Genomic DNA, 230,686 nt, shown 5'->3' with positions numbered 1-230,686 from the left:
TCCTTAAATCAATCAATAAAAATGCAGCGTTAAACAAAAATTGATTTTGCAATGAAAGCTACCCCTTTGTTATGGCCGTTTAACCATACGTATCTGCAGTCCGTTTTGCAATAAGGTCACTGCAGTATATTTACCATTTTCCTGGCTAAACTGCAGTTGTGCTTTAACCGCTAAATAAAAAAAACGGTCTTTAGCATTAGCATACACTTCAAAAGGGATCTGATCCATATATTTGGCATATAACCTGCCATTTTTAGTCATGATCCGCATTTTGATTTTGGGTTCTCCCTGCTTTACATATAAACCAGCCAGCTGTTGTAAATAATTGGCGTCTACCTTTATTGCTTTTGGTAATTCTGCCACATAAGGCCAGTCAAAGTCTTTTTCACCATTTAGTATCTGTAAGATGGAGGGCATAATGGCCTCTTCAACAGCCGTACGATCAGTATTTTGCAACATAATAATGGTACGGTTACGATTTGGATAATAAACTATAAAGGATCTGTAGCCAGCGATGCCGCCATTATGCCAGAGAAAAGTATTCAAAGGATTTTTCTTAGGTGCATACAACCATCCAAAGGTATAAGCTAAGCCGTCATAACCAATGGTATCTTTGCCGTCTTTACTTAAAAAGGGTTGCATAGCTGCCGCAAAAATAGAGGCTGGCACCAGGGTATTATCCCCAATCGCCTGAATCCATTTATATAGATCCATTACGGTGCTCTGGATACCTGCATGCCCATACGTACCACTCATAAAATGATAGTAATCTCTGAGTGCAAGTAAGGAAAAAGGTTGATAACCGGAGGTTACAGGATCCCATAGGTAATTATGGGCATATTCGCCTGGTTTAAAACGACTGTAATTATACCGTGGGATAGAGCTGTTTCGCATATGGGCTGGGTCAAATATGTTTTTTTGCAAGTAATCCGGGAAACTAAGACCACTTATTTTACTAACAATATTTGCCAGCAGTAGATAATTGGTGTTCGAGTAGCCGTAAGCAGATCCAGGATCAAATAAGGTCGTAGGGGCTAATTTACCCAAGGCTTTTTCCACGTCCTGGTTAGTACAAACATCACTTTGTATTTGCAGCTGACTTTTTGTCCAACCTAAAAAATCTGTAATGCCGGAGCAGTGATGGATCAAATCGTTTATTGTAACATTCTTGTAGGGGAGATCGGGCAGGTATTTGGTAATCGTATCGGAATAGTTTAATTTGCCTTGGCTATGAAGTTGCATAATGGCCATTGCGGTAAATTGTTTACTGACTGAGGCAATTTCAAAGCCAGTTTGTAGATTCATGGGCACCTGATGGTCAAAATCGGCATATCCGTAGGCGCCTCTAAAAATAACATTGCCGCTATCCGCCACCAGTACGGTGCCATTATACTCCTTTGCATTATTTAAACTATCAAATAATTGGTTTAGCAGGTCTACTTTGGTTTGTGCTCGCGTAGCGGTAAAGCAAATAATTAATAAACAAAAGCAGAAAATTCGATTTTTGACCATGTTGTTTAAAGTATGATTATTAATTATCAGATTATCAGACAAATATAAGAAAAGAAGGAGTACAACGGATAAACTTATGGATTTCTCAATTACTTTAAATGTTCTTTGAGCAAAATTTACATAACTAATTAAATATCAATATACTACATGATTTAACTTGCATTTGGTAAAATATTTAAAGTTGACATTTCAATCTAACTTAATTTTACCTTAAATCACCAACCTTTTATGAAAATACACCCATGTGGACACTTCTGGGTTACTCCAACCACCAAAAAACCAATCCTAGCTTTGTTGGTCATCCTACTGCATTTGGGAACAATAACGCTATTGCAGGCACAACCCATTCATAAGCCAGCAACGGATGACCCCACTTTAAAACAGTCAATGGATTCAGTGTTGGTTTGGCATCTTAGTTATCGACTTTCAGCAGATGTAACGAACATGGCCTCTAAAGCCAAAATTAAAAATGGCAGGATTCCAACCGCTTTTAAAGTCCTAAGTAAAACAAGCAATAGGTTAGAACCAAAAGATAGTCCAGGTCCTGCATTGGATATTTGGGTAACTGACTCCCTGGAAAGGGTAGAATCTGTCAGCATGTTGGGCAAAACAACATTTCTAATCCATAAAAATGACAGTCTGCAAAGGCAGCTTCAACTGGACCGGACAACACAAACGGCCTATTTAGGTGTGATGGGTGTCCCAACTGTTAGCCTTGTAGGTGACTCTGTCATAATAATCGATCCAAAAGATTTCAACTTGCACCTGACGGATAAAACCGATACCTTACTGCATATGGAGGCTAAATATGCCTATTATGATTCAAATACTCCTTATGCGGATAAACAAATAAACGTCTGGTACACTGACAAAGTCCCCGCAATATACTGGGCTAAATATAGCTACCTGCGAGCATTGCCAGGAGCAGCATTGGTCATTTTAGCTACGGTAGGCAAAGCACAGATCGGTATTACCTTATCTGCTGCCAGGCAAGTTCTGGTAGCAAAGGATTTTTTTGAAGTGCCTAGTGGCTATAAGTTGGTTGATTACAGTCAACTGCAGCAAATCGATAGTGCGGTGGATAGCACAGAGCACTTGGATACAACCCAGGATCCGCCCATATTAGGTCAAGACTAGGTTAAGATCAGGTCAATATTAGGTCAAGATCAGGCGACTAACTAATGGTTAAAAGGCGTCGATTCAATAATATATAGGGCGAATATGTTTAACTTAGTCCGAAAATTTTACGCAATATACTTATTCTTACATAATACTTCATACCACAAAAAGATAAATCACATTTTTATTGAAACCACATAAAAGTAATTCGACGCCTAAGAATTCTGTGATGCCCGATTGTGCTACTTTGCTGACCTTGGGCAATTTAAGTAAATATTTACAACATTTAGTTTAACGATAATTGTCTTGGTTTGTGGCCTGTTTTATGTAATTTCATTGATGATTAAGCACAAAGGTAGAAAGCATGTAACTGGTATCGTATGCTTTAAGAAAGCCAAAAAGAAATTCATTTTATGCGACCACTACTTTTACTTAAAAGGCAGAGCGGTTAGCAAGAAGTCCTTAAGTAGGCTATTTTTTTCAGCTGGACTAACCTTAGGGGTGCTGTCACTTTGCAGCAGTACATTTGGAGCTACTGGACAAGTTGAGAATAAAAACAGAAAAAAAGAGGTAAATAAAACTTCTATTGCTACTCGAGCCATATCCAATGATAATACGAATGGCAAGTCCAAATCCCAATCCCAATCCATTTCCACAGACACCTCTACAACAAGGAACTGGGGGGCAGACTCTTTAAACGCAGGTATGGATACTTCCAAGTCGCCCGACCATGCCGGTATTACGCCCATGGATCAGCCAATGCCATTACGAGATAAAAATGATCCGCAGTTATACAGTGGCCATCATTCTAATATGGTTTCTGACAGTATAAAACGACCATTGCAGCAAACAGATTTACAACTCATCCCTTTTCAAGACGCAGCAGGTAAATGGGGTTATTTAGACCGTTCAACCCGAAAAGTCATGATAGCTCCCTTTTATCAATGGGCAGATTTATTTGAAAATGGAGTCGCTATGGTAACTCAACCCAACCTTCAATACGATGGAACCACTGGAGGCAATATGCATAACGAGGCAAATCTCTACGGTTGGATTGACATGAAGGGCGAACCCATATTCAAACCCCAATTTACCAGGGTGTATGATGTGGAATCTCATCTAGGACAATCAAAGATTCCAGGTTTAAAACTAGTGGAAACGCCAGACAGAAAATACGGCATAATTGATCTTGAAGCAAAAGACTGGGTCGTTAAACCGGGACTGCATACCGATTTTACTTTTTATGACAGAACACATTATTTGGCTGATAAAAAAGTCTTCGTAGCCGATGGTAAAACATTTCGGGCACCCGAGGGATGCATCATTACCGGCGTGGATCTGAAAAATAGATTGTTTGATATTGAAAAGGGTAGCGATCTCCACAAGGGAATTGCCCGTTGGGATGGCCAGGTTATTATTGCACCCAAATACATGGATATTGAACCCATCTATGCCCACAAACGATATTTGGCCAGTCGGCTCAATAAAAGCCTGACCGGGGCTGCACTTATGGCCCTTTTGCAATCCAAGGACGCTTCCGTCAGGGTGATCAGTGAATTGATAGATCCATCAGGAAAAGTACTGGGCAGTTACCGCTCAGATTATACGGCAGAGGCTGTTCAGGATAGTCTGGGGGTATATACCAGAGGTGACAGTAGTTTTTACTTTAGTCTGGAAACGGGCGCCGCTGTGCCAGCTCCCGCGTCAAAAGACGCCAGCCAAGGCGACTTTATGCTTTTTAAAAAAGGACTGTTATGGGGCGTTAGTGACCTAAGTGGCCATAAGATTATTGTACCACCTCTCTACACTGAGCTGCAATTTATCAATAACCATCTAGTAGTGGCCACTAAAGCTGAGGGGGATTTTAGGCTAAAAAAGGGTCTGATAGATCTTAATAATAGCGGCAAAGTGGTCATTGACTTTGCATATGATGGATTGGAATATGTAGCTGCCAAGGACGGTCCTGGTCCCCACTTCAGGGCCTATAAAAATGGGAAATATGGGATATTGGACATGCAAGGTCATGTTATTGTGCCTATCATTTATGCTAACACGGTGCTATTTAATGGGCAAAGAGCAGAAGTTTATAAAGATTACAGGTCCGGCGTAATTGATCACAATGGTAAAGAGATTATTGCGCCCAAATATAAAACGATTTTTAGCTCTAAACTAAGTGAGCGTAGTGGGCAGGATGCAAATGATGAGTCGAAGACAAGGCGTGCACTACCAGAGTACTACGCTGTCCAAAACGAAATGGATAAATGGGGATTGATGGATAGTACCGGCAAAACAGTTATTCCATTTGATTATGGCTATGTGAGCACTGGCCCAGAGAGCTTTGCTAAAGGCTGGGTCAGTATAGAAGATACATCCAGGCAACATCACGGCAAATTTAATATCCTGACAGGCGTAAAGCTCCCACCTGTTTATGATATTATAAGGATATATGACAAATATATCATAGTGGCCAAAAGAAAAGGGAATGTTTATAATTATCAATTATTGAATCCAAATGGTCAGCCATTGACTGATAGTAGTTATACAGGGATGGATTATAACGAAGCTGGCCAATATTTATTATGTCAACAGGGCAGAAAATATGGGGTATTGGATGAAAATGGCAATATCTTAGTACCTTTTGTTTATGATTACCTGTGGCCCCAAAAAAGCAATCTGCTTATGGCAGAAAAGAAAGACACTTATGTATTTATAGACACAAAAGGAACAGTTTATAAGCAAAACACCAAGTAAAATCTTAAAATGGATATGTGTTGCGGTCAATAGAATTTGATTGACTAAATGGGACTATTAAAGGATATACTTTGTAAGAAACTTGGCAAATAACTTTATAAATTATTTCGGGGAGCATTTCCAGAAAATAATCCTTCCTGAAAATAAAATAGCCCTCCGTTTCAATTATGAATATTCATAGATAAAACAGGGGACTATCTTAAAAATACGCATGGACACTAGTTACCGTTAGGCCTCTTTTCCGCCTTATGCCATGTCGGATGCAACTCTACAGCTGACCCGTTAGCTGGATGCCATATCTTTGACATACACCCCCCAAAGCTCAAGAGGATGCCAATTAAGATACAAGCTGTACCTAATAAACTGGCAAGCTTATTCAGACAACCATTGGCACTTGCAGATGCGAAGTTTTTGTAAACTTCCATGCCGTATTGATTTCTGCGGTAAAACCTGCGTCTTTTGACAAAGTATTTAATAGCAATCCCGATACCTATCATTATCAGGCCAGGACTGGACATGGCAAATAAATTCATGGCGATTAAATTTATTTAGCAAAGATAGATAATTTTATTAGTATTGCAAAAATTGAAATGTTATTTCAAAAAAGTGTTCATTTTGATTGGTTCCCCCTATAAAACAAAAAAGTGCTATCGGTTGATTCGCTGGATCAATATTAAGTTCAATTCCCAATTGGCTTAGGACCAACGAATACTAATTTAACGCCCAAATACGCCTTTGAATACTCATTTGGGCAGCTAGGTTTCTTAATTGCTATTTTGCCCTTTATATGACACAATTCATTAATTTTATATAACTTACACTTGCAAATCAAACCTATAAAACCTTTATATGATTAAAATCATTACTTTTTTCTCACTATTTACAATAGCTTCATTATCCGGGTATAGTCAGCCACCAGATAGCAGTTCAATTACACCCACAGAAAAGGTATATGGATTATCAAAATTTTGGTCAGAAGTTAATTACAATTTTGCCTTCTATGATAAACTAAATAAAGCGCAATAGGATAGCACTTATCAAGCGCTCATTTCTGAAGTCCAAAAATCTAAGAGTGATTATGCATATTTCAGATTATTGCAAAAGTTTTGTGCTTTACTACACGATGGGCATACGCAAATCTATTTCCAGATTATACTGCAAATAAATTCAATAGGTATGATTTCGGAGCTTATAGATTAATTATAGCGGATGTTGACGGTAAAGCAATCATCAGAAATGTCAACAAAAGCAAACAAAAAGAAATCCCCATAGGCAGCCAAATAATTAAAGTAAACGGCATGCCTACGGCCGCTTATATCAATAAATTTGTCAAGCCTTTTATATCTCAGTCAACACCAAAAACCTTGGAGGTAGAATCAATAAGAGCACTGTTTCTAGGATTCCCTGGGGACCACTATAATATAAAACTCAAAAAACCGCAGGGAGAAATAATTAGCTTAGGCCTAACGCACGCAAAACCTGAAAAAAGCGAATTTTACCCTGCCATTCAAGACCAACCTTTATTTGAATACAAGCCCTTAAGCAATAACATCGCCTATATAGCACTCAATTCGTTCAATAATGCAAAAATAGATACAGAATTTTTAAATAAGCTTCCAAAATTAAAGACAGCCAGTGCAATTATCATCGATCTTAGGAATAACGGTGGTGGAAGTGGTGATGTGGCACTAAATATTGCCCAATATTTTATTCAAGGGGATATTATATATAACGAAAAGGTTCAAACAAGACGCCTTATAGCAGCAGATAGGGGAGTCGGCTCCTTTTTTACCCCTGCTGACACGGTTAACGGAAAACCAGACTGGGGCTTAACCAAGCAACAAGTTATTAATTATTATAATAAGTACATTGGTGACGATTATTTTACTTATGAGAATAGAGCCGTAGCACTGGATCGTGTCCAAAAATTATTAGTTCCAACCGTAATACTAACAAGTTATGCAACTGCGTCCGCTGCCGAAGATTTCTTGATATTTACAGACGGTCAAAAACAAATCACTAGAATCGGCGAAAACTCAAATGGAAGCACCGGACAGCCATTACAGGTCCAATTACCTGGTGGAGGCTCTGCATGGATTTGTACTAAGAAAACATTTTATCCAGATGGCAGAGAATTTATAGGTATTGGCATTAAACCGAATATAAAAGTAGTGCAAACAGTTCAAGATTTTATTAAAAATAAAGATGTCGTATTGCAAAAAGCGGTGGAATTTTTAAGCAAAAATTAAAATGGTATTTTCCAAAACATAGTTTCAAGTATATTGATACCTGGCGAGGTAAAAGCAGGTAGTTTTCTGTTTGAACTCGTTGGCTATATCCTAAAATAAGCCTCCATTAAAAACAAAATTGCCTGATGCAGCTACCATTTAATCTACGCCAGGCAATTTTATTGAGTTGGAACACCTATCCCTATTTTTGCAATGAGGCCAGAAATTTTAAAAGATCTGCTCTATCAGCTTTAGAAAGCTGCACAAACTAATCGCGTAATTTTTCAGCCTTTCCGCCATGCCAGAGGATCGCCTCTGTCATGGTCCGAGCCCCGCCATCATGTAAATAATAAGCTGTGCCGTTTGTTTTTTGGAATAGCCCGATGCCCCATAATGGACAATTATGTTAACTGGCCCAGGTAATGGTAAATTGATGGCGACCATCCAGATAGTCATAAGAGACACTATAGCCATGATAACTGGCGATGGTTTGAACAATAGAAAGTCCAAGACCATTTCCTTTTTGCTTGTTATGTCTGACAAATCTTTTAAAAATATTGTCTGCCGGAACTCCTAAGGGAGAACCCGGATTACTAATTTGCAACCTGTTTGCAGACAGCTTAATGGCTATAATGCTCCCTGTCGCACTGTACTGAATGGCATTGGTTAATAAATTACCAACCATAATTTTAAAAAGTGCTTTATTGGTACCTGCTAAAACAACTGGTACTTGGCAAGATACTACTTTTAATTGTTGATTTTTGGATTGAGCTAGTAATGCCAGATCTTCAGAGACTTCCTCAATCAAGGGCTCTACTTCTACGGTCTCCTCACTACCAAATTGCTTGTTTTCAATTTTACTCAGTAGTAACAGATTACTATTGAGTTGCTGCATCTGGTCAATCTCCCGGTACATGTCTGCGACCAAACTACCTTGTTCATTACTAAGGTTTCGATCCTGCAACAGTAATTCTAATTTGAATTTAAGTACTGTGAGCGGCGTTTGGAGTTCATGCGAGGCATTTTCTATAAACTCCTTCTGAGAATAGTAAGCCTGTCTCACCCGAATAGAAAGCTGCTTAATGGAACTACTAAGCTCCTTGAATTCCAGGATTTTGAGAACTTCGGGTTGCTGGTTGCTATTTGAGTCAATATTGAAAGCCTTTAGATAGCTCAATGATTTGTAAAAAGGTCGCCAGATTCTTTTATGGATCATATAATTGATGACCACCGTACCGGCCAGTAGGAGCAGCAGAATACCCAGCTGGATAATCAAAATAGCCTGAATCAAATCCTCTTTCTCAAACATAGAGGATTCTATGCCCACTACATAAGGCTTGCCCATTATTTGCACTTTTTTTTGCAGTATCCGAAAATCTTCCATTTCCTGGCCATTAGCTGGCTTTTTTTCTATGGTAAAAGGCTTTCCTATAAAATGGACACTGTCAAAAGGTTTTATCTCCAGATCATTATCCAGCTCCTGCCACAGCCTTAGATCTGCCTCCGTCTGAATGATGCTAAGGGTAGATGGGAGCTGGGCCGCTTGCATACGAAGATCTCTATCTATTGAATGGACAAAAATATTGTTCAATAGTATATAGAAGACTGGAATGCTGATTAGCGTCAATAATGAGGCAAATAATAAATGTCTTAAGGAGGTATAGTGTAATAATTTCATGGATCTAAATCATGGTGCCGTGCTCATGGTTTAACTATTATATTGTCAATATTGCCATATTTATTGTCTATTGCTAACGGATCAGCGCTTTTGCCTTTTAATTTTAAAGCCCAAAGCGCTTTAAACTATTTAATTCTTTGGTGAGTAAGGCACCTCCGCTAAAATTAATCATTGTAACAACAAAATTCAATAATATTTATTATTTGACCGTTGATGCACTAAATTTATATCCGGTGCCGTAGATGGTTTTAATACAGCCACCCATTGTGAGGAGTTTCTTTTTGAGGTTTTTGATGTGAGCATAAATTATATCAAAATTGTCCAGATATAATGCAGAACCTCCCAAAAGATGCTCTGCTATCGCATTTTTGGTAATGACCCGACCTTTATTGATCATTAAAAATAAAAGTAGTTCATATTCTGTTTTCGTCAATTGGATTTGCTGCCCGCTTACACTAGCTGATCTGGCCAGTGTATCAATCACAATATCCTCAAAATTAAGGGTGCTTTCTCCCTGTAGATACCTTCTTCTAATGACAGCCTCCACTCTGGCACAGAGCTCTGCTAGGTGAAAAGGCTTGGCCAGATAATCATCTGCGCCCAGTTTCAGAGAAAGTATTTTATCCTCCAGCGCATCTCTGGCCGAGATAATGATCACGGCATCCGTTTTTTTATCCTGTTTTAGCTCTTTTAATAGTGTAAGTCCATTACCCTCCGGTAAATTAATGTCCAATAAAATACAGTCATAGGTAAAATCCTCTATCATTTGTCTACCCTGGGAGATATCAGCAGCAATCTCGCAAAGGTAGTTTTCCCTTTGTAAGTATTGCTGAATGCTTTTTGCCAGTTCTAATTCGTCCTCCACAATTAATATTTTCATAATTTGTCGCCTGGATAAAATAAAAATCCATTAAGTAAAGTTAATAATTTTGATTAAGATCAGCTCTGCCCCTGATGTTTTGAATTGTGCTTTTTCTTATTATCAGGGAACAAAGAACCTGACAAAATCTGAATAAAATCTGAATTTCCAATCATGCTCCTTAAATTATCGTATTACCGGAGCCATCCATCAGGGCAATTGAATCATCGTATTTATTTTTGCGCACGCTTATTTTTAAAATTAAAAACTTTTTTATGTGGTGGACCTATGCATTGCTTTCAGCCTTATTTGCAGCACTGACTGCCGTCTTTGCAAAAGTAGGAATAAAAGGGGTTTCCGCAGACCTGGCAACAGCTATCCGAACGGTTGTTATACTGGTTGTGGCTTGGGGTATCGTACTGTATAAAGAGCAGTGGCGCGGTTTTCACTTACTAACCCGCCAAAATATTGTTTTTCTGATCTTATCAGGAATCGCCACTGGACTGTCCTGGATTTTCTATTTCAAGGCACTTAGTCTGGGTAAAGTCTCGCAGGTGGCTCCAGTAGATAAATTAAGTGTCGCCCTGGCCATCGTATTGTCCATAATCTTTCTAGGAGAGACACCAGATTGGAAAACACTTGCAGGAGCCGGGCTCATCATTGCCGGCACCTTTGTTTTAATTCTTTGATTTTTTACTTAAAACAGTTACCTGCTGTTTTTGATATAGTCTATGTTGTAAAAGCCAGGAAGTTGTCTGGTAATAGCTAATGGCTGTATTGATCAAACTGTCAGCAACTAACTGAGTCGGAATTTCATCAAAATTGCTGATAAAACCACGGGGCAACCTTTCTTTTTGGCTGGCAACGCTGACATGGTAAGCTTTGATCTGCCTGACAGGCGACAATATAGTAAGTGTACTATCCTGCAAATACCCCAAATCCTGATAAGTTGCCATCACGGCTCTGGGTTGATAGGTTCTGCTAAGAACATTTTGCCCAATAAACTTAGACTGGTAACGAAGGTGCAGCAAGGAAAATACTGTGGGCATAATATCTATTTGTGACATTAATGTGGTCACTTTTTGGGGAGCAATAAAACCTCGGCTGTATACCATACAAGGAATGCGGTATTTTTCCAGCGGCAAAGCTACTTTGCCACTAGAAGAAGCGCAATGATCGGCTACAATTATAAAAACAGTATTGTCAAACCAGGGTTGCTTCGCTGCCCTGGAAAAGAATTGCTTTAGCGCGTAGTCCGTATACATAACGCCGCCTTTTCTGCTTTTCGCATCACCCGGTATGGCAATTTTACCATCAGGATAGGTAAAAGGCCGGTGATTGGAGACAGTCATCCAGTGCGCAAAAAATGGTTTACCCGAACCAGCATCCTGATTTAACACATCCAATAGCTTTGCAGCCATGTCCTGATCACAGACACCCCAGATATTGGCGAAGCTGATTTCTGACGGACTAAGACTACTGCGATCAATAACCTGATAACCGTTGCCAGCAAAAAAATCCTGCATATTATCAAAATAACTGTAACCGCCGTAGAGAAATTGCACCGTATAGCCTTTTTGCTTAAGTATACTACCGGTAGTGAATTTATTCTTATTATCCTTTCTTTTAATAATACTTTCGCCAGGTGAAGGTGGAATACACAGTGTAAGCGCTTCCAGCCCTCTGACTGTTCTATTGCCAGCCGCATATAATTGAGTAAATACCAGGCTTTTATCCGCCAGTGAGTCTAAAAAAGGCGTCAAATGGTCTGTATTACCATAATGGGCAAGATAATCAGCGCTTAAACTTTCTACGGTGATTAAAACAATGTTTTTATGTAACTCCGCAGAACTGTCCTGCATCATTTTTCCCCATCCCTGCTTTCTAATGGATGGCATTTGCCAACCCAATCTTCGGGATAAGATAGCGGTAGCTGAATCTTGTTTTATTGTTGGATAAAACTTCGTATAGCTTAGTTCATTGTCTTTAAATGCAATATAAAATTTATAGGGACCATCGGCCCCAAGTTCGCTTACGTATAGATTACTTGTATTGTCAGCCTTGGTATATATGGGTAAAATCCAAATGGCTAGTAGACAGCCTGCCATTAACGCTATTAATAAGCTGAGTTTAGTTCTAAAAGCAGGCAGCAGGGTCAGGTAATCAAAAGTTTTCCGATAGATAAAGATTGTAATAAACAGGGCAAAAATGCCCAGCACCATAAATAATGGCACGACAGGGTAGGATTGAAGAATATTGCCGATTACCTCATTTGTATAAATCAGGTAATCAACAGCAATGAAATTATAACGCACCCCAAACTCCTTCCAAAAGAAGTATTCACTGAGTGCATTTATGAGGATTGCTCCAATATAAATAAACAGCGTAAGTCCATAGAGCCATTTACGGATACTCAGCCGAGCAGTAGGGTGCCATAGCATCCAGGCAAATAGGAGAATTTTGATAAGTAGAAAGACACCTACGATATCCATTAAAACACTACCATATGCTTTTATGGGGTTGTTACTCAAAAGGATATACAACAACAAAAACATTAGGCCACTCAAAATAAAGTAACCGTAAGGCTTTTTGAATTTATTTTCAGAGAGAAAAAGCAGGTAAAGCCATAGCGGAATACTGAGCAGTAAAAACACCAACAAATTGGGCACTAAGCCGCCTACAATCGTATACACAAAATCTATCAGATGAAAACTACTGCGCACTTGGGCGTCCGATAATAAAATTATACGCAGCAGCGTACAAACAATTAAGTAAAAACCTGTAAGGTAAATAAATGGTTTACTATATTTTAAAAAGGAGCGCATAATTAGCGTTATTTGAATGTAGGATGTTTATGCCATTTATAATGATGGGTCCAATAGGCGAGTTTCATAGACAGTATACCAAGAGCCGCTCCCACGAGCACGTCACCAACATAATGTTTGTTGTTGGCGAGCCGGAGCATACCAACACCTGTCGCCAGTCCATAAGCTGCATAAGGCATCCATTTAAATTGATCCTTGTATTCCATTGAAAGCATGGTAGCTGTTGCAAAGACCTGCATACTGTGACCGGATGGGAAACTGTATCTGTTACTTCTGTCGGGGCGCCACTGGTGCACCGTATGTTTTAATAAATAACCGCTGGCGGTAACCAAAATTTCTGCCTTAATCAAAATAGCTGTCCGGTTCTTAATATCGGTTTTTGAGGATACACCCAACAGGTCCAGCCCATAAGGAATGACCGCTGGCACATATAAAAGGGCATTGTCGGCTGCCGTATGAAAGCCCGACAAATGCTTGTCATGAAAGCTTAATTGTGTGTTTTTAAACCCAGAACTGAGATCCATGGCAATACCTGCACCCATTAGAATAGCCGGCATGGTTAATTGAGGCTTACTAAAACGAAGCACCGGACTTGGAGTTAAGTACTTCTCCTTAATATTACGGTGCCCCTGAAAGGAGCTGTCAGGTATAAAAAAAGACTGACTAATTATGCAGGTATCCTTTTCCGGCATTTGGGCCTTTAAGGGCAAAGTATTCATAACCAGCCCTAAGTGCAACAAAATCAATAATAATCCTGGGAGCGCTGCGCGCTTTACCTGCTTTTGCCCGGATCCAGTCATGCCATAATATTTTTGCAAATGTGATTAGAAATCCTGAAAGTATTCTGAAGAATTTACAGTAAGGCCCAACAAAATGGATTTGCTTTCATAATTGCAGGGTTATAAATTCAGATGCGACTTTTACAAGCAATTTAAAATGGCAATTTAGGGTTAGTTTTTTAGTAATTAACTAATTGACATTTAAATGACTAGACAAATTTATGCAGCAATAATTGAGTTTATATTTATCTTCCATCTCAAAGTGAAACGGTAGTTTTGTGTTTTTAATTTAAAATTTAATTTTATCATTGTTAAACATGTTCACTGAAAATGAAATTATTGATTATGAAAGACTTAACACCACAGCAGGCCGCATCCTCGAACGTACCGCATACATTGACGCCTTATCATTGGAAGAGGGAACGGGAATCATTAGAGGAAACTCAAAAAATGTTGAAGCAACCCTACTCCTTGCCGGAAATGCGGGAACAGATAAAGAGGAACAAAGAAAGTATCAGGAAAATCTCCTGAGAATTTATGGGATGGATACTGAAATATGGGTTCAACAGGAACTGTTCAACGAGGAAAATTATTTGAGCGAAGGTTCAGAGGCGAAGGTTTATTACTCACCCAATGCTGGTTTTGTAAGGAAGGTCGTGGATTACAAAAGATATTCAAGGACTCCTTTTGAATTTATGATCAATAGAATTGGATTACACAATTACCTTTTTGCAAGTTCTCCATATGAATTAATCGGTTTTACGAGGACAGAAGATTTTATGGGGAATAAAACTTTCGCATTTATCATTGAGCAACCATTTATTAAAGGCAAATACTTGGAAACAAAGGAAGATAACAAACTATTTTTAAAAGAAATGGCAACTAGGGGCAATGAAATAAAATTTGAAAATAATAAAAGAGTCTTTTACAATGATGATTATATAATTAAAGACCTTCATCATGAGAATGTCATTTTTACGAATGAAGGAATGTTTAAATTTATAGATCCAGTCCCCTCACTCAATCCTGCATTCAGGTCATTTGGCAGCGAAGGAGTACGGTTTTTGAAATAAATATACTTTGTCTATGGATTTGCAAGGTAGAAGTCTAATTCAAAATCAGCTTATTTTTTATTGATACTACTTTACTGTTGGCTTGTTACCGAAGGACACTTGGTTAGGTAAATTGACTTCAAAAAAGCAGCAACTTCATATCATACAAAGCCCTGATAAATATAAATTATCAGGGCTTTGTATGTCATAAAATTGGAGAAGTTGTTCAATCTATTTGCCCAAACAAATCACTGAATTTGAATTGGCCGGCTGAAGGCCTGAGAAAAGATGCCAACTGTATATTGGGCGGTCTCATTTAAGGACAAGTTGATATTGACCGTTCTTGTTCCCTGAGCCGAATTATGTAACAGCTTTACATAAATCGTGTCATAGGCTTCCTTCGCCTCGGGAAAGGTCATGGTATAGACACTGTCTCCTTCCATCTTTAAGACACTGCCCGATTTATCTACAATATCAAAATCTACGCCCACTTTAGCCGGATCTGTGATGCCGGTATAATCAAGCTTGTAATGAGCGACAGCGTCATAATTGCGGGTAAAGGCAGAATGAAACTGAACGGGCAATGCCAGTAAACTGGTCTGGGAACGATCCACCGAAACAGGTTTGTTGTTCCAGGGCATAAAACCAACATAATAATAATTGTCATATTCTGGGAGCCCAGCTGGATAATCCACCTTATTGCAAGCCAGCATGCCAAAACTAGCGGTCATCAGTATAAGTAATAGAAATATCAGATATTTTTTATTCATTTTCTTCATTTTTAAAAGTCAACAATTTTTTTAGCCGTCTGTTACCAGTTCGGATTTTGGGTGACCTGATTGCCACTAAGCGATATTTCATTGAGCGGTACAGGATAGAGATAATCCTTACTGGCATCAAAAACCCTTTTGCTGGCAGGTTCTACGATCAGGATACTATCTGGCGTCAAATTAAGGGAACTGGCCTGTGTGCCTGTCCATTCATCCGCACTATAACGCGCACCCAGGATATCTTTTGGCAATAAATTCTCCGCGGTCTTCCAACGGATAATATCATCATAGCGAAAACCTTCCAATGCAAGCTCTACCGTTCTTTCCCGGCGAATCTCGGTGCGCATATCCAACCCATGCGTCTGGACAAAACTATTGGTCAGATGTACCGGCATATTCACCCTGTCTCTAAGTTTGTTGATGGTTAAATCCAGATCGGCGTCACTGATGGAACCATTCAGCTCAAATTTAGCCTCGGCATAAGTCAGTAATACTTCAGCGTACCGGATCAAGGTTTTATCCACCGTAGCCTTGCCCAGGTTATTCCAGTCGTCCAGGTTAAATCCTTTTTTACAGGCATAACCAGTACGAACAGCTGAAGCGTTGGGTACCCAGGGTCCTTTATAAGCTTCTTCACCCATCTGATAAACCGTCATACCCAACCTAGGATCTCTATTCTCGAAAATAGAATTATAGCTGGTTTCCGGAACCGTTTCTGGGGAAATGCCCCAGGGAAGACCATCCGTACACAGATAATAGGAGAGCAGGTTCCTGGTGGGGGCAAACCTGCCGTTCTCCATATTTCTGGAGTTGTCATGACCTACAATAACATTCGTATAGGTGCCATTTTGGATCGCATTGGAACCATATACTTTCACAAAAACATTTTCTTTATTAGCAGGTCCGTCCGCTTCATGCTGAAACATTCCTGAATAACTGGGATATAGACTATAATAGTTCTGCTGCATTACAGCACTTGCGGCATCTACCGCCTTTTGCAGATTGACTTTATAATCTTCATCCGTTCCATGGAATTTTGCAAAAGTACCTTCATAGAGTCCTACTCTGGCTTCAAAAGCAAGCGCAGCGCCTTTGGTTACCCTGCCGTAATCGGCCGCCGGCAACGCCGACTGTAAAGGTAGCCACTTGGCCGCATAATCCAGATCTGCGTATATGGAGTCTATGACCACTGCTCTTGGTGTCCTGGGCATCTGAAGGCCTGCATCGCCTACATCCAGCGTATGCATTACCAAAGGTACATCACCGTATTTTTTTACCAGCAAAAAGTAATAATACGCCCTGAAAAACTTTGCTTCTGCATAGTACCGGTTACGGATATCTTCAGAAACGTTGGCCTTACCGCCTTTTTCCAGGATATTATTAGCAGTGAAGATCTGATCATAAGGGTTATTCCAATCGCTTTCACTTGTATTGGGAACAGCTCTGCTGCCATTACTGATCTGATTCTGGCCTGCATCCTGTCCATAACTATCATCGGCTCTGTTATCAATGCCATACCCGGCTAACTGTTGATAAAGTCTATTACAGGCACTCTTTAAATCTGTTTCTGTATTCCAAAAACTGGCATCCGAAAAGGTTGTTTCTGGTTTTCGGTCCAGACTGCAACCGCTGCTTATTACCAGCGTTGCAATACATAAAAAGGCTATATTTTTAAATATTTTCATCACTTTGATTTTATTTTGTCACATAAATCTTAGTCAGGCCATTAAAGATTTAACTTAATAAGACTAACTACAATTTCCTTAAAACGTCATATTTAACCCAAAGGCCACTACTCTGTAGAAGGGATAGGCAGCCGCCTGTACACCATTTGGCACTTCTGGATCAAATACACTCAGCACCTTGGTATGTTCCCATAGATCCTGTCCGGATACGTATACTCTAAGCCGTTGAATGATTGATTTTTAAGTGGAACGCTGTAGCCTAGCTGAACATTTTTAAGCCGGATATAAGCACCGTTTTGCAACCATTTATCAGAGGGCTCAAAATTAAAATTGGAACCCTGATATTCTCTGGGAAAATAGGCGTTTCTGTTGTCCGGGGTCCATCTGTCCATCATAATAGACCAAGGCATATTGGAGGTGGCATTTAATGGATTCATAGTGGAGGCGTCGATTAAAAACTTGCGCTGGCCAACACCTTGGAAAAATGCTGAAAAGTCAAAGCCTTTCCAATTGACGCCAAGATTCAACCCATAGAGATAATGACCGTTGGCGGTGCCTAAATAGACTAAATCTCCCGGATCTTCAGGCGTACCACCGCCGGCGTCTATTTTTTTGTTGCCGTCCAGATCCAGGTATTTAACATCACCAGGGCCGACATTTGCATTATTAAAGGATTGCACACCGTAATTGGCATAGTCATCCGCATTTTGATAATAGCCGTCGGTTTTATACCCCCAGATCGTATTGAGGGCATAACCCTGCAACAAATCTATGGTTCCACCAGTACCAATGGAATTCTGACCACTGTATTTGATGAGTTTATTCTGGTCATTGGAGATATTAAACCCAATCTGATAAGATCCATTTCTAAAATTATCCTTCCACTGCGCATTGAATTCCCAACCCCAGGTTTTGAGTTCGCCTACATTAATGGCAGGAACATCAATTCCAATTATGGCTGGCAATGGCAATTGTGCCAGCATGTTTTTATTCTTCTTGATATAATAATCAGCCGTGATATTTAAACGGTTACTTAATAGACCCAGGTCTAGCCCGATATTGGAGGTCTGGACAATCTCCCAGGTTTTGGTAGAAGAAGCCAACTCATTTTGATAGAGGTACTGCGTTTTCTGGTCATTGAAGTCCAGATCGGTTCCCACACTTAACAGCGGAATATAATCATAGAGCCCAAGTACAGACCCATTACCCAGTCTTCCCCAGGAAGCACGTAATTTTAAGGTAGAGACAAAAGGCAGGGCATTTTTGATAAAGTCTTCTTTCGCTAAATTCCAACCAGCGGAAAATGAAGGGAAGGCGCTCCACCTGCTTTCCGGAGATAGTCTTGAACTCCCATCATAGCGCAGATTAGCTTCAAAAAGATATTTATCCTTGTAGTCATAATTAAACCGACCAAAATAGGACCCCATGGCCCAGGTCTGGATATCATCCCCATTGGTCTTGGTCAACAGGTCCGCATAGTTGAAGCTGAAAAAATCGTTGGTGATCATCGAAGTGGCAGAGGCCGACATCTCATCTTGACGATACTCTTCAAACTGCCACCCACCCATGATTTTAAAATGATGATCCTCATTTAAGTTTAAATCATAATTGAGGTAAGCCTGCATATTGTTATCATAGGATTTGTTCTTAGTCTTGCTCAGGGAGTTAGGTACATTGGCCGTAAACCGTATGGTATTTGTACTTCTGCCATACCAATACAGGCTTCTTTTACGAGACTCCTGATTATAAAAGCCCTGAGAGCGGGAAGCGATAATATTGAGCGACAGGCCTTTAATCAGATCATGGATTTTTAAAGCCGCCTGGCCATTAAAAACTTCGTAATTCTGGGTTTCCAGTCCGGCATTCTTTTCAATATCCACCGGATTTACCTGCAGATCACCATTATAAATCTGACCAGTCTGGTCTTCTGCGGGAACATATAAGGATTGACGGGTACGGATTCTGTAAAGCCTTTCAACAATACTGGTTTCTCCGTAGGAGTTCTGATTAATAAAGGAACCAGCATAGCTGGCCTTTAAGGACAGATCCATGTATTTATTCATCTCGCTATTGACGTTCAGCCGGATATTATAGCGGTGATTATCATCCGGACCGTATTTTAGGATACCCCGTCTACTATAATAGCCTCCCGATAGTAAATAGTTCAGTTTCTTCGTCCCTGAACCAACCGACAAAGAGTAGTTCTGGCTGGGATTATATTTATTCATGCCTTCCTGCAGCCAGTTGGTATTATCGTAATAATCCCAACGGTCTTGACCGGATATATTAGGCCGATAATCAAAATTTGGATTTTTTAGCCATTGCAACTGCTCATCTGAAAACTCCTTGGCGCCCGTAGCATTAAAACGCGCCTCATCAATTAAAGTTTGTTCATCCCAAGAATTGAGCCTTTGCGGTTGCCTGGCCGTAATATCAACACCGTAATAGGCATTAAAATTGACCCTGGTAGCACCAACAACGCCTTTTTTTGTGGTAATCAAAATTACCCCCGCTGCAGCTCTGGCGCCATAAATGGCGGCAGCCGCAGCATCTTTTAGGATGGATACATTTTCAATATCATCCGGATTAAGTAAAGTCATATCGCCTTCAATGCCATCAATAAGCACTAAAGGAGAACTGCCATTCACTGAGGAAAAACCCCTGATGCGGATACCATAACTTTCTTTACCCGGTTGTCCGCTGCTTCTGGTAATGGTAACACCAGGCAAGGCACCTTGTAAGGCTGCTACGGCATTAGGGACAGGTTTATTGGAAAGTTCCTTGCCGCTAATGGTGGCTACCGCACCTGTCAAATCTACTTTCCTTTGTGTACCATACCCCACAATGATAATAGAATCCAGATTGTTCACTTTTGGCGTAAGTGTAATATGAACCTCCTTTTGGCCCTTTAAGGAAACCTCTTTGTTGTTGTATCCCACCATACTCACGATCAAAGTAGCATCCGCATCATCTACGCTTAGTTCAAAATGACCCGTCAGGTTGGTTATTACTGCTTTAGCGCTACCCCTGACCGATACGCTGGCACCTGATAATGGCTCCCCGTTAGGATCAGTGACCGTTCCCTGTATACTGATAACTGGTTTTGCGGCGACCGCTGCCTGTAAATTGGGCGGCAATTTTTCGTAGCTGGGCACCTTGTTTTTTGAAATCACAATAGTCTTATCCTCAATGGAAAAAGTGAGTTTTTCCGGACCAAGGATTTTTTGGAGAAACTGCTTTAGCGGTTCCTTTTTGGCATGTACGGCGATGGCCTTGCTATTTTGAACATACCGATAATCGCAGAAAATCACAAAACCTGTTTGTGCTTCTACCTCCTTAAAGACATTTGCCAGCGTCGTCCTTTGGGCATTATAAGTTACCACCTGCGAGGTTACCTTCGCCGTGGCACTTAACATACAAAAAATAGTCAGAATAAAAGTCAGTTTCATGACCAGCACTATTTTAGTGGGGTGAATCATTGAGGAACTGGGTACTGTTTTTTTAACAGCAATATCCCTGCGGTTCCTGTTGAAGCAATGCGCCCGGGCTTTATCTGCTGTACTTAAGCAGATCTTCCGTTGAATTTGCATACTTTTGTAATGGTTTGAGGTTAAACAATGAATTAGTTTCCGTTCGTAAGAATCTATTTTATTGATTATCATAGCCTAAAATCATGGCCGGGAAGGGACGCCAATCTTACTTTCCGGTCTTTTTATGTCCGCTATTGAATCAATTATTTTTCGTGCCTTAGGCCGCTATTTAAAAACGGGCATTTTAAGGCATCACAATAAGTTTGTTTTTTTCTATTTTGAAATGTATATCTACTTGTTCTAGTACTGATAATACTTGTGTCAGATAGAGGCTTCTTTGAATTTTCCCCCAGAATTTCCGCTCAGGGACATTACCTGCATAAACAATCTCTACATTGTACCAGCGACCAATCTGTTGCATTACCTCTTTTAGGCTAGCCTGATTAAAATCAAAATAACCATTTTTCCAGGCGACCGCTTTTTGGATATCGGTTGTATGCACACTTACCGGACTATTAAAGGAAGTCCCCATCACTGCCTGGTCGCCCGGCACAATGGCGGTGGCTTTATTGCTAGCGGCAGCATAAACGTTCACCCGCCCCTCCAAAAGGGTCGTTTTAATCTCGCCTTGGTCAGCATATGCATTGATATTAAAATGCGTACCCAATACCTCTACGCGTGATGGTGATTTTGAAGTTCTGCCTGTTTGTATATCCACAATAAAAGGAACCCTTCCTTTTCCATCCGTTCTTTGTAGTTTGGCGACTTCAAAATAAGCTTCTCCGGTAATCGTTACTTCCCTTTGGTTTTTATTAAAAGCAACGGGATACCTTATAGAAGAAGCAGCATTTAACCAAACCTCCGTACCATCTGGTAACTTAACATGGAAAGTACGGCTGGCAGGTGTGGCAAGTGTATTGTATTTTACAGGGCCATTGGCACTTGCCCCATGTCCAGTATATTCTATGCCACCAGGCTTTAATTCTACAATCGCGCCAGCAGTCCCCGCTAGTAATTGTTGTCCGCCCTTGGCCGTAAGGCTGTCCAGAATAACTTGTTTGCCACTGGCCAGCGTCAGAATGGCGCCACTGGTACCAGGGGCAATATCTGCCTTGGGAGACTGGGCTGTATTGGCCTCAGTAATAAGTTGTTTTGTTTTGTCTTGTCTGAAAGAGTGGAATTGCCAAAATGCCCCAAGCAGTATTAAAAACCCGATAATAGCTGCCGCAACCCTGTACAATTTGCTACTTTTTTTCCTTTTTGCGTTTATTGGAAGATATTTATTTACAGTAGCAATATTATCTGCTTCACCTATTGGTGCCATCTCCATTACCTGATCTGGCTTTGGGGTTTTAGCCAGGTCCTGGCCTTGGTATCGGTCTCGGAGTTGATTAATACGTTTTTCCACTATATCATCCGTTGTCTGCGTGGACGACTCTTTTGACAACTGATTAGAAGCCAGATCCGCCGACCAGTCTGACTTCGATTTAGTTTTTAAAATATCATCTAAAATAGCGGTAGCTTCCTTATCATCTAACTTATTGACTGCCACATGATGACTCCAATTATCTGCCACCAGATCAGACAAAGTGTTATCATCCAGCCGGCTAATCAAGGTAGCAAACTCCTGCAACTGTTCCCCGGAGCAGGTATGCTCCAGATAACATTTTAGTAAATAAATAAAGCGCGATGGATCCGTCATATCATGGTATTAATTAGAGCATATTGCCAAATTACAGTCGTCCTAACAACTGTTCATGATATTAAACGATTGAAAATAGAAAACTACCCAGTCTCTTTTAAAAATAAATAATAGAAATCAAAACAGCGAAGCTATGGCGCTTTATTTCCAGATTAAAAACAGCAAGGGAGCTATGACCAGCAGCTCGTATTCAAATTCAAAGCTTTTGCGGAGTTTTTCAATTGCCCGGCTAAAATGATTTTCCACTGTGGATTTGGATAAACCAAGCGCTGCGGCAATTTCTGTGTATTTTAAGCCTTGTTGTCTGTGCAGGATAAAAATTTCCTTTTGTCGGGGTGGTAGCAAGTTGAGTGAGGCCTGGATTTTTTGTTCCAATTCCTTACATATAACCCACTGATCTGCACCTGCCGTTTCATTTACTACAGGTGTCAATTCATGGAGAATCTGCATCTTTTTAGAAAACCGCCTCAGATGGTCTATGGAGTAATTGCGGATCATTTTAAATAAATAGCTGGCAAAAATTTCTTTGCCTTGAAAACTGTCCCGCTTTTCCCAAAGACAGGAAAAGACATCATGTACTACATCTTTCGCCTCTTCAGCAGATCCGGATAACTGGAAGGCAAAATTGTACAATTTATTATGGTAGCGGCTATATAACACTGTGAAAGCGTTTTCACTACCAGTAGTCATTAACTGCAATAATTGCTCGTCTGGATAAGATTCAAGACTTTGCATGTAGGAGATGAAATTTGCATTAAATTTGAATCACCAAATTAACGCAATTTTTATTACTGCCAAATTTATTTTTATACTCCGCCTTCCAAGGTGATATTTAATTTATTATAAACCATTACATTATATCATTTTGCCCTTTAGACAACCGAATATATGCCTGCAGGAAGTACTTTTGAAATTTGAATAACATTTTACTTAACGGATCAGAACGTTGAACGGTACAGGGGTAAAGTAAATGATCTTATTGATTTATAATTCGTTGTAATCGATTCCTTTTGTCCAAAGTATCCACAATTTCTATAAAATAATCATCGATTGATAATTAACTAAGGGTTCAGTGGTCAGCTTTGTTTGCATCAAGCCGCAGTAGGCCACCTTACAGTTGGGGAATATACCCTCTGCTTTGCAGATCTTCCAAGGATTTTACCGGCCAGGTTTTACCATTTTGCAATAAATAGCTGGTATCTGCGATTTCCAGAACATCCCGGTACAAGTGATCTGTAATCAAAAAGCCTTTATGTTTTTGGGCTTTAATCAAGGGCTTGATCTTTTCCATATGAACAGGCATGATTTGGGTAAAAGGCTCATCTAGCAATGAAAAGGCAGCTGCACTTTTTATAAGAGCATATACTTCAACCAGACGTTTTAAGCCACCGGAAAGTTTATTGAATCGCTGTTGGATAATAGTTGTAAGATCCGGAAAATCTGCCTCAAAGTCTGCTTCACTGATCTGGTGGTCCGCAAAAACATCCATAACACGTAAGTGTCCTGGAACAAAATGAGATTGGGGCAGATAATTGATGGCAGGATGGGCCGCCTGAATGCTTTTATGATTGATCCTGACGGATTTGCTTAATGGATTTAATTCGCCCATAATAATTTGCATCAGGCAGGATTTACCTGAACCATTCCTGCCAATTAGCGTGGTAATCTGGCCTTGACCACATTTTATGTAAATATCTGACAAAAGCCGCCTCCTGCCAAAATCCAGTAAGATGCTGTCAATTTCTAATGTATAGTGTGTGGGATCCATCCAATTCGATAACTTGCAATGATCATTAAAATATAAGTAGAAAAATCAATAGAAAGGGTCGTGACCCACAGAACGCTTTTTTTCAGCCCAAGATTGTTATAATAGTGGTACTCATTTTTGCGCAACTGGTTGATGAAGTAATAGACAATGCCATAGCTCACAAGTTTTAGCCAAAAGCATCCTTGAAAAGCAATCAATCCATTAGAAATGAGTACCCACAGACATAAAAGAGAAATCACTATTCCTATCAGAAAATGATTCCGATAAAAGGTGAAGATGCGCCTTATTTGTTTATGCCAGCTATTTTTATACATAGACCAATTTGCAGGTCTAAATTAAGGAAATTGAGCTCAAATTCAAATTTATTCAAGTAATCCAGCCAACATGTAAGCGCTAAAGCCTTATTAATAGGAGGCAAGGCACAAATTACTCTACAAATCACTGCACAAATCACTGCATAACCTACCACAACTTCCTACCCGGTACTTTTTTTCTCCTTGTCCACAGCCACAGGGCTGCCAAATAAATAAAACCATTTTTTGCGCCAGCCCTTTGCACGACGGACATCCTTGTAAATATCATTTAATTCATGGAAATTAAGATATATGGGGTTCAGGCGATTACCGATTTTAGTGGTCAAGCCATAAATCGGTTTCTCCTCCTCTTTTTGATAGGTATTGAATAGTCTGTCCCAAAAAATAAAAGTGGCTGCAAAATTTTTATCCAGGTATTTCTCTTGTGAGCCGTGATGTACCCGGTGATTGGAGGGAGTGGCAAATATATACTCAAAAAAGCGGGGTAACTTCTTGATGTATTCCGTATGGACCCAAAACTGAAACAGCACGCTGATCTGACTAACGACAAAAAATACCAATGGATGAAATCCACAGAGCGCCACCGGTAAGAAAAAAATAATTTTAATATTCTGGATCCAGCTAAGTCTGAAGGACACGGTTAAATTGTAACTTTCTGCTGAGTGATGGACTACATGGGTAGACCATAAAAACCTTTGCGAATGTGAAAATCTATGCGCCCAATAACTGCAAAAATCAAATAAGATATAACAGGGTATCAGTGTCCACCACGCCAGTGCCATGCGCCAGGGCAGTACGTTATAAAGCCAAACAAAGAAATAAAGTAAAACGATTTTGAGTAATAAGTTAATTAAAACATTACCCAAACCAACCAGCGTAGAACCTATGCTTTCCTTTACTTTATAAAGCTTATGGTTCTCATACCAAGAAACGCCCATTTCTAGTAAAGTAAAAAAGGCCATAAAGGGTATGGCATAGACAATAAGATTGGGTGCTCTGCTTTCCAGGTGAAGGATTTGTTCATAGGGAATGGGGGGAGCGGCGAATAAATCGCTGATTGCATTAAATATCATGTATAACAAATATAATGGATTCAACGTAAAAACAGTGCCATCAAGTGTTAAAGCTTTATGATTAATACAATATTAATTTAAATCGTGTTATGTAATGATTACCTGCAAATACTAATACTTATTCCAAGAAAACAAGAATGGAAATTATTTGGCCAATTATTTTGCGTAATTAACTTGGGTATTGTGTGATTCAATATTTTTGTTCAACTATGTTGTATTTGGTGTTTATATATAACTAAAACCAATACAATAATCCATAGGCATAGTTTTTTACGACCGGTCCTTTGCCGGTTTTAAAATGGGTTTAAGTATTGACTTTTCAATAAATAAGATTGTGCAGAGCCGTTGGCTACTCAGGTGCCTATTATTTAATAGGTTTTGTAATGCGAGGGCAAGGCAACTTTATACAAATAAATAATTATAAAGCTATAAAATATAGTAAATTACAAAAAAATATATCCATATTAGTCAAAGCTGCATGTACAATACAGAAAATTATGCAGATCAGGTACAGCCAAATATTATGAAGTTAATAAAATAAGCTTTACAATCAATGTCTACAAAATAGAATAATCAGGTGTGAAAATATAAAGATGCCAATATAATTATGATAAAATATATACTCCTCTTTTTTCTTTCTTATTCGTCCAAATCGCTTTTCGCTCAAAAAGTGAATAAAGTCTTCATTGATCCGGATAATGCACGTGGGGGCACGATCTCTCAATATTTTAATACATTTCGCTTTATTCCTTTAGAAACTACCAAGGAAAGTTTATTTGGCAAAATTGACCAGTTAGCAGTTACCCAAACCCACTTTATTGTACTCGACCAGCAAACCAAATCCATTTTATTTTTTAGAAAGGATGGCAGTTTTGACTTTAAAATACGTCCACGGCAGGCGGATCATTATTTTGATTACTTCACTATTGATAGACGCAAAAGTGAATTATTGGTTCAGACTGCCATCCATGAAATTTCCATTTACGATTTAAAAGGTAATTTTTTAAAAAAGGTCAACCTTGGTAAAAATATAAATAGTCTTGTTTGGTTGCAAAATGGCCATATAATTTACCAGCTAGAGCAAGGTGCTCCATCTGAAAATTCCCCAAAAGTCAAGTATAATATCGCGTATTCGGGAGATTACTTAAAAAGCGCCCGATTTGCCCTGCCATATGATCCCAGATTCGGGCTGTCTGAGCTCAATCAATACATGAATTCACTGAACAAATCAGAAGACCCCGAAAATGTATTTTTTTCTTTGCCAGGCGATTATAACGTCTATCAATTAAAAGATTATACCCATATCATCCATTATCAATTTATATTCCCACTTAAATATTCTTTGCCCAATAATTTTTCAGCTGACAGCACCTATGCCCAAAAAAGGGCTAAGTACGTCTACTTCAATGCGGCTAGTAAGGGTAAATTTGAATCCATTGAAAACATTTTTAAACCTAAGGAAAACTTACTACTTTTTTCTTTAAGAAATGTAGGCTATCTAACAAATAACTGGACCTACTTATATAATTTAAAAACGGGTTTGCTTCTATCACTTGGAAAAGTGACCGGTGACAGCTTGTCCAGTTACCTGCCCTTTGCAAGCCCACAGTTTGGAGAAACCATGGTGGTTTATAAAAACCATCATTTATATTCATGCATTGCATCTTCCACTTTAATTTCAATTAAAGAACATAAAGAAAAAAGCCATAATTTTGGCCCAGTTTTGAATCGATATTTTGCCCATGAGAATAGAAGAAGCAATCCGGTGCTCATGGAGGCAAAATTGAAAGAGAATCTATAATCTCACTCAAAAAAACTGTTAGCACGTAAGGATAATTCTGCCTTTGCAAACTTACTATTTGCAAACATTAGCTTCTAAAACGATTATTTAATCCCCTCAAAGGCAGCGGGCCATCATCAACGCCCTCTGGAATATTAAACAAATACTTATTTACCCACTATATTGCCTAAACTATTGGTATCTTAGCTATCGTTTATCGTGTAATAAAAAACACCCATACAATAAATCGAGTATGAATAAAATGGTTAATAATTTTGGCAAGGCAATTACTGTCTTTTGTGCACTGCTATTTATACTGCATACAACACGTGCCGCCCCTACGCAAAAGAATTTGTTCAACCAAGCCACAAAAGCCATACCTGGTATAGTGAATGGAAGTCCCAAGATTGTACATATTGTCAATTTCATCCGTCTATTGGAGCCACGCGATCCGGCTATAACCGAGGAAGTGCTCTACCAGACTGTGGTAAAACAGGTCGAGCTCATCAATAAATATCAGCTTTCCGGAACCTTTTTGTTGCAATACGATGCCTTGCTGGACAACAGATATCAAAAATTGTTGAAATCCTTACCCAAAGACCGCTTTGAAATAGGTGGCTGGCTAGAAGTGCCCAGACCACTTGCTCAAAATGCTGGCCTCACATGGCGTGGAAATTCAGCCTGGGATTCCAGAGCAGATGTGGATTTTACAACAGGTTATACGCCTAAGGAAAGAGAAAAGCTGATTGATACATATATGGCCAGTTTTAAAAAAGTATTCGGCTACTATCCTAAAACGGTGGGTTGCTGGTATCTGGACAGCTATAGCCTGAACTATATGTATCAAAAATATGGCATCATCGCTTCTTGTAATTGTAAAGACCAGATCGGTACAGACGGCTATACCTTATGGGGCGGGTATTGGAATCAAGCCTATTATCCCAGTAAACTGAATGCTTATATGCCTGCCCAGACAGTTAAAGGTCAAATCCCGGTACCTGTTTTCAGGATGCTAGGCAGTGACCCAATCCGTCAATACGATAATGGTATCGGAACGGGTCATCAAGGGGTAGTTACCCTAGAGCCCGTTTATAAGTTTGGCGGAGGAGACAGCACCTGGGTCAACTGGTTTTTAAAGACGCTGATAGATGGAGAGGCGATGGCCTTTGGCTATACACAGGCGGGCCAGGAAAATTCTTTTACCTGGAAGGCCATGCAGTCTGGCCTCAGTTATCAATTAAAAAAAATAGCGGCCCTACAAAAAGCCGGGAAACTGCAGGTTGAAACCATGGCAAGGACCGCTATATGGTACAAAAAGCATTTTAAAGTCACACCGGTAACGGCAGTAACAGCCATGGAAGACCTACCGGGTAAAAATCAGAAAACACTTTGGATGGATAGTCGGTTTTACCGGATTAACCTACTTTGGCATGGCGATCAGTTGCGCATCAGAGATATCCATCTATTTGATCAAAGTTTTGTTTCTCCTTATTTCAGCCAAAAAGCGGTGGGGCCTAAATGCGCCTTATTTACCCTGCCTTTTGTGGATGGGCATTTCTGGAGTAATAAAGCAGATACCAGTAGGGCAGGACTGGTTTTTTGGATTAAAAAGCAGGGGGTATTTGAAAAAATGCAAGGCGGCCGACCAACGATTACCCGCCTGGATGCGACTAAAATGCAAATTAGTTGGCCTTTGCAAAATAATGCGGGAATCCTCAACATCATTTTAGGTGAACGTAATATGAATGTTCAACTACTGGACGCCCCTGAAAATACAATCTGGAAAATGAGTCTGCTAAGTTTTAATAACACCGAACTGCCCTTTAAACAAATTAACACCAATAGTATCCAATGTCAGTTTAAAAATCACGGATACACAGTAAACTTACTCAAAGGACAATTTGTAGATCAAAGCAAAACGCCGACCGACCACCAGATCTATTCCATCACGCCCCGTAAGGGAAGCATAGAATTTGATTTTGGGGTACGATAGTTTTTGAAACAGCAACATTACTGGCATGTCAAAAAGGGCTTTCCTTCCTGTAAAGGACTGCCCTTTGACGGGTCAGTTTCAATCGTAGATTTTTATTATTTAAAGGGCGCTAGTCTATAGGTTCCCATAATTCAATTTTGTTGCCCTCCGCATCCAAAATATGCACAAATTTACCATAGTCATAGCTTTGAATATCATCTAAGATCTGTACGTCTTCCTTTTTCAATTCTTCTACAAGGGCTACTAAATTTTCCACCCGGTAATTAATCATAAAGTCTTTATCAAAATAATCAGTAGTCTGTGCAAAGGGGGTCCACTGCGTCTCTGCCTTGGAGGCACTGTCTGGGCTTTCATACCACTGAAAGGTGGCGCCGTATGGATTTGTATCCAGCCCCAGATGCTTTTGATACCAGGCAGTCATTTTTTTGGGATCCTTACATTTGAAAAAAATCCCGCCAATTCCTGTTACTTTTTTCATGGTTTCTTTTTTAAAATTATTTGTATTTTCTTTATTTGATTTGAAGGCGTACCCCAAAAAGAAGGCCCCCATTAGGGCTAAAATTATCAACGCGCTTTTTTTCATCTTTTTACGTTTGTTATGCTTTAAAATGCATTTTGAGTTTACTAGTTGCCGACAGGATCATTACAGCTACTTCCTGGGAGCTTGCTTCTAAATGCGATTTTTTTTACATTTCGCCATCTACATTTTGACATGACTTCCAAAATCGACGCCTCAATCCATGTTTTACCAGGTCAATTGCCAACTTGTTTTCGGCGCACATTTTTTGAAATTACACAATTTTCTTGAGCTACAAAAGACTCTTTTAGTTTAACTAAAGAAGTCCTACCACAGTCAGGTCACTTGCTTAGCAATCCGCTTTAACAGCCATCGTATAGGGGGGGGAGATGCCAGCTTATCAGAACTCCTTAAAATTTAATGTAGCCGCGAACGAAATCACCGCCTTTAATAATTAATATAGACAATTAATATTCAAACAGTTACAATAAATCAATGCAAATCAAAATTGGAACACCTTTAGGCAGGCCCAAAATAGCTGTTTGTGTCTTATATTTATGTGTTTTATTTTTATAAAAGACAGCGGCAAAACCAATAAACTTAAATATCCATGCAAAAAACATGCTTATCAAAAAATGGCAAACAGCGCATCACCTGCTTAATTGGCTGCTTTATCCTTTTATCCTGTTTATCAGCAGGCACCTTGCTACTTGCCCAAACGCCTAAAAGTGTAACGAACTTATCTGTCACACCCGTCTATTATAGTCCAGGTGGCACGTATTCTGACTGGTATTTCCCCAATGATCAGACTTATAATAGCCTGGAATGGACTTTTATCCCCGTGCAGGATCCGCCAGAGAGTCTGGCTAAAGCAGGACTTTTACATTATTATGCCTATAATTTTGGTCTGCAGAATGCCACTGGGGCAGTTGGCCGCGGTTACGCAGGGTTTCAGACGAATGGCATTTTTAAAAACAAACAAAAGGGCAAAGTCATTAATTTTTCCATCTGGGGTTCCAATGGGGGTAAATCACCCGCCTGGGTTAATAAATCCAACGGCGAAAGCGGCGGCTTTCAGATTATGATGCCTTATAAATGGGTGGTTGGACACCATTACCGTTTTGAACTAAAAGCAGGTCCAAGTGGCCAGGACGAGAAAGGTAAATGGTGGGGCCTTTATATTACTGATCTTAACACCAAAAAGAAAGACTTTGTGGGAGAGCAGCGTGTACCAGCCATAATTAATGGTAAAAGCAGCACTCAGTGGTCACCCCACACCAGTATGTTTGGCGAAGACCTCCACTGGTGGCAGTCATTGAACGGTAACGTTAAGTTTACCGACCCATCAAGTTTTCAGCCTTCCGCCATGGCTTGCGTGGACATCACAGCAGATGGCGGCAAGATCCGGCCTGTAAGTTTTCATAACCATACCAATTCCGGAGAGCCCGTCACAGCAGATAATGGCTTTAAATCCGTCTCGGCCCAGGTAACGCTGTATCATAATGATAGCACATTTGATGTACAGCATAATTTGGGGCACTGGGAAAAACCGGCTCCCAATATAATCGGGTCATCCAAATAAGCCAAACTGGCTTTAACCTAGGCCAGGTAAAAATGTACAGAATTCAACATAATGGATAGCGCTTCACACAAAGGTCAGCTAACACGAGCATTAATAAGCGGCAGGGCAGCAGCTAGCCACTTGCTTCAAAAATTCAGCTTCAAATAAAAAGTCCAATTCAGTATCAGGAGCGGTTATTAACCGCCCTGCATCGTAATTTATGGACAAATCTGTACAATCAGCCCTTAGTAGCCACCCGTCACTAAAAACGACTTAGCTTTATTTTTCCCAATGCACCATTTGCTTTTGCACCTCTTTAGAACTCGGACCAATCATAATTGAAAACTGGCCACTTTCCCAATCATAATTAAGATCGCCATTATAGAATTTCAATAAATCAGGGGTAATCTGAAAGCTGACAGTCGTGCTTTGCCCGGGTGCCAGTTCTACCTTTTTAAAACCTTTTAGCTCTTCAACGGGTCTAGTAATACTGCCCACCATATCGCGGATATAGAGCTGGACGATTTCTTTTCCTTTATACTTGCCCGTATTGGTCAGTTCTACGGAGGCTGTCAATGTCTGATTCCCTTTTAGGTCTTGCTGACTTAAATGCATCTTTCCATAGGTAAATGTGGTATAACTTAGCCCGTAGCCAAAAGGATAGACCGGGTCGTTGGAAACATCCAGGTAATTGGACCGGAATTTCTCAAACCAGTGGCCCGGTTCAAGTGGGCGGCCTGTATTCATATGATTATAATACATCGGTTCCTGACCGACCGTCTGGGGGAAAGTCATGGTAAGCTTGGCCGAAGGATTTACCCTGCCAAATAAAACATCCGCAATAGCAGGACCTGCCATACTGCCTCCAAACCACACATCCAAAATAGCTGGCACATGCTTTTGTGCCCAGGGGATGGCAAGCGGTCTCCCGTTAAATAGTAACACCACTACAGGCTTGCCAGTGGCCACCAGTGCTTTTAAGAGTGCCTGCTGCACATCTCCAATGGTAATATCCGTTCTGCTGGAACATTCGCCGCTAAATTCAGCGCTCTCGCCAAGCGCTGCCACAATCACATCACTTTTTGCAGCCACTCTAACGGCCTCTTCAATTAAGGCCTTGGGGGACCTTGGGTCTCTTTTCATGTCTTTGGCAAACATAGTGGCCCGGTTTTGCAGGGCGCTGTCTCTAGTCAGGTTGGCCCCCAATGCATATAATACGGTCGCCTTACCACCGACATAATCTTTTATGGACTGTAATACGGAACCATCTTTTTTAAGTTTAGCCGCAATGCTCCAGGTGCCACCCATCTGGTCAGCGGCGTCGCCAAGTGGACCGATAACGGCAATGGTACCAGTTGGTTTTAAGGGCAAAAGCTGATCCTTATTTTTTAGCAGCACATAGCTTTGTGCGGCTACTTTTCTAGCAAAGTCAAAATGCTGTTTAGTCGCAATTTGCGTGGCCGCTCTTGTCGGATCACAGTATTTGTAAGGATCTTTAAACAGCCCCAATTTGTATTTGGCCTCAAGTATTCTACGGCAGGCATAATTGATATCCTGCAGGCTGATTTTGCCTTCCATCAGTGACTTTTTAAGGGTTGTTAAAAAGCCCTGACCGATCATATCCATATCCAGTCCGGCTTTTAAGGCCAGGGCACTGACCTGTTGCAGATCACCCATGCCATGGGCAACCATCTCATTGACAGCGGTATAATCGGAGACAACGAATCCTTTGAAGCCCCACTGATGACGCAGCACATCTGTTAAAAGCCAGTGGTTGCCAGTAGCGGGTATATCATCCACAATATTAAAGGAAGACATCACACTACCTGCGCCAGCGTCTACTGCTGCCTTATAGGGCGGAAAATATTGATTATACATTTTTATATGGCTCATATCCACGGAGTTATAATCCCGGCCAGCTTCCACGGCGCCATACAAGGCAAAATGCTTGACACAGGCCAATATATTTTCATTAGAGGTAAGATCTCCCTGATACCCCTCCACCATGGCTTTAGCAATAGCACTACCTAAAAAAGGATCTTCTCCTGAGCCTTCTGCCACTCTGCCCCAACGGGCATCATGGGCAATATCCACCATAGGACTAAATGTCCAGCAAATACCATCTGCACTTGCTTCCTGAGCGGCCACCTGGGCAGTCTTTCTAATTAATGCCGTATCCCAGCTACAGGAAAGTCCCAAAGGAATGGGAAACTCCGTTTCATAGCCATGAATCACATCCATCCCAAATATAAGGGGTATTTTGAGCCTGCTTTCATTAACCGCAATTTGTTGCACTGCTTTTATTTTAGCAACTGATTTAATGTTAAAAAGCCCGCCGACCTTGCCCTTACGGATACTGCTGGCAATATCTGTACTTTTAGCCTGTCCGGTGGTAAAATCACCCGCTCCAGGTAAATTTAATTGGCCGATTTTTTCTTCCAATGTCATCTTAGCCATTAAGGCATCAATAAAATCTTCCATTTGTTGACGCTTAACCAAATCTTTGCTGGCAGCAATTACTGTATTTACTTTTACTGTATTTACTTGTGCAGTATTTACTTTTACTGCCAAAGCAGATCCGAGGGAGCATGTCTGGCTTAAATCTTGGTTAACAGGCAGCCTGGCTGGGCTACTGATCCGCTGCGTCTGAGCGTAAAGGCCTAAGGCCGGGTAGATGAAGATCAAACTCCACAATGCTATTTTCTTCATGGTCTTTTTTTTAAAATTGCTTGTCAAAAACATCCTTGGTAGGCGTATAAGCAACGGCGTTTTACAGATGCCAGTGTAACTGGATTTTATATTTAATTATTTACTGTTTATTTATTATCAAATCCCTACCTTCATCACTTGGGTCTTTTTAGATACGCCATTTTCATTAATGGCTTCTATCTGAAAATAGTAGGTTGATAATTTGTCCAGCAACTTGATCCAATACTGGTTATCCCCATAGACCATGATACAGTTGTATAGCTTCCCAGGCACAGTGCCATAATAAATATTATAAGCATATGCATCGTCAGAAGGTTTCCATTTCAGCCAGGCGTTACGACCATCTTTTTCCCTCTAAAAACACTAAAATCCACCACGCTGTCCGGCAAATCCCCATGTCCACGACCAAAGACCCTTAGGCCACTGATCGCAAATTTGCCGGTCGGCATGTGTATATTTTCCACTTTGATATATCTGGCTTCAACAGGCGAGGCGAGCGGTACATAGTCATGCGGCACATCCTTTTTATTATGGGACTTATCCACCAGTAAATGCCAGTGTGTCCCATCCTTAGAATCATAGAGCCTGTATTGAATAAAAATACCGGTTTGTTTACCCATTAAGGTGGCGTCCTGGTCCGCGTAATTAATTTGCACCGCACGAACCGTGGCAATACGACCCAGATCCGATATTATATATTCACCTTTACTTGCCGTGGCCGCACTCCAATAAGTCTGTATTCTTTCATCGACCGCATTATTGGCTGCATAACTACCCAGGGTGGAACTGACCCTGACAGGCTTGTTATAATTGAGCAGCATCCAGCCAGTAAAATAACTGGAATCATAACTGGGATTATCCTGCCAGTTTTTCTCTGAAGGCAGGTAATGAGGATAATCCCCAAAAGCTGTATTACACCACATTACATCCTGTTTGTCAAAACCAACAGGCCAGATACCAATGCGCCTTTCAAAATCATTTTTAACAGAGATTTCAATGGTACTCACATGCCAGTAGTTACCCTTGTTATCTTTAAAGGTGGATCCATGGCCCGCTCCGCGGGCAAATCCACCGGCTTTCAGACTATAGGGATCTGGTTGCGGGGTAAAGCCACCTAGGGGACTATTGCCAACAATCACCCCATCGGCGTAACCACTGAACTGGGTACCCGGGGCCGCGTATTGATAATAGTACTTGCCATGGTGTTTTGTCATCCAGCTACCTTCAATAAATGGATCTAAAAAGGTATTATCCCAGTTTTCTCCAAAACGCTGCCAGCCGTAACGCCAGTCTTCCAAAAAATAGATTTCCTTTCTATAGCCGATAGGCTGCAAAGTCTTTCTGTTTAATTCAATGCCGTAGGTCGGGTAGCGGTTGCTGCTACCGTTATACATATAAAGTTTGCCATCATCATCGGTGAAAAAGGCGGGATCCCAACCACCCAGCGAAAAAGAGTCGACGAGCGGTTTCCACTCATTGGCCTTAGGATTGGTACTCATCCAGATTGTAAAATTGCTGGTATAAGTAGAGCCAAATACCAGCATCGTATCGCCAATAATACCCACGGCCGGGGCGCAGAGATCATCATAGGTACCTGTATTCCAGGGGCGCAGAAAACTGTGGCTATTAAAATGCCAATCCGCCATATTATCACTCCACCAATAGCCTTTTTGATTGGTGGAAAATAAATAATAATCCCCTTTATAATTGACAATCACCGGGTCGGCCGTTGTGCGGTGTTTACCCCACAGCGCAAAATTAGGAATGGGCAAATAGCCGTAGTCTATATTAACCGGATTGCAATAGGTTCGCATTGGACTTGGGGAATCTGGGGATCGTTGTTGGGCAAAGACTAGCTGTGCGCAAAAAAGCAGTGTCATAAGGCTTGCTATAAAATAATAGAATCTTCGGGTTTTACAATTACTTCGTTTCATAATAGAATGGATTAGATGGTGTTGAATGCAATGAGACGGCATTAGTTAAACATAACTTCCCTGAACGAGACTTGTTATTATCTGCCCCAGGGTGCTATATTTGACAGATGCAGCGTTTATTTTTGAGCCGGGGTAATTACATTTACCCTGCGTGCTTGTTTATTTTCATTTAATTTAAGTGAGGACTTGAAAATCCCAGCTTTTTAAGTCCCTTTTGAATCTCCGGAATCTGCATAAATAAATGCCAGATAAGTCCGGTTCTGTAATTTTCAATCATGACCACAATGGGGCCCTGGTCAATAGCCAGATGCGTCGTCGCGTACCAGTTTTTGGATTCACTAAATCCGTCGGCAAATCCATAGGGGCCCCAGATCTTACTGCCCAGATCATAATAAAAATGCTTCAGCGCCTGCATGGAATACTTAGGCGTATAAGGAAAAGAGGAGAGGGCAGCAGTAGGCTGTATCACCCCCAGATCTACTTCAGGGCAGTGCGCTACATACCCTTTATAACTATCACCTGCTGTCAGTCCCCAGCAATTGGGGCCATAGCCTTTGTAATGTTTGGGGTTTTCTATACAATAGGCCCTGTTGATCAGGGTGTGATTTCTGGTCTGTTTGGCGTAATCAATACCATGATCGTCAGTTAACCCTTCGGGGTTGATCCCCAAATAAGTGTATTGTTCAAAAAATAAAGGCCCGCCTTTATCAAAATTGCCCAGCGGCAGCTCATAGCCGTAATAAGACTTGCCATTTTTCCAGCTGGCACTTTTCACCCAGCTGTTTTCATATAAGGTTTTGGAAATGGCATGGGTGGGGGAGGAGGCAGCCATAATATAAGTAATCAGCGCTTCATCATAACCATAAACCGGAAAATTCATCTGAAAATCATTCTCAGGACTCCAATGCCAGTATAGCGTCTGCTGACCTCCCTTGCTAAACCAGCTCCAGTTGGCATCCTGCCAGATCTGCTGGACCCGGTGGCTAAAATACTGCTCGGCCTTACTGCTCCCCTTAAAATATACTTTCGCTGCAAGTAACCCCATGAGGAGGTAAGATGTCTCCACAATATCGGCGCCATCATCAAGCGGACCAAAGGGAATGGTCTTACCCGTGGTGCCATTCATAAAATGCGGGAAGATACCATGGTAGCGGTCCGCTGTATTTAAAAAGTCTACCATCTTGATCAGCCGCTTTAATGCAGTGTCCCGGCCAATCCAGCCGCGGTTAACCGCCACAATAGTCGCCAGTATCCCCATGCCAGTGCCGCCAATCGCACAAGCTTCTGATCCAAAGCTGCCTTTACTTAAATTAGGAACATCATCCGCCTCATTGATATAGTCCCAGTAATAATCCGCCTGCACCGTATTATCCCTTTCTCTTGCCAGTCCGCTGACAGGGTGGGCATATTGCCAGAAATAACGAAAGGTCTGCCTCTGCACAATGGTGAGTAACGAATCATCCGAGATATTTTTAATAACACCCACAGGAGAGATACTGTCTTGTGCATACAGCGTAAATAAGGTCAATGCCAGAACTAAGGTGAGGAAGCTGTGTTTAATCATCGTTTATTAGGTTTAATTCAATAAATAAATTGATGCAGGTATTATGACACCACTCATGGGTTAATAACTACCGAGTCCCGCCAGGTGGTTTTTCAAAAAGATGGTCTATGATGGCTGATTTAAGCCGGATATCATCTGATGCGCTACCAATCAAGAACTGACAGCGCTGGGGAAGTACGTTTTTTTCCAGTTTTTCATTATAAGACAAGAGCGATTGCCTGGCTATATAAATGGTCACATTTTTAGAAGCGCCGGCAGCCAACATCACCTTTTTAAAGCCTTTTAACGCCTTGACCGGACGCAGCGGCCTGGAGATGATATTATGGATATATAACTGAGCGACCTCTGCGCCGGCTATTTTCCCGGTATTTTTAAGTGCAAAGGATACAGCAACGGCTGGTTGGTTTTGATAGGTGCAGTAATGCCATGAAAAATGGCTATAGCTAAAAGTTGTATAGCTTAATCCATGACCGAAGGCAAAGGCCGGAAAAATAGACAGATCAATATAACCTGTTTTATACAATTTATCCGAGTCGCTGGTAGCTGGCCGGCCGGTATTATAATGCGCATAATAAATGGGTATTTGCCCTTCACTTCTTGGAAAAGTTATGGGCAATTTGGCGGAAGGATTGTATTTTCCAAACAGGACATCTGCCATGGCCAGCCCCCCCTGGCTGCCTGACCACCAGGCGTATAAAATAGACGGCACTTTATCTTTTGCCCAGTTAAAAATCAGCGGCCGGCCGGCCATCAAAACCAGTACCACCGGTTTGCCGGTGGCTACAACCGCTTTTATCAAGTCCGCCTGCACACCCGGCAAATGGATATTGGATCTACTTTTGGCCTCACCGGTCATATCCGGTGCTTCTCCCATGGCCATTATAACGATATCTGCTTTTTGGGCAGCTTCAATCGCCTCTTGAAAACCTAGTCTAAGACTGTCGTTGATATTACACCCTTTGGCATAGCGTAATCTGGCCTTGGGGGCTTCCGCATTGATTCCATCCCAAAGAGAGGGTATTTGCTCATTGGGATCTATATTCAGCGACCAAAAACCTTTCAAAGCCTTTTTGGCCTTCACTAATGGTCCAATCAGTGCAATGCATTGAGTCGTAGCGGCTGATAGCGGCAACAAGTGATCTTTGTTTTTTAATAAAACCATACTTTTACGGGCCATATCCCGGGCGGCTGCATTGTTTTCAGGTTTATTGAGCGTGAGGCGTTCCCTGGTCGAATCAATAAAGCGGTAGGGATCCTCAAATAAACCCAGCTCAAATTTTTTCCTCAATATCCTACCAGCAGCTTCATCAATAAGGGCTGGATCTATTTTCTTCTCTTGAACCAGTTGTTTTAAATAACGGATATAGCTATGACTTTCCATATCCATATCACAGCCGGCCTCAAGGGCAGCGGCCGCTGCCTGCTGATCATTCATTACATATCCGTGCTGCACAAGCTCACCAATAGATCCCCAATCGCTGACAACAAAACCTTTAAAGCCCCACTGACCTTTTAAAACATCACGTAACAAGTACCTATTGGCTGTTGCCGGTACACCATTCAGATCATTAAAGGCATTCATAAATGTGGCCACACCCGCCTTTTCTGCAGCCAGAAAAGGCGGCAGATAAACTTCCCATAAGGTGCGCAGACTCATATCTGCGCTATTATAATCCCTGCCTCCGATGGCGGCGCCATAGGCGGCAAAATGCTTGGCACAGGCCATCACGGCGTCCAGACTACCCAGACCTTTTCCCTGTAATCCCCTGACCCTAGCCTGTGCCACGCAGGCCCCTAAAAACGGATCTTCTCCGGCCCCCTCCATAACACGCCCCAGCGAGGATCCCTTGCAATATCCACCATGGGCGCAAAGGTCCAGTTAAGGCCGGCAGCTGCTGCCTCTGTAGCCGCAATCCTGGCAGATTTTTTAATCGCTGTTGTGTCCCAGCTAGCCGCTTCGGCCAGTGGAATAGGAAAAGTAATTCTATAACCATGAATCACATCCATCCCAAATAAAAGCGGAATCTTTAGCCTGGATTTCATCGCCGCTTGCTGGAATTGGCGCACATGAGCCGTCCCCGTAATATTAAGCACCGCGCCTACTTTTCCTTCCCGGATCTGTTGGAGTTTATCCTGGACAGTACGAGTCACGGGACCAGTGGCAGCCCAATCACCATTATATTGATTGAGCTGACCTATTTTTTCTTCCAGGGTCATTTTGGATAGAAGCGCCTGAACTTTTCTCCCTGTCGCATCCTTACCGCCGGTAGTGTCTGTCATAAAATTATTTTGTACGGTTTGATGATCATTGGTCGCTCTAACCTGCTGACTTACGCTTTGCTTTATTAACCCCTTGGCTAATCCATTGGCTGCACAAATATTACAAGACAACAAAGCCGTCCACAAAGCCATAAAGGTGATAATAGTCATAAAAGATGAAGGATTCCTTAAGCAATCATAAAATGAACGGCTGCGACTTATATGATCAAGCCTATTAGCAGCGTTCCCATAAGATACGGCTTTGGCATAACAACTTTTGTAAGGACAATCCCCCTGCAGTTCAATGCCAGCATAGCTTTGAAAAAGGATCACTCTACTATATTTATTGCGTTCACTCATATTATTCATTTTATTAGATGAGGAGGGGAGACAGCAGAAAAACAATCAATTAGCGGGCATCCGCCAGGTTACCACTACAATACTTATCAGCTTGCTTATTAAAAAAAACATAATAATAATTTCTGCCCCACCGCTGTACCTTGATTTATCCTGATTAACCTTGGATGGAAGAATTCTTGTTCCCGATTGTATTTAAACTCGCCTCGTTTTCCAATTTGGCTATTTGTATAAAGACGCTCGCTGCTAAAGTCGAGCAATATTTTATCTACTTTTCTATTTACTCCATTAAATGGTTTCACTGTTTTCACCAAATCAGGTTAATATAACTGCGGCGGCGAATACTAACTCCATTTGTTTACTATGCCATCCCTGCACCTTAGCTAAAATCCATCAATTCAATTACCTTAATAACTGAAGCCTAGTTTTTGTAGTCCGCTTTTAACTTCCGGGCAGCTCATAAATAACTGCCATAAAAATCCAGATCTATAGTTTTCGATCATGACCACCTGCGGTCCCTGGTCAATGGCCAGATAGTCCGAATCAACCCAGGGATTGGTCAGATTAAACGCGTCATAAAAGCCGTACTTCCCCAGGATCCGATCGCCTAACTGATAATAAAAAAACGAATGGCGGCCATGGACGCTTCTGGTGTAAAAGCAAGGGCCGAAACAGCGGCCGTGGGGGCGATCACCCCCAGATCATTGGTCGGTGAGCTGGCACTATATCCCCCCTGAATATCACTGGCAGTCAGCCCCCAGCACTGGGCACTGTAACCATAATAACCCAGTGGATTACTTACACAGTAGGCATAATTAATCAAACTATGATTTTTGGTCTGCAAATCATAATCGCCATAAACATCTGTTAACCCACGGGGATTAAGCCCCATAAAGGAATACTGTTCAAAAAAGAGCGGCCCTCCTAAGTCAGGCCCCAGGGGCAATGTATATCCAAAATAGCTGTGGCCATTTTTAAGGGCGCCACTCGCAGCCCAGCCTTCATCATATACCGTTTTGTTAATTGAATGCGTTTTAGAGCTGGCGGCCAGTACATAGGTAATCAATGCTTCATTATAGCCCTGTACTTTTACATTCACAGCAAATTGATAATCCGGGCTCCAGTTCCAATAAAGCACCTGCTGGTTTTGCTGATACCATGTCCAGTCTACCTGATCCCAGAGCTGATTTATTTTGGTACGCAAATGCTGCTGTGTGGCATCCTCACTATTAAAAAACTGTCTTGCCGAGAGTAGGCCCATCATCAGATAAGAAGTCTCCACAATGTCACCACCATTATCATGGGGAGAAAAGGCAATAGTAGCCCCGGTATTGCCATTAATCCAGTGCGCAAATGCCCCATGATAAGTCGTGCACTTATCCGTTAAAAACTGCACTATTTTCTCCACCCGGGCAAGCCCGTCCGCTTTAGTAATAAACTGCCTTTTAACGGCAGCTATTATTGCCATAATACCAAAACCCGTTCCTCCAGTGGTACAAGTGGTAGGCGTGGAGCTCCTTTCCAGCGCCATCCCGGAAACGGGGTTGGCCAGATCCCAAAAATAGGCGAAGCTTCTTTTTTGGATAAGGGTCAGCAGACTACTGTCTGTTATCCTTTCAAATTTATCAGAAGAGTCAATAGCGGTTAATAAATTAACAGCGACTCCAGACTGCAAAGCAGTGCCAGCGCTGGAATGCAGTTCAGTAGAAAGGGCTAAGTTGTATTTTGTCAGATATTCAAGTTTACTGACAGGGGTAACCAAAAGCACGCTATCCGCTGCACCGGACTTTGCGGTAATCTTTATAGGGATTACCTTGCCCGCGGCGTCCTTAAGGGAAAGGCCTGCCTGCTCAGTACTAGCCGCCACAGGCGCATTAAAACTTAGTGTAATTACCGGACTTGTAGAAGTGCCCTGATATTTAAAGCCTTGTTGCAGACCATCTACCTTTACACTGTTTAAGGAAAAGATGGTAACTGGCGTATCCGCAGGTGGAGCAGGTGTAGGGGCTATCTGACCTGATTTGCCGCAGGCCTGAAGACATAGTAGAGCGGCCGACAGCCAAAGACTGATCCGGTAAAACTTAAACCGTCTTGAAGTAAAGTGGTATATCATTGTATGTAAAAATCTATGTCACTAAAAATTGACTATAAAGGATTAATTGGATAAACCTGGGCGCCCAAAATTCCGTGGGCACCAGGTTATCCTACCGTTTTTTTGAGATTCTATTTGTAACCATACTTGTTACTTTATTGATTTATAATGACTGTTAGCCTACCTGACTGCACTGACTGCACTGACCGCCTCATTGGTTCCCTTAGTACCATCCATGCGCAATAGATACTACAAGCCATTTAATTGCAATAAGTACAGGGCATGTATATCATCCCCACTCAGCACTTTGCTATACACCCTGAATTCATCGATATCGCCACTCAGGGAATTCATCCAGCCGTTCACCTGATGCGCATTGGCGTCAGGACCGCCGATGGTAAAACTAGTAGCACTGCCAAAATCATTTTGTGGATTAAAGGCATAATTTTGGGTTTCTGAGAAGATGGCGCCGTCAATATATATCCGCATGGCACCTGAGCTACCGTCATAGCTGAGGGCCAGGTTGTGCCAGTTGCCATCCAGCATTGCCGGCCATACCTGACCTTTATCAAACCACTGATCCATTAAACAAACTTTCCCGTAAGTCCCCGCTGAGTTATCCGCATTATTAAACAGCATAAAAAACTTACTTTGCTCCCAGGAATAACCTGGCTCGTTTAAAGACCAGGGAATATAGGAAAACAATTTCCCGTCGGCGTCCAGATTATCTGGATGGCGAAGCCAGCAGGCAATCGTAAAACTGTTTAGGGCGGCAATTTTGTTTTCCAAGTGGGTCTGGATAGCGCCCGGGCTGGCAATACGGGCACTTTGGCCCGTAATACCATCCACAAAGCTTACGGCGTCAGCCGGCTCTGGAGTCCCTTCAGTCTGGGTAACACTATCAATATACCCTCCATCAAAAGCCCAGTAAGCTAGTTGATTGGCAGCGGCTACTTCGCTGGAGGAAGTATATCCACCAATCGTATAGTCTGGTTTATAGCTGTCAGGATCAAAGGATTTTTGACAACTTGCCAACATGGCCAGCACTACGGCTACCATGCTCAGTTTGCCTGTAAGCCTACTCACAGTAAACCAGCCATTATTTATTGTTTTTATCGTATTCATCATATTAATTTTCAGAGTAATTTTTCAATGCAAATATTTTATTCACCTAATGTAAAAGCCTGCGCTGTTCACCACTTAGGTTTCTTACCAACCAGCGTTCTGTACCAGGATGCCACCGCTATTGTCTATTTCTGCCTGAGGAATAGGCCAGATGGAGTCTTTAGCCACCCATCCCAGCGGTCCAAATATAGTCGCTGCACGCCCTTGTCTGATTACATCAAAATAGCGGTCATTTTCCATGGCCAGTTCCACTCTTCTTTCATGGTAAATAGCCTTGCGTAACTGATCCTTGTCTGTGGTCGTTACTTTGGGCAGGTCAACCGTAGGGTTGGCGCTCTTGGCTCTTGCCCGGGCCCTTACTTTTTCCAGAGACGTAAGCGCATCTGCCGCGTGCCCCAACTCATTATTGGCCTCTGCGTTCATCAGTAATACATCGGCGTAGCGCAGTACCCGGACATTCTGGTCAGCGCCTTGGTTGGTAGCCACGGCCAATGTAAAGGGCACGTAGGCCTTCATATTGTACATAGTTGGTGCACCGGCGCTAGGTGGGGGACTACATCACCATCGGGCGTTGTAACACCGGCCCTCATTATGGTAGCCGCCAGGCGCGGATCTCCCGGCTCAAATGCATTGAGCAGATCTGTAGTAGGCACGTTAAAACCCCAGCCGGCATTGGTTTCTCTATTGCCCTGCACCTGGGCATACTGAGAGTTGGAGATATCTGAATTTCCAGCTACGTAATTACACTGCACCTCAAAAATGGATTCACTGCAGTTCTCACCCCTAATACGAAACATAGCATAATAATCCGGGTATAAACTATAGACCCCGATTGAATAACGCTGTTGGTATAATCCAGCACATTTTGCCACTTAGAAGCGTCTTTACCAGCTTCATACATATCGACTTTGGCATGTAGCGACAAGGCAGCGCCTTTGGTGGCCCTGCCTACATCGGCAGCGCCATAAGTGGCGGGCAGAAGCCCGGCTGCTTCTGTCAGATCCTGATCAATGGCGGCGTATACTTCAGCTGCCGTACTTTGTTTCGGATTAAGTTCTTCAGCTGTTTGGGGCAGTTTCATGATCAGCGGAATATTGCCAAAAGCTCTGACTAAGCGAAAATAAGACCAGGCCCGAATAAACTTAGCCTCGCCTTCATAACGGGATTTTAATGAGGCGTCCATACTAATAGCCGGTACATTGGCCAGTACCTGATTACAGAGATTGATATTTTGATACTGAGCGGTCCAAAAACCGTCCAGTTGTCCTTCAGAAGCGTCTACTGTAAAATTATCGTATTCATTGATATAGGTGGCATCTGTGGCAACACTGCCTTTAATAGCATCGTCAGAGCCCATATTCTCCACACAAATGGCAGCAAAGGCCACATTGTTCCAAGTGCGTAGATTGGCATAAATCGCATTGACAGCACGGGCTGCAGTTGCCGCATCAGCATTTGCCCAAAAATCTGTACCGGTTGGTGCCCCTGCAAGGCGCTTTTAGCGGAGGTAAAATCCTTAGAGCAACTACTGATCATTAGCGACATTAAAAGTAAACTACTAAAAATTAAGGCTGCCCATCTGCTAAGTAAGATATTTTTATTGCGTAACATAATTATTATTTTTAGGAGCTTAGAAAGTGAGGTTTACACCAAAATTATAAATGGCGGATAGTGGGTAGACATTATTGTCAATATTGATATTACCTGGTGTTCCACCCGAGATTTCTGGGGAAAATCCGGTGTATTTGGTAAAGATCACCGGATTTTGCGCATTGATATACAACCGCAGTTTCTCAATTCCCAGATGATTGCCAGCCAGCGGCAGGGTGTAACCCAATTGTATATTTCTAATTTTTAAATAGCTACCGTCCTCTACATACCAGGAATTGATATAATAATTCTGGCCACCGCCCAGATTAACGGAAGGATCCGTATTTGAGCTGCCTTGCCCATGCCAACGCTTATCATAGAAATCCTTTGTAAAATTCTCAGCCCCAAAACGCAGCCCTTTATTCGCGTTATAGACATCCACATCCGCTACACCGGACAAATCAATGGCCAGATCAAAGTGACGGTAAGTAAATGAGGTGTTCAGTCCATAGGTATATTTAGGATTGGGATTGCCAATCATGGTTCTGTCATTGCCATTGATGGCCAGACCATCGTCCGATAATTTGGCATATTTAAAATCGCCGGGTACTGCATTGGGTTGATACAGGACGCCATCGGTATTTTTATAATTTTGTACATCATCCGGTGATTGGAAAATACCAATAACTTTATACCCGTAGAAGGCCCCTACAGGCAGCCCAAGCGTGGTAATGGTGCCAAGCTGGCCACCGGTGGAAGCGCCACCGCCGGAATAGAATTTTTGATTGCCGCCATAGTTATTTTTGGTAAACTCATTTTTGTTATAGGCAATATTGGCACTAATGCTATAGGAAAAGTCACTGGAAGCCTGGTCATGCCAGGTGGCAGAGAATTCTAAACCTTGGTTCTGCAGTTCTCCAATATTTTCAATGACATAACTGGTGGTATAACCCAGGGCCCCTTGGAGTCCATAATAATAGATAAAATTCTGGGTTTTCTTATTATAATAATCTGCATTAATTTCTAAACGATTATGGAGCAGCGCCGCTTCCAGCCCAATGTCCGTGCCGGCGCTTTTTTCCCAGGTAAGGGGTGGTGGCAAAGGAGATTGGACACTTTGGCCGCTGGAGATCGTTTGGGTATTACCAAAAATAATACTGCTACTGGTGGTTTGCTGGGAAGCAGTATAGGCCGGTATGCCGTCATTACCTACTTCTCCCCAGCTGGCTTTTAGTTTTAATAAATCAAAGACCTGCTGGTCTTGCATAAAGTTCTCGCCGGTAATAATCCAGGCGACTCCTACCGAAGGCAGCAGTGCACGACCGGAGTTATCCGTAAAGACAGAGCTGGCATCTGAACGCAGCGTACTGGTCAGGCTATATCTGCTTTTGTAGCTGTAGGTGAGCCTGCCAAAATAAGAGGCTCTTTTGATAATAGAGATATCATCCGTGGTGGTACCATTGCCACTGGCTAGTTTTAAGTACCAGGTGGCAGGATCTGAGCTGAGTCCGCCGTCAAGGCCAGTGCTGTTTTGGCTGTAATTATAAATACGCTGCGCTTCCTGACCGGCCATAATGCTTACATGATGGACACCGCCAAAGGTATTGGCATAGGTCAGGGTATTGTCAATAATCCAGTCTTTTTGCCAGCTTGTATTGATGGAAAGTGTATTGTGGGAACTCATCTGATTGGCATTGGCTTTATAGACAGGGGTAAAGTTTTTAAAGTCGTTCTCATGATAGGTTCCACCTAAAATGGAATGCAAAGTAAAATGCCGCAACAGATCTATATTAACATAAGCGTTGCCATTGATATGATAAATCTGGGTAGCGGCATTATTATAGTCTAAGGTGACCTGTGGATTAGAAACGGAAGAGCCTAAACCATAATACCCGGGATCACCATAAAAGCCATTGGAAAAACGAACAGGCATAATGGGTGGTGCGGTATATAAATACCGCCAGATGCCGCCCGGTACGTCATGGGATTTGCTATAAGCCCCCATGACATTATAGCCAAAGGTAATTTTTGGCGTAAAGTGAATCTCATTGGCAAAATTTAAGGTATACCGCTGGTATTTATTTGTCTTTAACAGCCCTTGCTGACTAAGATAACCTAGTGAAAGATTGTAAACAGATTTATCTCCGCCACCATTAACAGACAATTGGTGGTTGGTGACAATGGCATTTCTGAGTTCAGCATTGAACCAATTGGTGCCTTGGCTGAACTGGGAAGAATCTAACATATTCGTACCGCCACTCACCCTTTGAAGTTCATTGTACAAAATGGCATATTCATGGCCATCGGCCATTGTTGGAATATTATTAGCTACCTGATAGCCTACATAGCCATTGTAATTGATGTTTAACTTGCCGGCAATGCCTTTATTGGTGGTAATGATGATTACTCCATTGGCGCCACGGACACCGTAAATTGACTCACTGGAGGCGTCTTTTAAAATACTCATACTTTTTATGTCCGCTGTATTTAAAAACGAGATATCATCCAGCCAGACGCCATCTACCACATAAAGCGGCTTGGGGTTCCCCTGAAAAGTACCCAGGCCGCGAATGGTGATATCGGGGCTGGAACCTGGTGCACCACTATTGGTAATCTGAACACCGGCGACTTTACCTTGCAGTGCAGCAATCGGATTGACAGAGGCTTGCTTTGCAATTTCCTCACCTTTAATCTGCGCTACAGAACCCGTGACATCTATTTCTTTTGGGTACCATAACCAATTACCACGACCGTGCTTTGGCTGGCCACCTGACTGGCAAGTTTGATGATCAGGTTGGTATTACTGGTCAATGTAACTGTTTTAGCGCCATAGCCAATACTTGAAATACTTAGTTGTTGATTTTGCTGTGCGCTAATGGTGAAAACGCCGGATGCATTTGTAATGACGCCATTGCTTTTTGTCGTCCCAAGCAAGACGATAGTAGCGCCAGCAACCGCGTCGCCAGTAAGCGAGTCGATTACCCGACCATGATAGTCGGTTTGCTGGGCAAAAATAAATGCCGGCAAAACCGTGAGTAGCAAAAGCAGAATGTGGATTTTTTTCATGCTAAATTTTATTTTAATTGTTAAATGCATATGGATTTGATCTACCTGGAGGGCGTGTTAAGACAATCCAAATCTACGTTCGTAAGTCGGCAAATTCAAAATTCATTAACACATCGAGACTACATCATTATTTCATTTTTAGCCCAAAACAACTACTCATATCTACATCATTACATCTTTTATTAATATATAAATAATTATACAACAAAATATTTATAAAATAATGAAGTAGAATTTGTATTTTTTATGAAATTGAAGTGGTAGAACACCTTAAATTGGCATTTTAACAAAAAAAGCATACCCATAACAAAGTTTTCAGGTAATTGGATTTTTAACTTTTGCCTAAAAAATCGTACAGGTAATAAATCAAAATCGGAGGGCAGAGGGCAGCAAGCTTGAAAAAAGTGCAGAAAATTGACCAGCTAAGGCATAACGGCAGGAAGATAACCATGGGCAAAGCACCGAGCCATTTGTTGACTTATAGTAACCCACACTTTTTATCCTGAAAAACAATGAAGTAGTATAAGACATAAATGGACAAGCCTAAATAAGAACACCCAATTTATTTTTGGCGTCTTTACCTAATATATACACCTAACACCTTAAAACGAATCATATAATCATTTAGATTTTCATGTTCGTCCAGATGGATTTTTTTACGTAACCGGTAGCGTTTAATTTCTACGCCGCGTGTAGATATATTTAGTAGGGGAGCGATCTCTTTGGTCGTTAAATTCATCCTGAGGTAGGCTGCCAGGCGCAGATCCTGCGCCGTGAGTTCCGGATAGGCTTTTATAAGTCGGTCAAAAAAGTCCTCATGGACTTTGTTGAACCCATTATCAAATAAATGCCACTCATTTTCCTCATCTTTAGCATTCTTTTCCAGCACTTTGCTTATTTTCTGTATGTGCGCATGAATATCTTCAATGGCCTGACTGTCCTTAATGGACTGCAAATGCGCTTTAAGCTTTTTAGTATGTTTTTCTTTTTGATCAGATCCATGGCTATTTTAGCCAGATCCTCGCTTTTATGAACAACTTCCTCAGAAAGTTGCGCTTGTTTTAACAGCAGGATTTCATGTTCATTTTTCTGCCTTTGCATGGCAATTTCTTCACGCATCCTTTTGGTCAGCAAAAGACGCTGTTTGTTGAGCCGGTGGCGATGCCATTTGACCAATAAATAGATGAGTAATATCGCCAAGAGTAAATAAAGGGCTTTAAACCAGCTGGTCCAGTACCAGGGATTTTGTACGGTGATATACAAGGTGGTAATATTATCCGTGTTTTTAGATTTTAGCCGGAAAATGTAATTCCCAGGCGCGAGATTGTCATATTCTTTTACGGCTGTTCTGGTCCAATCACTCCAGGTGGCATTTGTGCCATCATCCAGGCAGTAGCTATACTGCGTACTTTGCGTGTAACACATGGCAGAGAAATGCAGGATAAGCCCATTTTTATTATAGGGGAGTTTGATTTTGTCTTTACCTTGAATAAAAGAGGAGTCAATAAAGGCTTTTTTGTTTCTGCTTAATACCTCAATAGCGGTGATCGCGGGTGGCCGATTGTCCTCAAGGCTGGAGTTGCCGTTTTTGTTGAGCACCACAAAACCTTCTTCACCGCCTACAAAACTCTTAGTGGCAGTATAAGGAGTAATATTCTCATAACCCGCTACCAATCCAAATAATTTGCTATTGAAGGCAAAAGTCTGAAATGCACCGGTCTGGTTGTTTTTGTAGGTAATGCTGTTATCGTCACCGATTAAAAAAAGCCCGCTATTACCATCGGCAATAATGGTTTGGGTGTTCACGTAAGGTCCCAGCCGCTGGTTGATTTGCGGCGCCTGTTTTATTGTATTAGACTTAAAATCAAAGGTATATATCCCAGATTTGTCATTTAAATAGACATTTCCATCTAATTTAAAAAAGGAGAAATCGGCCTCCTTGGGCAAATTTTTTGCCTTAGCAATCTCCCGGATAACCTGGACACTTTTTAAATCAGGTGATAATTTAATGGCGAATATACCGTTATAGGCATGTTTTAACCATAAAACACCATCCTTATCAAAAACTAAGCGGTTAATCTGTTGATTTTCTGTACCATGAACATAATTAGAAAACTGCCACCGCCCATTTTCCTTTTTATAAATGGCTACGCCAAAATAAGTCCCCTGAACCAACCTGTCTGGCGCACCATCCATGGGCTCCATATCCCAGCTGCCTGTTGTATCGGTTACCAGACGAACTTTCCCATTATTAATAATGGCAGTTCCTGAATTAAAACTGCAAAATAGCAGACTATCAATGACTTTTAATCCCCAGACCTGGTTTATGATCGTGGGCACCCTGGTTAGCTTATTTTTATCAAAACTAGCCAGATCACTAAAAGGTGCCGAAAATAAACCGTGGTTGGTTCCTATATAAATATGCCCCTGAAATAGTGCTACCGAGTATACAGTACCTATATGCCCGTCCAGATCCAGGTAGTATTCAATATTTGAGTGCAAGATCAACTGGGCTATTCCTTTGTCAAGTGCCAGCCAGCAATTGCCATCCTTGTCTTTAATCAAATTGATAATCGTATTGTTCTGTAAACCGTTACTACGATCTAGCTTTTTAAGGATCCTGCCCGAACTGTCCATCAGTACGATACCGGCAGATATCGTCCCAATGGCATAACGGTTGTCGCTTATTTCTACGCCGTTATTAATTTCATTGTCGATAAAGTAAGTATCGTCGGCACTTTTAAACCGGCGTAGTGACTCACTGGTAAGGTTATAGCAGTACATACCGCTTTTTTCCGTACCGATCAACAGATCGTTTGCCCCGTAGGGTAGTATAAAAGTGACTTTAAGTTGTCTTATAGGTTCATCCGTACAGACAGCGGTTAAACTAAGATCATCGCCAATGCTAAAAATGCCCTTACCCAGGATATCTACATAGATTTTTCCCTGCACTGGAAACATAAACATAATCGTGCCAGGCGCAGATACTGAGCTGACTTTTCCATCCCGATAGCTGTAAATATGGGAGAATGACTGAAATAATACCTGATTGGCGGTAGGGATTATTTTCCAGATTTCCTCCTCTTTAAACTGTGGATTTTTAAACAAGTGATTTAGGGAGTGGTAATGCATGGTGCCATAAAGATTTTTTGCCAGTAGCCAAATTCACCAAAAGCACCCGAAAAGATTTTACCCTCATGATCGGCAGCCACACTGCGAATAACCTTTTTTTGAGGCAGCGTAAATAGCTGCCACTGCTCCCCATCATAGCGCAGTAGTCCCTGGTTATTTCCAAAATACATAATCCGGTTTTCATCCTGGGTGACAGACCAGTTCTGTCCCTCGGCCTTATAGGTACTTTTGGGATAGTTAATAACCTCTGGTTTGGTAAACTGCTGTCCTCGCAAATTAAAAGGTGCAACAAGGACAAAGCATACTAGGATAATCCAAAAATAATTGTGCGGGTAAATGCGCATAGGTTTATTAATATAATCAAGAAGCTGAACAACGTTTTGTACTGTATTTTATGGCCCGTTTTAGGCTTTCTCTACACTAAATTCAAATAAGCTGTCACCTCATCAATAAAATTATTGGATCCTTTAAAAAACATTTCATCATTTGCATTAAGATAATTTCGTATTGAAGTTAATAAAAATAGTCGTATTTACAGAAGTAAAAAACATCAAATATTTTCCGAAGGTTCATCGAATATAGATAGGCTCATGGAATCCCTATAAAAATGGCTTCATTTCTCTTGGTCTAGTAGCGTATAATTTAAACTAAAACGTCCAATTTAGTCCCCTTTTTAATTTTTGCTTTGCTATTTTGCACCATGAATAACAATAAAATATTTTTTGGCTGAAGGCCACTTAATCGAATTGCCAGGGTCTTAATTGCTGCCAGTTTATTTTGACCGCCTTTATTGGAAGAGATTAAAGTGTTGAGGTATTGAATTATTAAAACACCTATCAGCTGATGTGTAGATAAGTAAGCTGATAGGTTAAGGGACCTTTTGTGCCTATAATTTTCAGTACAGAAAAGGTCGCCATATAATTGAATGCAGTGCCAGCCAATACAAAAAGCCTACAGGTCAAATTTGCTACGGATGAAAAATGACCACTAATACACTCAATTACAAATTAGTAGAATTCAAATAAAAATCAATTAAAAATCATTCAATTTTTTTAAAATGAATCAACAAACGATAAGGCACCTAATCAAGAGGTGCAGGTGGATAGCCGTTTTATGGACCTCATGTCAGATTATGGGATAAAAACCCTTTTAGGTGACCCAAAAACGAAGAACTGACCATTCATTTTTTAAATGCAGTCCTCGACGGTTATAAAGTAGTGAATAAAATCACCTATGCAGACAAAGAGATCTTAGGTCCCATGAAAAGTGATCGTTCCGCTATTGTTGATATACTATGCAATAGCGATCAGGATGATCAATTTATCATTGAACTTCAACGCGTTAAACAAAAATTCTTCAAGGATCGGGGGTATTTTATGTAAGTCATGCCATCGTATCCAAGGCGCCCAAAGGTAAGGTTAATGGCAAAGTTTGGGATTATGAACAAAGCCCAGTAATTTTTATCGGACTCATGGATTTTGAGCTGGAAGATTCCACACCCGAAACATATAAATATTTTGTGCAGTATTGGGACCAAATTCAGCATAAACTATTTTATGATAAAACCGCCCTTATCTACCTGGAATTACCTAAATTTGCTAAACAGCTCTTCGGCGAAGATAAGCTAAACGAACTGAGCCCCCTTGGTAAATGGCTCTATGCCATAAAAAACATGGCCAGGCTTAGTGTCGTGCCAAAGTTTATGCAGGAAGGGCCGTTTAAAAAGGTAGTAGAAATGTCGGAAGTAAAAAACATGACTAAGAAGCAACGTGCTGCGTATCAACAAAGCCTACGCAATCTTTGGGATGAAAACGGTATGAAGAGCGGTTTAATCGAAAAAGGCAGAAAGGAAGTAGAAGAAGAAGCTGCGCAGAAAATAAAAGCAGCAGAAGAGAAGGCTGCAAAAGCTGAAAAGGATGCAAGGGCCGCAGAAGTAAAAGCAAAAAGAGAAAATTAGAAGCTATAAAAAATTATTACAAACCGGAATGTCCTCTTTAGATTGCGCAAAAATCTTTAACGTTGATCAGGCCTATGTCATGGATATTCAAAAATCAATAAAGCGCAAAGGATAACTTTAATTTAAGTTACAAAAACCGCCTAAATCTCTTCAGCGATAGAAATATTATGGATTTATTGCTGCAGAAATTTCGTTTCTATTTGTTAGTTATTGAAGGGTAAGTCTGAAGCTAGGAGCCTCTATGCGAATGGAGAATTATAAGTGACGGGGTAAAATCTTAGCTTCAGAACAAGATATTTTTGCCTTAAAAAACATGGCCAGACTCAGTGTCGTGCCAAAGTTTATGCAGCAAGTACCGTTTAAAAAGATGGTAAAAATGTCGGAAGTAAAAAATAAGACTAAGGAGCAACGAGCTGCGTATCAGCAAAGTCTGCGCCAACTTTGGGATAAAAACGGTAACAAAAAACGATGAATTCGATAAAGATCAAAAGCAGCAAAACAAGGAGCTGATAATGAAAGACAGCTGCCATCAAAAATCATTAGAAAACAAAATTGCGCCATATGTACTTGCGATTAGCTTTAACGCCGATGAGCCCTATATCTAGAATATTCAACATTCAACGAAGCGCAAAGGATAATTAAAATTTAAGTTATAGATGTTACTTAAATTTATTTAGCCAATTGCTATTGTAATTTCAATGTAACACATTTTTAGATTCCTTCAATTCGATAAAAATGTAATAGGTTCAAATAAATTTTATTCAATGTACTCTTTAACGATTTTAATTAAAGTCAGGTCATTCATTTAACCTACTTAATAATAATTTCTGAAATAATATCTTTGAAAATTTTAGTACACTAAAAAACAAAACTTAATATTAAAAAAATGAATATGGAAGAAGAAAAGATTAGGGCAATGAAAACGGAAGAAGAAGTGATTAGGTCTATGACTGATAAGCAGTATATAATTCATCAGCGATGGCTTCGAAGGCTATGGGATAAAAACGGCATGCTAGAATTTGCATTTGCTAAAGGGCTAAAAGAAGCGTTATTGGAAAAAGGAATAAGCATAACAGAAGCCGAACTCGAAAAAAATCGAAAGCGTGGTTAATACAAAAGAAACAGGAAACAGAAGGAGAAATAGCAACATTTTATGAAAGAGATGAAAAAGAAACAATACAAGAATTATTGCAAACCGGAATGCCTGCTTTAGATTGTGCACAATTATTTAACGTGGATATGTCTTATATAATTGATATTCAAAAATCAATGAAGCCAAAAAAATGATTTTTATGCGCGTTTTATTAATTAACGCTCCTGTTTCAACTACTCGGGGAGGGGGCAGAAAATACGCAATCAAGTAAATGCAACTTATGTTCTAGGGAGACCTAATTTATGTCAAAGTAAGAAATTCGTAATAATTTAAACCGACCATTTCTTATTCACTTAGGAACAACTGAATTCAAGCTTAATTCAGCAAAGCAGATGAAAAAAGACGACTTATAGAACCTTTCGTTAATCGAAAATTAAATATTAAAATGGATTGAAAAAAATATCGGTCAAGGGAGTGCTTTTTAATGCTCACCCTTGACCGAATTTTAAAGCTGATTTTATTTTCACAATATGCACGGACACCTCCAGGCTGCCTGGAACTTCGGTTACTTTTATTTAGAACTAAATAGCCTATTACTCTGCAATCAATTCAAAATGATGCTTGAGCGGTTTATTTATCTGGTAGATCTTATCCACATAATCTTTCATTTGTTGCTTTAACTGCTGCCCATGCGTTCTGACTGCCTCATAATCTCCGTATTTAGCATTTAACCAGCCATTCGTTGCCAAATTCGCCTGAATGGTGTCGGTCGCCTCCTGGGTTTTATTAAACAGTAAACCTTTGTCATATAAAAGTCGTATTGTACCCAATAATAATTTCTGAACTTAGCCTCAATGTCTTTTCTTTTTGAGTTCAATCCATTATCTGAAGCGCTTGTCTATACTGGGGTGTATTATGCAAGGTAGCCAGATTAACACCCGCCTTTAACGCTTGGCCAGAAAAAGTCCCAATGGGCTGACCGTCAATTTTTAATAAATAAGCACGCCCAGTAAGCCCTTCAATTTTCATCTGCTCATTACTAAATTGCTGCATAAACGGAATGACACTTAAAGCTTCTGTCTCTATTTGTTTATTACCCAGACCCTGGCCACTGTATCCACCGGGAAAGGAAGTGACTCAGCCAGGTAATCAAAACTTAAACCGTCCCCTTGCTGCTTGATCGTACTTACCGTACAATTTTCCATTTTAATTGCTTTTGGGCTACCGGCCTTTAAGGTAAAATCAGCAACAGGCTTTCCAGCCAGCCCCTGATCTTTTAGGAAAATATAAGCCATAATCAGATGCCCCGCACTGCCTGGGTGAATTCTATCAGGTCCAGTGGAAGTATAAGTGGAATCTTTTTGTTGTTCTCTTTGATTGATCACTGTCATCGGGTGAAACAAATCCACATAGGCCCAGCCTTGGTCTTTGGCTGCCTTTTTCTGGAATGCCGTAATTTCATCCATGGTTTTCCATTTACCTTTAAATAGACTACCTTCCTGTTTAACAGTTTCATCGTAAGGGGAGGAGGCCATCAGGATTTTATGTATCTCCGGGTGCGCCAGCAATGTATCTTGAATTTTCAGATAGCTTTTATAAGACTCGTCCACAAAAGTTTTTCTCTTAGCCTCGGTCACCGGATTTTTCGTATCGTTGTACTCAAAGTATTTACTGTCATTCATGCCAAAGCTCACCACAAGTTTTGTCGGTTTTTTGGGTAGTAGATCACCCGGTAAGCGCCGATAAATCTGTTCAGCCACATCACCTCCGACGCCGCCGTTAAAAATAGTAATGCGCCTGTCTGGAAAATGGGTCATATAATAAAGCCAGATATAAGATTCATAGAATCCAGCTTCGGTGATACTATTACCCGCAAAGACCACCCGGTCTCCCGGCTTAAAGGGTGCTGGTTTCTTTTGTGCATAACTACTTGCCAGTAAAAAACATAGCGAGAAGCTTAAAATTGCTGTTTTTTTCATTTTTTATGTTTTCAAATAAAATCTAAATTAATTGGATATAACAGAAATAACCCAAAAAGCGGCAAAAATAGCCTGAAAGTAGAAGGAGCGTATCATCCCAGCCTTATATAAGCCCAGCCAAATGCCGATAAGATGGATCATTTCGCTAAAAAGACACTTTTATTTGCCGTTTACCGCCATTTTTAAAATAAATTTTGCTACCCTTGTTACGCCCCATGTCCATGATCATCAAATTGATAAAGTTCTCTAAAAATACGATTTTCACCGGTAATAAGAGTGGCGGTATATGCCCGGATATGTTTCTTAAGCACGGAGGCAATACATCACCAGCTCTCTAAGGTAGATCCAAAGCAAAATTTATGAATTACACGAACACGAAGCACCCGCAAAAAAATCACGCCACCTTTTATTAAGCACCTCTGCGCTGCTTATTTTTTTTATAGCAATTATGATCCTAACCAACTTAGGTTCTCCTTTCGTTTACGGCCAGACAACCAGTCCTCTCCAACCAGAACAATATTTGCGGGTATCCTCCGTTTTGCAAAACCATATGGTCGTACAACAAAATAAACCCTTTAAGGTATGGGGCCACGGCCCTGTTGGGGCAAGCATTAGTATAAAGGCAGACTGGATGCCATCAGCCATCCAGGTGGTATGTGATAATCAGGGAGCTTTTGAAGGTATTATTACGGTTCCTAAGGCCAAAACAGGCGATTATACGCCGCACCATATCATTGTCCGGTATGGCAACCAAATAATCCAACTTAATGATCTGCTCATCGGCGATGTATGGTTTTTAAGCGGTCAATCCAATATGCAGTTTGCCGTCCATGAAATGCTGGATTCTACTAATACAATTGCCAGCGCCAATCCACATATCCGACTACTCAATGTCGCACTTAATTTCAGTGCCAGTCCCATTGATTCTATTTCAGGCACCTGGAAGCGCTGTTCACCAGCCAGCGTCCGGGATTTTAGCGCAGTAGGGTATAGCTTTGGCAATAAAATTCAACGTGAGCTGGATATACCCGTTGGGCTGGTTTTTTCTGGGATTGGCGCCTCTGCCGTGCAGGCTTTTGTACCCGAAGCGGTGCTGCAAAAAGATACCATGCTCAACCGGGTTTATCTAAGCCCTTATTTGAGTTCCCCTAAATCGAAAGAAAAAATAGATGCCGGATTTAGCTTTGAAAAAGTTACGCGACCGTTTTTACTCTATAACGCCCTGATTCATCCATTTATCCGTTTATCCATCAAGGGCGTCTGCTGGTACCAGGGCGCCACCAATTATAAAGATCGTAAAAGTTTTACCCAGGCCACCATTGCCCTGATTAAAAGCTGGCGAAAAGCATTTCAACAGGGAGATCTTCCCTTTAATTTTGTACAGATCGCACCCTATGCCCATGGCAAAATGGATCCAACAATTGCCGGAGACGGCTTTTTCCGGGAAGCCCAGCATCATATTCTAAGATTAAACAATACCCATATGGTCGTGACCATGGATGTAGGCAGCCCAGAAAACCTGCATCCAAAGGATAAAAAGCCAGTAGGTGAGCGTCTGGCAGCCACTGCACTTAACAGAACTTATGGCCGGTTAAACGAACCCTATCTGGGCCCTGAATTCGACTATGTCCGCTTTACCGGCGACACGGCCACTGTGCATTTTCTGCCTGCAACAACATCAGGCGGCCTGACAACCAGGGACGCGAAAGCGCCAGCCTTCTTTTATCTGGCTGGAAGTGACCGGGTTTTCCATCCCGCTACCGCCACTATTCGAGCAAACACGGTTGTTATTTATGCCAAAGAGGTCACCAGGCCAGTGGCGGTCAGGTATGCCTTTTTCAATTATCCGGTGACCAATTTGCAGAACGGGGCCGGCTTCCCAGCCCTGCCCTTTAGAACAGATAATTGGCCGGAAAAACCAGAAAATTATTAAAGGCGTTTAAAAATAGATAAGAATCTCAAACAGATAGGTTCAATACAAGGTATAGCTCGGTAGGGGAAGTGCAATAGACGCCTTTTAGACGTCTTCAGCGCAAAATTGCCTACCCTTTTTTGTTCACCGTCTTTTTTCTTACGGCCACTGGTTTGGAAGAGTGGCGCAGGGTAAAACCTGTTGGAATCACTACTTTTTTAAAATCTCCAGCCACAGCTTTCTTATGCAGTCTTTTTAACAGCAGATCGATGGTGGCCTCAGCAATTTTATCAATGGGTTGATAGATGGCTGTTATGGAAGGATTATATAGCTCAAAAAGATCGCAATCATCAAAAGCAATAACAGCCAGATCTTCAGGTACGCGGGTACCTAATTTCTGGAAGGCTTTTAAGCCATTGGTACCTGCCTGGATCGCACTAAAGAGCACGGCGTCCATTTTTGGATGCTTTTTAATAAAATCCACAATGGGATCAATAATCAACCTTTCATCCGGATCAAAATTGATTTCCAGTATAAACTCCTTTAAACCGGCCTCACTGACAGCCGCCCGGTAGCCTTCCAGCCGGCCCTGCATCTGGGTCTGAGAAGAGGCAAAGGTGATAAAGCCAATGTTTTTATATTTTTCTGCGATCAAAAGCCTGGTCGCCTCAAAGGTGCTTTCATAATTATTGACCTCCACCTGGTCGGTCTGGATCCCTTCCAGATGCCGGTCAAAGAACACCACCGGCATGCCAGAGGCCAACAGCGAGCTAATCTCTTGCTCCACACCGACCGGGGGAGCAATGATACATCCATCGACATTACGCTCCCTGAACATTTCTAAAAGTTCTTTGGTTTTGTCGGTGTTATTATCGGTACTACAGTATAGGATCTTATAACCGCTTTGATAGGCTTTATTTTCAATATGCCTGGCCACTGCCGAAAAAAACGGATCCGCAATGTTTTCTACCATCAGCCCAATAATATTGGTCTTGCCCGTTCTAAGGCTCTTGGCGATGGGATTGGGCTTATAGCCGACCTCTTTAATATATGCCTCTACACGTTTAACCAGTCCAGGGCTGATTCTTTTCTCCTCTGCCCTTTTATTTACAATAAAAGAGATGGTGGTCTTAGAGATATTTAGCTCCCTGGCAATGTCTGCTATGGATAATTTTTTCAAGATTCAATTGTTTTAAGTACTGATCGTAAGGGATTGCTGTTTCAATGACTTCAAATGTCTGTTGAGTCTGGGATAGCGCAGGCCAAAAATACAAATAATGAGATAGCAAATAGTTGGCAGATAATAAGCGCTGGCAATATGTGTGTTGGCTATCAGCCCCATCAGGGGTGGGAAAACAGCCCCTCCTAAAAAGCCCATCACAATAAAAGAGGAGGCTTGCTGTGTATGGCTGCCCAGGTCTTTCAGCCCCAGGCTGAAAATAGTAGGATACATAATACTGAAAAAGAAATTGATCATCAGGAGCGCTACAAAAGAAACCCATCCTGCTGCCTCGGCCACAATCAGGCACATCAGTATATTGGCAAAAGCAAATATGGATAGTAGGATATAAGGCTTAATATAACGCATCAGAAAAGTACCTGCAAATCGACCAATAACCAATAGTAAAATACTCAGGGAGAAAAAATACCCTGCATGCTCTGCACTGAAATGCATGGTTTCTTCCCCGTAATTAATAAAATAGGCCCAGGTGCCACCTTGGGCAGCCACATTAAAAACTGAGCGACTACGGCAAAAATAAAATGACGCTCTTTTAGCAGATCTTTTAAGGGAGGCGAAGTTCGAGTTGCCGACTGTGTAACTGACGAGCTATCCGTCTGGGGACCGCTTTGTTGGTTATGTGCAGCGCTCCCTACTTTTACCCTGGAAAAAGGAGAAAAAGCAAATATCAACCCCATTAGCGTAATTACACAACCAATGGTTACATATAAGGATTTAACCGTAGATAGATCGCTGATTTCCCCTCGCTCCGCCTTGAGTAAAAAAAAGCTACCAATGGCTGGACCTAATACGCCGCCCAGTCCATTGAAGGACTGGGCAAAGTTGATCCGTTGATCGCTGGTTTTCTGGTCACCCAGCGCCGCTACATAGGGATGGGCAACAGTTTCTAAAGAAGCCATACCGGAGGCCAGAACAAATAAAGCGAACAGAAAAAAAGAAAAAGAACCCGCACTGGCAGCAGGAATAAATAAAAAGGCCCCTGCCGCAAATAAAAACAATCCCCCTAAAATAGCACTGCGATAACCAAATTTTTTCATGTAAAAACCAGCCGGCAGCGCCACCAATGTATACGCCCCGAAAGTAGCCAGTTGGATAAGCGATGATTTTGATTTAGAGATATGCAGCTCCGCCTGGAAGTGTTTATTTAGCACATCCATCAAGGTAAGTGCCAGCCCCCACATCAAAAAAATAGAAGTGAGAAAGGCAAATAGCAAATAATACTTTTTACTGGTTAGTGGCGCTCTGCTTGTATTCATAAATCAATTCATGTTTGCGGTAACGTAAATATAAGGCAATTTATGAGTTATCGCCTGTATTAGCCCTAACCAGCCTTAACCGCCGCTATCCTATGATACAACATACTCTCTGATAGCTGATTAGTTCGCATCGTTACCACCTGACTGTAATGTTACCTTAAACCCATTACCAAAAACTAATCCGTATATTTCTAATACCTAATGACGGTATGGAAAGGGAAAATGTTTGCCTGTTTTTATTATAAGACAACTGTCTTATTGTATTTCCGGCAAGATCCACTAATTCAACTTGCCTGACTTCGCGTCCCTCTGGCAAAGACAAGGCGACTTGCCGCAGCTGGTCATCACCAGTGGCATTAAATAAGCGCAAAAGATAGCTACCCGCTTGGTTAACTTTGTCCTGCTGCTTATCTGCTGTCTTGTCACCTTTTTTGTCATCCCAGCTGTTTGCAGATCCTTGCTGATCATCCTGCCTGGCTTCGGTGTCCGCCATTTTAAACGCACTGACCTGCCAGCCACTGTTTTGAGGTAGGGTCAATAAGCTTTGTGTTAGCTGCTTATGATCGCCCATGAAGCCTGCACCTGCCCCTAAATCGACCAATACCAGCGGTTTATTAAAAGTTTCAGCCGCTTGCGGAACAGTTACATTAGATACGCCTGCCAACGGTTTAGCATCACCTGTTTTCCAATCACCTGCATGGGGCATAAAAGCATAATCAATGGTTGTGGTACCCTGAACCTGATAATCAGCACCGAAAAGCCCACGGCCAATATACTGAGTGGTAAGTCCAAGTGGCAGACCGGGCCCATGCGCATAACTGGTCGTAGCGGTACTAAATAAGGCAAATCCGTATGGGTCATCGCTTGCCTGAAGGTTTACCCAGTGAAGTAACACATCATTTTTAATACTGTCCCAGCGATCAAAAAAAGTGCTGCGCAGTCTACTTGTAAAAATATCAAAGGGCGCATCCTTTTGAATGGTGACGTTTTTAAAGTTTACGGGAAATAGGGTTAGCAGTTTATAACGGCTGTTATAAAAAGCCTTTTTAGGATCCTTATTGTCAAAGGGCTCCTGGTTAAAGGCGCCGATGCCCAAATCTTTTGGATCACCCGCCCACCTGGCCCAGTCAATCATCAATTTGGTTCTAATCAGCGGGTCGTTTTGGGATAATTGAAGGATCTGCGTAAAGGGTGCATCTGCAATCCTGCCCTGAATCTTAAGCGCCGCATATAAGGGGCCATTGGCTAATACAGTTACCCTGGCTGGCTGCTCATCACTGCTACGAAAACGTTGCTGATGATAAAAATAACCGCGTAGAACATTCAGACCAGCACTTTCTCCACCTTTGTTTACGGCAATAAATTCATGGGTGGTGGCCTTTTTGCCCTGTCCCTGGTTAATTTTTAATTGCAAACTGGTAATTGCACCTCCCTTTAATGGGGACACCCGTAATTTATAGCGTGCTGTCTGCAACTCAAACAGTCCATTTTTAGTTGTCGGATAATATTTCGTGGGTTCGCTACAGCATTATATTGGCCATTATTATTCGGGCGATTTTTTACTTGTACGTGCTTTGCCTGGTTTGTAATGGTTTCTTTTTGCATTTTTTGCCGCTGACCAGATAAAGCGCCCGGCCCCTCCAAGCGGTATATGGCATAGCCCATAGCAGGAACCGTCGGCTCAAAATAAATCGTTGCCGTTTGCTGCGATCCTTGCTTATCCCCAGCTTGGGATACCACCACCTGAAAATCAACTTTCCTACCCGCTGGATCCAGCAGCTGGAAGGCACAATCCATCTTCCCGGCATTACCCGTTAGTAATTCAGCAGGCAACTGATAGCTGACCATGGCCGTTTGCTTGCTGCCAGTGCTGTTATAGATTTTAAGTAAGCGAGATCTTTTGAATGGACTGGGCGGTATTTTTTCTATACTTTGATTGAATTGCTGGCGCCTCTTTTTATATGTCTTTTTGGCGAGCGTTGCAACTGCTTGATTAGCCGCATTAAGATTTATCAGGCTGTCTGCAATATGAAGAGCCGTATCTGTCCAGCGCTTTACTTGCTGTTGCCAGTTGCGACCGTGCTTTTTATTGTAAGGAACGATCCAGCAGTCATGATGCTGAGACAGCAGTAGATTTTTCCAGGCCTTGTCCAGACTGGAAGTAGGAAAACGATCTTCGTCAAACAAATGATTTAAAGTCGTCAGGGTTTCTGCCGTAATGAGCCGGTTTTCCGTCCGGCGAACTGCCCTTGCCACCCTTTGCAGAATCTGACCACCCCAGACCAGACTGACCTGGATATCTTCCTCAGACAATTTCCACTCAGGGATGGATAGAGAGTCACTATGCGCATTATCACCATCTACTTGTGCTTTTAAAGCAGCTTTTGCCATTGCAAAATAGCCCTTCCAAGTCGTATAGACTGACCTGGGATAGGTGGCTGCGCTTTTCTGATTCAGCTGAAGATCCTTATTAGTTGAACCCAACCAAGGTCCTACGGTCCAGCCTGCATCCTGCAGGCACATGCCCACGGGATATTGAATGCCGCTTTTGATGGCTCCGTTTATATAATCCGGACTATTGCGCCAGGCAATTGTCTGCCAGGTAGCGCCTTTTTGCAGGCTTTCTGTGCTGTATCTGGGAACAGTAAGCAGGCTACTGCCATCCGGTCCCTTCCAATAAATCAATTCTCCCGCATGCGCCCTGGTATAACCGCCCCAGCAGGTATTGGGATTTTTCAGGCTGGCATATTTAAACCCAAAAGCGCTTAAAATGCCAGGCAGCTGACTGGTAAAACATGGCTCCTCTGAACTATAGCTAGAAAATTGAATTCCCGGAAAATGCCGCCTTAGGGTCTGCATGCCATAATAGAATTGCCGAATAATGCTTTCGCCGGAGATATTAAACATATAAGACTGGCCATAGGCTGGATTTATATATTCCATCCGAGCCGAGCCGGTGGTGTCCATCAGCTGTTTTTTGATAAACAGATAGCCATTTGGGTCAATGGACTCAATAGAATCCCAGGTTACAGGCTCAATTTCCAGATTGACCTTCCATTTAGGATGTCGCCGCATCTGATCTGCAATAAAAGAAGCATATTTATAAGGAAAATGTCCCCAGATGCCGCCATGATACCCATCAATAAAATAAGCCTGTGTAGCAGTGTCAGGGGTTGTTTCGGATTGACTATAAGAAGTCCCCATGTATATTATCAAAAAAAGCACAGCCAAGAGTCCTTTTTTGCCAATACAGGTTGCCCTTTGTTGAATTGGGCACCAGCTGCCCTTTGCATAAAGGTCGACCTTAAATGTTGAAGTTTTTCCAAAAATAAAATGGACGAATTGTTTACTGCGGTTCATAAGTAAAAGAAAGTGAATGGAATCCATCACTTTATTATAGTCACATCCGGCCCTAAATACCGCCATTATTAGAGAAAATAATATGTACCTTTTTTGTTCCCTTTAATGGCGGATTTTCTTCTCTTATGTTACTTTCTAATAGTGAATTATAAAAGCGCTGCTGTATTCACCTATTTAATCTGATTTTAATCTATTTTTTATTTTAATCATCATCAATGCAAATTAGAACTAAGAAAGGCCATTTATGGATAGGGCTAATTATCCTATTATGCTACTGTGGGCAAAAAGCCAAGGCGGCGACTGTTGATACCGTTTCTTTTTACAGTCAGTCTATGGATCGAAAAATGAAAACGGTTATTATCCTGCCTGAAAACTATAAAACAACAGGCAAATTGCCGGTGGTATATCTGCTGCATGGTTATTCTGGTGATTATAGCGACTGGATTAAAAAAGTGCCTGCAGTCGCCTCCTATGCAGACCAGTATAAAGTGATCATTGTCTGTCCGGATGGAGGCTTTGCCGGCTGGTATCTAAATAGCCCGGTGGATAAGCACAGCCAGTATGAAACTTTTATTACAGCTGAACTAGTGCCATGGGTTGATCAGCATTTTCCGACATATGGCAACCGGGACAAGCGGGCGATTATGGGACTAAGCATGGGGGGCTTTGGTGCGCTCTATCTGGCCATTGAGCATCAGGATACTTTTGGTGCGGCCGGCAGCATGAGCGGAGCAGTAGATTTGACAGGGCTGGCCGGTTCCTTTGGGATTGATAAGCTTTTAGGGCCCTACAGTAAGTACCCCAAAAGATGGGAGGAGCACAGCATTTTATATCTGACCCATAAATTGGTCAATGATTCCCTGAAGCTCATTATTGATTGCGGCGCAAGTGATTTTCTTTACCAGCAAAACGTGGCACTCCATAAAAAGCTCCTTTATGATAAAATTGACCATGACTTTATCACCCGCCCTGGTGAACATACCTGGACATATTGGGCCAATTCTATTCAATTTGAGCTATTATTTATGCATCACTTTTTCGATCTTTCAAAAAATTAGGGATCTTTAGGGCGAATCATCAGGTTGGCATGACGAGTTAAAGTCGACCTACGAAACGTAAACAACAATATATCAATAGATTATATATAATAATCCCATTTTAGTATGACAAGAGTTTTTTCCCCAGGTTGGCTACAACATGTTTTAACCCTAGGATTGATCGGATTGATTTGCAGTACTCAAAATACGGTCCAAGCGCAGAGTACCTCTGTTGCTGACTATGTAAATCCGATGATTGGCGCCAGTACCAGTGTAGGGGATGCGGGTATTTACCATGGGTTGGGTAAGACTTTTCCAGGTGCTACAACGCCTTACGGTATGGTGCAGGTGAGCCCAAATACAATTACAGGTGGGGATAACGGCTCAGGCTATAGTGATGAACACACCAGTATTGAAGGATTTGCTTTTACCCAAATGAGTGGTATCGGTTGGTATGGAGACCTGGGTAACTTTTTGGTCATGCCTACGACAGGAGAATTAAAAACATTCCCCGGAAAATTAACAGATCCTCAAAATGGCTACCGGTCCTTGTATGATAAAGCTTCCGAGAAGGCCACTGCGGGTTATTATAGTGTTTTTTTACAAAAGTATCAGGTGAAAGCTGAAATGACCGCAGCGCCGCATAGTGGCATGCTGCGTTTTGCCTTTCCGGCCAGCCAACTATCCAGGATCCAGATCGATCTGGCCAGAAGAGTCGGCGGCACAGCCACACAAGAGTTTGTCCGTGTCGTGGATGAGCATACAATTGAAGGTTGGATGCGGTGTACGCCAGATGGTGGCGGTTGGGGAGATGGTGCAGGTAAAGCGGATTACACCGTCTATTTTTATACCCAGTTCAGCAAACCCTTAAAAGATTACGGCGTATGGACGGCCGATATACCTATGGGAATCAGCCGCAAAAGAGCCTCCGTTACCAGTGATCGCTATCAAAAAATCGTGGCAGATGCGAAGGTACTTAAAAACCAATCATCCTTTAAGGGTAAACATATTGGCTTTTATACAGCCTTTGCCACCAAGGATAAGGAACAGGTCTTAATGAAAACCGGTATTTCTTTTACCAGTCAGGCAGGGGCCAAGGCCAATTTGGCCCGTGAAATTAAAGGCTGGGATTTTGACGGGTTGCATCGCGCGGCAGTAGATTTATGGAATAAAGCACTCAGTAAAATTAAAATTGAAGGCGGGACCAAGGAGGAAAAAACAGTGTTCTATACGGCGCTTTATCATACGATGATCGATCCCAGAAACGTAACAGATGTAAACGGGCAATATCTGGGAGGAGATGGCAAAGTACATGAGGCGAAGCATTTTACCAAAAGAACGATTTTTAGTGGCTGGGATGTATTCCGTAGTCAAATGCCACTACAGACCATCATTAATCCTGGCCTGGTTAGTGATTTAATCAATTCATTAATTACGCTGTCTGATCAGACAGATAGCGGCTATTTACCACGTTGGGAAATTTTGAACGCATATAGCGGTTGCATGATCGGCAATCCAGCTGTGTCTGTTATTGCAGATGCTTATGCCAAGGGCATTCGGTCCTATGACCAACAAAAGGCCTTTAAGTATGCACTTGGAACAGTAAAACGCTTTGATAACGGGCCTTCAGGTTATACCCCGGGCGGTCTTAGCATCTCTGAAACACTGGAATACAGTTATGCCGATTGGTGTATGTCGCGCATTGCGAGCGCCATGGAACATCGAGAAGTGGCGAACTTGTACCAGCAAAAATCAATGGATTATAAAAACCTGTTTGACCCACAAAAAGGATGGTTCCGGCCCAAAAACGAGGACGGTTCCTGGCAGCCTTGGCCTGCCAAAGGCAGGCTCACACAGAACTATGGCACCATTGAAAGTAATCCCTATCAGCAGGGCTGGTTTGTCCCCCAGGACGTGAAGGGCATGGTGGCACTTATGGGCGGCAATCAAAAGGTAAAAGCAGAGCTGGAGGATATGTTTGAACACACGCCGGAAAACTTTATGTGGAATGATTATTATAACCATGCCAATGAACCAGTGCATCACATACCTTTTTTATTTAATAGAGTAGGGGCACCCTGGCTTACACAAAAATGGACTCGAAAAATATGCAGTGGCGCCTATCACGATAATGTGGAAGGCCTGGTAGGCAACGAAGATGTAGGCCAAATGTCCGCCTGGTATGTACTGGCAGCGGCAGGCATACATCCGATTTGTCCAGGCGATCCGCGTTATGAAATCACGTCACCGGTATTTTCAAAAATCACTTTTAAGTTAACAGCCCCTTACAGTACCGGCAAAAGTTTTACAATTATTGCAAAAAATAATAGTAAGGAAAATATCTATATCCAATCGGCAAAACTCAATGGCAAAACTTACGATAAATGCTATTTAATGCACTCAGATATTGCTAAAGGAGGCACACTGGAACTCGTGATGGGGTCAACACCCAATAAATCCTGGGGAGTTGTTGAATAGTCCCTGGTAACGGCGCTTAAGTTTCTCCAAAAATAACGTTTGTGATGCATACTGTTGCCATGGAGTCAACTGGTGTATACTGGAAGTCGCTCTTTACCTTTCTCATTCATCAAGGATTTGAAATGTATTTAGTTATACCAGAACAAATTAAAAATATTACCAGCAGAAAAACCTGCAACGATTTGCAGCATAAGATATATTTTTTACGCCCTATTTTGTTGCACATATAGTGCAAAAGTTATGATTGTTGCACTATATGTGCAACAATATTGTTTGGGCATGATTGGTGAAGCGAAAATACTTAGTTAAATGTTTATATAATTTTAAGTAAAAAACGAGCAAGAACTTGCAGTACACAAAATCTGCTGATATTTTTTTGCGCTTAAGCTAACTCTGATGAAAAGTGGCAAAAACGGGGGATAAAACCGATCTGGACGCTCCAATAATGACAGGAAATAAGAGAAATTCAATTGACTAACAAAATAAGATCGGCCATCAGCTAAACAAGTGAGAATATACCCCCCCCGTTAAATTGATATCAGGCGGTCCGAATAAATCGAGATTATCCAATTGGCACCTTATGATGAGAATTGACCAAAAATGAAAATGATTGCTTTGGTGAATGTCCTAATGATTTTACCCCATGTATAAGGTTGTATTTCCCGTATATACCGGTAACTTAAAAAAAGCTACACAAACATTTTGTTATATTGAACGAGCGCATTTTAACAATTTTTCCTCCCAGAAGTCCATTAACTTTGGTGCACTTGAAAAAGATAGTTACCATATTTTTAATGGCACTGTATGCCATGTCCGTTTCTGCATCCATCGTAACGGTGCGAAGCTGTGATGTCATGCAAGTAGCCGTCTCTATTTCTTTTATAGACAACAATAATAATAATTGTTGCTGTGCTGGTATGCATTGCCTGGAAATGGGGCAGGATATAACAAAAACAAATAGTGGTATTACCAAAGCAACTGACAATAAAGGCTATGCGGGGGATTATACGACTAAGTCTAATCAAAAAAGCTGTTGTACACAAATAGTATTACAATCAAAGCTGGTAGCAAATCAACCGGCTAATACGGACATAAACTTAGTATTCGCTCAAGGAGTCCATATATTGCCATCCATACTGCCAGATTATGCAACCTATCAGGCAGCTAACCTTAATATACAAAACAGCTGGAGGGCGACCAGTAGCCCGCCCAATAACCAAGTTCCATTATACAAGCTATTTAAAAGACTGACTTACTACGGCTAAAGATTTCTATTAAAATTCATCTAAAGCTCAACGGCCTAAAACAAATAATTACTTTATTTTCAGTCATTTACTAATTAACTGATTGGATAATTTATTTGTTTTCTGTTTGAGTGATTGGTTTATCGTCATTTATTAAAATGGCGCTGTCAGTAACAATAGAAAGAAAATCTTTATCATGAAAATAGTATTCATCATATTAAGTTTTATACTCATTACAACGCAGCTTAGTTTTGGGCAAAAAAAACAAATCATAACCGATACAATATCTGTGGATGGCATTTGCGAAAAATGCAAAGCAAGAATAGAAGACGCCGCCTTCATCAAGGGCGTCAAAAAAGCCGACTGGGATATGACCACCAAAAAACTGGTTGTTATATTTGACCAGCACAAAACAACACTCAAAACCATTGAGACAAGTATTGCCAAGGCAGGCCATGATGCTGGGGATATAAAAGCCCTGCCGGCAGATTATAATAAACTACCCTCTTGTTGCGCCTATAAAGATGCCCAGATCAGCCATTAGGCCAGCGCAGCTTTATCTTAAGTTACTCATTTCCGGGTTATTTTTATCTGGCATCTTTTTGGAAAATACCGTAAAAGCGCAATACGATTTTCCTGCAACCGGCACTTCCACGCTGGAAGGGACCGTATTAGATGCACAGCATAAAAAACCTTTACAAGGAGCGAGTGTGGCCTTTTTGAAGGCCACCAGAGGTGTTATATCTGATCAAAATGGCCATTTTAAGCTCCCTTTGACCAAAGGGCAGGGATCTTCAAAACTAGTCGTTCGCTATATTGGCTACAGATCCGATACCCTTCGTTTTAAACAAGATTTTAATGCAGATTCATCCAGTCTGACTGTATTATTATATCCAGAGGACGCTCCAATTGACGCATCCGCAGTAACGGTTCGTTATGAAAGGAAAAGCACCGAAATCAGTCTGTTGGGGCCAATTAAGCAGGAACGCATCGGTGGTGCGGAGCTGCTACGGGCGGCTTGTTGTAATCTAAGCGAGAGTTTTGAGACAACACCTTCTGTGGATATTGGTTATACCGATGCGATAAGTGGTTATCGTCAAATAGAGATGCTGGGATTAGCCGGCTCCAATACGTTTTATACCAGAGAAAATATACCAGAAAACAGAGGCCTGGCCTCTGTTACCGGTCTTACATTTACACCAGGCACCTGGCTGGAGGGCATCCAGTTAAGTAAAGGTACAGGATCAGTGGTAAATGGTTATGAAGGGGTTGCTGGTCAGATTAATACAGAATGGCTAAAGCCATTTGAAGCTTCTGCCCCCAGACTGCTAATCAATGGTTATCAAAGTACGCAGGGACGTACAGAAGGCAATCTCGTATTTGATCATAAGCTCAATGATCAGACAAGTACAAATTTACTTTTATATGGCAGATCTGACTGGCACCGCAATGACCAGAATAAAGATGGTTTTATGGATAATCCGGTCGGAGACCTCTTTGTAGGTTCCAACAGGTGGTTTTATTTTAGTCCAAAAGGACTGGAGATCCAGGGAGGTATAAAGGGGGTATACATGAATGGTACCGGAGGACAGATGGAATATAAATACAACAAAGATGCGCCAGTAAATGCTGCATCAGACCTTTGGGGTTATCACAGCACGGTTAAGCGACTGGAAGGCTGGGCGAAGATAGGTAAAGTCTATGTCGATCAACCTTACAAAAGCATGGGACTGCAGTTATCTGGCGTCACCCACGAGCAAAAAAATTTGTATGGCATTAGACCCTACAACGGCCATCAAAATAGCTTTTATGCAAATTATATCTACCAATCCATTATCTCCAATACAGATAATATCATAAAGGTCGGTGCCAGTTTTCAGGCGGACAACTTTAAAGAAAATTTTAATGACTGGCGCATGCGGCGTAATGAAATCGTACCAGGCGCCTTTGTAGAATACACCTATAACTATTTATCCAAATTAAATATTGTAGCAGGACTACGCGCTGACCATCATAATCTATTTGGCAGTTTTGTAACGCCCAGACTCCATATTCGTTATGCGCCTTTTGAGAAAACAGCCATACGGGCTTCCATTGGCAGGGCACAGCGAACGGCTAATTTTCTATCAGAGAATACCGGTCTTATGGCCAGCAACCGGCAGTTTCTGCTAAACGGCACAAGTCTAAATAATGCCCAACAAGATGCATATCCTTTCAAGCCAGAGGTCTCCTGGAATACCGGTCTGAATATTACCCAGAAATTTACCCTGGGTTATCAGGACGGATCATTTACGGCAGATTATTATTATACGGATTTCAACAACCAACTGGTAACTGACTATGAAACCCCTGAAAAGGTGAACTTTTATAACCTGTCCGGTAAATCCTATGCGCACAGCCTGAATTTTCAGTTGGATTATGAGCTTATCCATAAACTCAACCTGCGTCTGGCTTACCGGTATCTGGATGTAAAAACCACTTATGATGGTGTGCTAAAGCAACGACCACTGGTGGCAAAGGACAGAGCCTTTCTAAATGCCAATTACGAAACCCACAGCAAATGGAAACTCAATTATACCCTGCAGTGGACTTCTACCAAAAGGTTACCCATGAGCAGTATTTACCCGGAAAAATCATCTCCATCCTTTTTTATGATGAATGCACAGCTCAATAAAAGTCTACTAACAGATAAACTGGAAATTTACGCAGGGGTAGAAAACCTGACGAATTATCTGCAAAAACCATTGATACTACTAGCAGAAAATCCTAAGGATCCTGGATTTGACGCCTCTCAGGTATGGGGACCTGTTATGGGCAGAAATTTGTATATCGGGTTTAGATATAGTCTCTAAGAAGTACTAAATGTTAGCAGTCTCACTTAACAATCAAAAACTGCTAATGAATACAGACAAAAGCGTAAGTAGCGGCCACACTAGCCAGGCCATTACTTACGCTTTTATTTATACTTAAATGCTGACTTTAAGCTATGACCGGTAACAAATAGTGTTTTTTTTGATTCCCGCCATAAAAAAGCAGATTTACTTATTTAGACGGCTCAGTTGTGCTTACTTGCCGCCAATGGAAGTATCTATAAATAATCTCCCATACCAAAAAAAGAGTGCAGCTAATAAGCAGTACATGTGGGTATTTTACCCCGAAAGGCACCAAATTATTAGGTTGAATTTGTACGGAATAAATCACAGGTTGTCCCGATTTTTGTTTGCACTGGATCTTACCGGATGCCTGAATCAGACCGCAATAGCCCATATTACTGTTAATCGCGATATCTTTTCTGGTTTCAACGGCTCTGAGTCTGGCATTATAAAAATGCAGATCCGTTAGATAAGTATTCATGAACCAGCCGTCGTTGCCTGGACTCAATAAAAAAGTAGCGCCTTTGTGAAGGGCTTTGCGGGCCAGGGTACTGTTAGTGGATTCATTGCAGATTAAAACCCCTGCTTTACCATAGGCTGTGGGCAGGGTTCCCCCGTCAGGTCCTGGCAAAGCCGTAAAACCTGCACTACTCAAAAAAGGGATCAGCAAATTCCCAATTGGCTTCTCAATGAGACCCAAAAGAACCTGTTTATCATATCGACTAATAACACCACCGTCTGGATCCAGTTCATAAAGGGAATTGTATACAACATCTGAACGAAGCGTCGCTGTATTGATACCCAATAAATGCGTGATACCTGCAGGCCTTGTATTTTGTAAAATGGCTCGTACTAAATCGTCATCCTTTTGATAAGTCCACGCAATGGCAGATTCAGACCAAAGTGCCATAACAGGTTTGGAAGCCAAAGCGTTTAGCTGACGGCTTAAACCTAAGAGTCTTTCGGCTAACTGATTACCGCCAATACTATCCCATTTTAGCTGAGGTGCAATATTTTCAGAAACAATGGCGAGCGTGAAATTTTTACCCTTATTGTTTCCCGTATTGCTTCCCTTATTGTTTCCCGTTTGCTTTTCGATTAAACGGTCTTTACCAAAATCTCGTCCAACATCACGACCTAATTCACGCCTAAAATTATTTTGCAGTAAATAGCCGCTCACCGCATACAACAAGGCAACACAAACAGGGATCCAAAGTAACTTCCATGCCTTTGCCCGGATAATAAACGCGAATAGCGCATTTACAAAAATAACCACAAAACTAAGAATAGACGCACCAAATAAACTCACTGGCTGGATCAAAACAAAACTGGTTGACAGCGGCAATCCAACCCGTAAATGCAACCAGGGCAGTCCGCTTGTAAGCCATCCCAGCAAAAATTCAGCTACCGTAAAAATACAGGCAAGCGTTAAGGCAGGCATCAGCATAGCCAAAGGTAATGCCTTAGCGTATTTGCCGGACTTTGCAGATTTATACGCCTTAGTTTCTTTAGGGATTTGTGCCGTTCTATTGCTTTTAACTGGGCAAGTCAACCCCGGATACCACCACATAATCAGGCCAAAATACAGACTAAGCAAGCTACAGCTAACAAAAAATGCGATCAGCCCATACCCTAAACCAGCCTTACTTCCTGTAAAGTGCTGCACTCCAGGTATCATCCACCAAAAAAGGCATGCAGCCAGCCCTACGCCAAACCAAAGGCCCGCCTTAAAGGCAGTCTTAGGTCTTTGTTGGCCTAAACACATAAAAAGTGGTACAAAACTAATCCATATCAGCCAGGCATTTAACTGCGTAAAAGCAGCACCGGTCATAAGTCCAGCCAGCAAAGCCCACAAAGTTATATTTACTGGCGTGCTACTTTCACCAGAAGGATGTTTTTTTTGCGTCATAGGCGCCCATTATTATTGCTACTGCATGATTTAAGGAGAATTAATTTTATTACTTAACGATCACTTTTGCACTTTGCTTTGATCTGCTTGTCCTCACCTGTAACAGATATATTCCAGCTGCAGGCCGACTTTTCAGTACATAATGTCCATCCTGGCGTGCGTTGAAGGATTGCTTTAAAATGACCTTGCCAGACATATTAATTAGTTGTACCTGAATCGTTCCGGTTAAAGTTGCGCCATTCGCATCACTATTTGCATCGCTATTTGAGCCGCTACTTTTTAAAGCACCTTCAGGATCTATAAAGCTAAAACTGATCTGGCCTTTTGTTGGATTAGGAAAGACTTTCAAGTAATGATCCATACCTGTATTAATGACAACGCTGCGAACTTCAGAAATTTTAAGGCTGCTACCTGAGCCGTAACGCAGGCGGTAATAATTGATGCCAGCAAGCGGGCGCTGATCAAAATAGCTATAGTGACTTTCACCAGTTGTTAACCCATTACTTTTAATCTCTGCAATAGGGTAGAAGCTTTTATTGTCCCGGCTGCGCTCTACGGTAAAACCGGCATGATTAATATCCTCCTGCGTAGCGGTGGTCCAATTGAGCCGAACGCCAGCTCCACCTCCGCTGTTTTCCCTGATGGCAGTAAACCGGGTCAGTCCCACGCTTAAAGCATCTTCAGTATTTACTTGCAGGGTTTTAGAGTAACTTAACTGGTGATCCATATTGTAAATAGCAATCCGGTAATAATTCAGGCCAGTAACGGGCGTGGCATCTATGGCCATGTAAGTCCCCTGGTTAACCGAATCCGCACCATCCACACTGGTAAGCGCAGTCCAGTTTGCCCCGTCCTGGCTACGCTCCACCTGATAATGATCATCGGTGGTATGTGCCGCTGACCAGTTAAGTTCAATGGCTGCCCCCTGTTTATCAGCTGTAAAGCTAAACAAGGAGTCAGCTGACTTTTTACCTGAATAGGGGGAAAGATCCAGTAATTTTGCCCTTGCGTAAATGGGCAAATAGGTTGATTTAACCGCCATCTGCATGGCAACAGAGCCGGAACTTCCATCTGTTTCTGTTACAAAAGGATAAACGGAATAAGTGAAGCTATAGTAACCATCCTGGCTAACAGGATTTAGATGGCCTTCATAGGCCAGAATTCCTTCCTGACCAGGTATATTATAGATCACAGTTTTATGGTCCCAGGGGCCATAGGGAGTGGGCGCAAACCAGGCTGCGATTTCATTGGAAAGGTGTGGCACACCACTCATGACATAATTATTTTCCCCTAGTTTTAGAACATTGCCAGCAGGGACCCCATCCAGGATCTCTTTGGCATTTTCGTAATCAGTGGACCAGCTGCCATCCGGCTGATAATACTGCCAGGGTGTCTGCGAATCAAACTGCCCGGCTGGAACCCTGGCTACAATGGTATGCATGTCAAAGGTTCCGCTTGATTTGCCAAAATACAGATAATCATAATCGCCGTCCGCCATTATACAATTAGGGCTTATCGGGATAGTGGCCGGTAATTTAGTCAAGCCCAGTACATGTAGATCTGGCAACGATAGCGAGCCTACCCAACTATTGCCGGTGTAATTGCCGCCGCTGATTTCAATGAGCAATACTTTGAGTTGATTGTTTTCAATGATACCACCACTTTGCCAGAAAATATTACCGTTACCCGGATTGAAAAGCGAAGCTGCATTCGGTGCTGCACCGCTATACACAGAACTAAGTTCATTACCCTGTTGCCTTACTATCAGGTTGTTGATAATGTGACCTGAACTCAATACATTGGTGTTCGGATCAACATTTCCCATAAAAGAATCATTGTACACCCAGGCTATGGTTCCATCTGGCAGTAACACCGGATTATTATTATCACCAGAGAGCCAGCCATAACTTTCCTTAAAGTTATTTTGCCAATTATACTGCTCACGAACATCAAGATTCGGATTGGTTTGCCGGTTAATGATTTCAATATCATCTAAATAGTAAGTCGCATTACTATTAAAATGCATTTTAAGGGAAATGGGCGCAGTTAGATCAGTTACCCTAAAAGCATATTGATACATTTGCCAGCCGTTGCCACTTTTATCAAAACGGTCATAGATCTGGTAATGGCAATGATTATTGGGGCCGTCTGCGCCAAGCTCGATATCAAGCAATGCATTACGGGTTTCGCTGATGGCCCAAAAACGCAGCAAATAAACACCCGTATCCGGTAAATTAACAGCGGAGCTGGTCAGGGTAACGGAATTTGCCGGTCCACTGCTGGTAACGGCTACTTTCAACGCTTTACTGCCACTATGGAACTGATTTTCGGTCTGATTCACCTCAAAACCAGCTACACTACCATTATCTGCCAGTGTGCTCCAACCGGTCAGATCACTTTCAAATCCGCCATTTGGGAAAATAGTCGCCGGCGCCGACTCAAAATGATCGGCTGTTGTAATAATGGAAGGCAAAGGCGTATTTTGATCTCCGGCATTACTTCTAAAATAATAAGTCGTATTGGGCCGTATATTAGCCGTTGGTTTTATACACCATTCATATTCCGTCCTGGTATTATTTTGCAGGGTGTCCGTTGTTTGATCTTGCCGGGTAATAACAATGCCCGGAACAAAACTAATACTGGCATCGCCACCTGTTAACTGCTCGGTCGTCGCATCTCCCTGCCCAATCAAAGTATTGTCTCCACCCAGATTAAAAGCATTAATGTCAGAGGCCTCCGTTAAGCTCATCCAGGGACCACTAGTAGAGGTGGCATATTGCAACTGGTGATTAAGTGTCTTTGGATCCCCCGTATTGTTGTAGACGGCCAAACGCAGCCTTATGGCCTTATAATCTGATATGGTAATGGCGCCGTCCTGATCGGCTTTCCAGGTGGCCGTGGCCTGATCACCATCATTGTTATGCCAGCGCCAGTGGCTTTGGGTCAGATTGGCCAAAAGGGTGGAACTGCCAGCCAGGCACAAAAGGATAAGCAGGGTTAATCGCTTCATTTCTATTGGGATTTAAGATGACTAAATGTTTTTGGTTTATTTTGGATTTTTTAAAAATCGGCTCGCGGTAGCAATAGTTTCACCAGAGGTTTTATTGATGGTTTGGTCACTTTGCTTTACGAGTTGTTTATTTTAATGAATATTTTTTGTTATCTGAATTATCCTAAAAGTCAAGGCGGTGCTGGTTTTAATTGGCGGCAAAGTTTACCCGCCTACACATAATGAATTTAAGTGGGGCCGCATATCCTACGCCTCCCTTTTGACACATTGCATAGGCTTTGCCGCCATTTTTTTGGATAAAGTTCTAATTTTCCCTTTGCGTAAATTCCTTGGTAAATTCCTGACTAAATTACTGGCTACCCGCAATACAGCTTCAGCCTTACAGTGTTTGTGCCTTTAAATTATAGTATTGACTAACTGCTGATCCAAAAAAGCATCCATGCGCTAAATAAAAAATTCTTCTCAGCTTTCCCATTAGCAAATTGACCGGATCTTCCAGCAGGCAGCTTTAAGCAAAGTAAGCCCCATAATTTTACGGTGTCAATTACCAAAAAATAAAAAAATAAAAATTCAACACACGCAATTCCCAACCCTCTACAGCCATTTGGTTGTTATTTCTGTATCTATTTAAAAAAGCATAATATGATAAAATAGATTAACGAATATTTGGAATTACCACAAAAAAAGATTAAAATATATTTTGCTAAATCGATTTATATGTCTTAATATTGTACCAGAATAACAGCAGTTAGCGAAAATGAACATTATTAAGATAAAATATTAACAATTACTATATATTCATTTTTAATCATATAATAAGTATTCGACCCCAACACAACTTTGTTTTTTAATTTATAAACAGGTTTTGGTTTTCTTCCATTCAATCTTCTCAAAAAATTTTTTGTTATGAATACCATTCACTTTTTTTCGGATATTGAACTCTTTGAAAAATTCAAAGGGGGCGATAAGACAGCCTTTGAACAAATCTATAAAAGGTACTGGTCTTGTTTATTAAATGAGGCCTATCGTCTCACCGACGCTCAGGCACTGTCCAAAGATCTGGTGCAGGATATCTTTGTATCTCTTTACCAAAAGGCGGATAAAATTGATATTAAATTTTCGTTCAAGGCATACTTATATCAAACACTACGTTATAAAGTAATCAACAGCAAAAGAGATGCGTTGATTCACCAACATTGTCACCAGGATATCTATCATAGATCCTCCCGCGAAAACGTTTTTTCCAATCAACTTGAAACGAAAGAGTTAAACAACCATCTTTATGTAGCCATCAATGGTTTACCCAAAAAATGTAAGCAAGTCTTTTTATTAAGCAGAGAAGGAGATTATTCACATAAAGCTATCTCCAAAGAATTGCATATTTCAACCTCTACCGTAGAAAAGCACATTGTAAAAGCGCTTAAAATCCTAAGGCTAAAACTAAACTACAAGGAAATGCTGGCTTAACAATTCGCATTTCTATCAGTGTAACGATCAGGCTGCAACTTTAAAAATTACTTTTTAAAATTCCTAATTACAACCTTTTTTAAATTTTCTGACTATTTTCAAAGACATTATTTATGCTGGGATGGTTCAAAAAAAAGACAATTCTGATGTTGACGGCACTGGGGTCACTAGCCGCAGCGGCACAAAACGCCTCACCGGTTAAAGATTTGGTCTCCTATGTCAATACCCTACAAGGAACAGCCTCTACGCCCGGGTATTCCTATGGCAATACGTATCCGGCCATTGCCCTTCCTTTTGGGGAACATTTCTGGTCTCCTCAAACAGGCAAAAACGGCAATGGCTGGAAATACTGCTATCAGGACAGTGCCATCAGAGGTTTTGGCCAGACACATCAGTGTAGCCCCTGGATGAATGATTACGGCGTATATAGCCTGATGCCCCTTACTGGCAATCTGGTCGTTAATGAAGACAAGCGTGCCAGCCCGTTTGATCACCGTAATGAAAAGGCTGGCCCGGACTATTATCAGGTACGATTTGATAATGGCATTCAAACCCAGATTACGCCCAGTGAGAGAGGGGCCATATTTCGGTTTCAATTTCCCAAAAATGCACCTGCCTACTTATTACTGGACGGATATACAGGCTACAGTCAGTTTCAAATAGATGCACAGCATAAAACCGTTACAGGGTATGTTCATAACGGCATTTTTATACCGGGCAATTTTAAAAACCATCTTATTTTAAGGTTCAGTCAGCCACTGCTAAGCTATGGCAGCTGGGACGGCCAGGCAAATACGGTCTCAGCAGATAGCACGCAGGTCTCCGGCAACAAAAAAGGCATTTATTTGCAATTTAAACCTGGCACTACTGTAGAAGTTAAAGTAGCCTCCTCCTATATTAGTTTAGCACAAGCCAAGCGCAATCTTTTGCAGGAACTGGGCACAAAATCCTTTGATCAGGTGCACAGCCGAGCACATCAGACCTGGAATAAGAAACTGGGGCAGATTCAGGTGGAAGGTCTGTCTAAAAGCGACCAGCAGACTTTTTACAGCTGCCTATACCGGTCCAGTCTTTTTCCCTGCAAGTTCTATGACAGAGACAGTACAGGTAAACCATATTATTACAGTCCCAATGACGCAAAAATACACAACGGTTATTTTTATACCGACGACGGTTATTGGGATACTTTTAGAGCTAAATTCCCTTTATATAACCTGTTACAGCCCAGGATGCAGGCGCGCTATATGAAGGCGATCCTTGCCGTACAAAAAGAGTGTGGCTGGCTACCTTCCTGGTCTTTCCCGGCTGAGACCGGCGGCGTTATGATTGGCAATCATGCCATTTCTGTTTTGGCGGATGCATGGATTAAGGGTATTCATAGCTTTGATCCGGATAGCGCGCTGGCGGCTTATTTTCATGAGGCGACCGGCTCTCGGCCAGATGGCAGATTTGGCAGAAAGGAGTGGGGCGATTATTTTGTATTGGGATATGTCCCGTATAAAAAAAGTGAAGTCGGTTCTACGGCCAAGACTCTGGAATATTGTTATGATGATTTTTGTGCCTACCAACTTGCAAAGGCAAGTGGCAATCAGTTTTATGAAGATATATTTGCCCGCCAGCTTTATAATTACAAAAATGTCTTTAACCCAGCCTCTGGCTTTATGGAAGGAAAGGACAGTACTGGAAAATTTGACCCGCAATTTAATCCCTACCAGTGGGGAGGTCCTTTTGTGGAAGGTAATAGCTGGCATTACAGCTGGTCAGTTTTCCATGACGTACAAGGTTTGATTGATCTTATGGGTGGCCCGCAAAAATTTGTCTCCAAACTAGATGCACTCTTTAATAGCCCGGACTCCATTGACGTGGGGAGTTACAGGGACACCATCCATGAAATGCGAGAAATGGTCACGGCAAGGATGGGCCAATATGCACAGGGCAATGAACCCATTGAGCATACAGCTTATTTATATACTTATGCGGGTCAGCCCTGGAAAACGCAGTATCATGTCCGCCGTATTATGCAGACGCTTTATAATGCCAGTCCAAAAGGCTACCCTGGCGATGAAGACCAGGGGCAGATGTCCGCCTGGTATGTGCTCAGTGCACTGGGCTTATATAGTGTATGTCCCGGGACCAGTCAATACATCATTGGCAGTCCTTTGTTTACAAAAGCGGTCCTGCACCTGGAAGGAGGGAAAACTTTTGTAATTAAAGCCCTAAATAACAGTGATCAAAATATTTATATTCAGTCAGCGACCCTAAATGGCCAACCTTTTACCGCTAATTGGATTGATTATAAAACCATTATTAAGGGAGGTGAACTTATTTTTCAAATGGGAGACCACCCGGCAAAAAACAGGGCCGTCAAGACCAGCGACCTGCCTTATTCATTTTCCAGCACAAAGTCAAAACAAGCGCTAACGAGGGCAAAATAAATCCGGGAAGGATCAGAAATAAGGTCAGCGATGCAAGGCTAATGATCAAATTAAAGTAAGGTAGCCCTTATTTAGCGATTAGGTGGCGCCTTTATAGGGCGTTTGCGACAACCTTATAGGGACTTTACAAGGTTTATCAATTGCAACCAAATTCCATTTAGAGCATGGGCTTTTAAAACGACCTATAAGCAGTAAGATAGGCTATTGTTCCAATTAATAAACGGGGGGCGCAGCAAAAGATGTTTTTAAGGCATGCCTCCAGGTAGCCACAATACCATCCATAAACTGCTAAAAAAGATTTAAAAAACAGTGGCGGTATTATGAATTGAAAGTGTCTTAAAGTTGGCGTCTACACTGCACCAAAAATAAACCTTTTGAAAGCTTTACAAAACAGCGGTAGGCCCAAATGAGGATACTAAATTTTGGAGAGGATAACAAGGGCGATAGCAAAAGTGGACGACCAAAAAGGAGCGGGGGATTACAACGAGCGAAAAAAGCATAACTGTTCGCCAGGAGTAATTTGATACAATGAGTAGACTAAAATTCGCCATCAACAAACAAGCAGTCATGTGTTATAAGAAATTATTAGACAACATTCAGTACTAACTGATCAAAAAGCATAAACATTAAAGGGCCCAAAAAATATTGTAATGAAAAAACATTTTATTGCCTGGGTGGTTCCGGCAACCGTTATTTTGGTTATTTTTTCTGCCTGCCAGAAAAGTGGCTTTCTGGACCAGACCTCGACCACCAGTCTCAATGAGGCATCTACCTTTTCAGATAGTGCCAATGCCATGTCCTTTTTGAATAATATCTATGCCAATATTGGTTTTGCCAGCGACCCCAAAAGGTTTAGTGGCGGCAATTTCGCAGCCGGACTAGACGCTGCCTCAGATGAAGCGGAAGGACCGAATGCATCAAGTTCCAACGGCTTTGTCCAGTTTGCCACAGGTACCGTCAACCCGACCGTTGTACCAGACGATGCCTGGCGGATCTGTTATAGCAATATCCGGGCGGTCAATCAATATTTACAGCATTTACCAGTCATCCCTTTTTCTGCCGCGCTAAAAACTTCTACCCGAGCAGAAGCGCACTTTCTGCGCGGTTGGTATTATTTTATGTTGTTGGAACATTACGGCGGCGTTCCACTTATCGGGGATTCTATTTATACAACAAAAGACCCAATGACACAAGTTAGAAATTCTTTTAAAAGTTGTGTCAATTATATTTTGGCAGAGTGTGACTCGGCTGCCAATAATCTACCAGTCACAAGAACAGGTTCAGAATATGGCCGGGCCAGCAAAGGCGCCGCACTGGCACTTAAATCCAGGTTACTGCTTTATGCGGCCAGTCCTTTATTTAATAATGGCGGCATAGGTAAAGATGTGCCAGCAATGGATTCTATTGTTGCTTATCCTGATCAGGATCCAAATAGATGGGCTCTGGCCGCAGCGGCGGCCAAAGATGTCATTTCTTTAAATGCCTATTCACTATACATAGACTCTACAACGAATCCCAGTGAGCCGGGTTATGGGTTTATGAAACTTTTTACGCTGCGCTATAACACTGAGTATATACTGGCCCATATGATGGCTAGTAATAAATACCTGGAATCGCTCTGGGACGTTCCCTCCAGGGGCGGCTCCGGCGGCCCGTTCCCTTATCAGGAACTGGTGGATGCCTTCGGCATGGCAAATGGCAAGCTGACCGGCGATAACGGCTCGGGGTACGATCCGGCAAATCCCTATAAAAACAGAGATCCCAGACTGGATTATACCATCATGCACGACTCGACGCTCAGAATCACTTACGGTGCCAATCAGCCTACCCCAATCAAGCTCTATTGGAATACCAGCGTTTCTCCTGCTGTGGCTGCCAGCGGAGACGCCGTACATAAAGGCACTTCAACGGGCTATTATATTAATAAAATGATTGATCCAAGTGTACTCAATAATGGGATCGGAGAGGCACAACGCTGTTTGCCCCTGATCCGCTATGCGGAGATTTTACTGAATTATGCTGAGGCGCAAAATGAAGCCGTTGGACCGGACAAAACCGTCTATGATGCACTTGAGGCTATCCGTCAACGTGCCGGCCTCCGGCCTTATAAGTTACCGGATAATCTTTCCCAGGACGACATGCGTCAAGTCATCCACCATGAAAGGAGAGTTGAACTAGCCTTCGAAGGATTTCGGTTTTTTGATGTCAGACGCTGGATGATCGCCGACTCCACTGACAATCAGATGATGCATGGTATGGAAGTCGACCGGGGAGCATCGGTAACATATAAGGAGTTTAATGTTCGTAAACATAATTTCAGGCGTGCAATGTATCTATGGCCGCTGCCCCTCTCAGAGATTTCTAAACTACCTACATTGAAGCAAAATCCACTGTATTAATAGTCAGTTTATAATATATATATCATGAAAAAGAATTGCAATTTACGTCCACTGCTTTTGCTGCTGCTGCCGCTTATGCTATTATCCTGTCACCGGGAAATGGTGGTCAACCCTATTGAGTCGACCAAATTACTGAACGGCACCTGGAAGATTACCAAGGCCTTGCGTAATGGAACGGATCTGACGAATAGATTTGACTTTTCAGGATTTAAGATTGCCTTTCAGGACAGTACATATACCCTGGACAGCCTGGTGCCATTCCCGGTATCAGAGAACGGCGCTTTTCATCTGGACGATCCAAAATACCCTTTTAAACTGTTTTTAAAAGCAGGCACCAGTGAGTATAAAGAGCTGAATATGGAGTACCCAATTAGTGGTGGTGTCAGAAACATCATCATTAGTTTTTCACCGGGTTGCTCGTCCAATACCTATCAGTATACCCTTCAAAAAGTTAATTAGAAATTATGCATATGCTTTCCAAATTAATGCAGAAAATCAAAGGAGCCCGCCTGTGGCAGGCTGCAGGGCTACTACTGCTCACCACTGTGGTGGTTATCAGCTGTAGTATTACCATTGACAGTATCGATCAGGCCGATAGCGTGCAGGGAGGAGATACGCTGTCTTCCACACTGCATGTGACCATTAATACCAATGACACCAGAAACAACGCTAAGTTCATGGTGGCGCTTTTGGTGCCTAAAGTCTGGAACGCTTCCAGCAACACCAAAATCACCTTTACCAGCAGTATTACAACAGGCACCCAGACAATGAGCGCTATCCCGGCTGGCACAGCAGCTCCGCAGGCCGGCGGCAAGGATTGGCCGACGCTGATAGCAGACAATATTGGCAATGGGGGAAATTTGTTGCCCGGTTGGCAGTGGGTGGCTTTTTATTCTGACAAAGCCTATAGTGTTGTAGCCAATGATGCGATTACCGTAACTATAAGTATTAAGACAAAAGTAAGCAATGACAACCTCTCTTTTAAACTAGGATATGTGGTGGCCAATAGCTCAGACGGCCTCTCAGACGCCCAGTACTACGCCTCTGCCTTTCCTGGATGTTTTCGGGTATTTGGTCAAGGGGATTTAATGGATTATTGTAATCCGCAACTATCCTCCATTGACCCGCTGAGCGCCGAGGATAATGATATCATCACCTTAAATTTTGACGCAGGGGTCATTGACAGCGAATTAAAAGATGCAGATGATCTATATATCTGTCTAAAAGGTGTTACGACCCAGGGGGATACACTGGACGCCTGTGCCCAGAATGAAAAAACCAGGCTTAATAGCTATGCCCTGAAAAAATGGCGTATTGATATCTGGCCCAGACAATTTTTTAATCTGAGTAAATCTGAGCAGCTGGAGAGCCTGGTCTATTATTTTACCGACAAAACCGGGCAGATCAGCGTAGGCAAAGACGGCACAGGCAAGACCCCCTTTACCTACACCTTTAAGTGCCAATAAATATTATAAGCAAGAAAAAAATCGAAATAAAATTCAGGTTTTTTAGATAATCTTTTTACTATGCATAAACCATATTTAATCAACCGCTTTTGCCTTTGTTTCACGGCAGTTGCAGCCACTTTGTTCTATCTGTGCTGTTGCGGGCAATTGTCTGCACAGCCGACAGCAAGGCCAGCCAATCAGCCAACAAGTGCAGCAATGGCCGCAACCTCAACTGAACTGCAGTTAAGTATCAGCGGTACCGTAGTAGATGCGTATAGCAAACCACTCAGCAACGTTAAATTATTTGATAAGCGTGGAAAACTATTGACTAAAACCAATATTGAAGGGGCCTTTGCCTTGGACGCCACCCTTGGTGAAAATATCTACTTTCGTCTTTTGGGTTATAATCAGTACAAACTAAAAGTCACCAAAGCATTTACCGGTACCATTCGCCTGCAGCAAAGCTTTCTGCCACCCGCCAAATTAGCTTTGGCAGCAAATGACACAAACGCCACCCATAATATGGTGCAGGTTACACCTGAGGACACCTCCAGCCTGGTTGTATTACAAGAAGCGGTAACAGATGCAACTATTCAAGCTAAAGAGCAAGCGGAGGCTGAAACTGGTATACAAGGCCTCTATGGCATTATTCCCGCATACCGGTTTTTAGGGTCTGTCGCCACGACTACGCAAAATGAATTAAGTTATACCCCTGCACCGCAATTTACCTATGCATTGCCTGGCAGGCTGGCAGGACTGAATGTCAACCAGACGGAAGGCTTCTATATGCCTTCCTTAACCCAACCGACCAGTGTTGACTTTTTTGTCGGCAATATACCCACCAATGAAAGCGGTGCCGGTCCCTCAGACAACAACCAGTTTGATATAGCGCTCAGAGGTCATAATTCTAGTCTGGGCCAGTCTCCGGTTGTGATTATTGACGGCATACAACGGGAAATATATTCCCTGGATCCCAGTGAGATCGCCTCTGTCACCGTTTTAAAAGATGCCCTTTCAACCATACTACTTGGTCAGAATAGCTCCCGGGGGGCTTTAATTGTGCAGACCCTCGCACCTAAAAGTGGGCCGCCCCGCCTTAGCTTTACTGCCCAGACCGGTTGGCAACAGTCTTTGAAAATGCCAAAGCCGCTTTCTGCAGCCACCTATGCTTACCTGCTCAATGAAGCGCTTTTAAACGACGGTAAAAATCCGGCATACACCGAGGCCGACTTTACGGCTTTCAAAGATGGATCTGATCCATACGGGCATCCCGATGTAAACTGGTATGACGCTATATTGAAGGATAATCCCATGATCACGCGCTACAACCTAAACGTTACCGGTGGTGGCAAAAAAGCCAGTTATCTGGTCGATCTGGGTTATCTAAACCAGGACGGCATGTTTAAGGGCTCTGATGCACATACTTATAGTACCGCATTAATTCAAAAAAGATATACCATTAACTCAAAAATCCATTTTGCGGTCAACAAAGATTTTGATCTCGGCCTTAATCTGATTGGCCGGATTATGGATAATAACCAACCTGGCATTGGCACCCTTACTGTTTTGAACAACCTGCTCAGCACGCCCAACAATGCCTATCCGATCTACAACCCGGATGGTTCTTTTGGGGGCACAACCAATTATAGCAATAATCTGATGGCGCAGGTAATGGAGTCGGGTTATCTGGCCCAGCAAGAGCGAGACATCCTGGTCAATCTGGATATGCGCTATAAACTGGATAGGTGGCTGCCGGGTTGGTGGGTCCGGCTCAATGGCAATGTTTCTGTGCAGTCAGCCAGCTTTACCGACCGCAGTAAGCAGGATCCGGTTTTTCAGCTGATAGTGGACGCAAAAGGGGACACGACCTATAACCGCTTTGGCAGCACCGTCAATCAGCACAACGATTTTTATACCACCTCCTGGGCCCGCTATTGGTATGCGAGCGCCTCCACAGGCCTGGATACAACATTTGGCCAAAATCAAGTAGGGCTAAAACTTTTCTACGACCAAAAGCAGACTTTGTTTAATTATGACCTGCCGACAGTACTCACCAATTATGCCTTTCAGGGAAATTATAACTATGCAAAAAAGTATTTTGTAGAAGGCGCCCTTAATTACAGCGGTTATAACCGTTACCAAAAAGGACATAGGTACGGCCTGTTTTACGCAGGCGGGCTGGGTTGGGACATAGCCCAGGAGCATTTTATCAAAGAAAATGCGGGTTGGATCAATCAGTTAAAACTCAGAGGCACCTACGGCAAAACAGGTAATGCCAATGTTGATCAGTACGGTTATTATATCTGGAATCAACACTTTGAAAATGTAAATCTGACTTATCCAATCGGCAGTCAATATCCAGGACCTCAAGGGGTAGAACAAGGCAGTACACTAGCCAATGTAAACGCCACCTGGGAAAAAGCCTACAAACTGGATTTAGGGCTTGATATTGACTTATTTAATCATCACCTGCAAGGCAGCTTTGACTATTATCATGAGAAGTATACGGATATCATGCAGCTGCGCGGTAAAAGCATTGCCCTTATCGGACTGGATTATCCAGCGGAAAATATTGGCCAGGCACTGTACAAAGGATGGGAGGGAACATTAACTTATCAAAACAGTGCAGGCAATTTTAGCTACTACCTAAGCGGCAACGTTGCACTCCAATATACAAAAGTGTTATTTATGGATGAACAGCAACAAGCCTTTAGCTGGAATCGTCATACAGGCCTCCCGGTAGGTCAGCGCTTTGGGCTGATCGCTGATGGCTTTATACAAACAGAGCAGCAGGCGGCAACCTATCCCACCATCACAGGTTATACGCTCAGAGTAGGGGATGTAAAATATAAGGACTTGAACAGTGACGGCGTCATTGACCAGTTCGATGCCACTGCACTGGGCAAAACCGGGCCAATGTTTTACTACGGCCTAAGTGGCGGTTTTTCCATTAAAGGTTTAGAACTGAATTTTCTTATCCAGGGCGTCCAAAACAGAGATATCTATGTCGACAACCTGATTATGGACGCAGGATTTCAGGGACAAAACGGAGGTTATGGACAGGCTTATCAAAGGATTCAAAACAGATGGACGCCTGAAACAGCACAAAGTGCTATATACCCCGCTTTGAACGCCGGTGGCAACGGGTATAACTATAACCCTTTGTTTCTTTCCAGTTCTTTGTTTTTGCATAACGGAGATTATCTAAGACTCAAAAATATCGGCCTGGCTTATACCTTACCCGCCCAGTGGACCCACCGTTTAAAAGTGGGCAGCGTCAAAGTATTTGTCAATGCCCTGAATTTATGGACCTGGGCTGCGTATGATCAGGTAGATCCGGAAATCTCCCTGCCAGCCTATCCAATACAAAAAGTGATCAATACAGGAATCAATATAAAACTTTAGAAAATGCAGCACTATCAACCTATTCAATATCAAAACAGCTACCCAAGGATGTTCAGGATGTTTAAGATGTTCGCCATTGTTGGCTGTGCACTAGTGACGGTTATTTTCTACGGCTCCTGTGCCAAAGATTATGAAAATATTCCCCTCGGTCAGCAGCAAACCCTTGAATTAACCTTTGACAGTCATGATTCAGCCGGAACCTATGCCCTGCGTTATTTGAGTGAAGTCTATAATGATGCCCTGATCAACGGCCATAACCGGGTGAGTAAAGATTATTTGGACGCGGCTACAGACGACGCATTGTCTTCCTCAACCAGTCTGAGCGCTGTCGAAAAACTCGCCAGTGGCGCCTATACCTCCACAGATTTAAATGCAGATGATAACTGGGTTTCCAGCTACAAAACCATCCGTGCGGCCACCGTTTTTATTGTCAATATCGACCGCGTTCCACTCATTGAAAAACTGCCTGATGGCAGGGCCGCACGTCCCGCTTATAAAGCCGAGGCCAGGTTTTTAAGGGCCTTCACTTATTTTGGGTTGATTAAACGATATGGCGGTGTACCGCTTATGGGTGATAAAATCTATGAGCTGACAGATGATTTGCAGCTGCCTAGAAACAGTTTTAAAGAGTGTGTGGATTATATTGTCAGCGAGTTAGATCTGGCGGCTGATTCCTTGCGCTCTCAAAAAGAGATCAATAGTGGTAGCTACGGCCGGATTACCAAAGAGGCAGCCATGGCACTCAAAGCCAAAGTCCTGCTCTATAGTGCAAGTCCGCTGTTTAATGGAGGCAATATCGATCCGTCCAATCCACTCACTGGCTATACCAGTTATGATAAACAAAGATGGCAATTGGCTGCCGACGCTGCCAAAGCTGTTATCGATCTTCATTACTATTCCCTGATGCCAGATTTTACTTCTGTTTTTACGACACAAAACCAACCCATCGCTGCAGGGACAGAAAATATATTCTGGCGCCAAGTCGGCAATAACCAGGACGTAGAAAAAAATAACGGTCCCATTGGTTATACCTCCGCCGGTGGCAATGGCAGAACCAGTCCTTCGCAAAACCTGGTAGATGCCTTTCCGATGCAAAATGGACTGGCAATCACAGCTGACGGCAGTAATTATAATGCAAACGATCCATATAAAGACCGGGATCCAAGGTTAAAAGCAACTGTTTTTATAATGACCAGCCCTGGCTGAATCGCCATATCGAGTTATTCGATGGGGGAACTGACAGACCAGGCGGCACCGTGCAACAAACAAAAACAGGTTATTATATGCGCAAATTCATGGGCGATTTTTCCACCTCTAATAGCACAGTTTATAGCAATACCCTGCATGATTGGGTGTATATCCGGTACGCAGGTATTTTGCTGGATTATGCAGAGGCTGAAAACGAAGTTCAAGGGCCGTTGGCACAGGTCTATCAAGTGCTCTATGACCTACGGCAACGGGCCGGCATCGATCCGGGAGATAATGGCAATTACGGCCTGAATCCAGCCATGAACCAAGAGCAGATGCGAGCGGCTATCCATCAGGAAAGAAGAATTGAAATGGCCTTTGAACAAGAGCGCTACTGGGATATCCGGCGGTGGAAAACTGCAGATTCGGTTTACGGCCAGCCTGTCCAGGGCATGGATATCCAGCGCACGGGCAACGGAGAACTCTATTACAATGTACAAAATGTATTTACGCCGCATTTTGTAGCGCCGCAGATGTATTTGTATCCATTACCTTATAACGAGGTGGTAAAAAATCCCGCCATGAAGCAAAATCCAGGCTGGAAATAATAATAAACCATTAAGATTAATCAAGATATGTTAAGCTACGTAAAGTTAATTTAAAATGATTCAACAAACATCAAACAGGTGTGCTGAAGTAGTCAGAAGCTTTACCCTAGTGGAAGCTGTCCATTCAATCCTTTAAAACCGCATTCATAAATACAGTAGATTCATGAAGAAAATAATATTTATCCTTTTACTGCTGACCTTTCAGACGGCGCTGTCCTACGGGCAGCAGGCCGTGGTAAAAGGTGTCGTCCGGGACTCGCTGGGTCCTATAGCAGGAGTTACCATAAATGAAATCCTGCATCCCACCAATATGACGATCACAGATTCCACAGGTCATTTCTCTTTATCATTAAAAGAAAACGGCGATTCCATATTAGTATCCCTGGTCGGTTATGAGTCCAAACGGATAAAAGCTTCCCCAAACAACGTTTTGGACATCACCCTGCACCAGATCCAAACCAGCCTAAATCAGGTTATCGTCATCGGCTTTGGCAAAACCAACCGTATAACCAATACCGGTTCCGTAGCCACCATTAAAGGCGAAGAGATCCGTCGAATTCCTACTTCCAGTGTACAAAATGCCCTGGCAGGACGAATGCCCGGTTTTTTCACCCAGCAACGCTCCGGGCAACCAGGTAAAGACGCCTCTGATTATTTTATAAGAGGTGTCAGCTCTCTGAACTCAGAGGGTAATAAGCCACTGATTATTGTAGATGACATTGAATATACCTATGAACAGCTCGCACAGATCAATGCCAATGAAATTGAGAGTATCTCCATTTTAAAAGACGCTTCCACAACGGCTATCTACGGTATCAAAGGCGCCAATGGGGTGCTGATCGTTACCACCAGAAGAGGGACATTAGGACGGCCACAGTTTAATTTTCGGGTAGAAACAGGTCTGCAGACCCCTGTTAGAAGACCTAAGTTTCTAAATGCCTACCAAACGGCCCTGCTTGTAAATGAAGCCCACGCAAATGACGGCCTGTCACCTGTATTTACTGAGGGCGACCTGGATGCCTTTAAAAGTGGCAATGATCCATATGGCCATCCCGATGTCAACTGGTATAATGAAATCATCCGACCCTATTCCTTACAACACAATGCCAATCTGGATGTATCGGGTGGTTCTAAATCGGTCAAGTATTTTGTTTCCGGTGGCCTCTACAGTCAAGATGGTAATACCAAGGATTTTTCCACGGGTGAGGACGGCGTTAACACCAATTATTTTTACAGAAGATATGATTTGCGTTCTAACCTGGATATCCAGGCCACTCAAAATTTCAGTTTAAGACTCGATGTAACGGCTAGAATAGGCGACATCAACTCTCCTTATAATCAAAACGTCACAGGCAATTTATATAACTTTTCTAAGTACCATCCCTATTCAGCGCCTTTTCTTAATCCAAACGGAAGTTATGCCTATGCTTACGACACCGAGGATCAGCTGCCTACATTAAATGCCATGCTGGCAACCGGTGGTTATAGCCGTCAGCGAAGAACAGACTATAATGCTTTATTGGGCTTTAAAGAAAAGATGGATTTTATTACCAAAGGCTTATCGCTCACCGGTAGAGTTGCCTATGCAGGCATCGAAGCCAATTCGCTGAACCTGGCCCGGCCCTATGCATTTCCACCTTCTTATCATTATGACCCGGCAACCGACTCCTATACCCTGAATACAGGTACCAGTACCGGCGGCTATACCCTGACCGAATACCGTACCATTGGCAATACAGATGCAAAGGACCAGCGGGTCAATATGCAACTTTATCTGAACTATGACCGTAGCTTTGGTCGCCATCATTTTAATTCCCTTTTACTATGGAACCAGGAGAATTACACCAATTATAAGGCTGCCGCCGCTCCGCAGAAATTCAGGGGCTTCTCCTATAAGATCGGTTATGATTTTGACCAGAAATATATGCTGGACTTTAATGTGGGCTACAACGGATCCGACAGGTTTGATTCCGATAAACGCTACGGGCTGTTCCCAGCCATTGGTGTTGGCTGGAACCTTAAAAAAGAGGCCATTTTTGAACATATCCTGAAAGGATTTAGTTTATTTAAACTGCGCGCCTCCTATGGTGTGGTCGGTTCGGATGTGGCACCCGGCGACCAGTATCTGTACCAACAGGTCTATAATCAAGGCGGAGGATACAGTTTTGGGCAGACATCCCAAGTACAGGGCACTATTTATGAAGGCTCCCTGGGTAATCCTAACGTAACCTGGGAAAAGAAAAGAAGCCTTGACATTGGCGTGGACATCAATGCCCTGAATAACAAGCTTTCCATTACTGCCGATTATTTTAGGGACTATCGTTTTGATCAGCTGGTTACCAGAAATGATATTCCACTAATTCTGGGTATAGGCGTGTCACCGACCAATGTGGCCAGAACAGTTAACCGTGGCTTTGACGGCCAGGCTACTTTTAGCGACAAAATTGGCCAGCTGCATTATAGTGTCGGTCTGGTATGGTCTTATGCCAAAAACAAGATTTTATATGAAGCGGAAGCCTCGCCTACCTATCCATGGCTGGCCAAAACAGGACATTCCATCGATCAGCCCTTTGGCTACAAGACACTGGGTTTTTATACAGAAGATCAAATCAATGATCCCAGCGTTGCCAAACCAACAACAGCCATACCTGCCCAGGCAGGTGATCTGCGGTACGCAGATCTTAACGGCGATGGTGTCATTGATGAAAATGACCGGACTGCCATTGGCATGCCTAATTTACCCAATACGACGTTTGGACTGCCGATTAAATTCAGCTACAAAGGTCTGGACATCAGTGTGCTTTTTCAAGGGGCATTTAATTATAGCCTATATCTGACGGGAACTGCCATTGAACCTTTTCAGAGCCAGTTCCAGCCCATCCATGAAAAAAGATGGACACCCCAGAGCGCAGCAACAGCGCAGTTCCCAAGGCTCACTACCAATCCGACTTCCGTCAACAGTCCGGCAGTTTACGAATCTGATTTTTGGCTGATCAACGCCTATTATGTAAGGTTAAAAACAGTGGAATTAGGCTATCAACTACCCAAAAAATTATTACCTTTCAAAATTAATAATGCCCGGTTTTATCTGAGTGCCTATAACCTGGCTACAAGCAGTAATATCAGCAAAAAGTATCAACAGGATCCTGAAGTTCAGTCCAACAGTGCGGGAGATGCCTATCAAAACCAAAGAGTGATCAATCTTGGGTTGCAAGTTGGGTTTTAACCAGTATGGAGGATAACCTTGGACCAGAAGGCCGAACAATGAGCATCCTTTGGGCGTGATTAATTCTAGAATAAATATTAATAGAGCGCAGCCAGCAACGTGGGTTGTTGGCTGCAAAGTAAAAAAATGACCAGCACCGCAAATAGTTATATAAAAAATAAAAAAGCAGATATCTTACGGTTAATCATCGTGGTTTCAACGGTGTTTACTGTCACCAGTTTTTCTGCAGGGGCAACCGCTTTATTTACTTTGCCTCCTGATCAGAAAGCGCATCGCCATGCAGATACATTTTCCATGGGTTTTCCCACCTTAAAGCCCGATGCAGTTTATACATTTACTGCCATTAAAGCAGCAGGCTTGCTGGGCGTGTCTGGCGATATAAAATACAATGAAAAATATAAAGCAGGGCAGCTGATGGAATTAACTCCAGGCGGACCGCCAGGTTCCAAGCAAATTGCTGCACCCTGGCAAAAATGGTATGTGCGTTTTATGAAACAGTAGACCAAAAAAAATACTACACAATCTTAAATGTATTTAGCGGCCAGTTACTTAGTTGCGACACGGCAAATAACGCTTCAGCCCCTAGCGGCAAAGAAGGTATTCGCCCGGTGCAAACCAGGGTAAGCAGCAAACCTTATGACGCACAGCTTTGGCGTTTTGTCTTTGACCCCGGGTCAAAGACTTTTGTTATTTATAATAAAAAGAGCGGGGAGATGCTTGCAGCGAAAAACAAGACCGTGCAAAGTAAAGCGATCGTAACACTCATAGGTAATGGTGAAAATAAAAAAACGGCTTGCGCAGCCTGGACACTACAGGAACTTCCGGCTGTCCCTTACCGCGATGACGCTGTCGTTGGCTTTTTTGAACGCAGTAAACCCTTTTGGGTTCCGTGGCTTTTGATCAAGGCAATTCCATACCACTGAGCTGGGGGCCGAATAAGGGCAAAGTTTTATGGGTCACCCAGGACGCCTGGGATGGACAGCAATTAAAAACCAACGGCATGTTTGATTGCAAGGACTTTTTTCGTTACCGCAATTCTATGATCCTGCAGCCTTCCATAAGAGACTGGGTTCCGACTCATACATTTAATATTGAAAAAGTAGATAGCAGGCAACATAAGCCCAAACAGATCTGTGATGTACTTCCCACGGCTGAATACAGCTGGCCAGCGGCCGGTATAGAAATCGGACGTTATGTTTATGTGCAGTGTAGTGAGGGCGATGGTTTAGGTCCACCTAAAAGTCAGTCACTCTATCAGCTCACCGAAAATGACGGCCTGAATTGGCAGGTAAAAAGGCTGACACCAAAAGGGATGACCACTGAACACAAGATCAATTATTCTGCCGGCATGGTTAAATCCCCTGACGGTTTTGTTTATGTATTTGGTTTTAAGGGTACGGGATATGGCTATTCTCTGGATCTTCATGTAGCCAGGTTTAAGCCGTCGCTTCCCATGCAGTGGACCTTTTGGAACAAAAGCAACTGGCAAGTGACACCTGAAGCTGACAGTAAGGCAAGGATTGCCAGTGGTAAGGCGACCGTATCCGTCGCCTATCTGAATGGCAAGTATATACTAATGACCATGGATCAGGGATTTGTCTGTGACAGCGCCCGCAGTATTTATCTGGCAACCTCAAGCAGCCCTACCGGGCCATTTACGCCTTTAAAAAAAGTGTACACAATTAATGAATATCTATATGGTAAATATGCCCGGTATTATACACCCGTAATCCATCCTGAATTTAATAATGGACACCGGGAATTGCTGTTAACCTATTGTCTGAACTTCTCGGGCTGCGGCGTACCAGATTGCAAGGACGGCTATCTGGATCCATATTTTTATCGTATTAAGGGTATACGTATACCTTATGATATGATCGGACTTTAAATTCAAATTACATTTTCTTAAAATAAAGCGTTCCGGATCAGTAAAAGACAAGCAAAAAAGATTCGTCACCGGTTACCAGGTGCCGGACAAGCTACTGACCAGATAAGCAAATTAACCGGACTTATTTAATATGAAACATCTAAGCATTCTTTGTACCCTCACCTTATGGCTGGCCGGTCTGGGCCTACACTTGGCCTTTGCTCAATCAGGCGACCATTTTTACAAAAACGATACCTGGCAAGCTTCATGGATCGCACCACCCGGCACGTCTGCAGACGGCTATGGTGTGTATCATTATCGCAAAGTCATCGACCTTAAGCAAAAGCCTGATTCGTTTTCCGTAAAAGTGTCTGGGGATAATCGTTTTAAACTTTTTGTCAATGGCCGGTTGGTCGCGCTCGGGCCTGCCAGTGGTGATTTGTATCACTGGAATTACGAAACGGTGAATATTGCGCCCTATTTAAGGAGCGGCAAGAATATATTGGCGGCGACCGTGTATAATGAAGGGGCGAACCGTCCTGAGGCTGAGATTTCCAACCGGACAGGCTTTATCCTACAGGGAGTAAGCAAAAATGAAGCAGAAAACGAAGTAGAAAGTAACAGTAATGTAAAAAGCAATCTGGCGCATTTGGCGGCTGCGGTCAACACCAATGACAGTTGGAAATCCATCAAAGATGAAGGCTATCAAGTCTTGCCTTATTATTTTGTGGCGATCTCAGGCCAATTGGTGGATATGGCAAAAGTGATCAAAGGCTGGAAATCTCTTGATTTTGATGACAGTAAATGGCCCAAAGCCGAAAGCGTAGCTCAAGGCAGACCCAAGGGCGCTTCAGATGGTAACGGCTGGATGCTGGTGCCTTCGCAAATCCCCCAGATGGAAAGAACCTATCAGCGCATAGAAGTATTACGCAAAACAACGGGCATGCCTGCTCCAGCTGGTTTTCCTGTTGAGAAAAAAGCCATTACCATACCAGCCAACAGTCAGGTAACCATGCTATTAGACCAAACCTATCTCACCAATGCCTATTTTACCCTGAAACTAAGCAAGGGTAAGGGAGCCCGCGTGGCAATCGGCTACGCCGAGACCCTATATGAAATCCCAACGGATCCAGGGCAAAAAGATCACCCAAAAAAAGGCAACCGTAACGACATCGAGGGTAAATTTTTTAAAGGCGTTACAGACAGTATTTTACCTGACGGTTCACTCCACCAGGATTTTACGACCCTTAACTACCGGACCTACCGGTATGTACAGCTGCGTATTTACACCGGAGATCAACCGCTTATTATCCAGGATATTTATGGAACTTTTACTGGTTATCCTTTTAAATGGAATGCCCGATTTAAAACAAGTGATGCTAAAGGACAGCTAATCCAAAAATTCTAAAAACAGGCTGGCGGACAGCCAGACTGGATGCTATGGAGACTTATATGGACTGTCCTTACTATGAAAGGTTGCAATATATCGGAGATACCCGTATTCAGGCAGAAATCTCTTACTTTAATAGTGGAGATGACCGGCTGGCACGTAACGCATTAAACCTGATGGATCATTCAAGGCTTCCAGAAGGGGTGACCATGAGCCGCTGGCCCACACATACCACGCAGGTGATCTCTACTTTTTCCCTCTGGTATATCGGCATGTTGCATGATTACTGGATGTACCGACCTGACAGTGCTTTTGTAGCGGGAAAACTGATGGGCGTCCGAAATATTCTACAGTTTTTTGCCTCTTTTCAAGGTCAGGACGGATCTTTGCATAAAGTTCCCTACTGGAAATTTGTGGATTGGGTCGGCGGTCCTGGCTGGATGATGGGAGAGGCCCCCAAAGGAAAAGACGGCAGTTCTGCTTTGCTGGATCTGCAGCTATTACTGGCCTATCAATGGGCTACCGCCATGGAATCAAAGCTAGGAACGACGGCAAATGCCAAAAACTATCAGCAAAAGGCAATGCAACTTAAAAATACCATACAGACAAAGTACTGGAATGATACTAAAGGGCTTTTTGCAGACACAAAAGAACAAAATAGTTTTTGCCAGCATGTAAATGCGCTGGCCATTTTAGCTGGCATGGTCCCTGATAGGCAACTGAAAACTTTTGGGGAGAAACTACTCCATGACCGATCGCTGGTTCAGTGTACGATTTATTTTAAATACTACCTGAACCAGGCACTGGTTAAAGCTGGCCTTGGCAATGGCTATTTAGACTGGCTGGATATCTGGAAAGAAAATCTGAAAATGGGACTGACGACCTGGGCCGAAGATTCCAATTTAGAGTATGCCCGTTCTGACTGTCACGCCTGGGGTGCCAGCCCAAATATTGAATTTTTCAGAACAGTTTTAGGCATTGACACAGATGCGCCTGGCTTTAGAAAAGTAAAAATTGAGCCGCATCTAGGCACGCTGACAAATGCCAGCGGCGTTATCCCACATCCGGTAGGTGAGATACAAGTATCTTATGTCCTTAGCCAGGGTAAATGGCAGATTGATATTCAGTTGCCGACTAATACGCCGGGACAGCTGATCTGGAAAGGGCAGCATTATAATTTAAAACCAGGTAGTAATCACTTTGCATTATAAGCCGACTAAGTGATGAATGATCTTTTATTATTATTTCTGAATATAATTATAGCATAATACTGTAACGTAATGATTGACATGGTTCAACAAATAATTGTTTTCGACAAAAAAAATAACAAGACAATAGACAAGACAGGGCATAAGCAACGCTTCAAATGCAACTTTCAAAAAATGCGCAGACAACCAAAACAAGGCTGGCAGGAAAAAAAGGCGGTACAACTTGGCTTGTGTATTTTATTGATTGCAGCCGCTTTTTTTCCTGGTGCAACAGTCTTTAGTCAAAATAACCCCATTAATTATGCAAGACTGGTGGATACGCGCATCGGTAATGCTGCTGCCGGTAATACATTTCCCGGAGCAACCTATCCTTTTGGGATGGTACAGTTTACCAGAACCTATTTTTCCAGACAGGAGGGGTTTGTCGTAAACCAACTAAGCGGCGCTGGCTGCGATCATATGGGCAATTTTCCGGTATTGCCATTAAACGGCGGGCTATCTATATCCCCAGATAATATCAAGGAACTCAGAACCGATATCAGCCATGAAAAAGGAACTGCTGGAGATTACCTGGCAACGGTCAACCATACTATCCTGACGGAGTTAACCGTAACGCCCAGGACAGGCATGGCCCGCTTTAGTTTTAATGGGGACAGCACCAAGGCCACGATTATTATTGGTGGAGGCATAGCGTCTACCCCTTTATCCGCCTCTGCGATTGCTATTACAGGTAAAAACAGCCTGGAAGGCTACGCTGAGGGCGGCTCATTTTGCGGTGTGGCAACGGATTATAAAATTTATTTTGCTGCTCAGTTTGAAAATGACGCCACGACTTATGGCACCTGGAAAGGGGAGCAGCTTGCTGTAAATAACAGTTTTGTGGAAGGCCAGAATACGGGCGCCTATTTCACTTTTGACCTGCGCAAATTTCCTAAAAACAAGCGCCAGATCCTGTATAAAATAGCCATTTCCTATGTATCCGTGGCCAATGCGAAAGCCAATCTTTTGGCAGAAAATAAAGGCTGGGATTTTGATCAGGTTAAAACAAACACCGAGAATAAGTGGAATCAGTATCTCTCTAAAATTGAAGTCAGCCAAGACAAAGACGCTGAAGATGATCCTTCCAGACTGTCACAGTTTTACACCCATTTATATCATAGTTATATCCACCCCAATATTTGCTCAGATATAAATGGTGAATACATGGGTGCCGATAATAAGGTACACCAATCCCCGAGGCCTGTCTATACTTCTTTTAGCAACTGGGATACGTACCGCACGCAAATACAACTTCTAAGTATGCTTATGCCCGACAAAGCCTCTGACATGATCGCCTCACTCGGCAATTTTGCCCGGCAGGCAGGCGGAGGTATGCCCCGGTGGGTACTAGCCAATCAGGAAACAGGGATTATGCAGGGAGATCCATCCTCCATATTAGTGGCGAACGGCTACGCCTTTGGTGCCCATAATTTTGATGCCAGAAAACTTTTACAAATTATGGTACACGGCGCCACAGACACTACAGCGAATGCACAAGGGTTTTTAACCAGGCCAGGGCTAAAGCAGTATCTGGAAAAAGGCTACTATGACGCGTCAATTCAACTGGAATACAATAGTGCAGATTTTGCAATTTCCCGTTTTGCGCTTGCTGCCACTGATGACCAGTACCAGAGTGCGGTGTTTCAAGGGCGGGCACAAAGCTGGAAAAACCTGTTTAACCCAGAAACAAATTGGCTCCAATCAAAAAACCCGGATGGCAGCTGGAAACGCTATGATGCGGACTGGCGTGAATCTACCTATAAAAACTATTTCTGGATGGTGCCCTTTAATTTAAAAGCTTTGATAGACAAAATTGGGGGGCAAAAGGCTGCAGAAGCCAGGCTAGACTCTTTATTTGTCAGAATCGATGCGAATTATGGACAGGAGTGGTTTGCCAGCGGCAATGAGCCTAGCTTTGGTATCCCCTGGGTCTACAACTGGGCGGGCGCTCCTTATAAAACGCAGGCAGTCGTCCACCGTATTATAAAACAAGCCTATCACGCAGGTGTGGATGGTCTGCCTGGCAATGACGACCTGGGTGCTATGGGGGCTTATTATGTATTTTGTACCATCGGTCTTTATCCGGAGATTCCAGGGGTAGGTGGGTTTTCCATCAACAGTCCCTTTTTCTCAGAAATTAAAATGCATCTTCCCGGTGGGCAACTAGAAATCAAAGGAGGCCGGCCAAATAAGGCGTATATTCATAACTTAAAATTAAACGGCAAGGCCTATAATAGTACTTGGATACCCTTAAAGAAACTCAAGGGTGGGGCTGTACTGGATTTTGATTTGAGCAGCAAGCCAGATAAAAAATGGGGAACAAATCCAGCCCTGGTACCGCCATCCTTTGATTAAACGAATAAATAAAAGGGGCAACGATAGGTCGGCCTACAAAAACAAGATTTTAATACTTGTTTGTAATGGAGTAATAAACGACCAACTATTATTACTGCTATTACCTTTGCCTCAATACGATAATCACCGTCATAGAGGAATGTTTAGAATTGATGAGTGCCGTCAGACAGATGCATCATCACATTTGGACAAAGAAAAAAAGTAGCCATGAAGCAAAGACTTTACAAGCTGGTGGTAATATTAGCCATTTTTTCAATTTTCAACCTGGGCGCAGTGCGCGCTGAAAACGGATATAATCTATGGTTAAGATACCTGCCAATAGAAAATGTGCAACTCAGACAGGCTTATCAGCGGCAACTATCTAGCATTGCCATTTACAAGCATAGTCCAACTATAGATGCTGCCCTTAAAGAGTTAATAAACGGCATAAATCAAATGATAGGCAAAGTCCCTAACATATCTTCCATACCGGGTGGTGCTGCCATTAATTTCAAGACCAACCGTTTAGTATTAGCCAAACTGGATCAACCAGCAATCGCAGCTCAATTTTCTACCGTTGAACGAAGACAGATCGGGCAGGAAGGCTACCTTATCAAAACCATTAGGCAGAACCGTGTACAGCAAATTCTAATTGCCGCAAATACGGATATTGGGCTACTTTATGGCAGTTTTCACTTGCTAAAGCTGATGCAGACACACCAAAGTTTGCAAGCGCTCAATATACAGCAATGGCCCAGATTAAAACTTCGTATATTAGATCATTGGGATAATCTGAATGGAACTGTTGAAAGAGGTTATGCGGGATATTCTCTCTGGAACTGGCAAACCTTACCTGGAATAATCCAAAAAAGGTATATAGATTATGCCAGGGCCAATGCTTCCATCGGAATCAATGGCGCCGTGCTCAATAACGTCAATGCCAGTGTAAAAAGCTTGACCAGAGAGTATTTGATTAAAACGGCCGCCCTGGCAAAAGCCTTTAAGCCTTATGGCATAAAAGTATATCTGACCGCCAAATTTAGTGCACCCAAAGAACTTGGACACCTTAAAACGGCGGATCCTTTGGATCCAGCCGTCATTAAATGGTGGCAAGACAAGGTCAAGGAGATTTATCATTATATCCCTAATTTCGGCGGTTTTTTGGTAAAAGCCAGTTCAGAAGGACAGCCCGGACCGGGTGATTATGGCAGAACACATGCTGATGGAGCAAATATGATGGCCGCAGCCTTAAAACCATATGGCGGTATCGTTATGTGGCGCACCTTTGTGTACGAAAATAAAAAAGGCGCTGACCGGGCAAAACAAGGTTATGAGGAGTTTAAGCCACTGGATGGTAAATTTGCAGATAATGTATTATTGCAGGCTAAATATGGCCCTATTGATTTTCAACCCAGGGAGGCCTTTAATCCACTGTTTGGCGCCATGCCCCATACCCATATGATGATGGAATTTCAGATTACGCAGGAATATTTTGGTTTTGCCACCCACCTGGTATATTTAGGTAGTCTTTTTCAGGAATACTTAAGAAAAGATACCTATCAAAAGGGGCCAGGTACTACCATTGCGAAGGTGCTGGAAGAGCGCGTTAATCCAGAAACTGCCGACAGTAATAGATTGACAGGCATTGCAGGAGTCGCTAATATAGGAACGGATGTGAATTGGTGTGGTCATCCCTTTGGTCAGGCAAATTGGTATGCATTTGGCAGATTTGCCTGGAATCCTATGTCATCTGCCGACAGTATTGCGGAAGATTGGCTCAAAATGACTTTTACCAATGACCCCGGTTTTGTAAACCCCATAAAAAAACTGATGCTGGGTTCCAGAGAAGTGGCGGTGAATTATATGACACCATTGGGACTGAGTCATATAATGAATTTTGCCACGCATTATGGCCCCGGTCCCTGGTCTAAATTTCCGGGCTGGGATGCCAGGGATTACCATCATGCAGATAGCGTAGGTATAGGTCTAGACCGAACAGCAACAGGTTCAGATGCGGTTAGTCAGTATGCACCCGCATTAGCCGCAAAATACAGTAATCTAAAAACGACGCCACTCAATTTAATCTTGTGGTTTCATCATATCGGTTGGGATCAAAAAATTGCCACTGGCGAGACCATGTGGAATTCCCTGGTACATTACTACTACAAAGGCGTAAAGCAAGTGGCCGCCATGCAGCAAATCTGGCAGTCCATGAAAGGCAAGATTGATGAAGATCGTTTTAATTATGTCACCCAACTATTAAAACAACAACATCTGGAAGCTAAGTGGTGGAGAAATGGTTGTGTGCTCTATTTTCAACAATATTCAAAAAGACCGTTGCCCAAGGATTGCAAAGAACCCGGTAAAGCGTATTGGAATTATCCGACATTCAAACCTGATTTACCCTTTCCCTATCATTTAGACGATCAGTGATTGGATAAATAAAGCATATTTTAGAGCGTATTGCTAAACCTTGCGCAGGGTAATTAAAGAAGCTATTTTGAGGCCTTAACTCGTAATTCGCTAAACAAAATGAGTAGCAGTAAATTTAATTATATAAATAAAATTAGTTTGAAACATTAGATAAATGCATTTGGGGCGCACAACCATCAGGATGAAGGATTAAGCATTCTATTTACATTTTAAGGTAATAACGGTTATTTCAGGCCAAATGCCCACTCGACCTTTTAAGCCCAGAAATCCGAAGCCTCGGTTCACATACAAATATTGGTTATTACGAACATATAGGCCTGCCCACTGTTTATACATATACTTGATAGGACTCCATTTTATTCCGAAGACCTCAAATCCAAATTGCATTCCATGGGTATGACCTGATAGTGTTAAATGAATGGGCTGTGGATGATCCAAAATAATAGCCTCCCAATGGGAGGGATCATGCGACATAAGGATTTTAAATGCATTATTTGGAACACTTGCGATTGCTTTGTCCAGATCACCATATTTATGAAATCCACCCTTGCCCCAGTTCTCCACTCCAATAAGTTCAATGGAATCGCCTTGTTTTGTTATCCTCCTGGATTCATTCAGCAGTAACTGAAATCCTATTTCACAGTGTATTTCTTTTAGCCGGTTTAAATTAGCCAATTTTAGTTCCTCATTCTCCCACCGCATATAATCTCCATAATCATGATTACCTAAAATTGAATATTTGCCATAAGGCGCTTTTAACTGGCTAAATACGGGAATCCAGGGATCCATTTCGGTAGCCTGATTATTCACCAAATCACCGGTAAACAAAATCAAATCACTTTTTTGCGCATTCACCAGATCAATGCCTTTTTGAACGCCTTTTTTGTCAATAAAGCTTCCAGCATGGATATCTGATAATTGTGTAATACGAAAACCATCAAAGGCCTTAGGTAGATCCGAAAAATATAAGATTACCTTGTGCACCTTATAATGATGCCGTCCTCTGGTAATCCCGTAAAGTAAAATCAAAAACAATAAAGCTGATACCAAGACTGCTATTTCACTGACTGCATAACTGCGAACTGGAAATCCCCTGAACAACCTGGTAATATCTTCCAATAATAGAATAATAGACCCAAAGAGTTTAGGTACAAATAATACCAACATGGGCGCCATTAATCTGGATAACAGATTGGTATTACCTTTAGTCACACTATATACCAAAGCGCCCATAACCACAGCTTCAATTAACCAGTAAATTAAATAGATAAGTGGATGCATCGTTAGCCTTAAAACAGCCATAAAAAAATAGATGTCAACTAAAATCCAAAGAGTGATTATTGCAATAAAGCGTTTTTTCATGGGTTGTTGGGGATGATTATAAGTCTAAATAAAGCAAGTATTAATTGAAAGAATTTCTAAATTCATGGGGTGAAAGGTTGGTTTTGGCCTTAAACAGTCTGCTAAAAGACTGTGGATATTCAAACCCCAATTGATAAGCGACCTGCGCAATCGACAATTCAGAAGTGGACAAAATTTCCTTGGCTTTTTCCACTATTTTATGGTGAATTAACTGTTGTGCGTTCTGTCCTGTAACGGAACGTAACATATCACTGAGATAACTAGGTGATACTGCGAGTTGGTTTGCCAGATCCAGCACACTCGGGATGCCATCACTAAGTGGCTTTTCATTATTAAAGTGATCATCCAATAAATCATCCAGGCGTTCCAACAAATTACTATTGATGACCTTTCGAGTTATAAACTGTCGTTTATAAAACCGGTCACTGTAGGTCAATAATAAGGCAATCCGGGCCAAAATCACGCCTTGACTAAAATCATCAATGCGGCTTTGCAATTCCAGTTCAATGCCTTTAAATACAGCAAAAATAGTATCCTTCTCCTGATCAGATAAATACAGCGCCTCATTTGCGCTATAGGAGAAAAAACCATATTGTTTAATTTTTTTAGCTAACGGATCTCCCAACAGAAAATCTGGATGAATCAATAAGGCAAAGCCTTCTTGATCCATTACCTCCTCATGACTACCAATGATCTGTTTTGGTGCAGCAAATAATAAACCACCTTCATTAAAATCATAATATCCCTGACCATATTTTAGTTTACCACTAAGCTTTGTTTTATAAGAAATCTTATAAAAGTTCAAAACATGTGATTTAGGAAATCTATTAAGATCAACAGAGAACTTGGTTGTATCTATTAAACTGATCAAGGGGTGTAAAGGTTTGGGCAACCCTAACAGTTTATGCACATCCGAGATGGAATTTATTTTAACAAAATCACTATTTTCTTTCATTTGTTTTCAATTTTGGACGATTTTTTACCAAGGAATCACACCTGTCTCAGGATTTAGTTCTTCACTAAAATATCCTCCGGTAGGACCGTCTTCTCCGATAATTGCATACTTAACAACTCTCTGGCCTGCTTCCTGTACGGTCCCTGTTCCACGGTGGTTATTAAAATCTGTCTTGGTAAAGCTAGGATCCACAGCATTTACTTTAACATTTGTGTCACGAAGTTCGTATGCCAGACAGATCGTATACATATTCAATGCAGCTTTTGAAGACTGGTATACCACGCCCTTGTATTGATAATATATATTGGTAGGGTCACTTGCCAAGGTCAATGATCCCTGGCTGGAGCTGACATTCACAATACGTGGTTCAGGCGCTTTTTTGAGCATTTCAATTAATGCTTGCGTAACCCTGGCTACGCCCAATACATTGGTTTGATAAACCTTCAAAAACTGCTCAGCACCTGACCGCAGTGCCGATTGGGGCATACCTCCGCTTATCCCTGCATTATTGATGAGCACATCCAAAACTTCCGTTTTGGAGGCAATTGTAGCTTGCGCTGCCTGTACAGACACTTCATCCGTTACATCAATCTGAATCGCTTCAGCATTTTCCAATCCTTCAGCCTTCAAATCATTAACGCTTTGCTGTCCAGCTTCCAGATTTCTGCTTCCCAAATATACGTAATATCCCTTTTGCAAAAGTTGTCTTGCAGTTTCCAGGCCTATGCTTTTATTGCCACCTGTAATAAATACCTTTTTCATTAGAACAATTTTAACTTTAGTTTACTTAATTATTTAAATTTCGAATAGATACATCAATAATCCCTAAAATTAGCCGAGCTACCTTTAAGAGATCACTATGTATCTTCATCATTTTTTACAATGTAAAGGTAACTGCGAAAAAATCGCCCAAATAAACCTAAATACGGGATTTTATAACAAAATTGAGGATTGACCTAAATTAACATTGTCCATTGGTAAATTAGGCAAGTATACCATATTGTAATCACCTTTATATAATTAATTTAAACAAACAATAGAATTAAATATTTGTCTCAAAATTTGCTTTCATTTAATATGGAAATATCAGACATTAATTTTACTACCACCTATCCAACAACAATAAGTAACACAAACCCTTATTATACCGCCACCATTATTATGATAAAATTACGCTAGTTAATTCATTTTTTATTTAAAAAGGAAATTATTAAGATCTGTCAAAAAATCAGCTTTAAAAAGTGGCGGTTAATTATAAAATAATGTGTCTACCATTGGGAGTTATTGGAAGTACTATTTATAACCCATGCAAACGAATAATATTTTATTCCCAAATTGAATATTCTTTTGATTATCGTTTTCTATTCGATCCGCTCACTATTAAAATTAAATGATGAAATCTTTTCTCTTGGTGCTATTTTGCTCTTTCGCTATGCTAACCCAGGCACAACAACCAACAGGCAAGCGATCAATTTCCGGCATCGTCCATGATGCGAACAATTTGCCGCTAGTGGGAGCTACTATTAAAAGTACACGCACAAACCAAGGAGTGGTCTCGGATGATAGTGGAAAATTTATAATCACAGCACTTAGCAACGATACCCTGGTAGTAGATTATGTGGGTTATACAACCCAGAGGGTGCCTGTTTTAGATAAAACAATATTGAATATTACCCTTATCAAAAATAATATCGGTGATTTAAACGATGTCGTTGTTATTGGTTACGGATCTGTTGAAAAGAAAAATTTGACAACCGCCGTCGCAAGCGTAGATGCCAAAAAACTAACAGAACAATCTTCTACAACCAATATCATCCAAGGCTTACAGGGTAAGGTTGCGGGAGTTAGTATTTTTCAGAATTCCGGAAAGCCAGGCGGTAGCCCGACAATCAGAATTAGAGGAACTGGTTCCATTAATGCATCAAATGATCCATTATATGTAATTGATGGAATCGTTGGAGCAGACCCAAATACCATTGATCCCAATATTGTCGCCTCAGTGGATGTACTAAAAGATGCAGCCGCATCAGCCATTTATGGAGCAAGAGGAGCAAACGGCGTGGTTATCATCACCACTAAAGAGGGCTCCAAAGGAAGCTCAGTGATCAGCTTTAATCACACCAGCAGTATCAGCAGTTTGGAAAGGGAACTAAAATTACTGGATGCTAATGGCGCCCTGGAAATGATCAAACGGCAATATGCCTATAGCGACAAACTTCCTCCAAATCTGGATCCTGATAATGATTTTGCCAGAAAAAGTGAGCTTTTTAATGCAGATGGCAGTCCAAAATACAATACGGACTGGCAAAAAGAAGCAACAAGATCTGCCTATTCTACCAATAATTCGCTGTCTTTTTCAGGTGGAAATCAAAAGATGAGCGTACTGGCCAATGTATCTTACAAAAATCAACAGGGAATTATGCTTAACAGTTACCAAAAGCAAATTAACGGTTATTTGAATATTGGCTGGGACGTTAAGCCCTGGCTTCATTTACAGGCAAATATCAATGGGGGAGCTTATGAAGGTAACAATGTGGAACTCAATACGCTTGGTCTAAATGCTATTCGGGAGACTTATGAATTTTTGCCCTTTTTGCCCGTCACCTACGCAGACGGCACTTATTCCAGAAAAGGAGATTACCCCGGTGCAGAAAACTCAGAAAATCCAGTCAAACTCTTAAACGACATTAAAGATATTCAGGGAAATATATACGCTCAAAGCAGTTTTATCGCCACAGTGCATTTTAGCAACAAACTGGATTTTACAACCAGCTGGGGCGGCCAGTATGCAGGCCCCTATGAAAATTATTATGCCGGTAAAACTGTATTTGGCGTTTCCGAGACCCAAAACGGGGTAGCGCAAAGAACCAATGGCACTAATGCTGGATGGACAAACGAAGAGTATTTCACCTATAATACGGATTTTGGCAAAAACCAGTTGAATGTGGTGGCAGGTGCCAGTTGGTATTACAATGTAAGTTCCTCAACCAAAGCAGGTTCCGAGAATTTCTTCGATGACTATTTTACCTATAATAGCCTACAGACGGGTACGGTATTAGAACAGCCCAACTCCTCCAAAATAGAGTATCAGCTGAATTCTTATTATTTAAGACCCACCTATAACTATGACAACCGGTATATAATCAGCGGCTCCCTACGTGCAGATGGCTCTTCCAGATTTGGCAAAAACAATAAATATGGAACATTTTATTCTCTTTCCGGTGCCTGGCGTTTGTCCAATGAAGCCTTCTTTAAACCCGCTTTGAATGCGGTCAATGATTTAAAATTAAGAGTCAGTTATGGGGTAGTAGGTAACTCAGAAATCGGCAATTATGCAACGCTCAATCAATTGTCCAGTCAGGTGGCTGTATTTAATGGAAGTGCAGCTGCTGGCGTCATATTGACAAATCTGGGTAATAATGACCTGAAATGGGAAAGACAAAATCAGTTTGATGTCGGTATTGACGGCTCTTTTTTACACAATAGAATAAGTTTTACAGGTGATTATTATAGTAAAAAGACAACGGATTTACTCTATCTTAAACAGCTACCGGCCACAACCGGCTATCAATCCACCTGGGATAATATCGGATCCATCCGTAACAGGGGCATAGAGCTAGCCATCACGACCAAAAACATTGTTTCTGACAATTTTGATTGGACCACCACTCTAAACTACTCCATGAACCGCTCCAAAGTACTGGATATTCATGGAGATATCCTCAGTGAATGGGCAGGAAGAATTGAAGAGGGGCGGTCATTAGATGAGTTCTATGGATATACAAGGATTGGCACCTGGGGAAGTAACGAACAACAGGAGGCGGCTAAATACGGACGGAAGCCAGGGGATGTCAAGTACCTGGACAGAAATAACGATGGCGCCATCAATGCTGATGACCAGCTTTATCTGGGTCATAAACTACCTCGTTACGAAGCAAACTTTACCAGCACCTTGCGCTATAAACAATTTTCGCTATTTGTAGACGTGCAAACCATGCAAGGCAACAAAATCATGGATTTTAGCCGATTTATAACAGAGGGTGACAATCCCAATGTCAATACTTATACCAGTATCCTCAACGCATGGACACCAGATCATCAAAATACAAGATTAGGGGCGCTAAGGACCACCGTTGAGCAAAATAGTGCTATGGGTATTGATAATTTCACCATTCAGGACGGTTCTTTTGTTCGGATTAGAAACATTGGCCTAAATTATTCCTTTCCCGAAAAGCTACTCCAGCAGTGGAAATTACAAAAATTAAGTGTGGGTATTCAGGCAGAAAACTACTTTTTATTTACTAAATATACGGGCTATGACCCAGAAATCTCTTCTTTTGGAGGTGGTCTGAATCAGGGTGTGGACGTTTACGGCTATCCCAAACCTAAAATTATTGCCCTAAACCTAAACCTAACCTTTTAAATAACAAGCATCACGCTTTTTAATTGCAAATAAAATGACAACAATAAAAATAAATTCTCGCATTACAACGCTATTAATCGGCCTCGCTTTGCTTTGTTCTTGCAATAAATTTTTGGATGAAAACCCCACAGGTTTTATCACTACATCGGCGTATTATAAAACTGAATCTCAGATCAGGGCGGCCGTCAATGGTGCATATTTGGGCCTGGATGATATGTTTACTTCAGACATTGGGGTAGGGGTGAGTGCTGCATTTTCACTGGAATATATTACCGGATACAGTATTCGTCCCAGAAATGGAGCCGATCAGGCCTGGCTGGATCTTAAAAACCTCATCAATACCGACGGCAGGTATGAAACCTGGTGGGACGCCACCTTCTATCCGCTGGAGAACTGTAACAGTGCGATCGATCATATTTCTAATTCAACGATTATCAGCGATTCTGCCAAAAATAAATATTTGGGAGAACTCTATTTTTTAAGGGCCTGGTACTATTTTCAAGCAGTAAGGTTATTTGGCCCTATCCCACTTAAAACAACGCCTACAACGGACCTGTCAGATATTCAGCCCCCAAAAGCGACTGAACAACAAATTTATGACCAGATCGTCAGCGATCTTGAAAAGGCAGAAGCCGCAGGACTCCCCTGGACAGACGTTTCAGGACACGTAACGATGGGAGCTGTAAAATCCTTATTGGCACATGTTTACCTGACAATGGCCGGTTATCCACTACAAAAAGGGAATACCTATTATCAAAAAGCGTATGATAAATGTCTGGAAGTAGTCAATAGCGGCCAATACGCCTTATTTTCCAGTTATAAAGATCTCAGAGATCCTGCCCTGCAAAATACCGGGGAGCATATCTTTATGCTGCAGCGCAATCAGCAAAATGCCAATAATCTCATGCATTTCGCACTGATGCCTTATCCAGAGCAACCCATATCCATAAATTACACCGGTGGTGGCGGCCTGGCACCCAATATGGCTTTTTATCACTCGTATGCACCTGGTGATCTACGGATCCTAAATGAACAATTCTATTATACCCAACTACCAAAGTATGGCGCACCCAATCAAATAATCAAATTTTCCCAGGCTTATATTTATAAATATTGGGATGAGGCTGCAGAAACCTCCGGAAAATCCGGAGAAAACCTGCCGCTTATTCGCTATGCAGAGGTTTTACTGGATCTGGCAGAAGCTAAAACACATATTGATGGCGGTCAAACAACCGATCCTGCAGCGATCAAAGCATATTACCAGGTGCATCACCGTGCCTTTGCTAATTACAAACAACCCAGCTCCATTAGTTTTGACCAGGTATATAAGGAGCGTTTTTGGGAGCTCAGCTTTGAATTTAAAACCTGGTACGATATGATACGTACCCGCAAGACATTTGATGTCGTAAACAATAAAATCGTGGATTTACTCGGCTATAAGGCTCCGACACATTTAGAACCATTCAAAGAAAGTGACCTACTCTTTCAGATCCCTTTTAACGAAATACAGAAGAACCCGAACTTAAAATAACGCAATCGGTTAAGAAAGAAAGCAAAAGAATTAGAAAGCTTTATACTTCTTGGTTGAAATTTTAGGCAATATGGCTGAAGGGAAATCAAATGCCATTAACCAGTCAAAGGAAGTGTTAAGTACACAACAGGCTGCTCCTGCTTTAAATGTTTCACGACCTTAACTCGTAAAACTTTTAAAGCAGGAGCAGATTCCTTTTTCAAAAGCGGGAACACATCTCCGTGGTGAATTAAAAGATGTTTTAACAATAAGAAAAAATGAAAACCTTAAGTTCAAGTCGTAAGAAGTTGGATTACCTTATAATAGAACTGACCTACAACCAGCTATGATAGAGCGGTTAAAAAATTGCAATCCAGATGAATTTATTTTTCAATTTCTCAAATCAGTGCCAAAGAAAACGGTTATAGCCTTTAAAAATCAAGTCAAAAATTTTAAAAAGCCCCACTGTAAAATCGCACGGATGAGGGCCAAAATCCTACGTTTATTCGGCCACCCATTTTTGGACTTTTTTCTGCCATCTTAACAGCTTATTTTTTTCACCTATTTAAATCTGGCCAAATATTCCTATTTTATAATGAGCCACTTTATCTCATCTTTAGTTGCCAATTATAGAGATCTCAGATAGAGCATTTATTGATGTTTAGGGCCTTTTGGGATGCAATCCTTCGTTTCGCTACGGCAAAGCCTTCGCTCCACTCTGGATTGCATCCCAAAGCCACTGCTTCCGATAAAAGAAGGTAATTGGCAAACTTGCATTTTGGCTTAGAATAAGTGCGTTCAAATGGTCTATGGTTATAAGAATTATTGGTCGGTTTTAAAATAAGAATCTTTCAAAATTTATGGAATAGCTTAAAATGTCATGACAGTATGGCCATTTACCCCGGCCGAATAAACATAGGATTATGACTTTTTTATTTAGGAATTTACACCCCCAATACAATTTTTGATATTTTAAGATCTTTTGAATTTCTTGCCAAAACTAAATATCCAAAACACGATAAAAACTGCTTTAATTTCTAACAGCAAATCCTGTCTAAAAAACAAACTTCAATAAAAAAATTACATTCACATCAAAATACCAACAATATTAATATTAAACATTTGTATAATACCAATTCGAAATAGTTTAATATTGTCCGAAGCAGTCCGCACAAAAAAAAAGAGGTGATTTTCAACCAAATAGATAGTTTTTATTTATATTTATAGCCAATTCATGTTTTGGTGGGTAACCAATGAGTGCCCTTGGCATTTAAGGTGTTACTGTATCTGAGCTAAGAAAATAAAGGGAAACGACCTGAACCTAGCCATGAATTGTAAACCATAGACAATGAGAAGATCCATATTATTGCTTTTAACAGGTGTGACAATTGCTTTGAGCCAAATGTGCCTAGGCCAACCTAATGACCAGCAAACTGTTAAGACCCTGCGCGTCAATCCAGACTATGCCAGAGGTGGCACCGTTTCGCAACTTTTCGATAGTATTACTTACATACCTTTAGAAACCACCAAAGAATCAACCTTTGGCAATATTCAATACCTGCAGGTCTCCAGGCATTATTTTGCATTTTTTGATTACAGCACAAAGGGCATTTTTGTCTTTGACAAAAAAGGGAAATTTATTGGTAAAATCACTAAAGTACCCGGTTTGAATGACATCTGGGAACTGGCTAATTTTGTATTAAACCCATATTCTGAGCACATTTATTTGGTATATAGCATTTGGGATAAGCATAGTGTAACAGTTATCTCCAAACTGGCCATTTATAAGCCCGATGGGCAGCTGGATCATCAACAACTGTTCGATACGACAAATTTTAATGGCCTAAATGCCGATATGTATACTTTTATAGACACCACAACGACACTGCATAGCGTAAATCCCGATAAAAATCCGCACCATACTTATTTTGTAACAGTTAAAGATTTTAAACAGCCAGAAAAATACATCATGCCAGAGACCAAAGGCGATCCTTTTATTAACCCCAGAAAATCTTACCATAGATCCTCTACGCAGGACGGATGGGGATTTTGGACCAGGGGCTATGATTATACCTTTCTAACCTCCAAAGGGGAGCAGTTGCAGGCGTTCAAAATGTTGCTGCCAGCCAAAATATCCCTTGACAGCTCCTTTTACAGAGATTCCGCCATGATGCGGCCCGGCAATGCGGCCAATGAGTTTGGCAGGAAGCACAGTAAGCTCGTGACCAGCATCAGTCAGGTTTTCCGCTGCGGCTCCTTACAATTTTTCACCTTTATAATGGGATATTATTCCTCCATCGATTGCAGTTATTTTTATAATCTAAGTAATGGCAATCTATATAATTTTGGAAAAATAACACCAGACAGCACCAACGGTTATTTGCCCATCGTTTCTGTAGCCCCTGCCGCAGCAGACAGTAACTATATTTACAGTTTTATGCCTTCTTTCGCGTTGTTTTCAGCTAAAGAACAGGCAGCGGATAAACATCCGGTTTATTCGCCTGTAATGCAACAGTATTTTGCAACTGAAAATCGTAAAAGCAACCCTGTCATTGTACTTTTAAAGCCTAAAAAGGACCTCTAATAGTCTAGTTCGCATATGAAATTAATTTTAAAATCAATATTACTTTCAACTTTTATGGCCTTCTCACTTTTAAGCGGTGCCCAGCCCATAAAAAAAATAAGAATAAATCCGGATTATGCCAGAGGCGCCACTGTATCGGAGATTTTTGACAGTGTTACCTATATACCGCTAGAAACCACCAAGGAATCTACTTTTGGTTCTATTAACAATTTACAGGTAAGTAAGCATTATTTCACCTTCTATGATTCCGACACAAAGTCCATTTATATATTCGATAAAAAGGCAAATTTGAGGGAAAATTGACCAGGCACCGGACCCAAAACAATACAATTACGGGCTATATAACTTTGTGCTCAATCCATTTGATGAACTTATTTATTTGATTTATGCATATTGTAATCATGATAACCCCAAAAGACCTGTCGTAATACAGCTGGCTGAATTTAATCCTGCGGGGGGATTGAATAAAGTCGTTAAATTGGACACTACGTTGTTCAAACCACTTAGTTATAGTTCATTTTCTTTTTTCTTGGGTTGAAACCACCGCCTTTTAGGCGGAAGGCTTAAGCTCAAGAATTGCCTTGAAAAATAATTGTAGTTTTTTGTGCTAATTATTTGTGTATACTAAAATAATTATCTATCTTTGTCAAAGATATGGTAGTTGTAGCACAAATAAAGTTAGTTCCAGATCGGGAGCAATTTGGTCTGTTAATGGAAACATTAACGGCAATGAACCTTGCCTGCAACCAAATATCAGCGGTGGCTTTTGATAACCAGTGTTTTAATAGAATAAGGTTGCATAAGCTAACTTACTACGCTATACGGGAGGATTTTGGACTTAAATCCCAAATGACCATCCGGGCTATTGGTAAGGTTGCAGATGCATACAAGGTTAAAGCCAAAAAGGCTACCGGTCCAATTGATACCCAAAGAACCTTCAGATTAAAAGGGGCGGTGGCATTTGACTGTCGTATGATCAGCTTTGCTCTCTCCAGTGATAGCCTAAGCATACTTACGCTTGAAGGAAGACAAGTAATGAAATTTGAGGTTGGAGATAATGCCCGTAATTTGTTGGCATTTCAAAAGGGAGAATCAGATTTGTTTTTTCGTAACGGTCACTTTTTTTTAAATGTCAGTTGTGATATCCCGGAACCCGAATTAATAGATCACGAAAATGTGATCGGTGTTGATTTGGGCATCAATCAGTTAGCGACTTTGTCTACTGGGGAATCATTTGATGGCCAGCAGACTGAAAAGGTACATAAAAAAAACCAAGCCAAAAGAACTGGTCTTCAAAAAAAGAAGACCCGTTCAGCAAAAAGAAAATTGAAAAAAAACTCTGGAAAGAGAAAAGGTTTAAAAGAATCAGAACCACATAATAAGTAAAAGAATAGTGGACGAGGCCAAACGCACCGGATCTGCAATAGCGTTAGAAGATCTAACAGGTATTCGCAGACGGCAAAGGGTTCGCAAGAGCCAACGTTCCAGGTTTTCTGGTTGGGCATTTCATCAATTACGCCAATTTATCATCTATAAGGCTAAGCTGGCCGGAGTACCTGTATTTTTGGTACCGCCAGCATATACTTCCCAAAGATGTCATAAATGTGGACATATTGAAAAGGCAAACCGGAAAACTCAAAGCGAATTTGTGTGCTGCAGCTGTGGTCACGGTGACCATGCGGACAAGAATGCAGCATTAAACATCGCCGAATTAGGCTGCAGTCAATCAGCCCATGGTCGCGTTGTCGGATTTATCCGACAGTAGTGGCAAGCCCTCGCCTTCTAGGTGAGGGTATGTTGACTTGCATTTACAGACAGCAATACTGCAATATTTGCAAATGATACCAGGGACAGCAGTAACCACCATCACTTCACCATTATAAAAGACTTCAAACATGTCATTCAAAATCTGATCCCCTATGACTTATCAGATCCTTTTATAGATTATGCTAAAATGTACCAATTGAAAAATGGCAGCACTACTAATTCTATTTGGACCAGAAGTCACGATTTTAATGTGGACATCATGGAAGATAGGGAGCTCATCAAATATAGATTTGTTTACCCGGCAAATCTGACCCTTGATTCCGCTGTTTATAAGGATACAGTCATGATGAGAAACTCCTTACTATTAGACGACTATAATCGATTGCATAAAGATTTGATTACCAGAATAAATAATATTTATAAATCAGGAAATCAATTGGCCTTTTTTTTGCCAATAGGAAATAGTGATGTCGGTTATTTGTCCAATCTTTCCTCTGGCAATTTATATAGTTTTGGCAAAATAACACCAGACAGCACAAATGGTTATTTGCCCCTGATCCAGTATGCAATCACCGGAGCAGACAGCCAGTATCTTTACAGTGCCTGCCTGCTTACTCCTTATTTGAAGCAAAAAACAGAACAGCAGATAAGCAGCATTTCAGCGGCTAATTCTTTAAATTCTTAATATTTATTTAGGGGATGGCTCCGCCTGAGGGCTGTTTTTGACCATCCCTTAAGTGTTATACCCGCAATGCATCATTTCATACGCTTAATATTTTATAGAGACCTACAGTTTTATGTAGGGGTGAGTTGATATTTTTTATACTCCATTCCCTGGTTAACATTGGGAACACTTGCTTTTAAGCCTTATTTGGTACCTCCCTTTTATTTCAAAAAGGCTTTCATCTAGTGTGGTAGCAGACAATGTTTCCATGAGCTTTTTCCACAGATTTTTAACCGTCTGTTTACTATGCTGCTGCAGTAATTGAACAAAATCTGAACTATGCTCAACAAAGGAATTAATCATATGCGCTATTTGAAGGCACTGATAATAATTGCGGTAACTACTAAATGAGTTGCGCGAGAATTTATGCCCCAGACTATAGCCGCCATTTTTTTGACTATTGTAGCCCTGATTTTCTATTTTCCATCTATTTCTGCCTGTCTGACATATCTCCCGAACATTTGCCCCTGTAGGCTTTATGTTGGTTATAAATACAAATCGGTTTATTTCTTTTTATCGTCTTCTTCGGTCGGCTTTCCCTCTTTACTATTATGAGTTGTAACTTGTTCACAACTCACCCAATAAAGTGTACACCCTTCATGCTCCAATGGCTCTTCCAGCCATGTATAGTCTTTGGTTATTGTTGTTTGGCCTTTAGCTTTTAATTCTACTGTTTGCATGCTGCGATGCTTATCTTGAAGATCATAAATATCTTCGTGCAATACGCTAAGGATGTCATCAGGAAATACAACAACATACGTCCAATTATTTTCCTTGCAGATCTGCATAAAGGTTTTGTTAGGATATAGTCCATCTGCAAGGATACAGATGGGTAGCCGTGGAAAATACTCTTTGAGCTTAGCGGCTAAACGCACAAAAGCCTCGCGCTCACAGTCTTGCTTCTCGAATTCTTTTCTATCCTTATTATTTACCCACTCACTGGCTAAAGAAATGGCTAGTCCAGAGGATGTTACCAGTTTAGCTTCAACCACATGGTGCATATAGGTAACGACCCCTTTCTTAGATGTTTTATAAATCCTGCTTCCTTCACCGTCATTTGAATCATAACTATTGGTCCCTGTTCCATCAATAGCTACAGTAAACCATTTGCCTAGAAAACGGAATCGGTGAAGTACTCGCTTCTCTAGTATCTGGCATACCAAAACTGCTTTGAGCTTTTCTAGTTCTTCTGGATCCAGCAGCCGCAAAAAGCGCTCAACAGTATCCATATGGGGTAGTCGGAGCTTAAAGAGTTTATAATAATTCTCCCTGAACTTCTCTTCTTGTCTGTCATTATTAGCGCCATTGCGGGTGGTCTGTTTAAAAAGAAACATACTTATACAGCCAGTGACTAGCTCTGCTACACTGTAATCGCGCCTACGGCGCTTGTCGGATAACTTATTCATCCGGTCTTTTAAGTCAGGCATGTACTGCTTAATAACTCTATTTAATTGACTTACAATGGCTTGTCCTTTTGGCGCTTGTGGGGTACAAGATCTTTTCTGAACCATCGATCCTTACTCTATAAGAAATGTCCAAAAAAGCATAAAATATTTTTAAATAATTGACTATTAATTTTGTATATAGAATGAAAATATCTATATTTGTGTCCAAAATCAAGAAAGCCGGTCCCTTTTAGAAAAACCGGCTCTCAAATTAAAACTTTAAATTATATGAGTAAGAAATCGAAGGTCCCCAGAGGGGGATCTTGTGCAAATTTCGCACTCACAGCCGTAAAATTAAATTATTTTACCGACCTACAAGCCAATAAAATCATATATTTTAGCTAACCGCCGAATTGCTGCAGATAAGCATCCTGTTTATTCAGCGGCTATGCAACGTTTTTTTTCAACTGAGAATCGAAAAAGCAATCCCGTTATTGTCCAGTTAAAACCCAAACGGAACCTGTAACCAGTAAATCCTATGCGCCAATATATACGTATTACGATCATTATATTAAGTATACTAGTGGTGACAGTTTCGTCAGACTCTGCTCAATTCAAAAAGGATTCTACTTGTATAGGTGCGCTGACAGGCATCGTGCGCGATTCCTCGCATAATTACGTCATGCAGTCCGCTACTTTGGCGGTATATAGGGTAAAAGATTCTGCGCTGGTCAGTTATCAACTTAGTAATAATTTCGGGGAATTTAATTTTAAGCAGTTGCCGGTAGGTACACCCTTAAGAATCGTCGCCAGTTATATAGGTTATAAAAATACGGTACAAAAGTTTATTATTACAGCCAAAACCAGCAAACTAGATCTAAAGCACCTGAATATGGACCGGGAAGCGGAGGGAGAAAATACAGGCCTTGAGGATGTAGTTGTAAAATCTGTGCCCCTGTACAGATGAACGGGGATACCCTTGAATTTAATGCAGATGCTTTCCATTTGGATCCCAATGCGGTGGCGGAGGATCTGCTGCGTAAATTACCTGGCGTAGTGGTCTGGGGAGATGGCACCATCACGGTCCACGGCCGGGAAGTTAGCCGGGTACTGGTCAATGGCAAGCCGTTTTTTGGCGGAGACACTAAGGTAGCCACACAAAATTTGCCCAAGAAGGCCGTGGAAAAAGTGCAGGTCTATCAGCAAAGTAAAAACAAAGACAATCCGCTTGATTCCATCACAGAGGTCAATATTCAACTAAAAAAGGCAAAGAGGTAGGGCGTTTCGGCAAACTGGCCGGCGGTGTCGGCACGGATAAACATTATGAGGTGGACGGTAACATTAATTTTTTTACCAACCGGACGCAGCTTGGAATTGTAGGCGGCATTAATGATATCAATAAAGTGGCTGGTGATGTAAATACATTAATGCGTAATAGTACCTATAAAGGGGTAGGAGCCAGTATTGAATATCAGCCTGATTTTAGCATGTCCGGCATTAACCTCAGCCGGGCTGGTGGCTTCACCTTTCAACAGGACTTTATTGAACATCCTGATTATTACCAAAACAACCGCCTGACCAGTAATTATTTTATTCGCAGTGGCATAGGCAAACAAAAAAATGAGACAAAGCGTATTACTTCTTTAGGCGGAGATTCTACCCAAACACAGCAAAGCATAAGTCAACAAAAAAGCACCTTTACGCCGCAAAACTTCACGGCCAAGTACGAAAAGAAAAAAGACAATTACGCCTTTGATATTAATTTGGGTCTAAATACGGCCGTCACAGATAATACCAGCCAAAGTAATACCGTATTAACCACGTCCTATGGAGCCAGTGGAAGCACAAACTCGTCCAAGGATAATACCCATAATGAAAACCAGGGTGCTAACCTGTCCGCACATGTACAACACGATAATGATCAGTTCCTAAAAGGCATATTAGCACCTAAATGGAGTCTGGACTATGGCCTCACCCTGGATAATAATGATAACCTCAACCTTAAACAGACACGCTTCACATCGCTCACCGATCCAACTCAAAATCAATATATTGACAGAAAATACAATACACAATCAAACGGTATTTCTCAATATCTATCCCTTGATTATGGCGGACTCTCTAAATCGATCCTACCCAGGAGACTGCGTAGTATAGATATAAGGCTCAAAAATACAATTGGCGTCTCAGCAAAGCATCAAAACAATTGGATTGGAGATAAGGACACGCTTACTGGAAAATATACCACAAACACCTATCTGAGTGGCAAAAACAACTATACGCAGATAAATGAGCGTCCTGGACTGGAATTTTCCAAAACGCTTTATAAGAGCCTGGCCAACCGCTATAGCAAAAGCATTACTTTTACAGCATTAGCGCAACAACAGTTCTATTACAAAAAGAATGAATCTTCCCACGATTTTCAAAACATAACCCAAAAATACCAGCAGTTTATACCCAGCGCGGGCATCAATATTCAAAACTATCAATATGGCGCCTTTATGGATGTGTATAATCTTCGCTACGAAACAGGGGCCGCCTATGCTGATATTAGTCAGTTAGCACCTCTGGTGGATAGTTCCAATCTATATTATATCCACAAAGGCAACCTTCATCTAACACCTTCCTATACCCAGTCGCTTAATTTTAGATTCAACCACAATAGTTTTACGGCAAAAAATCCATTCAATTATAATTTTGGTATCGGTGTTGGCAAAGTGGACCACAACTTTGCTGACAGCAGTGTAACAGATAGTCTAGGCAGAAGCACACACTATACCATTAATATAGACGGTTATAAGTACCTGAGTGGCAACCTGACCTTAAATAAAGCCTTCAAATTTAAAAATCACCAGATTCAAATAAGTTATTATGGCAATATAAACATCAGCCGCAATCCTTCTTATATTAATGCTGTATTCAATTATTCCAAATCGTTCTCTGAAAATCATTCCCTCACGCTCAATTATAACATGAAAGACAACCTAGCCGTAAATCTAATGCAAAGCTACGGTATGTACCGTTCAGCGCAGCAAGGAGCCAATAACCTTGTTTTTAAAAACACGACCGCAAAAACAAGGCTGAGCACGAGCATAAAGTGCACCCGCAGATTAACTGTAGGCAGCAATATTACTTATAACCATACCACTTCCTCTGGATCAGATGCAACCAATTTTACCATCTGGAACGCACAGGCTTATTACCGGTTCTTCAAGGGCAATAACCTGGAGCTTAAATTCTCTGCCCTCGATCTTCTGCATCAAAATACCAGTATCATTAATTATGGGAGCAATAACGTCATCTCCAGGGGCACGGCTCAGGTATTACAGAACTATTATATGGTCACCCTCTCTTTTTACCCCAGAAGATTCGGGAAGAAAAAATAAACCCCGAAAAGGACCACGGCAAATATCGCTGTATCAAGCTTTTTGATTTAATCTATTAGCAAGAGCCATTCCAGGCTAAAATTTGATATAAGCAATCCGGCTTTTTATTGAAGATGTATAAATGGGGCCATGGCTAAAAACAATCCTATAAGTGATCCAAACAGCGCTCGCTTAAACTTACCACCCAGTATAGCTGATATAAACACTTATTCATCCCGTTTATTGTACAACATCGGTATCTACCGGCGTATAACCTAAATGTCTGCTCAGCAGTAAGATTTGACCCTTATGATGAAATTCATGTGTTGTCACATGGGTAAAAAGCTCCAATGGCGAAAGATATTTAACCCTGCCCTTGACCTCCAATTGTAGTTTATCAAACAGCGTCGATTCAAATTGATCGATAAACCTTATGATTTGCGTGTCTATGGAACCAAGCAGGCGTTCAGCTTCCTGGATCGACCTTATAGCCGTATATTGTGTAAAATCAAGATCCATCTGGAGTGCACGCTTCAGTATCCAAAACTGATAGGTATTGGCCACATGCACGAGTAAATTGCGAATGCTGCCACCCAGCGGGAACGCACTATTTTCCCTGAGGAAGTCTTCCATTGAAATCGTCTTACAGTAATTCAATAGCCTCGCTCTTGATTCTTTGATCAGACCATACTGGCATTTTAGACAGGTGGCGGCTTCAATCATGGTTATTGTTTTAAAGTTCACGAATGGACAGAAGTACAAAAAAAGTCAGGCTGCAATGACCATACCTTATAGTACGGCAAAGATACGGACATTAGCCAAGGTTGATCAGAAGATACATTGAAATTCTTCTCCTTGGGTATTTCGTGTGCAGAAAATTAAAACAATTTTAATTTCTTTTGCAATGACGCGTATAATTAAAGTGAATTTTTTTTCGTATTGACAGTCTTTTGTAGTTGGGTTGCCGCATAGAATAACCTTTATTTAAAACTCAATAACAACAAGTCATTTTGGAAAGTGTACAAAATAAACAGCCGGTGCCCATAAAACCTTGGCGTCAAGATTTTATAGGCACCGGCTGTTCCTAATTACAATAAGGCGTGGAATGCAGGCAAATTACTAACTGAACTTGCAAATGCCTGTCGCTTTCTAAGCGTAATTTAAACCTTATTTCAGCATCAGCTCCACTACCGGGATATCATAAGGTGGTCTGACCTTAGGCATATCCAGCATCAGATCCTCACCTTGCGTCTTGTATTGTAGCTCAGAGTCATCATTTAAGAGTTGGGCATAGCTGATTTTGCCATTATACCCGGGTAGTCTAAGTTTTCCATCCTCCGGTATTTTGTATAAGAAGACATATAATCGTTTTGTTTTAGGATTGTAGCTCAGCTTAGTACCTTCCGGTACCTGATAGCTGTCCGGTGCAAAAGTACAGCCATAAATAGCTCTGTCATTGGCGTGCATCCAATAGGCAATACTGTCCAGGTGGCTGACTGCCCGGTAATCAAATTCCCCCCTGGCGGTGGGACCGACATTTAAAATCAGATTACCACCATTGGTAACAGAAGAAATCAACAAATCCAGCAATTGATGATTGGTTTTCCAGGAAGTCTCATCCCGGTAATATCCCCAGGACCCTGAAAAGGTCTGGCAGGTTTCCCATGTCTTGCCTCTATATTTAACAAGGGTATTGGCATTGACCTGTTCTGGAGTCTCAAAGTCATAGCCGTCGCTATAATCATTGAGATCCAATCGGTTATCTACAATGATCCCAGGTTGTAATTGGCGAATCATTTTCAAAAGATCCTTGGCGTGCCAATCTTTGTGACCTTTTCCAAATTTACCCGGATAAGAAAAGTCTAGCCAGAGTATGTCGATCTTGCCATAATTTGTCAGTAGTTCTCTAACCTGATTAAACAAATATTTGCGGTACTTGTCCATATCCCTGCCTTTATTGATTTTGGCATAAGCAGCGCTGTCTCCGTTATCAATGCGCTGTGGATGATACCCATCTATGGTAAAATCCGGATGATGCCAATCGATAAGCGAGTAATAGAATCCCACCTTTATGCCTTCTGCCCTAAAGGCGTTGACAAACTCACGGACCAAATCCCTGTGGGCAGGTGTATTGGTCGCCTTATAATCTGTGTATTTTGAATCAAAGAGGCAAAAACCTTCATGGTGTTTAGTCGTGAGTACGGCGTATTTCATGCCGGCAGCCTTGGCTTCTTTTGCCCATTTTTTTGGATTAAAATGATCAGGATCAAAATTGTCAAAGTATTTCTGGTACTGCTGGTTGGTCAATCTTTCGTGGTTTTTAACCCACTCGTGGCGTGCCGCCTCTGAATAAAGCCCCCAATGGATAAACATCCCGAATCGAGCATCGGTCCACCACTGCATACGCTCCGTCTTTTGTTGCGGGGTTTCATTACTTAAATGCTTTTGTTGGCTAAATACAGGACCGGTCATTAATAGCCCCAGCAGGCAAAAATAGATCAATTTTTTCATGACTTTAAAATGGATTGGTTTGGTAAATTTTAGTTTCGATGACACATAAAAAAATAACGATGATTAAAAGTAGATAACAGAAAACTAAAGGATGAAAAGTACTTTTCGTAACCCTTTTTACTCTTAGGATCCAAGGCTAAAGTTACGCCATGTTTCAGGTTGGCTTTGATGATAAAGCAGCCAATAATGCAAAAATATTGACGAATATTAACCAGCCAGGTTCCAAAATACCTTCCATGGAATTCCAACCAAATGTTAAACCCTACAACTTTTTTTATGAAATTGCGTATTTTGAAAAGCGAAAAGTCAGATGACTGGGGTATTATGTCGGATTTGTTTTTCATCTTTTCCCAATGTTGTCTTATCCCACTTGGACAGGGGGCGTTTTATGGTTCGTGGGCTAAAAATTAAAAGACAAAATGCCGCTAAATATCTTTATCATCAGTCTTTAATTATTTATTTAATCTATTCAAAATCAAATCAAATCAAAACCGAATCTCCATCAATACCCAAAATTTAATGATCGGGATTCACCGAAAAAGACAATTATTATGAACAAAAAAAAATGGTACTTACAGGCATTTACAATCGGGCTATTGACGATGGGGCTTGGCTATGGCATAGGCACCAATAAAGTAATGGCACAAAAAGGCGACTGGGCCAATTTTCATCGATATGAAGCCGCCAATCAGGTAGTAAAAGCACTTCCAGCCTCTGAAAGGAAAGTGGTATTTATGGGTAACTCCATTACAGAGGGCTGGTATCATAATGACAGCAGTTTTTTTAAGACCAACCATTTAATTGGTCGCGGTATCAGTGGACAGACTACTTCACAAATGCTGGTTCGCTTTAGAAAAGACGTGATCGATCTACACCCAAAAGCCGTCGTAATTCTTGCAGGCACCAACGATATTGCAGGTAATACGGGGGATATTTCCCTGGATAATATCATGGGCAACCTGGCCTCTATGGCAGAGCTTGCAAAAGCGCATGGCATAAAAGTGTTTTTATGTTCAGTGACCCCAGCCTTCGATTATCCCTGGAGCAAAGGAAAACACCCGGATGTAAAAATACCTGAACTCAATGAGTTAATTAAGGCCTATGCCAGCAAAAATCACGTAACCTATGTGGATTACTTCTCTAAACTGGCTGACAATCGTAATGGCATGCCAGCTGATTTGGCAGTTGATGGCGTTCACCCTAAACTGGCAGGGTATAAGATTATGGAACAGATCGTCTTAAAATCACTCAAAAAAGTCCTTTAAACCAAAAGACGGTAATAATATAAAAAATAATATATGGAGGCAGTGCCACGCTTTTGGCAGCTGGCTCCATTTTTGTTTTTTGGCCAAATCCAGCCGCTGTTGCAAACCAGCGTGAGGATTCGGCGTTTCCCTATACATGTTGTATTTTTGTAGAGGCAGCGATATTTTCGTACATCTCAATAAGGCCATGACAACACAAGATAAGGGGCATAATCATCCACAAAACAGCAGCAGTCCTGCTTATATCCGGCTTTCTGAGCTGGCTGCTATAGTAGGACAGGTGCTGGATACCCGCTTTGGCCGTACGGCTTATTGGGTTTTGGCCGAAGTCTCCGGGCATCAGTATAAACAACAAAAAAACTATCATAGTTTTGAATTGGTGGAGAAAAGGGAAGACGCTGACGCTTTAATGGCAAAGTTTTCAGCCAAAGCCTGGGGAGCAGGTGCGGCTCAAATCCAGCAATTTGAACGACTGACAGGCCAAAGATTCACTAGCAATATTCAGGTGCTGGCCAAAGTAAAGGTCGTTTTTCATGAGCAGTATGGTCTGGCCTTGGATCTAATTGAGTTGGACGCCGCCTATACCGTAGGGAAGCTTTATGAAGCCCGCCACCTCACACTACAAAAACTAGTGGCCGAAAATGATTTCATTGAGAAAACAACGACCGGTTACTGGACACGTAATAAAAGCACTGCCTTACCAGTGGTGCTTCAGCGGCTAGCCATTATTTCTTCATTGACTTCAGCCGGCATGGAGGACTTTATTCATACACTGGAAAAAAACCCGGAAGGGTATTTTTTTGAAATTGATAAGTATCTGACAGTCGTCCAGGGCGTAAATAATGCCGATCAGGTGGTGGATCAGTTTATCCAGATATTTAAATCTGGTAAACAGTATGATGCAGTGCTGCTGCTCAGGGGTGGGGGTGCGCAAACAGATTTTATTTTATTTGACCAATACCAGGTTGCAAGAGCCATAGCGAAGTTTCCGGTACCGATCATTACAGGCATAGGACATCAGAAAAATGAGACACTGGCTGATCTGATGGCCCATACAGCCACTAAAACGCCTACGCAGGCCGCAGAATTTATCCTGCATCATAATCGCAGTTTTGAATCTCGGTTGGTGCAACTACGCCAATCGGTCATATTGCATTCAAAAAGCTATCTTTCTGAGGCTAATAATACCTTAAACAGGGTTAATGGCAGGATTGTACACAGAACCCGGGATTTTTTACAATTGCAACAAAGGAGTCTTTATAAATTACAATCCAGTCTTAGCCAGGCGGCAAAGACAGTGATCAGTCAAAATGATCTGGCTTTGCAAAGATGCAAACATGAAACCTTAAGCAATACCAACAGTAGAATAACAGGAGCCAAGGCAGACATTTTAAGACAAAAAGAGAAAATAAAGACCTGGTCAGCCATTACCCTTAAAAATGCGGATGGCGGGCTGAAACACCAACAAACCAGTATCCGGCTGATGAGTCCAGAAAGAATTCTGCAAAAAGGTTTTGCCCTGATTTCTAAGAACGGCAAAATCATAACAGATCACAGGGGGCTCGCACCAGAGGATACAATTGATATTATTACCAGTCAGGTAACCCTTGAGGCTACCATTCACCAAAAAAAAGAAAACAAAGATGGAACAGGATTTAACCTATAGCGCCGCATACGAGGAATTGGAAAACATTGCACTGGAAATGGAAAATGAAGCAGTTTCCATTGATGAACTGGCTGTTCGTGTCAAAAGAGCGGCAGAACTAATAGACTTCTGCCAAAAAAAACTGCGTAATACCGAAAAGGAAGTCGCAGCTGTCATGGCCAGTATGGAGGATACAAAAGGCTCCGCTTCCAAAAACACGCCCAATCCAAGCGAGTAGACGTCGTTGTGACGCTCCCTTCAGGCCGTGCTTTACCTTAGACTTACTGTAAAGCATTATTAGTTTTACCGCAACTTATCATGGTACTTCATTGTAATTATTTTTATTATTGACCTAATCCCCACTATTTTCCCCAATATCGTATGATGCACATTACCTTTTCTATTAAAGATAAATATTCTTATTGCTTACAGGCTATTATTTTTACAATGCTAACCTTGGGTTACAGCCTGCCTGCAATTAGTCAACACCCAACGCAGCTATTAAATGGAAATGGACAAAAAACCGAGTTGAACAATGGGTGGTTTTTTAAAAAAGCAACCGAACTAAGTGCTGGAAAAACCTTAGGCAAATGGGGTGAAGCCGGGCAAAAACTAAAAGATTGGGAACCGGCCACTGTACCTGGTACCATACTTACCAGTTTACTTAATAATAAGAAGATCCCTGATCCCTTTTATGCCATGAATAATAACCGGATCCCGGATATATTCAATACAGGCAGAGATTTTTACACCTATTGGTTTGTCAAGGATTTCCAATTGAGTGATATCTCTGATCTTAAAAAGGGGGATCAATATTTTTTGCATTTGCGCGGTGTCAATTACGGTTTTGACGCTTATCTCAATGGGCACAGGTTAAACCCAAAGACGCTGAAAGGTATGTTTATACGCCGCAGCTTTAATATCACTAAGTTCTTATCTAATAAAGGCCTCAACAGGCTGGCCATCATCGTGTATCCGCCCGATCCGGTAGGCAATCCCAATGGGGGACAGGGAGGGGATGGCACCATTGCAAAAAATGTTGCGCACCAATACGTGGCTGGCTGGGACTGGATTCAACCCGTCAGGGACCGCAATACTGGTATCTGGGATAAAATATGGATAACCAAACAAGGCGCCGTGCAGCTAATGGATCCCCATATCGTAACTCAGGTACCAGGCAAAAGAATGCCGGATGATCCCCATCAGGCGCCGGCCGTAATTGTTTCCGCCCTTACCCTGCATAACAGTTCAAATAAGCAGGTTACTGGTACCGCCAGCTTTAGTATAGACGGCAGGACCATTAAAAAATACGTGTCCTTGAATCCGGGAGAAATCAAAGAGGTACATTTTGATCCTGATACAATTATACACCCAAGGCTTTGGTGGCCAAATGGCATGGGCATTCTAAATCCGGGAGAACAAGGAGGGCAGGCAAAAGCATCCAGGACGGGGGATGATCATCCAACTTACAATATCAACAATCCAAATTACCAGGCCAGTTTATACCTGGCTGGGTTTCGGTTTACACTACAAGATGAGGTCATATCAGACAGTCTATCCTTACAAGTTGGTATCCGTCAACTTACCCACAGGTGGAATGACCGGACACGTAGCATGGAAGTTCTGGTCAACGGGCAGCCCCTGTTTATCAGGGGCGGCAACTGGATTGTATCAGATGCCATGCTTCGGTTATCCAAAGAGCGTTATGACGCAGAAGTGCGTTTTCATCGGGATATGGGTCTCAACCTGATTCGTGTCTGGGGAGGTGCCCTAACGGAACGCCCTGAGTTTTACCAGGCCTGTGATAAATATGGTTTATTAGTAATGCAAGATTTTTGGGGTTCAGGAGATTGTAATGGCAGATGGCAAGATCCCAAAAAGAAAGACGATATCTGGACCAGACGAGACTATCCAGATGATCATACTTTGTTTTTAGCCTCAGCAGCGGATCAGATCCGCATGCTGCGCAACCACAGCTCGCTGGCCATCTGGTGCGGTGGCAATGAAATCACCTTGGCGCCCGATCTGCAAAACGGTCTGCAAGACAGTCTACTACCACTGCTAGACACAACACGCTGGTATATTGACTTCTCTAATTCTGATAGCATGTCTTTTAATACTTTAGGGGGCAATGGAGACGGTCCCTATGGCATCCAGTCTCTAAAAACATTTTGGGCGCATAGAACCTATCCTTTTAATTCAGAGATTGGTTCCGTGGGAATTGGAGACAGTACCTCTTTAGCCAGGTTCCTGCCGAAGAGCAGTTTACCTGTTAGGCTGCCTGAACCAGATGCAAAAAACGGTTACGATCACACAACTTTGATTGACAGTGTATGGCAATACCACAAATACATTGGCTACGATCATTATATCAATAAGTATGGCAAACCTGGCTCCGTTTCAAAATTTGCCCAAATTGCCCAGTTAATCAACTATAACCAATACCGTGCTCTGATGGAGGGCTTTACGGCCCACCAGTGGGATTGGTATACTGGTTTTATTATCTGGAAAACGCAGAATCCATGGACGGCCATGCGCGGACAGATGTATGATTATTACCTGGATCCAAATAGTTGTCTGTATGGGTTGAAAAAGGGCGCTGAAAAGATTCATTTAATGTTTAATCCGGCAGATAGTGGTGTTTACATTGTCAATAATACCTATAAAACAGTCCGTAATCTGGTTATGGACATCAAAGTCAGTCATTTTGATGGAGATACCAAACTCATCACCCGAACAATCACCCAGGCCATTGCACAACATCCCAAACTACTGCTTAAGCTGTCTGGTGCCTTAAGTAGGCCAGCAGCCGCAAAAGGGCTGTTATTATCGCTCAGGTTACTGGATCTCCATAAAAATATCGTCAGCAATAATATTTACTGGACCAGCGATGCTGACGGCAATTATAGTGGATTGCAGGACATGGCAAAAGCAACAGTCGCCATTAAAGCCAACTGGACAATCAATAAAGCCGGGCAAAAACAAATCACCGTCAGATTTACCAATCCAGCGCGTGCAGTTCCAGCCTTTTTTAACCGGATTTCTTTGGTAAATAAAGTTTCAGGAAAAAGAATACTTCCCAGCTTTTACAGTGACAATTACATTACGCTTTTACCAGGAGATTCGTCAACAATTTATATAGATCCGCCTAACACTTCACTGCAATCCACGCTGGTTCATCCAAACCAGGGCAAAGCCGTTTTTACGCCCACGAAATGGCAGGATATGCAGCTCGCTATTGAAGGCTGGAATTTGCCAGAAAAGAAAGTACCGATTGAGTAATAGGCTACAATAGAGCTTAATCATACCTGCAAACAAAAGCCTGGATAAGTTCTAATTTTAGGTTTTTAATCCAGGCCTTTTGTGCAGTAAGGTGGCAAAATAAGCATAAAAATAAAGTAATTGAAGCTACTGATAATGCCACAAACGCGCCTTAAAGCGCCTTTTTATACACTTTTAATTGATTACTGTATTTTTGATTATAATTGTACCAGACCATATAATATTTGTCGTCAATGACTAATTCATGTACATCCCGCGCTTCATAAATACGCGTGCCGTCACTAAAAATTAATTGGTCCATACCGTCCAATTTATAATCATCAACTTCAAGTGCCCAGGACGTACCTAAAGGTGTTGTCCATCCGCGACTCACTTTAATCGCCTGATCATATATTTTTTTTCCGTTCAAATACGTTCCTTTTTCAAAACCACTATTTTTCTCAGCTGTTGTGGCAAAAAAGTTTTGCCCACTTTGATCCAGCCAGCCGCCAGAAATTAATACATTTTCCAGGGTTTTTCCATTTAAAAAATACACATTTCCTTTATTGGGCTCCGTTTGCATCTGCATGACCGCTGCGGACTGGCTCGTTTCAGATCCGTCTGCTCCCTCACTATTATTATGCAACGATGCATTTAACGAAATGGTGGCTGATGCAATAAGGACGGCGCCACTGGTAAATTCCCTATTTGCAATTAAATCACCGCCTGTAGGCAGCTGTCTTGTTTGTCCATCCATGCCCAGAATATAATATATGCCCTTTTCTGTAGCTTTAAGATCAGGACTGATTTGCGCAAAAAAATGCTGGCGATCCTTACTGACCACGAGATCACCTACGAGTAAATAAGGCCCATATTTTTTTTGATTGAACTCAATGATGCTGGCCATCCCCCCTTGGCCAACACCTTTTTTCACATAATTTTCCGCCTCCTTTTTTGCGTTTCTGACCAGTTCTTCGCTCCATGGATAATCATATTTTTTATGTGCGGCCAGTAGATTTACTTCTTTTTTTAATGTCCCAGCCGTATATGTTTTTGTTACGATTCCATTTGTATAGAGTTGCACTTGATCCTTATCAGAACCTTCTCCTAATTCACTGAGCGCTTCACTGTTGGTAAAAGTGCCGACGGGTATCCATGCAGTTATCTGTTTATTTTGCAAGCTTATGCTGGTATAATCCATAAAAATGTACTGATTTTTAGCATCTAGTGTAATGGCACAAATTTCTTGGATATTATGGGCAGCAGCGTCCTTTAAAGTAGCCATATTGGGGTCTGTGCTCCCTAAAAACCGTTTAGTAGGATTCACCTGAGTCGGTTGGCCTTGCGAAGCGGCAACCGACGCTGCAGAGGCGGGATTACCTTGCTTTGGTGGCGTAACCACCAGTTCTTTTACGGTCTTTTTCAGTTTTTTTAAAAACTGACCCTGACTAGCGGGCATCCAAAAGAAAACCACCATTAAGGTGAATAAAATTGCGGTGCGAAAAGGTTTCATGGCATAATTTTTAAATATTTTTTATAAACAAGGAGTCCAATCCATGCGCTACGGATAGGTAATTTTTGTCAGATCGGTGGTAGTGGTAATACCGGTATCCATATTGAACTCAATGGTTCTGACCGGACCGATACCTTTTGCCAGCCAAATCATAATGTCAAAGTGAGCAGTATTATCTGTTGTATAATTATCCGTGGGAGAGGTAATAGAAATAATTCTTTGCTGGGTTCTTAGATAATGAACACGGATGCAGTTATCAAATGTACCGGCAGCGGTAGTAATGGTGCCTGATGAATCAATAACTGCTTTATTTTCTGTTTGAATCATTTTACTATCCATTTTACTGTCTTCAGTGATATTCAGCCCATGCCAGGTTGCTGTGACAGTGGAGGGAAAAGCCTCCTTTTTTAAGGCGTCTTTGTGAGGCAATCGCATAACAAGTGGCTTTTCTTCATGCGTAAAACTACTAAAAGAGGCAGCAAGGGTTTGCAATAGCTGATAATAGACAGGAGCGACGCTATTTATGGTCTCGGTATAATCTTTATTGTGGCGAACAGTGCTATAGATTTTAATACCCGCAGCAACTGCCTGTAGGTTGGCTACCTGGTAACCCAAAGAGTCATGTATCTCTGTATATTCAACCAGGCTCCCAACGCCTGCTTCATCTCCAAAGATAATGGTATACGTCAGCAAAGTACCTTTTTTATCCGCCATATAGGCAGCATTTAAATCAGATCCGCCTTTTGAAGGGTCGTCGCCTCCAGGATTCTCTTTTGAGTGAGGGTCATCTTTCTGACTACTGGCGCTCGATTTGGAGCATCCGCTCACCCCAGCAAAAATTAAAATGGCCATAAATACCATCCATACCCCAAAAGCCCTCATTTTATTTTGCGGCCAGGTGACCGCCTTTGTACTTTTCATTTGCATCATTTTATTTTATATAAAATTTAAAGTCAAGGCATTAAACATATTAATAGGCTTATTTGTCTTCCAATGCCTGGATAGCCCTTTTGTCGTCTGCCGACAAGCCTTCACCATCTGTAATCTTCCAGAGGCAATCCTGAATAACACCAATAGGTCCGAGTATACTGGGCGCTTCGCCTGGATCCAGATTTACTTTTTTATTTTTTAAAAGATCAATCAGTTCCCTTATGGGTGCTGCATTACAAATAGGCCCAAAAGCATATTTGCTTTCAATTGAGCTCCCGCTTCTGTGTTCATTTGTACAGTAGGCGTAGAATAAAGTATTACAGGTACCCCCTTTGGTTAGACTAACCTGTGTATTCTGAATAAGCATACCGTTTTGATCCTCCGTGCTGGTTGATTCAAAGGTAAGTCCAGCCGGAAATACAAGCAGTGTATCTTTGTCCGTTTTATTGACAAATTCCATGGAAACCAAAACAAAAGCACCACTACCAACTACCTGGCAATAACCTGATCCTGGATAGATAAAATCTACGGCCTTAATCCCGCCTTTGATTTCAACATTGTTACTAAATACAAAAGCGTCTCCTATAAGCGCATCGTGGGACGCGCCCATGCCACTTATATGCCCGGCTGTCTGATTAGCGCCAGGCGCATCTTTTTTTATGGGTGAATCTGATTTGCTGCAACTAATTATTAAACAACAATAAAGACAGAGAACCATTAATGGTATAGGTGTAAATTGGAAGAATTTTGATCGCATTAGACTTTTTTTAGTAGATAAAATACTGTTTGAATGACCCGGCACTCGGTTTACATTTTAATAAACTCAACCCGACGGTTATTGGCTTTACCTTCCTGCGTGTCATTGCTATCTATGGGTTTAGTTTCTCCAAAACCTTTGGTCGTTAACCTATCCTGGGATATGCCCATGCTTACAAGTTGGTCTTTTACGGCAGCCGCTCTTTGCTGGGAAAGCACCAAATTGGCCTGATCTTGTCCATCGCTATCTGTGTGTCCATCAATTTCAAACTTAAGTTCAGTGTGGGCTCGCATCATTTTAACCACTTCATTCAAAGTTCCGGTGGATTCAGGTTTAATGGTTGATTTTGCCACGTCAAACAAAATGCCGTGTGTGATGAATTTCCCGTCAGTAATAACTTTATTATATTTATCCGAACCACCCGCGGCCAGGCGGAAATTTTTAATTTTAATGCCGTACCTACCATCAATATTAATAGCCATTTTTTCAGCACCAAGATTTAGGGTATTGGAGGCGGCTACTCTAAAGGCATCAATATAAACTTTGCCAATATTTTTATTAACATAAAAGGCTATGTGATGCCATTTATTATCTGTTGATAAGGCTTTAGCCAGATTTTCTGCCAGACGAATATGGCCACCTGTGGCCCATTCCACAGCAGAGCCACTGGTTATTCTGAGCCTGTAAACGGGTGATTCAAAGAAGTTTTGAGTGGCTTTCATAAAAACAACGTCAAAATAATTAGCATATCTCATATAATCTTCCTTGTTCTCAAAAGACATATCAAATTCAACCGTAAATTGCTCTGGCAGGTAACTTTCCGTTGACATAAGGGGCGTTATGGACGTGCTGCCACCTTCATCCAGATGGAGGATTTTTTCCCCTTCATAACTTTGGATTTCTGCATTGCCTTTTAGCAACTTAAACCTGGCAGGCAATTCTGCATCCGCCTCTTTACTGATGTCTGGTTCAAAGATGATTTTATCCCCTGGCACAAAATCATAACTTTTATAATCACTGATAGATTTTGCGGCATTCCCACCACCGACTACAACCGCCTTATCGTCGCCGCCTGTAACAGTTGTAGGTGCCGGTTGACCATCTTTCCCTTGAATGGCGCCTTCTGCCTTGTTCATGGCATTTGTGGTAACGTCCTGAGACTTTTGGGTGATTTTATTTTCTACCGTCTGTTTTACCCGGTCTTTTACTTTTTTCCAAATCTGGGCGTTGGCTACCGTAAGCCCTGCCATTAGACAACCTATTAGAAGAATAACCTGCATCTTAGCTTGGTTGATTTTAAGGGCGCTTTTTTTTAGTTGAATAAACTGTTTCATCACTGGAATTTTTTGATTAAAGTTTTTTTTAATGGCAAGCGTAAAAATTGCCTGCCCTGGCTGCATGAATTTTAATTATATTGTGGAGGCGTGTGCTGTGCTTTATTTTAGACTGACTTTTAACAATGCGAAGTTCCATTATGAACGAATGCCAGACAATCCCGTAATTACTGGTTTTTTAAATCTCCCCTGAATAGGGGATTTTTTATGATTCTTTGGAAAGTTCAAAGGCTTACAGCAATTTTACAATCAGCAGTCGCCAACAAAACCAAATGCTTTTACCTTAAATTATTGATTATATGTTTAAAACGGCAAAACGACCCAAGAGATCTCCCTTTTTATCCAGACAAGAATTACGGCCTGCACACGCTATTTTTTTAAGTGCTGGCTTAGACTAATTTCGCCTGATGGTAATAAACATACCTAGACCCTAAATAAAATTATCCATGAAAAAAGGCAATATTTTCCTATCATCGCAAAGTGTGGCATCCATGGAGAGCGCATTAGAGCAGCTGGGAGCCTCCCTTACAGCGTTAAAAAATGTCGCTAATAATATAATGCCTGAAGTGTTAATCCTTGAAGGATTAAAGCCAGCCATTGAAATACTGATAAACAACATCAATATTTCAGGAAAACTTACCGCTCACCTGCAGATTGACAATGCAAACGAATACCTGACTACTGAAACGCAAATTATATTGTACCGAATAGTTCAAGAACTGCTGGATAACGTAATGGAACATGCTAAAGCCAGTGAAGTATGGATTGAATTGAGCAGGCAGTCAGACAGATTTACCTTAATTGTAATAGATAATGGCAAAGGGATTGACCTTTCTCAACTTTATATAAAGGGAAACGGCCTGGCAGTTGTAAAGGCTTATGCGACCTATTTAAATGGATCCATAGAGATTCACAACACTTCAATAAAAGGATGTAAAGTGATTGTGGAAGGAAAATGCAGTTAATAAAAATGCCCCTAATCTAAGTAATTCATCCTATAATCCGCCTGGTGCGCCTAATTCGAGCTTGTTTTTTTATATTGATTAGTTTCGGTTTTCAGCTCATTTTTTATTTATATTTTTATTCTTTTTTGTGCATTTGGACTAAATTTACCCTTGAATTCAAAAAGCATGACCAGCTGCAAAACAAAAGCGATTTTATTTATAAATAGCCGAGGCCTGGGAAATTCCCTGCGGCATCGACAATTGGCCTTTATTATGGAACCCAACTTAGGCGAATTCAACAAAATACCACATCAATTTTTACAAAATCAATAATTGCTTTAATGGTTAAATTACTGGAACACAAGTGCACGAAAGACCGGATACGCCTAATGATTACTTTATTGTTTAATTTGATGACACTATGCCTCCCATCTGCCTCGCTATTCAGCCAATCTGCCTTGGGAAAACAATTAGAATTACCGGATTTCCATCACAGACAGTCAGAACAACAATCAATTTGGGTTAACTCTTTGCCAACAAGTACGAGATTAAATTGGCGATTTAAAACGAATGGGCAGGTGGTGTCTTCTCCAATATTATATAAGGGCATTTTATATGTTGGCAGTAATGACGGTCATTTGTATGCCCTCAATGGAAAGACTGGACGCTTAAATTGGAAGTTTAAGACCGGTGGCGCTGTCAGCAGTAGTCCGGCAACAGATGGTAAATATGTATATTTTGGCAGTATGGATGGGTATTATTACGCACTGGATTTACAAGGGAAAATCGTCTGGAAATTTGCCACGGCAGGGGAAAAAAGAATCGGCGCCAAAGGATATGGTGGTATGCAGCCAGACAGTATGTATATGGAGGATTTGTGGGATTATTTCCTTTCTTCTCCCATCGTTCAAAAATAAAGGACACTACCTATGTATTTTTTGGTAGCAGTGACGCCAACCTATATTGTGTGAATGCGGCCACCGGGCAGCTAAAATGGCATTATAAAACCAAAGGTCCTATTCATACAACGCCCGTTATTGCAAATGGCGTTTTATACTTTGGTGGATGGGACACCTATCTGTATGCATTAAATGTGAACACCGGACAGCTACTTTGGCAATTTAAAACCGGTGATAAGCCCTTCATGCGGGGCATTCAGTCCTCCCCAGTGGTAAGCAATGGAATGGTATATTTTGGAGCCCGGGATGCACATGTTTATGCCTTGAATGCACAAAACGGCCACCTAATATGGGCACACCCTACCGCGAACTCCTGGGTACTGACCACAGTTGCGGTGGGTGACAGTCTGGTTTTCGCCGGGACTTCAGATACCTACCTATTATTAGCACTGGATAAAGATACCGGTGAAGAGAAATGGCATTTTAAAAGCCGCGGTTATGTGTATAGCTCACCAGTAATAGCTGGTGAGCAAGTTGTATTTGGCGATTACACAGGCAACCTGTATGTTGTGGATATCAGATCAAATGGGAAAAAATTTATAAAATACCCAACACCATCGCGTCAAAATTCTGCAGGCACCATCTTAAATATGGATACCCTCGATTTTAAATTCGCGGCCAACGGTGCTGATCTTTATTTATATAAAACCAATCAGAAAGTCATGGAAAGCTTTGACCAGCTAGGAGGCATTGTCTGCTCAGTATTGCTCCATAACAGAAAGGTTTATTTTGGAGCCAATGATGGTTATATTTATTCAGTTGAATTAAAATAGGGGGTATAACGGTAACACGGTGCTTTCAGCGCCAGTTATCCAGCATTTTTCTGCTACGCTTCACAAACCGGCTGCCAGCACGTTGCATGAATAGGAGGTATTCACGCCATTGTATGGGGTGAACCTGTTTGTTTTGCATTAAAATCTTTAGTGTTCTTTGTGGTTTTAAGGTCCTCATGGTCATAGCTTTCAGTAGTTATATAGTTTTTTATTATAACATAATACAATCAGAAAAGCAAATATTTATTTAAAAGCCAGGTGAATTCTGCCAGCCTAATCGAAACTACTGGTTTTATTTAAGGCAAAGATAGCGAGGTTTAGCCTTTAGCATATCGCCTTTAAAATTGGTAACAATTTATTTATCTGGTAGATAGGTGAGGGTAAAAGTATTTTCAAAAGACTAATTTTAATTTTTGAAGAAATGATTCCCAAATTATCCCAAAAAATGACGCTTACCTATTAAATACTTGCTTTTTTACAATCAATTCAATCTAAAAGGGGGTGAGTTTGCCGCCTTCCCCAATTAGAAGTGCCTTGTCTATCCCAATTTGTTGCAAAAACAAGGAATCATGACTGCAGACTAAGATGGTTCCTTTATAATCGGCTATCACCTCCGTCAAAATTATCAGATTTTCAAGATCCAGGTTATTGGTGGGCTCATCTAATATCAAAATATCAATGGCCTCTTTTTGGAGTGATAAACAACACAGCGCCAGACGCATGCGTTCACCACCACTCAAAGTAGCGCAGGGTTTATCCCAATCATCCGGTGTAAATAAAAATCGAGTTAATAATATACCTACTTCGTGACTGAGCATACTTGGGTGTTTATATAAATCAACCTGTTGTCTGACACTTAACTGATTTTGAATTATTTGATAATCCTGATCTAATTCAAATATGCGGTTAGTTGTCGTCAAAAGCTCACCCACTGTTGCCCTTTTTTGCCACTTATAAGAGCCATGAGGGTCGATTTTCCACTACCATTTTGGCCTTGTATTACCCATCTGCTGTCGCTGTATAAACTGAAATTAATGGGAACCGGCCAGACTGAAAGGCCGCCTTGCTGATAACAATAACATACATCTCTGGCCTCTACCAATAATTTACCTTTTTGTAAATCAGAATGTGCCAATGCCAGCCGCATACCAGTATTTTGCTTTTCGCGTTCTTTGAGCATTTTAAGCTCGACGCGGATATCCGCTATTTTCCCATCATGGCTAGCAGAAAGCCTGGCAGTACTATTTTCTGCCTTATTTTTTAAGCTGTGCTGTAATATGGTGGGTAGGCCCGCTTTTTCCTGTTTACCTTTGCCTCGGCTGTCCAATTTTTGTTTGCGTTCAATTGCCTGTCGACGGGTAATTTCAGCCTCTTTGAGTAACTGGGCTTTAGATTTTAACTCCTTTAAAAATGCATCTCTTTGTTTGGTCATTTCTTCTTGATAAAAGCTATAATTGCCACCATATGAGCTGAGGCCTGACTGATCCAATACCAAAATACTATCCATTTTATCTAGTAAGCGTCTGTCATGACTGACAATTAGGGCGTTACCTTTATAGCTGTCCAAAAACTGGTAAAGTAATTGTCGGCCTGCGCTGTCCAGGTGATTGCTGGGCTCATCTAGCAATAATAAGGCTGGATGATGCAAGGAAACACCACTAAGCAATACTTTGGTTTTCATGCCTCCGCTAAGTTGACCAAATAACGTGGAAGGTTTGATCATTGGGAGTTGCCATTTTGCAAGCGCAATCGCCAGCTTTTCTTCCAGATCCCACTGTTCATCAAGATCTGTGAAAAATTGCGGCTCAGTATTTCCAGCTAAAATTGCCTTTAATGCCTTTAATGGCCTGTCAATACCCAAAACTTCCTGGATGCTTAAATGATCAAACTGTCCATAGTGCTGGGGCACATAATAAGGCGTATCACTACAATGTATATGCCCATGCGAAGGGGATAGCTTGCCTGTAATCAATTTCAATAGGGTCGATTTGCCATAACCATTAGGTCCGGTAAGGCCAGTAAGCCCTTGCGGTAATGAATACTCAAGCTGCTCAAATAATAAAGATCCATTGGGATGACTAAAAGCCAATTGGTGAAGATGTAACATAATTTCTTTTCTAAAATAGCACAGAGGCACCCGTTAAAGCGACCTCAAACAAATACCCCAGGTACAAAACCCGGGAAATCATGCCAGGTGGTCTGCAAAAAGCAACCAGCCCGTTGATCGTGGTGGAAAAGAAATTATAATTTCATTGCGGTACTGTTACAATTAATATGGCTGCAAAAATAGGAAAATCGAATAGAAAAGTAGAAATTAATTTTTTTAGACATCAAAAAACGCCCGCAAATGGACGCAAAGTAGTCAGGAAATGCTCATTGAAATTAAAAAGAAAACTAAATTACTGATATACAATATAATACACTTTTCAGTTCAAATAATCACTAAAATACCTGCTTGCAGCCATCCTCTTTTTGCTTTAGGTATTCAGTATGGTAGACAAGTCCCGCTTTGTTCTTTCTTAAATTGCTCAAAAAAAGTTCATTAATAAAGTCTGAACAAATACTTATTAATAAGTGAAGTGCAACCAATAGGAAAAACTTCTAAAATTTTTATGGTTACCGACCTTGTTCAATAAGTTATTAAATTTATATGACGCTCTTATTATAGCCTTCACTTATTGCGCTAAATACTTAATTTTCAAGATATAAATATTATCGTGCAGTGATATTCTATCAAAGCAGATAATATTGAACTTATCATGCGCAGCTTTTAAAGACAGATTATCTAAATTAAACGATTGTACCACATCCCAACTTTCAGTATAAAAATGTTAAGCAATATAGGAACACAAATGCTTTATCAAATGTCCAATAAAATGGCCTATCAAAAAAAATCATTAATATCGCTAAGCATTCTCATATGGCTTCAAAATTTAAAACCTGGTTATATACATAACAAAATGCAATTTGAACTTGAAAGCACCACGATCTATATTCAATAAAATAATAAATTTGAAATTAATTATCTCCATATTCTTTGCTGTTAAAAAAATTAAAACTTCGACCATGACTCACTTTAAAAAAGTTACCAGTCCGCTGAAAACCGGTCATAATCAATAGGAAAAACAATTCCCGATTAGGAATTATTTTTAAATAATTAATGCATTAAGGATTAATTCTATCAAATACAATAAAAAAATCTACCAATCCATCTATTAATTGTTTGCCAATGCGAAAAAATATTCAATTAATTATTAATAATGTAAAATAATATAGTATCTTTCCTTCTCAAATATGAATTATTGTTTTTTGAGTGCCTGAATTTCAGAAAAATGATTCAGTAAGTTGAATCTATCTGAACCCTGAATGCAAAAGGGGGCTAACAAATTCAGGCGATGTGATTCTCACAATTATTCAACACCACCTATGAAAATTGACTTTGCAAAAGCATCTTTTAAGGATTTTGAGAATATCGAGCACTATAGTATACAACAAAGAGCGGATATTCATTATGAGTTTTTGCAGTACATGGAAAAGAAGGGGCACCTCAATTACCGCCTTTTAGGCAGTAGTGGATGTGGCCCAATGATAACACTTGAAAACGGGGATAAGTCCGGAATGGATCGGTATATAAGCCTGGTCTCTAATGATTATTTAGGATTCACACAGCATCCTAAAGTAAAAGAGGCTTCCATTCGGGCCATTGAGCAATATGGTACTGGAGCAGGCGCTTCCCCATTAATCGGAGGATACTATAGTTATCATAAAGAAATCGAAGACAAGCTGTGTGAGTTCTTTAACAGGGCACCAGGATCGGCCATTATCTATAATACAGGCTATACTGCAAACAGCTCCTCACTTATGAGCCTATTGCAGAAAGAAGATATCGCTATTGTGGATATGGGCGTACATGCTAGTGTTTATGAAGGTATCCAACTAACCAATACCAAAAGGTTTCTGCACAATAACATGGATGATTTAGAAAGAATCCTGAAAATGGTGCAGCATTCCTATCGCACTAAATTGGTTATCATTGATGGTATCTATTCGCAGGACGGCGATATGGCTAAATTGCCAGAGATCTATCAATTGGCACGTCAATATGGTGCACTTATTATGGTAGACGATGCGCACGGTATTGGAGTAATTGGCAGTAAAGGAAAAGGCGTTTTGAAGCACTATGATATGATGGACAAGGTGGACTTTATAACAGGCACTTTTTCCAAAACCTTTGCAAATATTGGCGGTTTTGTGGTATCCAATCCACATATTTCCGCGTTTTTGCAATATCAATCCAGGCAAAATGCATTTTCGGCAACATCATCACCAGCAGTAGCAGGCGTAACAACCGCCATTCGGCTATTGGACGAGGAGCCTCAGTGGCAAAAAAGGTTGTGGGAGAATATTGATCATCTCAAATCCGGTCTCATCAATCTGGGATTTGATGTTGGGACTTCCCAATCGGCCATTGTACCGGTCAAAATTGGTGATCCACATAAAACAAGTGAACTTGGAAAAATTTTATTAGAACAAGGTATATATACCAATCCGATTCTCTATCCTGCAGTGGCTAAGAAAGATGCGCGTATCAGAATGAGTGTTATGGCAACACATACCAAGGCGCAATTAGATAAAGTGCTTGAAGGATTTGAGTTTTCGGATAAAAAGTTGCATATTGCAAAAATTAAATATTAAAAATTAAAACAATGGCTAGAAAGGTAACAGATGGCCCTATCAGAAACAAGGAGAGAACCAAGGGCAGAATTTTAGAAGCAGTTGGTAAAATAATCCGCTCTGAAGGTTATAAAGGTTTAATTGTTAACCGCATTGGAAAGGCCTCCAGATTAGACAACAAGTTGATCTACCTTTATTTCGGTAATGTTGACAAGCTTGTGGAAATGTATGTAAAAAGCAAGGATTATTGGAATAATATTCCACAGGAATTAATCGATGAGGTAAATGCAAATACGATTCTGGAAAAAGAATCAGTCATTTCTATCATGGAACATCAGATGGATCATATTTATAACTCTGAGGAGTTACAAAAAATCCTGCTTTGGGAAATAAGTGAAGAAAGTCAGCTGATGCGCGAAATCGCAGACGACAGAGAAGCATTCGGTGAGACACTATTTAAAAAGTCTAAATCAACCTTCAGGAATACGGATGTAAATTTCAGGGCCACGGAAGCCTTACTGATTGGTGGTATCTACTATCTTGTATTACACGCCAGGGCAAACGGAAGTACTTTTTGTGGACTGGACATTAACAAGGACAGGGATTATAAGGCCATCAAACAGACTTTCGCCCGTCTTGTAGATTGGACATATGCTGAAGCTAAAAAGCAACAGAAAAAACACGAGAAAGAAAAAGCAAAAAAATAGTTTAAATGTAATAGGGAAGGCGCGCAATACTGCGCCTTCCCTATTTTTTTTAAAGTAAATTCTAGGCATTGCGCGATTCGCGTTTTTTCAGCGCAAATAGGCAATATCGACTACAGGCAATATTTTGCATAATTGCAGGATAGGCTTGTATGTTATATTCAGCTACCTATTCAAAGCTTACATTAACTATTTTTATTTACAAAGCTAGCTAACCTCAAATATGAAGGCGCAGCTGCTATTACAAAAAGACTAAAAATAGGTCGCAAACCTACTTACGAAAGATTCTCTGACAATCTTAGTAAGCTTAACTCGCTGTATCAGTTCAGCTGGAACAGTTTTATTCATCAAAGGTACAGTGTCATCGATTAGTTTACCTTAACTCATCCATTATTAATGGAACAACCAGTTCCGTGAAACTTCAAGGAGCTCTGGGCCATAAATTGATAGAGTCCTTTTCATTTTTCTGCTGTACCCCATCCCAAAAATAAGAAACGTATATATTATAGGAATCCTTAAAAAAGAACCCATCCGCTACGATTTTTGAATCGGTAAAAAAAATACCAAGCCTATTATGCCTATTGGACTTCATTTAATTGGTCTGTTTATTATTTTGAATTAAAAGGCCCCACTAACTAAACTAGTTAAGTGTCCTGCTATTGATAAAAGGAATTACAATAAATAGTTCAAATCTCTATAAAACTGATTAAAAGACCCCTACTAACGACTACACCACCAATTTTCTTCTCATCAGATTCAAGCTGCAACTGATATTGTACACCCTACGGCGGGAAGAACCAGAAGAAGCATTACTATTTAGCCCCCTTAATATGTATCTACCAGCCATTCGCTTAAATAATCTATTAACAATATCAAAAAATCTTTATTAGCTCAAAAACTCCTTCTTATTGCTGACATGGCTGCCAAAGCTCCTTAAACGATACATGATTGCGCACGTATGAGCTCCATTTCTCACTTTTGCGCCTTTTAATTTCTCAAGCTCCTTTATGTCTGTACAAATATATAATACTCTTTACAAGATTATAGGGGGAAAAGCGTACAAATTGATTCCTAAAAATCAAAATTTCATCATGGTGAGAACTTAAAAAATCAAAGGGGCTAAATATACAATTTTGGCCAGGGCAAATTTAATATTTAAATCCATACCCTTTAAAACCATTATGACCTCTACGTCCCAGAATAAAGTAAAATTAATTTTGGTTACCCCAAAAAATAAAATTTAAATAGTGGAAAAAAAATAAATTATTTTGACCGATTTTTATCTAAAAAACAAGCAAAATATTCAACCTAAAAGAACAGATTTTTACAATTCAAATAATAGATTGATAACTAAATTATTAACACTTGCATGGTTGCAGGTCATAAATAAAAAGAGCCTATCTCGCATAGTAGCGATAAGGCTCTTTAGATTAAAAATCAATTAGGTTTGGTGAATACAATTCAGACAAGCCGCTAAATTCACCCTACTTATCAGTCCATTTCTAAATGATCTTCTTTATTATTCAATTTGTCTTTAAGTATTTCCCGATATTGCCTGATTGATACACCTTCTAATTGCTTAAATTTTTCATTTGCATGTTTGGGATCCTTAAAACCACCGGCCATACTGATATTTATAAGTTTTTCCGTAGGGTTGTCTTTCATAAAGCACTTGATCTCCCTAATCTTTTCTTTAAGAAGAAATTCTCGAGGTGTCATCTTATAGACCGTTTTAAAATTTTTATTGAGCAGGGCGGCAGAGATAGAAAATTCCTTCTGGGCTTCAGCAACTGCATTACGACTCAAGACATTCTTCGATATATATTGCTTCACATCCATCATCTTATCCATCATCGCTTGTGGTACAATGTGCTGATTTTCTATCGAACCTGCATGTTTAGCAAAGGAGGCAATTATATCATCTAATTGCTTTTCTAAATTAATCATACTTTCATTCAAATTACTGGAAATGGCTTCCATTTGACGAAGCACTGCATTCACCTGTAAACTAAAATTCAGGTTGTTTTGTTGCTTTTCAGGAAATAATGTGCTGGTTTTCCCTAACAGCATCTGATCATAGAGTTCTTTAAAGACAGGATAGGTCTTGGCTAAGGTTTTAAAATGTTCGGGTGTAACATGAATATCAAAGGTCGACATCTGTAGGCTGGTAAAGGACGTAATCGTAAAAGGCGCCGGATTTACAATTACATTATTTGTGCCAGCAGAAGTCAGAAACCACTTACCTTCCTGAGAGAGCTTGTACATGGCTTCTCCGTCTAAAAGACAATGAAATTCAACATCGTCAGAATGCATTTTACAATATAGCTGTCTGCGATACTTTAAGAAATATTGCGAAAACCAACAAGCATAACGGCCGATTTGTAAATACTGAAAAATCATGTACTCACCTTTAGCAACTTTTATATGATAGGCCTTAGCATAGGGCAATATGCGGCAATTTACATTTGGTGGAATCGACGGTTCAACTGTTAATCTTGGACCACCCAAAATACCCACTATAGATTGTAACATTTATTTTATTTTGATAGGTAAACGATCTTTCACAAGTTTCTGAGTGGTAAATATACATAATAAATAATAATTTTATGACCTAATTTTATAAATTTTCTCAATATTTGGTAAAAATGAAATGGCAGGCCTAAAGCACTCTCCAGGCTTAATCGTTAAATTAAATAGTTTTGCAACGAGATTTCTTTTTCAAATTTTTTTGGTTGTTATCTCAATAAGTTAAAAGAAATTATTAGATTTACAGTATGGCTTGGTTTATAATTCAATCATCTACTTAAATCTAATAAAGATGGATCAACAGTTATTAAATATTATTGCTGATTTTTACCGCGATTTGCCAAGGCAGGGGCCTGGGAGCACCAGGGCGACTAAATGGGCCTTAAACAGAATAATGGAGATGGGGCCGATTGAACACGTGCTGGATATTGGTTGCGGCACTGGTGCACAAACGATGGTCTTGGGTCAGGAAACGGGAGCAAAAGTAGAAGCATTGGACAGGGTTCAGGACTTTTTAGACGTCCTGAAATCAAAAAGAGATAAACAGGGGCTGGCAGATGCAATCCGGCTGCATCATGCACAGATGGATAAATTGCCATTTGAAGCGGAGTCGTTTGACCTAATATGGAGTGAAGGGGCTATTTACAATATGGGATTTACCTATGGTCTGAAGAACTGGGGGAAATTATTAAAACCAGGTGGCTTTTTAGTGGTTTCTGAGATTTCCTGGACCACCGAGAGCCGACCACAGCTATTGACCGACTACTGGAATAACAATTATCCGGAAATGGATCTCGTATCGGCTAAGGTGCGACTGATCGAAATGATGGGATATAGTACCATTGGGGCTTTCGCTTTGCCAGCTGTAGGCTGGCGTAATTACTATGAACCAGTTTCCCAGAAACTTGACGCATTGGATGGATCAGGCAATGCCGCCTTACAGACATTTCTGGATCAAATTAAGACAGAAATCAATATATTCAATGAATATAAGCAATATTATAATTATTTCTTCTATATAATGCGGCGGCCCTAAACCATAAGAACCTGCATTGCATTCGTTGGCTAAATTTGAGTCCTATCCATTAAATAAATTTAGTTAACCACTATTTTTGTGATCCATTGAACTAGTGAGTTAAAATCTGGTAAGCCCCCTGAAATCATTATGGCCTAATAATTTCAGGGGGCTTTGTTTAAAGCTAAGATAAGTACCTGCCACAAATGACTATTACATTGCTAAGTCAAGTGATTCAATCCACATACCTAACCCTACTATCCCAGGCAAAATCAACACGACCCTTTACAATACATATATAGCCATGTCTTACTTCCTCCAATTTTTGTAAAACATAATGCCAATGAACGTAGCCGTTGTGCATAATTCATTATTCCGGCTTTTACCTCTTAAGCATACCAGTTGTATAAACCATGCAATAGAATTTATTTTTTAAATTATTGTCCTTGTTTTAGGGGCATTTTGAAGCCCCCAAAGACCATTATCCTGGAATTTTAAAAATTCATGTCCAAAAATCCACTTTTTTTTACAAGGAAAAATCAATGATATTTTATTTATTAATAATTTATATTCTTTTCATACATAATAAAAATTATTACAATTATACGGATAATGGAATTTCCAAATAAATGGCCGGTTATTATTCCCATTTTTTAAGGCAGAAATTGCCCAATCTGGAAAATATTTATTTGGTTATCAGGGGTTAAGCGCCTTATCTTTGTGAAACAAATGAAATCTAGGATTGCATTCTAAGATATTAATCACCTTTTGGTTGCATGGCTTGTTCTTGAATTTCTATCATGCATGTTTCTTTCACCTATATTGCCAGGGTAAGAAATTCATTAATAAGGGCTGCACAATGCTCGAATTTGCCAGCCATCCATGCAACCAATTTTGGTGATAATATTTACTAATCCGATTGATAAAATATAAAAAGGGAATTAAGATGGTCACAGTAGCACACAAACCATATATAAGAAATGATATACATATGTCTTTAACAAAGAGACATTCTCAAATAAATCACCTTGATCAAAGAGGGAGCGATCATCCCTCTTTTGTTTGGATGCATGAGACATTGCATGAAGAATTGTATAGGGCATCAGCATCATTGCATGCAGATGATTGGACAATCGGGATGGAAACAAAGATTGACGCACATCAAATGATGTCGGACAAATCGGATGCCATTACCACAAAAAATGAGGAGCCAGATAGCCCTCGGTCCAAACCATATACAACATGTTTGTCGGCAGACCAAACAGGACAGGATTATATTTTCACCAAAAGCAAATGCTCAGGCGTTGCAAGTTTGGAAAAAGGCTTCGGTCCTAAAAAATCGAAGCCTTATCCTGTCTTTTCTGAAAAAATAGAAGGAATTGATTACCGTAATGAATTTGCAAGGGTTCCAGCGCAGTGGATGTTGCAACAAATTAATAAGGGCAAACTTAAGATATATTTCCCTAGGCTATTTTGGCCTACTGCACCACAGCAGGATTTTGTGGAAGTTATTTTTGAAATGGTGACAGCTTACAGTATATATGGAAGGACTTGTTTTAGACAGGCACTGGAAATGACCATACAGCGGTCAGCATTGCCTTGGGACTGCCTTTCTGCCGCAAACATGGAAAATGATTTAGATGCACTGGCAGCTTTGAGTGATCGATTTCCATTTTTAAACAATGCTTCTTTCAATTAAGTAGCATAATATCTTCAAGTTTTCAGTAATTGGTAGGTTAGCCGGCCCCAACCCTAATTGGTTGGGGCCGGCGTTTTATAGAATTATCAACACACCGTTTTTAAGAATTAAATCCGCCCAGTTTAATAAAGGCAGCAGAAATATTAAAACAACAGCCTGGTTAATTTATACCATAAGCTAACATTTCTTGTCTGCATCCTCCAAAAAGCTCAGATAACCCTAAAGATAGTGCCTGTCTTCAACTTTACAGCCTATTTAACGCATTGATAATCTATCGATTTAATCAAAAAAATCAAAACAACTGATATATTTGCCTAAGGCGACGCAAAATTAAAAGTGAATGCCTTGCCATTTTTGGGGTGTCTTAATTGATACAAACCTAAATAGAACATTGGTCCTGGCCCTAAATTTGAGGTGCAAAATATTTTATAGGAGGCTAATAGGATACCCCGAATTAAAAATAAAAAATAAGATTATGAGAACAATCAATCCATGGATCAATTTCAATGGGAATGCAGAGCAGGCATTCTCTTTTTATAAATCAGTTTTTGGCGGTGAGTTTACAAAGGTGGTTCGATTCAAGGAGTTGGCCAGCCCAGAATTTCAGGTTCCGGACAATGAGGCAGACAAAATAATGTATATTGCCTTGCCCATCGGCAAATCAAATGTATTAATAGGCAACGATGTACCAGGATTCATGGGGCCCGTAAATGAAAACGAAAACAGGTCTAAAATATTTGTTGTCACTGATAGTCGCGAAGAAGCCGACAAAATCTTCCATGCATTATCAGTAGGAGGGAGTGTGGAAGGTCCTATGGGAGATAGTCCGTGGGCCACCTATGCAGGTATGTTTAGAGATAAATTCGGTATTGAATGGATAATTGAATTTGATCCGACCTCTGGTAGCAAAATTTAAACGGCATAAACACCGGCAGTTGGATTACTGGATAAGTCGTAATTCTTTAATTTAGTGCACAAAATAGCGCATAAAGCTGGCCAATTTATTGACGGCAACAAAACAAGATTATTTGTGGACTTACCGCATTCAAATCTTTATCACAGAGATTACACCAATTGCTTTAGATGCATTGAGCTACATGTTTATATTTATATGGTTAATCTGGTCAAACAATTAATACAAAAAGTTACAATAAAAACTTGCAATAAAAAAAGGGGAAAAGTCGATCGAATGGAGCCCAATCAATTTTTCCCCAGTTTTTCATATAACGAATCGAATCTTTTTCATAAGCAAGCAATCTGTGCTTGATTGTCGTTACACGTTTTCTTCCCACTTTCTTCAATCCCATAATTCGGAATGAGCGGATTGTCTGGAAGTGTATCTTATCGCTTGTTACTTTTGATAACAAACAGCGTATTTTATTTGAAAAATAATTTAATCCCTTGCTCTCTTATTTAACGCTTCAGGCTTTTAATTAGGTATCAAATTAGTTTATTTAATTTGTCTTTTAAATTTGTTTATTAAATCGTTATTACATCATATATTAATTCAATTAGCTTCTTCATTAGCATTTTCACTGACGCTTATTTCCCCTTCATTGTAGTTACATCATTCACCAATTCAAGTCTCGCTGTTCATGAATTTCCAATTTCATATTTTTCATGCAAATTTTCCTTCTGGTGAATTACACTACAAATATCTGAAATATTCTGGAAAAATAAATACCATTTTGGGAGAATGTTTACAGCATAAATTTGTGACTTAATCCCAAAGTTTTGATGCAAATAAATATTTGTTTTTTAGTCTAAAAGCGCGTCCTATAGCTATTTTTAGCCCATTACACTGTATCTTTATTATCCAGCTTGTGCTTTTTTCGATATTCCTTAGGAGTGCACCCTTCAATCATTTTAAATGTTCTGGCAAAATGACTTCCCGTATTAAAATTCATGATCATCGCATAATCATCATTTGTCAAATGTCTTTGGTCAACCATCAGGGATTTACATACTTTGATCCTTTCTTTGAGTACAAAAGTGCTAGGCACTGTTCCAAATAATAATTTAAACCCTTCTGTAAATTTTTTATGCCCCATCATCGAATCAACATGTAAATTCGCTAATGGAATTCTTTCATTCACACTTTGCGTCAAAAACTCCTTCGCTTTGATCAATCGTTTTACATCCTCAAAAGAGTAACTATAATCACATTTTACCCCCTCATTATGCAGAACAGAACTTAAAAATTTACTCAGGAGTTCTTTATTACCATTGCCATCAAATAAAGACCGATTGCACTTTTCAATAATCTCTGTAATCATGCCCTGTACAGGCAGATTTTTGGAAGCTGCATGTTTAAATAATTTGGCATTGATACCTGCACTAAAATAATGCATCCAGTTTCTGAAAGAAGGTTGGTCCGCAATCAAATCTTTAAAAGTTGGCGTAGTCAGGTGCACATCAAAGGTAACCAGTGGTGTCGTATCAAATTTAGCAACGGATTTTATTTTTGGATTATACAATATATTGTGATCACCCGCATTAAAATGTTGCCACTCATCATTGTTATTTTTATAGAGTGCATAGCCTTCAATAATATTATGGAATTCTACCCCAGAAACACTGCCTTCACAGTATATAGTCGTTCTTTTATTAAAAACATAATGGGATATCCAGATATTCCATACACCACCAGGAATTTGCTGGAATAGCATATAGCCACTCTTGCCTACCTTAATATGATATGCTTTCGCCTCTGCTATTGCATATTTTCGTAACTTTTGTGGCACACCTTGTTCAATAGTCAGCAGTTTATGCTGCTCGTCGAAAAATTTCAGATCATTCATAAATAAAATTTCATTTTATTAGACAACAGACATTACAGTTTTTTCTGTCGCCATGGCATTATAAAACTTAAATACAATTAGATGCCCTCAGTTTGAATGCCCTGGATCAGCCTTTATATAGGTACATCAGGACTTCAATAATAACGGACATTTTTCACATGTAAACTAAATCGTCATCAACGATCAATCAAATATAAATAACTATATTGATTTATAAGCATTTAATGTAAAAAATATAAGACGTATTTTTTTACTTTTCTGTAGTCGTTGACTTAATTAATTGTATTGTAATATGTTGTGTGATTTTTTGCCGCTAATAAAAATAAAAAATATTTTGAAAAATATGAAATTATCTATTCAAATGACTGCTACTCATTAAAAATGACTGCTGAATTGATAGGATCCAGCGCTACTTATATAAACAGGTCAGGTTTATTTGACCATCGAGGAATCTACTGTAGTGGCCGTATCCGTTATAGGTGGCAAGGTGCCATCATGCTGTTGATTTGCCATGGTTCTGTCATTGGATCTGTTTTGTTGCACGGTATCATAATGCCCTTCTTCAGAGCCTTCATCGTAACGGTCATGACAACTTTGAGTAGTACACAAAAGACCCATTGCAAGCGCAATGGCAAGACTGGTTAAAAATTTTCTGCTTCGCATGATCTGAGATTTTTATTGAATGGAATTGTTGAACAGTATAAACGCCCCAAATTACATTCCAAAAGCGGGACACGATGACTGCCTTTAACAGGGACACTTTAGTCTAGATTAAAAGAGCCCCTGGAGAACCAGGGGCAATTTACAAGTACAATAGTGAGGTATTGTCGGATTCCTCCCACTGTAGCTATTACCAGTAGGAGCTGACTCTACTGGATTATATATATAATTATTTATATTTAATATTACAATAAATACTTGTTAATCAATCTCTTTTATTGAATAACTACTTTATTACATGTACTCAATATATTTGGCTTCTTTACTGGGCCATGACTGATCATGAAAATGTCATGGATGTTGATTATTTTTTGTCTCATTACAAATGTAAAGAATATCCTAAAATCAACAAATTAATTATAACACTTTCCTAAATCACAATTCCAAAATTCTGATTTACAGTATGTTAGAAACATTTAAACGTTAAATTTAGTTTTATATAGCGTAACAATTCATGGAGATAATTCACAAAATCTAAGCAGCTGGTTTTTATCTTCTCCCTCATTACCGATAAGTCAAAATACCATTATTTACGATCGCAACCGAGGTGTAGGGGTGCTCCGTGGTTTTAGAAGTCCCCATAATGTGGCAGACCCGCCATCCTTTTACTTTCATAAAATCGGCAACCAGCGCCCGGTGGCAACGCCACCAGAGCGCTTCTGAACACATAATGGCCGTTGTTTTTCCGAGCGCCAATACCTCTAATTCACCGACAGCCTCTAAAAATGCAGGCGTTTCCATATAATCGGCATAAGCGCTGAAAGACGGATGGCGCCATCGGGTATTTAAAGAATTTTTGTTCGGCCTTCTTCTACCGCCCAAAGATTCCATATGCTGATATTGAATGCCATTTTGGGGTAAACGAATCGCTAGTTGGCTTTTACTGAACTGAGGCCACTTTTAGACCCCGGAAACCGCCTGATATCCACTAGTAATTCGATCTTTTGAGCTGCTAATAATGCCAAAAATTCGCTTTCTGATCGGTTTGAATGACCAATAGTAAATATGGTACGTGGTAAGGTTATCGCTTCTGGGGTCAGCATAAGACAAAAGGGTAATAATTCATTGATAGTAATACAGATTTATGCTGCAATTTACCCACCAAAATGGAGTTTATATCAATTTTTGTATTGTTTTAGACGATCCGTATGGGTAGGGTTGCCAAAAGTAATCAGTCCCTCCATGCGCAGCAGCCCCAAAGTGCTTGCTTAATTTCATAACAATTGTTATATTTACATTTGTTTGGCAATCGTGTCGTACGCTCTATGCCCATTTAGCAAAACGGTGTAGGGTAGTGCGCTTGACCGATCAATTATATCATCAAAAATCATCCATAAACCATGTGCTTTAAATCACAAAAACACTGCAATCGAAAAGCTATTAAAAGGGGCGTCGGGCTACTAAGTGCCTTATTATTAACTACCGCAGCCAGGTTGTTTTCCCAAAATATGACCGCCCAGCAAAGCACAAAAACCATTACCATTGACGCCAGGGCGCCCAGGATCCAGGTCTCACCGACCATGTGGGGTATTTTTTTTGAAGATATTAATTTTGCTGCTGATGGTGGTATTTACGCAGAATTGATTAAAAACCGCTCCTTTGAGTTTGACGATCCTTTTATGGGGTGGCGGAGACTGGAACAAAAAAATAGTCCGATTAAAGTGGATTTTAATGGTAAACTACTGATAACTAGTAGAGGAACAAGTCAACCGCACACAGGAAATCATCGATATGCACACATTGATCTATCAGGTTATTTTGGATTGGAAAACGAAGGATTCAGGGCCATGGGCTTTAAAAGTGGGGAGCCGTATCGTTTTACCGCGGCTTTTAGACTTAAAAAAGGCACATCCCTTGCAATCCAACTTGCCGTGGTCAACGATTCAGGGATCGTCCAGTTCAAAACACCATATAAGCCGCTTGCCGCTACAGATACGTGGACAACTTTTGAAGAGGTATTTACAGCCACTTCGACCATTAATAAAGGTAAACTACTGATTTTGTTTAAAGGAAGTGGGGCATTAGATGCAGATATGCTCTCTTTATTTCCAGTGCATACCTGGAAAAACCGTCCCGGGGGCCTTAGAAAGGATTTGGTTCAAAAGCTGTATGACCTGCATCCAGGTTTTATTAGGTTTCCGGGGGATGTATTGTAGAGGGCAGAACCCTTGTCAACCGGTATCAATGGAAAAATACAGTAGGTCCGGTGGCAGAGCGCACAACGATTGCCAATCGTTGGCAGACAGAATTCAAGGCACCGCGCAATGCACCGGATTATTATCAGTCTTATGGCCTGGGTTTTTATGAATATTTTCTACTGGCAGAGGATTTGCACGCCGCGCCCTTGCCCATATTAAATTGCGGTATGGCCTGCCAATATAACTCTGGCGAAGTGGCCGCAGATCTGGAGCCTTATATTCAGGACGCCCTGGACTTGATAGAATTTGCCAATGGGGACACTTCAACTCCGTATGGACACCTGCGCGCCAAAATGGGGCACCCAAAGCCTTTTCACCTTAAATATCTGGGCATAGGCAACGAACAATGGGAAAGTCAGTACTTTGACCGTTATAAAATCTTTGAAAGTCGATTAAAACTGGCACACCCAGAAATACAACTCGTATCCGGCAGCGGCCCTTACAATAGTGGTAAATGGTTTGATGATGCCTGGAGTACCCTTAGAAAGCTCCATCCAAGCCTTATTGACGAACATTATTATGCGCCACCTGAATGGTTCTTAGACCAAGCCGGACGCTATGACGATTATGACAGAAAGGGACCAAAGGTTTTTGCCGGGGAGTATGCCGCGCATGGCAAATCCGGTAAGGCCCCGGAATCTGCCAATAGTTTTTACAGCGCACTGACAGAAGCAGCCTTTATGACCGGTCTGGAAAGAAATGCAGACGTAGTCCGCATGTCTTCCTATGCACCGCTGTTAGCCAATGTAAATGCCTGGCAATGGCGGCCCGATTTGATCTGGTTTGACAATCTGCATTCCATAGCGACACCCAACTATTATGTACAGCAAATTTTCTCCCTCTCCAAAGGCACAGAGGTATTAGCAACAACAAGTGCCAAGGCACCCTTAAAAGGGCAGGATAGCTTATATGCCAGTACCACGCTAGATAGTACCACCGGAAAAATCTATATCAAACTGGTGAATGTAAGCAATAGCAGTAGAGCCCTTACTTTTAGGATAAAAGGACTAACTACGCACAGTAAAAGCAGCTCCATACTCGGAAAATGGACCCTATTTACGGCAGATAGTCCTCAAGCCTATAACAGTTTACAACAACCTGGGCTTGTTCGACCTGTTTACCTTAATTTTGGCCAAAGCAATCTAATGAAGCGAAAACAATCCCAAAAGGATAAAAATAAGCCTGAACAGTTTTTGGGTTATCCCTTGCCCCTTATTAATAACATAGGTGATGACCTGCAGTTAAAGGTTACGACTCCTGCTGGGGCTGTAAGTGTGTTTGAGCTATCACTCAATCCGCAAAAAGCCATACATCGGCATATAAACAACACCCGGCAGCGGCATAATTGATAACGATTTTATTTGCAAAGCGACAGCAAAGGCAGCCTTATTTTAAAAGAAGATGGCATTACATTTGGCATTTTTCTACAAATAGCAGCCAGCGCTGTCGTTTTCTTTGCGCAGCTGCGTTTTTGATTTGGATCTAGATTTTATTTTTACAACCGTTCATCCAAGTAATCGTCACTAAATTTCAATAAAGATTTATTGCATATTAAATAATATTATATCAGATGGAAGAAACCTTCACCTTACCGATACATTATAAAGGCCGGGAGACCTCAATTGAATTTACCTTCCGAAAGCTGGGCTATACCTATAAGATATTTGCCACCATAGATGGACATCCGATGCAGTTTGAACCGGATGAAGAAGGAAGTTTCAGGGCTACACTTGCCGATCTGCAAGGTGACAGGGCACATCCAACGACTACCCGCAATCCAGACCGGGGATTGATAGAGGCAATTATACAAAGACTCACCGTTGAGTTCAAATAAGATAAAATTACTAAATTAATTAAGTAAGTAAGTAACCGCTAACTGCAAACTGGTTGTTCCCCGTTTTTTCCGGCAAATAAAGTATATTTGGCCAGCGCAAAATCAAAGTGGCTTATCCAGTTGTGTACACTAGATTAAACAAGTTGATAAATTATTGATCCAACAGACTAAATCATAAATATATTCCTATGGCAATTAAAACTGCCCGTTTTCTTGTAGTATCCATACTAACTTTAGGCGCCCTGCCAATGGATAGTATGGCTTCCACTGACCATTTCAATACACCGGGATCAGCGGAGGTGATTTTATCTCAAAAGGCTAAGGTGCAACAAAAAGAACCTGGCGATACCCTTACCATCGCCGATCCGACTATTTTCCCTTATGGCGGTAAATATTATTTAATCGGCACCTCCGGGGATCACAGCGTATCCCGGGGATTTAAGGCCTTTGCATCCAAGGATTTGCTCCATTGGCACCGGGTAACTATGCCCAATCAACCGAACTATCTTGTGCTGGATAGCGCTCAAAGTTTTGGCAATAAAGGTTTTTGGGCGCCACAACTACTGTTGCCTCCTGGCACTGGTAAAAACAAAGCCGCTCCAAAAAAGGTCCTGATGGCTTACACTGCTAATGAACAGATCGCCATTGCTGCGTCAATAAATGGCATTAAAGGCCCATTTACCCAAAAGACACAAAATACCGATTCCCAAACCAGCAAAACAGGCAATGGCTTTACCAAACTATTTACAGACGGCTTTAAGCATATAGATCCCTTTATTTTTACGGATCCGGTAACTGGCAAGCACTATATTTATTATGTCAAGCTGGATAAAGGCAATAATATTTATGTCAGTGAACTTAAACTGGATCACGAGGGAAGCATCCTGGTGCAAAAAGGCACTGAAAGGCCTTGCATACACGCTACAGCGCACTGGGAGAATACCGCAGGTTCCAGCTGGCCAGTTACAGAAGGTCCAACAGTGCTATACCATAACGGGTATTATTATCTTTTCTACAGTGCCAATGATTTCAGAAACGTGGATTATGCAGTAGGATATGCCACCTCTAAATCTCCTGTTGGGCCCTGGGTCAAATCTACAGACAGCCCGCTGATATCACGCAGCCTAACCGGGCTGAACGGCACAGGACATGGAGATGTCTTTCAGGACAAAAACGGTCAGTTTTATTACGTTTTTCACGCCCATAATGGCCCTCAAAGCGTCGGACCGCGCAAGACTTTTCTGATCGGTTTTGCCTTTACGCAAAATATAAATGCAGGGCAGCCGGACAAAATACAGATGGACTTTAGCAGTGTCCATCCACTACTTGTCACTAAGGAAAAGCAGTGGGAGAAATAGCAACAGTAGGCTGATTAGATTTAATGCTGTACCGGCTGATGCGCTCTGGAAAAAAATCAGACAGCGCGCTTATTTTATTTATTTTTGTTAACAAAGCTGACACAAAGTAGTCATGACGGGCTTAGATGATCAAAACTTGTCCTGCGCTAGTCACGTCAGATGAGGAAGGCGGGTTTGTTTAACCGGCAATTTGTAGAGATAATTGCCCAATCTGTCCTAAAAAAAGCCAGGTTTGACAAAAGGGAAGTTGTAATCCTTAAATGTCCCCTAAATCCTTGTTAACCCGCCCCTATAAATTACCTTTACAGCAAAATTACTTTTTGACAAAAACCCTTAAAATAGCACTCAAGACCTTACTATGGGTAGTGGGATCCATTATTGTGATTCTGGTCTTGGTTATATTACTACTGCAAGTCCCTTCTGTACAGAATTATATCCGTAAAAAAACAGTAACCTACCTGGAGCATAAACTGGGAACCAAAGTAGAGATTGGTTCTATTTACCTAAACTTCCCGACTACTTTATCGGTTAAAAAAGTTTACCTGGAAGACCAGAAAAAGGACACTTTACTCTTTAGTCAGGATCTGGAAGCCAGGATGAACCTATGGAAACTCTTTAGCAAAAGACTAGTGATCGACCAGATCCAATGGCAAGGGGTTACGGCTAAAATTGATCGCACCAAAGACAGTGTTTACAATTTTGATTATATCATCGCTGCATTTGCAGATTCCACGGCCACATCTACCGATACAACTGAGTCTTCCAGCAGCTTTGCCATCGATCTGGACAAAATCAGTCTGGACCGGATCAGACTAGTCTATAATGATTCGGTGGATCAGAATTATGTTAGTCTCTATCTGGGACATTTTGACACCAAAGTATCGCGATTTGACCTTGATAAAATGGATTTTGCCATTCCCCAAACGCATCTAAGTAATGTACAGGCATCCATTCGGCAATTGGCCCTCAGCGAGGCTTCGCCTCAGGCAGATACAGCGACCACACCACTGAACATGTCCCTGTCTATTGGTACGGTAGATTTGTCAAAAATCGGGTTAAGTTATCAGTCCCTGGAAATGGATGCAGGCATTGACCTTGGGCGTCTTTTGGTTCAATTTGATAAAATAGATCTGCCTAAACAAAAAATCGGCATCCGGCAGATTCTGCTGGACACGACCAGCGCTGCACTTGTAATGCGGAGTCCAAAAACAGTGACCAAAGTAGTTAGCGAGACAGCCAGGCATATCGACACCTTGATTACACCGGCCACCACCATTGAGCAACCCTGGTCTGTTACCCTCAACAAACTAGTACTGAGTGATAACCATGTACGTTTTGACAATCAGGATATGCCTGCTGAAAAAGAAGGGCTGGATTATGGCCATATGGACTTACAACATATCAATGCCCGAATGGAGGACTTCTATTTTGCCACTGACTCCATGCAAGGTTCACTCCAGCAACTCAGTTTTACAGATAAAAGCGGCTTTACGGTAGATAGTCTGAGTGGCCTGTTTTTCTATGGCCCAAAAGGCGCCTGGCTTAAAAAATTCTATCTCAAATTACCAGGCAGTATTTTGCAGCGTCAATTAGCCATTACTTACCCCTCCATCGACGCGGTAGCAGCAAATCCTGCGCTTTTAGGCCTCCATGCGGATATTGACGGAAGCACCATCGCCGTCAAAGATATCCTGATGGTCGCCCCATTTTTAAAAGCCTATCCGGCCATTACAAATTTCGGATCAAGTGTCGTCAAATTAAAAGCAAAATTAGAAGGAAAAGTGGGTGACTTAAATATACCGACACTTGCCATCAGCGGACTGGGAAATACTAGCCTGAAAGCCTCCGGCCATCTCACAGGTCTGCCCGATCCCAATAAGACTTATATGGACCTCGTTTTGTCTGAGTTACAGACAACAGGAGGTGATATTTTGAAAATGATGCCCGCGGATGTAATGCCAGAGGGATATCAGCTACCCGCAAGCCTTAGTGCAAACGGCACCTTTAAAGGAACAATGGACCGCTTTAATACAAGGTTAGCTTTAAATACCAGTGATGGTAACGCTAATTTTGATGGCGCCATTGATATGCGACACCCCGATCAGGAAACCTACCAGGGCAACCTCACAACAACTAGTCTTGATATCGGTAAAATGGCCGGCATGCAGGATATGGTAGGCAAGCTCACTTTACATACGGATCTAAAAGGCAAGAGCTTTAATCCCAAAAAGGCTAGCCTGGCCTTAAACGGTGTAATTAATCAACTGGGACTAAAAGGATATACCTATCAGAACCTTAATTTTAAGGCGGTGGCCGATCAAGGCAAATATAAACTTGAGGCGAACCTGCCGGACCCGAACCTGCATTTTAATCTTATAGCGGATGCAGATTTGAGCGGAGGTGCGCCTGTTGCACATCTTGATCTTCAATTAGACAGTGCTGATTTTAATCAGCTGCATTTAACAACCGACACCTTAAAACTGCATACAAATGTGCAGGCAAATTTTGCCAGCGCTGATCCGGATTCTTTAAACGGGCAGCTGAACATCAACAATCTCCTGCTGGTCTCCGGTCAAAAGCGTCTACAGGCAGATAGTATCCGTTTTATCTCAACGGCCACCAAAGATTCAAGCAGCATGCTACTGGACGCGGCAAGCCTTGGGCTGGTCGCCTCCATGCACGGTCAATATAAATTAACCAAACTGGCTCCGGCACTGCAGGATCTTTTTAATCATTATATAGCGGTAGACAGCCTGCCTGCGCTGCCGGCGGCCACTAAGGCTTTAGATAGCAGTGCCTTAGCCACCAGGCACAGACGCCATCCCCGAACAGCGGTAAATAAGGAGAGCAAACCCGAAAATGAACTAAAAGACCATCAGCCGGCGCTCGATTCCACGGATTATCAGCGAGTTGATTTTAAAGCAACCATTTTTAAAACGCCTTTAATTGCGGGTTTTGTACCAGATTTAAAACAATTGGATACCATTCACCTGGCGGGTCATTTTGACAACAAAACACCGGCCCTGGATATTAAAGGCACCCTACCTGCTATTGTCTATAGCACAGACACGCTAACTAAAGGTGGCATTGCTATCCATGGTGACAAAAGCCAATTATCCTATAAAGCCGGATTTAAGCATATTGCGGTAGGAGATATGGTGCAACTGCATGAACCCAGCCTTACCGGAAGTGTTAAAAACAATCAGCTCTCCAGTATATTAAATGTCCACGACGTTGCCGGTAAAGATTATTATAAACTAGGTGCGTTAGCCACCGTTAAAGGGAGTCAGCTCCAGCTGAAATTATTGCCCGATAGTCTGTTACTGGATTATACCCCCTGGAAGGTAGCCTCCGATAATTTTATCCAATACGATTCAACTGGACTTATGATCCATAATTTCAGGATTTCGGATCAGGGGCAGGAGCTTAGCGTACAAAGCGAGCCTGAAAATGGAGGCGCCCCGTTAAAAATCAATTTTAAGGACTTTAAAATCGAGACCTTAACCAAAATTGTAAATCAGGATTCCATCCAGATAGGCGGCCTTATCAGTGGCCAGGCAACGGTTGATTCAGTGATGAGCAGCCCGCTTTTAACAGCAGGTGTTAAAATCCAGGATCTGAACTTTAAAACCGATACCATCGGGAATATTCAGCTTGATATTGACAATAAGGTAGCAGGCAAGTATCAGACCCATATAGCTATTACCGGGAGGGCAATCAGGTAGATTTAACTGGCGCCTATTATACTGACCCTGAAAGCAAAATGGATTTTGAGCTGAATATGCAAAAGCTGGCACTTAAATCCATTGAAGGGCTGACACTGGGCTATCTTAAGAATATGAGTGGCAGCCTGGACGGTAAGTTGCGCATCCAGGGAACAACAGACCTGCCGAAAATCAACGGGACATTGCATTTTAACCAGGCAGCTTTTAATGTAGCCATGCTAAATGCTCCCTTTACCATGCCCGATGAAAAGGTAGGCTTTGATGAGCAGGGAATTTTGTTTGATAAGGTGCATATTTTGGACCAGCAAAAAAACCGTTTGACGGTGGATGGACGCATTAAAACGACCAATTACCTGGATTATGGCTTTGGTCTGAAAATCAATGCCCGGGATTTTCAGGTCATTAATAGTACAAAAGCAGACAATCCGCTTTATTACGGCAAGCTTTATATGGATGCCCGGATGAATATCGGGGGCAATATGATGGCGCCGGTAGTGGATGGCACACTGGGAGTGCGAGATAAAACAGATTTGACCATTGTGGTGCCCAGCGCTGATCCATCGGTCGAAGAAAGAGAAGGGGTGGTACAGTTTGTCAAAAAGAACAGGCAGCCTAACCTGGATTCAATTATGATAGAAAACCAGCTGGATTCACTTAGAAATACGGCAGTTCAGGGAATGGATATCTCCGCTACAATTAATGTAGATAAAAATGCTTTGTTTTCTATTGTACTAGATGAGCGCAACGGAGATATGGTGAAACTAAGAGGAGAGGCACATTTAAACGGTGGTATAGACCCCAGTGGCAAGACCAGTCTTACAGGTACCTATGAGGTAAACGATGGGTCTTATAATCTGTCCTATGCCACTGTGAAAAGAAATTTTAAATTCAAAAAGGGCAGCACAATTATTTGGACAGGCGATCCTACCAGTGCCAATGTGGATCTGACGGCAGTTTATATAGCCAATGTTCCGCCGCTGGATTTGGTGGAAAACCAGCTTACAGGTACTGAAAACACGGTGCAGTTTAAACAGAAACTTCCCTTTGAAGTAGATTTGATGATGAAAGGCGAACTACTCAAGCCGGAACTTTCCTTTGATATTACCCTGCCCGATGATAACTCTAAGGTGAATGTATCCAGCGAAGTTACCGGTGCGGTAAACACGCGCCTGGCTCAGATAAGAACCGACCCCAATGAAATGAATAAACAGGTACTAGGTGTACTGGTGCTCGGTCATTTTATCGGCGATAATCCGTTGCAAAGCATGGTGGAAGGCCAGACAGTGGAAGGTGCGCTGAGAAGTAGCGTATCTTCGCTACTCTCTGACCAGTTGAACAGACTCGCAGATAATTTAATCAGTGGGGTAGACCTGGACTTTGGTCTGACTTCTGGGGAGGATTATTCTTCCGGCACGGCCACCAATAGAACGGATTTAAATGTGGGGGTTTCCAAGAATTTTTTAAATGACCGGCTGACTGTCAGTGTGGGTAATAATTTTAATCTGGAGGGCGCCCAGGCGGGAGAGAAGGCGACCAGTATTGCAGGCAATGTCTCCATTGGCTATAAACTCAGCCGGGATGGACGTTATCTGTTAAGGGCCTATCGCAATGATCATTTTATCGTAATTCAGGGACAGGTCATAGAAACCGGCGTAGCGTTTTCCATGACACTGGATTATGATAAGTTCCGCGAGATCATGAAAGGAAAGACAAAAAAACAAAAAGAGTGGCGGCGTAAATTTAGAGAGCGTCGGCGTAAAGAAAAAGCAGCTGAGGACAGTGCAGCAGCAGCCGAAAGGCAAAGTGCCCTAAGCGAGCAGAAAAGCGAAAAGGATTTAACTAAACAGGATGAGGAAGCTGAATCTGTGCAGCAACAAATAGATCAGCATGATGCTCAGGCCAAAAAAGAAGAGGAGCAGTAAGTAGTAGAAGTAGTAATGGTAGAAGTAGCAGCAGCAAGTGTAGCGAAAGTCATAGCCCGAAAGCAACAGCAATTTAGGAGCCGTCCGGGCATGAATTTGGTAACAAGGCGGGGGAGCAGCAGATAATGAAATTCAATGTGTAAAAATTTGATAAGAAAGCCAGTCATGGTAGTAGAAAAAATAAAACAATACAGCACTAATTTACTGTCCAGCAGCCGTGGCAAAAACAGCAGCTGGCTGGTTTTAGTGTTGGCGACAGGTTTTATGTACTGCCTTAGCAGTTGCAGCAATACCCGGTATCTGCAAAATGGCCAGAAACTGTATACAGGTAGTAAGCTAGAGATAGAGAAATCCCCTGAAATCACTGCTAATGAATCCAAGGATTTAAAAGAGCAAATGGAAGAACTGCTAAGGCCGGTGCCTAATAGTTCATTTCTGGGCATGCGCATTAAACTCTATATATATAATAAGACAAAAACAGATAAAACCACGGGTATCAAACACTGGCTGAATCAAAAATTTGGAGAACCACCGGTGCTTGTCAGTGATGTAAATCTGGCTAAAAACAGTGAGGTGCTGCAGGGGTATTTACAAAATAACAGTTATTTTCAGGCGGGGGTGAATGGCAGTTTGGATACAACCGCCAAAAAAGGGTCGGCAGTATACAATATTTTGGCCGGGCCGTCTTATCATATAGCCAGTGTCAGCTTCCCCAAAGGCAAAGACTCTTTGAGATCGGCCATTAATAAAGCCACTCGTAGATCCATATTAAGAAAGGGCAAAAAATACAATCTGGATGACATTAAAAATGAACGGGTACGTATTGATAACCGGTTGAAAAATAAAGGTTTTTACTTTTTTTCACCGGAGAATCTACTGGTTAAAGTAGACAGTACTGTGGGAAAGCACCAGGTGGACATGGATATGATCGTGAAGCCTGAGACGCCCGATAGGGCCAGAAAGATTTATACCATTGACAGCATTTTTATTTATCCTGGTTATTCACTCCGGGACACGGGTCGACACAAGTCTATCATGGAGCATTATGGTTGGTATAATGTGGTGGATCCCCATCATACCATTAAGCCCTATGCCTTTAAAAATACGGTACTGTTGCATCCCGGTGATACTTATAGCCGTCAACTCCATAATAACAGTATCAACCGGATGATTAACCTGGGCCCTTATAAATTTGTCAAAAACAAGTTTGTCCAGCATGAGGAGGATTCTGCCAAACTGGATGTATATTATTATCTGACTCCTTATAAGGGTAAGTCTTTGCAACTGGAACTGCAGGGCAGAACGACTTCGGCCAATTTCATGGGTTCACAGATTAATATTAACTGGAAAAACAGAAATGCCTTTAAGGGTGCCGAGGCTTTTACCATCGGATTATTCGGTAGCACCGACTTACAGATGGGAGGCAGCACCAAAGGTAATAATGTTTATCAGGGAGGGATTAAAACAGGGATCACCTGGCCCAGGTTTATCAGCCCTTTTAACTTTAAATCTGATAATGCCTATATCCCGCACACCAATCTGACCCTCGGATACTCGATCAACAGGCGGGTTAAATTATATACCCTGAACTCATTTACCGGCTCTTTTGGCTATGAGTGGCGGGAAAATGCAAAGCGTTCCCATCAGTTGAACCTGATTAATATCACGTATGTAAATCCAACAGGGGTCTCGGCCGCTTATGCTGACAGTGTTAAACACAGCCAGAATCCGACCCTGGCTCATGTTATTGACAAGCAATTTACTTTTGGACCCAGCTATAGCTACACAGTAACCAATACGGCACAGAGCTATAAAAGGAACACGTATTATTATAATGCGGCCATAGATCTGTCTGCCAACTTATATGGTTTAATCAGCGGCGCAAACGCTGATAAGGGCCATATAAAAGAGCTTTTCGGGCAACCTTTTAACCAATACGTCAAAATTGAAAATGAATTCCGGTATTTTAGAAGGATCTCCAGAAAAAGTAAATTGGCAGCCCGGCTGATGGCAGGTGTCGGTATTCCATATGGCAATTCTACGATTCTGCCTTATAGCAAACAATTTTTTATTGGCGGTTCTAATAGCCTAAGGGGCTTTAGAGCACGCTCATTGGGTCCAGGCACCTATAATGTAGCGGACGCCTATGCAGGTAGCGACTTTTTCCCTGATCAGTCCGGGGACATTAAAATAGAAGGAACGGTTGAATACCGGCCACATATATTTGGCTTTATGGAAGGTGCTGTGTTTACAGACTTTGGTAATATCTGGCTATTTAACGCCAATGACGGTCAACCGGGCGGCGTATTTAACGGGCAGTTTTTAAATCAGATGGCAGCCGACGTTGGGGTAGGGTTGCGGTTCGACCTGACAGTTTTGATATTGAGACTTGATCTGGGTATGCCGATTCGCAAACCCTGGTTGCCAAAGGGAGATAGATGGGTATTTGACCAGATTGATTTTGGCAGCAATAGCTGGCGCAAAGACAACCTGATTTTTAATATTGCCATAGGATATCCATTTTAGTCTACGGCCGACATTTTTACAGAAAATACAAAGGAGGTAAAAGCATCCCAGATGGGTACTTTTTACCTCCTTTGTGCTATTATCCTGTAGGATTTCACTGCAGGATTTCTCTATAGCATTTCCATGCAACAACGAACCAGTGTATAAGGGTCATCCGCAAGGCCAGGCTTAATGCTTTGCCACTACGGATGACACCTGTATTTAAACACCTCAACTCAAATGTGCACTTGTTATATATATTTGTCAGTGCTTAGATTAATCAGTCGGGATCGAAGTTAGTGCAGCGACATTATTCTCTGCCCCGGAATAGCCTTGATTCTGATTGATGTGCGCACCAGTATTTGCGTCAATAGCGCTTTGTGGCACAGGCCAAAGCACTTGATAAGGACTGATTTTATACATATCTCCATGCGGTGTAACGGTATTATTCCTGTAGAAATTATTACACTCCATCACCCGGTCATACCAGAAATTGCTGGTAGAAAAGCTAGTCTTACTATAAGTGTGTCCTTTATAGGATTTACCAAGTTGTGCAAATATATAAGCAATTCTCGTCAGTTCAACCTTTCGTTCTTCTTCATAATATAACTCACGGGCACGTTCATCCAAAATGGTGGCGATGGTGACATCAGCGGCCTTAATTGGCGTTGCTTTTGCCCTTTGTCTGACAACATTAATATCTGCTGCTGCCTCGGTCAATTCACCTTTCCAGAAGTAGGCCTCTGCCCGCACCAGATAGGTTTCAGCCAGTCGGAAAACATACCAGTCACCGTTACCGCCTCTGGGAGGAGTGTTGATGTCGTCAGCAATATAGAGTTTATAGAAAGGAAACTCAAACCATTCTCTTAAAGTGTCTGAACAAAGGATCGTATTGCCTTCATATAACTGCAGATTTTTTCCATAATAGGGATCTTTCCCCTTTAAGGAGGGTTCATTGTAGACAAAATCTTCCATTTTCATCCAATTTCCGGGAGCGTGTCTTAGATCATTGCCAGCATCTGCCCAGATGGCTTTTTCCGCATACCAGCTTGGGCGGCATCTACCAATCCCTCTACCAGTGACAGCGGAAAAAGAAAATGGAATATCCACCTTATCGGAAAGACCTTTATTACCCATAGGTGTTTTGATCTTACCACCGCCCAGATATGGCAGCGTCTGACGCATTATCTGCGTTCCACCATCAAATTTTCCATCCATATCCGGTTTGTCAATCACCAGCATAAGTGCTTCCTTATTGACGGCAATATCTTTATTGCCACTCTGATGTAAATCCCAAATAACGTTTTTGGAGCCGTCACTGGCATCCTGACCAAAACGTTCTGTCATCAGATGATAGTTGCCCCCATCAATTAAATCTGTAGCCGCTTTAATCGCACCATCAAAATCGCCCAACGCCAAATCAATTTTGGCTAGTAAATGCTGACAGGCGCCTTTAGTGACTTCTCCCTTGGCTTTACCTTCATCGGTTACCCATTTAACCGCAAATTGCATATCCGACTGGATCTGTTTTAATATAACAGTCCTGTCGACAGTTTGAAAATCTAATTTGGGTTCATTATAGAGCTTGCCTACCCAAGGCACATCCCCAAATTCATTGGTCAATTCATAATAACGAAAAGATCTGTGAAAATAAGCCTGACCCAACAAATCATTTCTGGTGGCTAGTTGCGTCTGGTCAGTGGTATCCCATTTAGGCTCATCAATATAAGTGATGACGGTATTGGCATATTTAATATCTGCATATCCCTGGTGCCAGAAGTAGAAGATCCGGTTATGGTCGGCATTATCATTGGAGCTGTTAATGGCATCCGGCGTAATCTGCAAATCCATATTCTGGGCGGGGCCCGATTTATCATCCGTACCATCGACGGCGATATCAGAAAAGGTTAACTGGGTAATTTCTGGTGCACCATCACCCGACCAATTATAGCGAAGGTTGCGTTCACAGGCAACCAGTGCCCCTTTTAAGCCTTCAGCTGTATTGTAAGTGGAGGAAGGTGTATAAAAGGACAATGGCTTAGAATCCAGATAGTCCTTTTTGCAACTACTTGTGCAAAGCCAGGTGACACTAAGAAGTAATAGTGCCTTGGAGGCATATTTATTTGAATGAATCGTAAACATATTATCTGTTTTTACTATTTAAGTTAATTTAACCATCAGGTTTACACGGTTTCCAAGTGTAGGTATCTATTTGAAAACCCCTTTTATTTATAAGGTGACATTTACGCCTAGTGTATAATTTCTGGGAGAAGGGCCTGGCGTAGACATTTCAGGATCCCAGAAGTCCCAGTTAGGTGCATAAACGGCTGCGTTTCTGACAGTAAAATAAACCCGTAAATCTTTGATCTGTGCTTTTTTGAGCATCTCCTTTGGAAAACTATACGCCAGTGAAACGGTGGCCAGTCTCACAAAAGAGGTTTTGCGCCACACATTGTAACTAGCACCGCCATCGCTGGAAAATAGTCTTGCATAATCATTAATCTGATTGTCAACGGTCCAATAGGGCAAATCATAATAACTACTACGGTCAATAAAGCCACTATTGTTTTTGGCTGTATTATAGGTAGCCATGGCGCCCAGTTTAGCATAAAGCATAAAGGAAAAGTCAAAGTTTTTCAAGAAAGTAAAGTCATTGCGAAGTGATAGATTATATCTGGGATTTTTATATCCTAAAAACTGTTTGTCGTCATTGGTATATTTGCCATCTCCGTTGACATCCTCAATTTTGAAATCTCCAGGTTGCTGGCCATATTTTGCCGCCAGATCCTTTTCGGCCTCACTATATACGCCCAACACTTTATAATCCCAGACGGCATCCAAAGGATGGTCTATAAACCAGCCATTGGTTATATCATCTGGTTCCCTTTGGCCAACCACATTTCCATTGGCATCCAAAACATCTTGTTTATCTCCATAAAGACTGACGATTTTATTGCGATTAAGTGAAAAATTGAAGGAACTTGTCCAACTAAAATTACTGTGATTAATGTTTTGACTGGTCAGCTGGAACTCTAGCCCTTTGTTATCGATCTGCCCTAAGTTGGTCCAGATATAATCAAAGCCGATAATATCTTCTAAAGAGCGCTTAACCAATAAATTAGTGGTTTTGCTTTTATAGGCATCGATGCTACCAGAAAGGATCCCATTAAACATCCTAAAATCCAAACCAATATTATAGGCTGCTGTTCTTTCCCATTGCAGATTGGGATTGGCCATATTCGCCACATATAGTTCACTAACAGATTCAACTGTCCCATCATCACCAACATGAAAGTATTTGCCAGTAGTAATATTTGATAGGGCTACATAACGGCCAATATCCCGGTTTCCATTGATCCCATAGGAGAGACGCAGCTTTCCGTAGTCCAGAAAATCCGTCTTAAACCAGGGTTCTTTCGTAAACTCCCATCCAAGCGCTACTGCAGGAAAGGTTCCCCACTTATAGCGGTCACCAAAGGCTGAGTAACCATCTCTTCTGACGGAGGCCGTTAGTAAGTAACGCTGTTTATAGGAATAGATTAATCTGCCCATAAAGGCCTGTCCGGTACCATACTCGTCATTACTTGAAGGGACGGCATTCGTGCCTGCACCTATATTATGGTATCCCAGATTATCATTGGGTACAAAATTATTATTATTTACCAGGTCGCTCCAGAATTGATATTTTTCAGCATTTTGTAGTAAGGTCACTTCAAAATGGTGATCTCCAAAGTCATGGTTCCAGGTAAGCAAGTTATCTATATTCCACTGATAGGTATCAGAGTGCTCCCGGTGGACTAAACCTCCCTGTACTTCCCAATTGGAACCTTTGAAGCCAGAGGAATTGTGGTTATAATATTGATACCATTGGAACTGAGGTGTAAAGTTTACCTGGTACTGGATACCAAAAGGTAGCTTCACTTTGCCATAAAAGTTGGCGTTTAAGGTATAATATTTTTTAAGACGATCGGTATAGGTAGGAGCTCCCAGTACATTTTCTGTCTGTCCTAATCCCTGTTGGTCGTTTGGACTATAACGCAATGTGGAGGAGTCATCTGTATAAATGGAGCCTAATGGAGAATTGGTAATGGCTTTATTCCAGTCTGCCGGCACGCCACTTTCATCTCTGACGGCAAAACCAACGTTCATGCCCATGGTAAAAAATCGGTAACCTTCGCATCCAGATTTAAACGACTTCTGGCAATGCTGTACCTGTCTCCATATACGATGCCCTGATTATCCTGATAACCAGCAGACCAATAATAAGACACTTTGTCTGTTTTACCAGAGAGGCTAGCCGTGTAGTTTTGTTGCGTACCACTTTTGATGATCATATCATACCAATCTACACTTCTGCCAGCTAGATAATTGTCGATTTCTACGCCGCGCATGCCTAATCTTTCAAGCCAGATACGCACTGGATCGCCTTTTGCCCCGTCATAGGCCAGCCAGTCATCTACAGATAAATCACTGGGAAGGTTTCTGGGATCACTATACTGATAGGGTTTAGCCGTCTTCGCATTTTGACTCAATGCTACGTTTTCTCTAAACTTTATATACCCTAAGGCGTCATAAGGCCGAAGATTGATTTCTGGAGTAGCTTTACCAAAATTGGCATTGACCGCAACGGTTGGTTTGCCAGATTTGCCTTTTTTAGTCGTAATCGCAATAACACCTTCTGCCGCCTTGGCGCCATAAACAGCAACGGAACTGGCATCTTTCAATACATCTACTGAGGCTATATCATCTGGATTAATATCATTAATGGATCCGTAATAAATGACACCATCCAGTACAATCAAGGGAGTTGCACCAGCATTCAGGGTATTTTTGCCTCTAATTTGAAAATCACCCGAAGGTTTGGCAGCTGTGCTGTAAGGTACACTTAGTCCAGGCACATTTGATCGCATAATATCTTGTAGCGAGGCAGGATTTTCATTTTTTAGTTGCTCCGTATTGACGGTGGAAATAGCGCCCGTTAAATCTCTTTTCTTTTGAGTTCCATAACCGATCATGACAACATCGTCCAGCGTAGTCGTCTCAGGGGTCAATTGAACATTCAGATGCCGGCCAGAAACCTTGAATTCTCGTTGTCCATAACCCACGAATTTGAAAATTAAAATCTGGCCGTTTGCGGCCTCAATAGAATAATGACCTTTATCATCAGTAATGGTACCTTCCTTCGTGCCCTTCACTAATACAGAAGCACCCGAAATAGGTATGCCTGAACTGTCAGTCACCTGACCAGTTACGATTTGTTGCAAATATAGGGTTGCTTCTTTGTGGCTGTCTTTTTTATAAGGCGCTGCAAAGGTTGTATTACTGCCTACAGCTATACAAGCCACGGCCGTGATACCAATCGCATAATGCAGAAGAGGATACCTGGCCTGGCCAAACTTATCCGCCTTCTTTGCGTGTTTTTTAATCATGGAATTCTTTTTTTGAGTGATGAGTTTAAATAGGGAACTGCTCTTTTTAAAGCAATTGCCACGGGATTTTCAAATACCTTTTTGTAATGTGGGAAATACCTCCTTTTTTAAACAGGTGAATAAATAGTATTGTAGGAATGCATAGGCTGCACCCCTGATAGGATAATCATGAATAGTACTTTTGTTATTTATGTAACCTGAACAATAGAAAACGAAAGCTTGCTCCTTTTAGAAAAAAAACAAACCACCTTGGGATACAATCAAACGGAAAAAATTATGAGGCTTAGGAGTTCAGGCAATTCAAAAGTAGGTTAGGCCAGAAGCTTTTAATACCATAGTGGGTGAAAAGGTTTTCACACTAATATTTACGAAAAAATCATTCAAGGCAGTCGCAGCTGTATAATCTGCACAAATGCAATTACAAAGCGAATTTATTAAGTTCATATCCACCATTTGATATCGTTTTAAATGTTAAATCATCAGGTAAGCTAAATTAATCAAATTGGGATATTTAACGATTCTTTTTTTACGGAATCGTTTCCGTACGGATATTTGTTAGGCTCCAAAATTATCTATAAGTAATGATAATCAACAAGTAATTAAATATAAATGATCCCACAAAAATGCAAAATTTGCCTTGTTTTTTAAAAAATACAAGATTAAAATTGTTAATGCGCGATTTAATTTTAAACAAATTATTGTTATAAATGTTAAAACACTGCCTCTATAAGTAGATGATTTATAATTCGATGCGTACTGTTTCACGGCAATCGACTCCATCTGGAAAAGGATGCACAGAGCGGTCAAATTATTTTTAAAAGGAGCATATAAGGCAGTTCAAAAGATGATTTTGCAAACGAGTTCAGGCCAAAAGATGCGAATTCTGGTAAGAAACGCTAGCCTCCAGCCGGTAACATGCTTAAAAGAACAGCGGGAGCGCCCGGATATTCTCAGGCACCCAGGACACCACCGTATACGGACCGTACATGGTTTGCCATCGAAAAATGGCCATAAAATCAAAAAAATAATTATATAATCACTTGAGACTACACATTGGTTGGATTGGCAAGTCCCGATTGGATATCTCCTTCAAAGTGTTTTCCCAAAAGTCCATCAGCCGCTTTTTTAATACCCGCCGGACAATCCCTGTCCATTTGATAATGGATAACAAAAAACAGATCAATGAGCTTAGATAGCTTAGTATATAAGGTTAATCCATCAACAGCAAAAGGAAGCTCCTTCATATTCTGAATAACAAAGGATGATTTGGCAAGCATTTCCAAGATGCATACCCAATCCTTGTAGGTGCCGATTTTAAAAAACTGCCTGATTACACGAGATGGTGCCTTTAGATCATTGATCGTCAAAATCCGTGGTAAATCTTTATATAAAAAGCAGCTGCAGTTATAATAGGTTGGCTTTGTACTGATTGTAGGTACTTTGGAACAGGTTTTAAACGATTGTCCAGGTCCTCATTTAATTTACTGGCTATGTATACAGCATAATGCAATGCTTGCATATATTCTGCAAATAAACGCCTTAATCCATCATTCCAGACATCATTGCGGAAAGCAATTTCAATCATACGAAAAATAAAACTGCGTAATTGTTCGTGGTTAAATTTGTTGAAAATATAGGGAACCGCTTCTATTGGATCCTTATCTATATTTTGGGTGTGCCAGATGGCATTATTTATATAATTGTCCTGCATGATATGCCTGTTTTTAAGCTTATTTATCATATTTTTTGTCACTAATATGGTTCGCCAAAGAAGATACTTAATGCATTGATCTAGATCCAATAGTCATAAATACATAAATCCGTCCTGTCTTTGAACCGTAATTATCTAATTCTGTAAATCAGGTTACAAAATAGGGTAACATTGATTTAAAATCACGTTATAACTACCTCATGGCAGTATTTAACTGAAGCGGACTAAAATGGATTATTTGATCTGCTCACGCGCAAGTTAATGATAAAGATTTAATTTTTTTCACATTTTACCTTGGGAATTAATCCCGCTTTTTTTAAAAGCTAGGATGCACTGAATATAGGCATTTCAGGGGGTTTTCTAAAATTTGGAGCAAATTCCCGTTTTTTCAAAGCCCTATTTATACCGAAAAAGAGCGGGTAATAATGTTTCTGCGAGCACCTAAAGGCGTTTACAAAACGATTAAGCATCTATTTTCGCGCCTTCCAGCACTTTTGCCAATAACTGATTGACTTCCATAGAGCGGTTATAAACCATGAAATGTGTGCCATTTTTGACGGGCAATGTTCGCTTATTAGGACGGTAGGGAAGGATCACGTCTGCCGTTCCATGCAAGTGTTGCATGTTTTCAGGAATAAAATGGTTGTCCCATTTTAATATCCTGGGTACAGCCCATTTAACAAATACGGGATCTGCTTTAAGCATAACATGGCTTAACAAGTCTTTGTCCTCTTTGGAAACGGCTCCGAGTAGCCAGGCAGTAATAAAATTTCTGTGGTGGTAAAAATAATTAGGAACAATTTTATAAATACCTGTCAGACTCGCTAATTTAAACCAGAATGGCAGACCTTTTCGGTTGGTGACACTTGAAATAAGGATCGTATAAGTCGGTTTCAGGAATTTATTCATTTCAATGGCCATCATTCCTCCCAGCGACAGTCCTACCAATATAAAAGGTTGACGTTGATCAATTTTCTCGGCTAATCTTACCGCATAGGCAGGGAATGTTTCTCCTTTGCTAGGTCTGAGCCATGCCAAATGATGTATCACAAACCCCTTGGGCAGTTTTGTTTTTAAAAACATTTGTTCATCTGCCCCAGGCCACTGATAAAATAAGCGTTCATTGACTCTTTTGAATAGATTAAATAAACCAAAAATAGTATTCCCCATTAAATTTAAGGTAAAAGCAGCACATATACCACAAATAATCAACTGGTGCTGAAGGGGTTGCCAAAAAACGTTTACATTAAAGTAATTCAACCTATTGAATATATACAACTTAGGGCCAATTTATAGTTGGGTTTGGACATAAAATGGAAGAAAAACAATCAGCTATCAATCTGGCGCATTGACTAAATAAATGAGCATTCTTTATTATCCAATCAAGCTATATTTGTTAAGGTCACATATAGTTACACCATAATTCAGTGATTTTGGCTCGATTAAAAAAGAAATATAATTAAAAATAAAAAAATATGATAAATTTATGTTTTAATTGATGCTCTTAAGCTGGCTTTTGGGGGATACATTTAAGAGGTTTACATCCAATTTTCTGCCTGTTAACCTCTGAAAGGCAACTAGCGTATGGTCCACAATATTGTTTTCTTAGTCAAAGCATTGCCTGGTTTCACTGTTTTATTTTCCAAATATCGATTTCAACAAAAATGGAAACTATTTTTTTAAATTAAATAATAAAAAATGGCTGGATTTAAAATATTTTCAAAATTCCATGGTGAATTGCAATTGCAAGCAGGCCTGCCTAAAAAATTCAATAAAATAATCCCCGGTGCAGAATGCGGATATGTAGCCCACAACGAAATGTATATGGCTTTCCAGAGAGTAAAGGTGGGGCCATATGGTCTTGTATTTAGTCATTATAATGGTATGTCCAATAGTGATCGTTATTCATGTGAGGATGATGAACCGGTTATCGAAATAAATTTCAATATAGATGGCAAAGCCAGAATTGATTTAACTAGCCATGACTGGGTCGTATTTCAACCAGAATACCATGAAATCATGATTTTACCTTATGTAAAGGACCAAGTACACTTTTTAACCAATAATCTGGAAAACTTTGGCATCCATATTCCGTATTCCAAATTTAAATTATTGGCAAAAAAATTCAAGCATCTGAGACCACTATTGAAAGCCTATGAGAACCAAAAATTCGGCTTTTTAAACAAAAAAATACCGATCAAGACTTCCATTAAGTCAATGGCACTTTTAATTCAATTAACTCAACGAATAGAACGCGGTCTGTATGACCAAATAACACTGGAAATGTTAGAGCAATTAATTGAACAATCTTTGGTACAGGACATAGAAAATAAACCGTCCAAGAAATTAAAATTCTCCTATGTGGATATAGAACGGGTCATAAATTTCCATAGGAAACTCCGAAGCGATTTATCAGTGCCAGTTTCTATAAAAATTTAATCGAAGAATCATATATGATTCCTGGCAAATTGCGAAAAGGTTTTAAATTAGTTTATGATATAACGCCATATGAATATAGACAACAATGCGTTTACGAGTATATTTATGAGCAGATGAAGAATTCTAATTACACGACTTTATCTGAGTTGGTCGATATGAGCAATACCCAAAATGTAACAGAATTTGCCAAACAGTTCAAACGCTATATTGGCGTAGATCCTAAAAACCTACTTAAAAAGGAGTAAATTCTCACCTAACTTATTAGTTCTTCAATATTTACAGTTTAGTTTGATTATTTTTTGAAATTTTCATTCACCATTTTTGAAATTTTCATTGCTATAAATCAAAGTGGGCATGCTGGAGACTACTGTATCTTCGATGTAGAAAATAAAACAGTAAAAATTATTGGCAGGCTTTAAGGGGAACGTGGTGATAAAGTCCATTTACCTGAATGGAATGACGCTTATTGATATGATGGTCGACTATGCCCCTGAGTTTTTTTCAATCGACTATCTGAATACCGGCCACGTTGGCAACCATATTACCGGTATCGATAAGAAAAGGCGCATAGTTGCAGCGAGAGGCAGCAAAAAAACAATTATGGAAGCGCGCACCATAATTGCTTTTTAAAAAGGTATTGCTAAATAAAATATCAAAAGCATGAAAAGAGATTTTTGGATAACGGTCATCTGCATGCTGCTAATTATTTTATGGGTCTATGCAGCAGTAAGTAAACTACTTGAATTTGTGGCATTTGGGGAGCAACTCAATAAGCAACCACTTCCTCCATGGTCAATCCCGCTACTTAAGTGGGGATTACCAGTCGTAGAACTTAGTGTTGCGATACTCATCTACAATACAAAAACAAGGCTCAAGGGGTTAATCGCTTCGCTGTTTTTAATGGTCGCCTTTACATTATACGTAATATTTGCATTAGGTGGTGCATTTGGTAGAATTCCGTGCTCGTGCGCGGGTATTATTTCACAATTAAAATGGAAAGGACATTTAATATTCAATATAAGCTTTACAATCATTAGCCTTATAGGGGTTATGCTTCAAATAAAAGACGGCAGACAATATACAAACCAACAAGTACAGATACGTTGAAATAACAGTTATAACAACTACCAGGAAGTAACCGAAAACCTGAAAATAGAGTAGGAGATTATCAAATCAATGAACTGCGGCACTAAAAATAAAGTGCAGGTAGGCAATTATTTTAAAAAATTAAAAATTAAAAACCATGAACATTGCAAGAAAATGCTATTCTTATGCGTATTCGTATTCGCAATAGCACTGGCATGCATCACCAGCGCATTCAAAGGTGCACCAAAAGTCCAAGTAAATCCATATTTCTACAGTTATGTTGGACCAACTTTTAGTGATCAGGACATAACAAATGCCCAAAATTATCAGCGTGCAGATATTGACCCGTGTACTGGATCACAGGATATTTGTGGTATTTACTTAACTATAGACAATGGAGTTGGAAATGCACCAGATGCAAATGAGTTGGCTACAAAAGCACAGGAAATTAAGGATTCTGAGGCAAACGGATCTCCAGAAACTGAAAATATCGCAATGCAAAACTAAAAATTAGCCAACAAGTTTAAAGAAAGAAGGGGTAGCTCAATTCTGTTTGAGCCCCTTTCATTCTTTGTAATAATTATGGATTTTGTATTAACCCGCTTAGCTCTACCGACCTGCGGTCTATTTGAATTGTATAGCGATCACTTCCAGGAAGTAACTCATATTCTTTTCCATTAATAAATCGATAAAGAGTATCTGCATATTCACTTTCCTTATTTAATCTTCGTAAATCTGTCCATCTAAGACCACGAAATAATAACTCTTTCCTTCTCTCTTTAAGAATTAATTTAATTAGACCTCCTGAAACCGGAGAAGAATATTGTTTAAAAGTCCCTTTTACATATCTATGCCTCAGCAAATTATTTAAGTCATTCAACGCAGCAGACGAATCTCCTTGGCGAGCAAAACACTCAGCTCTGTTTAAAAACATTTCATCCGTGGCGATTCCTGTAAACATGGTATGATTACCTGGTTTACCAGTGTAATTTCCTTTAAAATGAAAAGTACCATCACCATTTGATTGAAAAAATGCATATTTTCTGATATCATTATTTGCATACGATTTATAAAGGGTAGAATCCACTTTGGCTTTACTTTGCTGTAAGGAATTTGGGGAAATAGATTGTATATCATAAATATCTTCCAAATTAAACTGTTCAAACGGCGATTGAGAAGTGCTATCAACTGAATTATAATCAATTAAATTATGATACAATTTTAAGCAACTATCTGCATATTTGCCGGCATTTTGGTAATCCTGCATGGACAAATATACTCTTGAAAGTTCTCCATAAGCAGCCTGCTTCGTCGCCAGATACTTTTCTTTTAAAGAAATTGGAAGGCTTTTTAAAGACAACTCCAAATCAGAAATAATTTGTCGATAGGTAACTTCAGCTGTTGCTCTTGTTATTTTCTCGTTTAGGTCAGAAGTCAATTTCAAAGGAATTCCTAAATCAGATTTTGCTGTTTCCTTATTATATACCTTCATAAACAATTGAGAAAGACCAAAATGATAAAAGGCTCGTACAAAATATGCCATTGATTTTAAAGTATTCGCCCTCTGTTTTTCTCCAGAATTGTTTATGGTAACCTTGTCTGCATTATCTATTACTGTATTTGCTGTATTGATCATCCTATAAGGGCTACTCCAGTCTCCTTTCAATTGATCATATTTTTGCCATAAATATAAATTTTGTGTCAATTCGGAAGTAGCTCCCCAATCATCATCTGTTAAATAATAATTGTCTGAACAAGCCTCGCCCAAAGATGGACTATATGAATTCATCCACGGGTAATACACTAATAGTTCATGCAAATCATCAACAGTGGAGACAATAGATAATGATTGATCCGTTTTTTTTTCCAGAAATTTGCTGCAGGATGTATTCATTAAAATCCAAGACAATATAAAAACACTAAGTAATATATTATGTTTATACATATTCATCCTTTAAAATTTAAAAATTAAGTTTTAATCCCAATGAAATGCTCTTTTGAGGTTTCACATCATAAATAATATCTGGATCCAGGTTGTCTTTATTTTTTTCCAAAGCATCCAATTTAAATTGTTCAAATAAATGTAAAACACCATATTCTTTATTACCTTACTGTTATTATATTTTAATTGATAATCAATATACATCATTTAATTTAATATTATCAGCAGGATCCACATTAATATCACTAAAATTGTAAAAACTTGTTCGATTACTATTCATTGGATAAATAAACGAAGGAACCGACGTAAATTTTTCATCGCCTGGCTTCTGCCATCTTTTCTCAAATTCATAACCAACACTACCATTATAAATTAAGCTATAATAACTAATACTAGGCTTTCTAAAATAATAATTCAGTCTATAGGTAATATTTGCAGCAAGTGTGAATCCTTTAAACTGAATTGAATTTCGGACTGAACCAAATATTGGTGGTAAAGCCTGACCACTAATAACATTTTGTTCAAGTGGATTTTGGAAAATAGCATAATAATCTTTGCTAATTTCCCCATCAACATATCCCAAGGGGTCTCCGGTTGCCGGATCTAAACCTGCAAATTTATAACTGGCCACCAAATATGGATTATAGCCGTCTACAGCAAATATTGAAGTCCCATCCGAAATACGAAAGGAACTTGCATTTGCATAATTAGTTTTAAGCACCTTGAAGGAAGTGTAACTAAGTAAAATTGTAGATTTCCATTTTACTTTTCGATTCAAATTCAATGTATTTAAGGTGATATCAACTCCATGGCCTCCTAAAGTTGCAGAATTTTTACGCACTGAATTAAAACCGGTTATTGGATCTAAATCACTAACATTCATTAAATCAATTGATTTTTTAGTATAATATTCAATTGATCCGCTGATATAATTGTTCAACATGGAGAAATCTGCGCCAAAGTTTAATTGTTTAACCCTTTCCCATCGCAAATCTGGATTAGCAGGCTGACTTACGGTAGCTGCCGGAATATGAATAGGGTTATTTCTTGAGGCAGGAAGGTAACTAATGGTCGTCAACGCAGAAGCATTAGGATCTAGGTTGCCACTGAAGCCATATGTCATTCTAAATTTTAATTCTGGCAGCCAGTCAATTCTATAAAAATCCTCATTAGAAATCCTCCATGCGCCACCTACTGACCACAAGGGAACCCATTTCTGATTCGTTTTTACACCAAAAAAATTGGATGCATCCTTTCTAAAACTACCAGAAATAATATATCGATTATTGTAAGTATAAGAACCATTAGAATACAAGGAAACAAATCTATTAGTAAATTTACTTGAATTGGTAGCATTTAATATAAAAGTCTTCCCTCTTACATTATCATAAGTTTGAAATTGTGTTGTATAGTCAGGCATTTGTGTAGCCAAGGTTGTTTCATCATACCCATAATCGCGTCTTGAATCAGAAGTAGTTAGCATGTCTCTTAATTCACTTCCTATAATCACTGATAATTGATTCTTTGTATTCCAGGTTTTATCAATATTTAATTGAAACCTTCCCGATTGTGATTCCATTTTTCCTCCGTTGTGAACCAAAACACCGCCCTTGGGAAGATGATAAATAGGTGTGCCATCAATTATCTCTGTAAATTCATTGACTAAATCTCTTGCAAAAAAACTTTTCAAATTATGAATTTGATAATTATCGGTCCAATCGTTTTCGTATTGGTAGGCAGCCTTAGCCGTAAGCCAATTTGTAAGCTTATAACTTGACGTAAGGTTTAATACCACGTCTGATTGATCAGTAAAATTATTATTATTTTTTAATTCATCTAGGGGCCTGAATTTCCAATCCAGCAATTGCCCATTGCCAGCAGTATCTGTAAAAACTCCGCGATAATACAAATCTAATACAGCAGGTGTTCCATCATTATTTACTAAACGTGTATATGGCGTTATTCCTGCTATAGACTGAGTAAAGCTTCCAAAGCCACCAGGACTATTTTGCGTTGAATGGGTTTTAGTTAAAATCAATCCTGGATTAAAATCCCATCTCTTTGTCAAATGAACAACATTATCTGAACGGATAGTAATTCGGTTATTATCATTTCCCGCTAAATTAGCCATACCCTTATCGAGCCCAATAGAAAAACGATAATTCACAAAGTCTGATGCACCTGCAATTCCAAGAGAATATTGTTGATTATAGGAGGGGCGGTAAAGATATTTCTCCATGTCAGATCTCATGTCAATACCTCTAAAGGCATTAATTTGCTCCTTCGCCTGTTCCGCAGTGATCTGGCCAAGCTTTTCTTGTTGTAAAATTTCGACCACAGGAGAAATGATAGGTCTTCTGACATTTGAAAAATCGGAGTTAAAAAACCCCTTTGCAAATAGAAACTCCTCTAAATCAATATAATCCGATGAATTCATTTGATAAGCACTGAATAAATCTGGTCTGGGCTTAATTGTAAGATTGCTGTTAAATGATATTTGCATGGCCTGTTTGTCATGCGCACGTTTAGTTGTAATGACTATTACACCATTACCAGCCCTTGCCCCCCAAATACTGGTTGCGGCCGCATCCTTCAAAATGGATATACTTTCAACATCGTTCGGGTTTATATTATTAATATCCCCAGAATAAGGAAAGTTATCCAAAATTATCAACGGAGTCGCAGCATTTGCAGTTAATGTACTTAAACCTCTCATTTGATATTTTATGACACTATTCTTTCTATTATCAACAAGAAGACTACTGGTTATGCCATCTAGCCGATCCAGGACATTTGGCCCAACTCGCTGATTAAAAACAGTGCTATCAATCAAATAAAAGGAGCCTGTTGATCTTTCTTTTGGAATCTTTTGGTAACCAGTATTTATGGTTACCTCATTCAATTCATTTGTAAATTCATCTAAGGTTATTTTAACTTCTGATTCACTACCATAAATAATTCTTTTTTGCACTTGATAACCAACCGCACTAATAATTAAGGTGTCTGGAAATTGACTTAATTTTATTATAAAACCATTTTTGCCCGCTAATACAGATTCTCCTGTTACATTAGATTGTATTGTAGCGCCAAATACAGGATTATTATGTTTATCCACAACTTCTCCATGAAGCGTTAAAGCATTTTGAGCAAATAGTGAATAGGAAAATATAAATGCAGTTATGGCTGCTATTACATTCTTTGGCATATGCAATCTTTATTTTTAATTATTTAGTAAAATTGATAGTTCTTGAGACGGCGGTTGCATATGGAGACCATAATTTGTTGATTTAAGTCCCTTCAACCTTTTTTCAAGTACTCTAAATGGAGCTAATGCTTTTAAAATAGCTTCTTTATTGATTAAATTATCAGAAGTTTGTGCGAGAATCAATCCGTTTGGAGCAATCCAGACATAATGCGGAACAAATTTAAATCTAAATAATTGACGAAGAGATTTGTCTCTAATTACTATTGGAAATGGGAGTCTGGCATGTATTTTATTGTATTTCTCAATAAATTTTTCCACATCCTCTTTCTTGTCAGTGGTTACCAATAGAAATTGAATATCTTGCTTTAAAAGTTGTTGAATCGAATCCTCCTTGGCAAACATTTTAATGCAACTTCCACAATGAATATTCCAGAAGTCTAAAATAACCATCTTGTCCCCAAAATGTGATAAATTAATTATCGAATCTTTATAATTGACAATATTGTTAAGTTGGATATCAGGTACTCTATCGCCAATATAAAATGGTTCAATACTAATTTTCTGACAATAACTAACCACCACCAACATAGCTCCGCCCATTAAGCATAATAACTTTTTCAAAATAAATTGCATTGAAGATTAAAAATATAGCTGTAATTGGAGTTAACTGAGGTAGGATTTACCTCAGATAGGGTTTTTAGGCTTGCTGGCAATAAGCAAAATGAAGGCGATCCATGTAAACCTACGTATGGGTATGCGTTGTACTTCAAAATTTAAATGTAGACAATGTGTACCCATAAAAGCGTTTAAATATTTTTTTAACCGTTTGACTGTCTCTTTTATTTGTCAAAAAAAACAGCTGTATTTGGTTATCAGGAAAACATTTTAATATATTCTAGCTTCAGCATCCGTTGCGTTAAATCAAAACCATTCAAAACTACTATGGACTTGTTTTCAGCTTAATTTCGCCAGAAAGCAACTAAAAGCCTGCATAATTTTTCATCAATTGTGAACAGGAACAATAATCAAAAATCTATCACTTGTTAGGTAGTAATCCATAAACACCTTATTCTCAATTGATAATCCAAAAATATGCAGATGTAATTTATTTCATTTATGAAAAAAAATACATCTGTTCATGAGACGAACAGATGTATTTTCTGGATGATAAATATTTGTCAGGTAAAACAGCACTTTTTAGCCAGCGGTCGGGATATTTTCAAAGCCATCCTCCTGTGCTTCAACCTCTTGCCCCATAGCACTGAGTCGCATTTTATGGGCGGTTTCTTTACCTACATATCTTTCAATCCATTTTTCTACATAGATAATCACAGGTGTCATTATTATCGCCACGACTGATTTATAAATATAGTTCATCACACCGATGGCCAGCACCAGTGACCATGCCCAGTTATTGCCAATCTTAAAAGCAATAATCAGCACAATATAACTGTCCACTAACTGAGAAACCAGAGTAGACCCCGTCGCTCGAAGCCAGATCATTTTATCGCCGGTTCGCTTTTTAATTTTTTGAAACACATAGACATCCACCAGCTGTGAGAATAAAAAGGCAACCAGAGACCCGATAATAATCCACATGCCCTGGCCAAAAATGCCATTAAAGGCATTTTGCATATTATCTATTCCTTTTGCCTTACCAGACCCGATCCAAAAATCAGCGGCGGGTATATGGATAGAGAGATAGAACATAATAAAGGCGTAGGCAATCAAACCAATGGCCGTATAGCTGATCCTTCTGACTGCTTTAGGGCCAAAAAACTCATTAACGATATCCGTAATTACAAATTCCAAGGGCCATAATAAGACGCCACAGGTGAGGGTAAAAGAAAGGCCACTTTCTCCAAAAAGAGTCAGGTTCGCCGGCTGAAATCCAAAAACTTTTTCCAGAGAGAATATTTTACCGCCGATACATTCTGCAATAAGGGCATTGGCCACAAAAAAAGCGGTAAACCCTAAAAAAAGTTTAGAGGGCCGGTCCTTTAAAAAACGATTAATCATAAAATAGGAATAAGACTGTTTGGAAGACTAAACAGCACAGACAAAATAACCAGATCCATTTGGCTACAGGCAGCGTTTCCCCCTTTTTTTTGATCAAAATGATGGAAAAAAGCAACGCCAGGTTAAAAATAGGCGCCAGTAACCAGCCACCTAATAGACCAATGGGGCCTTGATGCAGGTTATTTGCCACCACCTTAAATCTCAATAGCAGATCAATAAAATAGATAATATTGAATATAAAGGCGATTTTGGATAACCAGGAAATTTTACGCATTGCTGTCTTTACTTATGTGTCCGTTTTGTTTAGCAAAGCACCAAAATTAATAAAACTAAACAAAAAGAGCAGCGGTCAGCTGCTCTTTTGTATAAGTGTTATGATCCCATTTGATTTTTTGACAAAAATTCCTTGGAGGATCGTTTTTCGATTAATGTTGGCCGATGCAGGGTAAACATGGCTGCTGTATCAGCGTTTTCCAATAGAAACTGGTTGATACGCGCATCCTGGTTAGGCTCAGCTTTTAAGAGATTGTGAATATCTTCTTGCTTTTGAAGCAGGTTCTTATGGATGTCTGCTGAATGCATCTTGGTAATGGTTGGTGCGATGACCAGCGAAACAATACTCATTAGTTTAATCAGGATATTCATCGATGGACCTGAGGTGTCCTTAAAAGGATCGCCCACCGTATCTCCTGTAACGGAGGCTTTATGCGGATCTGATTTCTTGTAATGCATCTCGCCATTGATCTCAACGCCTTTTTCAAAGGATTTTTTAGCATTATCCCAGGCACCACCGGCGTTATTTTGGAACATACCCATCAACACGCCGGACACGGTCGCTCCAGCCAGAAATCCACCTAATACTTCTGGCCCGAATACAAAACCTATAATTAACGGGCTGACCAGGGCTATACCTCCAGGCAATAGCATTTTTTTAAGAGAGGCATTGGTGGAGATCGCCACACACTTATCATATTCAGGTGTGCCTTTTCCTTCCATAATACCGGGTATCGTTCTAAACTGTCTGCGCACTTCTTCAACCATAGCCATCGCTGCCTCACCCACCGCTCTGATAGCGAATGCGGAGAAAATAAAGGGAATCATGGCGCCTATAAATAATCCAGCGAGCACATCAGCCCGGTAGATATCGATACCGTCAATTTTGGCGATACCGACAAAGGCAGCAAATAAGGCTAAGGAAGTTAAGGCGGCGGAAGCAATAGCAAACCCCTTACCGGTGGCTGCTGTTGTGTTACCCACTGCATCCAGTATATCTGTTTTTTCTCGGACCTCACCTGGCAGTTCGCTCATTTCAGCGATGCCACCGGCGTTGTCTGCAATTGGCCCAAATGCATCAATGGCCAACTGCATGGCGGTAGTAGCCATCATACCTGCGGAGGCTATAGCCACACCATATAAACCAGCACATAAAAAAGAGCCGTAAATACCTGCGGCAAGGACGATAACCGGCAACATGGTACTTTCCATACCAACAGCTAAACCTCCAATGATATTGGTTGCATGACCCGTACCTGATTGGCGGATAATGCTTTTAACCGGTCGTTTGCCCATGGCGGTAAAATATTCCGTAATAACACTCATCAGGGTGCCTACACCCAGGCCAACCAATATGGCTCCATACACACCATTACTAGTAAAGGAAGTTCCACGAAGCACCATGGTGGTATCCTTGGGCAATAGCCAGTTGACAATAAAATAAGTAGCAATAGCAGTCAGGATAATAGCCCCCCAGTTACCTTTATTCAGCGCCGCTTGTACTTTTGCGGTGCTTAAACCAGCGTTCTCACTAATAGTAACAAAGAAAGTGCCTATAATAGAAAAAATAATCCCTGCGCCGGCAATCAGCATCGGCAGCAAAATGGGAGAGAAGCCACTGTAGCCATCAGCAAGAGAAACGCCGTTGGTCCCCAGCACCTCATGACCCAATACCATCGTGGCCAAAATAGTCGCTACATAGCTCCCAAAAAGGTCTGCACCCATACCAGCAACGTCACCTACGTTATCGCCTACATTATCTGCAATGGTAGCCGGGTTCCTTGGATCATCCTCCGGTATACCGGCCTCTACCTTACCTACCAAATCCGCACCTACATCAGCAGCCTTGGTATAAATACCACCGCCTACACGGGCAAATAAGGCAATACTTTCTGCACCCAGGCTAAATCCAGTCAATACTTCAATGGCTCTTGCCACTTCCTGTGTATCACTTAAGGCGCCAGGAGCAAAAGTCATCAATAGCACAATAAATAATCCACCCAGGCCTATAACTGCCAGTCCAGTAACACCCATCCCCATGACAGAACCACCGGTAAAAGAAACAGCCAATGCTTTTTTGAGCGAAGTTCTGGCAGCATTGGCGGTTCTGACATTGGCCTTGGTGGCAATACGCATCCCAATAAAACCGGCCAGGGCACTTAAGAAAGCACCTGCAACAAAAGATAGTGCAATGGACCAGTGAGAACTACTATTGCTGTATCCCATTATGCCTAATAAGATACCAGCGATGACAACAAAATACAGCATGACCCTATATTCAGCTTTGAGAAAGGCCATAGCGCCATCCGCAATATATTTAGATATTTCTTTCATGCGATCCAACCCGGGATCCTGCGCCGCAACCCATCTGCTCTTGATGATCGTAAATATTAGACCTATGAGGCCCAAGGCAGGCACCACATAAAACAAATTGTTCATAGACGACATATTTTTTTAATTAAAAAATGATTATGAAACAAATATAAGGATTAAAAAATTAAATTTAACATAGTGTTCAAAATCTCAGCAATAATTATTACTTCTTATACAATATATTGTTAATGAATGCATTGCAAACCCTTTATTTTTTCAGTCCAATGACTGGAATTGTTAACCCCTTGATGATATTTCAGATCAATAATATATGAATTATAAATATATTTCAAATTTACATTTAGGTCGAATAGAATTATCCTGCACTACCCACTGGATACGCAGCCTATATTTGCCCTCGTGACATTGGTTGTAATAAAAGCAACTCGGTCTGTGTAGGACGGGATCCTATGAACAGTTATGTGCCAGTTCTAGCAAGCTATTATTTGTGTTCAAAATGCAGCCAAAAGATAATTACAGCAGCAACCTTCGCAAGGTGCCGAAAATGATTATTAGGAGAGTTGTGAGGGATTATGAGGGATTATTGGGGATTATGTGGGATTATGAATGGGTTAAGGATTATATGGGTACCTGCCAGGCAGCGCCATTAGCCATTAATGAAAATCGGAGAGGCTGGCCGAGAAACTGGCTCTTTCTCTTCCTTTAAAAAGAACGCTCCAATTGCCTTTATAATATAATTGAACGGGTACAAGTAGGCCTTGTCTGATGTCTAGTTTGACCTGCATTTTAACATCAAAATCATAGACGCCCGCCTTATAGCTCAGCGAATAGGAGCGGTACAGGACATTTAAGGTTTCTGCATCAAAAATGGTGCGCATATAATCAATGACGACGCCGCGGGCGCCGGGTTTAGGCGTGATGGTAAATTCATAACCATGATGAGCTCCATAGGTGATGGTGTCCAGGCGGTAATTGTACTTTTGCAGGGCATCTTTATCATAAAGATCCAATTTATCTCCGATAAATGGAATCCCAGGTATTTTTCTGCCTGGATTAAAAAACAGCATTTTAAGTTGTTCCTTTTTCTTTTCAATTCCAGACAGGCCACTGGTTTCAAAATTCATTTGTCCTTTGACAATATTATTTTCACCACAGACCTTACCCTTGGCAAAAAACAGACCGGCATAGAGTTCCCCAACGGTATAATTGTATCCGCCTTTACGATCAAAAAAATCGCCGGTTGTCTCTTGATGCTCAATTTGTGTTGTCCGGCAGTTACCCTGGCGGATTTGATTCGCCTGACTCTTATAACTGGCCTTTACCTTGCCTTTTTTATTGTAGACCTCAATATGGTTGCTGGAGTGGTAACTTAGGATATGAAGGGTCTTAAATGCCTTATAAAAGCTGGTGTCATTTTTAATCCTTCTGATCAATTGTCCGGCATTCACAGAATTTACAATGACAACGGGCAAGGTCAGACTTTGATTGGCAAGAATCGTGTCGCCTGGTCTTAGGCTGTCTGTCTGTTGTACAAATTGTGCCTGGCTGCGCGTAGCCGGAGCCAGCCAGCATAATAGCACGAGCATTACGGGTAGACTCCTTTGCAGCAGGCGGCTAACTGATTTTAATTCAGTTGTTGAACAAAATAATGGGGCTGCTGGTGGTGTTTTATTGGGCGTCATTGAACTTTGTATCCGGCTGGTGATCTTAGTATTTTTCTTTCATAGTTTTTCATTGCTTTTGCTTTGCCTTTTTTATGTCCTTTTCTTGTGCCCTTTTCTTGCTTTTAGCTCGTCCTTGTCTGCTTTTCAACCAGACAAGAATGGATGCGCTCTTTACTTTCGCCGATTTATCTTATAAGGCTAAAGATTATCAAGAAATATAAAGAATATAAAGATAAAGGGTTGTACCTAATTTAAGGCACAACCCTGTAAAAATTATTTAGATCCGGTAAGCACCGCTTGCCGGCCTTGTATCTTTGGGCTATTTAGGGAAGAGCATTTTATAACCTACCTGAATTTTCCCTTTGGAGATGTCCGTGAGCTTGCGCTGTAACATTTTCTTTTTAAGGGGTTTAAGGTAGTCAATAAAAAGTTTACCCTCAATATGATCATATTCATGCTGAATGATGCGGGCCGTGATACCGATAAAGGTCTCCGTGTGTGGCTGAAAGTCTTCATCCAGGTATTCCAGGGTAACGGAGGCTGGCCGGGTCACATCTTCATTGATTTTGGGGATACTCAGACAGCCTTCATTATAAGGCCAGGGTTCCCCTTCCAGTTTTTTGATCTTCGCATTGATAAATACCCTTTTTAGGCCAGGGGCATCTGGATAAGTTTCATCTTCTGGCTCCAGATTATTGAAAATGACTTCACTATCCACCACAAACAGACGGATATCCCGGTTGATCTGAGGGGCGGCCAGACCAACACCATTACTGGCATATAAAGTCTCCCACATGTCTTCGATCAGTTTTTTCAGATCCGGATAATCCTGGTCTATGTTGCGCGCCACCTTTCTGAGTATGGGCGAACCGTAGGCGATAATGGGTAATTGCATATATATTATAAGTTTGTAATTTGATAGATTTTTCGGGTCTTTACGCTTATTATGCTTATTTGTTAAAGCGCAAAGTTAGGCTAATTTTCTTAAATCTGATGACCCAAATATTCCTGTAACATAATCGTAGCCGCTATTTGGTCAGTATTTCCTTTTTTCTGGCGGTCCTTTTTCTTCATGCCCATTAAGACCATGGCCTGGCTGGCCATTTTTGAGGTATATCTTTCATCCACTGTCTGGATCGGTTTATCCGGAAAATGTTTCTTCAATTTGGTAATAGCTCTTTTTACCATAGCCGTGGCGTCCGTATCAGATTCATCCCAGTTTTTAGGCAGACCGATAAGAATCAGCTCTACGGCTTCTGTTGCAAAGTAATTTTTCAGGAAGGGAATAAATTCTGTAGTCGGGATGGTCGTCAGTGAACTGGCAATGATTTTCAAGGGGTCCGTAACAGCGATCCCGGTTCTTTTGCCTCCATAATCAATACAGATGATTCTGCCCATATGTATGCTTTTTAAAGGAAAATTATATCTGCTATGACCAGACAGCCAAATACCACACTTGCTATACCATTTGCAGTCATAAAGGCGATATTAACCCGGCTCAGATCACTAGGTTTTACCAATAAGTGCTGATAGATAAGCATGCCAATAAAAACGGCAATGCCCACCCAGTATAACCATGAAAAATGGCCATAAATACCGGCTGTTATCACAAAGGCGCAACTAAAAGCATGTAACAGCTCAGAGGTCCTAAGCGCCTTTGCTCCCCCAGGGCAGTGGGAATAGAATGCAGACTTTGAGACCGGTCAAAGTCTATATCCTGCATGGCATAGATAATATCAAAACCACTGACCCAGGTGATGACTGCCAGTGAAAATAAGATGGGCAGCAGGGAGAATACGCCGGTGAGCGCCAGGTAAGCACCTATAGGAGCCAGTGAGAGCCCTAGTCCCAGCACCAAATGACATAAAGGGGTAAATCTTTTGGTATAACTGTAAAACAGGATGACAAATAAAGCCACGGGCGAAAGGGTCAGGCAAATGGGATTGATAAAAGCAGTTGCTGCCATAAATAGCAGGCAGTTTACAATGGTAAAGCGAAGTGCGCTGCCTGCAGAGATAATGCCTTTGGGGATTTCCCGGATGGCCGTTCTTGGGTTCTGGGCATCAAAATGGCGATCCAGATAACGGTTAAAGGCCATGGCTGCACTTCTGGCGGTGACCATGCAAAGCAACACCAAAAGTAATTTGATCAGGATGTCCTTACCAGTCAGACTGCCCTGCTGGTAAACCACGACTGCCCCCAGCGTAAAGCCAATCATGGCAAAAGGCAGGGCAAAGATGGTATGCGCAAATTTTACCAGCGAAAAATAGTTTTTAATTGTGCTCATCTGTTGTTTATCTGTGATTCATTGCAATACTTTGGTACCTGGTCACTTTTATTATTGTAAAAAGAGGTTTAAAGCTATCCGCTGTGCTGTTCCTTTCATTTAAATTCAATGTATAAATTAAATTGTACATTTTAATTTAAATCCTGAATTGTCCAATGCAGCCGCTTAACTTTAAACCTCCTTAGTCCATATAGATATTGTATAAACAGAGACGCCTAGCAGTCTGATGCCTTGGCATGACGCCAGTCATCTGGAATCTCGGCGACCTTATAAGCACCGGCGTCCAGTTTCTTTTTCGTCTCGCTGAAGGCAATTAAGGTCTGTTCAATATCTTCATCCGTATGAGCGGCTGAAGGGATTAATCTATAAATGATATGACCTTTAGGGATAACAGGGTAGACCACGATAGAGGCAAATATGCTGTAGTTTTCCCTTAGATCCATGACCATAGCTGTGGCTTCTTCGACGCCGCCTTTCATATAAACTGGGGTTACCGGTGTATTGGTCTCTCCAATATCAAATCCTTTTTCTTTTAAACCGTTTTGCAATTTTAATGCATTATGCCAGAGTTTTTCTTTAAGCTCAGGCATGGTCTGTAACATATCCAGTCTTTTGAGGTTACCAATCACAAAAGGCATAGGTAAACTCTTGGCGAAGATTTGAGAGCGGATATTATAACGGATATAATCCATGATGGCTTTGTCGCCAGCGATAAAGCCTCCAATAGAGGCCATGGACTTGGCAAAGGTGGAAAAGTACAGATCAATTTTGTCCTGGCAATCCTGGGCTTCACCCACACCAGCACCTTTTTCACCCAGTGTTCCGAAGCCATGCGCATCGTCCACCAGAATGCGAAAATCATATTTTCCTTTCAAGGCAACGATTTCTTTGATTTTTCCCTGATCACCAGCCATACCAAAAACACCTTCAGAAATGACCAGGATGCCACCTTGGCCCTGTTTTTCGGCCAGTGCAGTGGCGCGATCCATTTGTTTTTCAAAGTCCTGGATATCATTGTGTTTGAATACAAACTTATGACCCAGTTGCATGCGCATACCGTCCATAATACAGGCATGACACTCCGCGTCATAGACAATAATGTCATGTCTGCCACAAATAGCATCAATGACACTCATGATCCCCTGATAACCATAATTCAGTAAAATGGCGTCTTCTTTTCCCTCAAATGCTGCCAGGCGGGCTTCCAGCTCTTCATGTTTGGCGGTGTTTCCGCTCATCATTCTGGCACCCATAGGGTAGGCCAGACCGTATGCAGCGGCGGCTTCTGTATCTACTTTGCGGATATCTGGATGGTTGGCCAACCCTAAATAATTATTCAGGCTCCAGACGATCACGTCTTTGCCCATAAATTTCATGCGACTTCCTAATTCTCCTTCCAATTTAGGGAAGGCAAAGTAACCATGCGCTCTGTCGCGGTGTTGGCCAAGCGGCCCTGAGTCTTGCAGCAGTCGTGCAAAAATATCTGCCATAATGTGCTTATTTATATTTTTAAGGACAACAATTTTTGATTTTCAGTGCTGCAAAGGTAGGGTAAGATTCCATATATTTAAAATGGGTGCCATTTATACCCGTCAAAATCACCATTGTTTTAATAGCACATCTATGAATTAATGGCCCGTAAGATTTCTAATAAAATATTAATTATCAGGTTATTATAGTTATTACATTTTATTAATTTAAATATACTCGCTTAAGATATCCACCGATCTGCATTATTTAATTAGGCGCTGCGGTTCATGTAGTATCATAAGTAACCATTTTAATTAAAATAAAATATTAATAAAAGGAGTTTATAAACTCAAAATCAAATAATTATAAGACAATTAAAGAATAAAAAATTGTTTAACCTACATTCTTTCAGGCACTTCAATACCTAATAAAGCCATAGCACTTTTTATGGTGTTTCCGGTAAGCAGGGCAATTTTAGTCCTTAATGCCTTTTTCTCTACGCTTTCTGCATTTAGAATTGAATGTTCAGCATACAGCGCATTAAAAAGTTTGGCCAGGTTGAATACATAAATGGCGATTTTGGAGGGGTCATGTTCAGTGGCCGCTTCCTGTATAAGAGCTGGATATTGCTCCAGGGCCACCAACACTTCCTTTTCTGCCACCAACAGTGGCGCCGCTGAGGTAGTGTCACTTGTTGTTGGCTTATCAGCCTGCGGCGTTTCATTTGCCTTAAGTTTCCTTAAGATGCTTTTGATACGGGCATGCGTATATTGGACAAATGGACCAGTGAAGCCATGAAAATCAATACTTTCCTCTGGATTAAACAACATTTTTTTTTTAGGATCTACCCTTAGTAGGAAAAATTTTAAGGCGCCTAGTCCGATCATATTGTATAAGGATACCAGTTCCGCTTCATTAAAATCACTGACTTTGCCCAGTTCTTCTGTTTTCTGCCGGGCAATGGAGATCATCCTTTCGATCAGTTCATCTGCATCTACCACGGTGCCTTCCCGGCTTTTCATTCGCCCTGAAGGCAGCTCTACCATACCATAACTTAAATGATAGATGCCGTCAGCAGAAGGCAGCCCTAGTTTTTGGCAAATGAGCTTCAGGACCTTAAAATGGTAATTTTGTTCATCTCCAACGACGTAAATGCTTTCCTGTATATTAAACTCTTTTTGTTTTTCTTCTGCCAGACCTATATCCTGTGTAATATATACAGATGTACCGTCGCTTCTTCTGACTAGTTTTTCGTCCAGCCCGTCTCTGGTTAAATCAATCCAGACACTGCCGTCTTCTTTTTGGTAGAAAACCCCTTTTTTCAGTCCGGATTCTACCAGGTCTTTACCCAGTAAATAGGTATTGCTTTCATAATAGACTTTATCAAAACGAGTGCCGATCATCTGATAAGTGGCATCAAATCCTGTATAGACCCAGCTATTCATTTTCTTCCAAAGTTCTATAACGGCTGGTTCTCCGGCTTCCCAGTCCAGCAGCATCTGCTGAGTTGCTTCCATAATGGGCGCCTGTTTTTCTGCCAATTCTTTTTCCATACCGCTGTCTACCAGTGCCTGCACCTGAATTTTATACTCGTCATTGAATTTGACGTAGTATTGCCCCACAAAGTGATCACCTTTGATGCCAGTCGATGCTGGAGTGGCACCCGCTGCAAACATCTGCCAGGCGATCATCGATTTACAGATATGGATACCCCGGTCATTTACCACGCAGGAACTGAAAGTGGCATTACCGGCCGCCTTTAGAATCTCTGTAATACTATATCCCAGAAAATTATTGCGTAAATGCCCTAAATGGAGTGGTTTATTGGTATTAGGAGAGGAGTATTCTACCATTACCCGCTTGCCAGTAGCTGGTAACCTGCCAAAATCAGCATTGGCCTGGTTGTCCAGGGCAAATGTCTGCCAGTAGCTATCGGCTACAGTCAGATTGAGGAACCCTTTAATAACATTATACCCTGTAAACAAATCAGGCCAGCCTTTTACGATTTGAGCGCCGATTTCTGCGCCAAGCATTTCCGGTGACTTTCTAAGTGTTTTTACAAAGGAAAAGAGCACTACTGTATAGTCACCCTCAAACTCCGGCTTGGTCTGGTTGATCAGCACCGCTTCCGGGGAAAGCTCCAGGCCATATAAGGATTCGATGGTGGCTGCCGCAGCAGTTTTTATCTGTATAATGATATTCATTGGGTATTATTTCTGTGGGCAAAAATAATTTGTTTAGCAAGGAATAACAAATAGAGTTTTAAAGGGTAAAAAATGGCACAATTTAGGTGATTTCCTGGTTGGTTTTCCGGCTTTTATAGGTATGAAAAAAAGATGCTAAAAAGATGTAAATCATTTTGCAACTCAGGTGGTTATTATTATTTTCTGGTATACATTTGCGACTGATTCATGTTGAAGCTCCATTATAAACTTAAAAATGCGATTTTAGCCTTGGTGGATTATTTTTATCCGCCCTTCAGGCGCTTTTTGCCTGCCCAGACCTTTCGTTATGCAGTCTGTGGCGGCGGAAACCAGGCTTTTAATATTTTGCTTTTTACGTTTTTCTACCATTTTGTCTACCATAAAGATTTGGCACATATGCCTTTCGGGTTTGTTTTAACGCCTTATGTGGCTTCTTTTATTTCTGCTTTTTGCGTTACTTTTCCGATCGGCTTTTATCTGAATCTGTTCGTGGTTTTCCCGGGCTCTCATTTGAGAAGACGTATTCAGCTCTTTAGGTATTTTACGATTCTGATCCTGAATATTTTCCTGAATTATGGGATCCTGAAGTTGTTTGTGGAGGTTTTCCATTGGTATCCAACGCCTTCCTATATCTTAATGACGGTTATAGTCGTGTCCTTTACTTATTTTTCCCAACGGTATTTTTCGTTTAGGCAGCAATCTGCAGCCGCGCTGCGTGCAAAAACGGGTCAATTGGATGCGGTTAACACCGATCAGATGGCGACCACCGATAGGCCTACCGGTGTTAAAAGTATGGATCAACTAAATTAACGTGAAGGCGGATTTAAGCGCATAACAAAGGCAACAGCAATGGCAAATGCCGATTTTAGGACTTATTAAGGATGTGATGTCCATTGAGCAGTAGCATGCCCTAAAGTGTTTTTCCCATTCAATTACTGGTTCAGCTTATTAAGCGAGCTCAATTGAACTTGTTAACTTGACTTGGCGACTGTCCTACTTAAAGATCCACCTGAAGAGTAAAAATAGCAATGCCAGTAAAAAGACAACAATGGAGATGCGGTTCATGCCATGCATCATTCTAAGATACATACTGGGCTTAGGTTTGTTTTTGTCTCTCTTTATATATAGATATTCTGCTATTTGTTTTAAGAATTTACCCATTACTTTTCTATCATTTACATTTATAGGCAAAATAAGCCGCGCCACAAAGGTACTATCTTTAAGGGCTATTTTTCCCTAATTTTTCTGTGCTATTTTTTGGACGTTTTGCCTGACCCGGTTTTCGGGCTATTTTTTAGGCGCTGCCGATTGAATTTCACGATACGGGTAATCAAAGGTAATGGCAGCGGCTTACTAAAAGGAAACTTGACAGAACCTTTGCCTTGTTTGTAATCCGAGAGTTCTTCCTGGAATTCCTGTTGCGCCTCCGGGGTAGCAAAAATGCCAATATGCTTTTTGAATCCCCCAAAATAAAGCAGGGGCTGCTCTTTATAGTGATAGGCGGCGATGCCATAGCTGATACCTTCCGTAGCTTCCGGTGCAGCTTTTTTGATGGTACTACGTACATCATCAAGCAACATCTGGATATCTGGAGGGAAACTGGCAATATAGGCGTCTACATTTGAAAAGCGCTTTTCCATAAGACTGAATTTTAAGGGATCAGAAATACATCCTGAATGCACCTGTAAGATACAGCAATTAAATGGTTTGCCATAGGCTTAGAGGGATATTTACATTTATTTATGGGGTGGGAGCGTAAGCAGCACAGCCTGGCGTCCTGCTCCCAATATTTATGAAGCTATGTACTTTCATTGAGCAGGCAGGTGATCAATGCAAAATGGCCTCTTTAGGGGTTAGCTGACTTCTTAAGATCCACCCGTACTTTTTGATATGGTTTTGGTTATCCGTGGTCACTATAAACGCATAATTCATGTAAGTACCCTTTTGAACCAGTACACTTTCCCCTGTTTTAAAGCGCGCTTCCATCGTGTTGCCAGCGATATTTTCACTAATGGGAATATACCTACCGTCAACATCTGACTTTACAGTGGCCGGGAAAAAGCAGTTTGTGCAAAAATGCTGCATATCAGAGGTAGTTAAGGTGCAGTTCTTTTGGATAACTTGACGAGGATCCATCTTTGGCAGCCTTTGCGTATTACTATGATTATATGCAATGCTCTTTATCTTATAGTGCATACCAAGATCCCCATTATCTGGTTGAAAGGTTCTAATAGCACTTACATAAAAAGAATCTTTGAAAAATTGTAACTCATAGATCTCATAAGGATTTTTTGAGGGTTCCGGTATTTTGCTATTAGGGTCTAGCGCCCAATTATAATTAACTGCCTGATAAAAATCCAGCCTGCCGGAGGTATCTGTAAATGTACTGGCAGCTATCCGGTAGCCTATATTTGCATCATCACGCACAATAAACCATCTAGGCTGTCCTTTATATACAATTTTACGACCAATATACCTTGCAATATTGGGTCCTGTTGAATTAAATTGTAAGTCATCTGGACGGTCACTGTTTATAAATAAGCAGGTCGAATCATTTAAAAAGAGTATCTTTTGATAAGAAGTGGTTTCCAAGGCGTCATTTTTATAATGCCAAACGTTTTTATATATCCCACTGTAAGATTGTCCAGCTACTGTTGTTATAAAACTCAGTGAAACCCCTAAGACCAGCATAACGAAAAAAGTCGTCTGCTTCTGTATGGTGCTATTTCTTTTCATGGGAAGACTATTTTCTTATTCATAACAAAAAAAGCCAATTTAACAACAGCTGAGTTATATTATTGATTGTATAAGCGATTTCAATTGTGCGCAGAAAAGCGGTATAGACTCCTACTCAAAATAAACATACATAACACAATATCAATAAAATACATTCTCAAAATGCTTCCAGGCACTGCATACTATCAAAGATAAATAAATAATGCGAAAACAGGTTTGATTTTCTCTTACCCATGAAAGGTACTTTAATACAATAATGGCAACCTGCTGGATCTTTCAAAAGCGACTATGGAGCAATTTAATTGGTTAGAACTATGCTTGCAAACTACCTGGTAATATTGCCAGGTAAAACCATAAGGGTTGAAGGATTGTTCACGAACACCTACGGATAAATATTATGTATCTCTTACTGTAGCAGGTACAAAAAAAACATTTGAGAAGACCGGTAAACAGGCTGGAATTGATTTGGGCATAAAAGAGGCGGTTATCTTATCAGATGGGACCATATACAAAAATATTAAAGCATTTAAATCACTTGAGAAAAAGCTTGCCTATGAACAAAGACAGCTTGCAAAGAAGCAAAAAGGAAGTAATTCCAGGCAACGCCAAAGAAAAAAGGTGGCGTTGCTTCATGAGCGGATAGCCAATATGAGAAAGGATTTTATCAGCAAAATAACTACAGAGATTGTCAAGAACCATGATATACTGTGTGCAGAAGATCTTGCTGTTGCAAATCTGATCAAAAATCATAATCTGGCTAAATCCCTGGCGGACGTTTCCTTAGGTAGGATTCGTACAGAACTAAAATATAAATGTGCATGGCATGACCGGGTCTATATTGAAATAGACCGGTTCTATCCATCCAGTAAGACCTGCTCTGGCTGTGGCTGGATTAAGCAGGATCTGACCCTGGCTGACAGGTCGTGGACCTGCCAGTCTTGTGGAGCACATCATGATCGGGATATTAATGCCGCTAAAAATATATTAGCCGAAGGCTTAAAAATAATGTCCGGCTGCGGTACTCAGTCGGAGGGTAAACCCAAACAGGTGGAGGCGTCTTCATTGGAGGAGTCTGTGAAGCCTGATAAACCGAAGGGGTAAGTTTAAGTGAAGATTAATCTTCGCTTAGCTACCATGAGGTTTCGTACAATGTAGCTGGTATAGAAAATATTGAAATCACCTCATTTTATCCGGTATAGGTTTAGCACTATTTAATCTAGGATATACAATTGCACCATTTTACTTTTCAGGAGCAACCCTATATAGAAAACAAAGTCGCATTGACATCAGATTTAATAAACAAGCTCGTATCAAAACCCGCATTAATCTATATATGAACCAACAATACAACATTAGCAGAGCGGGGACTAGATGAATAAGATCCAGGGGACAAGAAAGCACCACATAACAGCAACACAATACAGCTGCATAATATAAAAATGGCCGTTTGCCTTGGCTATAAACAAGCATTGCCCGGCCAGACGCTAGCCACAGCCGGGCAATGATTACTTATTGTAATCAAAGGTGGGTTCAATAAATGCTAAGACTTAATGTTATCCATCAAAGCGTTTGAAGATGCTGGTAGCAATGTGGCCCCCAAACCCAAAGGTGTTATTCATGGCATAGTTCACCGTTTTTGTTGGGCGGTCTTTAAGGTAAGATTAAAGCGGCCGTCAAACTCGGGATCAACCATTTTCGTGTTGATGGTAGGTGGGACTATCTGATCGGTGATCGCCTTTATACAAGCGATCGCCTCCACTACACCTGCAGCGCCTAATAAATGACCTGTCATGGACTTGGTCGCACTGATATTTAAATGACTATTGGCCCTAAATACGCTGGCAATGGCTCTTAATTCACTGGTGTCACCTTGCTGAGTGGAAGTAGCATGGGCATTCAGGTAGTCAATCTGCTGCTCAGTAATCTCCGCGTCTTGCAGTGCTAAGTTCATCCCCAAAATAGCGCCTTCACCATCGGGATGCGTGCCTGTCAAGTGGTAAGCATCGGCTGCCATTGCACCACCAGCAATTTCTGCCAGAATATGCGCACTTCTTTTTTTGGCATGCTCCAGCTCTTCCAATATAATAGCACCTGCACCTTCCCCAATCACAAAGCCGTCTCTATTTACGTCAAAGGGCTTTGAGGCCTCAGTCGGGCTCTCATTAAGGGTTGAAAGCGCCCTTGCTGCATTAAATCCACCAACTGAAGCCTGCGACACAGAAGCTTCTGAACCGCCAGTAATGATCATATCTGCCTTTCCCCATTTTATGTAGTTAAAGGCTTCAATAATGGCCGTATTGGACGTTGAGCAAGCAGACACGGTCGCAAAGTTTACGCCTCTAAGCCCGTATTTAATAGAAATGACACCTGCAGCAATATCAGTGATGATCTTTGGGATAAAAAATGGACTGAACCTGGGCGTGCCGTCACCTGCATTAAATTCAGTGATCTGTTGTTCAAAGGTGGTGATACCGCCATTGCCAGATCCCCAGATAACGCCCACTCTGTTTCTACCTAGTTTTTCAAAATCGACGTCTGCCTGCTTTAGCGCCTGCTGGACAGTGGCGAGTGCGTATTGCGTAAAGGCGTCGTATTTTCTGGCGTCAGATTTATCCATAAAGTCTAATGGATTAAAGTTTTTAACCTCACAGGCAAACTTTGTTTTAAACCTGGAGGGGTCAAATCTGGTGATGAGACCTGCACCACTTTTGCCTTGCTTTAAAGCCTCCCAGAAATCTGGTACGTTATTACCAATAGGGGTCAGTACTCCTAGACCGGTTATGACGACTCTTCTCATGATTTTATTTAATTAATTCTGATAAAATGGTTTCCTTAATTTCCTGAAAATCGTGGCTAAAAGTGATCCTGGCCAACTTTTCTGCGCCTAGCAGGTTGGTGATAATCATGGTAGCTTTTGTTCTATGATCCATGGGGTAATGGAATGATCCGTCAGTTTTACCTTCCTTAAGGGTTTCTGTTAACCAGTTCAGGGTATTTTCCATCAGTAGTTTTAATTCGTTTTGAATAGGTGTGTCAAAGGTATAATAGTCATTAGCTAGCGCCCCCAGAATGCTGATCTTACTATTGGACCTACCCATGGCATATACCGCCAGAAATTGTATCATTTTGTCTGTAGCTGTTCTATCAGATACTGTCTTTTTAAACCGCTCTAATAAATACAAATGCTTCTGTATAATGGAAATGACCAACATGGATTTAGTCGGAAAATGATAATGAATGGACGCGTTTTTTATTTGTAAAATTTTGGATATATCACTGAAACTAAAAGCATTATACCCAATTTTACGAATGAGTTCATCGCCGATTTGAATGATTTTATCGCGTGTTTGCATGCCACAAAGATACCTACCTACTAGTAAGTAGGCAAATATTATTAAACAAATCACTACATTTTAACAGTTAACTGAATTTAGTAGTGGGCACTATTAAGGGTAGCTTACTCTGTTTTCAGGCTGACCGGGTTTACCCGGCAGCTTTTACCGCTTGCCAGCCACCCCAGATTATGACCACTAAGATACCGATGGCGTCAGCAAGTATAAACCACCACAAGTGGGCAGCCATCCTATCATCAAAATGATTGAGCCACTTATGCATCGCATACCAGGCAACAGGAGCTGCAATGACAAAGGAGAGCGCCACTAATTTTAGCAATTTGCCAGCAAAGCAACCTGGTAATATTAACTGCACTAGCGCCCTATATTTTTTAATAAGAACCTGAGCAGTTTATACTTGTCTTTTTTCCATCTTATTGCTATATTTATGTCTAACAGACTGGGCAATATGTTTTAATGCACCTGCTTTATTATACTTTATTAATTTAGCGGTAATCAAATTTGCCACCCACTTTGTATAATACCAATATGGACCAGGATAAAGCACAGCAATATATTGAGGCATTACAGGAACATTTTAAAAGGACGGGCCGGTGCCCCATTAAAGAGGATTTCCATAAGGATCTCTACGGTATTAAACGCCACTTTGGTAACTGGACCAATGCTTTAAAAGCAGCCGGATTACAGTACACCCGAAAAAAGGAATATTCAAAAGAGCAGTTAAAAAAGACCTTACTGGATTATTATGCTAAGTACAACAAATCACCCAGGACGGTGGATTGCAGCAGGGCTAACGGGCTTTATGCACCGGTATTTTATTTAAATACTTTTCAGGTCAAAACCTGGGCAGAAGTATTAACAGCAGTGGGACTCGGATTTTATCAAGTATGGAAACCTTCTGTGGATGATCTAAAACAAGCTTTGCTGGATTTTGAGCAGCAGCATGGAAAATTACCTGGAACAAAAGATTGTACTACTGCTAACGGGTTACCTGCTTACGAAACCATCCTGAAGGCATTTGGGGTTTCTAGTTGGCAGGAAGTCATCAAAAAAATAGGACTGAAGCCCAATAGAACATTGAATCCTTCCATTGCACAGGTCAAAAATTCTTTGCTTAATTTTTATGTAAAACACAAAAGGGCGCCAAAGGCATCCGAATGCTTAAAGGCTAATGGACTCTATTCAAAAAATATTTATTACAAAAAATTCGGGGTAAAGACCTGGACAGCGGTTCTTAAAACCGCTGGACTGGACCGCTTTACCCTTAAGTCTCCCGTTACTGAAGATAAAAACAAGGCTTTAAAAGTCTTATTGCAATTTATTAAAAAAGAAAAGATTACCACGGAAAAGCAGTACAAATTAGTTTATAAAAAGCATCAACTGCCCAGTACTGCATATATAAATCAACAATTTGGTGGTTGGAGAAATCTGCTCAAAAAAGCAGGTTTATGGAGCGATGTGGATAAGAAAAAGCTCATAAATGCAATAATAGAACATTACAAGCAACAGGGTAAATCGCCCACCATGGATGAGCTGGCAAAAGACTGCAGATAACCCCTGACCGTATTCATACAGCTGTTGGTAACTACAATCAGTTTTTACAATGGCTGGGGATGTCCAAAAATAAGGAGTTTACAAACAATTTGGACCTGACCAAAGAGGAGGTGAAAAGGCGCTATATTGAGCTCAGCAACCGGTATTGTTTTCCAAATGGCGCCACTGTTAAGGCAACTAAGCAACTAAAAGGTATGCCTAGTTACCGTACAATTATTAACCATTTTGGCAGTTTTACAGCGCTGAAGCAAGCTTGTGGTTATACCCGCATCCATATGCTTAAAGGCAGGTTTACCAAGGCGGAGTTATTAATGCTACTCAAAAAAGAATACCTCAAATATAACAGGCGTCCCACAACCAAAGAAATTAATAGCAATAAAGAATTACCCAACCAGGCCAGCATCAAAAAATTTTTAGGTGTTCGTTCCTTAGCGGATGTATGGATACGCATTGAAAAGAAATTATAAGGAGCAATTGAAATTCAAAACTTATCCGTATTATCTTAAATGTAATTTTCCATTAGCTATATAATCTTACCCCGTGGCTTCTATCTTTGGCAGGGATTAATTTTCTTTTTGGCGGGGGAAGTGATCCTCAAAAAACGATCCTTTTCAGAACTTATTTGTAAATTTATGCATAAGTAGCGTTTAAAAGTATTTCTCCAATTTAATAAAGGAAGAAATTGAATGCCAATAAATAGTTACCTTACAGCATTACTATCGAACAGTATCTAAATGTTCGAACCACAGATGAGGGAGGTTTGGGAATAGGTCAGAAGAAAATTGTAAGAACTGGGAATGAAAGAATCCATTATTTGAAGAAACGAGAACACTTATGCATATACAATTACAACATCTAAGTAAAATCTATGGAAAACAAATCGTTTTAAATAACATTAACCTGGGGTAGAGCAAAACAACATTTATTGCCTGCTCGGCAAAAACGGCGCTGGTAAAAGCACCTTATTGAATATTATTGCCGATATCAGTAAGCCAACTCAGGGTAAGGTATGGATTGGTGGTTTAAATTATCAGGAGGACGAACTGGCTATAAAAAAGGAGCTAGGCATACAAAGCGAATTTGATCAGATTATCGGGGATTTAAATGCAATTGACTATTTACAGTGGATCGGGATGCTTTACGGCATGAATAAGTCAGCGTCACTGGAGCGCATAGAAAACCTGCTAGGTTACTTTTTTGAAAATGAAGAGGAGCTACTTAAAAAATCGAAAAGCTATTCCAGTGGTATGCGTAAAAAGCTATCTATTTGCGCTGCGATGCTGCACTAGCCCAGATTACTGATTCTGGACGAACCTTTTGCCAATCTGGATCCTGTAGCAGCCCAAAAGCTTTGCAATTTTATCAATGCATACAAATCTGCCGAGCGAACCATTATCGTTTCCTCACACGACTTATTGTATGTAGACAAAATTGCTACTCAGATCGGCGTTTTATATGACAGTGCGCTGGCCTTTAATGGGACATTATCCCAATTCAAAGAGAATGGCAGCTCGTCTATCGATAACGAGCTCCTCAAATATTTACAACCTGATCACCAGGACGCATCCTTATTAAATGCTATTATCTAGCGCTTTATCCCATGGAAATCATTGTATTTTTATTGAAAAATAAATTTAAGGGATTTTTCCGGTCAAATAATACCGAATCTCTTATCGGCAATGCCTTGTATGCATTGGTATTACTTTTATATGCTGGAGCTGCCGGCTACCTTTTTAGCCACGGAGCGCACGATAAGGCGCCCCTTATCATGCAGGCGATATGCTACAGCCTTTTATTTGTTCCCTTATTTTACAAGGTATTCCCCTCTTTTTGCCTCAAGAAGCTAATTATAGCGCCACAATATCCTATTTCAAGGGTGCAGAAGGCGACCATCGATCTTTTTGCTTTTGCCCTTTTTAAGACAATCTACCTAATCTTACTGCTATTTGTACTGGTGTTCTATTTTTCAGCAGGACCCCTTCCATTAACCGGGCTCATAACCCTACTTTTGTATTGGATAACAGGAATCCTTTTTGCGGAGAACCTGTTAAATGCCATTTCCTGGCGAAAAAAAGGATATATAGCTTTATTGGCATTATTATGCGTCCTCTATTATTTAGCCTTAAAGTTCGCCGGGAACCTGCACCTGCCTCAATCGGCTTTACTATTGGGAATAAGTGTTGTTTTGGTTTTTGCTTTTTATTTTTTTTATCAAGATCAGGAGCCCAGTTTTAGCAGATCGACAAAACGGCCCAACGATAGCTTTACCCCCAAGAAAGGATATTGGCGGATCGTTTGTAGCATACTCATCGGAAACAATAATGCCGCGACCAGTATGCTGATGGGCGTCTTGTGTATTAATACACTTATGGCAATCATCTTTTTATCCGGACAAAAGACAGGGGCTACAGGCCTGGACGCTTTGTTTGCAAAGATTCCTTTTATGGCCTTTTGCTTTTTACCTTTAGTGTTATTCACCTATGTATTTGAGAACCTGTGGGGTTTCTATTATCAGCTTGCAGTAAATAACCTGATTATTCAGCCTACCTTCAAAAAACAGCTTAAGGTTTATCTCTCCTTATATCTGCCGGCAGTACTAGTCATGCTTATAACCACCAGTGTTATCACCGTCTGTTATCACTGCTTCAGCTCGAAAATCCCGTTAGCTTATATGGCTTTTAGCGGGCTTGGCATACCTATTGGTTTTCTATCCTCTAATCTTCGGTACAAAAGAATGGAAAAGAACTTTGATTTTTTACGAATCCGTACGGCGACCTCTTTAATTGCTACAATTTCCATGTTGGTCCTAGCTGCGGTAATTGGTTATTTTTATCCTTCCAAATATTTCCTTTATACAATGGGCGCTACTCTTTTGGCAGGAGTCGTGCTACTTGGGATTATCTACAAATATGACCAACATTTAACCAGCAAGCTTAAATGGAGAATTCTGGAGAGGCATCAATAGCGATCAATAGCGTGGGGCAATTAACCCAAAAAGTCGGTTAAATTCATAATACTCAAGACCCAATTACCAACCCTAATTGCTCTTCTTAATTTTGGAAGTTTATTTAAAGCGGTAATGGAACCAATAAAAAGCCAGCATGTGGGCATCATTCAAGGTTAACCATTCAATAGATAATGTCAGTTTTAGCGAATGCAGGACTACCTTAGCCGACCCGCTTGCCTGACCAGGCTTTGGTTTAATCTTCAATTGTCAAACCCGTTAGCTCTCTTAATTTGCTTTTGATACTGCCAGTGCCATATCCAGTCCAGGCAGATTTTACAATACCGTCGGGACTGATTAAAACATAATGCGGAATACCTGCAACACCATAATGTGCATAAATACCTCGGTCTTCCTTTAAATCGCTAAAGTTATTACCGGTCATTTTAAAATATTCAGTGGCCTTTTCCCAGATTTTTTTGGTATCGCTGGAAAGACTGACTACAGCCAGTTTGCGCTCAAGTTTTTCAGCAATTTCCTTTAATTCCGGTATGGATGCATGACAAGGGCCACATCCGAAGCTCCAAAAATCAACTAGAAGATATTTGCCTTTAAAATCCGCCAAATGATGCACGTTGCCTGCAATGTCTAATAATTTGGTGTCATACATAGAATCTCCGGCCTTAATTACTTTAGGTGCATAAAGTGTAATGGTTAGTTTTTGTCCATATACACTATTTTTAGCTCAGGCTCCAGGCCTTTATAGATTTTAGTAACTGGGGCTCTAAATTCCTCTTTCTGGTACCATTTAATTTGATTTGCGACGCCGTTTAGCACTTCCAGTCGGGTAAGTGTCATCGGACCTTGTTGCAGTAAGGCCAGGTTCTGCTTCTGAATGGTATATTCAATTGAGTTAGAGACCTTATCCAGGGAGTCTATTGATTTTCTGGCTGTTTTTTTATCTTCGGGGGAACGATTATCATCTAATGCAATATGCATAAGCCCTTTTCTTATTACCCCTTTTTTTTGATACGCATTCCAAAGCTCCTTATTGGCATTTATAAAATAGGTCCATTCTTGTTGTTCGGGGATATCACTTTTGACCTGCCATGTATAAACCAAAGTGTTCTTGCCGGTAATGGAAATAGGGTGACCTGCTTTAGCCCAAAGCTTCAAGGCCATGGAAGGAAAGCTATCATCAAAAGACATAAGGCTGTAATTGCCTAGTAATGTATCCTCCGGAGCATACTCTATATGAAAATGCCCATCAGATACGCTATCTTTTGCCACTTCACTACCTACGGACCCCTCTTCTTTCATAAGGGATATATGGGCTCCGTCTTGTACACCGGTAAGACAACCATCAATAATAATCTTACTGGGTGTTTGGGCGAAGATCTGACTACCAGCCACCAGGGTAAGAAAGGCACTAAATAAAGTAAGTCTAAAGCAGCGTTTCATATTCAGGACTGTTTTATAGTGATTACGGAAGTTAAAGTTAATGGATTATCAGGGAAATCACAGCTGATACAGTGCTTTATTTGAATGGAATGTTGGGAAATATAGGGGGATTCCTGTTAATATGACCTAAATCTCGACTTCATATTCAAGATTAAATTCCAAACCCGATATTTAGGACAAGGAGGAAAATTCGCTAAGAATGGGTCGAAATATGGCCTCGCAATTTCATTCAATGAAAATTTCTGTGCAGAAAAAACAAATGAACAGGTCAACCAGCACTATTGAGAAGAGGGGAAACTTTAAATGACTAGCAGACCAATTAAATATTAATAATAACCAATATATATCCCATGCTTTTAGTGATTTGAAAAATATTCCTACTAATTTTTGTAATTTAAATTTTCAGTACTACATTTGCGACTCATTAGCAGAAAGTTATTCGTTCTGTTTGATTAAAGGGGGGTTAGCTCAGTTGGCTAGAGCGCTTGCCTGGCAGGCAAGAGGTCACCGGTTCGAATCCGGTACTCTCCACTTTAATTTTTAGCGAAAGATTGCAACCTACCATTGATATATTGCTGAAATAGTTTAAATATCCGCATTTTACCCAATAAAAAATAAATTTGATTAAGCCAATTATCCAAATTTTAAATATTAAAGCATGTCAAGATCCTATAGAAAAGCTATAACAAAAGAAAGAGCCAGAAACTATAGTAGGACTGCTATATACTGGAGGCACATAAGAAGGTCAATAAAGAACAAGATAAAGTCGTATCCCTGGCCGCTTGGCCCTTATGTATCATGGGACGATGACAGATATGCAATAAATAAAGATGGAGAAATGTGTCTTACACATGAAATACCTAAAGATACACCTTATCTTGAAGAAACGATCCCTGACCCTAGAGCTATAGTCAACGATTACACCTATTGCGATCGCATTATACAATGGGAATGGTGGAAGGAAAAACAATTTGATCCATATAGAATAAAAAATAGGAGGAAGTAGTATGTCAACTACGTATGCAATTTTTAGAAAAGGCCTTGCCCCCCTGAAGATCCAGAATCTGGCTGGTGGCCTAAAGACTTATCAGAAGGGGATGATTATACGATAATTGGTCATACCTCATGCTTCAAAACTGACGTAAAAGCCTTGATCGATTATCTACCTGACACAACACCGATATATGCCCTTGATAATGGCACTCGTCTTAAAACCCTTGGGGAACTAAAAAAATACTATAGCACCTAGGCTCTATTGCCGTTCATCAGTTCCTGTAGTGGGTTAGCCAAAATGACAACTTTGGTTTTTCTGCCATCTATTTGCCCTATCCAGACATTGATAAGTCCGCCAGCACGTTATCCGATCACATTTCTTCTATCCAAAAAAGACTCAGCGCGTTACAAAAAGCCAGCCTTTAAGGGCCGCAACTATACCTGGGAAACCACAGCTGAATCCCACTGGATTATGCTGTTCTTTTTTGCGGGCGTTAACTTGAGGCCAATCTAAAGACTAATCAATTAACCCCTTAAATATAAATTTACTTTCGTATATTTGTATAAATATTCGTAACAGTAAACCAAAATATCATTTATGAACTGGAAATATCTGCTGATTATTGTCCCCTTGTTTATCGTAGCAGAACTTTTTCTTATCACAAAGCTGTTCTCCATGATATCGCAGCCCTCTGATTTGCTGGTATTTTTAGGCGTTTTTGGCATAGGTCTGGACATTTTCGCCATCATCAAATTGTATACACTGCTCAAAAAACATATCAAATACTAAATTTTCAAAAAGCTAAATCTGCTTATTTTATGACTCAGATGATGAAAAAGATTTTTGTCGCTGCTGGCGCCATTGCGCTCATTTTTGCGGCCTGCGCCAGCTGTACCAGGATCGATGCCGGGTACGAAGGGATTTTGGTGAACCAGTACGGAAGCGAAAGAGGCGTTTCAAATGTACAGATCCGTACAGGCAGAGTCTGGTACAACCCACTCACACAGGACGTTATTGAATTCCCACTGTTTGTAAAAACAGTCGACTATGATCCCTTTACCGTAAACGCAAAGGACGGGTCTGTTTTTACCATTGACCCCACGCTCAGTTATGCCGTTATTCCAGGCAAGGCTCCTTATATCTATGTCAAATACCGAAAGAATCTGGATGAAATCACCAATACCACCATGTATAATTATGTCAAGGATGCATTCAGGATACAGATGAATAAATACACAACAGAACAGTTGATCAGTAATCGACAACAGTTTGAAGACAGTGTTCAATTCAACCTGAATAAACTCATGAATTCTGACGGTTTTAAGCTGGAATCCTTGACTTCTGGCCTGATCTATCCAAAATCCATTGTAGAGGCAGTAGATGCCAAAAACAGAGCAGTCCAGGAAGCGATGCAGGCGCAGAACCAATTGGTAAAAGATTCTATCGATGCCCGAAGAAAAGTCATCGTTGCAGAAGGGGAGCGGCAGGCCAATTTGCTTAGACAATCTTCTTTGACACCACTTCTAATACAGCAGCAGTTCATAGAAAAATGGGATGGCAAAACACCCCTTTATGGTAATGTACCGACCTTTTTCAAGAAGGTGGACTAGGTGCTTACGCACATTCATAACCTATGGAGCAACCTTAATGTTCCTCTCTTTCCACGCAAATATCAATACAATACCCAAAGTGGTTGTTCGGAAATTCCGAACAACCACTTTGGGTATTGCGACCGTCCTAAAAAAATAGTATCTGTATAAGCCCGCGATACCACCCTCTCAATCTATCTGTGCCTATTGCGCCCCAGCAGCCTAAAACCTAAAAAACATAATTTATAAACATTCACGCCTCAATGGGCGCAAGCCCCGGATACGTCACTGGCTCTATCAGGGTCGGATCCAGCGGACTCGCTCTATAGAGCGATTTTACCGGATAATATTCCAGTGCTGCGCCTGGTAATTCATAATCCAGGATCGATTGCAACTGCTCGTCAGATAAATTGGGATCCAGCCATTTTCTTTCCAGGGTCGGGGGCAGCATCAGGGGCATCCTGAAGGGATGATCGCCGCTATTGTGAATGGCACGCATTACAGGGTTAGCTGCCCGGATAACTAAAGTAAAAGTCCCGATCAGCTCTCCCTCCTGATCCGGCAGATGCGCATAATTATAGAGCCCTGGCAAAAAGAAAATTGGCCGGTCTTTTAAATGGATATAATAGGGAATCTTGTTTTTAAAACCAGGCACTTCTCTGTATTCAAAAAAGCCATTTACCGGCACCAGTAATCTTGTTTTTCTTTTTCTATACCAAAGACTGCCGGTGTCCCCCAAAATCCTTTCGGCTCTTGCGTTCAGCAGCTTAAACCTTTGTCTGTCCAGCTGTTTTTTCTCAGGGCCTGTCATGGATCCTTTCATATAGCTGGTCACCATACCCCATTCAAATACCTTTAGCTTAAGCTGTCCGTTTTCACTAAGTACGACCGGACAGCGCGGCAAGGTAAATCCAGAGCTGATATAGCCCGGTTCAAAATCAAAATTTAAGGGCTGATCTGTCAATTCAGGTAAGGCCTCATAAATGGCCTGTGTTTTCTGCTTATTGGATACTTGATAACACATACTAACGATAAATAACTTAGTATAAAAAAATAAATATATTGGATAACTAATTTTAAATCAACTCTTTAAATCTTACACCTAAACATATTGGTTTATTTTACTAAATAAAGGGGTATAATTGCACTATAAAGATAACCCAAATATGGACAACCCAAGGCATATAATTCATATGGACTTAGATTCTTTTTTCGTCTCCGTGGAAAGGCTCAAAAACAGCAAACTCATGGGTATACCAGTCATTGTAGGTGGGGGAGACCGCGGCGTGGTGGCTGCCTGCAGTTATGAGGCACGCAAATTTGGGGTGCGCTCGGCTATGCCGATGCGCCAGGCTCGTTTTCTTTGCCCAGATGCCACCATTATCTCTGGAGATCATGAAGACTACAGTAAATATTCCAGACTGGTGACCGAAGTGATCGCCAGCAGTGTCCCTTTATATGAAAAGGCCTCTATTGATGAATTCTATGCCGACCTTACTGGTATGGACCGTTATTTTGGAACAGCGATGTTCTGTAAAGAGCTTAAAACAAAAATCGTCAAAGAAAGCGGCCTGCCGATTACCTATGGGCTGGCCTCCAACAAGCTGCTGGGCAAAGTGGCGACCAATGAGGTAAAACCCAATGGGCAAATAGAAGTTCCTCTGGGAACGGAAAGAGCCTACCTGGCGCCGCTGGCCGTAGAGAAAATGCCCATGGTCGGGCAAAAGACGGCCACCTTGCTCAAAGATATGGGCGTTTCTACCATTAAGATTCTCTCAGAAATCCCCCCGGAAATGCTGATCCGCCTTTTAGGTAAAAACGGCAGCACACTGTCCAGGCGCGCCCGGGGTGTCGACGACACGCCTGTCATTCCTTATATAGAACAAAAAAGTATTTCTACAGAAGATACCTTTTCCTGCGATACCATGGATCTGGATTTCCTGCAATCCAGATTGGTACGCATGATCGAAAAAATTGGTTTTGAACTCAGACACCAAAAAAAGATGACCGGTTGCGTGACACTTAAACTACGTTACGCGGATTTTAATACCGTCACCAAACAATGCAGAATTGCCTACACCGCTTCTGACCATACCTTACTGGAAACAGCGGCCGCCCTGCTGCGTAAACTCTATGACCGAAGACTACTGGTTCGTCTGCTGGGCGTACGTTTTACGGATCTGGTGACTGGTGCCCACCAGATCAGCCTTTTTGACGACACCCAGGAAATGATCAGTCTTTACCAGCAGATTGACAGCATCAAAAGCCAGTTTGGTCCTTTGTCTTTAATCCGGGCCAGCGGCGTGGATAAGCCAGACAAAGACCGACAGCGCGTTAAACAACGCGCGCTACAGCTGCAAAGGGCTTACAAGACCTAAATAAGACTCGGTTAAGACGCAGAGACATAAACACCAGGCAAGCACCTAGACCCAGCAGCACTAAAAACAATCTGGTAAACAATCGGGTAAACAATCAGGCAAGCCATCCGCCACCTGAGTTTGTTTCATCCCTTTACTAAATTAGTATTATACATCATACGCTCAGTAGATCACTTATAGACCATTTATAGACCACTTATATGTACCTGAACTGCAAAACATATTTCTCTTACCGTTATGGTACTTTTTCAGCGAAGCAACTGGTGGCGGCGGCCGTAGAGGCCGGTGCCACCAGTCTTGCCCTGACCAATATCAATAACACGTCAGATATATGGGACTTCGTCCGCTATGCAATCCAGGCGGGTATCCATCCGATTGCAGGCGTAGAGATCAGAAACGAAGATGAGCTTTGTTATATACTGCTGGCTAGGAACAATAAAGGCTTCGCCGCCATCAATCGTTTTTTGTCCTGGCACCTGATGCAGGGTTTAGCGTTTCCCGATCGGCCTGTCTTTACAGATGGCAGCACCCAGGGAAGTGGCGGTAAGGACAGTGGCGATGTGGTCGTTATCTATCCTTTTATGCGCCTGATGACAGATAGAGGTAATTTTGCCACGTCTTTATCCCCTCATGAGTATATCGGTGTGCAACCTTCAGATATCAATAAGCTGATCCGTCTTGATTATAAAGCCCTGCAACACCGGTTGGTATTACGCCAACCAGTGACTTTCGCAGGCAAGCAGCAGTATAATCTGCACCGGCTACTCAGGGCCATCGACCGTAATATTATCCTGTCCAAACAACAGGACACGCACCGGGCTGGTCCCCATGAGTGTTTTATGCCGCTAGACAGTCTGCTGCACCGTTTCAGCGCCTATCCGCAGATACTGACCAATACCTTTCAGCTGATAGACAGCTGTCATATCGAGATGGATTTTCATCAGGATAAAACAAACGTTTTTTTACTGCCAGCAAGCAAGACGACCGGGAGCTACTTCGCAAGCTGGCCATGGATGGCCTTATGGAGCGCTATGGCGCTAAAAACAAAGTGGCCAGCGCGCGCGTAGAAAAAGAACTCGCTATTATTGATACCCTGAACTTCAATGCCTATTTTCTGATCACCTGGGATCTATTGCAATACGCTGCCCGCAGAGGCTTTTATTATGTGGGGCGGGGCAGTGGGGCCAATTCTATTATTGCCTATTGCCTGAAAATTACAGATGTCTGTCCCATTGAACTGGATCTGTATTTTGAAAGATTTTTAAACCCACACCGGACTTCGCCGCCGGATTTTGATCTGGATTTTTCCTGGGCAGACAGAGATGAGCTGATTGACTATGTATTCAAACGCTATGGCAGAGACCATGTAGCACTACTGGGCATGTTTGCGACCTTTCAGTTTAATGCAGCGGTCAGAGAACTGGGCAAGGTCTTCGGGTTGCCTAAATCAGAGATAGATGGACTAACGGAAGGGGTTTACAGCAAGACAGATAAAAACCATATTCAGATTTATCAGTATGCGGCGCTCATGAAGGATTTCCCTAATCACCTGTCCATCCATCCGGGTGGTATGCTGATCAGTGAAAAAGCCATCTATAACTATACCGCTCTGGAGCTGCCGCCCAAGGGTTTTGCTACTGCTCAGATCGATATGTTTGTGGCAGAAGATGTCGGACTATTTAAGTTTGACATCTTAAGTCAGCGTGGCCTGGGCCATATTAAAGATACCATTCAGCTGGTCAAACAAACCCGCGGCATTGACATTGATATCCACCAGGTGGAAAAGTTCAAAAAAGATAAAAAGGTAGCCGAGCATATTAAAAACGGGAATACCACCGGCTGTTTTTATATCGAGAGTCCTTCCATGCGCCAACTGCTAAAAAAACTGCGTTGTGAGGACTATAAAACGCTGGTGGCTGCCAGCTCGATTATCCGGCCTGGCGTAGGCCAGTCCGGTATGATGCAAGCCTATATCTTCCGGTTCCACCATCCGGATAAGTTTAGCTATATCCATCCTAAAATAGGGGAGATACTGCAGGATACTTTTGGTGTCATGGTCTATCAGGAAGACGTTATCAAAGTGGCGCATCACTTTGCAGGACTGGATATGGGTGAGGCAGATGTGCTGCGTCGCCATATGTCAGGCAAGACCCGAGGCACAGAGAAAATGGAGCAGTTAAAAAAGAAGTTTTTTGATAACTGTAAACAGCGGGGCTATCCGGATAATATCACAGCCGAGATCTGGCGGCAGATGGAGAGTTTCTCCGGCTATTCTTTTTGCAAGGCGCATAGCGCCAGCTTTGCCGTAGAGAGCTACCAGAGCCTGTATCTGAAGACCTATTTTCCGGTGGAATTCATGGTATCCGTGATTAATAATTTCGGGGGATTTTATTCACGTGAACTCTATTTTCAGCAACTGCGTCTGGAAGGCGCCCAGGTGGAGCCTCCCTCGGTGCAGCACAGTGAATACCTGACCACTATTAAGGACGGTATTGTCTATGTAGGCTTTATCCATATACAGTCCCTGGAAGAGAAAGTCGCTTTACGCTTGATTGAAGAGCGGGAAAATAACGGGCCTTATTTGCACCTGCAGGATTTTATTGAACGCACAGGCACACCCATGGAGCAACTCAATCTCTTAATCAAGGTGGACGCTTTTCGCTTTACAGGCAGCAGCAAAAAAGCGCTGCTCTGGGAAGGAAACTTCCTGCGTAAGGCGCCCAGCCATGTCGCCGCCGCCCAGTCACTTTTTGAGGAGCCGCCCATGACTTTTACATTGCCGGATCTGCCTACCAGCCCTCTGGAGGATATGCATCAACAAATGGAGCTCTTGCATTTTACGCTCAGTAATGTGTTTGAGATGGTAGAGGCTGATCCCGCTAAATACATCTACGCCAGGGATCTACGGTCTTTTATAGGTAAAACAGTCTGCTGCCTGGGGTACCTGGTCTGTATTAAAAATACACAAACCAAAAAAGACCATCGCCGCATGCATTTTGGGACTTTTCTGGATGCCGAGGGCGCCTGGCTGGATACGGTCCATTTTCCCGATAGTGCCGCTAATTATCCTTTTCGGGGGCGGGGATTTTACAGTTTTACCGGTATCGTCATGGAAGATTTTGGCGTACTGACTGTCAGTGTTACCTTTATGGAGAAAGTCGGCATCCAAAAAACGTAAAATAAACGAAAAGAAAATAAAAAATAGAAAATAAGAAAAGCACTGAAGACAATTGATAAAATAGCCGATAAATGATGGAATATGCAATCGTAGATATCGAGACGACAGGCGGACACGCTGCCGGCAGCGGGATTACCGAGGTGGCCATTATACTGCATAACGGTCAGGAGGTGATCGGGCGCTATGAGACCCTGGTCAATCCGGGCGTCCCCATTCCACTGTATATTACGGCGCTTACCGGCATCAGTAACAGCACCATTGCAACCAGTCCGTCTTTTGACCAGGTGGCTGACAAGATCTATAATCTATTGCAAGGCCGGATCTTTGTGGCCCATAATGTCAATTTTGACTACTCTTTTATCAAGCACCATCTGGCAGAAGCAGGCTATTTTTATAGTGCCACTAAACTCTGTACGGTCAGGATGAGCCGCAAGATCAAACCAGGGCTTTCTTCCTATAGCCTGGGCCGGCTCTGCGCCGCCCTGGAAATACCGCTTACGGACCGGCACCGGGCAGGCGGCGATGCAGACGCTACGGCTATATTATTTACCCGGTTACTCCAGTGGGATACCAAGGGGGTGATTGCAGGGATGCTCAAAAAAGGCGCCGGTGATCAAAACCTGCCACCCAATCTGCCTCAGGCAGATATGACTGCCCTGCCGCACACGCCGGGTGTTTATTATTTTAAAGACGATAAGGATAAGGTGATTTATGTAGGCAAGGCCAAAGATATCCGCAAAAGGGTTGCCCAACATTTTACCGGCCATAATCCCAATCCACAAAGGCAACATTTTCTGCGCAGTATCTATCATATCAGTCACGCCCCTTGCGGAACAGAGCTGATGGCTTTTATTTTGGAAGCGCTGGAGATTAAAAGACTCTGGCCTATATACAACCGGGCCATGAAAAAATATGAGCCTAAGTTTGGCCTGTTTGTCTATGAGGCCCTGGACGGCTTCTTAAGAATGGCCATCGGTAAATTCAATAAAAACCAGCAGGCAGAACTGGTCTTTACCCATCTGATTGAAGCCTCCAATACCTTGCATGAGATGGTACACGCCTATGATCTCTGCCCCGAGCTCTGCCGGCTCGGCAGTTGCAGCGCTGAGGGTGGCTGCCACAGCAAGGGCGTCATGTGTCCCAAAAAGACGGACACGACCTATTATAATGAACTGGTCAGGGAAGCTTTACAGGAATACAGAAATCAGTTGCCCACTTTTGTTATCCTGGATAAAGGCAGGACAGCAAACGAACAGAGTTGTATCTATGTGGAAAAAGGACATTTTACAGCGATGGGCTATATAGATAAGGATACGGATCTGACCCGTATTGAAGATGCTAAAAGCCTGTTACCTTTATACCAGGGTAACCACTATATCATGCAACTCATCTACAGCTATGCCAAGGCCTTTCCGGAAAAGGTACTGATGAAAGAATATGAGATGTGGGAAAATATGAATTCATAAAATCCCTTTACACATGTCCTACCCATTTTAGGGCCAGCTAACCAGTGGCCAGCAAAAAACATTTTGCCAGACCTTTGTGGACCCTTTGCCAGCATATTAACAGCTTTTCCATAAATTGTTAAAACAACACCAAAAACTACCCGCTTTTTTACCGTTTTACCCCCTTTTCTAGGTCTATTTCCGACGTTAATTTGTCAGAGTGTTAAAAAAATATAGTTAGAAGACGATTCAACGACCGTTTTTAACCCCCTCATTAAATCAAAAAAAATTAATCATGAAATCGAAACAAAAGGGCTACTTGCAGCAGGCTTTGCCCCCTGGAGCCGGAATAAGTAGCGGCAGGGTACATAATCTTATACAAAAAGGATTCAGCGGGCTTATCATGATCGCATGGCTAATAACCCTACTGCTGTTGAGCCAGATAAGGGTAAATGCCCAAAGCACAAACCAGGGACAAAGACAAACACAAAAACAAATAAGCGGAACAGTACTAACTGAGGCGCATACACCCGTTATAGGTGCTACAGTAACTGTCCTTGCCACTAAAACGGGAACAGTTACAGATGACGCGGGCAAATTCACGCTCGAAGTAAATGAAAACGATACCTTATCAGTCAGTTATGTGGGCTATCAAACACAAAAGGTGGCTGTTGGGGGCAAAAATACACTGGAAATTGTTTTGCCTGCCTCCAACAGCAACCAACTGGAAGATGTGATTACGGTAGGGTACGGCACGCAGAAAAAAACCGATGTAACAGGTGCCATCACCTCTGTTCCCGAGTCCAGGCTTTCTCAGCTGCCGGTGACCAATGTCATGCAGGCGGTGGAAGGCGCCGTGGCAGGCGTCAGTGTCACCAATACCTCGAGTGTGCCAGGCAGCTCTCCGGCTGTGATGATCCGGGGCCAGAATTCAATTACCGCCTCCAGCGGTCCTTATATTATCGTGGATGGTTTACCGCTGATCAAAACCCAGGGCAATCCCCTCAATGATATCAATCCCAATGATATTGCTTCTATTGAAGTTTTGAAAGACGCTTCTGCTACAGCCATTTATGGCACCAACGGTTCCAATGGTGTTATTTTGATTACCACCAAAAGAGGCCTTACAGGAAAGGCCGTCATCCGTTATAACGGGTATGCAGGTATTGAGAACCTGGCCCATGTATTAAAACCCAGAGATGGCGCTTCTTATATACAAAAATATGCAGACTACCTTTCTCAGACAGGACAAACACAGACCAGCCCCGTACCCAACTCCTCAGAATTAGATAATTACAATGCAGGTAGTACGACCGATTGGATGGACGAAGTCACCCGTACCGGCATTATGCAGGACCACAACCTGAGTGTATCGGGGGGAACCGCAGATGTAAAATATTATGTAGGCGGAGAATTGATGCAGCAAAAAGGGGTCATCCTGGGTTATCAATACCAAAGGGTCAATCTAAGAAGCAATCTGGATATCCGCATTGCTAAGTTTTTAAAAATAGGAATGTCTTCGCTGTTTACTTCCAACAACTACGATGGCGGCAGGGCGAACCTTTTGCTGGCAACGGCCATGAGTCCCTATGGAAACGAATACAACGAAGACGGATCTTATAATATCTATCCCATGTATCCAGAGGAGCTCTACGTAAACCCACTGTTGGGACTCACCACCGACCAAGAGAGAAGAAGCGTCAATATCAACGGGAATGCCTATGCAGAACTGGATTTAGGAGGCCTGGTAAAAGGATTACGCTACCGCCTGAATGCCGGTTATATCTATTTTCCAGAGCGCAGTGCCAGCTATACTGGCCGAGCTGCCAATGATCTATTAGGAACAGCCAGTATCACCAATGCACATACCAATAATTATACACTGGAAAACCTGATTTATTATAACCACGATTGGAATAAGCATCACCTGGATTTTACAGGCCTCTACAGTGCACAGCAAAGAAAATATATAACGACAACGGCCACTGCCAAAGGATTTGTCAATGATATTATCGGCTTTAACAGCCTGGCTTCCGGCTCTACCCAGAACAACAGTTCCTACAGTGACCGGTATGCATTAAACTCTCAGATGGTACGCTTCAATTATAATTACGACAGCAGGTACCTTTTAACACTGACAGCCAGAAGGGACGGTTCCTCTGTCTTTGGTGCCAATACCAGTAAATACGGAATCTTCCCCTCAGCTGCCATTGGCTGGAATATCTCAAAAGAAGCCTTTATGCAAGACGCTGACTTTGTGGATAACCTAAAGCTCAGAGTGTCTTATGGCAAAACGGGTAATGAGGCCATCAGTGTTTATAAAACCATTACCACCGATAATACCATCCAGCAGCCCTTTAATGGTGTAACGACTGTAGGCGCAGTGGCTGGTAATTTGGGGAACAACGACCTGCATTGGGAGTCCACCAAGACCCTTAACCTGGGTCTGGATTTTGGTCTGTTTAACGGCAGAATTAGTGGTGCGGTGGATTTTTATAAAAACAATACTTACGATCTTTTGCTATCCAGACACTTGCCTATTATCACAGGCTACACCTCTGTACTGGATAACTTAGGTAAAACCTCCAATACGGGCCTGGAACTCAGCCTGAACACCAAAAATATTGACAGACAAGATTTTAAATGGCAAACCGCCATCGTTTTTTCCAGTAATCAAAACAAGTTAAAGGAACTCTATGGAGATGGCCTGGATGACATTGGTAATGGCTGGTTTTTAGGCCATCCCATCAGCGTTATTTATAATTATGTATTGGAAGGCGTCTGGCAACAAGGGGAGGACCCGTCCAAGCAGGATCCCGGAGCCAAGCCCGGCGACCTTAAATTTAAAGACGTCAGCGGTCCGGATGGCAAGCCGGACGGTCAGATTACAGCCGACGATAAAGTCATCCTTGGACAAACCACGCCTAAATGGCAAGGTGGCCTCACCAATAGGTTCGAGTATAAAAACTTCAGTCTAAGTATTTTCTTCCAGACGACCCAGGGGCAAATGAAATACAACCCGGATCTGACCTACGGAGATGAAACCGGTAGAAGAAATACGCCACAGGAAATTGGTTACTGGACTCCGGAAAACAAAAGCAATACCCGCCCCTCACTGGCTTATAATAATACAAGAGGTTATGGTTTTCCATCTGATGCCAGCTATACCCGGCTCAAAGACATTACCCTAAGTTATACGTTTGACAAGGATAAACTTAGCCGGCTTGGCCTGTCCAGTCTCACAATATATGCCAGTGGCAAGAACCTGCACACCTTTACCAGCTGGGTGGGTTGGGATCCGGAAGATAATTATTCTTCCAGAGGATCAGGCGACTGGACCAATAACTATCCCATGACCAGGTCTTTTGTACTGGGTGTCAATATTGCACTTAAATAACAACAAATTAATTATAATGAAAAAATATATATTTGGGTTTATCCTTGCCCTTGTCCTACTAAGCTCCTGTAAAAAGAGCTATCTGGATGAAACACCCTATTCCTCCTACACACCGGTTACCTTAACAGATTCTCTGGGTTTTGATGCAGCCATTGTTGGGCTTTACCATCAACTGGAAGGTTATTTTGCCTGGTCGGATCACCAGGGCTGGCCCAGCGTATGGGCTGTCGGCACCGACATCGCCAATGCCACAGCCAATCAGGAAAGCGTAGAAATCCCTTATTATGATTATGGCAAACTGACACCCTCAGATGTAGGTGCCAGCAAGATCTGGTCTCTGAACTATCAGATGATTAATCTAACCAATATCATTATTGACAATGCAGCGGATCCTTCAGTTACGATTTCTGAGAGCAATAAAGCCTCCGCCTCAGCAGAAGCCCGGTTTTTCCGGGGCTATGCCTATAATGAGCTCAGTATACTTTTTGGTGGGGTACCGCTTGTAGAACATGCACTTTCAGCGCCTAAAACAGATTTTACCAGAGCCAGTCTGGATCAGGTCAATCAATTTATAATAAACGATCTTCGCTATGCAGCGGATCATTTGCCTGATATTGATGATATGCCTTCCAATCCCAAAGGCAAACTCTATGGCCGGGCCAATAAATATATGGCCATGCAGCTACTGGCAGAGGTCTATATCAAAGCAGGCAAACCGGATTCTGCAGAGATAATGACCCAAAAAATCATTGGCAGTGGCCGGTTCAGTCTGATTGATAAAAGATATGGCGTCGTGTCTTCTGTGCCGGGAGATTATTATTCTGATATGTTCCATTATGGCAACCAACGCCGCTCTCAGGGCAATACAGAGGCTATATGGGTGTTGGAAGTAGAAAACCCCAGCACCGTCGTAGGAGGTGTCACCGACAACCCGCAACAACGCCGGGTCTGGGGTGCGGCCTATTACCAGATCAGTGGCATGAAAATATGTGATTCACTGGGTGGCCGGGGCATTGCCCGGCTTAGGTTGAGTAATTGGGTCTTATACGGACTCTATCAGGATGGCGATATCAGAAATTCTGAATACAATATCAAAAGGCATTATTATTATAACGATCCTACAAGTGCTAATTTTGGTAAAGAAGTACCGTTTACAGGTCCGGATACCCTGTATAAAATCTGTCCATCCACCACTAAATGGGGCCAGTATGACCCCAATGATGAATTTGGATATGCGATGATCAAGGATTTTATTTTGATGCGCCTAGGCGAAACTTATCTATTACAGGCAGAGGCACAGTTTGATCAGGGCAAATTAGCGGAGGCAGCCGCCAGTATCAATGTACTGCGCAAAAGAGCCTTCGCCGATTATCCCGCCAAAGGCAAAGTCAGTGCCAGTGATATTACACTGAATTTTATCTTAGATGAAAGAGCCCGGGAATTAGTGGGAGAAGAAAACAGAAGAGAAACGCTCATGCGGACTAAGACGCTGGTAGAAAGATCTTTAAGGTTAAACAGTGGTGATACGCAGCATCCGACCACGGGGCTGACTGAGACCAATTTGTTGCTACCCATTCCACTCAGCGAAATTCAGTTAAATAAGGACGCCGTACTCGATCAAAATCCTGGTTACACCAATTAATTGATCAATTAAAACACCAGCTGATATCCTTGTAAAAATAATTGATTATTTTTACAAGGATATCAGCCGCGCAGGCCACGGTGGATAGTTGTTAAACTAACAATATCCACCGGGCTTGTATTTGTTTTTGTATTTTATTTTTAAAATCCATTCATTCCCAATACCTGAGTTATGATGACAAGCATGCAAAAAAATTTAGTCGGTTTATACTCATTGGCTCTATCATCCTTTTTAGCCTGGCCATGCAGCCTTGCTTTGGGCAGCGTAGTAGTAGTACCAAGCTGCATTATGATCGCTTTCATGTCGGCCAGACATGGCTGGACAGCAAAGGAGATACGATTAATGCCCATGGTGGAAATATTGTTTATTACAAAAACACTTATTACTGGTTTGGAGAGAAAAGAGACCGTCACCATTCACTGGGCGTGAGTGTTTATAGCTCCAAGGATCTTTATAACTGGAAACCCGAAGGCCTGGCACTTGCTCATAGTAAGGACACGACCAGCGATATCGCCTTTGGCGGTATTATGGAAAGACCCAAGGTGGTCTATAATAAAAAAACAAAGCAGTTTGTTATGTGGTTCCATGTGGAAGTCAGAGGTAAGGGCTATGGCGCCGCCAAAGTAGGGGTTGCTGTTAGTAAACATATTACCGGTCCCTATCAGTTTATACGCAGCTTCAGACCCAATGGCAATATGAGCCGTGATATGACCATCTTTGTAGATGACAACGGAGCAGCCTACGAGATCTATTCATCCAGAGAAAACTATGATTTAAGGATCGTCCGGCTGACAGATGATTATTTAAACGTAACAACTAAAGATTCACTACTTTTTGCTAAACACAGAGAGGCGCCCGCCATTTTCAAATACCAAAAGAAATATTATCTGATCACCAGCGGCTGTACTGGCTGGGCCCCTAATGCAGCGGCGCTCAGAGTAGCAGATAATCTTTATGGTCCCTGGAAGCTGCTAGGCAATCCATTAAAAGGCAAAGACAGCAATATCTCTTTTTATGGGCAACCGACTTATTTCTTCCCCGTGCCAGCTAGTAGCGGCAGGCTGCGTAAAAAAAGCGTCCAGTCACAGTCACAGTCACCGTCGCCCCGCTTTATTTATATGGCTGACCGCTGGAATCCTAAAAACCTAAAAGACAGTCGCTATCAGTTTTTACCAGTTACGTTGACCCCCCAAAATGAGATGCCTATTGAGATTAAATGGCAGGATAGCTGGCAATTAAATTAAGTATAGGCAAAAATTAAGTAAAGTAAAAACGCAACAAAGTCCACCTGGCAGTTGTATTTACAAGCATCAATAAATTCATATAAAATCCAGCATTTAATTACATGATAATTCAAGGTCAAAATAAATACAAGACATTTTCAGGACACCATACCCTTATTCAGACAGCACTGGCACTGGGCGTACTTTTTTGCTTTTGCGTAGCGGCAACTGCACAGCCTAAGCAAGAGGCCAAGGACAATACAACCGCCGATACGCCCTTATTAACGGATATCCCTGGTAGAGCGTCTACTGCAACCAGTCTGAATGGCTCCTGGGATTTTATCGTAGATCCCTATGAAACCGGTTTTTTTGATTACCGGTATAAAGAACTGGCTCAGAACAATCCATCGGCTTACTGGAACAACCCGCACCCTAAAACCAAGTCCGACCTGGTCGAGTTTGGCTGGAATAGTAACTACAGCCTTGAAGTGCCTGGCGACTGGAACCATCAAAAAGACCAGTTCCTGTACTATGAGGGCACCGTCTGGTATGAGAAGTCCTTTGATTTTCACAAAAAACTAAATGGAAGCAAAGTCTATCTGTATTTTGGGGCCGTCAACTACCGGGCAGACGTTTATCTGAACGGTCACAAACTGGGCTTTCATGAAGGCGGCTTTACTCCCTTTAATTTTGAAGTGCCAGATAGCCTGCTCAGGGAAACGGGTAATAATCTGGTGGTGCGGGTGAACAATACCCGCCATAAAGATGATGTGCCTACCTTGAATACAGATTGGTGGAACTATGGTGGTATTACAAGAAGCGTCGAGCTAATAGAAGTACCGCAGACATTTATCCGTGACTTCTTCATCCACTTAACGGCCCCAACACCAAAAAATGCCAAGATCAAGGGTTATGTTACATTAAACCAGGCGCCGAGTACGCCAAAGCAGTTAACACTGAACATTCCCGAACTGCATTTTTCTAAAAGCTTTACGGTTAGCCAGGCAAAAACAGCGCTTAGTTTTACCTTACCCAGCCTGGAGCTTTGGCAGCCAGGTCATCCTAAGCTTTACCAGGTAGACTTAACCATTGGTAAGGACAAGATTTCTGATAAAATTGGATTTAGAACCGTTAAGGCCAGCGGAAACAAAGTCTTATTAAACGGTCAACCGATTTTTATGCGGGGTATTGCCATCCATGAGGAAATACCCAATGAAATGCGCAGGGCCTGGAGTGCAGCTGATGCGCGCCAACTACTGGGTCAGGCCAAAGAGCTGGGGTGCAATATGGTCAGGCTGGCACATTACCCCCATGATGAGACCATGACCCGGGCCGCTGATTCCATGGGCATTTTAGTCTGGTCAGAGATTCCGGTTTACTGGACCATTGATTTTGGCAGTCAGGCCGTTTACAACAAAGCAGCAAAACAGCTCAGAGAAATGATTACCCGTGATCACAATAGAGCCAGTATCATCGTTTGGTCAGTGGGCAATGAGACGCCCGTTAGTGCTACCAGGACAGATTTTATGCATCGGCTAATTACAAATGCACATAAGCTGGACAGTTCCAGAATGGTCTCCGCTGCCCTGGAAGTCAATTATAACTCTGGTAAAAATATCAATATGATCGATGATCCATTGGGGCAGTTTGTCGATCTGGTGGCCTTCAATGAATACCTGGGCTGGTACGGCGGCACGCCAGACAAGTGCAGGACGACTAATTGGGGTACACCTTATAACAAACCTTTATTTATCAGCGAAACCGGCGGCGGTGCCAAATATGGTTATCACAGAGATTCCTTGACCAGATTCAGTGAAGAATATCAGGCGTGGTATTATAGAGAACTCTTAGATATGCTGGGCAGAATGCCAGACAATTGGGTAGGCATGTCCCCTTGGGTACTGGCTGATTTTAGGAGTCCAAAACGTAATAATCCCGTATATCAGGAAGGCTGGAATCGCAAAGGCCTGTATAGTGACCAGGGCAAGAAAAAAGAGGCCTTCTATCTGCTGCAAAAATATTATCACCAAATCCAAAAAAGCGGCTGGGCGCCCAAGACAAAAAAGTAACCGTAATCAGAGCAACCGTAATCAGAGCAACCGTAATCAAAGCTACGTCAAAGCAAAGATTGGATTGGTTTTAAAAGTTCTGGCAGGCCACATATAAAAACTATTGACGGGGTCGTCACTTTGATCAAAGAAGATCAGAGGTGGTGACCCCGTGATTAGTTTGCCTTTTTAATGCATGCTTTTTTGTGTGCAGCACTGCAACATAAGTCTCTAACCGTTATCAGCTTTCAGCTACCAGAAAAAGCTCACCATCGCAGGGGCGAAGTCCATCACTTCTATGCTTAAAATACTGGCGGGTAAGATCCTGGGTATCGAAAATCTGACAATTTTTAAGTCCGGCGTCTTTGGCAAGTAAAAGCACATCTTCCGGGTTAAAAAAACTGATCATAGGTGTACCCTGGCTGGCGGCGCCTTTAACGGACATTTCCATTAGGGTTTTATCTTCCCCCTGAAGGGATTCAATGGGCGCATAAAAACTGATTATGGCCTTTGATCCAGGCGCAAATTTAGCAATCCGCATCAGCATATCGCGTATGGCCTTATGCGTTAAATAAAGGGTCACACCGGTTGAGGAGATTATTGTCGGCTTTTGCATATCAAAACCCGAGTTTTGACCCGCCAATGCTTCCCACCAGGTGGACTGCTCAAAGTCTACAGGTAACAAATGCAGGTTTTCAGGCAAGTTTTCAATTTGCTCCTTAATGCAGTCCTGCTTCCAACTTAATGTTTCTGGTTGGTCGATTTCAAAGACCTGTAGGGTAGGAGGCGCCTTTGTTTGGGCGTGCTGTTCATTATAACGCAACGCAAAACTATCCAGCCCGGCACCAAGTATTACGTATTGGGATAATCCCTTTTGAACGGCGACTTCCACTTGGTCCTCCACAAATCTTGCCCTGCCAACAATGGAGGCCCTAATCGGCTTTGTGTATTTCATATCGGGGCGCTGTTGCCATCCTGGTGCAGGCCTGGTAAGGCGAAGCGCCCAATTATCCTTAATGATAAGAGGGACATCATCTATTTCCAGGTGCAGTGCCCGCCATAAGGCAGTTCGCTGAGCGGTGTTATCTGGTTTTTCCATTTTTCTAGTTATGATTTATAGTAAGCCGCCCCCCAATACCAGGCCTTAATGAGCAATTGCTATTGAGGCCTCCTAGTATTTTGTCATTGTAAGATACGAAGATGGAGCCTTATTAATGCCTATAACTTTATTTGCCCACACCACAACGGGGTTTTCACACTCAGAAGTTTACAGCTCTTCCACCAGGTACTCCTCCACCTGCCTGGTCTTTGATGAAAAAGAAATTCCAACGGCTATTTTCTTTCTTGGATCTGCAGCGTAGGGCGTAAGATAACCCCTTGCTTTTAAATCTACTTTAATCTGTTTCAGCGCTTCACCACCAGTGCCATCCAGCTTTAATTCCAATACATAAATATACTGGGCAGTCTTGACCAGCACATCACATCTGCCCTGGGCACTGTGTACTTCACTATAGACTTCCAGCCCTAACAGCCTGAAAATAAGGGAAGTCTGCGCATGAAATATAGACTCAGTATCGGGCTTCCATACGTCATATGGGGTCGTGGCGATTATAGCATTTAACCCAAGAATCATGGCTGGTATATCACCTTCTTTCAACGCCTTTTTAATAACGTCCATCTCAGCCACGGAATCTACGCCTTCCATACCCCTGTAAGCACCCAGTAGTCCATCCAGGAAGCTGGACTTTACCTCCAGGTTGGGAAATCCCAGGTCATAGACCTTTCTGTTTGGAGAAATGTTTTTAATCGTCAGATACCCTGTCTGGAAGAGCAGGGCGCCCATATTGGGATTAACCGTATTAAAATTAGATAAGGACTGTTTGCCCATTTGATAGGTTTCCACATCATACTTCCACTCCTTTTTAAGTAGCCTGATCAGAAATGTAGGTGTTCCTGTTTCATACCAGTAAGGATCGAATTCAGGATCAACCATAAAATTTAGTAGTGAAAATGGGTTATAAACCCAGGTTTTCATATCCCAGGTGTAGCCATCATACCAGTCTTTAATCTGTGTTAAGATATCTGGCCTATCTTTTTGTAAGGCTGCAATTTCCTCAGAAAAATTTGCTTCAAGCTCCTCTTGTGTAATCCCAACTAAGGAGCTAAATTCGGATGTCAATGTGATATTGCGCAGATTATTCAGATCAGAGAAAACACTCACCTGGCTAAATTGGCTGACGCCGGTAATGAACAGAAAACGGATATATTCATCACTGTCTTTTATAATGGAATAGAAGTTCTTCATAATGGCGCGGTTCGCTTCCGCTAGTTCAGGCTCCTCCAAAAAATCGATGATCGGTTTATCGTATTCATCAATTAAAATAACAACACGCCCATTTACAGATGCCTTTTCAATCAATTCTTTGAACTTTTGATCATAACTGGATTCATTAAGGGTTAAACCCAGTCGCCTGGCATTCGTTTCCAAGCTCCGATAAATGGCCACTTCCAACCCTTCAGTTCTTACGCCAATATTAGAAAAGCTAATTCGAATCACCGGATGGGTCTGGGTCCAATCCCATTTGTCATAAATCCACAGTCCTTCAAAAAGCTCCTTATTACCACTGAAGAGCTTATCAATGGTATCTACTAACAGACTTTTGCCAAAGCGCCTAGGACGACTCAGAAAATAATATTTGCCCGTTTTCACCAATTGGTAAATCGCCTGGGTTTTATCTACATAAACATAACCGCCTTCCCGGATTTCCTGGAAACTCTGAAGGCCAATAGGATATTGTTGTAACATATAGCGAAGATACGAAGATTTACCTTGTTTTTTTTTAGCAATTAGCTTGTCTATAAGCAGAGCTATTGCATTAAACCTACTTCCAAGAGGTAGTCGTTATACTGGATTAACATATTTCAATATCCGGTTGGTACTCATCACAGTGTAATTTTAAAATGTCACCTTTAAAACGATACCGATCAGCTGCTCCAGATTTCAGAAAAAATAGATTAAGACTACGGAAAAATAAACTGCAATCCATGGCATGCAACTGCCCGGTCCATAAATGGACCGGGCAGCAGTTATATGCAATCATCAGAGCCGACAGCACTGTGATTACGATCGGTCCCCTTAGCGTTTTTAAATCTAGGCAGTTCTTAAATACTGCTTAGATCCTTTTGACAAAGCAGGCATTCACCCCCTTGGGTGTCTTTTCCAGTTCAAAGGTTACCGTATCACCTTTTTTGATGGCCTCTGTAAAATTGTTCTGGTGAACAAAATAGCTCTGTTTTGTCGCTAAATCAGTAATAAAACCATACCCTTTGTCTTCCATAAAAGTAGTGAGTATGCCTTTTTTGACGGACAATTCTCTTTTTGGATGGAACCCAGTAAGGTCAATTTCTGAAGGATCGATTTCCTGTTTGTTTTTAGGATCTGGAGGTGTAGGAGAAAGGTTGCCGTTTTCATCTACGTACATCATCATCTCTTCCAGAGATTTGCCTTTTTTGGCATTCTCTCTGCGTTCTCTCATTTTTTCGGCCTTCTCTTGTTTGGCCTTTGCTCTTTTTTTCTCTTTTTCTTTTTTTGCCGGTGTTATACCCATAAATATTTATATGCTTTTGATTTTTACTGAAAAGGGTGTTTCGCTACTGCTACTTTAAACCCGATTAATTTTTGGATGCTGTTTAAATAAGCCACTTCTTCACTATCACAAAAAGAAATCGCTAATCCAGAACTTCCTGCGCGACCAGTTCTGCCGATACGGTGCACATAGGTCTCTGGTATATTAGGAAGCTCGTAGTTAATCACCCGAGGTAACTCTTCAATATCGATGCCTCTGGCAGCAATATCTGTCGCGACCAAAACCCGGATCTCACCGGATTTAAAATGATGCAGGGCGCGCTGGCGTGCCTGCTGACTTTTATTACCATGGATAGCGGCTGCCGTTATACCTTTTTTGACGAGCAGTCTGACCAGTTTATCAGCGCCATACTTGGTTCTGGTAAACACAAGTGCTTTGTCTGCCGCCTGCTCTTTTAATAAATGCGCCAACAATAATTTTTTGTTTTCTTTCCCAACCATAAATACGGACTGTTGAACAGTCTCTGCAGTAGAAGAAACCGGATCAACCTGTACTTTTTTGGGCTGAAATAACAAGCTTGCTGCTAGTTGCATAATGGAGGGTGGCATGGTGGCCGAAAATAATAAGGTCTGTCTTTTCTTCGGGATTAACCTGACAATCCTTTTTACATCATGGACAAAACCCATGTCCAGCATTCTGTCAGCCTCATCAAGCACCAGATACCGAATCTTTGAGATATCCAGTAAACCTTGCCCAATCAGATCCAGCAAACGACCAGGCGTTGCCACCAGGATAGCTGGCCTGGCTTTCAGGTCATTTAATTGTTTATTTTGAGAAACGCCACCAAAAATAACCGCATGGCGGACAGCAATATTTCTACTGTAACTATGAAAGCTTTCATCTATCTGCAAGGCCAGTTCCCTGGTCGGTGCCAGAATCAACGCCTCAATATCCTGCATTTTTCTGACAGGCTCCGCAGCCATTAATTGCAACAATGGAACTGCAAATGCTGCCGTTTTACCTGTACCTGTTTGCGCACATGCCAGCAGATCCTGGCGGTCAAGTATAATAGGAATGGATTTTTGCTGAATAGGGGTAGGGCGCTCGTAGCCCTCAGCCGCAAGAGCTGATAAAATACTTGGGATAATTTCTAAATCCTTAAATGTCATCTAAATTGTTTTAATTGAATAGGGAACAGCCGTTATGTTAATATTTTAACGCATCAAAATAGTCAAAACGATTAATACCTAGGCTGTTATAAATCCTTTACATAATCCAATCTTTGCTATCAGCCATCAGTAAACACCCTTTGTGTTAAGCTTTGCTGAGCGTAATTAAAAGCAATTCGACTGGGGACAATTCAGAAGTAGCGTTAATTATTGCAGACCTGCTAATAAAGATTTGAATTAAACTGGTGCAAAGGTACTTAAAATTCGTTAGTTTATAAAATCTTATTTAACGTACAAAGGCATGGTAATTTGATTGTTTCCACTTAGTTTTGATTCAGGTCGGCAAGGCTGAGTGCCTCGGTTTTTTATATAATATAAAAAAGACATCTGTAGATCATCAAAAGCATCTAAAAGCGACACTTAATTAAGATTTTGGAAGAATTTATGGACTATCAATCACTCTATTACCAAATAAAAGCCCTGATGAAAGCCGGTGGTGGTAAAGACGAAACGCTCGGCATCTGCCTGAAAAAATATCCTTTTACCTCCCCTGGCGCTCAGATTTTACCAGGCAAAGACCATTATTATTGCCCGAGACACGAACGCCTCTTTGATGAGACCAAGACAGCCGACATCCTGGCAAAGGAGGCCACTGAACACCACTATAACCTGCATCCTTTAAAAATGAAGGATAGCACCATTGAAGAAAATAAGTATTTTGATTATTTTATCCTGCATCCGCTCGAAAAAACAAGCGACGGCCTAAACAAAGGTGTTATTTTACTTTTTCACGGCCTGAACGAAAAAAGCTGGGACAAATATCTGCCCTGGGCCGTGCGTCTGGTTCAGCTAACCGGCAAATCCGTTGTGTTATTCCCCATTGCCTTTCATATGAACCGCGCGCATAAAAGTTGGTCGGATATTAAGTCCATGCATGAGATTGCGCTGATCCGCCAGCAAAACCATCCAGGTTTCTCCAATATCAGTGCGGTAAATACGGCTATTAGTATCCGGCTGGGCAATCAACCGGACCGGTTGTTCTGGTCTGGACTGCAAACCTATCAGGATATCAGTCAGTTTATTAAGAAAATTAAAAAAGAGCAGATTGAGGGCATTGATCCCGAGGCAAGTATTGATTTTTTCGCCTATTCCATCGGTGCATTCTTTTCTTTGATTTTGCTCATGGCCAATCCTTATGGCTATTTTAGTCACACCAAACTTTTTGCCTTTTGTGGCGGTACGACCCTGGACAGGTCTTTCCCCATTTCTAAATATATATTGGATTCAAATGCGGGTCAAACACTGAACAGTTATTTTAGCGAGCAATTGCACAATCACTTTCAGGGCAGTGAGCGCCTAGCCCATTATATGGATCACCATGAAGGAGAAAATGTATTTAAGCTCATGTTGCACTATAATCTCTATAAAGAGCTGCGGGAGGCAAAAATGGCCACCATTCACAACCAAGTAATGGCGGTACCGCTTAAAAAAGATACAATCATTCCTCCCGTAGAAGTGCTTTCCACCCTAAAAGGAGATTATAGAGATATTCCGACAAGAGTGGAACCCATGGATTTTGACTATCCTTATGACCACGTACATCCATTTTCCCTGATGGAAAAATACAGAAGTAAAACAGGTAAGGACTTTGAGGAGCTCATGCATAAAGCAGCTGATTTTCTGGAAAGAGGAGAACATGCATCCCCGTTTAATGCATGAAGCCATTAAGCGTATCTGCGTACCCATATTAACTTTACAAAAGTAAAGCAGGCCAAATGAGCGCCAAAAGATGGCTACCTTTGCACTACAATACTGATTACAATCAAATATCAGCCTTTAACGTATTTATAAAACAGTTCCCATGAAAATAGAAATCTGGAGCGATATCATCTGTCCCTTTTGCTATATCGGCAAAAGAAAATTTGAGGCAGCGCTCGACCAGTTTAATGATAAAGAGCAGCTTCAGATAATCTGGAAGAGTTTTCAGTTAATGCCTGAACTGGTTACAGCACCTGATAAATCACTTGATGAAGTCCTGGCCGAAGCAAAAGGATTGCCCTTGCAGGAGGCCCACAAAATGAATGTACAGGCAACAGCTTTTGCGAAAGAAGCCGGCCTTCACTACCACATGGATAAAGTAATTCCGGCCAATTCTTTAAAAGCACAGCAATTGGTTCATTTTGCCAAAAATAAGGGCAAACAAAATGAGGCCGAAGAAGTTTTATTTCGGGCTTATTTTACCGATGGTAAAAATATTGACGATATGCAAACGCTGATCAGTTTGGGTACAGAAATTGGACTGGATCCCCAGTTATTAAAAACCGCATTACAGGAAGGAACATTTGCCAAGGACGTGCTATCCGACATTCATGAAGCACAACAAATAGGTATCACGGGGGTTCCTTTTTTTGTCTTCAACCGAAAATTTGCCCTGTCCGGTGCACAGCCAAGCGCCGTTTTTGTTGAAGCATTAAAAAATCCTTTCAAGATTGGCAAGCTGAAAACAATAGTCCCGATTTGGATATTGTAGAAGGAAAGACTTGTTCCCCTGATAAGGGCTGCGAGTAGTTCAAAGAAAAAAAGGGCAATAGAATTCCCAGTCTTTAACCTTTATGGAAAAGTTGCTGACAAGGACGCACAATGCTTCCTGTTATCCATACTTAGCGCAGGCATTTTGCGCAATACATCTGCTTTGACTGATCAGCCTTCGGGGATTACAGGTTCTACCAACGCAATTAGTTTCTCCAGGCTTTCCTGCCAGCCCAGATAACACATTTCAACGGGGATCACGGCTGGGATACCAGTTTGCCTAATATGCATCTCAGTACCACAGCTGACGGCTGCAAGTTCAACAGTCGTGGTCATTTCACCGCCAAAGGCAGGATCGTCGAAAGTTTCCACAAACTGGAGTAATTTACCTGGTTCCCACTGAACAAACCGGCCACTGAATCCGTGACGATTACCCGTACTGAAATTCTCAAAGCTCATGTGGTAGGTTCCGCCTAGTTTTGCCTCCATGTGCTGCACAGAGCAGACAAACCCATAGGGAGGTAGCCAGCTGGCGATAGCCGCTTCATGCGTAAAGGCCCTGAATAATTTATCTGGCGTTGCCTTAATCACCCTGTGAAGGGTAACTGTGTTGGTGTTTTTAGCACTGTCCATAACAATAATTTTGTGTAAAAAATATAGATACTTCAATTACTTCCCGTCCATTGTGATCCACTAATGACAAAGTTCCGATTATTTAAAATAAAGCAAGCGATCAGAATAAGACAAAATACAGGGCAGATTGCGACTAATTTACCCTTTGGTAAACTTTTGGGCATTTAATGTTATTTTTACCTGACTTTTAAATAATTTGTCACAATACAAATATGCATGCATCGAGCAGGATCACCATCACCTTACGTCCAGGCAAGTCACCTGTTAATTACTATAGGCCTAATACACGCCACAATAAGCGACTTCAGGTTTTACTGTTGAGTGCGATATGGCTTATATCCGGTGTTCAGGCACTTTTTGCACAAGCTGGCACTATAAACCTGGCGGATGGACCTGTGCAGTACGTGGAGCCCTTGAATGGAACTGCACCCGCAAGCTCAACAAGTGCACTTGCCCATAGCGAGGCGGGCAGTGAAAGAAGCGGCAATACGATCCCGGCAGTAGGTCTTCCTTTTGGCATGACACAGTTTACACCGCAAACAACCTGGTCTGAAAATAAATGCGTAGCACCCTATCAATACAACGCCAGGCTTTTCAGGGGGTTCAGGGCCAGTCACTGGCTGAGTGGCTCCTGCACCCAGGATTATGGCAGCTTTTCAATCCTGCCGGTTGTGGGTAAGGTCTCGGATACGGCCAGTTTAGTATTAGATCATGGGCAGGAATTATCAACCCCTTATAAATACCAGATCCGTTTTCCGGGAAAATATGAAGCAAAGATGACGGCCACCCTGCGCTCAGGCCTGTGGCAGTTAACAATGCTCAAATCCGACACCTTAAGGTTGATTATCCGGGCCAACAGTGACTTAAACCAAGGCCATGTGCAAATAGGGCAGGACAGTCAATCAATTACTGGTTTTAATCCCGTTCACAGAATCTACCAGGGATGGGGTGATTATGCAGGTTTTGATGGCAACTTTTATTTTGTGGCCTCCCAAA

Annotated in this window: 171 protein-coding genes, 1 tRNA gene and 6 pseudogenes (1 of these 178 running past the window's edge); 89 read left to right on the top strand and 89 right to left on the bottom strand. The window is 41.4% G+C overall.

The genetic code is table 11. From position 1 onward, the window contains the following. Positions 1-69: 69 nt before the first annotated feature. The gene (locus tag FSB73_RS19890) at positions 70-1,512 is read right to left on the bottom strand and encodes a serine hydrolase domain-containing protein (protein WP_146786276.1); all 1,443 of its coding nucleotides are present in this window, start codon (positions 1,510-1,512) and stop codon (positions 70-72) included. A 228-nt stretch (positions 1,513-1,740) separates the two neighbouring features. Between FSB73_RS19890 and FSB73_RS19885 the strand changes: the two genes are divergently transcribed. Both FSB73_RS19885 and FSB73_RS19880 read left to right on the top strand, forming a co-directional pair. Next, positions 1,741-2,649, top strand: a complete 909-nt coding sequence (locus FSB73_RS19885) for a hypothetical protein (protein ID WP_146786273.1) — start codon at positions 1,741-1,743, stop codon at positions 2,647-2,649. A gap of 321 nt (positions 2,650-2,970) precedes the next feature. Next, positions 2,971-5,382 (top strand): WG repeat-containing protein, encoded by a 2,412-nt coding sequence (locus FSB73_RS19880; RefSeq protein WP_146786271.1) that lies wholly within the window; start codon positions 2,971-2,973, stop codon positions 5,380-5,382. Positions 5,383-5,600: 218 nt separating this feature from the next. Here the strand turns inward: FSB73_RS19880 and FSB73_RS19875 are convergent, their stop codons facing one another. After that, the gene (locus FSB73_RS19875) at positions 5,601-5,915 is read right to left on the bottom strand and encodes a hypothetical protein (RefSeq protein ID WP_146786268.1); all 315 of its coding nucleotides are present in this window, start codon (positions 5,913-5,915) and stop codon (positions 5,601-5,603) included. Positions 5,916-6,746: 831 nt separating this feature from the next. Between FSB73_RS19875 and FSB73_RS19870 the strand changes: the two genes are divergently transcribed. Then, a complete protein-coding gene (locus FSB73_RS19870; protein ID WP_158639627.1) occupies positions 6,747-7,631 on the top strand; it encodes a S41 family peptidase in 885 nt (294 codons plus the stop codon). A 247-nt stretch (positions 7,632-7,878) separates the two neighbouring features. On the opposite strand, the pseudogene FSB73_RS27785 reads toward FSB73_RS19870, so the two are convergent. The 3 genes and pseudogenes from FSB73_RS27785 to FSB73_RS19855 form a co-directional block, all read right to left on the bottom strand. Continuing rightward, positions 7,879-7,998 (bottom strand): annotated as a pseudogene (locus tag FSB73_RS27785) (di-heme oxidoredictase family protein); the annotation flags it as partial. A gap of 18 nt (positions 7,999-8,016) precedes the next feature. Then, positions 8,017-9,288 carry a sensor histidine kinase gene (locus FSB73_RS19860; RefSeq protein WP_146786261.1) on the bottom strand — a complete coding sequence of 424 codons (1,272 nt, stop codon included), beginning with the start codon at positions 9,286-9,288 and terminating at the stop codon, positions 8,017-8,019. A 199-nt stretch (positions 9,289-9,487) separates the two neighbouring features. Further along, complete coding sequence (locus FSB73_RS19855) at positions 9,488-10,168, bottom strand: response regulator transcription factor (RefSeq protein ID WP_146786258.1); 681 nt, start codon at positions 10,166-10,168, stop codon at positions 9,488-9,490. A 254-nt stretch (positions 10,169-10,422) separates the two neighbouring features. Here FSB73_RS19855 and FSB73_RS19850 point away from each other — a divergent pair, with 254 nt between their 5' ends. After that, on the top strand, positions 10,423-10,836 hold the full coding sequence (locus FSB73_RS19850; protein WP_146786255.1) for an EamA family transporter: 414 nt from the start codon (positions 10,423-10,425) through the stop codon (positions 10,834-10,836). Here FSB73_RS19850 and FSB73_RS19845 read toward each other — a convergent pair. Next, positions 10,825-12,972 (bottom strand): LTA synthase family protein, encoded by a 2,148-nt coding sequence (locus FSB73_RS19845; protein WP_146786252.1) that lies wholly within the window; start codon positions 12,970-12,972, stop codon positions 10,825-10,827. The two genes, FSB73_RS19850 and FSB73_RS19845, sit on opposite strands and share 12 nt — an antisense overlap. Positions 12,973-12,980: 8 nt before the next feature. Then, entirely contained in the window at positions 12,981-13,772 is a 792-nt protein-coding gene (locus tag FSB73_RS19840; protein WP_146786250.1) for a phosphatase PAP2 family protein, read from the bottom strand. A gap of 296 nt (positions 13,773-14,068) precedes the next feature. On the opposite strand from FSB73_RS19840, the gene FSB73_RS19835 reads away from it, so the two are divergent. Further along, positions 14,069-14,824: a putative polyvalent protein kinase domain-containing protein gene (locus tag FSB73_RS19835; protein ID WP_146786247.1), complete on the top strand. Its 756-nt coding sequence runs from the start codon at positions 14,069-14,071 to the stop codon at positions 14,822-14,824. Between the two features lie 227 nt (positions 14,825-15,051). Here the strand turns inward: FSB73_RS19835 and FSB73_RS19830 are convergent, their stop codons facing one another. The 7 genes from FSB73_RS19830 to FSB73_RS19800 form a co-directional block, all read right to left on the bottom strand. Beyond that, a complete protein-coding gene (locus FSB73_RS19830) occupies positions 15,052-15,573 on the bottom strand; it encodes a hypothetical protein (RefSeq protein ID WP_146786244.1) in 522 nt (173 codons plus the stop codon). Between the two features lie 41 nt (positions 15,574-15,614). Next, entirely contained in the window at positions 15,615-17,258 is a 1,644-nt protein-coding gene (locus FSB73_RS19825) for a RagB/SusD family nutrient uptake outer membrane protein (protein WP_146786241.1), read from the bottom strand. A 170-nt stretch (positions 17,259-17,428) separates the two neighbouring features. Further along, positions 17,429-20,848: a TonB-dependent receptor gene (locus tag FSB73_RS19820; RefSeq protein ID WP_158639626.1), complete on the bottom strand. Its 3,420-nt coding sequence runs from the start codon at positions 20,846-20,848 to the stop codon at positions 17,429-17,431. Between the two features lie 184 nt (positions 20,849-21,032). Beyond that, entirely contained in the window at positions 21,033-22,490 is a 1,458-nt protein-coding gene (locus FSB73_RS19815) for a FecR family protein (protein WP_146786234.1), read from the bottom strand. A 141-nt stretch (positions 22,491-22,631) separates the two neighbouring features. Next, complete coding sequence (locus FSB73_RS19810) at positions 22,632-23,225, bottom strand: RNA polymerase sigma factor (RefSeq protein ID WP_146786232.1); 594 nt, start codon at positions 23,223-23,225, stop codon at positions 22,632-22,634. Positions 23,226-23,601: 376 nt separating this feature from the next. Then, entirely contained in the window at positions 23,602-24,258 is a 657-nt protein-coding gene (locus FSB73_RS19805) for an ATP-binding cassette domain-containing protein (RefSeq protein ID WP_146786229.1), read from the bottom strand. Between the two features lie 475 nt (positions 24,259-24,733). Next, entirely contained in the window at positions 24,734-25,645 is a 912-nt protein-coding gene (locus FSB73_RS19800; RefSeq protein ID WP_146786225.1) for a sterol desaturase family protein, read from the bottom strand. Between the two features lie 670 nt (positions 25,646-26,315). Between FSB73_RS19800 and FSB73_RS19795 the strand changes: the two genes are divergently transcribed. Both FSB73_RS19795 and FSB73_RS19790 read left to right on the top strand, forming a co-directional pair. Continuing rightward, positions 26,316-27,446, top strand: coding sequence for a 6-bladed beta-propeller (locus FSB73_RS19795; protein WP_225974202.1), 1,131 nt, complete (start codon positions 26,316-26,318; stop codon positions 27,444-27,446). Positions 27,447-27,678: 232 nt separating this feature from the next. Beyond that, positions 27,679-29,418 (top strand): hypothetical protein, encoded by a 1,740-nt coding sequence (locus tag FSB73_RS19790; protein WP_146786219.1) that lies wholly within the window; start codon positions 27,679-27,681, stop codon positions 29,416-29,418. A gap of 109 nt (positions 29,419-29,527) precedes the next feature. On the opposite strand, the gene FSB73_RS19785 is transcribed toward FSB73_RS19790, so the two are convergent. Then, the gene (locus tag FSB73_RS19785) at positions 29,528-29,896 is read right to left on the bottom strand and encodes a VOC family protein (RefSeq protein WP_146786215.1); all 369 of its coding nucleotides are present in this window, start codon (positions 29,894-29,896) and stop codon (positions 29,528-29,530) included. Between the two features lie 649 nt (positions 29,897-30,545). Here FSB73_RS19785 and FSB73_RS19780 point away from each other — a divergent pair. Further along, positions 30,546-31,517, top strand: coding sequence for a DUF3472 domain-containing protein (locus FSB73_RS19780; protein WP_146786212.1), 972 nt, complete (start codon positions 30,546-30,548; stop codon positions 31,515-31,517). A gap of 258 nt (positions 31,518-31,775) precedes the next feature. On the opposite strand, the gene bglX is transcribed toward FSB73_RS19780, so the two are convergent. The 16 genes and pseudogenes from bglX to FSB73_RS19720 all read right to left on the bottom strand — a co-directional run bounded on the left by bglX (position 31,776) and on the right by FSB73_RS19720 (position 51,668). Further along, on the bottom strand, positions 31,776-34,205 hold the full coding sequence (bglX, locus tag FSB73_RS19775; RefSeq protein ID WP_146786207.1) for a beta-glucosidase BglX: 2,430 nt from the start codon (positions 34,203-34,205) through the stop codon (positions 31,776-31,778). Positions 34,206-34,322: 117 nt separating this feature from the next. Next, positions 34,323-34,478, bottom strand: coding sequence for a hypothetical protein (locus tag FSB73_RS25695; RefSeq protein WP_225974201.1), 156 nt, complete (start codon positions 34,476-34,478; stop codon positions 34,323-34,325). 50 nt (positions 34,479-34,528) lie between these two features. Next, positions 34,529-36,085, bottom strand: a complete 1,557-nt coding sequence (locus FSB73_RS19770; RefSeq protein WP_225974200.1) for a family 43 glycosylhydrolase — start codon at positions 36,083-36,085, stop codon at positions 34,529-34,531. 223 nt (positions 36,086-36,308) lie between these two features. Then, positions 36,309-37,703: a glucoamylase family protein gene (locus FSB73_RS19765; protein ID WP_146786204.1), complete on the bottom strand. Its 1,395-nt coding sequence runs from the start codon at positions 37,701-37,703 to the stop codon at positions 36,309-36,311. A gap of 67 nt (positions 37,704-37,770) precedes the next feature. Then, positions 37,771-38,865, bottom strand: coding sequence for a glycoside hydrolase family 3 C-terminal domain-containing protein (locus tag FSB73_RS25690; RefSeq protein WP_225974873.1), 1,095 nt, complete (start codon positions 38,863-38,865; stop codon positions 37,771-37,773). 180 nt (positions 38,866-39,045) lie between these two features. Then, a pseudogene (locus FSB73_RS25685) lies at positions 39,046-39,920 on the bottom strand (glycoside hydrolase family 3 protein); the annotation flags it as partial. Between the two features lie 806 nt (positions 39,921-40,726). Further along, positions 40,727-42,432 (bottom strand): annotated as a pseudogene (locus FSB73_RS19755) (glucoamylase family protein). A 228-nt stretch (positions 42,433-42,660) separates the two neighbouring features. Continuing rightward, complete coding sequence (locus FSB73_RS19750; protein ID WP_146786200.1) at positions 42,661-43,539, bottom strand: LamG domain-containing protein; 879 nt, start codon at positions 43,537-43,539, stop codon at positions 42,661-42,663. A gap of 81 nt (positions 43,540-43,620) precedes the next feature. Next, the gene (locus FSB73_RS25680) at positions 43,621-44,052 is read right to left on the bottom strand and encodes a RagB/SusD family nutrient uptake outer membrane protein (RefSeq protein WP_225974199.1); all 432 of its coding nucleotides are present in this window, start codon (positions 44,050-44,052) and stop codon (positions 43,621-43,623) included. Continuing rightward, a complete protein-coding gene (locus FSB73_RS25675) occupies positions 44,049-44,288 on the bottom strand; it encodes a hypothetical protein (protein WP_225974198.1) in 240 nt (79 codons plus the stop codon). The genes FSB73_RS25680 and FSB73_RS25675 overlap by 4 nt, the downstream gene beginning before the upstream one ends. Then, positions 44,270-44,893 carry a RagB/SusD family nutrient uptake outer membrane protein gene (locus tag FSB73_RS25670; RefSeq protein ID WP_394344810.1) on the bottom strand — a complete coding sequence of 208 codons (624 nt, stop codon included), beginning with the start codon at positions 44,891-44,893 and terminating at the stop codon, positions 44,270-44,272. Before FSB73_RS25670 ends, FSB73_RS25675 begins: the two co-directional genes overlap by 19 nt. 273 nt (positions 44,894-45,166) lie before the next feature. Then, positions 45,167-47,803, bottom strand: a complete 2,637-nt coding sequence (locus FSB73_RS19740; RefSeq protein WP_262712670.1) for a SusC/RagA family TonB-linked outer membrane protein — start codon at positions 47,801-47,803, stop codon at positions 45,167-45,169. A 38-nt stretch (positions 47,804-47,841) separates the two neighbouring features. After that, on the bottom strand, positions 47,842-48,192 hold the full coding sequence (locus tag FSB73_RS19735) for a carboxypeptidase-like regulatory domain-containing protein (RefSeq protein WP_158639625.1): 351 nt from the start codon (positions 48,190-48,192) through the stop codon (positions 47,842-47,844). 577 nt (positions 48,193-48,769) lie between these two features. Continuing rightward, a complete protein-coding gene (locus FSB73_RS19730) occupies positions 48,770-49,147 on the bottom strand; it encodes a helix-turn-helix transcriptional regulator (RefSeq protein ID WP_146786193.1) in 378 nt (125 codons plus the stop codon). Then, positions 49,087-51,324, bottom strand: coding sequence for a ligand-binding sensor domain-containing protein (locus FSB73_RS19725; protein WP_146786190.1), 2,238 nt, complete (start codon positions 51,322-51,324; stop codon positions 49,087-49,089). The genes FSB73_RS19730 and FSB73_RS19725 overlap by 61 nt, the downstream gene beginning before the upstream one ends. Continuing rightward, complete coding sequence (locus FSB73_RS19720) at positions 51,306-51,668, bottom strand: hypothetical protein (RefSeq protein ID WP_146786187.1); 363 nt, start codon at positions 51,666-51,668, stop codon at positions 51,306-51,308. The genes FSB73_RS19725 and FSB73_RS19720 overlap by 19 nt, the downstream gene beginning before the upstream one ends. 873 nt (positions 51,669-52,541) lie before the next feature. On the opposite strand from FSB73_RS19720, the pseudogene FSB73_RS19710 reads away from it, so the two are divergent. Both FSB73_RS19710 and FSB73_RS19705 read left to right on the top strand, forming a co-directional pair. Further along, positions 52,542-53,281 (top strand): annotated as a pseudogene (locus FSB73_RS19710) (PD-(D/E)XK nuclease family transposase). Between the two features lie 892 nt (positions 53,282-54,173). Further along, on the top strand, positions 54,174-54,392 hold the full coding sequence (locus FSB73_RS19705; RefSeq protein WP_146786178.1) for a hypothetical protein: 219 nt from the start codon (positions 54,174-54,176) through the stop codon (positions 54,390-54,392). 575 nt (positions 54,393-54,967) lie between these two features. Here FSB73_RS19705 and FSB73_RS19700 read toward each other — a convergent pair. Genes FSB73_RS19700 through FSB73_RS19690 form a run of 3 tightly spaced genes read right to left on the bottom strand, consistent with a single transcriptional unit; the run spans position 54,968 to position 56,353 of the window. Then, positions 54,968-55,204, bottom strand: coding sequence for a hypothetical protein (locus FSB73_RS19700; protein WP_146786175.1), 237 nt, complete (start codon positions 55,202-55,204; stop codon positions 54,968-54,970). Between the two features lie 43 nt (positions 55,205-55,247). Beyond that, entirely contained in the window at positions 55,248-55,427 is a 180-nt protein-coding gene (locus FSB73_RS19695; protein ID WP_146786171.1) for a hypothetical protein, read from the bottom strand. A 29-nt stretch (positions 55,428-55,456) separates the two neighbouring features. Next, on the bottom strand, positions 55,457-56,353 hold the full coding sequence (locus FSB73_RS19690) for an SGNH/GDSL hydrolase family protein (RefSeq protein ID WP_146786166.1): 897 nt from the start codon (positions 56,351-56,353) through the stop codon (positions 55,457-55,459). Positions 56,354-56,801: 448 nt separating this feature from the next. Between FSB73_RS19690 and FSB73_RS19685 the strand changes: the two genes are divergently transcribed. After that, positions 56,802-58,286 carry a sialate O-acetylesterase gene (locus FSB73_RS19685; protein ID WP_146786162.1) on the top strand — a complete coding sequence of 495 codons (1,485 nt, stop codon included), beginning with the start codon at positions 56,802-56,804 and terminating at the stop codon, positions 58,284-58,286. Positions 58,287-58,395: 109 nt separating this feature from the next. Here FSB73_RS19685 and FSB73_RS19680 read toward each other — a convergent pair whose 3' ends face one another. The 5 genes from FSB73_RS19680 to FSB73_RS19665 all read right to left on the bottom strand — a co-directional run bounded on the left by FSB73_RS19680 (position 58,396) and on the right by FSB73_RS19665 (position 63,965). Further along, positions 58,396-59,445 carry a LacI family DNA-binding transcriptional regulator gene (locus tag FSB73_RS19680; RefSeq protein WP_225974197.1) on the bottom strand — a complete coding sequence of 350 codons (1,050 nt, stop codon included), beginning with the start codon at positions 59,443-59,445 and terminating at the stop codon, positions 58,396-58,398. Between the two features lie 12 nt (positions 59,446-59,457). Beyond that, the gene (locus tag FSB73_RS25665) at positions 59,458-59,940 is read right to left on the bottom strand and encodes an MFS transporter (protein ID WP_225974196.1); all 483 of its coding nucleotides are present in this window, start codon (positions 59,938-59,940) and stop codon (positions 59,458-59,460) included. Next, on the bottom strand, positions 59,898-60,761 hold the full coding sequence (locus FSB73_RS19675) for an MFS transporter (RefSeq protein WP_225974195.1): 864 nt from the start codon (positions 60,759-60,761) through the stop codon (positions 59,898-59,900). The genes FSB73_RS25665 and FSB73_RS19675 overlap by 43 nt, the downstream gene beginning before the upstream one ends. A 166-nt stretch (positions 60,762-60,927) precedes the next feature. Further along, on the bottom strand, positions 60,928-62,235 hold the full coding sequence (locus FSB73_RS19670) for a glycoside hydrolase family 38 C-terminal domain-containing protein (protein ID WP_158639624.1): 1,308 nt from the start codon (positions 62,233-62,235) through the stop codon (positions 60,928-60,930). Then, positions 62,196-63,965, bottom strand: a complete 1,770-nt coding sequence (locus tag FSB73_RS19665) for a glycoside hydrolase family 38 N-terminal domain-containing protein (protein ID WP_158639623.1) — start codon at positions 63,963-63,965, stop codon at positions 62,196-62,198. Before FSB73_RS19665 ends, FSB73_RS19670 begins: the two co-directional genes overlap by 40 nt. A gap of 371 nt (positions 63,966-64,336) precedes the next feature. On the opposite strand from FSB73_RS19665, the gene FSB73_RS19660 reads away from it, so the two are divergent. The 6 genes from FSB73_RS19660 (at position 64,337) to FSB73_RS19640 (ending at position 71,732) form a co-directional block, all read left to right on the top strand. Beyond that, positions 64,337-65,179, top strand: a complete 843-nt coding sequence (locus FSB73_RS19660; RefSeq protein WP_146786147.1) for an alpha/beta hydrolase — start codon at positions 64,337-64,339, stop codon at positions 65,177-65,179. Positions 65,180-65,284: 105 nt separating this feature from the next. After that, complete coding sequence (locus FSB73_RS19655; RefSeq protein WP_146786144.1) at positions 65,285-67,636, top strand: GH92 family glycosyl hydrolase; 2,352 nt, start codon at positions 65,285-65,287, stop codon at positions 67,634-67,636. A gap of 44 nt (positions 67,637-67,680) precedes the next feature. After that, positions 67,681-67,866, top strand: a complete 186-nt coding sequence (locus FSB73_RS27780) for an IS110 family transposase (protein WP_225974871.1) — start codon at positions 67,681-67,683, stop codon at positions 67,864-67,866. A 537-nt stretch (positions 67,867-68,403) separates the two neighbouring features. Beyond that, positions 68,404-68,901 carry a hypothetical protein gene (locus tag FSB73_RS19650; RefSeq protein ID WP_146786141.1) on the top strand — a complete coding sequence of 166 codons (498 nt, stop codon included), beginning with the start codon at positions 68,404-68,406 and terminating at the stop codon, positions 68,899-68,901. Between the two features lie 175 nt (positions 68,902-69,076). Continuing rightward, entirely contained in the window at positions 69,077-69,424 is a 348-nt protein-coding gene (locus FSB73_RS19645) for a heavy-metal-associated domain-containing protein (protein WP_146786138.1), read from the top strand. Then, positions 69,405-71,732 (top strand): TonB-dependent receptor, encoded by a 2,328-nt coding sequence (locus tag FSB73_RS19640; protein ID WP_146786135.1) that lies wholly within the window; start codon positions 69,405-69,407, stop codon positions 71,730-71,732. Before FSB73_RS19645 ends, FSB73_RS19640 begins: the two co-directional genes overlap by 20 nt. 190 nt (positions 71,733-71,922) lie before the next feature. Here the strand turns inward: FSB73_RS19640 and lnt are convergent, their stop codons facing one another. Then, positions 71,923-73,662: an apolipoprotein N-acyltransferase gene (lnt, locus tag FSB73_RS19635; protein WP_146786132.1), complete on the bottom strand. Its 1,740-nt coding sequence runs from the start codon at positions 73,660-73,662 to the stop codon at positions 71,923-71,925. Positions 73,663-73,711: 49 nt separating this feature from the next. Next, entirely contained in the window at positions 73,712-76,672 is a 2,961-nt protein-coding gene (locus FSB73_RS19630; protein ID WP_146786129.1) for a T9SS type A sorting domain-containing protein, read from the bottom strand. 906 nt (positions 76,673-77,578) lie between these two features. Between FSB73_RS19630 and FSB73_RS19625 the strand changes: the two genes are divergently transcribed. The 16 genes from FSB73_RS19625 (at position 77,579) to FSB73_RS19560 (ending at position 102,119) form a co-directional block, all read left to right on the top strand. Then, positions 77,579-78,139, top strand: a complete 561-nt coding sequence (locus tag FSB73_RS19625) for an RNA polymerase sigma factor (RefSeq protein WP_146786126.1) — start codon at positions 77,579-77,581, stop codon at positions 78,137-78,139. Between the two features lie 146 nt (positions 78,140-78,285). Then, positions 78,286-80,574, top strand: a complete 2,289-nt coding sequence (locus tag FSB73_RS19620) for a GH92 family glycosyl hydrolase (RefSeq protein WP_158639622.1) — start codon at positions 78,286-78,288, stop codon at positions 80,572-80,574. A 650-nt stretch (positions 80,575-81,224) separates the two neighbouring features. Continuing rightward, positions 81,225-82,973 (top strand): RagB/SusD family nutrient uptake outer membrane protein, encoded by a 1,749-nt coding sequence (locus tag FSB73_RS19615; RefSeq protein WP_146786120.1) that lies wholly within the window; start codon positions 81,225-81,227, stop codon positions 82,971-82,973. Between the two features lie 24 nt (positions 82,974-82,997). Next, positions 82,998-83,432 carry a DUF5004 domain-containing protein gene (locus tag FSB73_RS19610; protein WP_146786117.1) on the top strand — a complete coding sequence of 145 codons (435 nt, stop codon included), beginning with the start codon at positions 82,998-83,000 and terminating at the stop codon, positions 83,430-83,432. An 11-nt stretch (positions 83,433-83,443) separates the two neighbouring features. Then, positions 83,444-84,439, top strand: a complete 996-nt coding sequence (locus tag FSB73_RS19605) for a DUF4961 domain-containing protein (RefSeq protein WP_158639621.1) — start codon at positions 83,444-83,446, stop codon at positions 84,437-84,439. A gap of 60 nt (positions 84,440-84,499) precedes the next feature. Beyond that, positions 84,500-87,826, top strand: coding sequence for a SusC/RagA family TonB-linked outer membrane protein (locus FSB73_RS19600; protein WP_146786112.1), 3,327 nt, complete (start codon positions 84,500-84,502; stop codon positions 87,824-87,826). 3 nt (positions 87,827-87,829) lie between these two features. After that, positions 87,830-89,032 carry a RagB/SusD family nutrient uptake outer membrane protein gene (locus tag FSB73_RS27025; protein WP_262712396.1) on the top strand — a complete coding sequence of 401 codons (1,203 nt, stop codon included), beginning with the start codon at positions 87,830-87,832 and terminating at the stop codon, positions 89,030-89,032. A gap of 50 nt (positions 89,033-89,082) precedes the next feature. Then, complete coding sequence (locus FSB73_RS27020; protein ID WP_394344809.1) at positions 89,083-89,622, top strand: RagB/SusD family nutrient uptake outer membrane protein; 540 nt, start codon at positions 89,083-89,085, stop codon at positions 89,620-89,622. A gap of 163 nt (positions 89,623-89,785) precedes the next feature. After that, positions 89,786-92,848: a SusC/RagA family TonB-linked outer membrane protein gene (locus tag FSB73_RS19590; RefSeq protein ID WP_146786109.1), complete on the top strand. Its 3,063-nt coding sequence runs from the start codon at positions 89,786-89,788 to the stop codon at positions 92,846-92,848. A gap of 126 nt (positions 92,849-92,974) precedes the next feature. Beyond that, the gene (locus FSB73_RS19585) at positions 92,975-93,349 is read left to right on the top strand and encodes a hypothetical protein (protein WP_146786107.1); all 375 of its coding nucleotides are present in this window, start codon (positions 92,975-92,977) and stop codon (positions 93,347-93,349) included. Next, positions 93,322-93,771, top strand: coding sequence for an RICIN domain-containing protein (locus tag FSB73_RS19580; protein WP_146786104.1), 450 nt, complete (start codon positions 93,322-93,324; stop codon positions 93,769-93,771). Before FSB73_RS19585 ends, FSB73_RS19580 begins: the two co-directional genes overlap by 28 nt. Then, positions 93,738-94,736 carry a DUF4185 domain-containing protein gene (locus FSB73_RS19575; protein ID WP_158639620.1) on the top strand — a complete coding sequence of 333 codons (999 nt, stop codon included), beginning with the start codon at positions 93,738-93,740 and terminating at the stop codon, positions 94,734-94,736. Before FSB73_RS19580 ends, FSB73_RS19575 begins: the two co-directional genes overlap by 34 nt. 130 nt (positions 94,737-94,866) lie before the next feature. Continuing rightward, on the top strand, positions 94,867-96,123 hold the full coding sequence (locus FSB73_RS25655; RefSeq protein WP_225974194.1) for an alpha-L-rhamnosidase N-terminal domain-containing protein: 1,257 nt from the start codon (positions 94,867-94,869) through the stop codon (positions 96,121-96,123). Between the two features lie 32 nt (positions 96,124-96,155). Further along, positions 96,156-97,316, top strand: a complete 1,161-nt coding sequence (locus FSB73_RS25650; protein WP_262712394.1) for an alpha-L-rhamnosidase-related protein — start codon at positions 96,156-96,158, stop codon at positions 97,314-97,316. 171 nt (positions 97,317-97,487) lie between these two features. After that, positions 97,488-99,707: a GH92 family glycosyl hydrolase gene (locus tag FSB73_RS19565; protein WP_146786099.1), complete on the top strand. Its 2,220-nt coding sequence runs from the start codon at positions 97,488-97,490 to the stop codon at positions 99,705-99,707. 207 nt (positions 99,708-99,914) lie between these two features. Next, positions 99,915-102,119 carry an alpha-glucuronidase family glycosyl hydrolase gene (locus tag FSB73_RS19560; RefSeq protein WP_146786096.1) on the top strand — a complete coding sequence of 735 codons (2,205 nt, stop codon included), beginning with the start codon at positions 99,915-99,917 and terminating at the stop codon, positions 102,117-102,119. A 198-nt stretch (positions 102,120-102,317) separates the two neighbouring features. On the opposite strand, the gene FSB73_RS19555 is transcribed toward FSB73_RS19560, so the two are convergent. From FSB73_RS19555 to FSB73_RS19545, 3 genes are all read right to left on the bottom strand, one after another. Next, positions 102,318-103,400: a metallophosphoesterase gene (locus FSB73_RS19555; protein WP_225974193.1), complete on the bottom strand. Its 1,083-nt coding sequence runs from the start codon at positions 103,398-103,400 to the stop codon at positions 102,318-102,320. A gap of 121 nt (positions 103,401-103,521) precedes the next feature. Continuing rightward, positions 103,522-104,436, bottom strand: coding sequence for a helix-turn-helix domain-containing protein (locus tag FSB73_RS19550; protein ID WP_146786090.1), 915 nt, complete (start codon positions 104,434-104,436; stop codon positions 103,522-103,524). A gap of 24 nt (positions 104,437-104,460) precedes the next feature. Further along, a complete protein-coding gene (locus FSB73_RS19545) occupies positions 104,461-105,198 on the bottom strand; it encodes an SDR family oxidoreductase (RefSeq protein WP_146786087.1) in 738 nt (245 codons plus the stop codon). A gap of 628 nt (positions 105,199-105,826) precedes the next feature. On the opposite strand from FSB73_RS19545, the gene FSB73_RS19540 reads away from it, so the two are divergent. The 7 genes from FSB73_RS19540 (at position 105,827) to FSB73_RS19510 (ending at position 115,405) form a co-directional block, all read left to right on the top strand. Continuing rightward, positions 105,827-108,859, top strand: coding sequence for a SusC/RagA family TonB-linked outer membrane protein (locus FSB73_RS19540; protein ID WP_146786084.1), 3,033 nt, complete (start codon positions 105,827-105,829; stop codon positions 108,857-108,859). Between the two features lie 34 nt (positions 108,860-108,893). Next, the gene (locus tag FSB73_RS19535; RefSeq protein ID WP_146786081.1) at positions 108,894-110,390 is read left to right on the top strand and encodes a RagB/SusD family nutrient uptake outer membrane protein; all 1,497 of its coding nucleotides are present in this window, start codon (positions 108,894-108,896) and stop codon (positions 110,388-110,390) included. A gap of 1,327 nt (positions 110,391-111,717) precedes the next feature. After that, positions 111,718-112,953, top strand: a complete 1,236-nt coding sequence (locus tag FSB73_RS19530; protein WP_146786078.1) for a 6-bladed beta-propeller — start codon at positions 111,718-111,720, stop codon at positions 112,951-112,953. 15 nt (positions 112,954-112,968) lie between these two features. After that, complete coding sequence (locus tag FSB73_RS19525; protein ID WP_146786075.1) at positions 112,969-113,256, top strand: 6-bladed beta-propeller; 288 nt, start codon at positions 112,969-112,971, stop codon at positions 113,254-113,256. A 408-nt stretch (positions 113,257-113,664) separates the two neighbouring features. After that, entirely contained in the window at positions 113,665-114,339 is a 675-nt protein-coding gene (locus tag FSB73_RS19520) for a transposase (protein ID WP_158639619.1), read from the top strand. Positions 114,340-114,346: 7 nt separating this feature from the next. Next, a complete protein-coding gene (locus FSB73_RS19515) occupies positions 114,347-114,718 on the top strand; it encodes an RNA-guided endonuclease InsQ/TnpB family protein (RefSeq protein ID WP_158639618.1) in 372 nt (123 codons plus the stop codon). 198 nt (positions 114,719-114,916) lie between these two features. After that, positions 114,917-115,405, top strand: a complete 489-nt coding sequence (locus FSB73_RS19510) for a hypothetical protein (RefSeq protein WP_146786065.1) — start codon at positions 114,917-114,919, stop codon at positions 115,403-115,405. Positions 115,406-115,947: 542 nt separating this feature from the next. Here FSB73_RS19510 and FSB73_RS19505 read toward each other — a convergent pair. After that, positions 115,948-116,850, bottom strand: a complete 903-nt coding sequence (locus tag FSB73_RS19505; protein WP_146786062.1) for a transposase family protein — start codon at positions 116,848-116,850, stop codon at positions 115,948-115,950. A gap of 517 nt (positions 116,851-117,367) precedes the next feature. Here FSB73_RS19505 and FSB73_RS19500 point away from each other — a divergent pair. The 3 genes from FSB73_RS19500 to FSB73_RS19490 are packed head-to-tail and all read left to right on the top strand — an operon-like array spanning position 117,368 to position 120,215. After that, a complete protein-coding gene (locus FSB73_RS19500) occupies positions 117,368-117,796 on the top strand; it encodes a carboxypeptidase-like regulatory domain-containing protein (RefSeq protein ID WP_146786059.1) in 429 nt (142 codons plus the stop codon). Next, complete coding sequence (locus tag FSB73_RS19495) at positions 117,793-118,107, top strand: Plug domain-containing protein (protein WP_146786056.1); 315 nt, start codon at positions 117,793-117,795, stop codon at positions 118,105-118,107. Before FSB73_RS19500 ends, FSB73_RS19495 begins: the two co-directional genes overlap by 4 nt. A 50-nt stretch (positions 118,108-118,157) precedes the next feature. Further along, entirely contained in the window at positions 118,158-120,215 is a 2,058-nt protein-coding gene (locus FSB73_RS19490) for a hypothetical protein (RefSeq protein ID WP_146786053.1), read from the top strand. A gap of 219 nt (positions 120,216-120,434) precedes the next feature. Here the strand turns inward: FSB73_RS19490 and FSB73_RS19485 are convergent, their stop codons facing one another. Together FSB73_RS19485 and FSB73_RS19480 are read right to left on the bottom strand one after the other, a co-directional pair. Next, positions 120,435-120,917: a DinB family protein gene (locus FSB73_RS19485; RefSeq protein WP_146786050.1), complete on the bottom strand. Its 483-nt coding sequence runs from the start codon at positions 120,915-120,917 to the stop codon at positions 120,435-120,437. Between the two features lie 444 nt (positions 120,918-121,361). Continuing rightward, positions 121,362-122,705, bottom strand: coding sequence for an alpha-L-fucosidase (locus tag FSB73_RS19480; protein WP_146786047.1), 1,344 nt, complete (start codon positions 122,703-122,705; stop codon positions 121,362-121,364). Positions 122,706-123,256: 551 nt separating this feature from the next. Here FSB73_RS19480 and FSB73_RS19475 point away from each other — a divergent pair. The 4 genes from FSB73_RS19475 (at position 123,257) to FSB73_RS19460 (ending at position 128,897) form a co-directional block, all read left to right on the top strand. After that, positions 123,257-123,970 carry an SGNH/GDSL hydrolase family protein gene (locus tag FSB73_RS19475; protein WP_225974192.1) on the top strand — a complete coding sequence of 238 codons (714 nt, stop codon included), beginning with the start codon at positions 123,257-123,259 and terminating at the stop codon, positions 123,968-123,970. A 187-nt stretch (positions 123,971-124,157) separates the two neighbouring features. Then, a complete protein-coding gene (gene xseA / locus FSB73_RS19470; RefSeq protein WP_158639617.1) occupies positions 124,158-125,636 on the top strand; it encodes an exodeoxyribonuclease VII large subunit in 1,479 nt (492 codons plus the stop codon). Then, positions 125,614-125,853: an exodeoxyribonuclease VII small subunit gene (gene xseB, locus FSB73_RS19465; RefSeq protein ID WP_146786041.1), complete on the top strand. Its 240-nt coding sequence runs from the start codon at positions 125,614-125,616 to the stop codon at positions 125,851-125,853. Before xseA ends, xseB begins: the two co-directional genes overlap by 23 nt. A 143-nt stretch (positions 125,854-125,996) precedes the next feature. After that, positions 125,997-128,897, top strand: coding sequence for a glycoside hydrolase family 2 protein (locus tag FSB73_RS19460; protein ID WP_225974191.1), 2,901 nt, complete (start codon positions 125,997-125,999; stop codon positions 128,895-128,897). 151 nt (positions 128,898-129,048) lie between these two features. On the opposite strand, the gene FSB73_RS19455 is transcribed toward FSB73_RS19460, so the two are convergent. From FSB73_RS19455 to FSB73_RS19440, 4 genes are read right to left on the bottom strand one after another with little or no spacing between them, the layout of a single operon-like run. Further along, entirely contained in the window at positions 129,049-130,389 is a 1,341-nt protein-coding gene (locus tag FSB73_RS19455; RefSeq protein WP_146786038.1) for a hypothetical protein, read from the bottom strand. 48 nt (positions 130,390-130,437) lie between these two features. Further along, positions 130,438-131,310: a hypothetical protein gene (locus FSB73_RS19450; RefSeq protein WP_146786035.1), complete on the bottom strand. Its 873-nt coding sequence runs from the start codon at positions 131,308-131,310 to the stop codon at positions 130,438-130,440. A 58-nt stretch (positions 131,311-131,368) separates the two neighbouring features. Further along, entirely contained in the window at positions 131,369-132,076 is a 708-nt protein-coding gene (locus tag FSB73_RS19445) for a hypothetical protein (protein WP_146786034.1), read from the bottom strand. A 50-nt stretch (positions 132,077-132,126) separates the two neighbouring features. Then, positions 132,127-133,410, bottom strand: coding sequence for an OmpA family protein (locus tag FSB73_RS19440; protein WP_225974190.1), 1,284 nt, complete (start codon positions 133,408-133,410; stop codon positions 132,127-132,129). Positions 133,411-133,856: 446 nt separating this feature from the next. Between FSB73_RS19440 and FSB73_RS19435 the strand changes: the two genes are divergently transcribed. The 3 genes from FSB73_RS19435 (at position 133,857) to FSB73_RS19425 (ending at position 136,086) form a co-directional block, all read left to right on the top strand. Beyond that, entirely contained in the window at positions 133,857-134,375 is a 519-nt protein-coding gene (locus FSB73_RS19435) for a sensor histidine kinase (RefSeq protein ID WP_146786031.1), read from the top strand. Between the two features lie 320 nt (positions 134,376-134,695). Next, complete coding sequence (locus FSB73_RS19430) at positions 134,696-135,271, top strand: outer membrane protein assembly factor BamB family protein (RefSeq protein WP_146786028.1); 576 nt, start codon at positions 134,696-134,698, stop codon at positions 135,269-135,271. After that, positions 135,232-136,086: a beta-alanine-activating enzyme beta-propeller domain-containing protein gene (locus FSB73_RS19425; RefSeq protein WP_158639616.1), complete on the top strand. Its 855-nt coding sequence runs from the start codon at positions 135,232-135,234 to the stop codon at positions 136,084-136,086. Before FSB73_RS19430 ends, FSB73_RS19425 begins: the two co-directional genes overlap by 40 nt. A 491-nt stretch (positions 136,087-136,577) precedes the next feature. On the opposite strand, the gene FSB73_RS27015 is transcribed toward FSB73_RS19425, so the two are convergent. Next, positions 136,578-137,018, bottom strand: coding sequence for an ATP-binding cassette domain-containing protein (locus FSB73_RS27015; RefSeq protein WP_158639615.1), 441 nt, complete (start codon positions 137,016-137,018; stop codon positions 136,578-136,580). Further along, positions 137,003-138,193 carry an ATP-binding cassette domain-containing protein gene (locus tag FSB73_RS19415; protein WP_146786021.1) on the bottom strand — a complete coding sequence of 397 codons (1,191 nt, stop codon included), beginning with the start codon at positions 138,191-138,193 and terminating at the stop codon, positions 137,003-137,005. Before FSB73_RS19415 ends, FSB73_RS27015 begins: the two co-directional genes overlap by 16 nt. A 1,319-nt stretch (positions 138,194-139,512) precedes the next feature. Between FSB73_RS19415 and FSB73_RS19410 the strand changes: the two genes are divergently transcribed. Next, the gene (locus FSB73_RS19410; protein WP_146786018.1) at positions 139,513-140,781 is read left to right on the top strand and encodes an aminotransferase class I/II-fold pyridoxal phosphate-dependent enzyme; all 1,269 of its coding nucleotides are present in this window, start codon (positions 139,513-139,515) and stop codon (positions 140,779-140,781) included. Positions 140,782-140,792: 11 nt separating this feature from the next. After that, positions 140,793-141,467 carry a TetR/AcrR family transcriptional regulator gene (locus tag FSB73_RS19405; protein WP_146786015.1) on the top strand — a complete coding sequence of 225 codons (675 nt, stop codon included), beginning with the start codon at positions 140,793-140,795 and terminating at the stop codon, positions 141,465-141,467. A gap of 1,488 nt (positions 141,468-142,955) precedes the next feature. On the opposite strand, the gene FSB73_RS19400 is transcribed toward FSB73_RS19405, so the two are convergent. After that, the gene (locus FSB73_RS19400; protein WP_146786012.1) at positions 142,956-143,996 is read right to left on the bottom strand and encodes a helix-turn-helix domain-containing protein; all 1,041 of its coding nucleotides are present in this window, start codon (positions 143,994-143,996) and stop codon (positions 142,956-142,958) included. Positions 143,997-144,282: 286 nt separating this feature from the next. Between FSB73_RS19400 and FSB73_RS19395 the strand changes: the two genes are divergently transcribed. From FSB73_RS19395 to FSB73_RS19385, 3 genes are all read left to right on the top strand, one after another. Then, positions 144,283-145,026 (top strand): class I SAM-dependent methyltransferase, encoded by a 744-nt coding sequence (locus tag FSB73_RS19395; protein WP_146786009.1) that lies wholly within the window; start codon positions 144,283-144,285, stop codon positions 145,024-145,026. Between the two features lie 898 nt (positions 145,027-145,924). After that, a complete protein-coding gene (locus FSB73_RS19390) occupies positions 145,925-146,704 on the top strand; it encodes a hypothetical protein (protein ID WP_146786007.1) in 780 nt (259 codons plus the stop codon). A gap of 475 nt (positions 146,705-147,179) precedes the next feature. Continuing rightward, complete coding sequence (locus FSB73_RS19385) at positions 147,180-147,620, top strand: VOC family protein (RefSeq protein ID WP_146786004.1); 441 nt, start codon at positions 147,180-147,182, stop codon at positions 147,618-147,620. A gap of 880 nt (positions 147,621-148,500) precedes the next feature. Here the strand turns inward: FSB73_RS19385 and FSB73_RS19380 are convergent. From FSB73_RS19380 to FSB73_RS19370, 3 genes are all read right to left on the bottom strand, one after another. After that, positions 148,501-149,505, bottom strand: coding sequence for a helix-turn-helix domain-containing protein (locus FSB73_RS19380; RefSeq protein WP_146786002.1), 1,005 nt, complete (start codon positions 149,503-149,505; stop codon positions 148,501-148,503). A gap of 432 nt (positions 149,506-149,937) precedes the next feature. Further along, positions 149,938-150,168, bottom strand: coding sequence for a hypothetical protein (locus tag FSB73_RS19375; RefSeq protein ID WP_146785999.1), 231 nt, complete (start codon positions 150,166-150,168; stop codon positions 149,938-149,940). Positions 150,169-150,729: 561 nt separating this feature from the next. Continuing rightward, the gene (locus FSB73_RS19370; protein WP_262712668.1) at positions 150,730-151,071 is read right to left on the bottom strand and encodes a DUF488 domain-containing protein; all 342 of its coding nucleotides are present in this window, start codon (positions 151,069-151,071) and stop codon (positions 150,730-150,732) included. Between the two features lie 494 nt (positions 151,072-151,565). Between FSB73_RS19370 and FSB73_RS19365 the strand changes: the two genes are divergently transcribed. The 7 genes from FSB73_RS19365 (at position 151,566) to tamL (ending at position 163,788) form a co-directional block, all read left to right on the top strand. After that, a complete protein-coding gene (locus tag FSB73_RS19365) occupies positions 151,566-152,381 on the top strand; it encodes a carbohydrate binding domain-containing protein (RefSeq protein WP_146785996.1) in 816 nt (271 codons plus the stop codon). After that, positions 152,375-153,772 (top strand): alpha-L-arabinofuranosidase C-terminal domain-containing protein, encoded by a 1,398-nt coding sequence (locus FSB73_RS19360; protein WP_394344858.1) that lies wholly within the window; start codon positions 152,375-152,377, stop codon positions 153,770-153,772. The genes FSB73_RS19365 and FSB73_RS19360 overlap by 7 nt, the downstream gene beginning before the upstream one ends. Positions 153,773-153,993: 221 nt before the next feature. Continuing rightward, positions 153,994-154,257, top strand: coding sequence for a hypothetical protein (locus tag FSB73_RS19355; RefSeq protein WP_146785990.1), 264 nt, complete (start codon positions 153,994-153,996; stop codon positions 154,255-154,257). A 188-nt stretch (positions 154,258-154,445) separates the two neighbouring features. After that, positions 154,446-155,615, top strand: a complete 1,170-nt coding sequence (locus tag FSB73_RS19350; protein ID WP_146785987.1) for a glycoside hydrolase family 43 protein — start codon at positions 154,446-154,448, stop codon at positions 155,613-155,615. Between the two features lie 320 nt (positions 155,616-155,935). Continuing rightward, complete coding sequence (locus FSB73_RS19345; RefSeq protein WP_146785984.1) at positions 155,936-159,340, top strand: DUF748 domain-containing protein; 3,405 nt, start codon at positions 155,936-155,938, stop codon at positions 159,338-159,340. A gap of 38 nt (positions 159,341-159,378) precedes the next feature. After that, complete coding sequence (locus tag FSB73_RS19340; protein WP_146785981.1) at positions 159,379-161,262, top strand: translocation/assembly module TamB domain-containing protein; 1,884 nt, start codon at positions 159,379-159,381, stop codon at positions 161,260-161,262. Positions 161,263-161,427: 165 nt separating this feature from the next. Next, positions 161,428-163,788, top strand: a complete 2,361-nt coding sequence (tamL, locus tag FSB73_RS19335) for a translocation and assembly module lipoprotein TamL (RefSeq protein ID WP_225974189.1) — start codon at positions 161,428-161,430, stop codon at positions 163,786-163,788. Between the two features lie 255 nt (positions 163,789-164,043). On the opposite strand, the gene FSB73_RS19330 is transcribed toward tamL, so the two are convergent. From FSB73_RS19330 to FSB73_RS19305, 6 genes are all read right to left on the bottom strand, one after another. Beyond that, positions 164,044-165,909 (bottom strand): RagB/SusD family nutrient uptake outer membrane protein, encoded by a 1,866-nt coding sequence (locus FSB73_RS19330; protein ID WP_146785978.1) that lies wholly within the window; start codon positions 165,907-165,909, stop codon positions 164,044-164,046. 87 nt (positions 165,910-165,996) lie between these two features. After that, entirely contained in the window at positions 165,997-167,916 is a 1,920-nt protein-coding gene (locus FSB73_RS19325) for a SusC/RagA family TonB-linked outer membrane protein (RefSeq protein WP_158639614.1), read from the bottom strand. Next, on the bottom strand, positions 167,913-169,196 hold the full coding sequence (locus tag FSB73_RS19320) for a TonB-dependent receptor plug domain-containing protein (protein ID WP_146785971.1): 1,284 nt from the start codon (positions 169,194-169,196) through the stop codon (positions 167,913-167,915). The genes FSB73_RS19325 and FSB73_RS19320 overlap by 4 nt, the downstream gene beginning before the upstream one ends. Positions 169,197-170,242: 1,046 nt before the next feature. Continuing rightward, on the bottom strand, positions 170,243-170,563 hold the full coding sequence (locus tag FSB73_RS19315; RefSeq protein ID WP_146785968.1) for a hypothetical protein: 321 nt from the start codon (positions 170,561-170,563) through the stop codon (positions 170,243-170,245). Further along, positions 170,560-170,937: a hypothetical protein gene (locus tag FSB73_RS19310; protein ID WP_146785966.1), complete on the bottom strand. Its 378-nt coding sequence runs from the start codon at positions 170,935-170,937 to the stop codon at positions 170,560-170,562. Before FSB73_RS19310 ends, FSB73_RS19315 begins: the two co-directional genes overlap by 4 nt. A gap of 432 nt (positions 170,938-171,369) precedes the next feature. Then, the gene (locus FSB73_RS19305) at positions 171,370-172,077 is read right to left on the bottom strand and encodes an alpha/beta hydrolase (protein ID WP_146785963.1); all 708 of its coding nucleotides are present in this window, start codon (positions 172,075-172,077) and stop codon (positions 171,370-171,372) included. Between the two features lie 528 nt (positions 172,078-172,605). Between FSB73_RS19305 and FSB73_RS19300 the strand changes: the two genes are divergently transcribed. The 5 genes from FSB73_RS19300 (at position 172,606) to FSB73_RS19280 (ending at position 174,939) form a co-directional block, all read left to right on the top strand. Further along, positions 172,606-173,346: a hypothetical protein gene (locus FSB73_RS19300; RefSeq protein WP_146785960.1), complete on the top strand. Its 741-nt coding sequence runs from the start codon at positions 172,606-172,608 to the stop codon at positions 173,344-173,346. Between the two features lie 14 nt (positions 173,347-173,360). Further along, positions 173,361-173,591 carry a helix-turn-helix domain-containing protein gene (locus FSB73_RS19295; protein WP_146785957.1) on the top strand — a complete coding sequence of 77 codons (231 nt, stop codon included), beginning with the start codon at positions 173,361-173,363 and terminating at the stop codon, positions 173,589-173,591. 184 nt (positions 173,592-173,775) lie between these two features. Further along, a complete protein-coding gene (locus FSB73_RS19290; protein ID WP_146785954.1) occupies positions 173,776-173,976 on the top strand; it encodes a hypothetical protein in 201 nt (66 codons plus the stop codon). 30 nt (positions 173,977-174,006) lie between these two features. Beyond that, positions 174,007-174,453, top strand: coding sequence for a MauE/DoxX family redox-associated membrane protein (locus FSB73_RS19285; protein ID WP_146785951.1), 447 nt, complete (start codon positions 174,007-174,009; stop codon positions 174,451-174,453). 93 nt (positions 174,454-174,546) lie between these two features. Then, positions 174,547-174,939 (top strand): hypothetical protein, encoded by a 393-nt coding sequence (locus FSB73_RS19280; protein ID WP_146785949.1) that lies wholly within the window; start codon positions 174,547-174,549, stop codon positions 174,937-174,939. Between the two features lie 73 nt (positions 174,940-175,012). Here the strand turns inward: FSB73_RS19280 and FSB73_RS19275 are convergent, their stop codons facing one another. From FSB73_RS19275 to argS, 12 genes and pseudogenes are all read right to left on the bottom strand, one after another. Next, complete coding sequence (locus FSB73_RS19275; RefSeq protein WP_146785946.1) at positions 175,013-176,383, bottom strand: RagB/SusD family nutrient uptake outer membrane protein; 1,371 nt, start codon at positions 176,381-176,383, stop codon at positions 175,013-175,015. Between the two features lie 184 nt (positions 176,384-176,567). Continuing rightward, the gene (locus tag FSB73_RS19270; RefSeq protein ID WP_146785942.1) at positions 176,568-179,579 is read right to left on the bottom strand and encodes a SusC/RagA family TonB-linked outer membrane protein; all 3,012 of its coding nucleotides are present in this window, start codon (positions 179,577-179,579) and stop codon (positions 176,568-176,570) included. Between the two features lie 15 nt (positions 179,580-179,594). After that, a complete protein-coding gene (locus FSB73_RS19265) occupies positions 179,595-180,200 on the bottom strand; it encodes a TlpA family protein disulfide reductase (RefSeq protein ID WP_158639613.1) in 606 nt (201 codons plus the stop codon). 576 nt (positions 180,201-180,776) lie between these two features. Further along, the gene (locus FSB73_RS19260) at positions 180,777-181,598 is read right to left on the bottom strand and encodes a queuosine precursor transporter (protein ID WP_146785936.1); all 822 of its coding nucleotides are present in this window, start codon (positions 181,596-181,598) and stop codon (positions 180,777-180,779) included. Next, complete coding sequence (locus FSB73_RS19255; RefSeq protein WP_146785933.1) at positions 181,591-181,872, bottom strand: hypothetical protein; 282 nt, start codon at positions 181,870-181,872, stop codon at positions 181,591-181,593. The genes FSB73_RS19260 and FSB73_RS19255 overlap by 8 nt, the downstream gene beginning before the upstream one ends. A 98-nt stretch (positions 181,873-181,970) precedes the next feature. Beyond that, the gene (locus FSB73_RS19250; protein WP_146785930.1) at positions 181,971-184,310 is read right to left on the bottom strand and encodes a sodium-translocating pyrophosphatase; all 2,340 of its coding nucleotides are present in this window, start codon (positions 184,308-184,310) and stop codon (positions 181,971-181,973) included. A 548-nt stretch (positions 184,311-184,858) separates the two neighbouring features. Beyond that, positions 184,859-185,887, bottom strand: a complete 1,029-nt coding sequence (locus tag FSB73_RS19245) for a hypothetical protein (protein ID WP_146785927.1) — start codon at positions 185,885-185,887, stop codon at positions 184,859-184,861. A gap of 301 nt (positions 185,888-186,188) precedes the next feature. Next, positions 186,189-186,764, bottom strand: coding sequence for a peptide deformylase (gene def, locus FSB73_RS19240; protein ID WP_146785924.1), 576 nt, complete (start codon positions 186,762-186,764; stop codon positions 186,189-186,191). A gap of 89 nt (positions 186,765-186,853) precedes the next feature. Next, positions 186,854-187,267, bottom strand: coding sequence for a Holliday junction resolvase RuvX (ruvX, locus tag FSB73_RS19235; RefSeq protein WP_146785920.1), 414 nt, complete (start codon positions 187,265-187,267; stop codon positions 186,854-186,856). A gap of 11 nt (positions 187,268-187,278) precedes the next feature. Further along, positions 187,279-188,156: pseudogene (locus FSB73_RS19230) on the bottom strand (UbiA-like polyprenyltransferase). Positions 188,157-188,371: 215 nt separating this feature from the next. After that, on the bottom strand, positions 188,372-189,646 hold the full coding sequence (locus tag FSB73_RS19225) for an aminotransferase class I/II-fold pyridoxal phosphate-dependent enzyme (protein WP_146785916.1): 1,275 nt from the start codon (positions 189,644-189,646) through the stop codon (positions 188,372-188,374). 378 nt (positions 189,647-190,024) lie between these two features. Continuing rightward, a complete protein-coding gene (gene argS / locus FSB73_RS19220; RefSeq protein WP_146785913.1) occupies positions 190,025-191,830 on the bottom strand; it encodes an arginine--tRNA ligase in 1,806 nt (601 codons plus the stop codon). A 207-nt stretch (positions 191,831-192,037) separates the two neighbouring features. Here argS and FSB73_RS19215 point away from each other — a divergent pair, with 207 nt between their 5' ends. Beyond that, positions 192,038-192,640, top strand: a complete 603-nt coding sequence (locus tag FSB73_RS19215) for a GtrA family protein (protein WP_146785910.1) — start codon at positions 192,038-192,040, stop codon at positions 192,638-192,640. Between the two features lie 183 nt (positions 192,641-192,823). On the opposite strand, the gene FSB73_RS19210 is transcribed toward FSB73_RS19215, so the two are convergent. The 3 genes from FSB73_RS19210 to FSB73_RS19200 form a co-directional block, all read right to left on the bottom strand. Beyond that, positions 192,824-193,036 carry a DUF6728 family protein gene (locus tag FSB73_RS19210; RefSeq protein WP_146785907.1) on the bottom strand — a complete coding sequence of 71 codons (213 nt, stop codon included), beginning with the start codon at positions 193,034-193,036 and terminating at the stop codon, positions 192,824-192,826. 44 nt (positions 193,037-193,080) lie between these two features. Beyond that, positions 193,081-193,470 carry an iron chaperone gene (locus FSB73_RS19205; protein ID WP_146785904.1) on the bottom strand — a complete coding sequence of 130 codons (390 nt, stop codon included), beginning with the start codon at positions 193,468-193,470 and terminating at the stop codon, positions 193,081-193,083. A 187-nt stretch (positions 193,471-193,657) separates the two neighbouring features. Further along, positions 193,658-194,566: a DUF1800 domain-containing protein gene (locus FSB73_RS19200; RefSeq protein WP_146785901.1), complete on the bottom strand. Its 909-nt coding sequence runs from the start codon at positions 194,564-194,566 to the stop codon at positions 193,658-193,660. Positions 194,567-194,926: 360 nt separating this feature from the next. Here FSB73_RS19200 and FSB73_RS19195 point away from each other — a divergent pair, with 360 nt between their 5' ends. After that, on the top strand, positions 194,927-195,667 hold the full coding sequence (locus tag FSB73_RS19195; protein ID WP_146785898.1) for an RNA-guided endonuclease TnpB family protein: 741 nt from the start codon (positions 194,927-194,929) through the stop codon (positions 195,665-195,667). A gap of 526 nt (positions 195,668-196,193) precedes the next feature. Here FSB73_RS19195 and fabF read toward each other — a convergent pair. The 3 genes from fabF to FSB73_RS19180 all read right to left on the bottom strand — a co-directional run bounded on the left by fabF (position 196,194) and on the right by FSB73_RS19180 (position 198,274). After that, positions 196,194-197,363: a beta-ketoacyl-ACP synthase II gene (gene fabF / locus FSB73_RS19190; protein ID WP_317132810.1), complete on the bottom strand. Its 1,170-nt coding sequence runs from the start codon at positions 197,361-197,363 to the stop codon at positions 196,194-196,196. Positions 197,364-197,367: 4 nt separating this feature from the next. Further along, positions 197,368-197,919 carry a TetR/AcrR family transcriptional regulator gene (locus tag FSB73_RS19185; RefSeq protein WP_146785895.1) on the bottom strand — a complete coding sequence of 184 codons (552 nt, stop codon included), beginning with the start codon at positions 197,917-197,919 and terminating at the stop codon, positions 197,368-197,370. Positions 197,920-198,049: 130 nt separating this feature from the next. Next, complete coding sequence (locus FSB73_RS19180) at positions 198,050-198,274, bottom strand: hypothetical protein (protein ID WP_146785892.1); 225 nt, start codon at positions 198,272-198,274, stop codon at positions 198,050-198,052. A gap of 173 nt (positions 198,275-198,447) precedes the next feature. Between FSB73_RS19180 and FSB73_RS19175 the strand changes: the two genes are divergently transcribed. The 5 genes and pseudogenes from FSB73_RS19175 (at position 198,448) to FSB73_RS19160 (ending at position 202,438) form a co-directional block, all read left to right on the top strand. Next, the gene (locus tag FSB73_RS19175) at positions 198,448-199,473 is read left to right on the top strand and encodes a homing endonuclease associated repeat-containing protein (protein WP_146785889.1); all 1,026 of its coding nucleotides are present in this window, start codon (positions 198,448-198,450) and stop codon (positions 199,471-199,473) included. Between the two features lie 59 nt (positions 199,474-199,532). Continuing rightward, positions 199,533-199,940, top strand: a complete 408-nt coding sequence (locus FSB73_RS19170) for a hypothetical protein (protein WP_146785885.1) — start codon at positions 199,533-199,535, stop codon at positions 199,938-199,940. A gap of 450 nt (positions 199,941-200,390) precedes the next feature. Next, positions 200,391-200,762 (top strand): annotated as a pseudogene (locus FSB73_RS19165) (ATP-binding cassette domain-containing protein); the annotation flags it as partial. 126 nt (positions 200,763-200,888) lie between these two features. Continuing rightward, positions 200,889-201,062, top strand: coding sequence for a hypothetical protein (locus FSB73_RS23380; RefSeq protein ID WP_158639612.1), 174 nt, complete (start codon positions 200,889-200,891; stop codon positions 201,060-201,062). Positions 201,063-201,073: 11 nt separating this feature from the next. Then, complete coding sequence (locus FSB73_RS19160) at positions 201,074-202,438, top strand: hypothetical protein (protein ID WP_146785878.1); 1,365 nt, start codon at positions 201,074-201,076, stop codon at positions 202,436-202,438. A 235-nt stretch (positions 202,439-202,673) separates the two neighbouring features. Here FSB73_RS19160 and FSB73_RS19155 read toward each other — a convergent pair whose 3' ends face one another. Then, positions 202,674-203,105, bottom strand: coding sequence for a TlpA family protein disulfide reductase (locus FSB73_RS19155; protein ID WP_262712667.1), 432 nt, complete (start codon positions 203,103-203,105; stop codon positions 202,674-202,676). Between the two features lie 26 nt (positions 203,106-203,131). Next, positions 203,132-203,878: a hypothetical protein gene (locus FSB73_RS19150; protein ID WP_146785870.1), complete on the bottom strand. Its 747-nt coding sequence runs from the start codon at positions 203,876-203,878 to the stop codon at positions 203,132-203,134. Between the two features lie 457 nt (positions 203,879-204,335). Here FSB73_RS19150 and FSB73_RS19145 point away from each other — a divergent pair. The 4 genes from FSB73_RS19145 to FSB73_RS19130 all read left to right on the top strand — a co-directional run bounded on the left by FSB73_RS19145 (position 204,336) and on the right by FSB73_RS19130 (position 206,482). Then, a tRNA-Ala gene (locus FSB73_RS19145) sits at positions 204,336-204,409 on the top strand. Between the two features lie 127 nt (positions 204,410-204,536). Continuing rightward, positions 204,537-204,884: a hypothetical protein gene (locus FSB73_RS19140; protein WP_146785867.1), complete on the top strand. Its 348-nt coding sequence runs from the start codon at positions 204,537-204,539 to the stop codon at positions 204,882-204,884. Positions 204,885-205,469: 585 nt separating this feature from the next. After that, a complete protein-coding gene (locus tag FSB73_RS19135) occupies positions 205,470-205,661 on the top strand; it encodes a hypothetical protein (protein ID WP_146785864.1) in 192 nt (63 codons plus the stop codon). A 38-nt stretch (positions 205,662-205,699) separates the two neighbouring features. Then, a complete protein-coding gene (locus tag FSB73_RS19130; protein ID WP_158639611.1) occupies positions 205,700-206,482 on the top strand; it encodes an SPFH domain-containing protein in 783 nt (260 codons plus the stop codon). A gap of 232 nt (positions 206,483-206,714) precedes the next feature. Here the strand turns inward: FSB73_RS19130 and FSB73_RS19125 are convergent, their stop codons facing one another. Beyond that, complete coding sequence (locus tag FSB73_RS19125; protein ID WP_146785859.1) at positions 206,715-207,485, bottom strand: SOS response-associated peptidase; 771 nt, start codon at positions 207,483-207,485, stop codon at positions 206,715-206,717. Positions 207,486-207,627: 142 nt separating this feature from the next. Here FSB73_RS19125 and dinB point away from each other — a divergent pair, with 142 nt between their 5' ends. From dinB to FSB73_RS19090, 8 genes are all read left to right on the top strand, one after another. Next, positions 207,628-208,839, top strand: a complete 1,212-nt coding sequence (dinB, locus tag FSB73_RS19120) for a DNA polymerase IV (RefSeq protein ID WP_146785857.1) — start codon at positions 207,628-207,630, stop codon at positions 208,837-208,839. A gap of 200 nt (positions 208,840-209,039) precedes the next feature. Next, a complete protein-coding gene (locus FSB73_RS25645) occupies positions 209,040-209,906 on the top strand; it encodes a PHP domain-containing protein (RefSeq protein WP_225974187.1) in 867 nt (288 codons plus the stop codon). After that, complete coding sequence (gene dnaE / locus FSB73_RS19115) at positions 209,849-212,017, top strand: DNA polymerase III subunit alpha (protein ID WP_262712393.1); 2,169 nt, start codon at positions 209,849-209,851, stop codon at positions 212,015-212,017. Before FSB73_RS25645 ends, dnaE begins: the two co-directional genes overlap by 58 nt. A gap of 71 nt (positions 212,018-212,088) precedes the next feature. Continuing rightward, positions 212,089-213,483, top strand: coding sequence for an exonuclease domain-containing protein (locus FSB73_RS19110; RefSeq protein ID WP_225974186.1), 1,395 nt, complete (start codon positions 212,089-212,091; stop codon positions 213,481-213,483). Between the two features lie 274 nt (positions 213,484-213,757). Continuing rightward, entirely contained in the window at positions 213,758-216,859 is a 3,102-nt protein-coding gene (locus tag FSB73_RS19105; protein WP_225974185.1) for a SusC/RagA family TonB-linked outer membrane protein, read from the top strand. Between the two features lie 16 nt (positions 216,860-216,875). Next, positions 216,876-218,501: a RagB/SusD family nutrient uptake outer membrane protein gene (locus tag FSB73_RS19100; RefSeq protein WP_146785855.1), complete on the top strand. Its 1,626-nt coding sequence runs from the start codon at positions 216,876-216,878 to the stop codon at positions 218,499-218,501. Between the two features lie 242 nt (positions 218,502-218,743). Further along, a complete protein-coding gene (locus FSB73_RS19095; protein ID WP_146785852.1) occupies positions 218,744-219,745 on the top strand; it encodes a glycoside hydrolase family 43 protein in 1,002 nt (333 codons plus the stop codon). Positions 219,746-219,846: 101 nt separating this feature from the next. Continuing rightward, entirely contained in the window at positions 219,847-221,793 is a 1,947-nt protein-coding gene (locus FSB73_RS19090) for a glycoside hydrolase family 2 protein (protein WP_146785849.1), read from the top strand. Positions 221,794-222,013: 220 nt separating this feature from the next. Here FSB73_RS19090 and FSB73_RS19085 read toward each other — a convergent pair whose 3' ends face one another. The 4 genes from FSB73_RS19085 to FSB73_RS19070 form a co-directional block, all read right to left on the bottom strand. Next, on the bottom strand, positions 222,014-222,871 hold the full coding sequence (locus FSB73_RS19085; protein WP_146785846.1) for a class I SAM-dependent methyltransferase: 858 nt from the start codon (positions 222,869-222,871) through the stop codon (positions 222,014-222,016). A gap of 168 nt (positions 222,872-223,039) precedes the next feature. Beyond that, positions 223,040-224,578 (bottom strand): ATP-binding protein, encoded by a 1,539-nt coding sequence (locus FSB73_RS19080; protein ID WP_146785843.1) that lies wholly within the window; start codon positions 224,576-224,578, stop codon positions 223,040-223,042. A 367-nt stretch (positions 224,579-224,945) separates the two neighbouring features. After that, positions 224,946-225,380 (bottom strand): cold shock domain-containing protein, encoded by a 435-nt coding sequence (locus FSB73_RS19075; protein ID WP_146785841.1) that lies wholly within the window; start codon positions 225,378-225,380, stop codon positions 224,946-224,948. Positions 225,381-225,403: 23 nt separating this feature from the next. Next, positions 225,404-226,528 carry a DEAD/DEAH box helicase gene (locus FSB73_RS19070; RefSeq protein WP_146785838.1) on the bottom strand — a complete coding sequence of 375 codons (1,125 nt, stop codon included), beginning with the start codon at positions 226,526-226,528 and terminating at the stop codon, positions 225,404-225,406. A 444-nt stretch (positions 226,529-226,972) separates the two neighbouring features. Between FSB73_RS19070 and FSB73_RS19065 the strand changes: the two genes are divergently transcribed. After that, on the top strand, positions 226,973-228,247 hold the full coding sequence (locus FSB73_RS19065) for a DUF6051 family protein (protein WP_158639610.1): 1,275 nt from the start codon (positions 226,973-226,975) through the stop codon (positions 228,245-228,247). Between the two features lie 142 nt (positions 228,248-228,389). Continuing rightward, on the top strand, positions 228,390-229,058 hold the full coding sequence (locus tag FSB73_RS19060) for a DsbA family oxidoreductase (RefSeq protein WP_225974184.1): 669 nt from the start codon (positions 228,390-228,392) through the stop codon (positions 229,056-229,058). A gap of 170 nt (positions 229,059-229,228) precedes the next feature. Here FSB73_RS19060 and FSB73_RS19055 read toward each other — a convergent pair whose 3' ends face one another. Then, positions 229,229-229,690 carry an SRPBCC family protein gene (locus tag FSB73_RS19055; RefSeq protein ID WP_146785832.1) on the bottom strand — a complete coding sequence of 154 codons (462 nt, stop codon included), beginning with the start codon at positions 229,688-229,690 and terminating at the stop codon, positions 229,229-229,231. Between the two features lie 212 nt (positions 229,691-229,902). On the opposite strand from FSB73_RS19055, the gene FSB73_RS19050 reads away from it, so the two are divergent. Next, positions 229,903-230,686: the beginning of a GH92 family glycosyl hydrolase gene (locus tag FSB73_RS19050; RefSeq protein ID WP_146785829.1), read on the top strand. It continues 1,589 nt past the right edge of the window; 784 of the gene's 2,373 nt are visible here — the first part of the coding sequence; it begins with the start codon at positions 229,903-229,905; its stop codon lies beyond the right edge, outside the window.

This window comes from Arachidicoccus ginsenosidivorans (assembly GCF_007971385.1).
Lineage (GTDB): Bacteria > Bacteroidota > Bacteroidia > Chitinophagales > Chitinophagaceae > Arachidicoccus > Arachidicoccus ginsenosidivorans.
This window is presented reverse-complemented; position numbering and strand designations above follow the sequence as displayed.

Bases quoted from the DNA above. Each gene is read 5' to 3' on its own strand.
- FSB73_RS19150 (WP_146785870.1), bottom strand. From the start codon at position 203,878: ATGAAACGCTGCTTTAGACTTACTTTATTTAGTGCCTTTCTTACCCTG.
- FSB73_RS19735 (WP_158639625.1), bottom strand. From the start codon at position 48,192: ATGAAAAAAATCCACATTCTGCTTTTGCTACTCACGGTTTTGCCGGCA.
- FSB73_RS19560 (WP_146786096.1), top strand. From the start codon at position 99,915: ATGAAGCAAAGACTTTACAAGCTGGTGGTAATATTAGCCATTTTTTCA.
- FSB73_RS19840 (WP_146786250.1), bottom strand. From the start codon at position 13,772: ATGACTGGATCCGGGCAAAAGCAGGTAAAGCGCGCAGCGCTCCCAGGA.
- FSB73_RS19695 (WP_146786171.1), bottom strand. From the start codon at position 55,427: ATGCAGCAATTTAGTAATGAGCAGATGAAAATTGAAGGGCTTACTGGG.
- argS (WP_146785913.1), bottom strand. From the start codon at position 191,830: ATGAATATCATTATACAGATAAAAACTGCTGCGGCAGCCACCATCGAA.
- fabF (WP_317132810.1), bottom strand. From the start codon at position 197,363: ATGAGAAGAGTCGTCATAACCGGTCTAGGAGTACTGACCCCTATTGGT.
- FSB73_RS19325 (WP_158639614.1), bottom strand. From the start codon at position 167,916: ATGAACGTTGGTTTTGCCGTCAGAGATGAAAGTGGCGTGCCGGCAGAC.
- FSB73_RS19605 (WP_158639621.1), top strand. From the start codon at position 83,444: ATGCTTTCCAAATTAATGCAGAAAATCAAAGGAGCCCGCCTGTGGCAG.
- FSB73_RS19430 (WP_146786028.1), top strand. From the start codon at position 134,696: ATGGTTAAATTACTGGAACACAAGTGCACGAAAGACCGGATACGCCTA.
- FSB73_RS19295 (WP_146785957.1), top strand. From the start codon at position 173,361: ATGATTCCTGGCAAATTGCGAAAAGGTTTTAAATTAGTTTATGATATA.
- FSB73_RS19130 (WP_158639611.1), top strand. From the start codon at position 205,700: ATGATGAAAAAGATTTTTGTCGCTGCTGGCGCCATTGCGCTCATTTTT.
- FSB73_RS19520 (WP_158639619.1), top strand. From the start codon at position 113,665: ATGGAAACATTAACGGCAATGAACCTTGCCTGCAACCAAATATCAGCG.
- FSB73_RS19380 (WP_146786002.1), bottom strand. From the start codon at position 149,505: ATGAATGATCTGAAATTTTTCGACGAGCAGCATAAACTGCTGACTATT.
- FSB73_RS19580 (WP_146786104.1), top strand. From the start codon at position 93,322: ATGGTATGTGCGTTTTATGAAACAGTAGACCAAAAAAAATACTACACA.
- FSB73_RS19850 (WP_146786255.1), top strand. From the start codon at position 10,423: ATGTGGTGGACCTATGCATTGCTTTCAGCCTTATTTGCAGCACTGACT.
- FSB73_RS25680 (WP_225974199.1), bottom strand. From the start codon at position 44,052: ATGAAGGCCTACGTGCCCTTTACATTGGCCGTGGCTACCAACCAAGGC.
- FSB73_RS19385 (WP_146786004.1), top strand. From the start codon at position 147,180: ATGAGAACAATCAATCCATGGATCAATTTCAATGGGAATGCAGAGCAG.
- FSB73_RS19205 (WP_146785904.1), bottom strand. From the start codon at position 193,470: ATGGAAAAGCGCTTTTCAAATGTAGACGCCTATATTGCCAGTTTCCCT.
- FSB73_RS19305 (WP_146785963.1), bottom strand. From the start codon at position 172,077: ATGGGGAATACTATTTTTGGTTTATTTAATCTATTCAAAAGAGTCAAT.
- FSB73_RS19875 (WP_146786268.1), bottom strand. From the start codon at position 5,915: ATGAATTTATTTGCCATGTCCAGTCCTGGCCTGATAATGATAGGTATC.
- def (WP_146785924.1), bottom strand. From the start codon at position 186,764: ATGCAATTACCCATTATCGCCTACGGTTCGCCCATACTCAGAAAGGTG.
- FSB73_RS19080 (WP_146785843.1), bottom strand. From the start codon at position 224,578: ATGTTACAACAATATCCTATTGGCCTTCAGAGTTTCCAGGAAATCCGG.
- FSB73_RS19555 (WP_225974193.1), bottom strand. From the start codon at position 103,400: ATGCATCCACTTATCTATTTAATTTACTGGTTAATTGAAGCTGTGGTT.
- FSB73_RS19590 (WP_146786109.1), top strand. From the start codon at position 89,786: ATGAAGAAAATAATATTTATCCTTTTACTGCTGACCTTTCAGACGGCG.
- FSB73_RS19705 (WP_146786178.1), top strand. From the start codon at position 54,174: ATGGAAGAAGAAAAGATTAGGGCAATGAAAACGGAAGAAGAAGTGATT.
- FSB73_RS19475 (WP_225974192.1), top strand. From the start codon at position 123,257: ATGAACAAAAAAAAATGGTACTTACAGGCATTTACAATCGGGCTATTG.
- FSB73_RS19800 (WP_146786225.1), bottom strand. From the start codon at position 25,645: ATGATATTTAATGCAATCAGCGATTTATTCGCCGCTCCCCCCATTCCC.
- FSB73_RS19225 (WP_146785916.1), bottom strand. From the start codon at position 189,646: ATGGCAGATATTTTTGCACGACTGCTGCAAGACTCAGGGCCGCTTGGC.
- FSB73_RS19540 (WP_146786084.1), top strand. From the start codon at position 105,827: ATGATGAAATCTTTTCTCTTGGTGCTATTTTGCTCTTTCGCTATGCTA.
- FSB73_RS19750 (WP_146786200.1), bottom strand. From the start codon at position 43,539: ATGATGAATACGATAAAAACAATAAATAATGGCTGGTTTACTGTGAGT.
- FSB73_RS25645 (WP_225974187.1), top strand. From the start codon at position 209,040: ATGTACCTGAACTGCAAAACATATTTCTCTTACCGTTATGGTACTTTT.
- FSB73_RS25650 (WP_262712394.1), top strand. From the start codon at position 96,156: ATGGAGACTTATATGGACTGTCCTTACTATGAAAGGTTGCAATATATC.
- FSB73_RS25655 (WP_225974194.1), top strand. From the start codon at position 94,867: ATGAAACATCTAAGCATTCTTTGTACCCTCACCTTATGGCTGGCCGGT.
- FSB73_RS19355 (WP_146785990.1), top strand. From the start codon at position 153,994: ATGGAAGAAACCTTCACCTTACCGATACATTATAAAGGCCGGGAGACC.
- FSB73_RS19170 (WP_146785885.1), top strand. From the start codon at position 199,533: ATGTCCAAAAATAAGGAGTTTACAAACAATTTGGACCTGACCAAAGAG.
- xseB (WP_146786041.1), top strand. From the start codon at position 125,614: ATGGAACAGGATTTAACCTATAGCGCCGCATACGAGGAATTGGAAAAC.
- FSB73_RS19885 (WP_146786273.1), top strand. From the start codon at position 1,741: ATGAAAATACACCCATGTGGACACTTCTGGGTTACTCCAACCACCAAA.
- FSB73_RS19405 (WP_146786015.1), top strand. From the start codon at position 140,793: ATGGCTAGAAAGGTAACAGATGGCCCTATCAGAAACAAGGAGAGAACC.
- ruvX (WP_146785920.1), bottom strand. From the start codon at position 187,267: ATGGGCAGAATCATCTGTATTGATTATGGAGGCAAAAGAACCGGGATC.
- FSB73_RS19450 (WP_146786035.1), bottom strand. From the start codon at position 131,310: ATGAAAAGTACAAAGGCGGTCACCTGGCCGCAAAATAAAATGAGGGCT.
- FSB73_RS19135 (WP_146785864.1), top strand. From the start codon at position 205,470: ATGAACTGGAAATATCTGCTGATTATTGTCCCCTTGTTTATCGTAGCA.
- FSB73_RS19285 (WP_146785951.1), top strand. From the start codon at position 174,007: ATGAAAAGAGATTTTTGGATAACGGTCATCTGCATGCTGCTAATTATT.
- FSB73_RS19260 (WP_146785936.1), bottom strand. From the start codon at position 181,598: ATGATTAATCGTTTTTTAAAGGACCGGCCCTCTAAACTTTTTTTAGGG.
- FSB73_RS19055 (WP_146785832.1), bottom strand. From the start codon at position 229,690: ATGGACAGTGCTAAAAACACCAACACAGTTACCCTTCACAGGGTGATT.
- FSB73_RS25690 (WP_225974873.1), bottom strand. From the start codon at position 38,865: ATGGTTTTATTAAAAAACAAAGATCACTTGTTGCCGCTATCAGCCGCT.
- FSB73_RS19565 (WP_146786099.1), top strand. From the start codon at position 97,488: ATGCGCAGACAACCAAAACAAGGCTGGCAGGAAAAAAAGGCGGTACAA.
- FSB73_RS27780 (WP_225974871.1), top strand. From the start codon at position 67,681: ATGCATACTGTTGCCATGGAGTCAACTGGTGTATACTGGAAGTCGCTC.
- FSB73_RS19630 (WP_146786129.1), bottom strand. From the start codon at position 76,672: ATGAAGCGATTAACCCTGCTTATCCTTTTGTGCCTGGCTGGCAGTTCC.
- FSB73_RS19860 (WP_146786261.1), bottom strand. From the start codon at position 9,288: ATGAAATTATTACACTATACCTCCTTAAGACATTTATTATTTGCCTCA.
- FSB73_RS19330 (WP_146785978.1), bottom strand. From the start codon at position 165,909: ATGTTTACGATTCATTCAAATAAATATGCCTCCAAGGCACTATTACTT.
- FSB73_RS19445 (WP_146786034.1), bottom strand. From the start codon at position 132,076: ATGCGATCAAAATTCTTCCAATTTACACCTATACCATTAATGGTTCTC.
- FSB73_RS19340 (WP_146785981.1), top strand. From the start codon at position 159,379: ATGGATTTTGAGCTGAATATGCAAAAGCTGGCACTTAAATCCATTGAA.
- FSB73_RS19855 (WP_146786258.1), bottom strand. From the start codon at position 10,168: ATGAAAATATTAATTGTGGAGGACGAATTAGAACTGGCAAAAAGCATT.
- FSB73_RS19825 (WP_146786241.1), bottom strand. From the start codon at position 17,258: ATGAAAATATTTAAAAATATAGCCTTTTTATGTATTGCAACGCTGGTA.
- FSB73_RS19215 (WP_146785910.1), top strand. From the start codon at position 192,038: ATGTTGAAGCTCCATTATAAACTTAAAAATGCGATTTTAGCCTTGGTG.
- FSB73_RS19830 (WP_146786244.1), bottom strand. From the start codon at position 15,573: ATGAATAAAAAATATCTGATATTTCTATTACTTATACTGATGACCGCT.
- FSB73_RS19300 (WP_146785960.1), top strand. From the start codon at position 172,606: ATGGCTGGATTTAAAATATTTTCAAAATTCCATGGTGAATTGCAATTG.
- FSB73_RS19060 (WP_225974184.1), top strand. From the start codon at position 228,390: ATGAAAATAGAAATCTGGAGCGATATCATCTGTCCCTTTTGCTATATC.
- FSB73_RS19805 (WP_146786229.1), bottom strand. From the start codon at position 24,258: ATGGATCCCACACACTATACATTAGAAATTGACAGCATCTTACTGGAT.
- FSB73_RS19660 (WP_146786147.1), top strand. From the start codon at position 64,337: ATGCAAATTAGAACTAAGAAAGGCCATTTATGGATAGGGCTAATTATC.
- FSB73_RS19535 (WP_146786081.1), top strand. From the start codon at position 108,894: ATGACAACAATAAAAATAAATTCTCGCATTACAACGCTATTAATCGGC.
- FSB73_RS19480 (WP_146786047.1), bottom strand. From the start codon at position 122,705: ATGAAAAAATTGATCTATTTTTGCCTGCTGGGGCTATTAATGACCGGT.
- FSB73_RS19250 (WP_146785930.1), bottom strand. From the start codon at position 184,310: ATGAACAATTTGTTTTATGTGGTGCCTGCCTTGGGCCTCATAGGTCTA.
- FSB73_RS19785 (WP_146786215.1), bottom strand. From the start codon at position 29,896: ATGAAAAAAGTAACAGGAATTGGCGGGATTTTTTTCAAATGTAAGGAT.
- FSB73_RS19835 (WP_146786247.1), top strand. From the start codon at position 14,069: ATGTTCACTGAAAATGAAATTATTGATTATGAAAGACTTAACACCACA.
- FSB73_RS19075 (WP_146785841.1), bottom strand. From the start codon at position 225,380: ATGGGTATAACACCGGCAAAAAAAGAAAAAGAGAAAAAAAGAGCAAAG.
- FSB73_RS19815 (WP_146786234.1), bottom strand. From the start codon at position 22,490: ATGACGGATCCATCGCGCTTTATTTATTTACTAAAATGTTATCTGGAG.
- FSB73_RS19655 (WP_146786144.1), top strand. From the start codon at position 65,285: ATGACAAGAGTTTTTTCCCCAGGTTGGCTACAACATGTTTTAACCCTA.
- FSB73_RS27025 (WP_262712396.1), top strand. From the start codon at position 87,830: ATGCAGCACTATCAACCTATTCAATATCAAAACAGCTACCCAAGGATG.
- FSB73_RS19320 (WP_146785971.1), bottom strand. From the start codon at position 169,196: ATGATTAAAAAACACGCAAAGAAGGCGGATAAGTTTGGCCAGGCCAGG.
- FSB73_RS19640 (WP_146786135.1), top strand. From the start codon at position 69,405: ATGCCCAGATCAGCCATTAGGCCAGCGCAGCTTTATCTTAAGTTACTC.
- FSB73_RS19090 (WP_146785849.1), top strand. From the start codon at position 219,847: ATGATAATTCAAGGTCAAAATAAATACAAGACATTTTCAGGACACCAT.
- FSB73_RS19460 (WP_225974191.1), top strand. From the start codon at position 125,997: ATGATGCACATTACCTTTTCTATTAAAGATAAATATTCTTATTGCTTA.
- FSB73_RS19485 (WP_146786050.1), bottom strand. From the start codon at position 120,917: ATGATTGAAGCCGCCACCTGTCTAAAATGCCAGTATGGTCTGATCAAA.
- FSB73_RS19690 (WP_146786166.1), bottom strand. From the start codon at position 56,353: ATGAAAAAAACAGCAATTTTAAGCTTCTCGCTATGTTTTTTACTGGCA.
- FSB73_RS19410 (WP_146786018.1), top strand. From the start codon at position 139,513: ATGAAAATTGACTTTGCAAAAGCATCTTTTAAGGATTTTGAGAATATC.
- FSB73_RS19455 (WP_146786038.1), bottom strand. From the start codon at position 130,389: ATGAAACCTTTTCGCACCGCAATTTTATTCACCTTAATGGTGGTTTTC.
- FSB73_RS19100 (WP_146785855.1), top strand. From the start codon at position 216,876: ATGAAAAAATATATATTTGGGTTTATCCTTGCCCTTGTCCTACTAAGC.
- FSB73_RS19185 (WP_146785895.1), bottom strand. From the start codon at position 197,919: ATGCAAACACGCGATAAAATCATTCAAATCGGCGATGAACTCATTCGT.
- FSB73_RS19160 (WP_146785878.1), top strand. From the start codon at position 201,074: ATGGAAATCATTGTATTTTTATTGAAAAATAAATTTAAGGGATTTTTC.
- FSB73_RS19625 (WP_146786126.1), top strand. From the start codon at position 77,579: ATGAATACCATTCACTTTTTTTCGGATATTGAACTCTTTGAAAAATTC.
- FSB73_RS19780 (WP_146786212.1), top strand. From the start codon at position 30,546: ATGCAAAAAACATGCTTATCAAAAAATGGCAAACAGCGCATCACCTGC.
- FSB73_RS19545 (WP_146786087.1), bottom strand. From the start codon at position 105,198: ATGAAAAAGGTATTTATTACAGGTGGCAATAAAAGCATAGGCCTGGAA.
- FSB73_RS19085 (WP_146785846.1), bottom strand. From the start codon at position 222,871: ATGGAAAAACCAGATAACACCGCTCAGCGAACTGCCTTATGGCGGGCA.
- FSB73_RS19880 (WP_146786271.1), top strand. From the start codon at position 2,971: ATGATTAAGCACAAAGGTAGAAAGCATGTAACTGGTATCGTATGCTTT.
- FSB73_RS19610 (WP_146786117.1), top strand. From the start codon at position 82,998: ATGAAAAAGAATTGCAATTTACGTCCACTGCTTTTGCTGCTGCTGCCG.
- FSB73_RS19375 (WP_146785999.1), bottom strand. From the start codon at position 150,168: ATGCGAAGCAGAAAATTTTTAACCAGTCTTGCCATTGCGCTTGCAATG.
- FSB73_RS19665 (WP_158639623.1), bottom strand. From the start codon at position 63,965: ATGGGGACTTCTTATAGTCAATCCGAAACAACCCCTGACACTGCTACA.
- FSB73_RS19720 (WP_146786187.1), bottom strand. From the start codon at position 51,668: ATGCGCATTTACCCGCACAATTATTTTTGGATTATCCTAGTATGCTTT.
- FSB73_RS19810 (WP_146786232.1), bottom strand. From the start codon at position 23,225: ATGCAAAGTCTTGAATCTTATCCAGACGAGCAATTATTGCAGTTAATG.
- FSB73_RS19200 (WP_146785901.1), bottom strand. From the start codon at position 194,566: ATGAAAAGAAATAGCACCATACAGAAGCAGACGACTTTTTTCGTTATG.
- FSB73_RS19435 (WP_146786031.1), top strand. From the start codon at position 133,857: ATGAAAAAAGGCAATATTTTCCTATCATCGCAAAGTGTGGCATCCATG.
- FSB73_RS19175 (WP_146785889.1), top strand. From the start codon at position 198,448: ATGGACCAGGATAAAGCACAGCAATATATTGAGGCATTACAGGAACAT.
- FSB73_RS19525 (WP_146786075.1), top strand. From the start codon at position 112,969: ATGAAATTAATTTTAAAATCAATATTACTTTCAACTTTTATGGCCTTC.
- FSB73_RS19685 (WP_146786162.1), top strand. From the start codon at position 56,802: ATGATCCTAACCAACTTAGGTTCTCCTTTCGTTTACGGCCAGACAACC.
- FSB73_RS19550 (WP_146786090.1), bottom strand. From the start codon at position 104,436: ATGAAAGAAAATAGTGATTTTGTTAAAATAAATTCCATCTCGGATGTG.
- FSB73_RS19765 (WP_146786204.1), bottom strand. From the start codon at position 37,703: ATGATTAAACACAGCTTCCTCACCTTAGTTCTGGCATTGACCTTATTT.
- FSB73_RS19645 (WP_146786138.1), top strand. From the start codon at position 69,077: ATGAAAATAGTATTCATCATATTAAGTTTTATACTCATTACAACGCAG.
- FSB73_RS19530 (WP_146786078.1), top strand. From the start codon at position 111,718: ATGAGAAGATCCATATTATTGCTTTTAACAGGTGTGACAATTGCTTTG.
- FSB73_RS19440 (WP_225974190.1), bottom strand. From the start codon at position 133,410: ATGAAACAGTTTATTCAACTAAAAAAAAGCGCCCTTAAAATCAACCAA.
- FSB73_RS19095 (WP_146785852.1), top strand. From the start codon at position 218,744: ATGCAGCCTTGCTTTGGGCAGCGTAGTAGTAGTACCAAGCTGCATTAT.
- FSB73_RS19675 (WP_225974195.1), bottom strand. From the start codon at position 60,761: ATGAATACAAGCAGAGCGCCACTAACCAGTAAAAAGTATTATTTGCTA.
- tamL (WP_225974189.1), top strand. From the start codon at position 161,428: ATGGTAGTAGAAAAAATAAAACAATACAGCACTAATTTACTGTCCAGC.
- FSB73_RS19585 (WP_146786107.1), top strand. From the start codon at position 92,975: ATGACCAGCACCGCAAATAGTTATATAAAAAATAAAAAAGCAGATATC.
- FSB73_RS19065 (WP_158639610.1), top strand. From the start codon at position 226,973: ATGGACTATCAATCACTCTATTACCAAATAAAAGCCCTGATGAAAGCC.
- FSB73_RS19365 (WP_146785996.1), top strand. From the start codon at position 151,566: ATGTGCTTTAAATCACAAAAACACTGCAATCGAAAAGCTATTAAAAGG.
- dnaE (WP_262712393.1), top strand. From the start codon at position 209,849: ATGGATGGCCTTATGGAGCGCTATGGCGCTAAAAACAAAGTGGCCAGC.
- FSB73_RS19070 (WP_146785838.1), bottom strand. From the start codon at position 226,528: ATGACATTTAAGGATTTAGAAATTATCCCAAGTATTTTATCAGCTCTT.
- FSB73_RS19110 (WP_225974186.1), top strand. From the start codon at position 212,089: ATGATGGAATATGCAATCGTAGATATCGAGACGACAGGCGGACACGCT.
- bglX (WP_146786207.1), bottom strand. From the start codon at position 34,205: ATGAAGAAAATAGCATTGTGGAGTTTGATCTTCATCTACCCGGCCTTA.
- dinB (WP_146785857.1), top strand. From the start codon at position 207,628: ATGGACAACCCAAGGCATATAATTCATATGGACTTAGATTCTTTTTTC.
- FSB73_RS19255 (WP_146785933.1), bottom strand. From the start codon at position 181,872: ATGCGTAAAATTTCCTGGTTATCCAAAATCGCCTTTATATTCAATATT.
- FSB73_RS19245 (WP_146785927.1), bottom strand. From the start codon at position 185,887: ATGACGCCCAATAAAACACCACCAGCAGCCCCATTATTTTGTTCAACA.
- FSB73_RS19500 (WP_146786059.1), top strand. From the start codon at position 117,368: ATGCGCCAATATATACGTATTACGATCATTATATTAAGTATACTAGTG.
- FSB73_RS19505 (WP_146786062.1), bottom strand. From the start codon at position 116,850: ATGAATAAGTTATCCGACAAGCGCCGTAGGCGCGATTACAGTGTAGCA.
- xseA (WP_158639617.1), top strand. From the start codon at position 124,158: ATGACAACACAAGATAAGGGGCATAATCATCCACAAAACAGCAGCAGT.
- FSB73_RS19310 (WP_146785966.1), bottom strand. From the start codon at position 170,937: ATGATAAATAAGCTTAAAAACAGGCATATCATGCAGGACAATTATATA.
- FSB73_RS19395 (WP_146786009.1), top strand. From the start codon at position 144,283: ATGGATCAACAGTTATTAAATATTATTGCTGATTTTTACCGCGATTTG.
- FSB73_RS19890 (WP_146786276.1), bottom strand. From the start codon at position 1,512: ATGGTCAAAAATCGAATTTTCTGCTTTTGTTTATTAATTATTTGCTTT.
- FSB73_RS19820 (WP_158639626.1), bottom strand. From the start codon at position 20,848: ATGCAAATTCAACGGAAGATCTGCTTAAGTACAGCAGATAAAGCCCGG.
- lnt (WP_146786132.1), bottom strand. From the start codon at position 73,662: ATGACGCAAAAAAAACATCCTTCTGGTGAAAGTAGCACGCCAGTAAAT.
- FSB73_RS19415 (WP_146786021.1), bottom strand. From the start codon at position 138,193: ATGTTACATCTTCACCAATTGGCTTTTAGTCATCCCAATGGATCTTTA.
- FSB73_RS19105 (WP_225974185.1), top strand. From the start codon at position 213,758: ATGAAATCGAAACAAAAGGGCTACTTGCAGCAGGCTTTGCCCCCTGGA.
- FSB73_RS19770 (WP_225974200.1), bottom strand. From the start codon at position 36,085: ATGACACTGCTTTTTTGCGCACAGCTAGTCTTTGCCCAACAACGATCC.
- FSB73_RS19400 (WP_146786012.1), bottom strand. From the start codon at position 143,996: ATGTTACAATCTATAGTGGGTATTTTGGGTGGTCCAAGATTAACAGTT.
- FSB73_RS19495 (WP_146786056.1), top strand. From the start codon at position 117,793: ATGAACGGGGATACCCTTGAATTTAATGCAGATGCTTTCCATTTGGAT.
- FSB73_RS19725 (WP_146786190.1), bottom strand. From the start codon at position 51,324: ATGCATTACCACTCCCTAAATCACTTGTTTAAAAATCCACAGTTTAAA.
- FSB73_RS19275 (WP_146785946.1), bottom strand. From the start codon at position 176,383: ATGAATATGTATAAACATAATATATTACTTAGTGTTTTTATATTGTCT.
- FSB73_RS25665 (WP_225974196.1), bottom strand. From the start codon at position 59,940: ATGCATTTCAGTGCAGAGCATGCAGGGTATTTTTTCTCCCTGAGTATT.
- FSB73_RS19790 (WP_146786219.1), top strand. From the start codon at position 27,679: ATGAATAAAATGGTTAATAATTTTGGCAAGGCAATTACTGTCTTTTGT.
- FSB73_RS19615 (WP_146786120.1), top strand. From the start codon at position 81,225: ATGAAAAAACATTTTATTGCCTGGGTGGTTCCGGCAACCGTTATTTTG.
- FSB73_RS19125 (WP_146785859.1), bottom strand. From the start codon at position 207,485: ATGTGTTATCAAGTATCCAATAAGCAGAAAACACAGGCCATTTATGAG.
- FSB73_RS19620 (WP_158639622.1), top strand. From the start codon at position 78,286: ATGTTGACGGCACTGGGGTCACTAGCCGCAGCGGCACAAAACGCCTCA.
- FSB73_RS19845 (WP_146786252.1), bottom strand. From the start codon at position 12,972: ATGCGCTCCTTTTTAAAATATAGTAAACCATTTATTTACCTTACAGGT.
- FSB73_RS19350 (WP_146785987.1), top strand. From the start codon at position 154,446: ATGGCAATTAAAACTGCCCGTTTTCTTGTAGTATCCATACTAACTTTA.
- FSB73_RS19270 (WP_146785942.1), bottom strand. From the start codon at position 179,579: ATGCCAAAGAATGTAATAGCAGCCATAACTGCATTTATATTTTCCTAT.
- FSB73_RS19140 (WP_146785867.1), top strand. From the start codon at position 204,537: ATGTCAAGATCCTATAGAAAAGCTATAACAAAAGAAAGAGCCAGAAAC.
- FSB73_RS25670 (WP_394344810.1), bottom strand. From the start codon at position 44,893: ATGGGCTCTGACGATGCTATTAAAGGCAGTGTTGCCACAGATGCCACC.
- FSB73_RS19600 (WP_146786112.1), top strand. From the start codon at position 84,500: ATGCATAAACCATATTTAATCAACCGCTTTTGCCTTTGTTTCACGGCA.